Here is a 226,568-nt window from a genome sequence, read left to right on the forward strand (position 1 = left end):
GCCCCAGCAGGTACTGCACCGCGCCGTCCGTCGCGTCGCAGAGCCACCACTCGCCCTCGGCGGGCATCGAGCCGTCCAGTTCCTCCGGCACCCACCCGGCGCGGGGGTGCAGTGCGCTCAGCCGCTCCCGGAGCTCGGCGGCGGCCGGGCCGTCGATCTCGGCGAACCGGGCGCCCGCTTCCTCCCCGGTCGCCGCCGGGGTCGGCGCGGCGGGCCGACGGGCCGCCAGCCCCGCACCGACCAGGCGCACGGCCGCCGTCACCTGCTCCGCCAGCGCCCACAGCTCCGCCGGTACGGTCTCCGCCGACACGGTCCCCATCGCCGCAGCCTCCATCGTCGTCGTCCCTTCCGCCGGGGGCCGGTCGCTCCGGCCTCCCGGGACAAGGAGTACCGTCAGGGCGCTGGAACAGGACGCTCGAACTGCCCCGGATGGCGGAGATCGGACACCATGGACCTTTCCACCGCTGATCCGGACACCGTGCTGGACCAGCTGGACCGCCGTCTGGTCTGCGCCCTGCAGGTCGACGGACGGGCCGAGCCCGGCCGCATCGCCGAGGTGCTCGGCGTCTCCGCCCGGACGGTCACCCGCCGACTGGGCCGGCTGCGGCAGACCGGGGTGCTGCGGGTGGTCCGGCTGCCCGACGTGGAGGACGCCGCGGTGGGCGCGCTGCTGCTGCGGGTCCGGGTGCTGAGCGGGGCGGTGGACGCGGTCGCCCGGGCGCTGGCCGACCGGCCCGACGTGCCCTTCGTCGACGTGATGCTCGGCGGCCAGGAGGTCGGCGCCGTCATGCTGACCGACGCCGGGGCCCGCGACCGCCTGCTGTACGGGCAGTTGCCCGCGACCAGCGCGGTCGTCGAGACCACCACGCACGCCGTGCTGCACGCCTTCGCGGACGCCGGGCAGTGGCGGGCCGGCCAGCTGACGGAGGCGGAGGTCGCCGCGCTCGCCCGGCCGGTCGTTCCGCGTCCGGCGGTGCCGCCGCCGACGGACGAGCTCGACCGTGCGCTGCTGGCCCGGCTGGGCGAGGAAGCCCGGCAGTCGCACGCGGCGCTGGCCGGAGCGGTCGGCGCCGCGGAGTCGACCGTCCGCCGCCGGCTGGGCAGGCTCGACGAGCTGGGGCTGCTGCGCACCCACGCCACCGTCGACCCGCGGCTGCTCGGGATGGCCGTGGACGCCAACCTCTGGCTGGACGTCCCGCCGGGCCGGCTCGCGGAGGTCGGCACCGCGCTCGCCGCTCATCCGCAGGTGCACGGGGTGTTCGCCACCAGTGGTCCGGCCAACCTGCTGGCCACCCTGTTCTGCGCGGACCACGGCGGCCTCTACCGGTTCCTCACCGAGACCCTGGGCCCGCTCGGGGTGGCCCGGGCCGAGACCACGATCACCGCCCGGGCGGTGAAACGGGCGGGTGTCGTGCTCCGCCGCCCCGGGGCCGATCCGCGGACCGGCGTACGCACCGACCCACGTTCCGGCGTACGCCCCGACCGACACCCCGACCGACACGCCGGCTGACGCCCCGGCCCCGCCCCGACCCGGCTCCGACCCGACCACGACCCGGGCCGTGACCCGGCGGGTACCGATCATGACCTGGCGGGTAATCGACGCCCCGCGGGTCGCCGGGCAGGCTGGAGGCGCCCGGTCGGCGCACGGCCACCGGCAACCAGGACCCGAACCCCCTCAGGAGGCTGATCCACCGTGTCCGCCCACACCCTGACGCCGCCCACGCGCCCCGCCGACTCCGTCCTCTCGCTGCGGACCGTGCGCGGGGTGCTCGCCCTGGACGCACTGGTCACCGGCGGCAACGGCCTGGCCTACCTGATCCTCGCCGGTCCGGTCGGCGAGCTGCTCGGCGTCGGCCGGTCCACCCTGGTCGAGCTCGGGGCCTTCCTCACCGTGTACGCGGTGGCGGTCGGCGCCCTGGCCGCCCGCAGGCGCCCGCCGCGGGCGGCCGTGTGGACGGTGACCGGCCTCAACGCGGTGTGGGTGGTGCTCAGTCTGGTCGCGCCGGAGGCCTGGTTGGAGCCGACCACCGCCGGGTCCGTCTGGATCGCCGCGCAGGCCGCGGTGGTGGCCCTGTTCGTGGCCCTGCAGTCCACCGCCCTGCGCCGCGCCGACCGCACCTGAGGTCCGGACCCCGTAGGGACGCCCCTCCGTCCGCCCGCCTGACCGCCCGCTCCTACCGCTCCGGCCCCACGGCGGACTGCAGGAACCGGACCGTCTCCGCGTCCGCCGGGAGGAAGGTCTCCATGGCCAGCTCGGAGACGGTCACGTCCAGCGGGGTGTTGAAGGTCGCGATGGTGGACAGGAAGGACAGCACCCGCCCCTGGTGCGCGATCCGCAGCGGCAGCGCGAACGGGAACGCCTCGGTGGTGTCCTCCTCCGCCGTGCCCGCGCCGGACGCCGGCTCGGGGTACCCGGAGACCTCCTCGTAGAGCCGGCGCAGCGGCTCGGAGCGGACCAGGTCGATCTGGTGCTCCATCCGCTCCAGCAGGTGCCGACGCCACTGGCGGAAGTTGACGATGCGCGGCGCCACGCCCTCGGGGTGCAGGGTGATCCGCATCGCGTTGGGCGGGTCCTGCAGCAGGTGCGGGGCGACGCCGTCGAGGAGCAGGCCGAGCGCGCGGTTGGCGGCCAGCACCCGGAAGGTGCCGTCGACGACCAGGGCGGGGTAGGGGTCGTGCGCGGCGAGCAGGCGCTCCAGGCCGCCCCGCAGCGCCGCCATCGAGGGGTCGTCCAGCGGCGTCTCGGGGTAGAGGGGGGCGTAGCCGGCGGCGAGCAGCAGCGTGTTGCGTGCGCGGACGGGGACGTCCAGGTGCTCGGCCAGCCGCAGCACCATCTCCTGGCTGGGCCGGGAGCGGCCGTTCTCGACGAAGCTGATGTGCCGGGCCGAGGAGTCGGCCAGTAGGGCCAGTTGCAGTTGGCTGAGCTGCCGTCTCTCCCGCCAGCCGCGCAGCAGTGCGCCGACGCCCGTCCCCACCCCGGTCCCCATGCCCGCCATGATCGTCATGGTCGACGACGGTACTGGACCGGGCCGGTCGGGCGGGAGAGGGCCGGGTGCCCGCTCGGGGAGGTCCGGACGCGGTCGGGGAGGTTCAGACGCCGGTGCTGGACCCGGGGCGGATCACCATCATCACCACGACCACGGCCCACAGCAGGTTGAACACCCCGGCCGTCATCGGCAGCAGTCGCAGGCCGCCGACGGCCTTGGCGTGCCGCTCGTCCGAGTCGTCGAGGCCGAGCGCGTCCACCGCGGCCTGCTGTCCGGGCAGCACGAAGAGCAGCAGCGAGAGCGCGGCGATCGCGGTGAGCACCATCGAGACGATCAGCCAGGACTGCCCGAGCACGTCCATCACCTGGGCCAGTCCGATCCCCAGCACGGGCACCGCGATCCCCAGCAGGGCGTAGACCTGGGTGATCCGGTGCAGGATGCGCAGCACGCCGGCGTCCGAGGCCTGGTCCGGTCCGCCGGCCAGCGCGGCCCTGGCCCGCCGCGGGAACATGCTGACGGCCACCGCGACCGGGCCTATGAACAGGACCGACGCGAGGACGTGCAGGCTCAGCAGGAACTTGGCCATGGCGGGGACACCCTTAATCCGGCGGTGGGCAGCTGGTGGGGCGGGCGCCCGGTGGACACCGGTGGACATCCGCCCGCGACCAGGCACGCTAACACCGCTTACGCACCGGGCCGCCGCGCGGGTCGTCGCCGCCGGGCCCGTCCGCCGGGCCCGTCCGCCGGGCCCGTCCGCCGGGCCCGTCCGCCGGGCCCGTCCGGCGGGCCCGTCCGGCGGGCCCGGACGCGCGCCGTCCGCCTGCTCGGCCCGCCCGCCCAGCCGTCCGCCGGCTCGGCCCGCCAGACCGCTCGGTCGTCCCGCCCGCTCAGCCCGCGGTCGTCAGCTCCACGACCTCCGGTGCGGCGGTGCTGACGGCTGCGACGGCGGCGTCGTGCTCCCGGTCGGTCCAGTCGAGCAGGTGCAGGTCCTGGTGCCGGCTGCGGAGCGGGGGGCCGGGCGGGACGTCCAGGGGGAGGACGGAGAGGTCGACGCCGGCCAGGGTGTCCAGGGTGGCCCGGCCGATCTTGATCAGTGACTCCTTGCGGACCCACTGGCGCAGGAAGGCCCGGTCCGGCTCCGGTGCCGCCTCGACCCGGGCCAGTTCGGCCGGGGTGAGGACCCGGCGGGCGACGGCGCGCAGCGATCCGCTGCGCCCGGCCAGTTCGACGTCGACGCCGACCGGGTGGCGGCCGGCCCCGGCCGCGACCACGCCGCGGGTGTGGGAGAGGCTCACGTGCACGTCGGGGTGGTCCGGCAGGAAGGGCTTGCCGTGGTCGGCCAGGCCGCAGTCCGGGCACTGCTGGGCGAGCGTGACGGAGGCCACCGGGACGTCGAGGAGCCGGGCGGCGCAGAGCCGGACGAGCAGGTGCCCGGCGGTGAAGTCGATCCGCCCGGACTCGTGCCGGAAGCGGGCGGCGCGCTCGCGCTCGACAGGGGTCAGCAGGTGCTCGCCCGCCTCGGGGTGGCGCAGCACGGCGTCGGCGGACGCGACGGCGACGAGCGGTGCGCTGTGGTCCTTGGCCTCGGTGGTCATGCCCCCAACCTAACGGCCCCGGCCGGAGTCCCGGGGCCGGGGCCGTCCTGGCGGAGCTGCTCCGCCGTTCGGCTGATCGTCGGATCGCATCCGAGGGTCTCCAGGGTGTCATTCGTCCCGTTTCGGGTTGGATGTCCCGGATTTGTGGGATTGGCAGCACATCACACGGAACGTGGCAGGTCATCCACCTGCCCTTTTCTATGCGCGGAGGAATGTGTCGATGGCTCAGGGCACCGGTACGCCGGATCACAGAACGACCGCCGCCAGGGGCGTGTCCACCACCGGTCGGCGCCGGGCGGCGCGGGTCGCCGTGGCCACCGCCGTCGCCGCGCTGCCGCTGGCCGCCGTGCTGACGGTCGGTTCGGCCGCGCCGCTGGCGCCGCCGCTCGGCGCCTGCACGGGGCCGGACTGCCCGGCCACCTGGCCGCCGCCGAACAACGGCGACTTCACCGGCCGGGACGCCACCATCAACGTCTTCGCCGGCGGCGACTACACCGTGACCGGCCGCGCGGCCGAGGCCGAGGGCAAGATCGTCGCGCTGGGGAACCTCACCGTCGACAAGAGCCAGGGCGGCGGCGCCTACAACATGGGCGTCGTCGGCGTCGGTTCGCGCATCGCACCGCCCAACGGCAGCGACTTCGTGACCGCCGGCGGCAACGTCGACGTCAAGACCGGCAACCGGATCCTGATCGGCGGCAGCGACTCCAAGGGCCAGGCCTTCGGCAACCTGCGCCACGCCGGGACGGTCACCGGCACGGTCAACATCGACCCCACCGGCCGGTCGATCGCGGACGCGGACGCCGCCGCGCCGTACCGGTCGGTGCTGACCCGGATCGAGGACGTCTCCGCCTGCGTGGGCCGGGCCGCCGCGACCGGGACGGTCGCCGTCACCAACAGCGAGGCGACCTTCACCGGTGACGGCACCAGCATGAAGCAGGTCTTCAACGTCACCCGGAACCTCGCCTCGTCGTCCGGCGGGCAGATCGGCCTGGTCTTCCGCGGCATCCCGGACGGCGCCACCGTCGTGGTCAACATGCTCGGCGACAGCCCGGTCATCAACACCTACACGGGCACCGGCCTGGCGGGGGACCAGACCACCGAGCTGCGGCCCAGGCTGATGTACAACTTCCCGACCGCGACCGACGCCCGGATCCTCGGCGGCGCCCAGTTCCAGGGGTCCGTCATGGCCGGCAACCCGGCCGGCACCACGACCATCGGCCAGGCCGGCACGAACGGCCGGGTCTACCTGGCGGGCAACCTGATCCACACCGGCACGGGCGGCTACGAGATCCACAGCTACCCGTTCGACGGGGACCTGCCGGACTGCCGGGTGACCCCGAGTCCGACACCGACCTCCTCGTCGCCCTCGCCCTCGCCCTCGCCGTCCCCGTCCCCTTCACCGACCCCGACCTCGCCGACCCCCACCTCGCCGACCCCCACCTCGCCGAAGCCGACGTCCCCCACGCCCACCTCGCCGCGGCCCACCTCCCCGAGGCCGACCTGGCCGTCGCCGACCTGGACGCCCACGTCCCCGACCGCGACCCCGACCTCCCCGTCCCCGACCGCGAGCAGCACCTCGCCCTCGGCGAGCTGGTCCAGTTCCGGCCCCGCGCCGACCAGCCACCACCCGTCCGGTCACCCGGGCAGCCACCACCCGGGTGGCGGCGGTGAGCTGCCCTCGACCGGTGCGGGCAACGCGCCGGTGGTCTTCGGGCTGGCCGGTGTCGGCCTGCTCGGTCTGGGCGGTCTCGCCGTCCTCGCCGCCCGCCGCCGCGGCCGGCACAGCTGAACGACCCCCACAGGGCGGGTGCGTGCGTGACGTCTGAGCGCACCCGGAACCCGAGGTGACGGCACAGGCCGCCCGGTCCGCATCCGATCGGGCGGCCTGTGCCGTGCCGTGCCGTGCCGTGCCGTGCCGTCCCTGTGCCGGCCGGACGTGCGGCCGCCCCCGGGTCCGGTCGCGGTCCCGGGGGAGAGGGCGCACGGGACGGGCGGCGGTCAGTGCCGCCGCGGGTAGTCGGCGAGCCCGGCGGCCAGCAGGCCGAAGGCCCGTTCCACCGCCTCCCGGGCGCGGGTGCGCACCGCCTCGACCGGTTCCCCGGCCACCACCGCCCGGCGGATCTCTCCGAGCACCGCGCCGTGGGCCCCGGCGACGGCGCCGGCCACGATCCGGGGGAGCGGGTCGGCCGGGGCGGCGGTCGACTCCTCGGCCAGCACCTCGGCCAGCGCGGCCTCGGAGCGCTCGCCGAGTTCCAGCAGCCGGGCGCGCAGGGCCGGGCTGTCCGCGACGATCCGCCAGAAGGCGGTCATGCCGGGGTCCAGTCCGACCGTCGGTTCGCCGGCCTCGACCGCGGCCAGCAGGTCGGCCCGGACGGCGTCGACCGCGGAGCTGCCCGGAGGCCGCCGCCGGACCACTCCGGCCAGGTGGGCGACCACCTCGTCCTGCCGGTCGAAGAAGAGGTCCTCCTTGGTCGGGAAGTAGTTGAACACGGTGTTGGGGGAGACCCCGGCCGCCCGGGCCACCTCGACCACCGTGACCCGGTCGAACCCGTGCTCGGCGAACAGGACCATGGCGGTGTCCGACAGGAGCTCCCGGGTCTGCTGCTTCTTGAGTTCGCGAAGTCCCATGGCGGCATCCTACGGGCAAATCATGGTGTCACAATAAATTTGCAGTGACACCAAAAATATCGGGTACGGTGACGGCATGACCTTCACCTTCGGCATCTATCCCGGCGGCCTGCTCGGCGACGAAACCTCGGTGATCGAGCCCGTCCGCCCCGACGACCCCGCCCTGATCGCCGCCGCCCTGCGCGAACTCCAGGGCGACGCACCCGAGTTCCTCGTCCGCGCCTACCGCTCGTACCCCACCGGGGAGCACACCCCGGAGCGGCCCGAGCAGTACGCCGGGCAGGGCCGGCGGCTCGACCTGGTCCTCCAGTACCGCGAGCGCAGCGGGGAGTCGGCAGGCTGGCTGGACTTCGTCCGGCACACCGTCCGGACCGACGGCGGGCGGATCGCCCTGCTGCAGATCTGCGAGGAGCCCAACGCCGACCTGCCCGTCCTGGACGGCAGCGTCCCGGGCGTGCGCCGGGCGCTGGCGGAGGGGGTGGTCGCCGCCAAGGAGGAGGCGCTGGCACACGGGTACGACCTGGCGGTCGGCTTCAACGCGGTGCCGGTCTTCGACCCGGCCGACACCTTCTGGCCGGAGCTCGGCAGCCTCGCCGACGAGCGCTTCCACCGCGCGCTGGACTACGTCGGCCTGGACTTCTTCCCGGACGTCTTCCGTCCGCTGCCGCCGGACCGGCTCGCCGACGGGGTGCGGGCCGTGCTCGCGGGCTTCCGGCGGGACACCGCCCGGGCCGGCATCGCGGCCTCGGTGCCGATGCGGATCTGCGAGCACGGCTGGCCCACCGGCCCGGGGCGCGACGAGGCGCGGCAGGCCGAGGTGGTCGAGGAGGTGGTCCGCACGGTGGCCGGCCTCGCCGCCGAACTCGCCGTCAGCGGTTACGCGTTCTTCGGCCTGCGGGACGCCGACAGTGCCGGCGCGGGGCTGTTCCACCACTTCGGGCTGCTGCGCGACGACTACTCCCGCAAGCCGGCCTTCGACGTCTACCGCCGGCTCGTGGCGGAGCTGACGGTGGCTCCCGCCGCCTCGAAGGCCTGAATCGCCGACGGGCCGGCGCCCGGCGTGGCGGGACGACGGGCCCGCGGCCGGCCGGGCTCAGCACGGGCAGGGCTCGGATCGGGCCCGGCGCGGAGCCGCCCCGGCTCAGAGCGAGCCGAAGAAGCGGTCCACCGTGCGGCGGTCGGCGGCGACGCCGTGCACCGGTTCGCCGGCCACCCGGCCGGCCAGCGCGACCGCGAGGTCGCCCACGTCCCTGCGCAGCCGGTTCGTCACCTCGGTCTGGTCGGCGGCGATCCGCGCGTGCGCGGCGGTGACCAGCCGGCTGCGTTCCCGGGTCGCCTCCTCGCGGGCCGCGGTGACGGCGGCCGCACCCCGTTCGGCGTACTCCTGGCGTATCCGCGCCGCCCGGAGCCGGGCCCGGGCCGGCTCGTGCCGGCCGGCGTCGCGGGCGGCCTCGGCCTCGGCCCGGACGGCCTCCGCCCGCAGGGTGCGGCCCTCGGTGGCCTCCCGGCGCTCCGCCGTGATCCGTTCGATGCGGGGGAACAGGCCGTGGCCGAGGATCCACAGGACCAGGAAGAACAGGGCCAGCCCGAGGGCCAGCATGAAAGGTTCGGGCTTGAGCGGTCCGAGTTCGAAGTTCACGCAAACCTCCCTTGGTGCTGACGGACGGTCAACCGGGAGGCTTCCCAAGGATGATGGGCGTCGAACTTTACCTGGACATGACGTGTGTCACTGTCCCATGACGTACCGGACGGTCGGGCCGGTGGTCCAGCCGCCGTCCACCGCGAGCTCGGCGCCGGTGACGTAGGAGGCGTCGTCGGAGAGCAGGTAGACCACGGCGGTGGCGATCTCGGGCGCCTCGCCGACCCGGGCCATCGGGGTGTTGGGGTAGTTGCCCTCGCCGCGCCGGATGCCGACCGCGGCCGTCATCGGGGTGTAGGTCATGCCCGGGTGCACCGAGTTGACCCGGATCCGCTCGGCGCCCAGCTCGACCGCACCGATCTTGCTGAGACCGCGGACGCCCCACTTGGAAGCGCCGTAGCCGGCGGTCAGCGCCAGGCCCATCAGGCCGGCGGCCGAGGAGATGTTGACGATCGAGCCGCCGCCGGCCGCGCGCATCGCCGGGACGACGGTCCGCATGCCGATGAACACGCCGGTGAGGTTGACCTCGACGACCCTGCGGAAGTGCTCGACGCTCTCCTCCGCCAGCAGGGAGCCGGTGGAGATCCCGGCGTTGTTGACCAGGCCGTGCACGGCGCCGAACTCCGTCACCGCGTGGTCCACCACGCGCTGCCAGTCCTCCTCCGAGGTCACGTCGTGCCGGACGAACCGCGCCCGCTCGCCGAGTTCGGCGGCGACGGCCCCGCCGTCCTCGGCCAGGACGTCGGTGATCACCACGTTGCCGCCGGCTGCGACCGCGAGCCGGGCGGCCTCGGCACCCAGGCCGCGGGCGCCCCCGGTGATGATGACGGTCCTGCCGGTCAGGTCGTTCACGTCGTGCTCCTCCGGGGGGTGGGGGCGGAGAGCATGGCGACGGACACCGTCACCAGGTCGGCGAGGAAGGTCTCCTCGTCGGTCAGGGGGGTGGCCCCGGCGGCGTACTGCCGCGCCCGGTCGGCCAGCGCCGCGCCGACCAGCGTCAGCGCCAGGTCGATCCGCTCCAGCCGGACGGGCTCCGGCAGGGTGCGGACCCGCTCCTCCACCAGTCCGATCAGCCGCCAGTAGCCGCCGCCGGCGAGGGTGGGGTGCGGGGTCCGGGTGCGGACCCCGCTGCTGCGGCTGACCTGGGCGGAGATCCGCAGGCAGTGCCGGCCCCGTTCGGTGCGCAGTTCGGTGGCCTCGGCCGCGACGAGGGCGCCGAGCAGTCCGGTCAGGTCCGCGTCCGCGAGTGCGGGCAGACGCGGCGCGAGGGCCTGCTCGGCGCGTTCCTGGCGGCCGGCCATGATCGCGTCGAGCAGGCCCTCGCGGGAGCCGAAGTGGTACTGCACGGCGGACGGGTTGCTCTGCCCCGCCAGTCGGGTGATGTCCCTGGTCAGTGCGGCTTCCACGCCGCGGGTGGCGAAGAGTTCCTCCGCCGCCCGCAGCAGCCTCTCGCGGGTCTCGTGGCCCGCCGACGTCCTTGCCATGCCCGCAACTTTAATGCTGGGCATTATTAACGGCAAGGAACGCCCTCCGCCCCCGGGCTCAGGTCACCTCGCCCCGGCGGGAGAACCGCTCCGCCCGCCACTCGCCGCTCTCCAGCACCTCGGCCAGCTGCCGGGCCGCGTCCCAGACGTCGGTGTACGAGAGGTAGAGCGGGGTGAAGCCGAAGCGCATCAGGTCCGGCGCGCGGAAGTCGCCGATCACGCCGCGCTCGATCAGCGCCTGCACCACCGGGTAGCCGTCGGCGTGCCGCAGCGCCACCTGGCTGCCCCGGCGGGCGTGCTCGCGCGGGGTGGCCACCTCGACCCCGTCCAGGCCCTCGACCAGACCGATGAACAGGTCGGTCAGCGCCAGGCTCTTGGTCCGCACGGCGGCGAGGTCGGCCCGCTCCCAGACGTCCAGGCTGGCCTCCAGGGCGGCCTGGCCGAGCAGCGAGGGCGAGCTGGTGAGGAACCGGCCGATGCCCGGCTTCGCCTCGTACCCGGGCTCGAAGGCGAACGGGCGGGCGTGGCCGAACCAGCCGCTCAGCGGCTGCAGCGGACCGGCCGCCAGGTGCCGCTCGGCGACGTAGAGGAAGGCCGGCGAGCCCGGGCCGCCGTTCAGGTACTTGTAGGTGCAGCCGACCGCGAAGTCCGCCCCGGCGGCGCCGAGTTCGACCGGCACCGCGCCGACCGAGTGGCAGACGTCCCAGATCATCAGCGCGCCCGCGGCCTGCACCCGGGCGGTGATCCCGGGCAGGTCCAGCAGCTCGCCGGTGCGGTAGTCCACGTGGGAGAGCACCACCGCGGCGACGTCGCCGTCCAGGTGCCGGTCCAGCTCCTCCGGCCTGATCAGCACGCTGCGCGCGCCCTCGACCAGCCCGGTGACGCCCTCGGCGATGTACAGGTCGGTCGGGAAGGCCTCGCCGTCGCCCAGCACCGTGCCCCGCCCGGGGCGCAGCCGCAGCGCGGCCGACAGCACCTTGAAGAGGTTGACCGAGGTGGTGTCGCAGACGACCACCTCCTGTGGCGCGGCCCCGACCAGCGGCGCGATCCGGCGCCCGAGCCGGTACGGCTGCTCGAACCAGCCGGCGTCGTTCCAGCTGCGGATCAGCTCCCGGCCCCACTCCTCCTCGACCACCTGGCGCACCCGCTCCGGGGTCCGCACCGGCAGCGCGCCGAGCGAGTTCCCGTCCAGGTAGACGACGCCATCCGGCAGGGCGAACTCCTTGCGGAACGCCGCCAGCGGGTCGACGCCGTCCAGCGCCGCGCACTCCTCGCGAGTGATCATGCCCATCCCCTCGTTCACAGCTCGTCCCGGATCGTCCACAGCTCCGGGAACACGTCCTGTTCGGCCGACTTGCGCAGCCAGGTCAGCCCGCTCGAGCCGCCCGAGCCGGGCTTGCCGCCCATCGTCCGCTTCACCGCGGACAGGTGGCGCTGGCGCCAGCGGGTGACCCGCTCGGCGACGTCCAGCAGCGCCTCGCCGAGCGGCTGCAGGGCCGCGTGCTCCGGGTCGGTGTAGACCAGGCGCCAGGCCGCCGCGACCTCCTCGGAGGGGCGGTAGCGCTGCGCGGAGGGCTCCGCGCGCAGCGGCAGCCCCCGGCGGGCCAGCAGGGCCAGCGCGTCGTCGTACAGGCTGGGCGCGCGCAGCGCCTCGTCCAGTTCGGCCCGGGTCTGCGGCATCCCGTCGTACATCGACAGCAGTGCGGGGTTCTTGTTGCCGAGCAGGAACTCCAGGTGCAGGAAGGCCGAGGACTGGAAGCCGGAGGCCTCGCCGAACGCCGGGCGGAAGGCGTTGAACTCCTGCGGGGTCATGGTGGCCAGCAGGTCCCAGGACTCCACCAGCACGTTCTGCGCGTGGGTGCCGCGCCGCAGGGCGGCCAGTGCGGCGGGCAGGTCGTCCTCGCGCAGCGCCTGCTGGGCGAGCGTCCACTCGTGCCGCACCAGGTCGAACAGCAGCTCCATCACCTGGGTGGTGACGATGAACGACAGCTCGGCCGGTATCTTGCTCTGCGGCTGCTGCAGGCTGTGCAGCTCCTCCAGGCGCACGTACCGGGAGTACGGTGTGCCGCGACCCGGTTCCCCACGCCGACCGAACGACAGGTTGGGTGTCTCCACCGTGTCGTGCCCCATCCCGATTCCTCCTGATCCACCCGGGCGCGTCGCCCGGACCGGCGACCAGGCGGACGGCCTGGTTCCGCCGGGGAGGCCATTGTGCGGCGGTGCCACCCCCGGCTTGAATGGTCGACGGACACCGCAACCGGTCTCGCGGCTGTCGTTTGCGAGGCGTTCGGCGGATTCGCTTTACGATCGCAAAACCACTCGTTTTCAGTCACTCAGGGAGCCGCCGTGGACGCCGTGGACCGCCGCCTGCTGGCCGAGCTGCAGACCGACGCCCGGCTCTCCTACAACGAACTCTCGCGCCGGGTGAGCCTGTCCGCACCCGCGGTGGCCGAACGGGTCCGCCGGCTGGAGGCGGACGGGGTGATCACCGGCTACCACGCCCACGTGGACCTCACCCGGGCCGGCCTGCCGATCACCGCGCTGGTCCAGATCCAGTGCTACGGCCCGCGCTGCGTGCTGCGCGACCCGCAGGTGGCCGCCTGGCCGGAGGTGCTCCAGCTCCACCGGGTCACCGGCGGGGCCTGCTGCGCCCTGCTGGTCGCGGTGCCCACGATGGCCGAATTCGAGGCCCTCTGCGACCGGCTCGGCGGCTACGGCCAGCCGTCCAGCTCGATGATCCTCTCCAGCCCGGTGCCCTGGCGCCCGGTGGTCGCGCCGTAGGGCGTCCGTCCGGCGGCCCGGGGCCGGGCGGGGCGCGGTAGGTTCCTCGGCATGTCGAACGAGCGTCACGTCCTGCTGCTGTCCGGGAGCCTGCGCGCCGGTTCCACCAACGAGACGGTGCTGCGCACCGCCGCCGCCGTGGCGGCCGCCACCCCGGGCGTGCGGGCCACGTACTTCGAAGGGCTGGCCGCGCTGCCGCACTTCAACCCCGACCACGACACCGACCCGCTGCCCGGACCGGTGGCCGACCTGCGCGCGGCCGTCGCGGCCGCCGACGCGCTGCTGATCTGCACCCCCGAGTACGCCGGCACGCTGCCCGGCTCCTTCAAGAACCTGCTGGACTGGACGGTCGGCGGCACGGAGATCTCGGACAAGCCCTCGGCCTGGATCAACGCGGCCGGCCCGGGCCGCGGCGGCGGCGCCGAGGCGACCCTGCGCACCGTCCTCGGCTACACCGGCGCGGCGGTCGTGGACGGGGCCTGCGCCAGGATCCCGCTGGACCGCCAGGCCGTCGGCCCGGACGGACTGGTCGCCGACCCGCTGGTGCGCGAGCGGATCGGCGAGGTGCTGGCCAGGCTGACCGCGGGCTGACGACGGGCCGGGTGGCGGGCCGACGACGGGCCGAGGGCGGGCGGCCGGGCTCAGTGCGCCTCGGGCAGGTGCACGCCGAGCCCGGACAGCCCGTTCAGGAACAGCTCCACGCCGACCGCCGCCAGCAGCAGCCCGAGCAGCCGGGAGAGCACCTCCAGCGAGGTGCGGTGGGTGCGCCGCATCAGCGGTGCGAGCAGGGCCACGCAGACGTAGTTGATCACCACGACCGCGACGTAGGCCCCGGCGACGGTGGCCTTCCAGCCCCAGTCGTCCTTGGCGAGCGAGGCGACCAGGACGGCGGTGACCGCGAGCGGGCTGGCGATGTACGGCAGCAGCAGTTCGCGGATGCCGTCCACCAGCGGGTTCCGCAGGTGCTCGGCGTCCTCGTCGTCGGCGCCGAGGTGGAGGCCGAAGACCAGCGCGACCGCGTAGATGAAGAAGATCGTCCCGCCCGCGAGCTGCAGCGACTGGTCGCTGATGTGGAACAGCGTGCTGACCTCGTCCGCGGTGAAGCCGAGCACCAGGCCGATCAGCGCCGAGATGACCGTGCTCCACGCCGCCAGCCGCCGCAGCTCCCGGGTGCTCCGGGTGGTGGCCAGCCGGGCGAAGGCCAGCAGGACCTTCGGCGGGCCGACCACGGCGAAGAAGGCGATGAAGGCGCTGCTCAGGTTGAAGACGAACATGCGCCAAGCATGACCGCGCCGGTCGGCGCGGCAGCTCCGCCACGCCCCGCGCCGGGCGCGGCGTGGCGCGGGCCCGCTCCTGACGCGGATCGGGCGGCCGCGGATCGGGCGGCCGGGGACCGGACGGCGCGGCCCGGACGGGCGCGGTCGGGAGCGGCGCGCGGAGGGCCGACGGGGGCGTGATCCGGCCGGTCCGCGGTTCATTCCGCGAACCGGCCGGATTCCCCCGGATGGCGGTCCCGGCTCGAACGGGTGCGCGCTCTCGGTTGCTATGGAGGCAGGCTGCGCCAACGGGCGGGCGGCCCCGCGCGGAAACGAGGATCCGAGATGTGTCTGAACCGTAGGGACCTGGGCCTGCTGGCCCTGCGCGGTGCGGTCGGCGGGGTGCTGATCGCGCACGGTACCCAGAAGCTGTTCGGCTGGTTCGGCGGTGGCGGTCTGGAGGGCACCACCGCGGCGATGGAGCACATGGGGTTCCATCCGGCCCGGCAGAGCGCGATCGCGGCGGGCGTCGGCGAGGCCGGCGGCGGCGCCCTGCTGGTGGCCGGACTGGCCACCCCGGCGGCCGGTGCGGTGGTGGCCGGGACGATGGCGGGCGCGGTGGCCGTGCACGCGCCGGCCGGCTTCTTCGTGACCTCCGGCGGCTACGAGTACCCGGCCTTCCTGGGCGCGACCGGGCTGGCGCTCGGCCTGGCGGGCCCGGGGCGGTACTCGCTGGACCACCTGAGCGGCCACGCCTTCGACCGGCCGTGGGTGGGCCTGCTGGCCTTCGTGGCGAGCGCCGCCGGGGCCTACGGCGTGGTGGCCCGGCGCCGGCACGTGGTGCGGCTGCGCGAGGAGCGGGCCGCGGTGGAGGCGGACGAGCAGGAGGGCTCGGGCCTGTCCTGACAGCGGCCCGGCGGCGGTGCCTCCCGGCGGGGCGGTGCCTCGCGGCGGCGGTGCCGGTGCCTCCCGGTGGCGGCGTCACCCGGAGGCACCAGCCCTGCTGGCGGGCCCCGTCCGGCGCTCCGAGGGTGGGCGCAGAGGTGTGCCGGGCAGCCCGGCGCCGGGCAGAATCGAGGAACCGCATGAACCGCCAGCCGCTCACCCGGGGCCCGTCCGGGCCGCGCACCGGCACGCAGCACAGGGTCACCGCACAGCGCCCGGACGCGCGCGCCGGCGGGCGGCCGCCGCACCGCCGGCAGCGGGCCGCGGCCGGGGTGCTGGCCGCCGTCGCGGCCGGCGCACTGGTGCTGGCCGGGTGCTCCTCCGGCAGCAGCCCGAGCAGCGTGGCCTCCTCGGCGGTCTCCGCGGTGGAGAAGGGCGCCTCGGCCGCGGCCTCCGCGGCCTCGGCGCTGGGCTCGGCGGCCGGCGGGGCCGGGTCGGCGCTCGCCTCGGCGGAGGCGCGGGTCTCCTCGGCGCTCGCCTCGGCCGGGTCGCAGGCCTCCTCGGCGGTGGCCTCGGCCTCCTCGGCGATCGCCGGGATCAAGGGCGGGCTGGACGCCGAGGGCGACGTGACGGTCGACGGGGTGACGAGCGTGTCGGGCGGCAAGGCGCAGGCGGCGCTGACCGTCACCAACCACGGGCAGCAGTCGTACCGGTACCTGATCCAGGTGAACTTCACCGACGACTCGGGCCAGGTGCAGGACGCGACCGTGGTGACGGTCCAGGACGTGGCGGCCGGTCAGACCGCCCAGGCCGTCGCCTCCAGCAACCGGGACCTGTCCGGGACGGTGAAGGCCGTGGTGGCCAACGCGGTGCGGTACTGACCCGCAGGTCGGCGGGGGTGGCCGGGGGCGACCGAACCTTAAGCGCGGCTCAAGCCCCAACATCACCCCTTGACGGGGGAGTTGGTCTAGTCCATTTTTAATGCCCAGGTGCAGGGAGCCCCTGAACCGGCGTCACCGGCCTCGTGCCGGGGGCGCCGGTTCGGCACATCCCGGTGTCCGCCAGGCCTGATCCCGCTGATCCCGCTCGATCCCCACCCCTGATCTGTCATGTCCCGGTCGTCCGGCCCCACCCCGGACGCTGCCCACCGGGCGACGGAACCCCCACAACCAGGAGTCACGCACCCATGCTGCGTTCACGCATTGAAAGGGCCGGGGCCCCGGCTCCGGAGGGCGGCCGTCGGCGCCGCCCGAAGAGCCTGGCCGCCATCGCGGCCGGCACCGCCGCCTCCGTGCTGCTCGGCGCGGGCCTCGCGCTGACCGGCGGCGGCGCGGCCAACGCCGCGACCACCAACAGCACCGGCGCGCCCGCCACCAGCGGCGGCATCAAGGTCGCCTACTTCGACCAGTGGTCGATCTACGCGAACGCGTACTACCCCAAGACCATCCAGGACACCGGCGTCGCCGGGAAGCTGGACTACATGATCTACTCGTTCGCCAACATCCACCCGACCGACCTCGGCTGTTTCGAGGCGACCAAGGCGGCGAGCACCGACGACAACAACCCCAACGCGGGTGACGGCGCCGGCGACGCGTTCGCCGACTACCAGAAGAGCTTCGGCCCGGACATCGCGGTCGACGGCGTCGGTGACGTCTGGGGCCAGCCGATCGCGGGCAACTTCAACCAGCTGAAGAAGCTGAAGGCGAAGAACCCCAACCTCAAGGTCCTGATCTCGCTGGGTGGTTGGACCTACTCCAAGTACTTCTCGGCGGCCGCCGCCACCGACGCCTCGCGCAAGCACCTGGTGTCCTCCTGCATCGACATGTTCATCAAGGGCAACCTCCCCTCGGACGCCGGCTACGGCGGCCCGGGCTCGGCGGCCGGTCTCTTCGACGGCGTCGACATCGACTGGGAGTACCCGGGCGGCGGCGGCCACACCGGCAACATCTCCAGCCCGGCCGACAAGCAGAACTTCACCCTGCTGCTGCAGGAGTTCCGCAACCAGCTGGACGCCCAGGGCAAGGCCAACAACAAGACCTACGCCCTGTCCGCCGCGGTCGGCGCCGGCCAGGACAAGATCATGAACGTCGAGACCGACAAGGTCGGCCAGTACCTCACCTTCCTCGACGTCATGACCTACGACATGCACGGCGGCTGGGACGCCCAGGGCCCGACGAACCACCAGGCCCCGCTCTACTCCGGCCCGAACGACCCGATGACCCCGGCCAAGCCGGGCCACGGCAAGTACTCGATCGACAACGCCATCAAGGCCTGGACGGCCGGCGACGCGGACTACGGCATCCCCGGCGGCTTCCCCGCCAAGAAGATCAACATGGGTGTCCCGTTCTACTACCGCGGCTGGACCGGCGTCGCCAACAACGGCAAGAACGGCCTCTTCCAGCCCGCCGCCAACCCGGCGGCCGGTGCGGCGATGTCCGGCAACGTCCCCGGCATCCAGATGTACAAGGAGCTCGGCGGCTTCGTCGACAACCCGTCCAAGACCTTCTGGGACGACGACGCGAAGGCCACCTACTTCTACGACGGCACCACGTTCTGGAGCGGTGAGGACGCCCGCTCGATCCAGGCCAAGGTCGACTACGCGCACTGCAACGGCCTCGGCGGCTCCTTCGCCTTCTCGCTGTACGACCTGGGCACCAAGACCGCGCTGTTCGACAAGATGGTCGACGCCACCAACGGCTCCGCCGCGTCCTGCCCGGCCGCGCCGAGCCCGACGCCGACCCCGACCGGCACGGCCACCCCGACGCCCACGGGCACGCCGACCAGCACCCCCACGTCGACCCCGACCGGCACCCCGACCGGCACCCCGACCTCGCCGGCCGGCTGCCCGGCCGCCCCGAGCTGGGACGCCGGCACCACCTACGCGGCCGGCGGCACCAAGGTCTCCTGGAAGGGTCACTACTACACCAACAAGTGGTGGACCAAGGGCGACGACCCGAGCCTGAGCGGCCAGTGGGGCGTCTGGACCGACAACGGTCCCTGCTGACCGACGCACCACGCGCCGGGGGTCCGACGGACCCCGACGGCACCTGAACGCGAGGAGTCCGGCCCGCCGGGGGAACACCCCCGGCGGGCCGGACTCCTCGCGTTCGGGCCGGACCCGGACTCAGGCCAGGTCGGCGGTGCGCCCGAGGGCGTCCGGCTGGCTCTCCTCGATCCGCCGCAGCATCCGGGCCAGGAGCCCGGACAGCACCGCCCGCTCCTCGCCGGTGATGTCCTGGAGCAGCTCCTCCTCGAAGACCGCCGCCATCCGCATCGACTCCAGCCACTTGTCGCGGCCGTTCTCGGTCAGCTCGATGATCACCCGGACCCGGTTGCTCTCGTCCCGCTCCCGGGTGACCAGGTCCTCGGCCACCATGCGGTCGATCCGGTGGGTCATCGCGGCCGGGGTGAGCCCGAGCCGCTTGGCGAGCTCGCCCGGTCCGAGCCGGTACGGGCTGCCCGAGACCACCAGGGCCTTGAGCACCTCCCACTCGGCGGCCGTGATCCCCAGCACAGTCAGCTGCCGGTCGTAGGCCACGCCCATCCGCCGGGCGACCCGGGAGAGGGTCTGCACGATGGTCTCCACCTGCGGGTCCACGGTGGGGAATTCCCGCTGGTAGACGGCCACCTGCTCGGCGATGCCGAGCTCCCGGTCGGTGGCCGGCGCGGGCTTGTCCGTAGTCATGCGGACCAGTGTCGCACGGGGGCGTGCATCTCTTAAGCCTTTGACTCCGCAGTCTTCCGGTGCTAAGACTTTATCTCGTCAAACTTTAGCTCTGAAATCTTCTGGACTTAAGAGTATCCAGTTGAAGCCAGGAAGGGATGTGCACGGTGATCGGCACGGTGAAGCAGCAGAGGCAGCAGCGACGTGGGGCGGGCAGCCCGCTGCGCCGCGTCCAGATCGGCAACGCGCTCAGCGCGTTCGGCAGCGGGTTCACGATGCCGTACATGTTCGTGTACGTGGACCAGGTGCGCGGGCTGGGCTCGCTGGCCGCCGGGATGGTGTTCACCGTCTTCGCGCTGGCCGCGCTCGCCGTGCTCCCGTTCACCGGCCGCGGCATCGACCGGTACGGCCCCCGCCCGGTCCTGCTGGCCGGCACGGCGCTCGCCGCCACCGGCGCGTTCGCCTTCGGCCACGCCACCGGCACCCCGGCGCTGCTGGTCGCGTCCTTCCTGTTCGGCGCGGGCGTCACCACCTGCCAGCCGGCGCTCGCCACGATGATCGTCCGCTGCTCGACGGCCGCGACCCGCTCGCACGCCTTCGCGCTGCAGTTCACCCTGGTCAACCTGGGCATGGGCATCGGCGCGCTGGTCGGCGGGCAGATCGTGGACGTCGCCGACCCGGCCAGCCTCACCCGGCTGTTCACCATCGAGGCGGCGACCTTCCTCGGCCTGGCCCTGGTCACCGGCACCGCCCGGATGCCGGCCGCCCCGCTGACCGTCCTGCACGGGAAGGCGGACGGCCCCACCGGCCTGCGCGCCCTGGTCGCCGACAAGGCGATGCTGCGGCTCTGCCTGCTCGCCGGGCTGATCTTCTTCACCTGCTACGGCCAGTTCGAGTCCGGTGTCGCGGCCTTCGCCACCGACACCGTCGGCACCGCGCCCTCCACCCTCGGCTTCGCGATCGGCGCCAACGCGCTGACCATCGTCGTCCTGCAGATGTTCGTGGTGCGGATCACCGCGCGCCGCCGCCGCACCACCGCGATGGCCGCGGCCGGCGTGGTCTGGCTCGGCGCCTGGACGATGGCCCTGGTCGCCGGCCTGATCCGGACCGAGACCATGGCCGCCACGGTCGCGATCGTCTCGATCTACGCGCTGTTCGGCGTCGGTGAGTCGCTGCTCGCGCCCACCATGGGTCCGATCGTCGCCGACCTCGCCCCGGCCCGGCTGCTCGGCACCTACAACGCCGGCTACGCCCTCGTGAAGCAGATCGCGATCGCGGTCGGCCCGGCCGTCGGCGTGCTGCTGGTCGGCTCCGGCACCTGGCCGCTCTACCTCGCGGCCATGGCGGGCTCCACGCTGCTGATCGTCGCCCTGGCGCTGCGGCTGCGCCCGCACCTCACGCCGGAGCAGGACAACGCCGCACCGGCCGTGGTCCGCGTCGCCCCGGTCCGGGAGCTGCAGACCGCCGCGTAGCAGAGCCGTTCGAACGGGCGCCGACCAGGTCACCTGGTCGGCGCCCGTCGCGCTTGGCTTCGCGACCACCGCCACATAGTGTCAGTGGCTGTTGGCCGCCCGGCCCCCGGCCGACGGGGCGGACCCGGGCACAGCAGACAGTCGGATCGGCGAGGCAATGACGCAAGCGGCGCTCACGCACCCCCCGGCGGCAGCGGCCCCCGCCGCCCCCGCACCGGCCCCGCGCCGGCTGCCCCCCTGGGTGGCCGACCACGCCGGCTGGCTCGGACCGATCGCCGTCGCGCTCTTCGCCGGCCTGCTGCGGTTCTGGAACCTCGGCTACCCCAACGCCTTCGTCTTCGACGAGACGTACTACCCCAAGGACGCCTGGTCGCTGCTCCGGCAGGGCTACGAGGGCAGCTGGCCGGACCACGCCAACACCGACATCCTGGCCGTCCCGCAGACCGTCCCGCTCACCCCCTCGCCCGAGTTCATCGCGCACCCGCCGCTCGGCAAGTGGGTGATGGCGATCGGCGAGCAGCTGTTCGGCCTGCACCCGTTCGGATGGCGGTTCATGACCGCGCTGCTCGGCACCGTCACCGTGCTGATGCTCGCCCGGATCGGCCGCCGGCTCTTCGGCTCCACCCTGATCGGCTGCACCGCCGCGCTGCTGATGGCCGTCGACGGCCTCCAGCTGGTGATGAGCCGGGTCGGCCTGCTCGACGGCATCCAGATGTTCTTCGTGCTGGCCTCCTTCGGGAGCCTGCTGATCGACCGCGACCACGTCCGCGCCCGGCTGGCCGGGGTCGCCGACGCCGACCGGGTCCGGCTGGGCCTGCGGCCCTGGCGGATCGCCGCCGGCGTCCTCGTCGGCGCGGCCTGCGCGGTCAAGTGGAACGGCGTGATGATCCTCGCCGCCTTCGGCCTGCTCACCGTCCTGTGGGACCAGTCCGGCCGCCGCGGCGCCGGTGCCCGCCGCCCGTGGCGCTCGATGCTGCGCCGGGACGCCGTCCCCGCCCTCCTCGCCATGGTCGGTTCCGCCCTGGTGGTCTACGTCGGCGCCTGGGGCGGCTGGCTCGCCAGCGGCGGCAACGGCGAGGGCGGCTACGACCGGCACTGGGCCGACGGGCGTGCCGGCCTGTCCCCGGACCGCTTCCTGGGCGTCCCGCTGCCGCAGGTGCCGATGAGCTGGGTGCCGGCGGCGCTGCGCAGCCTCTGGCACTACCACGCGCAGATGTACGACTTCAACACCGGACTGAGCACCCCGCACACCTACCAGTCCAACCCCTTCAGCTGGCTGGTGGTCGGGCGCCCGGTCTCCATGTACTGGGAGCAGGTCCCGAACGGTCAGCGCGGCTGCACCGACTCCGGCGGCTGCGCGGCGCAGATCCTCGGCCTCGGCACCCCGCTGCTCTGGTGGACGGCCTGCTTCGCCCTGGTCTACCTGCTCTGGCGCTGGTTCTTCCGCCGGGACTGGCGCTCCGGCGCCGTGCTGTGCGCGGTGGCCGGGATCTACCTGCCCTGGTTCCAGTACCAGGAGCGGACGGTCTTCTCCTTCTACATGGTCGTCCTGGTGCCGTTCCTGTGCCTGGCCGTCGCCCAGATGCTCGGCGCGATCCTGGGCCCGCCCGGGTGCAGCCCCGAGCGCCGCCGGATCGGCGCGGCCGGGGCCGGGCTGATCGTGCTCGCCATCGTCGGCTGCTTCGCCTTCTTCTACCCGCTGTACACGGCGGAGGTGATCCCGATGTCGTCCTGGCAGGACCGGATGTGGTTCACCAGCTGGATCTGACGCCGGTGGCGCTGGCCGCCCAGGGGGGCCAGCTGCTGCCCGTCACCCCGGCGCTCGGGGCGGTCACCGCCGTCCTGCTGCTGGCCGCCGTCGGGGTGGCCGGGTGGGGGCTGCTCGGGCACGGGCACGCGGTGCTGCGGGCCGGGCTGCGGGCGGTCGTGCAGCTGGCCGCCGTCGCCGCGGTGATCACCTGGGTGGTCGGCTCGCTCTGGTGGTCGGCGCTCTTCGTGCTGCTGATGTTCACGGTCGCGGTGCGCACCGCCGGGCGGCGGATGACGCCGGGCCCCGGCTGGGTCTGGGCGGCCGCCCCGATCGGCGCCGGGGTGCTGCCCGTCCTGGGCCTGCTGCTGGCCGTCGGGCTGCTGCCGCCGAAGGGCCTGTCGGTCATCCCGGTCGCGGGCATCCTGATCGGCGGCGGGCTCACCGCCACCTCGCTGGCCGGGCGGCGGGCCCTGGACGAGCTGCGGCAGCGCCGCGGCGAGGTGGAGGCCGCGCTGGCGCTCGGCTTCGAGGACCGCGACGCCCGGCTGGAGATCTGCCGCACCGCCGCCGCGACCTCGCTGGTGCCCGCGCTCGACCAGACCCGCACGGTGGGCCTGGTCACGTTGCCGGGGGCCTTCGTCGGGATGCTGCTCGGCGGCGCCTCGCCCGTCCAGGCGGGGGCGGTGCAGCTGTTCGTGCTGGTCGGGTTGCTGGCGGTGGAGTCGGTGGCGATCGTGGTGGTGCTGGAACTGGTGGGCCGCGGACTGGTGGCCGCCGGGGCACCGGGCGACGTCGGGTACCCTTGACGACGTTGAAGGGGAGTAGCCCTCCACCGGACCGTCGACACACTGGCCCCCCGGGGCCCGGCGCCCGGGGCATCCGTACCTCCGGGTCGGTGCCGGCGAGACCTTCGGCCGCAGTGCTGTGACCATGACCAGTGCTGTCGGGCCGAGGCGTCCCCTGACGGAGCTGCGGAGGCCGGGCAGCCCGACCGAGGGAATCCCCCTGATGAGCCTGACCGTTGCCGCGTTGACCTTCGGCATCATCTTCCTGGCCGAACTGCCGGACAAGACCGCCCTGGCCAGCCTGGTGCTCGGTACCAAGTACCGCGCGAGCTACGTGTTCGCGGGCATCGCCGCCGCCTTCGCCCTGCAGGTGGGCCTCGCGCTCGCCGCCGGGCACCTGCTCTCGCTGCTGCCGCAGCGCTGGGTCGAGGGCGTCACCGGCGTGCTGTTCCTGGCCGGCGCGGCGATGCTGCTGTTCCACGGCGGGGGCGAGGACGAGGACGGCCACGCCGCCAAGGAGCCCTCCTCGAACAGCTTCTGGAAGGTGGCCGGGGCGAGCTTCGTGGTCGTCGCGGTGGCCGAGTTCGGCGACCTGACCCAGATCATGACCGCCAACCTGGCGGCCAAGTACGCCGACCCGCTGGCCGTCGGCCTGGGCTCCTGGCTGGCGCTGTGCGCGGTCGGCGGAGTCGCCATCGTGGGCGGGCAGAAGCTGCTGAAGCACGTGCCGATGAAGCTGATCATCCGGGTCGCGGCGTCGATCATGGTGGTGCTGGCGGGCGTCAGCATCGTCAAGGCGATCACCGGCTGACACCCGGTCGGCCACTCTCCGGCGACGGGCCGGGCGGTCGCCCTCCGGCGGACGGCCCGGCTGGTCGCCCTCCGGCTGACGGCCGCCCGGGTTCCGGGGGCGCCGGCCGGTCAGCAGCCCGGGTCGGCCTCCAGGGCGGCCCGGGTCTTCGGCCCGTAGACGTTCTTCTCGCCCTTGATCCGGTTGTAGTTCTGGTAGTCCGTCAGCACCGACTGGGTCCAGTAGTCGAAGGTGCCGGTCACGATCGACTTGTCGACGAATCCGCATTCGGCGGCCCACAGGCGCTGCTGCATGTCCTTCACGTCCGGGCCCGACATCCCGAGCTGCAGCACCCGGGTGGTCGCGGTCGGCGTCGGGGTGGCGGTCGGCGACGGGGTGGTCGTCGGCGTCGGGGTCGGGGTGGGCGTGGGGGTCGGCGTGGCGGCCGGGGCCGGGGGGGCGGCCGGCGGGGCCTGACTGGTCGCCACCGGGGACGGCGTCCTCGTCGGACTCGGCCGGCTCGTCCTGGTCGGCGTCGGGCTCGGCGCCTCGCTGGTCGACGGCTGCGCGCTCGGGGTCGGCACCGCCGGGGTGGTCGGATCCACCGGGGCGGGCGCCAGGGTGGTGGTGGGCAGCGGCTGCGCCTGCCGGTGGCCCGCCCCGGGCGAGGGCGTCACCGCGTAGGCGATGCCGACGGTCAGCGCCAGCAGTCCCGCACCGGCCCCGGCCAGCACCAGCTTGTGCCGGGCGAGCGGGTTCTGCGCGGACTGCTCGGCCGCCCGGCGCGCGGCCCGGCCGCCGGCCCGGTCGGGGTCCTCCGCCGCCGGCGCCGCGTACTCGAACGGGAAGACGCCGAGGTCGCCGCCGGGCGGGGCCTGCGGCGGCGCCGCCGCGGCGTAGGCGCCCGGCCCGGAGGCGGGCACCGGCGGCAGCACGGTGGTGGCGTAGGCGTCGGCGTCCGGCCCGAGCGGCGGGGCCACCGGCGCGGCGGGCCCGGCCGGGGGCGCGACCGGCGGGAGCAGTGCGGTGGCGAAGGCGTCCGCCGCGGGGAATCCCGCGGCGGCCCCGTCAGTGGGCCGGCCGGCCGCCTGCGCCACGTAGGGGCGGACCAGCGGCGGGCCCTCCAGGTGCGGGAGGACGGCCGTCTCGGTGAGGCTCGGATCCGGGAGGCAGCCGCACCCGGTGGAGCGTGCGGTGCCGCACGTCGGGCAGTGCTGGTCCGGCATCGGCCGGCCCTCCTCGGTACTCGGGTGGTCTCCGGGGCGGTCCCGGGCTCACGATCGCGGTGCCCCCCGGCCCACGATCGCGCCTGATTATGCAGGACGTCCCGGAGGGTGGACAGGGGCGTCCGACCCCGGGTGGGGGTGTTGTGCCGGTTGGTGGTGGTTGGCTCCTGATGAACGGTCGGGGAGGAGCGGATGTCCCCCGTGCTGACGTTCGGCTCAACCACGACGCGCAAACCAGGGCATTTCTGACAGCATGGTGAGCTGGGAGTGATCATCCGCCCGGACCGCCGCGTCGGCCGGCCCGCGACCCTACGGAGACGCCATGACGGACCCGCTCGCCGCGTCCGACCGGGGCCCGGCGCCCGCGCCCGGGCCGCCGGAGGTCACCGTCCCCAACCTGTGGCTGCCGATCGGCGCCCTGCTGCTGGCGATGCTGCTCGCCGCCCTCGACCAGACCATCGTCTCCACCGCGCTGCCCACGATCGTCAGCGACCTCGGCGGCCTGGAACACCTCTCCTGGGTGGTCACCGCCTACCTGCTGGCCTCCACCGCCGCCACCCCGCTCTGGGGCAAGCTCGGCGACATGTACGGCCGGAAGCGCTTCTTCCAGGCCTCCATCGTGATCTTCCTGCTGGGCTCCGCCCTCTGCGGAGCGGCGCAGGACATGGGGGAGCTGATCGTCTTCCGCGCCCTGCAGGGCCTCGGAGGCGGCGGTCTGATGGTGCTCTCCCAGGCCATCGTCGGCGACCTCGTCTCACCCCGGGACCGCGGCAAGTACCAGGGCCTGTTCGGTGCCGTCTTCGGCGTCACCAGCGTCCTCGGCCCGCTGCTCGGCGGGCTGTTCGTCGACCACCTCAGCTGGCGCTGGGTCTTCTACGTCAACCTGCCGATCGGCGCCGTCGCCCTGGTGGTCATCGCGGTGGTGCTGCACGGACGGGAGGTCAGGCGCCGGCACCGGATCGACTACCTCGGCACCGCGCTGATCGCCGCCGTCGCCACCTGCCTGGTGCTCATGACCTCGCTGGGCGGCACCACCTGGGCCTGGAGCTCCTGGCAGGTCGTCGGCCTCGGGGTGCTCGGGCTGGTGCTGCTGCTGGCCTTCGTCGAGGTCGAGCGGACGGCCGAGGAGCCCGTGCTGCCGCTGCGGCTGTTCCGCTCCCGGACGTTCAGCCTGGTCGCGGTGATCTCCTTCGTGGTCGGCTTCGCGATGTTCGGCGCGCTCACCTACCTGCCGACCTTCCTCCAGGTCGTCATGGGGGTCTCGCCCACCCTGTCCGGCATCCACATGCTGCCGATGGTGCTCGGCATGCTGGTCACCTCGATCGGCTCCGGCCAGGTCGTCGCCCGCACCGGCCACTACCGGGCCTTCCCGATCGCCGGTACGGCCGTCACCACCGTCGGCCTGCTGCTGCTCTCCCGGCTCGACGAGCACAGCAGCAATGCCGAGATGAGCCTCTACTTCCTGGTCTTCGGCCTGGGGCTGGGGCTGGTGATGCAGGTGCTGGTGCTGATCGTGCAGAACGCCGTCGGCTACCAGGACCTCGGCGTGGCCACCGCGGGGGCCACCTTCTTCCGCTCCATCGGGGCCTCCTTCGGCGTCTCCGTCTTCGGGACGGTCTTCGCCGGCGGACTGCGCGACCGGCTCGCCGACGCCCTGGCCGGTGTGCCGCTGCCGCCCGGCTTCGACCCCGGCGCCATCACCTCCGACCCGCGGGTGATCACCGCCCTGCCGGCCGCCGTCCAGGAGAGCGTCCACCACGCGTACGCCGAGTCGATCACCCGGGTGTTCCTCTACGCGGTGCCCGTCACGGCGGTCGCCTTCGTGCTCTCGCTGTTCCTGCGCGAGCAGCCGCTGCGCTCCACCGTCACCGCCCCCGACCTGAGCGAGTCCATCGGCCTCAACCCGGTCGAACGCTCCTCGCTGGACGAGATCGCCCGGGCCCTCTCGGTGCTGAACACCCGCGAGGCCCGGCGCGACCTCTTCCGGCGGATCACCGCCACCGCCGGGCTCGACCTGCTCCCGGCCTCCAGCTGGCTGCTGCTGCAGATCCACCACCACGGCTCGGTCGAGCCGGCGGAGCTCGCCGAGCACCGGGTCGTCCCGTTCGCCGTCGTGGAGGCGGCGGTCCGGGAGGTCGAGGGCCGCGGCCTGGCGGCCCGCTCCGGCGGCCTGCCGCTGCGGCTCACCGAGGCCGGGGAGGAGGCCGCGCTGAAGCTGGTCGCCGCCCGGCGCGCCCAGCTCTCCGAACTGCTCGGCGACTGGGACGAGCAGCAGTACGCCGACCTCGCCGACCTGCTCACCCGGCTCAGCTCCGCGCTCTGCGCCGACCGGCGCGACCGCCCCGACCGGGTCGAGCCCGAGCCGCCGAACTTCGCGGAGGGCCGGACGCTCTAGGCGTGGTCGTTCCGGAGGCGCAGGGCCCGGGCCGGTGGGCGTCCGTCAGGGGCCCCCGAACCACCGGGCGGTGTCGAGGCGGAACGGGTCGCCGGGGGCGAGCAGCCGCAGGCCGGCCTCCAGCTCGCGCAGCCGCTCCTCGCCGAGGGCGGCGGACCACTCGGCGCGCAGCTCGTCGAAGATCCGGGCCGAGCGGACCAGGCAGTCGACGCCCCGGGCGGTGAGGCGGACCACCTTGCGGCGGGCGTCGGCCGGGTCCGCGGCGCGTTCGACGTAGCCGAGCTGCTCCAGGTGCTCGACGGTCTTGCCGGCGGCCTGCTTGGAGACGCCGAGGCGGCGGCCGAGCTCGACGGCGGTGGTGCCGTCCGGGCCGATCGCCTGGAAGACGAAGCCGTGCGTCGGGCGCAGGGCGGGGTGGCCCTCGCGGGCGATGCGTTCGTGCAGCTCGTCGATGATCGTGCGGAACGCGGACAGCAGGCGCAGCGGCAGCTCGAAGCCGGGCGGGACGGGTTCACTTGACACGATAGACAACCTCATTGACCATATAGACAACGCCATTGACCATCTTAGGGGGATTCCTCAGCCATGCCCGTCATCCGTCACGCCGAAGCCCGCCGCACCGAGACCCCCAACGCCGTCATGACCACCTACGCCTCGCCCACCCAGGGCTCGACCGGCCTCGCCCTGTGGCGCGTCGACATGCGCGCCGGCGGCACCGGCCCGCTGCACGCCATGGACGTCGAGCAGGTCTGGACCCTCCTCACCGGCTCCGCCACCGTCGACCTCGCCGAGGGCCCGGTCACCGTCGCGGCCGGCGACACCCTGGTCCTCCCGGCCGACACCGCACGGCAGTTCACCACCGCCGACGGCTTCGCCGCCGTCGTCGCCGGCCCCTCCCCGGCCCATGCCTACAACCCCGACGCCGTCACCCCCGAGGGCGCCTGCGCGATGGCCCCGCGCGACGCCGAGCGGGTCCTCCCGGCCTGGATCGCCTGAGTCTCCGCCCGGGCGGTGCGCCTCCGGGCCGCCGACCGCTTCGGGGCACCGCTCCGTTCCGTGCGCTGTTCGGTGGGGCAGGATGGAGCCATGAGCGTAGTCAAGATCAACGTACTGACCGTTCCCGCCGAGCAGCGCGAGGTGCTGGAGAAGCGCTTCGCCTCCCGCGCCGGTTCGGTCGAGGGCTCCGACGGCTTCGAGTGGTTCGAGCTGCTCCGCCCGGTCGAGGGCACCGACAGCTACCTCGTCTACACCCGCTGGCGTGACGAGGAGTCCTTCCAGGCCTGGATGGAGGGCCCGATGAAGTCGGCCCACCAGAACGGCGGCGAGGGCGAGGCGCCCAAGCGCCCCGCGGCCTCCGGCTCCACCCTCTGGTCCTTCGACGTCGTCCAGTCGGCGGGCCCGAAGGGCTGATCCGACGGCGGTGGCGGCGCGTCCCGGGGTTCCGGGGCGCGCCGTCGTGTGCGGCGGGACGCCCCGTCGGGCGCCGTCACGCGGCGGCGGGGCGGAGGGCCTCGCGCAGGCCGGGGACGGGCTCGCGGTCGGCGCGCCAGACCAGCCGCAGCCGGAGCCCCGGCACCTCCAGGGGGAGCCGGACCAGGGTGCCCGAGGCGAGCTGCTCCCGGACCGCGAAGTCGGGGAGCAGGGCGATCCCGAGGCCCTGTTCCGCGCAGGCGCGGGTGACGGCGACACCGCCGGTGCGGACGCGCTCGACGTCGTTGCCGAGCAGGCGCTCCCCGGCGAGCCGGAAGGAGCAGGCGGGGGAGTCCACCAGCAGGTGCCGGCCGCGCAGGTCCTCGCGGTGGAGGCCGCCGGCGCGGCCGAGGGGGTGGGCCGGCGCGGCGACCAGCGAGAGCGGGACGTCGCACAGGTCCAGGTGGTCGAGCGGGGCGGGCGGCAGGTAGAAGCCGAGTTCGCCGAGCGGGCCCGCGGTGTCCAGGACGAGCGCCGCCTCCAGGGCCCCGGCGGCGACGCCGCCCAGCAGGCCGTCCCGGGCGGTGCCGGTGTGCAGTGAGACCGCCAGGTCGGGCCGGCGCTCGGCGAGGCGGGCCAGCACGGCGGGCACGTGGGTCGCCGCGACGGTCTCCAGGGCGCCGAGCCGCAGCCGGGGGCGGGCGGTGGCCACCTCCCGGCGCGCCCGGTCGGCCTGGTCGAGCAGGCGGCGGGACCAGGGCAGCAGCCGTTCGCCGGCGGCGGTGAGGGCCATTCCGTGCGGGGCCCGGTCGAACAGCTCGGTGCCCAGGCTCCGTTCCAGCGTCCGGATCTGCTCGGACACCGAGGAGGGCGCGAGGCCGAGCGCCACGGCCGCGCCGGTGACGGTCCGGTGGGCCACGACGGCCTCGAAGACGCGCAAGTGACGGAATTCCACCCGGCACCCCTCGAACGTCCTTGCTGCTCGTTCCGCGGGACAGCGTACGGGTGGGACGCGCGGTTGCGTACGGGTACGACGGATCGTCACCACCGCACCGCCCCGGGCCCGGCGCGGGGGCCGGGTCCGGGGCGGTGCGGGGCGGCTCAGGAGGGCAGGATCCAGCGCTGGTTGGCCCCGCCGTGGCAGTCCCAGATCTGCAGCCGGGTCCAGTCGGCGCTGCTGCCGTCGCGGGCGTCCAGACAGCGGCCGGAGAGCGGGTTGACGAGGGTGCCGTCCGGGCGCGGCTGCCAGTGCTGGGCTCCGGTGCCGTTGCACTCGTACAGCTGGACTGGTGTCCCGGCCGCGGTCCAGCCGTTGGTGACGTCCAGGCACTTGCCGAAGGCGTGCAGCGAGCCGTCCTGCTGGACGGTCCAGTCCTGGGCGCCGGTGGAGTTGCAGTGGTAGAGCTGGACGGTGGTGCCGTTGACGGTCGCGGCGCGGATGACGTCCATGCACTGGCCGGCGATGCCGGTCACCGGGCCGCTCGGCCGGGGGGTGTTCCAGCGCTGGTCGGCGGCTCCCGAGCAGTCCCGCAGGAGCAGCCGGCCGTCGGCGGCGGCCAGGCAGCGGCCGGAGGCGGGCTGGAACAGCGAGGCGTCCGGGCGGAGCCGCCACTCCTGGCCGGCACCGCCGGTGCAGTCCCGCAGGCGCACCGCGGAGCCGTCGGCGGTGCCGGCCGGGGCGAGGCAGCCGCCCGGGAACGCGATGCCGCCGTCGGAGCCGACGGTGGCGTCCTGGGCCGCGGTGCCCGCGCAACCGACCGACCGCACCGCCTCGTCCGGGTCCGCCGCGGCGACCTCGGCGTCCAGGCAGGACCCGTCGGCGCCGGTGATCCGGCCGGACCAGGTGGAGACGGCCGGGGAGCCCGGCACCTCGACCGCGCCCTGCAGCCGCGGGGCCCGGGAGGAGGACCCGACGGTGAGGCCGTACCGGCCGCCGGGCACCTGCCAGCCGTGCACCCCGGAGTCCCAGACCGAGAAGTCCGGGCGCTCCAGCCGCAGCTCCACGTGGGTCGAACGGCCGGGCGCCAGGGTGACCTTGTCGAAGCCCTTGAGCTGCTGCGGCGGCTCCCCGGCGGCGGACGGGAAGGCGACGTACAGCTGCGGGACCTCGGTGCCGGTCCGGGTGCCCCGGTTGGTGACGTCGAAGCCGACCCGGACCCGGCCGGCGGAGTCCGGGCCCGTCACGGTGAGCCCGGAGTAGCCGAAGGAGGTGTAGGACAGGCCGTACCCGAAGGGGAACAGCGGCGGGGTGCCGGAGGCGTCGTACCAGCGGTAGCCGACGTCGAGCCCCTCGGTGTAGTGGTAGGCGCCGTCGGTGCCGGGGTACTGCGACGCGTCGCGGATCGGCGTGGCCGCGGCCGAGGTGGGGAAGGTGACGGGCAGCCGGCCGCCGGGGTCGACGTCGCCGAACAGCACGTCGGCGAGCGCGGTGCCGCTCTGTTCGCCCGGGTACCAGGCCTCGACGACCGCGGCGACGGAGTCCAGCCAGGGCATGGTGACGGGGCCGCCGGTGTCGAGCACCACCACCGTCCGGGGGTTGGCCTTGGCGACGGCCCGGATCAGGGCGTCGTCCGCCGGCGCGAGGTCCAGCGAACCGCGGTCGGCGCCCTCGGTCTCCTCGTCCCCGACCACGACCACCGCGACGTCCGCCCCGGCGGCCACCGAGGCGGCGGCGCCGGCGTCGTCACCCTTGTGGTAGCGCACCTGGACCCCGGCGCCGGCCCTGGCGGCGATCCCCTGGCGGGGCGTCACCGTGTAGCCGTCGTAGGGGGTGACGTGCGAGGAGCCGTAGCCGCCGGTGTAGCTGCGGTCGGCCCACGGCCCGATGACCGCGATCGAGTGCAGCCGGGAGGCGTCCAGGGGCAGTGCCGCGCCCTGGTTGCGCAGCAGGACCGTGCCGGCGGCGGCGGCCGTCCGGGCGTCGCGGGCCCCGGCGGCCGGATCGGCGGCGGGTGCCTGGCCGCCGTCCAGGGCCCCGGTGCGGACCATCAGCCGCAGCACCCGGCGCACCTGGTCGTCCAGGACGGCCGGGGCGAGCCGGCCGTCGGCCACGGCGGCGGGCAGGTCGGTGAACCAGGTGGAGCCGCCGAACTCCTGGTCCAGTCCGGCCGCAGCGGCGTTCACCGAGGAGTGGGTGGCGGGGTAGTCGGAGCCGACGACCCCGTCGAAGCCCCAGCGGCCCTTCAGCACGTCCCGCAGCAGCGGGAAGTTCTCGCAGGCCCAGACGCCCTCGACCGGGTTGTAGCCGCACATCGCCGACCAGGCGCGGCCGTCGCGGACGGCCGCCCGGAAGGCCGGCAGCTCGATCTCGGTCAGCGTCCGCTCGTCGACCTCGGAGCTGTACGACTGCCGGTTGTCCTCCTGGTTGTTCGCCGCGTAGTGCTTGACCTGCGCCGCGACGCCCTGGGACTGGATGCCGCGCACCTCGGCGGCCGCGACCCGGGAGGCCAGGAACGGGTCCTCGCCGAGCGTCTCGAAGTTCCGGCCGCCCTGCGGGACGCGCACGATGTTCACCATCGGGGCGTAGAGCACCTGGTAGCCGCGGGCTCGTGCCTCGCGGCCCAGGACGGTGCCGTAGGTGGTGGCCAGGGCGGGGTCGAAGGCGGCGGCCAGGGCGACCGGCGCGGGCAGCGCGGTCGCCGGCAGGCCGTCCCGGACGCCGGCTGGGCCGTCGGAGAGCAGCAGCGGGGGGATCCCGAGCCGGGGCACGCCCTCGACGTAGCCCACCGAGTGGGCGTCGTCCGGCGCGGTGACGCCCAGCAGCAGCCGGGCCTTCTCGTCGGTGGTCAGTTGGGCGAGCAGGGCCTCGACCCGTTGTTCCGGGGAGGCCGCGGTGGCGGTCCTGGGGGTGGTGGGGGGTGTGGTGGGGGCGGGGGCGGCGACCGCGGTGGTGGTTCCGGAGGCGGTGGTCACCGTGAGGAGACAGCCACCGAGGCCGAGGCGGAGGGTTCGCGTCCAGGAGGAGGTTCGACGCATGGCGACACCGATCGATGAACTGCGGCCGTGTGGGGCGGCCGAGAAAGTGTGACTGTCTGTCAAACTTACCCATAGTGAACACCTGGTTACACGTCGTGCGGGGGCGTGTCGTGCAGGTCGGCGGGAGCGGAGGGCTGCCGCGGCGGGCGCCCTTCGTGTGCCCCCCGTCCGCCGAGGGCGGGGGCGATCGGGTTTCGGGACGCCCGGCGGGGCGTCAACCCGACTGCGGCGCGCGACGTTCGGCGGCGGGACCGCGGTGGCGGAACTCCGTCGGGGTGCATCCGTGGTGCGCGCGGAACCGGCGGGTCAGGTGCGGGTGGTCGGTGAACCCGGCGGCGGCCGCGATCTCGGCCAGCGGGAGCCGGGTGCGGCGGATCAGATGGCCCGCCACGTCCAGGCGCACGGCCGCGAGCTCCGCCTGGAAGCTGGTGCCCGCCCGGGCGAAGGCCCGTTGCAGCGAGCGCGGCGCCACCGCGAGCTCGCCGGCCAGCGCGGCGACGCGCCAGGCCGCGGCCGGCTTCCGGGCGAACCGGGCGCGGGCCGCGTCCACCAGGGCCCGTCCGGCCCGTGGCCCGGGGGTGGGCGCGGCGGTGGGGGCGGGCCGGTCCGACCACTCCAGTCGCCACCCGTGGATCTCCGGGGCCCCGCCGGGCCGCCAGGGGGCGTCCGCCGGAAGGGCCGTCGAGGCCGCCCCGAGCAGGGTGACGCGCACCGGGCCGTCGACCACCGCCCCCACCCCGGCGGCGTGCAGGGCGCAGACGAAGACCGTCTCGGCCACGGCCGGGCGACGCCCGAGGTAGGGCAGGTGCTCGACGGTCAGGCGGCCGGGTCGCAGCAGGGTGCTCGTCCGGTGGCCGGCGTGCAGCCACGGTTCGGCCAGGCTCGCCCGGGCGAGCAGGTCGGCGACGTCGGCGGCGCAGAGCAGCGTCCGCAGCCGGGCGTCCCGGGGGCGCTCGAACAGCCGGCGCGCGGCGTCGAGCACGGCGGCCGGCCCGCAGGAGTACAGGGCGCCGAGCAGCTCGCGGTGCAGGCCCTCGGGCACCGGTGCGCCCTCGGCGAGCAGCGCCCGGACGGTGCCGGCGGAGGGCGCGAGCGGGCCCCGGCCGTGCCGGAGCACCCCGTGCAGGGCGGCGGCGGCCAGCTCGGGGCTGACGGTGCGGGTCACCGGTCGGGCCCCGCCGGGCGGAGCGGCCAGGCGTGCGGCATGGCGCGATGGTACAAGTGCGGACCGGCCGGGGAGGCCATCGTGGGGGCATGAACGTGAACGGAAGACGCGTCCTGGTCACCGGCGGCACCAGCGGGGTCGGACTGGCCCTGGCGGCGGAACTGACGGCGGCGGGTGCACGGGTGGCGGTCTGCGGCCGCCGGGTCGTCGAGGGCGGCGCGCCGCCGGCGGAGGGGGTGACGGCCCTCGCCGCCGACCTCGGGCGCCGCGGCGAGGCCGCCCGGGTGGTGGACCGGGCGGCGGCCGCGCTCGGCGGGCTCGACGTGGTCGTCGCCAACGCGGGCGTGCAGCACCTCGTCGACCTCACCGGCGGCCCGAGCGCCGCCGTCCTCGACCGGACCGCCGAGGAGATCGAGGTCAACCTCCGCTCGGTGGTGGAACTGGCCGCCGCGGCCTGGCCCCACCTGGCCGCCGGCGGTGGCGCCGAGCCCGCGGCCTTCGTCGCCGTCACCTCCGGACTGGCCTACGCCCCCAAGCGCTCCGCCCCCGTCTACTGCGCCACCAAGGCCGCCGTGCACACCCTGCTGCGGTCGCTGCGCTATCAGGCCGAGGAGTCCACCCCGTGGATCCGGGTCCAGGAGGCGGTCCTGCCGCTGGTCGACACGCCCATGACGGCCGGCCGGGACGGCGCCGTCCGCAAGATCCCGGCCGCAACGGCGGCCGCCGCCCTGCTGGAGGGCATCCGCCGCGGCCGCCCGACCATCCCGATCGGTGCCGCCCGCACGCTGCTGGCCTTGCTCCGGCTGCACCCCCCGACGGCGTACCGGCTGCTGCGCGACACCTGACGGCGCCGGCGGCGTGCGTACGGGCTGGTGGCCGGCGGGCCCGCCCCGGGTGCGGCCTCACCCGCCCGGCGGGCGGAAGGACACCGGGGCGTCGAAGGCGGCGCGGCGGGTGGCGCGGCGCAGGGCGCGCAGCACGGGTGTGCCGAGGGTGAGGCACAGCACGACGGTGAGGGCCGCCCTGGGGAGGTCCCACCCGAGGGAGGTGGTGAGGCAGTAGGCCGCGAAGCGGACCAGGTTGGCGGAGACCGGGTCGCCGGGGACGAACGAGATGGAGCCGGACAGCCCCGCGATGTAGGGCCAGCCCTGGAGGTTCATGACGGTGCCGTACAGGACGGCGGCGAGGGCGCCGTAGACCGCGAGCAGCCAGAGTTCGCGCCGGCCGCGCAGGGTGGCCGGGCCGGGCAGCAGGCCCGCACCGAGACAGACCCAGCCCATGGCGAGCATCTGGAACGGCAGCCACGGCCCGACGCCGCCGGTCAGCAGCGCGGACGCGAACATCGACAGCGCGCCGAGGACGAAGCCGAAGCCCGGCCCGAGCACCCGGCCGGAGAGCACCATCAGGAAGAACATCGGCTCCAGGCCCGCCGTGCCCGCGCCGAGCGGGCGCAGGGCCGCGCCGGTCGCGGCCAGGACGCCCAGCAGCGCCACGGACTTGGCGTCCAGTCCGGGGGCCCCGCCGCCGGCCGTGCGGCCCTCGGAGATCTGGGCGACGACGACGGCGAGCAGCAGCGGCAGCAGCAGTGCGAACAGCCAGGGGGCGTCGGCGGAGTGCCCGACCAGGGCGGAGTCGGTGGCGGCGAGCAGCGGCCAGCCGAAGCCGGCGACGCCGACCGCGGAGACCAGCAGCAGGGTCGTGACGGAGCGGCGGCCGAGCGGGACGGGCCGGGCGAGCGAGCGGGGGCGGGCCGCCGCGGGCTGCCCCGGCTCCGGGCGCACGGGTGCCGGGGGTCGGGGCTCCGGGCGGTGGGCTTCCGGGCGGTTCGGGCGGGGCGGGCCCGGTTCGGGGCGGCTCATGAGCTCAGCGCCTCCGCGACCTGCCGCACGGTGAGCCACGGGCCGGGCGCCAGCACCTTGGCGACCTGCGGGGCGAAGGCGGGGGAGGAGACCACGACCTCCGCGGTCGGCCCGTCCGCGACGACCTCGCCCTCGGCCAGGATCACCGTGCGGTGGGCGAGTTCGGCGGCGAGCTCGACGTCGTGGGTGGCCAGCAGGACGGCGTGGCCGTCAGCGGCGAGGTCGCGCAGGATCTCCACCAGCCGGGCCTTGGCGGCGTAGTCGAGGCCGCGGGTCGGCTCGTCGAGGAGCAGCAGCGGGGGCCGGGCGGTGAGCACCACGGCCAGGGCCAGGGTGAGTCGCTGGCCCTCGGAGAGGTCGCGCGGGTGGGCGGTGTCGGGGATCCCCGGGAGCAGGCGCTCGACCAGGGCGCGGCAGGTGCCGGGGTCGGCACCCGCGTCGCCGTCGGCCGCGGCGCACTCGGCGGCGACGCTCTCGCCGTACAGCAGGTCGCGAGGGTCCTGGGGGACGAGGCCGACCTCGCGGACCAGCTCGGCGGGCCGGGTGCGGTGCGGGGTGCGGCCGCCGACCCGGACGCTGCCGGAGGCGGGCGCGTGCAGGCCGACCAGGCCGCCCAGCAGGGTGGACTTGCCGGCGCCGTTGCGGCCCATCAGGGCGGTGATCTCGGCGGGGCGCAGCGTGAGGTCGACCCCGCGCAGGGCCTGGACGGGGCCGCGTCGCACGGCGAGGCGCTCGACGGTGGCGACCGGGGTGCCGGTCGGGGTTCCGGCGGTGGCCGGGTGGCGGCCGTCGAGGCGTTCGCGCAGCGGGCCGGCCTTGCGGCGGGCGTCGCGGACGGACAGCGGCAGCGGCCGCCAGCCCGCGAGCCGGCCGAGGCCGACCACCGGCGGGTGCACCGGCGAGTGCGCCATCACCTCCGCCGGTCCGCCGAGGACGGGCGGGGAGCCCGGGGTCAGCAGCAGCACCTGGTCGGCGTACTGGGCGACCCGTTCCAGCCGGTGTTCGGCCATCAGCACGGTGGTGCCCAGGTCGTGCACCAGCCGTTGCAGGACGGCGAGCACCTCCTCGGCCGCACCCGGGTCGAGCGCCGAGGTGGGTTCGTCGAGGACCAGGACGCGGGGGTGCACGGTGAGCACCGAGCCGATCGCGACGCGCTGCTGCTGGCCGCCGGAGAGCGAGGCGAGGGCGCGGTCGCGCAGGTCGGCGAGGCCGAGCAGGTCGAGGGTCTCCTCGACCCGGCGCCGCATCACGTCGGCGGGCAGGCCCAGCGACTCCATGCCGTAGGCGAGTTCGTCCTCGACGGTGTCGGTGACGAAGTGCGCCAGCGGGTCCTGCCCGACGGTGCCGACCAGGTCGGCGAGGTCGCGCGGCCGGTGTTCGCGGGTGTCCCGGCCGCCGACGGTGACCCGGCCGTGCAGGACGCCGCCGGTGAAGTGCGGGACGAGGCCGCTGACCGCCCCCAGCAGGGTGGACTTGCCGGAGCCCGACGGGCCGACCAGCAGGCACAGTTCGCCCTCGGGCACGCTCAGGTCGACGCCGCTCAGGGCCGGCTCGGCGGCGTCCGCGTACTGGACGGAGACCTGCTCGAAGGTGATCACGAGGCCCTCCGGGGCGGGGTCGGGGTGGCGAACGCCGGTACCAGGCCCAGGAGTACGGCCAGGACGGCGGCCAGCGGCAGCGCGGGGACGGTCGGCGGGACGACGGTGGGGGCGAAGGCGGCGGGATCGACGGAGGAGAGGTGGACGGTGAGCGCGGCGACGGCGGCGCCGGAGCCTGCGGTCAGCCACTCGGGCAGCGCCCAGGGGTCGGGCCGGTAGCGGGTCCTGACGGACCGTCGGCCTCCCAGCAGCAGCCCGGTGAAGGCGGCGGCCAGACCGAGCAGCAGGACCGGCAGCGCCCAGCCGGCGCCCCCGGCGGTGAGCAGCCCGTACGCGGCCAGGCAGACCCCGAGCAGGCCGGCCAGGGTGAGTGCGGCCGTCACCCGGGCGAGGCGGCGCGGGACGTCGGCGGTGCGGCCGAAGCCGCGGGTGTCCATCGCGGCGGCCAGCTCCACCGAGCGCTCCAGCGCGCCCTCCAGGACGGGCAGTCCGACCCTGAGCACGGCGGCGATGCCCTTGTCACTGCGGCCGCGCAGCCGGCGGGCGGCGCGCAGCCGGCGCACGTCCGCGACCAGGTTGGGCGCGAAGGTCATCGCCACCACGACCGCGACACCCGCCTCGTACAGCGCCCCGGGCAGGGTGCGCAGCAGTCGCGCCGGGCTGGCCAGGGCGTTGGCGGCGCCGACGCAGACCAGCAGGGTGGCCAGCCGCAGGCCGTCGTACAGCGCCGCGAGCAGCCCCTCGACGGTCACCCGGCCGCCGATCCGCACCCCCTGCGCCCAGGCCGGGAGCGGTACCTCGGGCAGGGTGAACAGGACGTGCGTCCCGGGGACGGGCGAGCCGAGGAGGATCGCGAACACCAGCCGGATGCCCAGCACCAGCAGGCCCAGGCGCAGGAACGCGCCGTACGAACGGGACCAGGGCGCGTCGCCGCGCCGGGCCGCCACCACGTACCCGGCGACGGCGGCGAGCAGCAGCAGGATCGCCGGGTTGGTGGTGCGGGTCGCCGCGGCGCCCAGCCCGAGCGCCCACAGCCACCAGGCCCCCGGGTGCAGTTGACGGGGGCCGGTGGGGGGTCGGGTGCTGCGGGCTGGGCGCACGGATCAGTCCAGGTCGGGATCGGGGCGGGCGGGCCGGTTCGGTTCGCTGCGGTTGGGTTCGGTTCGCTGCGGTTCGGTTCGGGGGATCAGGAGGAGTGGCGGCGGCGGGTCTGCCAGACGGCGCCGCCGGCCAGGACGGCGACCAGCGCTCCGCCGGCGATCAGGCCGAGGTCCGGCCCGCCGTGGCCCCCGCCGTCGGCGGGGCCGCCCGCCGTGGCCGCGCCGCCGAGCTGCTCGCCGCACCCGGCCCTCGGGTAGCCGGCGATGGCGCAGAGCAGGCCGTTGGTGTCGTACCGCAGCGGCGGGGCGACGGCGGCCAGCACCTCGGCCGAGGTGGCGTTCGGGGCGACGGCGGCACACGCCGTGCGCTGCTCGGGCGGCGCCTCGGTGGAGCCGGCGTCGGCGGCGGTGCCGAAGTCCAGCACCACGGCGACCCGCTTGCGGCCCTCCTGGGCGGGGGTGTCCGCGCAGACGGCGGCGAAGCCCGTGGCCGCACGCGGCCGGGCGGCGTCGCGGCCGCCGTCCGGGCTGACGGCGAAGCGCCAGCCGTCCACCGCTCCGTCCGGGGGGACCGACACCGCCGGCCCCTGCTGCTGGTAGGCCCAGCCGGTGTCGGTGGCGCGCCAGAACGACCAGTACCGGTACCCGGCGGCCTCGGCGGGCGCGGCGGTGGCGACCAGCAGCAGCGCGCCCAGCAGCGGGGCGAGCAGCAGCGGGGCGAGCGGCAGGGCGGTGCGGGGCCGCCGGCCCGGACGGGCCCCGGGGCCCGTCCGGGGGGAGCCCGCCGGGCCGCCCCGGGCGGGGCCGGTGGTGCGGGGGGTCACGGCCTGGCGCCGCGCTTGCGCTGGAGGCTGAGCACCAGGCCGCCGCCGACGCCGATCAGCAGGCCGACGACGATCAGCCAGTACTGGCCGAAGCCGTCGCTCTTCTTCGCCGGCTGGGTGGCGGCGGCCGCCGGGCTCGCGGTGGCCGCGGGGGCCGGGCCGAGGGCGGTGAGCTGGGCGGTCAGCGCGGCGGTGTCGCGCTGGGCGGCCTGGGTGACCAGCAGGAGCGTGGCGGTGGCGCCGGCGTCGGTGCCGCCCTTCGTCCAGGTGGCGCCCTCCTTGCCGAGCCAGTCGACGGCGCCGGTGGCCTGCTGCGGGTGGCCGCTCTGGATCAGGCCGAGGGCGGCCCAGGCGGTGGCGGTGTAGTCGGGGGTGGCCGGGGCACCGGGGGTGGTGAGCGAGAGGTGGTCGCCGCCGGCGGTGAGCTGGGCGCTCAGGTACGCGGCGGCGGCCTCGCCCGAGTCGGCGTGGGCGACGGGCGCGGCGGGGGCGCCGTCGGGGCAGCCGAGGGCCTTGGGCGTGGCGTCGGCGCGGGCGGTGGTGGCGACCGGGAGGTGGCCGCCGGCGGCGGCGAGCGAGGCCTGGCCGCTGGCGAGGGCATTGGGCGCGAGGGCGCCGGTCGCCGGGTCGGGCTGGTAGGCGAAGGCGCCGCGCTGGTCGGCGGGCGCGGCGCAGCCGAGCTGGTAGAGGGCGAGCCCGTCGAAGGCGTTCCGGCCGGCCTTGGCGACGGCCGCCGGGTCGGCCTTGGCGGCGAACAGGGCGTTGACGGCGAGGCCGGTGGAGTTGGCGTCGCCGGGGCTGCCCGGGTTGTAGGCCCAGCTGCCGTCCGCGTTCTGGTTGGCCTTGAGCCACTGGACGCCCTTGTCGACGGCGTCCTGGTGCCCGCCGAGCGCGACCAGGGCCTGGACGGCGACGGCGGTGGCGTTGCTGTCCTCGGTCTTGGCGTCGCAGGCCGCGCCGGCGGCCCGGTAGGAGGGCCAGCCGCCGTCCTCGCACTGCTGCCCGGTGAGCCAGCCGACCGCGGACGCCGCCGGGGTGACCTTGGCCGCCGCGAGGGCGGTGAGCGCGAGCGACTGCCGCCACACGCCGTCGTACGTCGGGTCGCCCTTTCCGTACAGGCCGTCGGGGACGGCCGCGGTGGTCGGCGCGGGGCTGTCGGCGAGGGCCGGTGCGGCGGCGGCGCCGGTGAGCAGCGCGGCGGACAGGGCGGCGGCGCCCAGGCGGGCGGCGGTGAGCATGGTGGAGTGGTGCCTTTCAGTGAGCGGTGGTGGCCCCGGGGGCCGTTCCGTAGTCCTCGACGGTGCCGGGCGGTGCGCGGTGGCGGGCCCGGACTGGCCGCTCGCCCCTCCGCGGGCGGTCCGACTCGCCGGGGCCGCGGCGGCTCCGGACTCACGGTTGCGGGGTCAGCGCCGGATTCGCACCGGCTTCCCCCGCGGGAGGGGCGGGATGGAGTTGTGCTGCCCGTCGACTCTAAGCCCTGGGGTCCGCCGCCGGGCTCAGGGCCCGTCCGGGCAGCCCGCCGGGTGCCGCCCGGGGAGGAACAGGTTCCAGTCGGGGCCCGGTTCAGGGCAGGGTGAGCAGCCGGGCCGCGGTCTGCAGGTCGGCGCGGACCTCGGCGATCGAGGCGCGGCCGGAGAGCCAGGCGACCAGGGCCGAGTGCCAGGTGTGCTCGATCACCCGGACGGCCGCGCGCTGGCTGTCGCTGGGTGGCCCGGACTGGCCGATGGCGTCCAGGATGAGCTGTCCGGTGGCGGAGCTGACCTGGTCCACCTCGGCCCCGACGGAGCGGTCCGCGAAGGACAGCGCCCGGACCATCGCCTCGGCGAGCAGGGGCTCGCGCTGCAGGGCGTGGAAGGCCCGGGTGAGCGTGTCGGCGACCCGGGGGGCCGGTTCGAGGTCGGTCGGCGGGTGCCGCCGGATGTGTTCCTGGAGGCCCTGCAGCTGCTCCAGCATGACGGCGACCAGCAGGTGGACCTTGGACGGGAAGTACCGGTAGAGCGTGCCGAGGGCGACCTGGGCGCTCTCCGCGACCTCCCGCATCTGTACGGCCTCGTACCCGCCCCGGGCGGCCAGGGCGGTGGCGGCCCGCAGGATCCGCCGGCGGCGCTCGGCCTGGCGCGCGGTCAGCGACGGCTCACCGGGCGGTGCGGGCGGCGGTGCGGCGGGGCTCGTGGAGGTGGTCGGAGGCGGCAAGGAGTGCTCCCGGGGCGCGTGGGTGGCGGTGTGCTCCACAAGGTCGGCATGGTCCGGCGTGGCGGGAATCACCAGCCCTGGCTCCTGAGGGAAAGCTACGGGCCGGTATCTTCGAGGTCTCTCATTGTTCACATGGTCGATGACGAGTTCCACACCCACTGAAACCTGATCTACTTTAGCGACCAGCAGCACAGATAGCAGCTAGAGATGAGGGCCCGAGGATGACCGCGCAGCCGCTGCGGATTGCCCTGCTGTCGTACCGCGGGGACCCCTTCTGTGGCGGTCAGGGCGTGTACGTCCGGCACCTGTCGCGCGAGCTGGCCAGGCTCGGCCACCACGTGGACGTGATCGGGGCCCAGCCCTTCCCGGTGCTGGACGAGGTCGAGGGCCCCGGTTCGGTGCGCCTGGTCGAACTCCCCAGCCTGGACCTCTACCGCGCCGACGACCCGTTCCGCACGCCGGCCCGCGGGGAGTTCCGCGGCCCGGTGGACGTCCTGGAGTTCGCCACCATGCGCACCGGCGGCTTCCCCGAGCCGCTGACCTTCTCGCTGCGCGCCCGGCAGTACCTGGCCCGGCACAAGGGCCGCTACGACGTGGTGCACGACAACCAGACCCTCGGCTACGGCCTGCTCGGCCTGGCCCGGTACGGCTTCCCGCTGGTCACCACGATCCACCACCCGATCACCGTGGACCGGCAGTTGGAGCTGGACGCGGCCGACACCCGGCTGCGCAGGCTGTCGCTGCGCCGCTGGTACGCCTTCACCCGGATGCAGCGCCGGGTCGCCGCCCGCCTGGACCACGTGATCACCGTCTCCGGCAGCTCGCAGCGCGAGATCGCCGAGCACCTGGGCGTCGCGCCCGGTGCGATCTCGGTGGTGCCGATCGGCGCCGACACCCGGCTGTGGTCGCCCTCGGACGCCGTCGAGCGGGTGCCGGGCCGGATCGTCACCACCTCCAGTGCCGACGTCCCGCTGAAGGGGCTGGTGTTCCTGGTCGAGGCGCTCGCCAAGGTGCGCACCGAGCGCCCCGCGCACCTGGTGGTGGTCGGCAAGCCGCAGAAGGACGACGGCCCGGTGGCCGAGGCGGTGCGCCGCTTCGGACTGGCCGAGCACATCGAGTTCCGCAGCGGCCTCACCGACCGGGAGCTGGTGGACCTCTACCGCTCGGCCGAGGTGGCCTGCGTGCCGTCGCTGTACGAGGGCTTCTCGCTGCCCGCCGCCGAGGCGATGGCCACCGGGACCCCGCTGGTGGCCACCACCGGCGGCGCGATCCCGGAGGTGGCCGGGCCGGACGGACGCACCTGCCTGGCCGTGCCGCCGGGCGAGGCGGACGGGCTGGCGGCGGCGCTCGGACGGCTGCTGGACGACCCGGAGCTGCGCGGGCGGCTCGGGGGCGCCGGCCGCGAGCGGGTGCTGGCCCGGTTCACCTGGGAGCGGGCCGCCGAGCTGACCGCCGAGGCCTACCGCGCGGCCATCGCCACCGGGGCCGGGGCCCGGGCCCGTTCGGGGCCGGGCTGGCGCTACGTGCCCTGAGCCACCCGCCCCGGCCGGCCCGGGCGCGCTCCGGCGGCCCCGACCCACCCGGCCGCCGGCCCGACGCGAATCGTTCTGACGCGGCGTCAAGTCCGCTTGGTAGCAAAAGGAATGGGAGCCCTGCAGTGCTGACCGTCGATTTCTCGCGCTTCCCGCTCGCCCCCGGCGACCGGGTGCTCGACCTGGGCTGCGGCGGGGGCCGGCACGCGTTCGAGTGCTACCGCCGCGGCGCCAACGTGATCGCCCTCGACCAGAACACCGAGGAGATCGCCGAGGTCAAGAAGTGGTTCGCCGCGATGGAGCAGGCCGGCGAGGCCCCCGAGGGCGCGTCGGCGGTCGCGATGGAGGGCAACGCGCTGGCGCTGCCGTTCGAGGACGAGTACTTCGACAAGATCATCATCTCCGAGGTGATGGAGCACATACCCGATGACAAGGGCGTGCTCAACGAGATGTTCCGGGTCCTCAAGCCCGGCGGCCTGCTCGCCGTCACCGTGCCGCGCTGGCTGCCCGAGAAGATCTGCTGGGCGCTGTCCGACGAGTACCACGAGGTCGAGGGCGGCCACATCCGGATCTACCGCGGCGACGAACTGCTCGGCAAGCTCAAGGACGCCGGCCTGGAGCCGTACGGCACCCACCACGCGCACGCGCTGCACTCGCCGTACTGGTGGATCAAGTGCGCCGTCGGCGTGGACAACGACAAGGCGCTGCCGGTCAAGGCCTACCACCAGCTGCTGGTCTGGGACATCGTCGGCACCCCGGTGATCAGCACCCTCACCAAGGCCGCCGAGCGGGCCCTCAACCCGGTCATCGGCAAGAGCTTCGTCGCGTACGCCTCGAAGCCGCGGAGGGCGGGCGCATGACCGCGGCCGTCCCCGAGGTGCTGCTGCTCGAGGGGGTGCTCGACGCCGAGCAGGCGGCCGGCACCGTCCGCAGCATCCTCGCCGAACAGCGCCCCGACGGTGCCATACCCTGGTTCGCCGGCCACCACCTGGACCCTTGGGACCACACCGAGGCCGCCATGGCCCTCGACACCGCCGGCGAGCACGCCGCCGCCGAGGCCGCCTACCGCTGGCTCGCCGCCAGCCAGAACCCCGACGGCTCCTGGTACGCCGCCTACACCGACGGCGTGGTCACCGACCACGCCAAGGAGACCAACTTCTGCGCCTACGTGGCCGTCGGCGTCTGGCACCACCACCTCAGCACCGGCGACGACGCCTTCCTGGAGTGGATCTGGCCGGTCGTCCGGCGCGCCCTGGACTTCATCGTCGGCCTGCGGTTGCCCGGCGGCCCGATCGCCTGGCGCCTCGACGAGGACGGCACCGCCACCGACGAGGCGCTGCTCACCGGTTCGTCCAGCATCCTGCACGCGCTGCGCTGCGGCCTGGCCATCGCCGAGTACCTGGAGGAGCCGCAGCCGGACTGGGAGCTCGCGGCCGGCCGGCTGGGGCACGCCGTGGCGCACCACCCCGAGCGCTTCCTCGACAAGGACCGCTACTCGATGGACTGGTACTACCCGGTCCTCGGCACCGGCCTGCGCGGCGACGCGGCGGTCGAGCGCATCGACCGGGAGTGGGACCGCTTCGTCGTCCCCGGGCTCGGCGTGCGCTGCGTCAGCGACCGCCCCTGGGTGACCGGCGGGGAGAGTGCCGAACTGGCCCTGGCTCTCTGGGCGATCGGCCAGTCCGACCGCGCGGTGGACATCCTGCGCTGGATCCAGGAGCACCTGCGGCACGAGGACGGCTCGTACTGGACGGGGTACGTCTTCGAGGACGACGCCATCTGGCCGGAGGAGCGCACCACCTGGACGGCCGGCGCACTGCTGCTCGCGGTCGCCGCGCTCGGCGGTGACCCGGCGACCGTCGCGGTCTTCGGCGGCGAGCAGCTGCCCGCCGGGCTGGTGGTCCGGGACTGCTGCTGACCCGCCCGCGCCGGGCCGGCGCGAAGGGGCGGGACGGCGAAGGGACGTGACAGCGCGAAGGGGCGGGACCGGAGAGATCCGGTCCCGCCCCTTCGCCGTACCGCCGGGGCGTCAGCCGCGCTGGATGCCCGCGGTGTCGGCCAGCAGGCCGAGGCTGCCGTCCGCCAGCTGGGCGACCAGCGCGGAGCCGCGCTGCTCGACCGCCAGGTACCAGGTACCGGGCACCAGCTCACCGATCGGGGCACCGACCGGGTTGTCCTTCGGGGCCAGCGGGCGCGGGGCCGGCACGGCGAACCAGAACGGCGCGAAGTCGGCCGCCGGGGCCGCCGGGGCCGGCTGCGCCTGCGCGGCCGGGACGGGCTGCGGGGCCGGGGCGGCCGCGTCCTGCGGCTGGCCGGCGGCCGCACCGGCCGGGTAGCCGTAGCCGCCGGGCTGGGCGCCGTACGCCGGGGCCTGGTTCGGGTCCTGGCCCGGGCCCGGGTAGCCGTACTGGCCGGGCTGGCCGGGCTGGCCCGGGGCCGGGTAGCCCTGGTACGGCACGGCGGCCGGGCGGTCGGTGACCAGCGGGGCCTTCAGCGCCGGCACCAGCGGTGCGGCCGCGGCCGCACCCGCCAGCACGATCAGCGAGATCAGGCCGAGCCAGGCGCCGAAGCCGTGACCGAAGCCGGAACCCGACGGACCGCCACCCAGCGACCACAGCGCCGTCCACAGCGCGGTGACGGCGAACGCGATGCCCCACTGGTCCAGCCGGAGGCCGAGCACCTGGCGGCCGGCCGCGGCCGGGCCCTGGAACCGCTGCAGCAGGATCAGCACCGCGGCGGCGATGCCGAGCAGGTAGATCGAGGGCAGGATGGGGAACAGCTGGGTGCTCCACGCGTTCTGCGACGTGTCGCCGCAGTACCGGCCGCTGCAGTCCACGGTCCAGTAGGGCAGGAAGGAGGCGATGAAGAGCAGGACGGCCGCGCCTGCGACGGCGGCGTCTCCCCTGGTGAGAGCGCGCAGATTCACTAACGTTCCCCTCGTTGACGTGTCGTGGTCGGCGGTTCGTGCGGTCGGGCTGACCGGCCGAAACTCCCGAACGGACCAGAAGCCTAGGCCCAACCGCGCCGCCGGCGCACGGCGGGACCGGTAATGGGGCGAAGTCGTTGCAAACGGCGCGGGCCGGGCGCGCTGCCGCCCACCGGGCCGGCCCGCCCCAACTCCCTTTACCGCGTGGTCAGATACGCCGTCAGCGCGTCTGCGATCCCCTGTGCCGCCTGCTGCCGCCACTGAGGATCCGTCATCCGCTTCGCGTCCGCCGGGTTGCGCATGTTACCGCACTCGATGAACACCTTGGGGACCGTGGACAGGTTGAGGCCCCCCAGGTCGGAGCGGGTGTCCAGGCCCTGGTTCGCGACGTAGTCCGCGTACTGCTCGCCGGTCGCCGCGCGGAAGTGCTCGCGCAGCAGCAGGCCGAGCCGGTGCGAGGGTTCGACGATCGTGGAGGTGTCCGCCTTCCCCGCCACCACGCGCGCCGGCATGATCACGTGGAAGCCGCTGCCGCTCGCCGGGCCGCCGTCGCCGTGCACCGAGAGCGCGACGTCGGCGTGCGCGGCGGCGCTCGCCCGGGCGCGTTCGTCGATGCACGGGCCCCACGGGCGGTCACCGTCCTGCACCAGCACCACGGTGGCGCCGCGGGCGGCGAGGATGGCCCGCGCCCGGCGGGACACGTCCAGGGTGTACTCGGCCTCGGTGTAGCCGGCGTTGGTCTCGGTGCCGGTGGTGTCGCACTCCTTGTGGGCGTTGCCGATGTCGACCTGACGGTTGATCTCGGTGGTGTGCGCGGAGTTGCCCGGGTTGTGGCCGGGGTCGAGCACGACGGTGCGGCCGCTGAGCGCGGTCGCGTCGGGCGAGCCGGAGGCGCCGGGGGAGGCGGTGGCGGCCGCGGTGTCCGACGGAGCCGGGGAGGCCGCGGTGGGCCGGTCCGCGGCCGGGGTGCCCGAGGCGTCCGGCGCGCCGGACGCACCCTGCGCCCCCGGTCCTCCGGACGGGTCGGTGCCGGACGGGGTGGTGGGCGCCGCGGCGGAGGTGCCCGCGGCGCTCACCGGGGTGGGGCCTTCGAGGGCCTGCCAGCCCAACCAGCCCGCCATGCAGAGCGGTACGGCCGCGCCCACCACCGTGGTGACGCGCAGCAGGGCGGAACGGCGGGGCGGTCGGGAGGCGGAGCCGGTCACGGGTGGTTCAGATCCTGTCCTGGGTGCGCGGGGTGAGGCCGTAGCTGTCGGCGATCGGCTTCCACTTGGCGGCGAAGTCCTTCTTCGCCTGGGTGGCCTGCGGGTTGAGCTCGTCGGCGTGCTTCTTGTCGGCGGTGTTCGGGGCCGAACCCGAGCAGCCCTGGCCGGCCACCGCCCGGGCCCAGCTCGCGTACGCCCGGTCGATGTCGGCCGACAGCTGCCAGGCCTGCTTCAGCGAGGCCACCGCGTCGGCGCCGCCCGGCACGTCGCCGACGCCCACCCCGGCGAGCTTGCGCAGCAGGTCGTCGCGCTGCTTCGCACCGTTGTCGAACACCTGCGCCGCGCTCTCGATGTCGGCCTTCGCCGGGCAGCTGGTCACCTTGGCGACCGCGCTGCCGATCGGGGCCTTCGCGCTCTCGCCCTGGGTGAGCAGGTCGTCCAGTGCCTGGGCCTGGCCCTTGGCGTTCGGGCCGGCTCCGGAGGCGGTGGGGCTCGGCGTGGCGCCGGCCGAGGCCGGGTCGGTCGCGGCGCCGCTCGGCGCGGCGTCGGTGCCCGTCGGGGCCGGGGCCGGCGGCGGGTTGCCGGCCGAGGTCGGGGCGGTGGCCGACGGGGCGGGCGCGGCCTGCCCGTTCTTGTCGTCGCCGTTCCTGGCGGCCATCAGCAGGCCGCCGCCGACCGCCAGCACCAGGAGCAGGGCGAAGCCGATCAGCAGGGGGGCCTTCCGGTTGCCCGGGCGGTCCCCGTCGTCCGGGTCCGCGTAGTCGTTCGGGTAGTCGGCGGGGTGGCCGGCCGGGTACCCCGGCTGCCCGGGACCGCCCGGGTACGGGCCCGGGCCGTGCCCGTACGGGGCCTGCGGAGGGCCGGCGGGCGGCTGCGGCGGGTACACGTAGCCGGGGCCGGGGGCCTGGCCGGAGACGTAGCCGGGGCCGGCCTCCCGGCCCGCGACGTGACCCGGGCCCGGGGCGGTGCGCTGGGACGTCGCGTGGGAGGGGAACGGCGAGGCGGGCGGCGCGGCGGGCGGCTGCGGGGCCGCGGCGGGGAAGGCGGGCGCGGTCGGCGCCTCGTGGCCGGGTGCGGCGGCCAGGTAGGGGCGGGCGGCCAGCGGGGGGCCCTGGTCGCCCACGGCGCCCGCGGTGGGCGGCGGGGCCACGGGGCCGGGGGGGACGGGGCCGGTCACGACCGGCGGCGGGCCGGCGGCCTCCCCGCCCTGGGCCTGCTGCGGGCCGCGCACCCAGCCGCCCGCACCACCGCGCGCGGTGGGGTCCCAGACCGCCGGAGCGGTGTTGTGCTGGTCCGTCATGTGCCGCTAGCCCCCACCGTCCGCCGATTGCTCTGCCTGGTGCTGCGCGGACACCGTACCGTTCGAACCCCCGCCCGACAGCCCCGGCACGACGTTAGAGCATCGGGGTGTGGCTGTGGGGCGGCTCGGCGGATCGGCCGGAGGCGCGGCGGTCGTCCGTGCGCGTCGGGGCCGGGCGGGAGGGTTCGCGGGGCCCGTCGGGGCGTCCCGGGCGGGGTGCGACGGGCGGGGTGCGGCGGTCGCCGGGGCGGACGGCGGGGGAGGCTCAGCCCGCCGTGCGGCGCAGGACCCGCAGCGAGCCCGTCACCGAGACCTCCTCGAAGCCCTCGGCGAGCGCCCGCAGGTACACCCGGTACGGGGCCTGGCCGCCGTCCGCCGGGTCCGGGAACACGTCGTGCACCACCAGCAGCCCCTCCGGCGCCAGGTGCGGGACCCAGCCCTCGTAGTCGCCGGTCGCGTGCTCGTCGGTGTGCCCGCCGTCGATGAACACCAGGGCCAGCGGCCGCCCCCACAGGGCGGCGATCCGGGGCGAGCGGCCCACCAGGGCCACCACGTGCTCCTCCAGCCCGGCCGCGTGCAGGGTGCGGCGGAACCGCGGCAGGGTGTCCATCAGCCCCACCTCCCGGTCCACCAGCGTCGGGTCGTGGTACTCCCAGCCGGGCTGCTGCTCCTCCGAGCCGCGGTGGTGGTCCACCGTGAGCGCGACCGTCCCGGTCTCCCGGGCCGCGGCGGCCAGCAGGACCGCGGAGCGCCCGCAGTAGGTGCCGATCTCCAGCACCGGCAGCCCGGTGCCGCGCGCCGCGGTCACCGCCGCCGCGTACAGCGCCAGCCCCTCGTCCACCGGCATGAACCCGGTCGCCGCCTCGAACGCCGCCAGCACCTCGGGCGCCGGGCGGGCGCTCTCCAGCAGGTCGGACATGCGGTGCTCCTCGGGTTCGGGACGTCCGGGACGGGGGCGGACGTGCTCGCCCCGGACCCTACTCGACGGTAGACGGGGGGACCACAGGGGCCCTGGAACGTGTTCTAGTCCCGCCGGGCCGCCCGTGCCAGAATCGGCCCGACCGCCGATCCGAGGCACACCAGGCACACCGGGAGCAGCCCCATGCGCGCAGCCGTCCTGCACAAGACCGGTCAGGACACCCTCGACGTCCGGGAGGACGTGACGGCCGTCGGGTTCGGCCCGGGCACCGTACGGGTCCGGATGCGCGCGGCCAGCCTCTGCCACTCCGACCTCTCCGCCATGAGCGGCGTCCTGCCGCAGCCCGCGCCGTTCGTCCCCGGGCACGAGGGCGCCGGGGACGTCGTCGAGGTCGGCGACGGCGTCCGGGGCATCGCCCCCGGCGACCGCGTGGTGCTCTGCTGGATGGCTCCCTGCGGCCGCTGCGCGCACTGCGAGCACGGCCGGGGCCACCTGTGCGTCGCCAGCCTGCGGCGGCTCGGCGCGCCCGGCTTCCGCTTCGAGGAGGGCGGCGCCGCCGTCGAGGCCTCCGGGTTCTACGGCACCGGGGCCTTCGCCGAGGAGGTCGTGGTCTCCGCCGACGCCGTCATCAAGGTGCCCGCCGACCTGCCCCACGAGGCCGCCGCGCTGATCGGCTGCGGCGTCACCACCGGCGTCGGCGCCGCCGTCAACACCGCCCGGGTCGAACCCGGCTCCTCCGTCGCGGTGATCGGCGCCGGCGGGGTCGGGATCGCCACCGTCCAGGGCGCCCGGGTCTGCGGGGCCGCCCGGATCACCGTCGTCGACCCGGTCGCGTCCCGTCGCGAGCGGGCGCTCTCCTTCGGTGCCACCGAGGCCCTCGCCCCCGAGGAGCTCAGGGCCGCGGCCAAGGGCCTGCCGGGCGGCGGCTTCGACTACGTCTTCGAGGCCGTCGGCCGGGCCGCCACCGTCCGGGCCGGGTACGACGCCGCCCGGCGCGGCGGCGCGGTCGTGGTGATCGGCGCCGGCGCGCAGGACGACCGCGCGCAGTTCACCATGGGCGAGCTGTTCTTCAACGAGAAGCGCCTGCTGCCCTCGCTCTACGGCGGCGCGCCCGTCGCCCGCACCATCGGGCTGGTCGTCGACCTCTGGCGGGCCGGGCGGATCGACCTCGACGCCATGATCACCCACCGGGTCCCGCTGACGGACGTCAACGAGGCCGTCGCGCAGATGCGCAGCGGCGAGGCCCTGCGCACGGTCGTGACGCTGGGCTGAGGCGGCCGGCACCGGACGCGGAAGGGCCCGCCGGGGTGCGTCCCCGGCGGGCCCTTCCGTGCGTGCGTGCTCAGCCCAGGCGCGCCGCGGCGCGGTGCCGGCCGTGCGGGTCGGCCGCGGGGCTGTCGTCGGCGGCGGACCGTCCGCGGTGCCGGCCGTGCGACGCGGTGTCCTCGGCCGTGTTCTCGTCGGCGTCGGTCCCGTTGGCCGCGGGTCCGGTGGTGTCGGTGAGGGTGTCGGACATCAGAATCGTCTTCTCCGTGCGAGGGTGCAGGTCATCGGCGCCCGGCCGGCGCGGTGGCGCGCGGCCCGGTCCCCGATCGGGCGCTCGGTACGCGCCACAGCCGGTGATCGCGGCCCGTGCCCCGGCCACCATAACGGCCGGAACGGACGAGATCCTATCGAGATCACGATGCGCGCCCGGGGGCCGGGACCGGCGGCGTCATCAGCCCGGTCGGCCGGTCCGCAGGAATCCGGCGAGCAGTTCGTGCAGGACGGCGGCGCCCTCCTCGGCGAGCACCTCGTGGCCGGAGCCGGCCGCCTCGACGTAGCGGAAGTCCACTCCCTCGGCCCGGCCGATCCGCAGCAACTCGTGCCGCAGCGACCGGGATTGGCCGACCGGGACGACCTCGTCCCGATTGCCGTGCACGATCAGCAGCGGTGCGGTCAGCCGGTGCGCGAGCTGTAGGACGTCGCGCGGGCCGCGGGCGTCGGCGATCGTCTCGCCGCCGCCCAGCCGGGTGGTCAACGCCCCGACGGGCCCGGCGGCCTCGGCCAGCAGCCGGGCGCCGGACAGGAACGGGGCGACCACCGCGCAGCGCGACACCTGCTCCGCGGGCGCGTGCGCGGCCGCCAGCAGGGCGAGGAACGCGCCGTAGCTGACCCCGAACAGGGCCGGGGGCTCCAGGCCGAGCGCCGCGCGCTGCCCGGCGATGCCGTCCAGCAGGTGCAGCACGTCGTCCAGGTCCGGCCCGCCCCAGGCGCCCCGGATGGCCATCGCGTGCGCCACCCCGTAACCGGTGGAGCCGCGCTGGTTGGGGGCGACGACGGCCAGCCCCTCGGCGGACATCCGCTGCAGCGCGGGGTCGAACTCCAGCCGCCAGGCGTCGGCCGGGCCGCCGTGCAGTGCCAGCACCAGGTGCGGGCTGCTCAGCCAGGCGTCCCCGCCGTACACCACGGCCTCCAGGGGCCCTGCGGGGCCGGCGAGTTCGAGGCTCTGGGCGGGCTGCCAGCGGCCGCCGTCGCCGGGCGCGGTGCTGCCGTCCACCCGCCAGCCCGGCGGCGGGGTGCGGGTGGCCCGCGGGCCGTCGGGCTGCCACGGCAGCCCCGCCCCCCGCCAGGGGCCGGGGGGCCCGGAGCCCAGCGGCGCCAGTTGCAGCGGCAGCGGCGTCGGTCCGCCGGCGGCCGGGGCGGGGCCGTGCGCGAGCAGCGCGTCGACGTCCAGGGCGGCCAGCGCCGCGGGGTGGTCGGGCGAGGAGTAGGGGAGCCGCAGTGCCGCCCCGCCCCAGTGCCCGACCGAACCGAGCCGGCCGGGCGGGACGGGGAGCGGTTCGAGCCGGCCGGTGCCCGGCCGCCAGAGGGCGAGCGCCGAGCCGGCGCCGTGGTCGACCTGCACCGCGACCCGCAGGCCGTCGCCGTCCGGCCGCAGCGCCACCGGACGCAGGACGGTGCCCGCGACGTGCAGGCACGCCGGGAACCGCAGCGGCTCGCCGCCGCCCAGCACGCCCCAGCCGAGCCGGTCGGTGCCCGGTGCGTCGCTGCGCACCATCGCGAACCCGCTGTCCGGGTCGAACAGCACCAGCCGGTCGTTGCTGTGCCCGCCGATCTCCAGCAGCGGGGCGGTCGTGCCGCTGCGCAGGTCCAGCAGCACGCTGCGGACGAGCCCGGCGTCGACCCGGTCCAGCGCCAGCAGGTCACCGGTGCGGTCCAGCCAGGTGCCGCCGCCGTGCAGTCCGGGGATCTCGGCGACCCGTTCGGGCTCGCTGCCGTCCGTGCGCACCAGCCAGGCGGTGGTGGCCGGGCGGTTGTCGGTGCCGAGGGCCAGGGCGACGGGCGTGCGGGGGCCGGCGCCGGGGCCCGTCGGGAGCGCCAGCAGCCGCAGCCCGGGCATCCGGATGGTGGCCACCGGCTGCTCCGCGGCGGAGGTCCCGCCGTAGGAGAGGCGGACCAGGTCGTGGCGGTCCCCGTCGTGGCGGCAGATCAGCACCGAGCCGTCCGGCAGGGCGACCAGGTGGGAGCGCAGGTCCTCCGAGCGGTTGCCGGACAGCGGCAGGGCGAGCGGGGCGGCCGGGCCGCCGTCCGGGGGCAGCCGCCAGCTCTCCGCGTACCAGCCGCCGTCGGCGGCCGAGGCCAGGCAGGCAGCGTGTCCGCCGTCGGCGGCGAAGGCGAAGCCCAGCCGGCGCAGCGCCGGCGTGACGGTCCGGGTGGCCAGGTTCACGTCCCGATCACCCCGCTCGACGTGCCGCGGCACCGGTGGACCTCCGGCCGTGCCGGCTCCGGACGCGGGCCCGTCGCGGATCCGGTGGACCGGGCGGACCCGACGCGGACGGCCCGGCCGTGCACCGGAGGCCCTCGACGGCGACCTCCCGGTCGCCGTCGCCTCCCCGGCCTCCGGCGCCGGCCGGCGCCGCCCGCGTCGTCCCCGGCCACGGGGCCGCCGCATCCGGCCCGTGGCCCGCCGATTCCCCGCCCGCGGCCGTACGCAGCGATGTGTCCGCCTCCATGCGCCGCCACATCCCTTCGTCTGGGCCGCCGGCCCGGGTGCCCACTGCTCCGGCACCCGGGCCGACGCCCCGGCCTGATCGGTTCCTCGGAAGGAGCGGGAGCCCCGGGGGCCGGAGTCACCGGCCCCGCCGTGCCCCGCCCGGTGCCCGCTCCTGCCGGGCCCGCGCGGGGCGGAGCGCCGTCCGGACCGCCAAGTCGGGGCGCCTCCCGGGGCAACTCCCGTTCGCAGGACTGAAGTTACTTTCGAGGCGGGGGTGACTCAACGGAGCGCCGGTCACTTCACTCATAAGGGTGATCCGGGCTTCGTTTCGCCTTCGTGCGAGGGCCCCGGTGTGAGCAACGCGCGCCCGGCGTGCGGAGGCGCGGAGGCTGCGCCGGCCGCTCCCGGCCGCCCCCTACGCCGGTTGACGCGCATCCGTACGCCGACGGCACCTCCGTCCGAACGCCGCCCCCGCTCGGCCCGACCCCCGCCCGACGGGGGCCCGCGCCCCGCCCGAACGGCACCCCGGACTCCTCCGGCCCCCGCGGCCCGGCCCGCCCCGCCCCACGGCCGGGGCCCGACCGCCCCCGCGCGCACGGTAGTCTCGACAGGTGCCGAAACTGTCCGACGTCATCACCGCGCTCGAAGAGGTCTACCCCCCGCAGTGGGCGGAGTCCTGGGACGCCGTCGGCCTGGTCTGCGGGGACCCTCAGGCCGAGGTCGGCCGCGTGCTGTTCGCCGTCGACCCCGTGCAGACGGTCGTGGACGAGGCCGTCGAATGGGGCGCCGACCTGGTCGTCACCCACCACCCCCTCTACCTGCGCGGCACCACCAGCGTCGCCGCGACCGGTTTCAAGGGCCGGGTGGTGCACACGCTGATCAGCAACGGCATCGCCCTGCACGTCGCGCACACCAACGCCGACCACGCCGACCCCGGTGTCTCGGACGCGCTGGCGGAGGCGGTCGGACTCCGGGTGACCGGCCCGCTGGTGCCGGACCCGACCGACCCGCTGGGCCGCCGCGGCTCCGGCCGGATCGGCCTGCTGGAGCCCCCGCTGACGCTGTCCGCCTTCGCCGCGCAGGTCGCCAGGGGCCTGCCCGCCACCGCCGCCGGGGTCCGCGTCTCCGGGGACCCGAACCGGCTGCTGAGCCGGGTCGCCGTGTGCGGCGGCTCGGGCGACGGATTCTTCGCCGAGGTGCGGGCGGCCGGGGTGGACGCCTACCTCACCGCCGACCTGCGCCACCACCCGGCGTCCGAGGCCGCCGAGGCGGCGCCGGTCGCGCTGGTCGACGCCGCGCACTGGGCCACCGAATGGCCCTGGCTGACCCTGGCCGAGCGGGCCCTGCTGGCCGCCGCGGACAAGCGCGGCTGGGCCGTGGAGACCAAGGTCTCCCACCGGGTCACCGACCCGTGGACCGCGCACGCCCCCATGTCCTTCACCGCCTGACCCGATTCACAGGAGCCCTCCGCTTGAACGCCGCGCCCGCCGACCAGATCCGCCTGCTCGACCTCCAGGCCATCGACTCGAAGCTCGACCAGCTGGCCCACCGGCGCCGGACCCTGCCCGAGCACGCCGAGATCGAGAAGGCCTCCGCCGACCACACCGCGCTCAAGGACCTGGTGGTCGCCGCCGAGGCCCAGCAGGGCGACACCACCCGTGAGCTGACCAAGGCGGAGGGGGACGTGGAGCAGGTCCGCGCCCGGTCCGCCCGCAACCAGCAGCGCCTCGACTCCGGCGCGATCACCTCGCCGAAGGACCTGGAGAACCTCCAGCACGAGATCGGCTCGCTGGCCAAGCGCCAGGGCGACCTGGAGGAGGTCGTGCTGGAGGTCATGGAGCGGCTGGAGAGCGCCCAGGGCCGGGTCGTCGAGCTGGGCGCCCGCCTGGAGCACTCCACCGTCGTCCTCACCGAGGCCGAGGCCCGCCGCGACGCCGCCTTCGCCGAGATCGACGGCGAGGCCGAGAAGGTCAAGCGGGACCGCGAGGCCGTCGCCGCCGTCATCCCCGCCGACCTGCTCAAGGTCTACGGCAAGCTGCGCGAGCAGCAGGGCGGCGTCGGCGCGGCCCGGCTGTACCAGCGCCGCTGCGAGGGCTGCCGCACCGAGTTCTCCATCACCGAGCTGAACGCCATCAAGGCTGAGCCGGCCGACAAGGTGGTCCGCTGCGAGAACTGCTCGCGGATCCTGGTCCGGACCGCCGACTCGGGCGCCTGAACCGGTGGCGGCACGCTTCGTCGTCGAGGCTGACGGCGGGTCCCGGGGCAACCCGGGGCCGGCCGGCTACGGTGCGGTGGTCCGGGACGGCGACACCGGGCAGATCGTCGCGGAGGCCGCCGAGTTCATCGGCCACGCCACCAACAACGTGGCCGAGTACCGGGGCCTGATCGCCGGCCTCAAGGCGGCCCGGGACCTCGACCCGGACGCCTCGGTGGACGTCCGGATGGACTCCAAGCTGGTCGTCGAGCAGATGTCGGGCCGCTGGAAGATCAAGCACCCCGACATGCAGCCGCTGGCCGCCGAGGCGCGCACCGTCCTGCCGCGCGGCCGGGTGACGTACACCTGGATCCCGCGCGAGCGGAACAAGGACGCCGACCGGCTCGCCAACGAGGCGATGGACGCGGGCCGGGCCGGCCGCCAGTGGGAGCCCCGGCCGAAGGCCGCCGCCGTCGCCGCGGAACCGCCGCTGGAGACCGCCGCCCCCAGGGCCGGCTGGGCGGCCGAGGCCGACCTCGGCACCCCGACCACCTTCGTCCTGCTGCGCCACGGCGAGACGGCGCTGACCCCGCAGAAGCGGTTCTCCGGCAGCGGCGGCACCGACCCGGAGCTCTCCGACCGGGGCCGTTGGCAGGCCGAACGGGCCGCCGCGGCGCTCGCCGCGCGCGGCAGCGTCCAGGCCGTGGTGGCCTCCCCGATGCGCCGCACCCGGCAGACCGCGGAGATCGTCGCGGCCCGGCTCGGCCTGGAGGTCCGGTACGAGGACGGGCTGCGCGAGGTCGACTTCGGCGACTGGGAGGGCCTGACCTTCGCCGAGGTCCAGGAGCGCTACCCGGACGACCTGGCGGCCTGGCTCGGTTCGGCCAAGGCCAAGCCGACCGGCAGCAGCGAGAGCTTCACCACGCTCACCCACCGGGCCGGCGTCGCCCGGGACAAGATCATCGCGCGGAACCCGGGCCGGACGGTGCTGGTGGTCTCCCACGTCAGCCCGATCAAGACGCTGGTCCGCCTGGCCCTCGGCGCCCCGCCGGACTCGATGTACCGGATGGAGCTGTCCGCCGCCGCGCTGTGCTCCGTCCAGTACTACGCGGACGGCAACGCCTCGCTGCGGCTGCTCAACGACACCTCGCACCTGCGCTGAGCGTCCGCGCCGCCGGGGCCGGTGCCCCGCCCCGGAGGCGCGCCGCGGGGCCGCCGCGCTCAGTGCACCTCGGTGACCACCACGTCCAGCTGCCAGGGCTTGCGCGCCGTCCCCTCGGCCGCCACCTCCACCCGGTGGCCGAGGCCCAGCAGCGCGTCCGTCAGTTCACCGGGCGTCTTCGGCTCGGCCCCCGCGACCAGCAGGTCCCGCACCAGACGGCCCTTGGTCGCCTTGTTGAAGTGGCTGACGACCGTGCGCCTGCCGTTGCGCTCCTGCAGCACCCGGACGGTCGCCGTGCGGGACACCACCTCACCGGCCGGCTTCCACGCCGCCGCGTACGCCGAACTGCGCAGGTCCAGCACCAGCCCGTCGGCCACCTCGGGCAGCACGTCGGCCATCGCGCCCCGCCAGTACGCTCCGAGCGCCCCCAGCGGCGGCAGCTTCACGCCCATCGAGCACCGGTAGGGCGGGATCCGGTCGGAGATCCGCACAGCGCCCCAGAGACCGGAGAAGACCAGCAGCGAACGCTCCGCGCGGTCGTACGCGGCGGCGTCCAGCGTGGCCAGGCCCAGGTTGTCGAACAGCACGCCGGTGTACACCTCGCCAGCCGGCCGCGCCCCCGCCGTCGGCAGCCCGGCGTTGCGGGCGACCTCCCCGCGCAGGCCCGGGCTGAGCCCCAGCACCCCGGCGGCGGTGTCCTCGTCGCCCCGGCAGAGGCCGACCAGCGCGTCCAGCACCGCGCCGCGCGCGGCCGTCAGCCCGGGCAGCGACAGCCGGTCGAGTGCCACCGGCACGCCGTCCCCGGACGCGGCCTTGCCCTCCGAGGGCGGCAACAGCACCAGCACAGCGGACTCCTCAACACTTTGTGGCAGACGGACCCCGCCACCCTACCGCCGGGCCGCCGGACCCCGGCGGGGGCGACCACCGCCGGGGACGGCCGCCCGGCCGCCCCCGCCCGTACCTCCCGCGCGCACCTTCCGCACCTTCCGCGCCCGGTCCGTGCCCGCGCCCCCGAAATCCGGTGGGCCCGGCAGGCGTCCGCCACTACCGTGAGCAACGAGGAGCGTGAACGAGATGACCCTGCGACCCCTGGACCCGGTGCCCGGCGACGACGACGCCGCGGCGGAGGCCGTGTCCGTGCCCGTGCCCGCCGGCCTGCCGGCGGAGACCCGGCAGGCCCTCGAGTTCGCGGTGCGCGCGGCCGCCGAGGCCGTGATGGCCGGGAGGGTCCGGGTGACGGAGGCGCCGGCCGGTTCGGACACCGCCGAGCTGGCCTTCGACGTCCGCCGCTCCGCCGTCCCGGACGTCCTCACCGAGCACCCGAGGCCGCCGTCCCGGCCGGCGGCGCAGCCGTCCCCGGAGTCCCCGGATCCGTCGGAGCCCCCGGAGCAGGCCGGGCCGGGCCGGGCCGAGCGCCGTGCGGCCCTGGTGGCCCGGATCCGTGCGGCCAACGCGGAGACGCTGGAGAGGCTCAAGGACCTGTGACCGAGTACCTGGACCTCGACGACGTCACCTACCTCGCCGGCGGTCCGGGGAACGTCCGCGACCTCGGCGGCCTGCTCTCGGCGATCGCCCGCCCGCAGGCGAGCCTGTTCGGCGGCGACGCCTACCCGGACCTCTGGTCCAAGGCGGCCGCCCTCGGCCAGAGCCTGGCCCGCAACCACCCGCTGGTCGACCGGAACAAGCGCACCGCCTTCGAGGCGATGCTGCTGTTCCTCGACTACAACGCCGAGCCGTACACCGACCCGCACCCGGACGACGCCGTGGCCTTCATGCTGCGGCTGGCCACCGGGGGCTACGACGACGCGGTCTCGCTGGCCGCCAAGGACCTCAAGTCCCTGCTGGGGCGGTGAGTTCGCGGCACGCCGCCGGGCGGCCGCCTCCGTCCGGAATCACCCGATTCGCCCTACGCTGCCTGCATGCCTCGCCGAAAACTGCGCGTCAAGGCCGCCGACTCCGCCCGGATCAACGCCGAACTGGCCGAGCTCCGCGCCAGCCTGGAGGTCCACACCGAGTGGCCCGAACCGGTGCTGGCCGAGGCGGAGGAGGCCGCCGAACGCCCCCGGCTCCCCGAGTACGACGCGACCGACCTGCCCCTGTTCACCGTCGACCCGCCCGGCTCCCGCGACCTCGACCAGGCCATGCACCTGACCCACCGCCCCGGCGGCGGGTACCGGGTGTACTACGCCATCGCCGACGTCGCCGCCTTCGTCCGCCCGGGCGGCGCGATCGACGCCGAGGCCCGCCGCCGCGTCGAGACCCTCTACTTCCCGGACCACCGCGTCCCGCTCCACCCCGCCCGGATCTCCGAGGACGCCGCCAGCCTGCTGCCCGGCGAGCCCCGGCCCGCGCTGCTCTGGCAGCTGGACCTCGACGCCGACGGCGCCGTGCTGCTCGCCGACCTGCGCCGCGCCCTGGTCCGCTCGCACCGGCGCCTGGACTACGCCGCCGTCGAGCGCGCGGTGGAACTGGGCGGCGCCGACGAGCAGCTCGCCCTGCTGGCCGCCGTCGGCCGGCTGCGCGAGGAGCAGGAGCGCGCGCGGGGCGGCGTCAGCCTGCCGGTGCCCGAGCAGGAGGTGGAGGAGACCCTGCACGGGTACGTGCTCGGCTACCGCGCCGCCGGCCCGGCCGACGGCTGGAACGCGCAGATCTCGCTGCTCACCGGCATGGCCGCGGCCGAACTGATGCTGGACGCGGGCGTCGGCCTGCTGCGCACCCTGCCGGCCGCCCCCGCCGCCGCGTACGAGCGGTTGCGCCGGATCGCCGCCGCACTGGACGTGGACTGGCCGCAGGCGCTCCCGTACCCGGAGCTGGTCCGCTCGCTGGACCCGGACACCCCGCTGGACGCCGCCTTCCTCAACGCGTGCACCGGCCTGCTGCGGGGCGCCGGCTACCGGGCCTTCGACGAAGCCCGCGGCCTGCCCGCCCCGGCGGATCCGGCCCACGCCGCGCTCGCCGCCCCGTACGCGCACTGCACGGCGCCGCTGCGCCGGCTCGGCGACCGCTTCGCGCAGGAGGTGTGCGCCGCGGTGGCGGCCGGGGAGGAGGTGCCGGACTGGGCGCGCGAGGCGCTGCCCGAGGTGCCGGGCCTGATGGCGACCGGGGACCGCCGGGCGGCCGAGGTCGAACGGGCCTGCGTGGACCTGGTCGAGGCGGAGCTGCTCACGGGCCGGGAGGGCGAGGACTTCACCGCGGTGGTGGTCGACGTGGACGGGAAGCGGCCCGGCTCCGGCACGGTGCAGCTGCGCGAGCCCGCCGTCCGGGCCCGCTGCGACGGCCCGGCCGACGCGGGCGCCGCGGCGCCCGGCGCCCTGCCGCTCGGCGGCCTGGTCCGGGTCCGGCTGACCCGGGCCGACCCGGCCACCCGGACGGTCCGCTTCGCCGCCGTCTGAGCGCCGCGGGGATGGGAGGATCGGTGCGTGCCCGAAGCCGACCCCTCCAGCGCCCCGGAGCGCCGCCGCCGTCTGCTCGTCCTCGCGATCTGCTGCCTGAGCCTGTTCATCGTCGGTCTGGACAACACCGTGGTGAACGTCGCGCTCCCGGCGATCCAGCGGGACCTCGACGCCCCGGCGTCCGGGCTCCAGTGGATCATCGACGCCTACACCCTGGTCCTCGCCTCCCTGCTGATGCTGTTCGGCTCGGTGGCCGACCGCTTCGGCCGCCGCCGGGTGTTCACGACCGGGCTGGCGTGCTTCGCGCTCGGCTCGCTGCTGTGCAGCCTGGCGGCGGACCTCGAGTGGCTGGTGGCGTTCCGCGCCCTGCAGGCGGTCGGCGGTTCGATGCTGAACCCGGTGGCCATGTCGATCATCACCAACACCTTCACCGACCCGCGGGAGCGGGCCCGGGCGATCGGCGTCTGGGGCGGGGTGGTCGGCCTCTCGATGGCGTTGGGCCCGCTGCTCGGGGGTTTCCTGGTCGACGCGGCCGGCTGGCCGTCGATCTTCCTGATCAACGTCCCGGTCGCCCTGGTCGCGATCGCCCTGACCGTCCGCTTCGTCCCGGAGTCCCGCTCGCCCCGGCCGCGCAGGCTCGACCCGGTCGGGCAGCTGCTGATGGTCGTCCTGCTCGGCTGCGGGACCGCCGCCATCATCGAGGGCCCGGGCCACGGCTGGACGTCCCCGCTGATCCTCGCCCTGGCGGCGGCCGCGCTGGCCGCGCTGGTCGCCTTCCCGCTCTGGGAGCGGCGGGTGGCCGAGCCGCTGGTGGACCCTCGGTTCTTCGCCGGTGCGCCGTTCACCGGGGCCACCGTCACCGCGGTCTGCGCCTTCTCGGCACTCGGCGGCTTCCTCTTCCTCAACACCCTCTACCTGCAGGGCGTCCGGCACTACGGCCCGATCGAGGCCGGCCTGTGGACGCTGCCGATGGCCGGGATGATGCTGGTCTGCGCGCCGCTGTCCGGGCGGGTGGTCGCGGCCCGGGGGCCGCGCGGACCGCTGGTCGCGGCCGGGCTGGGCCTGGCCGCGAGCGGACTGCTGCTGACCCGGCTGGCCGCGGACTCCCCGCCGGCGCTGCTGCTGGTCGCGTACGCGCTCTTCGGCTTCGGCTTCGGCACGGTCAACGCGCCGATCACCAACGCGGCCGTCTCGGGCATGCCGCGTGCCCAGGCGGGGGTGGCCGCGGCGGTCGCCTCGACCAGCCGGCAGGTCGGCCAGTCGCTGGGGGTGGCGGTGATCGGCACGGTGGTGACGGCGGCCGTGGTCGGCCCGGTGGCGACGGGCTTCGCCCCGGCGACCCACGCAGGCTGGTGGATCCTGGTCGGCCTGGGCTGCGCGATCTCCGTCCTCGGCCTGGTCACCACGACCGCGTGGGCCACCGGGACGGCCGCCCGGGTGGCCGCCCGCCTCGGCGGCGATCCGCCGGTGGACCGGTCCGGTGTGCGGGAGGCGCCGCCCGAGCGGCTACGATGACCACTACGGCGGAAGAGCCGGCCGGGCGGTCGCGACGGGTCCCAGGACCCGCCGAGGAACGTCCGGGCTCCACAGAGCAGGGTGGTGGGTAACGCCCACCCGGGGTGACCCGCGGGACAGTGCCACAGAAAACAGACCGCCCACCGCTTCGGCGGAGGGTAAGGGTGAAACGGTGGTGTAAGAGACCACCAGCGACCGGGGTGACCCGGCCGGCTCGGTAAACCCCACCTGGAGCAAGGTCAAGATCGGTGCCCTCGGGCACCGTGCGCGAGTGTTCGAGGGCTGCTCGCCCGAGCTCGCGGGTAGACCGCACGAGGCTGTCGGCAACGGCAGTCCTAGATGGATGGCCGCCTCCCCGGGCCGCGCGAGCAACCCGGGAGACAGAACCCGGCGTACAAGGCCGACTCTTCCGCCCCTGACTTCACGAGGGCCCTCCGACCTGCGGAAACGACAGGTGGGAGGGCCCTCGGTGGTGTTCCGGCGCCCGCCCCGCTCCGGGGCGGGCGCCGGCGGGGTCAGGACGGGTGGGCTCCGACGGCGTCGCGGATCTGCTCGCCCAGGCCGCCGTTGACCCGGGCGCAGTTGGCGCAGCAGAAGAACATGCCCGCGACCTCCACGCCGTGGCCCACGATGCGGACGTCGCACTGTTCGCAGCGCGGCGCGAGCTTCTCCATCGCGCACTCGAAGCTGTCGAAGGTGTAGGTGTCGCCGGTGACCGTCCTGATCTCGAAGGCGAGCCAGTAGTCGTTGCCGCAGGTGACGCAGATGGCCATGGCGGCCGTCTCCTTCCGGTCGGGGCCGGCCGGCCGGGGTGGCCGGGCGGCCTGCTCCCAGTGTCCGGGGGTCGCCCGGGGGCGGCCACCCGGCGGCTGCGTCAGGTGGACCGGGCGGCCAGCTCCTCGAGGGCCCGGACGGCGCGCTCGGCGTCGTCGGCGCCGACGAACAGGTGGTCGTGGTGGAAGCCGGCCACCACGTTGCAGCTGATGCCCTCCTCGGCGAGCCGCCCGGAGACGGCCGCGGTCAGGCCGACGGCCTCCAGGGCGGAGTGGATCCGGAGGGTGATCCAGGCCGCCACGTACGAGTAGCGCAGGCCGAGCGCGTCGGCCTCCTCCTGGGTCACCACCACCGTCACCCCCTCCGGTTCGGCGACGGTCACCACCGGCCGCATTCCGGCGGGCACCTTCGCGGGGAGCGTGCAGTACACGTACCGCCCCGGGTTGAGCAGCGGGCGCATTCCGCGCAGCAGGGTCGCAAGGTCTCGTTCTCCGGCCATGCGCGCCACCGTAGCGGCTGGGTCGCGGACGGGCGCCGCGTCCGGCGGCCGTGTCGGAATCCATTGACGAGCGACAGTCACCGATATATCGTCGAGCTATCGAGACAGTAACTCGACTGGCTCGGTCGACAAGGAGGTGGGCGCCATGCGCTCAGGAAACCCGGGAATGCGATTCAAGGGAGAGGGCCCGCGCGGTGCTCGGCGCCGGTTCGGGCCGGGCCCCGGGCCGGAGGGCTTCGAGGGCTTCGACGGCCGGGAGGCCTTCGGCGGCTTCGGCCCGCCGTTCGGCGGTGGCGGCCCCGGTCGCCCGACGGGCGGCCCGTTCGGCCACGGCTTCGGCGGGCACGGCGGCCGGCGCGGCGGTCCGCACGGTCGGCGCGGCGGCCGGGCCCGGCGCGGGGACGTCCGCGCCTCGCTGCTGGCCCTGCTCAAGGAACGGCCGATGCACGGCTACGAGATGATCGCCGAGATCGTCGAGCGGACCGGCGGGGCCTGGCGGCCCAGCCCCGGCTCGATCTACCCCAACCTCCAGCTGCTGGAGGAGGAGGGCCTGATCACGGCCGAGGAGGTCGGCGGCAAGCGGCTGGTCTCGCTCACCGAGGCGGGCCGGGCCGTGGCCGAGGCGGGGCCCGCCGAGCCGTGGGCGGAGGCCGGCCGGGAGGTCGACTGGGAGGCCGTCCAGGAGGTCGGCCAGGCGCTGGCCGCCGTCGACCAGGCGATCCGTCAGGTCATGACGACGGGCACCGAGGCGCAGCGCACCAAGGGCCTGGCGGTGCTCACCGAGGCCCGCAAGAAGCTGTACCTGATCCTCGCCGAGGACGACTGACCGGTGCGGGGTGCCGACCGGTACCGGGGCGACGGGCGGTGCGGCCGCTCAGGAGCGGACCGCGAACAGGGCCACGCAGGCGAGCAGCAGCACCGCCCAGCCGAACCAGAGCCAGCCGTTCGGGCCGATCACCACGGTGTAGAGGCTCACCACCACCAGCAGGGCCCCGGTGACGCCGGCGACCTGCCGGTTGTGGTGCGCGACCGCCTGGGAGCGGGACCTGGGGTGCCGTACCGTTCTCGCCATGCCGTCCTCCCGGGGAGGCTGCGAGGGCGGCCCGGGACGCGCGGGGCGCGGCCGTCAGCCGGACGCGCGGGCGGTGGCCGCCTCGTCGAACTCGTAGCGCCAGTGCCAGCTGATGCCCCGCACCTGCTTGGACCGGACGTAGACCAGTGTGCGCGCCGGGGTGTCCCCGTGCGCGGGGACCGGCACCGTGTACTTCTTCGGCACGCCGAACATCGGCCCCAGCGGGACGGGGAGGATCCGGCCGTCCAGGGGGCCGCCGACGAATGCGGTGTCCGTGCTCTTCACCCCACCAGGGTCTCACCTCCGCACGGGTGACCGGAGCGCCGGCCGGAGCGGTCGGCCGGCGGGGCCGTGCGGGCGGGCCGCACGGCTGGTCCGGGCCGTGCCGGGAGGACGTGGCAGGGGGGTCCGGCGCAGGCCGTGTGTCGGCCGGGTGCCGGGAGTGTGACCGGAGAGGCACCGCCCCCGGTCATCCGGATGCCCCGCGCACCCTTATCCTTCCTGTTACGCCCTCGGGGTTCACCCGGGTCAGCGGGCCCCGTACGGGCCGGGCGAGGCGCGAATCCGCGTGCGTTCCGGCCGAGATGGCGCGGACAGCGTGCTGCCGCGACTTCGTACCGTGACCCGGGCGTCGGCCTCCGGTGACCCCGGATCCGGTCGGCAGGGCGCGGACAGCAGGGCCGAGCACCGTCCCGGGAAGCAGCGGGGGGCGCTGTGCGTTGCGTCGGAGTGGTACGTCGAACGCTGTGTCGCACCAGGCACGGCAGTGCGCGGAAGGGGCCCGATGGAAGCCGGCGGCAGGTGGACGACCTGGTGGCAGAAGCGTGATCGTCAGCGGGCCCGGTCGGGCGACGTGGACGGCCCCGCGGCCAGACTGGATCAGCTGCTCGGCGCGGTCCGCGCCGGATTCCCGCTCGCGCCCGCCGCCCATCCGGCCGGGTACCGGTGTTCCTGTGACCGCGTGGCCTGTCCGGCCCCCGCCCAGCACCCGGTGTCCTTCGCCTGGCAGACGCAGGCGACCACCGACCCCGAACAGCTCGCCCGCTGGCTCTCCCGCGACCCCCAGGCCAACTTCGTCACCGCCACCGGCCGCGCCCACGACGTGCTGGACGTCCCGGCGGAGGCCGGCCGGCTCGCCCTGGAGCGGCTGACCGAGCTGGGCGTCGAGGGCCCGGTCGCCGCCGTCGGCGAGGACCGGTACCTCTTCTTCACCGCCACCCGCGGCACCCCGCAGGACGAGGACGAGTGGTGGCCGAGCGCGCTCGACTCCACGCCGGACACCATGTCCGAGCACCCCGGCCTGCGCTGGCACTGCCGCGGCTCGTACACCCTGCTGCCGCCGGCCGCCCTGCCGGACGGCTCCCGGGTGCGCTGGCTGCGCGGTCCCGAGCAGCCGCTGCCGGACCCGCTGCGCGTCCTGGACGTGCTGACCGACGCCTGCACCGAGGTGGGCGCCGTCGCCGAGGAGCAGTGGCTCATCGGCTGACGGCGCCGCGCCGCGCGGGGGTCACGGCAGGGTGAGGACCTCCGCGCCGTCCGCGGTGACCACCAGGGTGTGCTCGAACTGGGCGGTGCGCTTGCGGTCCTTGGTGACGACCGTCCAGCCGTCCGCCCAGATCTCGTAGTCGTAGGTGCCCAGGGTCAGCATCGGCTCGATGGTGAAGGTCATTCCGGGCTTGATCACCTCGGTGGCCCGCTCGCTGTCGTAGTGCGGGATGATCAGGCCGGAGTGGAACGACGTGTTGATGCCGTGCCCGGTGAAGTCCCGCACCACGCCGTAGTCGAAGCGCTTGGCGTAGGACTCGATGACGCGCCCGATGACGTTGATCTGGCGGCCCGGCTTGACCGCCCTGATCGCCCGGTCGAGGGCCTCCCTGGTCCGCTCGACGAGCAGGCGGGACTCCTCGTCCACGTCGCCGACCAGGTAGGTGGCGTTGAGGTCGCCGTGCACCCCGTGGATGTAGGCGGTGGCGTCGATGTTGACGATGTCGCCGTCCTGCAGCACGGTCGAGTCCGGGATGCCGTGGCAGATCACCTCGTTGATCGAGGTGCAGACGGACTTGGGGAAGCCGCGGTAGCCGAGGTCGGACGGGTAGGCGCCGTGGTCGCACATGTACTCGTGGGCGACGGCGTCCAGTGCGTCGGTGGTGACGCCGGGGGCGATCAGCGCGGCGGCCTCCGCCATCGCCTGCGCGGCGATCCGGCCCGCGATCCGCATCTTCTCGATCGTCTCGGCGGTCTGCACCTCGGGCCCGGTGTACGGCGCCGGGGCGGGCCGGCCGACGTACTCGGGGCGCGCGATGTGCGACGGGACCTTGCGGGTGGGGGACTGGATGCCGGGTACGAGTGCCATGGCCGCGAGTCTATCGGCCGGCCCCGGCCCGACCGGGTGGTGTGCGCGGCGGCCCGGGCCGGGGAATGATCAGTACGACCCCAACACGTCGACGGGAGGGCACCATGCCCCTGGGATTCCACCGCAAGCCGACCGGCAAGCCCGGCGAGTGGTTCTACTGCATCAAGCACGGCAAGGTCGAGGAGGGGCCGGAGTGCCCCGCCAAGGACCGCCTCGGGCCGTACGGCAGCGCGGAGGAGGCCGCGCACGCCCTGCAGACCGCGGACGAGCGCAACCGCGAGTGGCAAAACGACCCGCGCTGGACGGACCGGACGGACCAGCCCGAGGACCGGGCCGAGTAGGTCCTGTCCGGCCGTCAGTTCGCCGCCGGCGCCCGCCCGGCGCGCTCGCCGTCCGTCCGTGCGGACCCGGTGGGTTCGGGTCCGGCCCGCCCGGGCCCGGTGGGGTCGGGCCCGGCCTGTCCGCGTTCGGCCTGTCCGCGTTCGGCCTGTCCGCGTTCGGCCGCCTCGTGCCGGGCGCGGACGGCGGCGGCGTGCGGATCGGTCCGGTCGTCGTACGCGAGCAGCCGGGGCAGCGCGGCCGCGACCGCCAGGACGGCGGCGACGCAGGCGAGGCCGCCGGTCCAGACGGCCGCGCGGACGCCGATCAGCCCGGCCATGGTGCCCGCCCGGACCTGGCCCAGCTGCGGGCCGACGGAGTAGCTGAGCAGCTCGACCCCGGCCATCCGGCCGCGGACCTCGTCCGGGATGGACTGGTTCCACATCGTCGAGCGGGCGATCCCACTGATCTGGTCGGCGCCGCCGGCCAGCGCCAGCCCGAACAGCACCGGCCAGACGCTGTCGGACAGGCCCGCGAGCGTCATCGCTGCGCCCCAGCCGACGGCGGCGACCAGCAGCAGCCGGCCGTGCCGGTGGATCCGGGACGTCCAGCCGCTCGTCGCCCCGACCAGCAGGGCGCCGGCCGCGGAGGCCGCGTACATCGGGCCGAGCGCCCAGTCCGCGCCCAACTCGGCGGCCAGGAAGGGGAAGACGGCCACCGGGAAGGCGAACAGCATCGCGCAGAGGTCGATCGCGTAGGTCCCGAGCAGGTCCTTGCGGCTCCAGGCGTACCGCACACCGGTGAGCACCGCGGCCACCGAGGGCCGTTCGGCGCCGGTGGCCGGCGGCACCGCCCGGATCCGGGCGAGCAGCAGCAGCGAGACGACGAAGGTCAGCACGTCCAGGGCGTACGCGGTCTGCACCCCGGAGAAGGCCACCACCACGCCGGCCAGCGTCGGGCCGGCCACCGAAGCGGCGTTGTGGTAGAGCGACTTGAGGGCGAACGCGGCGGCCAGGTGCTGGTGCGGGACGATCCGCGGGGTGAGCGAGTCCAGCGCCGGGCGCTGCAGCCCGTCGCAGGCCGCGACGAGTGCGGCGACGACGTAGACCGGCCAGAGCAGCGGCGACGGCAGCAGCGCGTTGAGCAGCAGCAGCCCGGCCAGCAGCCCGAGGGCCGCCTCGGAGCGCAGCACCAGCTTCCGGCGGTCTAGGGCGTCGGCGAGGGCGCCGCCCCAGAGGCCGAAGACGATCAGGGGCACGAGCTCGAAGGCGCCGACCAGGCCGACCGCGAACGAGGAGCCGGTCAGTTGCTTGATCTGCATCGGCACGGCCACGTACGTCAGGAAGCTGCCGAAGCTGGTGACGCAGCCGGAGAGCCAGAGGAAGCGGAAGTCGCGGGAGGCGTGCCAGGGCGCGAGGTCGGGCCGGAGGGCACGCAGCAGCGACCGCACCCGGCCGGGGGGATGCGGTGGTTCGTCGTCGTTCACGAACCACCATCCTGCGGCGGGCGTTCCCGCCGCCGCAAAGGGTTTTCCGGCCGGCCGCCCGCGGCTCCGCCGGCCGCCCGCGGCTCCGCCTGCCCGGCCGTGGCTCTGCTGCCCGCCCGCGGCTCCGCCGTCCGGCCGTGGCTGACGGCGCCTGCGCTACCAGCGGCTGATCGCCGGCGGCGCGGTCAGCCGCCGGGCCAGCCCGGCGAGCCGCTCCAGCGCCGGCCGGCGGGCCGGGGGGTGCCCGGCGGCCGCGCTCACCAGGTGCTGGGCGAGGTCGAAGGGCTCCTCGGCGGCGGTGCCGACGGCCAGCCGCTCGTGCGCCAGGCCGCCGAGGTCGCCCGGCGAGGCCGGGGCGGCGCCGTCCAGCGCCAGCACCGTCGCGCCGTGCCGCCGGGCGTCCTGAACCCGTTCCAGCAGCGGCGCGCCGGCCGCGTCCGGGGCCACCACCAGGACGGTGGCGCCGCGCCGGGCCGCGGCGAGCCGGTCCAGGTCGTGCGCGAGGTGGGCCGCGGCGCCGGCGGGCGGGCGGTGCCGCAGCAGGGTGGGCGCCAGTCGGGGAACGGCCGACCAGGCGGCCTCGTCCGCGAGGTGCGCGGCCAGGTGCCAGGGCTCGTACGCCTCCGTGCCGACCAGCAGCAGTTCGCCGGCCCCGCGCCGGGACACCGCGCGCCGCAGCGATCCGGCGAAGCCGCCGACCGCCTCCAGCCAGCCGGTGCCCGCCAGGTGCTGCCGGAGTGCCGAAACTCTCACCGCGTCCATGCGGCCCAGAATGTCGCGCCCGGCCGGGCATTTGGCAGGATCGGCCCATGACTTCCCTCGATTCAGCGACAAACCCGGCCCACGAACTGCCGGACGTCTCGCACCTGGTGGTCGGTGTCCTCGGCGGCACCGGCGACCAGGGGCGCGGACTCGCCCTCCGACTGGCCAGGGCCGGCCAGCAGGTGATCATCGGCTCGCGCGACGCTGCCCGCGCCGAGGCCTCCGCCGCCGAGCTGGGCGTCGGCGTGCGCGGTGCCGACAACGCCACCGCCGCCCGGGAGAGCGACGTGGTGATCGTCGCGGTGCCGTGGGACGGGCACGCCGCGACCTTGACCGCGCTGCGCGAGGAGCTGGCCGGCAAGATCGTCGTCGACTGCGTCAACCCGCTCGGCTTCGACAAGCAGGGCGCCTACGCGCTGAAGCCGGAGGAGGGCAGCGCCGCCCAGCAGGCCGCCGCCCTGCTGCCGGACTCCCGGGTCACCGCCGCCTTCCACCACCTCTCCGCGGTGCTGCTGCAGGACGAGTCGGTGGAGCGGATCGACACCGACGTCATGGTGCTCGGCGAGGAGCGGGCCGCCACCGACGTCGTGCAGGCGCTGGCCGGCCGGATCCCCGGCATGCGGGGCGTCTTCGCGGGCCGGCTGCGCAACGCCCACCAGGTGGAGGCGCTGGTGGCCAACCTGATCTCGGTCAACCGCCGCTACAAGGCCCACGCGGGCCTGCGGGTGACCGACGTCTGAGCCCGACGGGCGTGTCGGCCTCACCCCCGGACCCGGTCCGGAGGTGAGGTCGGCGACAATGGGCTCCGGCCACGACCCGGCCGTCCGTAGCCGCCCCTAGGAGCCTCCCGCCATGCCCCGCACGTCCCTCTTCGCCCTGATCGTCGTCGTCCTCGCGCTGGCGGCCGCCGTGGTCTCGCTGACCCAGGGCTTCTGGCTGGGCCTGATCTGGCTCCCGATGGCCGGCGTGGCGAGCAACGTGCTCTGGCTGAACCGCCGCCGCGCGCGCATCGCCGAGGCCGTCGAGGCCGCCGAGCAGGCGTAGGGGCGGATCCGCCGGACGGAGCGGGGCCCGCCCGGCGGGATCCGCCGGACGGGCCCCGGCCCGCGTCCGCCCCGGCCCGAGGCCGGGAGCCGTCAGTTCTTCCAGAAGCTGAACAGGTACCGGCCCAGCGTCGCGTAGTCCTGGTCCACGCCGAACAGGTTCATCAGGTCGTGGATGACGCCGAAGAAGAAGGAGTTCACCTCGGGCTGCCAGAGCAGCGCGAACACGGCCAGCAGGCCGTACGGCGCGAACGGCTCGACCGCGCGCCGGGTCTTCAGCGACAGCCAGGGCTCGACGATCCCGTAGCCGTCCAGGCCGGGCACCGGCAGCAGGTTCAGCAGGGCGGCGCTGAGCTGCAGCAGGCCGAGGAAGCCGAGCGCCCCGGCGAACGGCGACACGGTGAGCTCGTAGCCGTTCCAGACCGCGTGCACCTTCGGGTCGTCCAGCCAGCCGGCGCCGATCGGGATCAGCAGCAGGGCGGCGCACACCACGTTCACCAGCGGTCCGGCCGCCGAGATCAGGCTGTGCTTGAGCCGGCCCTGGATGCGGTGCCGCTCGATCCACACCGACCCGCCGGGCAGGCCGATGCCGCCGAGGATCACGAAGACGATCGGCAGCACGAAGCTGAGCAGCACGTTGGTGTACTTCAGCGGGTTGAGGGTCAGGTAGCCCTTGGCGCCGACGGTGATGTCGCCGCCGTGCAGCGCGGTGCGCGCGTGCGCGTACTCGTGCAGGCAGAGCGAGACCATCCAGCCCGCCACCACGAACAGGAACACCCCGAACGAGGCGTTGCCGTAGCCGGCGTACACCGCCCAGCCGGACGTGCCGAGGACGGCGAGGAGCACCCAGAACACCGGGCTGATCCGGCGGTCCTCGCTGCGTGAGCGCTGCGTGGCGGCGAAGGTCATGGCGTGGGTGCTCCGGGGGGTCCGAGGGGTGGCCGGGCCGGCTGTCCGGGCCGGGCGTGCGGGCTGGTGTCCGGGTAACCGGACCGGGGACCGATCATGCCCGGCGCTCCGGTGGACGGACAAGCCGCCCAGGGTGAACGTCCGGGACCCCGTCCCGGGTTCCGCCCCCGGTGGCGGGGCCGGAGCGGGCCGGCGGACGGCCGACGGACGGCGGACGGGACGGCCGACAGGACAATTGTGCGGCCCCGGAGGCGCCCATCGACCAGAATGGTCCGGTGCACTACGGCATCCTCGGAACCACCACGGCCCACCACGACGACGGCACGCCGGTGCCGCTCGGCGGCGCCCGGCTGCGGGCGCTGCTCACCGCACTGGCCCTGCGGCAGGGCCGCCCGGTGCCGGCCGACCTGCTGGTGGACGAGGTGTGGGAGGCCGAGCCGCCGCAGGACTCCTCCGCCGCACTGCAGACCCTGGTCGGCCGGCTGCGCCGCACCATCGGCCGGGACGAGGTCGGCTCCGGCCCGGCCGGGTACTGGCTGACCGGCCCGGCCACCGACCTCGCCGAGTTCCAGCGGCTCGGCGCCGAGGGCCGCCGGGCCCTCGACACCGGCGACCACGCGCTCGCCGCCGACCGGCTGCGGGCCGCTCTGGCGCTGTGGCGCGGGCCCGCGCTGGCCGACCTGCCGGACCGCGGCGGCCCGGCCGCCCGGCTGGAGGCCCAGCGCGACGAGGCCCGCCGGCACCGGATCACCGCGGACCTCGTGCTGGGCCGGGCCGCCGACCTCGTCGCCGAACTCGCCGAGCTGTGCGAACGGCAGCCGCTGGACGAGCCGTTGCAGCAGCTGATGATCCGGGCGCTGCACGAGAGCGGTCGGACGGCGGAGGCCCTGCGCCACTACGAGCGGACCAGGCGGGCCCTCGCCGAGGAGCTCGGGGTCGACCCGGGGCGCCGGCTCCAGTCCCTGTACGCCGAGCTGCTGGCACCGGCGGAGCCCGTACCGGAGCCGTCCGCGCAGGCCGCCGCGCCGGAGCCGATACCGGCGCCCGCAGCGGGCCCGCCCGCCGCGCCCGTACCGTTCCCGCGCGGGAACCTGCGCGGACGGCTGACCAGCTTCGTCGGCCGGGAGGCCGACCTCGCGGCGTTGCGCGGGGCCCTGACGGACAGTCGGCTGGTCACCCTGACCGGCCCCGGCGGCTCCGGCAAGACCAGGCTCTCGATCGAGGCCGGCCGCGCCGAGCAGTCCGCCGGCCTGTGGCCGGACGGCGTCTGGGTGGCCGAACTCGCCCCGCTGGAGAGCCCGGACGCGGTGCCCGCCGCGGTGGTCTCCGCGCTCGGCCTGCGCGAGATCGTCCTGCACAGCTCCAACATGGTCGCCGAGGTGATGGAGAAGCGCGCCGAGGACCCGGTGCGCCGCCTGGTCGAGCACTGCGGCCACCGCCGGATGCTGCTCGTCCTGGACAACTGCGAGCACCTGATCCAGGCCGCCGCCGACCTCGCCGACCTCCTCCTCGCCGAGTGCCCCGGGCTGACGGTGCTCGCCACCAGCCGCGAGCCGCTCGGCGTCCCCGGCGAGAGCGTGCTGCCCGTCGAGCCGCTGCCCGACCCGGTGGCGCTGCGGCTGCTCGCCGAGCGCGCCGCCGCCGCCCGACCGGGCTTCGACCCGGGCGGGGACCCGGAGGCCTGCGCCGAGATCTGCCGCCGCCTGGACGGCCTTCCGCTCGCCATCGAACTGGCCGCCGCCCGGCTGCGGGTGATGACGGCCCGTCAGATCGCCGACCGCCTGGACGGCCGGTTCGCCCTGCTGACCGCGGGCAGCCGGACCCTGCTGCCGCGCCAGCAGACCCTGCGCGCGGTGGTCGACTGGAGCTGGGACCTGCTGGGCAAGCGCGAACGGGCGGTGCTGCGCAGGCTCTCGGTGTTCGCCGGGGGCTGGCAGCTGGAGGACGCCGAGGCGATCTGCGCCGACGGCACCGGGGTCGCCCGCGAGGAGGTCGCCGACCTGCTGCTGTCGCTGGTCGACAAGTCCCTGCTGGTGGCCGACCTGGACGACGGCGCCCTGCCGCGCTACCGGATGCTGGAGACCATCCACGAGTACGCGACGGAGCGGCTGGCCGAGTCGGGCGAGGAGCGGAGCGCGACGGAGGCCCGGCACCTGGCGCACTTCCGCGCGGTGGTCGCCGCCGCCGACCTGGACATCCACGGCCCCCGCCAGCTGCACCTGCTGTCGACGCTGGAGCGCGAGCAGGACAACATCCGGGCCGCGCTGCGCCGCGCGATCGACCTGGCGGACGAGGAGCAGGCGCTGGTCCTCGCCCTCGGGATGAGCTGGTACTGGTCGCTGCGCGGCTACAGCATGGAGGCCCGCGGCTGGTACACCGCGGTCGCCGGGCTGGGCCCGGACCCGTTCGCCCCGGGCACCCCGCCACCGGTGCCGCTGGAGCGCGGCGTCCTGGCCCAGGGCGTGCCGATGCCCGACGGGGTCGTCGAGGAGGCCCGGCGACTGCTGGCGATGCACCGGCTGATCGGGCTGTTCGAGGGCAACCTGGAGGTGCTGGGGGACGCGGACGCCCTCGCCGTCGCCGAGCACCTGCTCGCGGTCTACACCCCGGACCTGCCGCAGTCCTACCGCTTCCCGGCGCTGATGCGGGTGTTCGGCGCCTTCCTGGCCGGCCACCTGGAGAAGATGAAGGACCTGCTGGACGACGCGGTGCGCGGCTGCGAGGAGCACGGCGAGCCGAGCGACCTGGCCTTCATCCTGCAGGTGCGGGCCAAGATGATGAACGACTGGCCGGGCGGGGCCGAGCAGGGGATCCTGGACGGCGAGCGCTCGCTGGCGCTGTACCAGCAGGCCGGCGACCTCTGGGGGACCTCCCAGGCGCTGGCGGCCCGCGGGGAGTCGCTGGCCAACGGCGGCGACGCCGAGGGCGCGGTCGCCGCCTACGGACGGGCGATCGCGCTGGCCGAGGAGCTGGGGGCGCCGCAGGAGGTGCCGATCCTGCAGGTGAACATGGGCGCCGCCCTGTTGGAACGGGACATGGCCGAGGGCGAGCGGATCATCCGGGAGACCCTCGCGGGGATCGACTCGCCGGCCGTGGACCAGGCCAACACCGGCGCGCTGCTGTTCGGGCGGCTGACGCTCTGCGGCATCCACGCCTACCGCGGCGAGTACCGGCTGGCCCTGGCCGAGCTGGACCAGCTGACCGTGTCCAGCGTCGGCGGCTTCGCCCCCGGGATCGTGGCCGGGCTGCTGACCACCTCCCGGGGCTGGATCACCGCCCGGGGCGGCGATCCCGAGGAGGGGCTCGCCCTGCTCCGCGAAGGGCGGCGGCTGCTCCGTTCGATGGAGGTCGCGAGCGGCTTCGCCGAGCAGATGACGGTCATGGTGGTCCCGGCGGCGGTCGGGGTGCTGCGGGCCTTCGCCGTCCGCGACGGCGACCTGTCGAAGGCCCGGCAGGCCGCCGCGCTGCACGGGGCGCACGGCGGGCTGAACGGCCCGAAGGGCGGTTTCCTGGAGCGCGCCGAGCGCGAGCGGGCGGAGGCCGAGCTGCGGCGGCTGCTGGGGGACGACGGGTTCGACGCGGCCCGCGCCGCCGGGGAGGGCCTGACCACGCGGCAGACCCGGGACCTGCTGGAGGAGCTGATCGGCTAGGGCCCGCCCCAGCCGATCAGCCGGGGCGCGCCCGGGGCCCGCCTGGCGGAATCCGCCGAACGGGCCCGGGGCCACCTGGCGGCGAGGGCCTGGCCGGCCGGTGCCCGTCCCCTGGTCACCGGCCGGCCCGCCCGTGCTCCGGCCGGCACCTGTCCCGGGTGCCGGCCGGTCGTCCGCCGGGCCCGGGGGAGGGGGCGGCGGACGTTCCGGGGCCGTCGGCTCAGGTCCGCTTGCGGAACCGGGCGACGGCGAGCGGGGCGAAGACCGCGGTCGAGGCCGCCGACCAGACGAGCACGATCATCACCGGGTGGGCCACCGGCGCGTGGCCGTTGAGCAGGGCGCGGGAGGCGTCGGCCAGCGCCGAGAGCGGGTTGATCTCGGTGAACGAGCGCAGCCAGCCCGGCATGGTGCTGGTGGGGGCGAAGATCGAGCTGCCGAACTGCATCGGCATCAGGACCAGCATGGACACGCCCTGGACGGCCTGGGCACTGCGCAGCGACATGCCCAGCAGCATCGAGATCCAGACGATCGACATGCCGAACAGCAGCGAGAGTCCGACGGCGGCGACCACCTCGGGCAGGCCGGTCTTCACCTCGAAGCCGATGCACATCGCGAAGCCGATGAGGATGACGAAGGAGAGCAGCGCCCGGCAGGTCTCCGCGGCGATCTTGGAGAGCAGGACGGCGGAGCGGCCGATCGGCAGGGTGCGGAAGCGGTCCATCACCCCGGTCTGGAAGTCGCTGTTCAGACCGGTGCCGACGGCCATCGCGAGGGTGAGCCCGGTCTGTCCGAGCAGGCCGGGGATCATGTACTGCTTGTAGGCGTCCTGGTCCCCGGAGACGGCGCCGCCGAAGACGTAGACGAACAGCACGGTGAAGATGACCGGCATCAGGACGGCGTCGAACATCGACTCCGGGTCGGCCTTGATCCGCATCAGGTTGCGCCTGGTCAGCGCACCTACGTGGCGCATGGTGCCGGCCAGGCCGATCCGGGTGTCCTCCACCCGGGCGGGGGCGACGGTGGCGGTGGTCATGCGACGGGCTCCTTGGCGAGGCTGAGGGCGGTGTCCGCGGCGGCGGGCTTGCCGGTGATGGCGAGGAAGACCTCGTCGAGGCTGGGCACCTTGGTGTCGATCCCGGCGATCGCGAAGCCGCGGCCGCCGAGCACCCCGATGACGGTGGTCAGCTGCCCGTCGTCGGTGAGCGGCACCGCGAGCAGGCCGGTGTCGGCGGAGTAGGTGGCGGTGGCGATGCCGGTCTCCTGCAGGCAGCGCGTCATCTCCGGCAGGTCGGCCGGGTCCGCCGGGCGCACCTGCAGGGTCTGGCCGCCGACCCGGGCCTTGAGCTCGGTGACGCCGCCGCTGGCGATGACCCGGCCGCGGTCGATGACGGTCAGCTCGTCGGCGAGCTGCTCCGCCTCCTCCATGTACTGGGTGGTCAGCAGCACGGTGGTGCCCTCGGCGACCATCCGCTGGACCTCGTCCCAGACCTCGTTGCGGGTGCGCGGGTCCAGGCCGGTGGTGGGCTCGTCCAGGTAGAGCACCCGGGGGCGGCCGATCATGCTGGCGGCCAGGTCGAGGCGGCGGCGCATGCCGCCGGAGTAGGTCTTGGCGGACCGCTTGGCGGCCTCGGTGAGCGAGAACCGCTCCAGCAGCTCGGTGGCCCGGGCCTTGGCGTCGCGGCTGGAGAGGTCGAGCAGCCGGCCGATCAGGTAGAGGTTCTCGTACCCGGACAGCAGTTCGTCGACCGAGGCGTACTGGCCGGTGAGGCCGATGGTGCGGCGCAGCTGCTTGGGCTGGCGCAGTACGTCGTAGCCGCCGACGAAGGCGGTGCCGGCGTCCGGCTTGATCAGCGTGGAGAGGATCCGGACCAGGGTGGTCTTGCCGGCGCCGTTGGGGCCGAGCACGCCGAGGACGGTGCCCTCGCGGACGGTCAGGTCGACCCCGTCGAGGGCCTTGGTGCTGCCGTAGTGCTTGACGATGCCGTGCACCTCGACGGCGTTCCCCCGGTCGTTCGGGGCGGTGGCGATTCGTGTCATGCCACCAGGTTGTGCGGCCCGGCTGTCAGCGGGCTGTCGTGGCGGTGGCGGACCGGCGGGGCCGCTGTCAGCGCGCTGTCGGGCCGCTGTCACCGGTGCGGCCCGCCGCCCCGGGAGGGCCTGGAGCGGGGGGAGCGGGCTCGCCGGGTCGGATCCGGGTCGGGCGCGTCGGGTCCGGGGACGACGAGGGCCCCGCTCCGGTCGGGAGCGGGGCCCTGCTGCTCGCCCGGCCGGGCGGGCGCCGTCAGTGGAAGCTGTGCTCCTCCGCCGGGAAGGCGCCGCCGCGGACGTCCTCGGCGAACGCGCGGGCGGCGTCGCCGAGCACGGCCCGCAGGTCGGCGTACTGCTTGACGAACTTCGGCACCCGGCCCGCCGTCATCCCGGCCATGTCCGTCCAGACCAGGACCTGGGCGTCGGTGTCCGGTCCGCCGCCGATGCCGACGGTCGGGATCATCAGCTGCTCGGTGACCTGGGCGGCCAGCTCGGCCGGTACCGCCTCCAGCACGACCGCGAAGGCGCCGGACTGCTGGACGGCCTTGGCGTCGCGCAGCAGCTGGTGCGCCGCCTCGTCGCCGCGCCCCTGGACGGGGTAGCCGCCGTAGGCGTGCACGGACTGCGGGGTGAGGCCGATGTGCGCCATCACCGGGATGCCGGCCTCGACCAGCAGCTCGATCGAGCGGGCGCTGCGCTCGCCGCCCTCCAGCTTGACCGCGCCGACGCCGGCCTCCTTCATCAGCCGGGCCGCGTTGTGCATGGCCTGCGCCGGGGACTCCTGGTACGAGCCGAACGGCAGGTCGGCGACGATCATCGCGCGCTTGGTGCCGCGGACGACGGCGGCGGAGAGCATCACCATCTGATCCATGGTCACCGGGACGGTCGTCTCGTAGCCGAGGTGGCAGTTGCCCGCGGAGTCGCCGACCAGCAGGACCGGGGTGCCGGCCTCGTCGAACACCCCGGCGGTGAGGGCGTCGTACGCGGTCAGCATGGACCACTTCTCGCCGCGCTGCTTGGCGGCGGCGAGGTCCCGGACGGTGACGCGGCGGTTGGTGACCCCGCCGTAGAGCGAGGTGGTGGTCGCCTGGTTCTGGGCAGGCGAAGGCGAAGAAGCGTTCATGGAACGGACTCCTGAAGGGTTGTCGTCTCGTGGCGCCGTGCGGCGTCCCCGGATCACCTCCATGCTTGCACGCCCCGGCGCGGGCGCAAAGAGGCGTGCGTGCGACCGGGTGCGATCTACGGCACACCGGTGGCCGGGGGGTGCCCGGACTTTGCCTTCATTTTACGAAACGGGGTCGTCTCGTATCGTAATGGCCGCTACTCTGGTGCGGGGGGTTACGAGACGATGATGGCTCGGAATTGCCCGCCAGTGCCACACCACCACGGACGGGAAGACCAATGACCACCGCAGCCGCGCCACCCCGCGTGCCGGAAGCCATCCACCGTCGGCGCTGGGCGATCCTCTGCACCCTGGTGCTCGCCCTGCTCGTCGTCGTCCTCGACAACTCGATCCTCAACGTCGCGATGAAGACCATCGCGACCCCCGCGCCGGTCGGCCTCGGCGCCAGCCAGAGCGACCTGGAATGGTCGATCAACTCCTACACGCTGGTCTTCGCCGGGCTGCTCTTCACCTCCGGCCTGCTCGGCGACCGCTTCGGGCGCAAGCGCGCGCTGCTCGGCGGCATGGTGGTCTTCGGCATCGCCTCGCTGCTCTCCTCGATGGCCGCCTCTCCCGGTGAACTCGTCGGCTACCGCGCCCTGATGGGCGTCGGCGCCGCCCTCGCGATGCCCGCCACGCTGGCCATCATCATGAACGTCTTCGAGCGCTCCGAGCAGCCCAAGGCGATCGGGATCTGGGCCGGCGCGGTCGGCCTGGCCATCGCCATCGGCCCGATCACCGGCGGCGTGCTGATCGAGCACTTCTGGTGGGGCTCGGTCTTCCTGATCAACGTCCCGATCGTGATCGTCGCGGTGATCGCGATGGTGGTCCTGGTGCCCGAGTCCAAGGACCCGAACCCGGGCAAGCTGGACCCGGTCGGCGTGCTGCTGTCGATCATCGGCCTGGTCGCGCTGATCTACGGCATCATCAAGGGCGGCGAGCTCGCCGACTTCACCGCCGTCGAGGCCTGGGGCCCGACCCTGGTCGGCCTGCTGGCGCTGGCCGCCTTCGTCTGGTTCGAGGGCCGCACCCGCTTCCCCGCGCTGGACGTCACCTGGTTCCGCAACAAGGTGTTCAGCGCCTCCGTGGTCGTCGTCGGCGTGGTCTTCTTCGCGCTGATGGGCGTCTCCTTCTTCGGCGTCTTCTACACCCAGAGCGTGCGCGGCTACAGCGCGCTGCAGGCCGGCCTGCTGATGCTGCCGCTGGCCGTCGCCCAGCTGCTGTTCGCGCCGCGGGCCCGGCTGGTCGTCGACCGCTTCGGCGTCGCCGCCACCGCTGCCGTCGGCATGCTGCTGATCGCGGTCGGCTTCGTCGGCTACGCGCTGCTCGGCGTCGCCACGCCGATCTGGGTGCTGATCGTGCTCGGCCTGCTGATGGGCACCGGCATGGCGCACGTCATGCCTCCGGTCACCGTCGCGATCATGGGCTCGCTGCCCCGCGAGAAGGCCGGGGCCGGCTCGGCCGTCAACAACACCTTCCGCCAGGTCGGCGGCTCGCTCGGGGTCGCCGTCCTCGGCGCGGTGCTCTCCACCGTCTACCGCGACCACATGTCCGACACGCTGAACCAGCTGCCCGCCGAGCTGCGCGACAAGGCCGGCGAGTCGCTGGAGGCCACCCTGGCCATCGCCGGGCGGATGGGGCCGAAGGGCGCCGCCCTGGTCGCCCCGGCCGACGACGCCTTCATCAGCGCCATGCACGTGGTGGCCTCGCTGTCCGCCGGCATCACGGTGGCCGGCGCCCTGATCGCCTGGTTCCTGCTCCCGCGCCGCTCGGCCGCCCCCGGCGGACCGGCCGGGCAGGGGGCCGACCAGCCCGACCGCAGCCGCCCGACCGTCCCCGCGGACGCCTGATCCGCGGTTGAACTGAGCGACAATGGGCCCTGCCACCCGGATGAACCCCCGGGTGGTGGGGCCGTGGTCCAGGGCGGCGGCCACCGCCGGGCCCGGCCCACGGGCCACCACCGGACGACGAGCGGCGCCCGCGCGCCACGCGGACAGCGAGGGAGAACAGCGGGGATGACGACGGACACCCCGGCCGCAGGGACCGCACGACCCTGCGTCGCCGCCCGGCGCGGCCGACCGCGCAGCGAGGCCGCCGAACAGGCCATCTTCACCGCCGTCGAGGACCTGATGGCGGGCGGCACCACGCTGTCCGACCTCACCATCGAGGGCATCGCCACCGCGGCCGGCGTCGGCAAGGCCACCATCTACCGGCGCTGGCCCAACAAGGAGGCCCTGCTGGTCGACGTGGTCAGCCGGCTGGAGGTGCCGATGCCCGAGCCGACCGGCGGCACGGCCCGGGACGACCTGGTCGAGATGGTCGACTACATGCGCCGGCGCGGCCTCGCCAAGCGCAGCCGCTGGGTGCTCAAGGCCGCCTTCGGTCAGATGCACGGCCTCCCCGACCTGTACAAGGTGTACCGCGAGCGGGTGGTCAGGCCGCGCCGGGAGGCCGCGCTCGACCTCATCCGCCGGGCCGTCGACGAGGGCGTGCTCCGCGCCGACCTCGACGTGGAGCTGCTCGGCGACCTGCTGATGGGCCCGATCCTCTACCGCAGCATCCTCTGGGACGACTCCGACCTGGAGGACCCGGACCTGGCCCGCACCATGGTCGACTCACTGCTGGAGGGCCTCGCGCCGCGCGCCGCCTCCTGACCCCGGGCACTCTGACCCCGGGCACCCCGGCCCCCGTGCGCCCGGACCCCCGCCGCCGGGCCGCCCGCCGACCGTCCACCGACCGCCCGGCGGCGCCCGACGTGGCCTGGCTCACCAAAGCGGGCCACGCCGGAACCCGCTCCGCCGGGCCCCGCGTCTGTCCCGGCATAGGCTGAGCCGGTATCCGAACGAACCGGCACCGGTCCGGCACACGCCCGTGAACCCGCGGGCCGGACCCCGGAGCGGCGGACGGCACGACAGGCGGGAGCCACGGATGACGCAGGCGGACAGGACCGACCGGACCACGGCCGCGGAGCGGGGGGAGCAGGACGCCCCGGAGCCCGTCGACCGTCCCGGAGGATTCCTGGGCCTGCGGCACTGGGGCCGGGACGGCCGCGGCAGCACCACCTGGCGCCGCGGACTGGTCGTCGCCGCACTCGCCGTGCTCACCGCCGCCCTGCTGGCGTTCCACGCCGAGGTCCCCAACAGCGTCGGCAACCTCGGCAGCCTGCTGGAGACCTTCCTGCCCTGGCTGGGCCTGGCCGTCCCGGTGCTGCTGGTGCCCGCGCTGCTGCGCCGCTCCGCCACCGCGCTGATCGCCCTGCTGCTGCCCGTCGCGATCTGGCTCAACCTGTTCGGCGGCCTGCTCAGCGACAAGAACGGAGGCTCCGGCGACTTCACGGTGGTCAGCCACAACGTCGCCGCCGCCAACACCGACGTGCCCGGCACCGTCCGCGGGCTGGTCGCCTCGGGCGCCCAGATCATCGCCCTCCAGGAACTGGCCGGCAAGCCGCTGCACTCCTACGAGACCGGGCTCGCCGAGGCGTACCCGTACCACGCGGTGGAGGGGACGGTCGGCCTCTGGTCGAAGTACCCGATCAGCGGGGTCTCGCCGGTGGACCTCAGGATGGGCTGGACCAGGGCGTTCCGGGCCCAGGTCGCCGCCCCGCAGGGCCCGGTCGCGGTGTACGTCGCGCACCTGCCCTCCGTCCGGCTGAAGGCCGAGGGCGGCTTCACCGTCCACCAGCGGGACGTCAGCGCGCAGGCGCTCGGCGACGCGATCCAGGCCGAGCAGGTGAAGAAGGTCCTGCTGCTCGGGGACCTCAACGGCACCATGAACGACCGCAGCCTGGCGCCGGTCACCTCGCAGATGCGCTCGGCCCAGGGCGCCGCCGGGGACGGCTTCGGGTTCAGCTGGCCGGCGGCCTTCCCGATGGCCAGGATCGACCAGATCATGAGCAAGGGCGGCCTCAAGCCGGTGGACTCCCGCACCCTGCCCCAGGACGGCAGCGACCACCTCGCGGTGGCCGCCACCTACCGGTTCCAGTAGCCCCGGCAGCCGTCCGCGAGACGTCTCAGCCGCGCCGCCAGCGGTTGGTGATCGGCAGGCGGCGGTCCCGGCCGAAGTTCTTCACCGAGATCTTGGGGCCCGGCGGGTACTGCCGCCGCTTGTACTCGGCGGTGTCCACCAGCCGGACCACACGGTCCACCACGGCGGGGTCGAAACCGGCCGCGACGATCGCGTCCCGGCCCTCGTCGCCCTCGATGTAGCGGTCCAGGACGCTGTCCAGCAGGTCGTAGTCGGGCAGCGAGTCGGTGTCCTTCTGGTCCGGCCGCAGCTCGGCGGACGGCGGCTTGGAGATGGTGTTCTCCGGGATCGGCGGCACCTCGCCGCGCCGCTCGGCCTCCTCGTTGCGCCAGCGGGCCAGCCGGAACACCAGGGACTTGTAGACGTCCTTGATCGGCCCGTACGCGCCCACCGAGTCGCCGTACAGGGTCGAGTAGCCGACGGCCAGTTCGCTCTTGTTGCCGGGCGCGAGCACGATGTGCCCCTCCTGGTTGGAGATCGCCATCAGCAGCGTGCCGCGCAGCCGGGACTGCAGGTTCTCCTCGGCCAGGCCGGTCAGTTCGGTGGCGGCCACGTACGCGTCGAACATCGGCGCGATGGAGACGGTCCGCAGGTGCAGGCCGGTGCGGCGGGCCAGTTCGGCCGCGTCGTCCTGGGAGTGCTGGGAGGAGTAGCGGCTGGGCATCGAGACGCCGTACACGTTCCCGGCGCCGATCGCGTCCACCGCGATCGAGGCCACGAGCGCCGAGTCGATGCCGCCGGAGAGGCCGATCAGCACCGACCGGAAGCCGTTCTTGGTGACGTACGCCCGGGTGCCGGAGACCAGCGCGGCCCAGATCTCGGCCTCGTCGGACAGCCGCGGCGCGACCCCGGCGGCCGCCGGGAGGGCGGGTGCGTCCCGCGGGCCGCCGTCCAGCTCGGTGCGGACCAGGTGCAGCCCGTCGCTCAGCAGCAGGCCGTCGGTGTGGTCGCTGCTGGCGGCCGGCAGGTCGAGGTCCAGCACCAGCAGGTGCTCCTCGAACTGCGGGGAGCGGGCCAGCACTTCGCCGTCCGCGCCGACCACGATCGAGTCGCCGTCGAAGACCAGCTCGTCCTGGCCGCCGACCATGTTGACGTACGCCAGGGTGCAGCCCGCCTCGGCGGCCCGGCGCCGGACCAGCTCCAGCCGCTGGTCGTCCTTGTTCCGCTCGTACGGCGAGCCGTTGACCACCAGCAGCAGCCCGGCCCCGGCCTCGCGGGCCGCGGTGACCCGGCCGCCGTCCTGCCAGATGTCCTCGCAGACGGCCAGCGCGACGTCCACCCCGTGCACCCGCAGCACCGGCAGCTGGTCGCCCGGGACGAACCAGCGGTACTCGTCGAACACGCCGTAGTTGGGCAGGTGGTGCTTGGCGAAGCGGGTCACCACCTCGCCCCGGTGCAGCACGGCGGCGCAGTTCTGCGGGGACCCGGCCGGGCGGCCGAAGCGCGGCGAGGCGTGCTCCGAGCGTCCGAGGTAGCCGACCACGACGGGCACCTCGCCCAGTCCGCCGGCCGCCAGGCGCCCGGCCAGCCCGACCAGCGCGGTGCGGGACGCCTCGACGAAGGAGCGGCGCAGGGCGAGGTCCTCGACGGGGTAGCCGGTCAGGACCATCTCGGGGAAGGCGACCAGCTGGGCGCCGGCCGCCACGGCCTGCTCGGTCCAGCGCACCACCTCATCGCTGTTGCGGGCGATGTCACCGACCCACGGGTCGATCTGGCTCAGGGCGAGACGGAGATTGGGCATGCCCCGAGTGTAATCGTCGATCTGACGCAATGTGCGGTCCGAGGGGGCGGAACGGGGGTCGGCGCTGCCGTCCGGGCCGGTGATCGGCCATGATGGGGGCAGTCGCCTCCGGATCTCCCGAGGGTTCTCCGGGCGTAACACGAGCGTAAAGAGCAGAGGTGAGACTGTCCCCATGGGCAAGCAGCAGCAGTTCGTGCTTCGGACGCTCGAAGAGCGTGACATCCGGTTCGTCCGGCTCTGGTTCACCGACGTGCTCGGGTTCCTCAAGTCGGTGGCGGTGGCACCGGCCGAACTGGAACAGGCCTTCGAGGAGGGCATCGGCTTCGACGGTTCGGCGATCGAGGGCTTCGCCCGGGTCTACGAGTCCGACATGATCGCCAAGCCGGACCCGACCACCTTCCAGATCCTGCCGTGGCGCTCCGAGACCCCCGGCACCGCCCGGATGTTCTGCGACATCCTGATGCCCGACGGCTCGCCCTCCTTCGCGGACCCCAGGTTCGTGCTCAAGCGCACCCTGGAGAAGGCCTCCGACCAGGGCTTCACCTTCTACACCCACCCCGAGATCGAGTTCTTCCTGCTGAAGAACCTGCCCGGCGACGGCACCCCGCCGATCCCCGCCGACCAGTCCGGGTACTTCGACCACACCCCGCGCGGCGTCGGCCACGACTTCCGCCGCCAGGCCATCACCATGCTGGAGTCGATGGGCATCTCGGTGGAGTTCTCCCACCACGAGGGCGCCCCCGGCCAGCAGGAGATCGACCTGCGCTACGCCGACGCGCTGTCCACCGCCGACAACATCATGACCTTCCGTCTGGTCATGAAGGAGGTCGCGCTGGAGCAGGGCGTGCACGCCAGCTTCATGCCGAAGCCCTTCTCCGACCACCCGGGCTCCGGCATGCACACCCACCTCTCGCTGTTCGAGGGCGACCGCAACGCCTTCCACGAGACGGGCGCCGAGTACCAGCTCTCCAAGGTCGGTCGCTCCTTCATCGCCGGCCTGCTCAAGCACGCCGCCGAGACCGCCGCCGTCACCAACCAGTGGGTGAACTCCTACAAGCGCATCTGGGGCGGCTCCCAGCGCACCGCCGGCGCCGGCGGCGAGGCCCCCTCGTACATCTGCTGGGGCCACAACAACCGCTCGGCGCTGATCCGGGTGCCGATGTACAAGCCCGGCAAGCAGGGCTCCACCCGGGTCGAGGTCCGCTCCCTCGACACCGGCTGCAACCCGTACCTCGCCTACGCCGTCACCCTCGCGGCCGGCCTCAAGGGCATCGAGGAGGGCTACGAGCTCCCGCCCGGCGCCGACGACGACGTCTGGGCGCTCTCCGACTCCGAGCGCCGCGCCCTCGGCATCCAGCCGATGCCGCAGAACCTCGGCGAGGCGATCGACCTGATGCAGCGCAGCGAGCTCGTCGCCGAGACCCTCGGCGAGCACGTCTTCGACTTCTTCCTGCGCAACAAGCGCCAGGAGTGGGAGGAGTACCGCTCCGAGGTCACCCCCTTCGAGCTGCGCAAGAACCTGCAGGTGCTGTGAGCGGCTGACCTTCGGTCGAACGGCCGGGGCCCGCTGTCGTCCGACCGGATGACGGCGGGCCGTCCCGTGTGGGGGGGGCGACTCCCCGGCGGCCCCCCGCCGGGTGGCTCCCCGCCCGGTGGGGCCGTCCGGCGCTCGCGCCCGGCGGCGGGCCGCGCGGGCGCGTAACCTGCTGGGGCGGACGGATGGAGGGGCCATGGCGGTGGAGGAGCAGCGGGCCGGGAGCCGGGTCAGCCGGCCGGAGATCAGGCTGGTCCGGCGCGGGTTCACCGACCCGGCGCAGGCGGTGCGGCTGCTGGCCGGTCCGGGACTGGAGGGCCTCGCCGACGACCCGGTGCTGCTGGACGCGCTCGGTGCCACCGCCGACCCCGACCTCGCCCTGCTCGGCCTGGCCCGGCTGCTGGAGGCCGCCGACGAGGCGGACCGGCACACCCTGCGCGACACCCTGACCACCTCCAAGCCGCTGCGCGACCGGCTGCTCGGCGTGCTCGGCGTCTCCACCGCGCTCGCCGACCACCTCGCCCGCCACCCGCACGACTGGCACGTGCTGGTCACCTTCGAGCTGCGCGACATGCACCCGGGCCCGGAGGACTTCCGCCGCGCGCTCGCCGAGGGCGTCCAGGACGGCGGTCGGCAGGGCGCGCGCACCCCGGCGGACGCCCTGCGCACGGCCTACCGCCGCTGCCTGCTCGCCATCGCGGCCCGCGACCTCACCGGCACCACCGACCTCGCGCAGACCGCCGCCGAACTCGCCGACCTGGCCGGCGCCACCCTGCAGACCGCCCTGGACCTCGCCGCCGAACAGGACCCGGACGCGGCCCGGGCCTGCCGGCTCGCCGTGATCGGGATGGGCAAGTGCGGCGGCCGGGAGCTCAACTACGTCTCGGACGTGGACGTCATCTTCGTCGCCGAGCCGCGCGAGGGCGTGGACGAGCACGTGGCGGTCCGGGCCGCCACCCGGCTGGCCGCGGCCCTCACCCGGCTCTGCTCGGACACCACCGGTGAGGGCACCATCTGGCCGGTGGACGCCAACCTGCGCCCCGAGGGCCGCAACGGCCCGCTGGTGCGCACCCTGGCCAGCCACCTCGCCTACTACCAGCGCTGGGCGAAGACCTGGGAGTTCCAGGCGCTGCTCAAGGCCCGCCCCGTCGCCGGGGACGCCGAGCTCGGCGCCGCGTACGTCGAGGCGCTCGCACCGATGGTCTGGCAGGCCGCCGCCCGGGAGAACTTCGTCACCGACGTGCAGCAGATGCGCCGCCGGGTGATCGACTCGATCCCCGCCACCGAGCTGGACCGCCAGCTCAAGCTCGGCCCGGGCGGGCTGCGGGACGTCGAGTTCTCGGTGCAGCTGCTCCAGCTGGTGCACGGCCGCACCGACCGGGCGCTGCGCAGCGGCAACACCCTGGAGGCGCTGGCCGCGCTCTCCCGCGGCGGGTACGTCGGCCGGGCGGACGCCGCCTCGCTGGACACTGCCTACCGCTTCCTGCGCTCGCTGGAGCACCGGATCCAGCTGCACCGACTGCGCCGCACCCACCTGATGCCGACCGGCGAGGAGGACCAGCGCCGGCTGGCCCGGTCGCTGACCGGGCTGATCAACGACGACACCCGCTCGGACCCGGTGGCCGCGCTGCAGCGCGAGTGGAAGCGGCACGCGGTGGAGGTGCGCCGCCTGCACGAGAAGCTGTTCTACCGGCCGCTGCTGGACGCCGTCGCCGAGCTGCCGGCGGGCGCGACCGGGCTCACCCCGGACGCGGCCCGGGCCCGGCTGGAGGCGCTGGGCTACGCGGATCCGGCCGCCGCGCTGCGCCACCTCAGTGCGCTCGCCTCCGGGGTGAGCCGCAAGGCCGCGATCCAGCGCACCCTGCTGCCGGTGCTGCTCGGCTGGTTCGCCGACTCGGCCGACCCGGACGCCGGTCTGCTCAACTTCCGCCAGGTCTCCGACGCGCTCGGCCGCACCCCCTGGTACCTGCGGCTGCTGCGGGACGAGAGCGCCGCCGCCGAGCAGTTGGCCCGGGTGCTGTCGGCCGGCCGGCTCGCCCCCGACCTGCTGCTGCGGGCCCCGGAGGCGGTGGCCATGCTGGGGGACCCGCAGGGCCTGGAACCGCGCGGCCGGGCCGCCCTGCAGCAGGAGGTGCTGGCCGCCGTCGGCCGCGCCGGCTCCACCGCCGCGGCCGTGGCGGCCGCCCGTTCGGTGCGCCGCCGGGAGCTGTTCCGGACCGCCGCCGCGGACGTCCTGGGCCGGCTCGGCGAGGACCCGGCCGAGGCGCTGGACGCCGCGGGGGAGGCGCTGACCGCGATCAACGCGGCCACCCTGCAGGGCGCGCTGCGCGCCTGCGTGGCCGGCTGGGAGGCCGAGCACGGGGACCTGCCGACCCGGATCGCGGTGATCGCGATGGGCCGCCTCGGCGGCCGCGAGCTGGGCTACGGCTCGGACGCCGACGTGCTCTTCGTCCACGAGCCGCTGCTCGGCTCGCTGGACGAGGACGCGGCCCGGGCCGCCCAGGCCGTCTGCCACGAGCTGCGGACGCTGCTGGGCGCGCCGTCCACCGAGCCGCCGCTGCTGGTCGACGCCGACCTGCGGCCGGAGGGGCGCAGCGGCCCGCTGGTGCGCACCCTCGCCTCGTACGCGGCGTACTACCGGCGCTGGTCGCACGCCTGGGAGAGCCAGGCGCTGCTGCGCGCCGAGCCGGTGGCGGGGGACGAGGACCTGGGGGCCCGCTTCCGGCAGCTGGTGGACCCGCTGCGCTACCCGGGCACCGGAGTGCCGGAGCGGGACCTGATGGAGATCCGCCGGATCAAGGCGCGGATCGAGGCGGAGCGGTTGCCGCGCGGGGCCGACCCGACCACCCACACCAAGATCGGTCGCGGCGGGCTGGCGGACGTCGAGTGGACGGTGCAGCTGCTGCAGCTCCAGCACGGGCACGAGCTGCCGGCCCTGCGCACCACCCGGACCAGGGCGGCGCTGGCGGCCGCCGCAGGGGCCGGTCTGGTCGATCCGGCCGACGCGGAGGTGCTGGACGCGGCCTGGGTGCTGGCGTCCCGGGTGCGGTCGGCGGTGATGCTGGTGCGCGGCCGGCCGGGCGACAGCTTCCCCGGGGAGGCCCGGGAGCTGGCGGGGGTGGCCCGCTACCTCGGGTACGGGGCCGGGCACAGCGGGGAGCTGGTGGACGACTACCGGCGCACCACCCGGCGGGCCCGGGCGGTGGTGGAGCGGCTGTTCTACGGCTGAGCCCGGAGGCGCGAGGACCACGGGTGAGCCCGGAGGCGCCAGGGCGCGGGTGGTCCCGGACGCACCGGAGGGGCCCCGGTCGGGGCCCCTCCTGGTGGGTGGTGCGGGCGGGCGGTTACCGTCGGGCGCTGCTGACAGCGGGCTCGCTCCACTGCTCCGGGACGGTGATCGGCTCCTCCGCCGTCTCCCGGTCGGGCACCTGTGGCAGCCGGTACGCCCAGGAGTGGTAGAGCCAGCGGGCGGCGAGGAAGCCCACGGCCAGGCAGATCTCGCCGCCGACGGCGTCCATCCAGAAGTGGTTGGCGGTGGAGACGATGACCACCAGGGTGGCCGCCGGGTAGAGCAGGCCGAGCACCCGCACCCACGTCCGGCGGGCCAGGAAGAAGATCGCCAGGCCGCACCACATCGACCAGCCGATGTGCATCGAGGGCATCGCCGCGTACTGGTTCGAGACGTGGGCGGCGGGCCCGGAGGCCATCGAGCCCCAGGTGCCGTGGGCCTTCACGGTGTCGATGAACCCGCCGTCGGTCATCAGCCGGGGCGGTGCCAGCGGGAAGAAGTAGAAACCGACCAGGGCGATCGCGGTGGTGACGAAGAGCACCGTGCGGGCGGCCGCGTAGCGGCCGGGGTGGCGCCGGTACAGCCAGACCAGCACGCCGATCGTGACGACGAAGTGCAGTGTGGCGTAGTAGTAGTTCATCCCGGTGATGAGCCACCCGACGCTGTCCACGCCGTGGTTGATCGAGCGCTCGACGGCGATGCCCAGGTGCTGTTCGAGGTCCCAGATCCACGTCGTGTGCTTCTGGGCCGTCGTCGCCTGCTCGGGGACGGCGTTGCGCACGATCGAGTAGATCCAGTAGCTGATCCCGATCAGGGCCAGCTCGAACCAGAGCCTCGGCCGGGCCGGTGAGCGGCGCTGGTCGCGGATGCGGCCGCGCAGCGCGGCGGTGCGGGACCGTGCGACGCGGGTGGCTCCGTCGGGCAGGCGCCCGGGGGAGGCCGGCCGTGCGTCGGAGCCGTCGCCGTGCGCCGCGTCGGCGCGCTCGGTGCGGCGCTGCTGGATCTCGGTCGGTTCCCCCATGGTCGAGAAGTCTGCCAGACCTCCCGTCGCCGTCTGCTCATCCTCCGGCAGTGGATTCTTCACCGGTTGTCCCCCTTGAGGGCTAGGGGCCGGCTCCCACCGGGGGAGGGGGTGCGATCGGGTCTGGTGGCTACCGGTGGGACGGACATACGTCCCATTGTCACGCCGCCCGCTCGAAGGGAGTAATCGGGGTGGTCGAGAGGGCCTCGGGCCTGCGTTTTCCCGGGACGAAACGGTTTCTGCATCTTGCTGAAACATATTGCAGGCCGCTAGCTTCCAGGGAACTCGATCGCCCTTCCCCTAAGGGAGACCCTCAGTGGCCGATGCCCGGCTCCACCCGCCGCGGAGCACCCACCGACGCAGACCCGGCCGCACGGCCGTCCTGCTGGCCGCCGCACTGACCGCAGCCACCCTCGGCGGCGCCCCCGCCGCCCTGGCCGCCGCCCCGCCGGCCCCGCCCTCGGACGCCGCCCTGGCGGCCACCGCCGGGCGGCACGACCTCACCCGGGAACAGTTCTACTTCGTCCTGCCCGACCGCTTCGCCAACGGCGACACCCGCAACGACACCGGAGGCATCACCGGCGGGCGGATGGACAACGGCTTCGACCCCGCCGACAAGGGCTTCTACCACGGCGGCGACCTGGCCGGCCTGATCCAGCGGCTCGACTACATCCAGGACCTCGGCACCACCGCGATCTGGATGGCCCCGATCTTCAAGAACAAGCCGGTGCAGGGCACGGGTGACCAGGCCTCGGCCGGCTACCACGGCTACTGGATCACCGACTTCACCCAGGTCGACCCGCACTTCGGCACCAACGAGCAGCTCAAGGAACTGATAGCCAAGGCCCACGCCCGCGGCATCAAGGTCTTCTTCGACGTCATCACCAACCACACCGCCGACGTCGTCGACGCCGCCGAACAGCAGCACGCCTACCGCTCCACCGGCGCCTACCCGACGCTCGACGCCGACGGCAACCCCGTCGACGAGACCGCGGTCGCCGACTCCGCGGCGCCCTGGCCGCGGATCACCAAGGACTCCTTCCCCTACACCCCGGTCCTGCGCACCCCCGCAGACGCCACCGCCAAGACCCCGTCCTGGCTCAACGACCCCTCGCTCTACCACAACCGCGGCGACTCGACCTTCGTCGGCGAGTCCGCCACCGAGGGCGACTTCAGCGGCCTGGACGACCTCGACACCCAGAACCCCAAGGTGGTCAAGGGCTTCGAGAAGGTCTACCAGCAGTGGGTCCAGGACACCGGCGTGGACGGCTTCCGGATCGACACCGTCAAGCACGTCAACATGGCGTTCTGGCAGCAGTGGGCCCCCGCCCTCAAGGACTTCGCCGCCAAGCAGGGCAACAAGCGGTTCTTCATGTTCGGCGAGGTCTACTCCGGCGACCCGGCGACCACCTCGCCGTACGTCACCAAGGGCAGGCTCCAGGCCACCCTGGACTTCCCGTTCCAGGGCGCGGCCCGCTCCTACGTCTCCCAGGGCGGCTCGGCCCGCAACCTCGCCGACGTCTACGGCCAGGACTACCGCTACACCACGGCCGACACCGACGCCTACGAGCTGCCCACCTTCCTCGGCAACCACGACATGGGCCGGTTCGGCTCCTTCCTGCTCGCCGACAACCCCGGCGCCGACGACGCCACCCTGCTGAAGAAGGACCGGCTCGGCAACGAGCTGCAGTTCCTCACCCGCGGCCAGCCCGTCGTCTACTACGGCGACGAGCAGGGCTTCACCGGAGCGGGCGGCGACAAGGACGCCCGGCAGGACGTGTTCGCCTCCGCCACGCCCTCCTACAACACCGACCGCGTGCTCGGCGGCGCCACCGGCCCGGCCGACCGCTACGGGCAGGGCGGCCCGCTCTACCGGGGCGTCGCCGCCCTGGCCGCGCTGCGCCGGGAGAACCCGGCCCTCGCCGACGGCGCCCAGATCGAGCGCTACGCGGCCGACGGCCCCGGGGTCTACGCCTTCTCCCGGATCGACGCCGGGCAGCAGGTCGAGTACCTGGTGGCGGTCAACAACGCCACCGAGGCGAAGACCGTCACCCTCGACACCTTCTCGGCCGGGACGGGCTTCGACCGGATCTACCCGTCGGCGGGGGAGCGGGTCACCAGCGGCGCGGACCGCAAGGTCACCGTCACCGTGCCCGCGCTCTCCTCGGTCGTCCTCAAGGCCGGCGCCCGGCTCGCCGCCCCCGCCGCCGGCCCGCAGCTCTCGCTGCAGCCGCCCGCGGACGGCTCGACCGGCCTCGTCACGGTCGGCGCCACGACCGGCGGCGGCTTCGACCGCGTCAGCTTCGCCGCCCAGATCGGCACCGGGCCCTGGCAGACCCTGGGCACCGCCGACACCGGGAAGTACCTCGTCACCCAGGACCTGAGCGCCGTCGCCCCCGGCACGGTCGTCCGCTACAAGGCCGTCGTGCAGGACTCCGCCGGCCGGCTGCGCTCCGCCACCGCGAGCTTCACCACCGGCACCCCCGCCCCCAAGCCGCTGCCCACGGCCGGCTCCCGCCCGTACGCCGTCGTCCACTACAAGCGCCCGGACGGCGACTACGACGGCTGGAACCTCTACGCCTGGGGCGACCTCGCCGACGGCGAATCCACCCCGTGGCCGGCCGGGCACGCCTTCACCGGCCGCGACGCGTACGGCGCCTTCGCGTACGTGCGGCTCAAGCCGGGCGCCTCGGACGTCGGCTTCATCGTCGAGAAGAACGGCGTCAAGGACGTCGACGCCGACCGGCACGTCGACGTCGGCAGCACCGGTGAGGTCTGGCTCGCCCAGGGCGACCCGGCCGTCCGCACCGCGAACCCCGGACCGACGGGCACGCCGCCGGCGAACACCGCCGTCATCCACTACAACCGGGCCGACGGCGACTACGACGGCTGGGGCCTGCACGACTGGACCGGCGCCGCCACCCCCACCGACTGGGGCAAGCCGCTGACGCCGGCGCGCCGCGACGCCTTCGGCGCCGTCTTCGAGGTGCCGCTGGCCCCCGGCGCGACCAGCCTCAGCTACATCCTGCACAAGGGCAACGACAAGGACCTGCCCGCCGACCAGTCGCTGGACTTCGCGGTCGACGGCCGCGAGATCTGGATCCTCGGCGGCCGCGAGGGCCACCTGCTGCCGCAGAACGCCGCCTCCTCCTCGCAGATCGACCTCGGCACCGCCAAGGCGCAGTGGATCGACGCGAGGACCGTCGTCGTCCCGGCGAACCACGGCGCGAGCGACCAGGCCCTCGCCGGCGGGACCAGCGCCCAGCTGGTCTACGACCCCGCGGGCGGCATCAAGGCCGACAAGGGCGTGCTGACCGGGCCCGGCCGGTGGATCCGGCTCACCCCCGTCCAGGGCGGGCTGACCGCGGCGCAGAAGGCCGCGTTCCCGCACCTGGCCGGCTACCGGGCCTTCACCGTGGACGCCCGGGACACCGCCCGCGTCCCGGCGGCGCTGCGGAGCCAGCTGCTGTTCACCGAGCACCTGCCCAGCGGAGCCGTGCTCGCCGCCACCGGTGTGCAGACCCCCGGCGTCCTGGACGACCTGTACGCCCGGCGGACGGGGAAGGTCGACTTCGGGCCGGCGTACTACGACGGCAAGGTGGCGCTCTCGCTCTGGGCGCCGACCGCGCAGGAGGTGTCCGTCCAGGTCTTCGACGGCGCCACCGGCGGCACCCCGCGGACGCTCCCGCTGAAGCGGGACGACGAGACCGGCGTCTGGGAGGTCGTCCGCGACAAGGCCGAACTGGACGGCAAGTACTACCTGTACCAGGTGAAGGTCTGGGCGCCCTCGGTGCAGCAGCTGGTGGTCAACACCGTCACCGACCCCTACTCCGTCGCGCTGTCCACCGACTCCCGGCGCAGCCTGGTCGCCGATCTCGACGCCGGGGCGCTCAAGCCGCAGGGCTGGGACGACCACGCCCGCCCGAAGGCCGTCCCCGCCGCCCAGCAGCAGATCCAGGAGCTGCACGTCCGCGACTTCTCCGTCGAGGACGGCACCGTGCCGGCGGCCGAACGCGGCACCTACCTGGCGTTCACCGAGTCGCAGTCCGCCGGCATGCAGCACCTGCGGGACCTCGCCAAGGCCGGCGTGACGACGATCCACCTGCTGCCGACCTTCGACATCGCCACCATCCGGGAGAACCGGGCCGAGCAGAAGCTGCCGGCCTGCGACCTCAAGTCCCTCCCGGCGGACGGCCCGAAGCAGCAGGAGTGCGTGGCGGCGGTCGCCGCCGACGACGCCTACAACTGGGGCTACGACCCGCTGCACTACAACGTGCCCGAGGGCTCGTACGCGACGGACCCCGAAGGCACCGCCCGTACGGTGCAGTTCCGGTGGATGGTGCAGGCGATCCACCAGGCCGGCCTGCGGGTCGTGCTGGACGTCGTCTACAACCACACCGCCGCCGGCGGTCAGGCCGAGCACTCGGTGCTCGACCGGGTGGTGCCCGGCTACTACCAGCGGCTGGACGCCGACGGCAGGATCACCACGGACAGCTGCTGCGCCGACACCGCGCCCGAGCACGCCATGATGAACCGGCTGGTGGTCGACTCGGTGACGACCTGGGCCCGCGAGTACAAGGTCGACGGGTTCCGCTTCGACCTGATGGGCCTGGACCCGAAGTCCACCATGCTCGACGTGCAGGCCGCGCTGCGGAAGATGACGCCCGACTCCGACGGTGTGGACGGGAAGAACGTCCTCCTCTACGGCGAGGGCTGGAACTTCGGCGTCGTCGCGAACGGCGCCCGCTTCGAGCAGGCCACCCAGCTCACCATGGCCGGCACCGGCATCGCGACCTTCGACGACCGGATCCGGGACGCCGCCCGCGGCGGCAACTTCATGCTCTCCTCCGCACCCCAGCAGGGCTTCGCCTCGGGCCTGTACACCGACCCGAACGGCTCGCCCGCGAACGGCACCGCGGACGAGCAGAAGGCCCGACTGCTCCACCAGATGGACCAGTTGAAGGTCGGACTGACCGGCAACCTGGCCGGGTACTCCTTCACCGACAGCCGGGGCCGGAGCGTCACCGGCGCCCAGGTCGACTACAACGGCGCCCCGACCGGGTACGCGGCCGTGCCGGGCGAGGCGGTGGAGTACGTGGACGCCCACGACAACACCGACCTGTTCGACGCGCTCGCCTACAAGCTGCCGGCCGGCACCGCGCCCGCCGACCGGGCCCGGATGCAGGCGCTCGGGCTCTCGCTCACCGCGCTCACCCAGGGGGCGGGCTTCGCCCAGGCCGGCAGCGACCAGCTGCGCTCCAAGTCGCTGGACGCCAACTCCTACGACTCGGGCGACTGGTTCAACGCGATCCACTGGGACGCGGCGGACGGCAACGGCTGGGGACGGGGGCTGCCGCCCGCGGCCGACAACAAGGACCTGTGGCCCACCGCGAAGTCCCTGCTGGCGAACCCCCGGCTCACCGTGGGGGCGGCCGACATCCGCGCGACCGCCGCGCAGTACCAGCAGTTCCTGCGGATCAAGCAGTCCTCGCCGCTGTTCTCGCTGCCCACCCTGGCGGCGGTCCAGCAGCGGCTCTCCTACCCGCTCTCCGGCACGTCCGGCGAGACGCCCGGGGTGATCACCCTGCACCTGGACGGCACCGGGCTGAAGGGGGCGGAGAAGGGCGTCACCGTGGTCTTCAACGCCACGCCCACCGCGCAGACGCAGACCGTGGCGGCCCTGAAGGGGACGGCCCAGGCCCTGCACCCCGTCCAGGCGGGCGGCACGGACCAGGTGGTCAAGCAGTCCGGTTTCGAGGCCGCGACGGGCACCTTCACCGTGCCCGGTCGCACCGTGGCGGTGTTCGTCCAGGGGTGATCCCGGAGCCGATCGGACCGTAACCGGAACTCACGGGTCCCGCACCGCCGTTGTGGCGGCGCGGGACCCGTGTCGTTTTGGCCGCGAGGTGGCCGGAAACAGTCGTTGGCACGGCCGGAACTGTGATGTGCCGCGCCTGCGGGGCGCTGTCGGCCGCCCGCCGGGCCGGGCGGGAGCCCTGAGCGCTGGTCAGTGACATCCGGAAGTGATCGAACTTTACCCGGACCATGAAAACCGTGTTCACGAGTTCGCAAAGGGGTAACACAACTGACGGACCGTCGTGCATACGGTTTCGGTAATGAATCGGCCATTCCGTGGCATGCATCTGTCATTAACGGCTCGTTTGCTGCCACGATTCCTCCGGCTGCAGACGAGGGGGCCCCACCCCCCGGTGCAGCCGGCCAGTTCAGGTGCAGCGCGTCCCGATCCTGCAACGACTTGTGAGCACCGCATCCGCACCCCCGTCGCACACCGCGGGCGGGGGCCCCCACTGCGCCGCAACCCTGCGGCCCAGGTTCTCTCCACCGCGTGCGAACCCGCACCGGTCGGAAAAGGAGTCCGCATGTCCCGTTACGCTCACGCCCGGAAGGCGGCGGTTGTCATGGCCGCCACCACCGCGCTGCTGGTGACCGGCATACCGGTCATCGCCCAGGCCGCCACGCCGGACGCCCCGGCCGCCGTCGCCGCCCAGCAGACGACCCGGGCCGCGCTGATCGCCTCGGCGAACCAGCAGTCCGCGCCCCTCGCCCAGACCCTCGGCCTGAGCAGCGACGAGAAGCTCGTCACCAAGGACGTCGTGCAGGACGCGGACGGCACCCGTCACCTGCGGTACGAGCGGACCCTCAACGGGCTGCCCGTCCTGGGCGGCGACCTGGTGGTCCACCAGTCCGCCACCGGCGCGACCAAGGGCGTGGACCGGGCCAGCAGCGCCTCGCTGAGCGGAGTCGGCACCACGCCGAAGCTGGCGGCGCCGGCCGCGCAGTCGGCCGCGCTCGCCGCCGAGTCGGGCGCCGCGCTGGAGAGCGCGCCCCGCCTGGTCGTCTGGGCCGCGGACAACAACCCCCGCCTCGCCTGGGAGACCGTCGTCTCCTCCACCGAGTCGGACGGCACCCCGAGCAAGCTGCACGTGGTCACCGACGCCACCAGCGGTCAGGTCATCCAGAAGTTCGAGGGCATCCAGACCGGCACCGGCAAGGGCGTCTTCGTCGGCAACGTCAACATCGGCACCTCGCAGTCCGGGTCGTCCTACCAGATGAAGGACACCACGCGCGGTGGGATGTACACCACCAACCTGAACCACGGGACCTCGGGCACCGGCACCCTGTACAGCAAGTCCACCGACACCTGGGGCGACGGCACCGTCGCCAACGGCGAGTCGGCGGCGGTCGACGCCCACTTCGGCGTCGCGGCCACCTGGGACTACTACAAGAACACCTTCGGCCGCAACGGCATCCGCAACGACGGTGTCGGCGCCTACAGCCGCGTCCACTACGGCAACAACTACGTGAACGCGTTCTGGGACGACTCCTGCTTCTGCATGACCTACGGTGACGGTGACTCGAACACCCACCCCCTCACCGAGCTCGACGTCGCCGGCCACGAGATGAGCCACGGCGTCACCGCGGCCACCGCCAACCTGAACTACTCGGGCGAGTCCGGCGGCCTCAACGAGGCCACCTCGGACATCTTCGGCACCATGGTGGAGTTCTACGCCAACATCCCGACCGACAACCCCGACTACCTGATCGGTGAGTTGATCGACATCAACGGGAACGGCACCCCGCTGCGGTACATGGACAAGCCGTCCAAGGACGGCCAGTCCGCCGACTACTGGTCCTCCACCGTCGGCAACAAGGACGTCCACTACTCCTCCGGCGTCGCCAACCACTTCTTCTACCTGCTGGCCGAGGGCAGCGGCGCCAAGGTCATCAACGGCGTCAGCTACAACTCGCCGACCCAGAACAACATCGCGGTCACCGGCATCGGCCGGGACAAGGCGGCGCAGGTCTGGTACCGCGCCCTGACCACCTACATGACCTCCACCACCAACTACGCCGCGGCGCGCACCGCGACGGAGAAGGCGGCCACCGACCTGTACGGTGCCGGCAGTGCGGAGCTCACGGCCGTCAGCACCGCCTGGGCGGGCGTCAACGTCGGCTCGCTGCCCAACCCGGGCGGCGTCACCGTCACCAACCCGGGCAACCAGTCCACCGCGCTCAACGGCTCGGTGAACCTGCAGATCAAGGCCACGGGCGGCACCGCCCCGCTGTCCTACAGCGCCTCCGGCCTGCCCGCGGGCCTGTCGATCAACGCCTCCACCGGCGTGATCAGCGGCACCGCCACCGCCGCCGGCACCTCCAACGTGACCGTCACGGCCACGGACTCGGCCGGCAAGAGCGGCAACACCAGCTTCACCTGGACCGTCACCGGCGGTGGCGGCGGCAGCTGCACCCCGGCGCAGCTGCTGGGCAACGCCGGCTTCGAGACCGGCAGCGCCTCCCCGTGGACGGCGAGCTCCGGCGTCGTCGACAACAGCTCCTCGCAGGCGGCCCACGGCGGCTCCTGGAAGGCCTGGCTGAACGGCTACGGCTCCAGCCACACCGACTCGCTGTCCCAGACGGTCACCATCCCGGCCGGCTGCAAGGCGACGCTGAGCTTCTGGCTGCACATCGACACCGCCGAGACCGGTTCCACCGTGTACGACAAGCTGACCGTCTCGGTCAACGGCACCACGCTGAAGACCTACAGCAACGTGGACGCCGCGGCCGGCTACCAGCAGCGCACCTTCGACCTCTCGTCCTACGCGGGCCAGACGGTCACCCTGAAGTTCAACGGCGTCGAGGACTCCTCGCTGCAGACGAGCTTCGTGATCGACGACACCTCCGTCCAGACCGGCTGAGGTCGGGTCGGGCCTCCTCGGGCCCGGTGAACCAGGACAGGTGAGGGGCCCGGCAGCCACGGCTGCCGGGCCCTTGTCGTGCGTCCGGCGGGCCTTTGTCATGCGTCCGGCCGAGGCTGGGCGCCGGGTCCGGCGCGGGGTGGGTTCCGGGCCCGGCGCGGGGTATGCAGAAACGTTCTTTCCAGGCTCTTGACGGTGTGTGTCGACGGCTCTAGGTTCAGCGCTGCAAGTTTCCGGCAAGTTACAGAAACTTCCTGCAGGCTTCACCCTCCGGCTGCCCCACCCCAGCCACCCCCAGGAGACGACGTGGTCACCACCGCCCCCACCCGCCGGCCCGCCCGCGCGGCCGGAGCGCTCGCCGCCTCGGCGGCGCTCGCGCTCTCGCTCGGCACCGCCCTCGGCGCCCCCACCGCAGGGGCCACCCCGCCCACCGCCAACGGCAAGGACGTCACCGCCACGCTCTTCGAGTGGCGCTTCGACTCGGTCGCCCAGGCCTGCACCTCCACCCTCGGCCCCAAGGGCTACGGCTTCGTCGAGGTCTCGCCGCCCCAGGAGCACATCCAGGGCCCCCAGTGGTGGACCTCCTACCAGCCCGTCGGCTACCGGATCGCCGGCCGGCTCGGAGACCGGACGTCCTTCAAGAACATGGTCGACACCTGCCACGCCGCCGGCGTCAAGGTGATCGCCGACGCGGTGGTCAACCACATGGCGGCCGGCTCCGGCACCGGCACCGGCGGAACCGCCTACAGCAAGTACACCTACCCCGGCACCTACCAGGACCAGGACTTCCACTCCTGCCGCCAGCCGATCACCGACTACCAGGACCGCTCCAACGTCCAGAACTGCGAGCTGGTCAACCTCTCCGACCTGGACACCGGCAGCTCCTACGTCCGGACCACGATCGCGCACTACCTCGACGACCTGGGCGCGCTCGGCGTCGACGGCTACCGGATCGACGCGGCCAAGCACATCGCCGCCGCCGACCTCGCCGCGATCAAGGCCAAGATGGCCAACCCGGGCGCCTACTGGGTGCAGGAGGTCATCTACGGCGCCGGCGAGCCGATCCAGCCCGGTGAGTACACCGGCACCGGCGACGTGGACGAGTTCCGGGTCGGCACCGACCTCAAGCGGATGTTCACCAGCGACAAGCTCGCCAACCTGAACGGCTGGGGCGCCTCCTGGGGCTACCTGCCGAGCGGCCAGGCGCGCAGCTTCATCGACAACTGGGACACCGAGCGCAACGGCTCCACCCTCAACTACACCTACGGCAACACCTACACGCTGGCCAACGTCTTCCTGCTGGCCTCGCCGTACGGCGCGCCCAACGTCTACTCCGGCTACTCGTTCACCAACAAGGACGACGGCCCGCCCAACGGTGGCACCGTCAACGCCTGCTACCAGGACGGCTGGAACTGCACCCACGCCTGGCGGCAGGTCGCCAACATGGTCGGCTTCCGCAACGCCGTCGCCGGCACCGGCGTCACCAACTGGTGGTCCAACGGCAACAACGCCATCGCGTTCGGCCGCGGCAACAAGGGCTACGTCGCGATCAACCACGAGAACGGCGCGATCACCCAGACCTTCCAGACCGGGCTGCCGGCCGGCACCTACTGCGACGTCCAGCACGGTGACCCGCAGCCGGGCGGCGGCTGCACCGGCCCGACCTACCAGGTGGGCGCCAACGGCCAGTTCACCGCGACGGTCGGCGCGGGCGACGCGGTCGCGCTCTACGTCCAGGGCGCGGTCGCCGCGACCACCGGCGCCTCGTTCAACGTCAACGCGACCACCGCGTACGGCCAGAACGTCTACGTGGTCGGGGACGTCCCCGCCCTCGGCGGCTGGGACCCGGCCAAGGCGCTGCCGCTCTCCTCGGCCGGCTACCCCGTCTGGTCGCTGTCGCTCACCCTGCCGGCCGGCACGGCCTTCCAGTACAAGTACGTGCGCAAGGACGCCAACGGCGCGGTGACCTGGGAGTCCGGGGCCAACCGGAGCGCCACCGCGCCCTCCTCGGGCACGGTCACCCTGAACGACACCTGGCGCCCGTAAGGCCGGTCCGGCCCCCGGGGGTCGTCTGGAGGGCCCGGCCCGGCGGGCCGTCCGTGATGCGGGGACCCCTGTCAGCCCAGGCTGACAGGGGTCCCCCGTGTGAGTGGCCGCACCGCTACGCCCCCCGGGCGGCGGTCCGGCGCTGACACCATCGCGGGATGAGAACCACCCCCCTCGTCCTCGACCTCGAACTGTGCGGCGGCCGCTGGGACGGACACCGCAAGCTCGTCCATGCCGCCGCCCCGCCGCCCGTGCTCCGGATGGTCCTGCGGGCCCGACTGCCCGTCGCCGAGAACGGCGAGTACTGGCCGACCACCAGCGTCTACCGGCTGGACGAGGACGGCGGCGGGCTGCGGTACCGGCACTCGCACGACGAGTAGGCGGGCGGCCGGGCCCGCGTCCTGCCGGCCCCCGCCGCGCCCTGCCGTTCCGCCCGCCCGCTGCCGCGCCCTGCCGTTCCGCCCGCCCGCTGCCGGTTGTCAGCCGCGGCCGATGTACGGCATCGCGGTCGCCATCACGGTGGCGAACTGCACGTTCGCCTCCAGCGGCAGCTCGGCCATGTGCCGGACGGTGCGGGCCACGTCGGCCACGTCCATGGTCGGCTCGGGCGCGATCCGCCCGTCCGCCTGCCGGACCCCGGCGCCCATCGCGGCGGTCATGTCGGTCGCCGCGTTGCCGATGTCGATCTGCCCGCAGGCGATCCGGTACGGGCGGCCGTCCAGAGACAGCGACCTGGTCAGCCCGGTCACGGCGTGCTTCGTCGCAGTGTAGGCGATCGAGTGCGGGCGCGGGACGTGCGCCGAGATCGAGCCGTTGTTGATGATCCGGCCGCCCTGCGGGTGCTGCGCCTTCATCTGCCGGAACGCGGCCTGGGCACAGAGGAAGGCGCCGGTCAGGTTGAGGTCGACCACGGCCCGCCAGGCCGCCACCTCGAGCTCCTCCACCGGGACGGCCGCGCCGAAGGTGCCGGCGTTGTTGAACAGCAGGTCCACCCGGCCGAAGCGCTCGGCGGTCTCCGCGAACAGTGCGTCCACCGCCGCCGGGTCGGTGACGTCGGTCGGCACCGCGACGGCCGGGGTGCCGCCCAGCCGCGCCGTCTCCCGCAGCGGTTCGGCGCGCCGGCCGGCCAGTACCACCTGCCAGCCGGCCCCGGCCAGCTCGACCGCCACGGCCCGGCCGACGCCGCTCCCGGCTCCGGTGACGACGGCGATCTGCTGGGGCATGGCGCTCTCCTCGGTGCTCTGTGCGGGTGCTCTGCTCGGGTGCCCTGCTCGGTCAGTGCGGACCCGGTCCGACGGGTCCGGCCGGGGCCGCCGGGCGGCCCGCCGAGGCGATCGTCGCGGATGGGACGGCCGGCGTCACTGGTCGAAGCCCCCAAAATCGGTGCCCCCGGGCAGGCCGACCGCTGTGTCCCCCGCCGTCCGGCCCCCGCCGTCCGGCGGGAGCGGTGAAGACCTTTACCCGATCGCGAACAAACATTGGATTTACGGTGCCCGCCGCGCAACCGGGTCACCCCGGCCCACGTCATAAGATCGCAGGACGGCGCGCCACCGCGAGGGGCGGCACGCCGCCGTCCCGGGGGCCGTACCAGCGTCGTGCCCCCGGGCCTGTCCGGCCCCACCGGGGGGCCGCCGCCCGGTCAGACGGACCGGGCGTGACATCGGTCGGAGAGTCCTCACCGTGCTTAGGCAGTCGTCCCGTTCCCGCGCCGTCCTGACCGGCGCCGCCGCACTCGCCCTGGCCGCCTCGCTCGCGGCCTGCGGGAGTTCCGGCGGCGGGAAGGGGGACGGCGCCAAGGCGGCCGGCACCCCGGGCGCGAGCGGGACGACTGCGGCGGGCAGCCCGAGCGGCACCGGATCGCCCACCACCGCGGAGCCCGCGGCCGCCACCGGGAAGGTGCTGATGCCCACCGGTCCGCAGGCCGCCCTGACCAAGGCCCGGGACACCGCGGCCGGCCCGATCATGGTGACCACGGTGACCGGCGCGAAGTCCGGGGTGTCCGGCAAGGTCTGGGTCTGGCTGCCGCCGGAGTACAACGACCCCAAGTTCGCCAAGACCGGCTTCCCGGTGCTGACCCTCTTCGCGGGCGGCCAGAGCAACGGCTACAACACCTGGACCGACAACCAGCTGCCGATCCAGGAGAACAACGCGGAGCTGGTGAAGGCCGGCAAGGCCCACCCGTTCATCATGATCATGCCGGTGCAGAACTTCAACGGCGACGAGCACAACGCGCTGGACTGCTCCGACATCCCGGGCCAGCCCAAGATGGGCACCTGGATGACCCAGGACATCCCGGACTTCGTGCGCGCCAACTTCCGCACCCTCAAGGGCCGCGACGGCTGGGGCGTGATGGGCGCCTCCACCGGAGGCTTCTGCAGCGCCAAGCTCGCCCTGCAGCACCCGGACGTCTACAAGGCCGCCGTCCCGATCGACGGCTACTACGTCCCCGACTCGGGGCTCTGGAAGGGCCACGACGCCGAGCGCGCGGCCAACAACCCGGACGTGCTGGTCGCCCAGAGCAAGGCGGACGTCAAGATGCTGGTCACCGCGGGCGGCGCCAACCCGTACGAGACCAAGCTGGTCAAGGCCTGGGTGGCCAAGGCCGCCCCGCCCACCTCCCTGGAGTACTACGAGCAGCCCGGTGGCAAGCACCTGACCTCGGACTTCAAGAAGATGATCCCGGACACGCTGCAGTGGCTGAGCAAGAACCTGGCCGGACCGGCGGCCGACTGACCCGGTACGGCGGACGGGTGCGTGCGCACGCCGAACGCGGCCGAGGGCCCGGGACACCCGCACGGGAGTCCCGGGCCCTCGGCGTTCCCGGGCCGGCCCCCGTTCCCACCCCGGGCCCGGCTGCGTCGGGCTGTTCCCGGCCCCGCCGCCGCCCGTCCGGCGGTGGTCGCCGCAGCGTTCCGGCGGCGTCCCCGGCGCAGCCGCCCGGGGGTGCATAAACGCCTGTGACCTGCGCGTCAATCGGACATTGATTCGCTTCTGATCGACTGTGAGCACTTTGGATGGCGCCGCGTCCCACCGGCCGGCCCGCCCGATCCGCCACCTCGTGAAGAGAGTCCCATGCCGATCCACCTGCTGCCCCAGCCGTCCCCCGCCGTGCCCGAGCAGGCGCAGTCCGGGGCCGACTCCAGGGGTGCGGCCGCGTCCGCGCTGGCCGCCGACGAGGAGCCGGCGACGGCCCGCTTCGCCGGGTTGCGGCTGGTGCACTCCGCGCTGCGCCGCGACCTCGCCCGGCTGCCCAACGCGCTGCGCCTGCTGCAGCCCGGCGAGGACGACGCGGGTGAGGCGCTGCTGCGGCACTGGACCTTCGTGACCGCGATGCTGACCTGCCACCACGAGCAGCAGGACACCCGGATCTGGCCGATCGTGCGCCGCTTCGCGCCCGAGCTGCGGTTGCTGCTCAACTGGCTGGAGGCCGACCACCACAACCTCGACCACTCCTTCACCCGGGTCACCACGCTGGTCCGGATCGCCAGCCGGGACACCGGGAGCGCCTGGCCGGTGGCGTACGCGATGGAGGACCTGGCGGCCCGGCTGGAGACGCACCTGCGGATCGAGGAGCGCCAACTGCTGCCCCGGATGGAGCTGGTGGTCCCGGAGACCTCCCGGCTCGGCGGCCTGGGCGAGCTGCTGGACCTGCTGCGCTCGGCGGACGGCCCGGGCACGGCGGACGCGCTGGCCTGGCTGCTGGATGGGGTGGAGCCGGCGACGGTCGAGCGGCTGCTCGCCGACTGCGACGACGACGTGGCCCGCAACTGGCCGCACTGGCAGGCCACCTACCAGCGCTGCACCGCCCGGCTCTGGGGCGCGTCGGGCGGGCCGGGCGACAGCCTGCCTGGCGACCTGGGCGGCATCGCCGACTGACTGCCCGGCCTTTTCTCGGGCCGTTCGTCTACGCGCGTGGCATGCGCCGAAGGCATATGCTGACGCTCGCGCCGCGGTGCACCGCACCGGCCCATCTCCCCGGCGTCCCCGGCGTTCACGGTGCCCTCGGGGGCTGACCCCCGGCGCCCCGGCGCAGGTCGCCACCGCGACCCCGCCGCCGCCGCCACCACCGTCACTCCGGCAGGCGGTTGAGCCACAGCAGCGGAGCGACCCGGATCGCCGTGTGCGGCGAGCCGTCCCACTCCGCCGGCAACCCGGCCGCCGCCAGGGCGGCCACCACCGCCCGGCCGACCTCGACCGTCCGCCGCTCCGCCACCCCGGCGGGCTCCGCCCCGGTGCGGAAACCGCCGTACCGCAGCATCAGGCCCTGACCGGCGGCGGCCGCCTCGGTGTCCTGCTGATGGAAGAAGACGAACCCGTGCGAGCCCTCGTCGGCCTCGCCGCCGATCTCCTCGTAGCCGCAGGTGGCACAGCAGGTGAAGTCCATCGCCGCGACGACGCCCTGCTCCTCCAGCGCGTCGAACGCCGCCTCCAGACGGTCCACGTCCGTGGTCGCGGGCCAGGAGGCCTGCTCGGCCAGCCGCTCGTCCCACAGCGGAGCGACGATCCGCTCCGCCTCCTCCTGCGTCAGTCCCTGGTCGTCGAGGACCTCGACCAGGGACTGGGCTATCTCGTCCGGCTCCTGGAAGCCGCACCGGATCAACTCGCTGGCCCGCTCGCGGGCTTCGCGCAGGACTTCGGGGTCGACGTCCGTCTCCTGGGTCATGCGGCCATCCTCGCACCCGTCACTGACAACGCCCGGCCCTCGGCGCCGGCCCGCGGGCACCCGGTGCTACCGTCCGCCGATGACCTCACTGCTGCAACCCCCGCTGCTCACCCGGCTGCTGGCCGCCGAGCGCATCCTCATCGCCGGCGCCGGGGGCGGTTTCGACGTGTACGCCGGTCTGCCGATCGCCCTCGCCCTGCGCGCCGCGGGCAAGGAGGTGCACCTGGCGAACCTCTCCTTCACCCACCTCTACGGCCTGCCCTCCGAGGTCTGGGCGGAGCCCGAGGTGGCCCGGATCGGCCCGGACACCGCCGCCCCCGAGGGCTACTTCCCGGAGCGCACCCTGGCGCGCTGGCTGCACCGGCACGGGATGCCCGACACGGTCTGGGCGTTCCCGTCCGTGGGCGTCCAGCCGCTGCGCGAGGCCTACCGGGCGCTCACCGGCCGCCTGGGCGTCGACGCGGTGCTGCTGGTCGACGGCGGCACCGACATCCTGATGCGCGGGGACGAGGCCGGTCTCGGCACCCCGGAGGAGGACATGGCCAGTCTCGCCGCGGTGGCCGGTCTCACCGGGGTGCCCGAACGGCTGGTCGCCTGCCTGGGCTTCGGCGTCGACGCCCACCACGGCGTCAACCACGCGCTGGTGCTGGAGAACCTCGCGGCGATCGAGCGCGCGGGCGGCTACCTCGGTGCCTTCTCCATCCCCCGCGGCAGCCGGGAGGGCGTGCTCTACCTGGACGCCGTCGAGCACGCCCGGGCCGCCTTCCCCGAGCACCCCAGCATCGTCAACGGCTCGGTGGCGGCGGCGCTGCGCGGCGAGTTCGGCGACGTCCGGTTCACCGACCGGACGAAGGGCGGCGAGCTCTTCGTCAATCCGCTGATGACGCTCTACTTCGGGGTGACCGTCGAGGCGCTGGCCGCCGAGAACCGTTACCTGGACCGGATCGAGCACACCGTGCTGACCCGCCAGATCAGCACCGTCATCGAGGAGTTCCGGGACGACCTGCCCCGGCAGCGCCCGCCCCGGCAGTTCCCGCACTGACGCAGAGCGCCACCGGGCGCCGGCGGCCCGCGGTCAGCGCCACCCGGCACCGCCCTCCGTGCCGCCGGGCCGGGGCACGGTCAGCCGGAGGCCAGCCGGAACTCCAGGTTCCCGAAGCGGACCTGGTCGCCGGCTCGGACGCGGACGCCGCCCGCGATCCGGCGGCCGTTCACGTGCGTGCCGTTGGTCGAACCGAGGTCGTACAGCACCCAGCCGCCGCCCTCGTGCCGGAGTTCGGCGTGCTGGCGGGAGACCGAGGCGTCGTGCAGCCGCAGCCCGGAGCCGGGGATCCGGCCGATCGTCAACTGGACGGCACCGGCCTGCGGGAGGCTCAGCCCCGGCAGCCGCTCGGTGCGCCAGGCGCGGTTCAGCCGGTCCCCGAACGCGGAGACCCTGCCGACCGCCCGCAGCACGAGGCGCTCGACCGGGTTCCCGGTCGGCAGCCCGGTCATCGCCGCGTCCAACTCGCCCGTGCTGGTGGCCTGGAGGACGATCTCCATCCGGCCGAGGAAGGTGTCGTGCGACAGCCGCCCGCTGCCCGCGCCGTCCCGGAGCGCGCCGAGGGCCTGCTCCCGTTCGGCGTCGGACGGCCGGAGCGCGCCGCTGCGGAACTCAGGAGACGTCGTCATGGCCCGATTGTCGGCTCAGCCGGCCGGGACTGTCCAGAACGCGCCGCCCGCCGGCGCCCGATGAGTACGTCACTGCACTCCAGACGCCGGCCGGGCGCGCGCGGTTCCGGCCGCCCGGGGGCGGTCCACGGGCCGTCCCGACGACCGTCCCGACGACCGGTCAGGCGACCGGCCAGACGGGGTGTCAGCCCTTGCGGGCCGCCGCCAGGATCTTCTCCGTGGTGTGCAGGAACCGGGAGGTCACCGAGCCCCGGTAGGCCTTGCCGAACAGCTCCCCGGTCACCCACTTGCCGTTCCGCAGGTGGATCACCACGTACGCGGCGCCCGGGTCGGCGCCGATCACCTCGTGGTCGCCCTTGGGCGAGGTGTACGGGACGGCGAGGTCGGCGGGCAGCGGCTCGGACAGGAAGGCCACCACCAGCCGGACGTCCGGTGTCACCTCGACGCTCCGGAACGGCTCGGCGGCGAGCAGCTCGGCCACCTCGTCGACGGTGCGCAGCAGTACCGGCACCGGGTACCCGAGGGACTGCTCCAGGTGCTGCTCGATGCGTGCGGTCAGGGCGGCGCGGTCCGGCTCGTCGGTGGTGAAGAAGACGTTGCCGCTCTGGATGTAGGACCGGACGCCGTCCAGCCCGAGCTCGGTGAAGAGCTCCCGCAGCCGTTCCATCCGCACCGTCCGGCCGCCGACGTTGATGGCACGGAGGAAGGCGATGTACGTGGTCGTGGTGGTCACCCCGCCAGTCTGGCACCGGGCACCGACAGCGTCCGGCGGTGCCCGGCGGGTGTCGGTACCGGGTGCCAGACTGGCGCCATGGCTACCTGGCAGGATTTCGAGCAGGAGGCCCCGGACCTCGCGCCCCTCGTGCGGGCCCGGTTCGAGGCCGAGAAGCACCACGTCCTGGCGACGCTGCGCAAGGACGGATCGCCCCGGGTGAGCGGCACCGAGGTCGACTTCGTCGGCGCCGACCTGATGCTCGGGTCGATGTACGGCTCCGCCAAGGCGCGCGACCTCCAGCGGGACGGCCGCTTCGCGCTGCACGCCCACCCGGGGGGCGAGCGGATGGAGGGCGGTGACTCCAAGGTCTCCGGCCGCGCGGTCGAGATCACCGACGAGACCGAGCTGGCCGCCTACGCGGCGGATCTGCCCGAGCCGCCGCCCACCCCCTTCCACGCCTTCCGGCTGGAGCTGGAGCAGGTCGTGCACACCGCGGTGGGGGAGGGCCACCTCTGGGTCCTCAACTGGCACCCGGGCCGGCCGGTGCAGCGGATCCAGCTGCACTGACCGGCCCGGGTCAGGCTCCGCCGGCCTCGATTCCGGTCGGCGGGATCCGGAAGACAAGCCCTAGCCCAGGACGGACTTGACGGCCTCCGGGGTGCGGGCGACGACGGCGTGGCCGTCGTCCGCGGTGATGATCGGGCGCTGGATCAGGATCGGGTGCTCGGCCATCGCCGCGATCCAGCGCGCCCGGTCGCCCTCCTCCCGGGTCCACTGCTTCATCCCGAGGTCCTTGGCGACCTGCTCGTCGAGGCGGGTGATGTCCCAGGGCTCCAGGTTCAGCCGCTCCAGCACCTGCTCCAGTTCGGCCGCGGTGGGCGGGTCCTCCAGGTAGCGCCGGACGGTGTACGCGGCCCCGGCGGCTTCCAGCACGCCGAGCGCGGACCGGCACTTGCCGCAACGCGGGTTGATCCAGATCTCCATGCCGTCCAGCCTACCGAGCCGGCCGACAGCCCTCCGCCCACCGGTGGCCGGGCGGGCGGGGCCGTCCCGCCCGGGTGGCCGGCCGGGACGGGAACTCCGCCGCGCCCGACGGTGGTTCACGAACCAGGAATCGGGGCCCGAGGAGAAGGGCCCCCGGAGGGGAGCAGCGGATGGACGGCGCGGCGATCATCGAGCAGTTGCTGACGGGCGAGGGCACGGCGGACCCGTACCCGCTGTACGCGCGGGCGCACGAGCTGGGCACGGTGATGCCGGCCGGCCCGGGCACCTTCCTGGTGGTCGGGCACGCGGCGGTCGACCGGGTGCTGCGCACCCCGGCCTTCGCGGTCGCGACCGCCGAGATGATGGCGGGCCTGACCCCGGAGTTCGCCGAGCACACCTCGCTGGCGCTGTTCGGCCGTTCGATCCTGCAGCGCAACGCGCCCGACCACCCCCGGGTCCGCCCGCTGATCGCCTCGGTGTTCACCGCCCGGCGGGTCGCCGCGCTGCGTCCGGCGGTGGAGGCCGCGGTCGACCGGCTGCTGGACGAGATGGCCGAGCAGGGCGCGGACGGCTCCCCGGTGGACTTCATGGACGCCTTCGCCTTCCGCCTTCCGGTCGGCGTGATCTGCGAGCTGCTCGGCGTCCCCGAGCGGGACCGCTACCGCTTCCGCGGCCTGGCCTCCGACCTCACCGTCGCGCTGGAGTTCGTCGACGACCGCTCCGAGCTGGCCGAGGCCGACGCGGCCGCGGACGAGCTCGCCGACTACTTCACGGCGCTGGCGGCCGAGCGCCTCGCCCGTCCGCAGGACGACCTGGTCACCGACCTGGCCCGGATCGCCGCCGACGACCCGGAGCGGCTGCCGGCTCGGGAACTGCTGGCCAACCTGGTGCTGCTGCTGGTCGCCGGCTTCGAGACCACCACCAACCTGCTCGGCAACGGTCTGGCCCTGCTGTTCCGCCACCCCGAGGTGGTGGCGGGCCTGCGCAGCGGCGCGGTCACCCCGGCCGGTTTCACCGACGAGGTGCTGCGCTTCGACTCCCCGGTCCAGCTCACCTCCCGGGTGGCCCTGGCCGACGACCTGGCCGTCGACGGCCTGCCGGTGCCGTCCGGCGACGTGGCGCTGCTGCTGCTCGGCGCGGCCAACCACGACCCGGCCCGCCACCACCGCCCCGAGGTGTTCGACCCGAGCCGCACGGACAGCCAGCCGCTGAGCTTCGGCGGCGGACCGCACTACTGCCTGGGCTCCCAGCTGGCCCGGCTGGAGTCGGAGGTGGCGGTGCCGGCGCTGCTCGCCCGCTTCCCCCGGCTCGCCCCGGGCGGCGTTCCGACCCGCCGCGACCGCCTGGTCCTGCGCGGCTTCGAGACGCTGCCCGTTTCCGTCCGCTGACCGCGCCCCGACCGCCCCGACCGCCCGGACTGCCGGACTGCCGGACTGCCGGGCGGTCGGGCCCGCTCGGCCCGGTCGGGCCCGCTCGGCCCGGTGGCACGTGCCGGCCGGCAGGTCGTCGGGATCCGGGACGTTCGACCGTTCGTGGCAGGGCCGTCCGTGGGAGAGCATGGAGGGGCGAACCCGGTCAATCCGGGACATTCGTCCAGGAGGTCCCCGCCGTGCCCACAGCACCCCGCCCACCGCACCCGGTGGCCGTGGAACCCAGGGTGCCGCGCTGGGTGCCCTGGCTGCCGGTGCTGCTGCTCCTGCTCGACCTGACCGCCGAGGCGGTCGTCCCGGACGCGGTGGCCGCCGGCTTCCTGCTGACCGCCCTGCCCGTGGTCGCGGCGTTCAGCTACGGCCCGGTGCTGACCGCCGCCACCACCGTCGGCTCGCTGGCCCTGCAACTCGTCCTCGCCCTGCGCGCGGGCCACATCAACGAGCAGCACCACGTCTGGGTCTACATCGCCACCCTGCTCTCCGGGGTGATGGGCACCGCCCTCGCGTGGCAGCGCACCCGGCAGAACCGCAACCTGCTGCAGGCCCGGACGGTCGCCGAGACCCTGCAGCGCACGGTGCTGCGCCCGGTGCCGGACCGGGCCGGCGGCCTGCGGGTGGCCGGCCTCTACCGCCCGGCCCAGGCCGAGGTGCTGGTCGGCGGGGACCTGTACGAGGTGTGCGACACCCGCTTCGGCGTCCGGGTGCTGCTCGGCGACGTCCGCGGCAAGGGTCTCGGCGCGGTCCGGACGGTGGCCGACGTGCTCGGCGCCTTCCGGGCCACCGCGCACGACACCCCGGAGCTGGTCGACCTCGCCGACCAGCTGGACCGGGCCGTGCTGCGCGACGCCGCCGACCGCGGCGACGACGAGCTCTTCGTGACCGCCGTCCTGCTGCAGTACCGGCCGGGCTCCGACTGCGTGGAGATCGTCAACCGGGGCCACACCACCCCGCTGCTGCTCGGCGACGGCACCATCACCCCGGTGTCCTGCGCCGACGAGCTCCCGCTCGGCCTCGGCCACCTCGGCCCCGCCGAGGAGCGCGGCAAGCCGACCGCCGTCGCCCTGCCCCCGGGCCGCACGGTGCTGCTGTACACCGACGGTGTCAGCGAGGCCCGGGATTCCACCGGCACCTTCTACCCGCTGGCCCCGCGGCTGGCCGCCCTCGGTACCACCTCGCCCGACCGGCTGGTGTCCTTCCTGGCCCAGGACGTCCACGAGTACGCCGGCCTCCTCGCGGACGACCTCGCCGTCCTCGCCCTCACCCCCGACGTCCCGTGACCCCCGCACCCCACCCCACGCACCGGGCCCCGCCGCCCTCCCGAAGGAGCACGACGGGGCCCGAGTGGTCCGACCGTCCGAACCGACCCACCGGTCCTGACCGGCGGATCGGCCGCGACCCGTCCTACAGGTCGTAGTAGAGCTCGAACTCGTGGGGGTGGGGGCGGAGGGCGATCGGGGCGATCTCGTTGGTGCGCTTGAAGTCGATCCAGGTCTCGATCAGGTCCGGGGTGAAGACGTTGCCGGCGAGGAGGTACTCGTGGTCGGCTTCCAGGGCCTCGAGGACGGCCGGGAGCGAGGAGGGCACCTGCGGGACGTTGGCGTGCTCCTCCGGGGCCAGCTCGTAGAGGTCCTTGTCGACCGGCTCCAGCGGCTCGATCTTGTTGCGGATGCCGTCGAGGCCGGCCATCAGCATGGCGGAGAAGGCCAGGTAGGGGTTGGAGGCCGGGTCGGGCGCGCGGAACTCGATGCGCTTGGCCTTGGCGTTGGAGCCGGTGATCGGGATGCGGATCGCGGCGGAGCGGTTGCGCTGGGAGTACACCAGGTTGACCGGTGCCTCGAAGCCGGGCACCAGGCGGTGGTAGGAGTTCACCGACGGGTTGGTGAAGGCCAGCAGGGAGGGGGCGTGCCGGAGCAGGCCGCCGATGTAGTAGCGGGCCATGTCGGAGAGGCCGGCGTAGCCCTGCTCGTCGTAGAAGAGCGGCGAGCCCTCGCTCCACAGCGACTGGTGGACGTGCATGCCCGAGCCGTTGTCGCCGAAGATCGGCTTCGGCATGAAGGTGGCGGTCTTGCCGTTGCGCCAGGCGACGTTCTTGATGATGTACTTGAACAGCATCAGGTCGTCAGCGGCGTGCAGCAGGGTGTTGAACTTGTAGTTGATCTCGGCCTGGCCGGCCGTGCCGACCTCGTGGTGCTGCCGCTCGACCTCCAGGCCGGACTTGGCCAGCTCCAGGGACATCTCGGCGCGCAGGTCGGCGAAGTGGTCCACCGGCGGGATGGGGAAGTACCCGCCCTTGTACTTGACCTTGTAGCCGCGGACGTCGCCCTCGGCGGCGCCGCTGTTCCAGGCGCCGGCCTCCGAGTCGATGTGGTAGAAGGACGCGTTGGCGCTGGTGTCGAAGCGGACCGAGTCGAAGACGTAGAACTCGGCCTCGGGCCCGAAGAACGCGGTGTCGGCGATGCCGGAGGAGGCGAGGTAGGCCTCCGCCTTCTTGGCGACGTTGCGGGGGTCGCGGCTGTAGGCCTCGCCGGTGACCGGGTCCTGGATGAAGAAGTTGATGTTGAGGTGCTTCTCGGCCCGGAACGGGTCGAGGCGGGCCGTGGCGAGGTCCGCGACCAGGGCCATGTCGGACTCGTGGATGGCCTGGAAGCCGCGGATCGACGAGCCGTCGAACATCAGGGTCTCGGACGGGTCGAAGGTCGCCGCAGGTACGGAGAAGTGCTGCATGACGCCCGGCAGATCGCAGAAACGGACATCGACGAACTTCACATCGTTGTCCTGGATGAACTGCTTCACTTCGGCGGCGTTGTTGAACATACATCCTCCTCGGCGTGCGAATGGGGCTCACCCTAGGAATGGCCCGTTTCCGGCCGGTGACCCGGCCGTTTCGTAAATGTTAACCACGGCCCTCGCGCGGGCGGCAAAGACGTACGGGACGGGGCAAAACGCCTCCCGGTCAGCGACGCCCCTCCGCAAGTGGTCTGGACCACTTGGAAAGCCCCGGCTACACGATTCACCCGCTCGTGGCGTTCGGGGGAGCCGGTGGCGGTCCGGGCCGACCGCCCGGTTAGTGTGGATTCGTGGACACCAGAGAAGCGTTGGGATCGTGGATCGACGGCCCGAAGGCGGCCGCCGAGAAGATGGGCGCCGACTTCGGCCACCGCGGCGAGCGTCTCGGACTGCCCAAGGAGGGCTCCGGCTCGCTCGCCGGCCCCGGCCGCCGGATCGGCGCCCTGTTCGTCGACGGCTGGCTCGTCGCCCTGATCGCCTACGGGCTGATCGGCAAGGGCAGCGCCGGCCACGCGAACCTGTGGACCAGCCCGCTCTACTTCCTGGTCGCGTCGGTGCTGCTCGCCACCACCGGTACGACCGTCGGCAAGCGGCTCTTCGGCCTCCGGGTGGTCCGCCTCGACGGCGGCCGCGCCACCATCCCGCAGGTCCTGCTGCGCACCCTGCTGCTGTGCCTGGTGGTGCCGCCGCTGGTCTGGGACCGCGACACCCGGGGCCTGCACGACAAGGCCGTCGGCACGGTCGAGGTCCGGATCTAGAGGTCCGGATCCAGAGGTCCGGATCCGGGGCTCCGATCCGGAGGTCCGGATCCGGGCGGCCGGGTCGTCAGCACGCCGGACGGCCGACGGGCCGCGATCGGCGGACAGCGCACCACGGCAAGCGAACGGCCCCGCTGCGGAGTCTCCGCGGCGGGGCCGTTCGCGTTCGTGGTGGGGAGGGGTCAGCGGACCTGGCCGCCCTTGGGCATCCGGGCACCCTTGGGCATCGGGCCCTTGGGGATGGGCGCCTTGGAGAGCAGGTCGCCCAGCGCGCGCAGCCGGTCGTTGGTCTCGGTGACCTGGGCGGCGGTGATGGCGCGGGGCAGGCGCATCAGGTGGATCTGCAGCTTCTTGAGCGGGATCTCACCCTCTCCGTTGCCCACCACGATGTCGTGCACCGGCACGTCGCCGACGACACGGGCCATCTTCTTCTTCTCGGACGCCAGCAGCTGGCGCACCCGGTTCGGGTTGCCCTCGCCGATCAGCGCGATGCCCGCCCGGCCCACGGCGCGGTAGACCGCGTCCTGGTTGCGGGTCACCGCCACCGGGGTGGAGTTGGAGCTCCACCCGCGCCGGATGTTGTTCAGCACCGCCGCGACGGCGCCCGGCTGCCCCTCCATCTGCCCGAACGCCGCGCGCTCGGCCCGGCGCCCGAAGACGATCGCCATGGCCAGGAAGGCCACGATGAAGCCCAGGATCCCCAGGTAGACGGGGTGGTCGATTGCGAAGCCGATGGCGAGGAACACGCCGAAGGTCAGCAGGCCGACGCCGGCGATGATCAGGCCGATCTTGGTGTCGACCTTCTTGGTCATGGTGTACGCCAGGCGGATCTGCTTCAGTCGCCCGGGGTTCTCGGATGTTTCCCTCGCCATAACGCTCATGGTACGTGGCACGGGTACGGGATATCCAAGCCCGGGTACCCGTTCGCCCCCAACCGTGACCCGTGTGCGGGTACCCGACTGCGTACGGCGACGGCTGTGCCCGGGGGCGGTGACGTCCTGCGACCGCGGGACTCCGGGGCGCTCGGGCCCGCCGTCCGGCGCGGCGCCGGCCGGGTCCGCGGCCGAGACCGCTCCAGCGCCGCGGGGTCGGCCCGGCGTGGTCAGCCCCGCGCGGTCCGTCCCGCGGTCGGGTCCGGCGCGGCCGGGCCCCGCAGGCGCTACGGGGCCGTCTTGGCGCCGGCGGCTCCGGCGTCGTGCCGGCGGTCCGCCGCGTACCGGCGGTTCTCGCAGACCGCCGCCCAGGCGTTGCGCCGGGCCTGCCGCTGGCCGCCCGCCAGCAGGACGTTCTCGGCGAGCCGCAGGGCGACACCCACCGACCGGATCCGCATCCGCATGCCGAACAGCTCCCTGGTGGCTGAGAAGAATCGAACGATCGCGACGAGTTCCATCGTCACCACCCCGTGTTACCAGCCCGTGACCAGCCAGTCAAAGCACGGTGAAGCCGAAAGGGCGGAGCCGGAGCTCCGCCCTTTCGCGGGGTGCGGGTGGCGCGGGGGCGCCGGGTCAGACCGCGGCCTGCTCGCGCCGCTCCAGCGCCTGCCGGTAGAGCCGGCCGGCCCGGTACGAGGAGCGCACCAGCGGGCCCGACATGACGCCGGCGAAGCCGAGCTCCTCGGCCTCCTGCTGGAGCTCGACGAACTCGTGCGGCTTGACCCAGCGCTCGACCGGGTGGTGGCGCAGCGAGGGGCGCAGGTACTGGGTGATGGTGATCAGCTCGCAGCCGGCGCCGACGAGGTCGGCCAGCGCCTGGCTAACCTCCTCGCGGGTCTCGCCCATCCCGAGGATCAGGTTGGACTTGGTGACCAGCCCGGCCGCGCGGGCCTGGGTGATGACGTCCAGCGAGCGTTCGTAGCGGAACGCCGGGCGGATCCGCTTGAAGATCCGCGGGACGGTCTCGACGTTGTGCGCGAGCACCTCGGGGCGGGAGGAGAAGACCTCGGCCAGCTGCTCGGGGACGGCGTTGAAGTCGGGGATCAGCAGCTCGACGCCGGTGCGGCCGCCCTGGCGCTCGGCGGTCATCGCGTGCACCTGGCGGACGGTCTCGGCGTACAGCCACGCGCCGCCGTCGGCGAGGTCGTCGCGGGCGACGCCGGTGATGGTGGCGTAGTTGAGGTCCATCGTGACGATCGACTCGGCGACCCGGCGGGGCTCGTCACGGTCGAACTCGGCGGGCTTGCCGGTGTCGATCTGACAGAAGTCGCAGCGGCGGGTGCACTGGTCGCCGCCGATGAGGAAGGTCGCCTCGCGGTCCTCCCAGCACTCGAAGATGTTGGGGCAGCCGGCCTCCTGGCAGACCGTGTGCAGCCCCTCCTTCTTCACCAGCGACTGGAGGGCGTTGTACTCCGGGCCCATCTTCGCGCGGGTCTTGATCCACTCGGGCTTCCGCTCGATGGGGGTCTCGCTGTTGCGGACCTCCAGGCGGAGCAGCTTCCTGCCGTCGGGCGCGACAGCGGACACGTGCGACTCCTAGAACTAGACGGGGTACCCCCAGGGTACGCCTGTGGTTGTACGGCCTTCGCCGGGCCTACCGCCCTGCAATCGCAGGGCAACAGAGCTACCGGCCGGTAGATTCCCGGGGGTTCCCGCCGGGGCGGCCCCAGGGAGGGTACCCGGGGGCGGGGGCCTCAGCGGCTGAGCGCGGGCTCGGGCAGCTCGGCGAACACGTCCGCCAGGTGCCGCTCGACCACCGGCAGGGCCTCACCGACGGTGAAGTCGCGGCGCAGCTCCCCGGCGAGCGAGGCGACCCCGGCGTCCCGGATGCCGCACGGCACGATGCGGTCGAACCAGGTCATGTCCGGGTCGCAGTTGAGCGCGAAGCCGTGCATCGTCACCCCGCGGGCGACCCGGACGCCGATCGCGGCGAGCTTGCGGTCGTCGCCGCGCTGGCCGGCGTTGGAGGGCGCGTACTCGGGGCCGGCGAGCCGCGGGTCGATGCCCAGCGGCAGGCCCATCCGCAGGGTCAGCTTGCCGATGTCGACGACCTGGGCCGGGTCGACGACGGCGTCCGGGATGGAATCGCCCAGCACCCAGACCCCGCTGCGGCCCTCCACCCGGGTGGTCCCGACGCCGAACTCGCCGCAGGCGCGGATCAGCGCCTCCTCCAGCCGCCGGACGTACGCGACCACGTCGATCGGGTCGGGCAGCTTGACGATGGGGTAGCCGACCAGCTGGCCGGGGCCGTGCCAGGTGATCTCGCCGCCCCGGTTGACCTCGACCACCGGGGTGCCGTCCAGCGGCAGGTCGGCGGGGTTGGTGCGCTTGCCCATCGTGTAGACGGGCTGGTGCTCCAGCAGCAGCACGGTGTCGGGGATCTCGTCCGCGACCCGCAGCGCGTGCAGGCGCTGCTGCTCCTCCCAGGCCTCCTGGTAGGCGACGGCGCCCTCGCCGACGCCCATCCGGACGAACCGCACGTTCTCGCTCACGCGCCCACCTCGCTGCGCTGGGCGGTCGCTCCGCGGGACGCGCAACTCCCGATCGACCGCTCGCTCCGCTCGCTCACGACTGCTCCTTGCCAGGCGTTCGAGACCAACCTCGCCACTGTACGCCCACGCCCGGACGGACCGTCCAGCCACCCGATCGGAGCTCCCCGGCGCCCCTCCGGGGTCGGCGCGGCCCCGTCCGGAGCAGGCCGGTTCAGCCGCCGGCGAGCAGCTGCAGCCGCAGCGCCAGCTGGAGTTCGAGGGAGCGCTCGGGCTGGTTCCAGTCCCGGCCGAGCAGCGCCTCGACCCGGTCCAGCCGCTGGACGACGGTGTTCACGTGGACGTGCAGCTCGTCCTTGGCCCGGGTGAGGCTGCCGCCGCAGTCGAAGTACGCGCGCAGGGTGCGGACGAGTTCGGTGCCGCGCCGGGCGTCGTAGGCCAGCAGCGGGCCGAGCGCGGTGCCGACGAAGCCGTCCACGTCGTGCCCGCCGCCGAGCAGCACTCCGAGGAAGCCCAGCGCGCGGGCCGAGGCGCCCTCCCCGGCGCGGCCGAGCACCCGCAGGGCCCGCACGCAGCGCAGCCCCTCGGCGTACGCGGCGGCCAGTGCGGGCGGGCCGGCGGCGGGGCGGCCGGCGCCGACGGTGACCGGGAAACCGGCCAGTCGGGCCAGCCGCTCGGCGGCCTGCCGCGCGGCCTCCTCCGGGTCGCCCGCCTCGGGCAGCAGCAGGACGACGGCCTCGCCGTGCTCGGCGCTGACGCCGCGCGTGCCGAACAGGTGGCGCCGGGCCGCGCCGACCAGCCGGCCGCGGTCCGGGGGCCCGGTGGGGCCGGCCGGTTCGGCGACCAGGACGAGGTGCGGGCGGGCCAGGTCGACGCCGAGCCGGCGCCCGCGGGCGGTGAGCCCGGCCGGGTCGCGGTCGGGGGCGGTCAGCAGGTCGGTGAGCAGTTCGCCGCGGATCCGGTTCTCGGTCTCGGCCACCGAGCGGCGCAGCAGCAGGAGCAGCGCCGTCACCACGCCGGCCCGCTCGAACAGCCGCCGGTCGGCGTCGTCGAGGTCCGGCCGGCCGCGCAGCACCAGGGTGCCGAGCGTGTCGTGCCCGGCCAGGACGGCGCACACCCAGTGGTCGCCGTGCCGGACGGAGCGGCCTTCGGCCCGGGACGCGGCGACCGCCCCGGCCAGCTCGGCGGCGGGTGCGGACCGCCCGGCGAGCGACTCCCCCTCGGCGTCCAGGACGGCTATCTCCCCGCCCAGCAGCGCGGCGACGGCGGCGGCCACGTCGGGCACCTCGGCGCCGCGCAGCACCAGGTCGGTGAGCCGGTCGTGCGCCTGCTCGGCGCGCTGGACGGCGGCCGAGTGCGCCCGGACCAGCTCGTTGGCGCTGTTCAGTTCGGCGAGCGCGGCCCTGGTGTCGGCCAGGGCCTTGGCGGTGTCCAGGGCGATCGCGGCGTGCGCGGCGAGCGTGCAGAGCAGCGCCACCTCGTCGGGGGAGAAGGCGCGCGGCGAGCGGTCGGCGGCGAAGAGCACCCCGATGACCCGCCCGCCGAGCAGCAGCGGCACCCCGATGATCGCCACCAGGCCCTCGTCCAGGACGCCGGCGTCGATGGTGCCGGTGTGGTGGAACCGCTCGTCGGTGCGGTAGTCGGGGGTCGCGTACGGGCGGGCGGTCTGCGCGACGAGTCCGCCGAGTCCGTCGCCGAGGCTGAGCCGCAGGGTCTGGAAGAGGACGGAGACCGAGCCGTCCGTGACCCGCATGTAGGTGTCGCCGGCGGCCTCGTCCGGCAGGGTCAGGTACGCGGTGTCGGTGCCGAGCAGCATCCGCGCCCGGCGGACGATCGCCTGCAGCACGGCGTCCAGGTCGCGGGAGGCGGCGAGGTCGCCCGCGGTGTCGAACAGGGCGGTCAACTCGGCTTCCCGGCGGCGGTGCTGGCGCAGGGTGCGGTGCACGCGGAGGGCCTGCCAGGTGGCGTCGTCGAGCTCGGCGAGCACATCGGCGGGCGCTCCCCGGCGGCGGGCGTCGGCGAGCACGTCGGCGAAGTCTTCGGTGGCGGCGCCCGAAGCGAGCAGGTCCAGCAGCCGGCGCAGCGCGGGCGCGGCGGCCGCGGGGTCGTCCGGGGCGGCCCGGGGGGTCGGGACGGCGGGGGAGCCGTCCGGGCCGTCCTGGACGGAGCCGTTCGCGGTGCGGTCCGCGGAGCTGTTCGCGGTGCCGTTCGCCGTGCGGTCCGCGACGGCTCCGGGGTCGAGGGGGTCGTTCATCGTGCGTGCCGCCAATCGGCAGTGGGTCGCGTGCCCTTGGGACGGAAGCGCGATCGTAGCGGCTCGGCCGCCGGGCCGAGCCGCCGTCCGTCGCGCCGTCAGGTGGTGGCGGGCGTTCCGATCGCGGTGGTGTCGGCGGCCCCGGCCCCCGCGGCCGGCTCCACCCCGGTGAGGTCCCGGCCCCGGGTCTCCCGTCCGCAGAGCACCGCCAGGACGGTGACCGCCGCCGCGACGGCCACGTACACCGCGATCGGGGTGGCGCTGCCGTAGTCCTTGAGCAGCGCGGTCGCGATCAGCGGCGCGGGTGCGCCGGCCGCCACCGAGGCGAACTGGGCGCCGATCGAGGCGCCCGAGTAGCGCATCCGGGTCGCGAACATCTCGGAGAAGAAGGCGGCCTGCGGCGCGTACATCGCGCTGTGGAAGACCAGCCCCACCGTCACGGCGACCACCAGTTGTCCGAAGGAGCGGGTGTCCACCAGCCCGAAGAAGACGAACGCCCAGACGCCGACGCCGACCGCGCCCACCAGGTAGACCGGTCTGCGGCCGACCCGGTCGGACAGCGCGCCGAACAACGGGATCAGGGCGAACTGGACCGCCGATCCGATCAGTACCGCGTTCAGGGCGGTCTGCTTCGCGAAATGCGCGTGGGTCACGGCGTACGCCAGCACGAACGTGGTCATGACGTAGTACGAGATGTTCTCCGCCATCCGGGCGCCCATCGCCACCAGCACCTCCCGCCAGTGGTGGCGCAGCACCGCCACCAGCGGCGGCTGCTCGGCCTCGGCCTCGCTCTTGCGCCGCTGCTCGGCCGCGGCCAGCGCCTGCCGGAACAGCGGGGACTCGTCCACCGCGAGGCGGATCCAGAGCCCGACCCCGACCAGCACCGCCGACAGCAGGAAGGGCACCCGCCAGCCCCAGGACAGGAAGGCGTCGTCCGGCAGCACCGAGGTCAGCAGCGACAGCACCCCCGCCGCCAGCAGGTTCCCGGCCGGCGCGCCGCCCTGCGGCCAGGACGCCCAGAACCCGCGCCGCCGCTGGTCCCCGTGCTCCGACACCAGCAGCACCGCGCCGCCCCACTCCCCGCCGAGCGCGAAGCCCTGCACCAGGCGCAACGCGGTGAGCAGCACGGGGGCCGCCGCCCCGATGGAGTCGTAGGTGGGCAGCGCTCCGATCAGGGTGGTCGACCCGCCCATCAGCAGCAGGCTCAGCACCAGCAGCTTCTTGCGGCCCACCCGGTCGCCGAAGTGGCCGAACACCAGGGCCCCGACCGGTCGGGCCGCGAACCCGATCGCGTAGGTGAGGAAGGAGAGCAGGGTCCCGGTCAGCGGGTCGCTGTTGGGGAAGAAGAGCTTGTTGAACACCAGCGCGGCGGCCGTGCCGTAGAGGAAGTAGTCGTACCACTCGATGGTCGTGCCGATCAGGCTCGCGGCCACCACTCGGGGGAGTGAACGGCTCGCTGCTGGAGCGGGTGCGGGGGAGGTCATGGTCACCACTTCCGGGACGGGGGGGGGACGGTGTGCCACAAGGTAGGGAGCGCCGACCGTCGGGACGATGTGGGCCACCCACACAGTCCCGGTGGTCGGGACGGGGCGGGCGGCCACGGGTGGCGAGGGGTCAGTGCGCCGTCCAGCCGCCGTCGATGGGCAGGCTGGTGCCGGTGACGTAGGCGGCGGAGGGCGTGCAGAGCCAGAGCGCGAGCTGGGCGACCTCGGCGGGCTCGATCAGGCGCTTGACGGCGGTGCGCTCGAGCATGATCCGTTCGACGACCTCGTCCTCGCCGATTCCGTGGGCGAGCGCCTGGCCGGCGATCTGCTTCTCCACCAGGGGGGTCCGGACGTAGCCGGGGTTGACGCAGTTGCTGGTGACGCCGTGCGGGGCGCCCTCCAGGGCGACGGTTTTGCTCAGGCCCTCCAGGGCGTGCTTCGCCGTGACGTAGGCGGACTTGAAGGCGCTGGCGCGCAGGCCGTGGACGGAGGAGATGTTGACGACCCGGCCCCACCCCTGCCCGTACATGTGCGGGAGGGTGCGGCGCAGGATGCGGAACGGGGCCTCCACCATCACGCGTTGCATGAGGGTGAAGCGGTCGGGCGGGAACTCGTGCACGGGGGCGACGTGTTGGAGGCCGGCGTTGTTGACCACGATGTCCGCGTCGTCCGGCAGGGCCTCCACGGCCTGCGGGTCGGCGAGGTCCGCGACGACGGCCAGGCCGCCGATCCGCTCCGCGAGCTCCCGGGCCGGGCCGGCCGCGAGATCGACGACGTAGACCCGGGCGCCGGCCCCGGCGAGGGCCTCGGCGCAGGCCCGGCCGATGCCCGAGGCGGCCCCGGTGACCAGGGCCGTCCGGCCGTCGAGCGGGCGGGCTGAAGTGGTGTCCATGGCCGAGAACGGTAGGAATCCGGGGCCCCGGCTCCCATGTGGTGGACCGCCACAGCCCGTCGAACGACAGTGGTGCTCACCGCCATGACGGCCGATCGACGGTTCGACCGCGGATCGCCAAACACATCCTGCCCCCGCTTCCCCACAATGGGCGCGGTTGCTTCACCCGTTCGGAGGATTGCTCGGTCAGATCCACCCATAGCGCCCGAATGCTCGCTACATTCACGCCGATTCCCGACAGGGGGCGCCGCCCCAGGCAGCCGAAGCGCTGGTGGAGCCAGGTGCGACGTCCGAGAGGTGTTGACTGACATGCCCCAACGGCCTGCTACCGACCGCCCGGCGTACGGACCGCTCGACCCGCTCGGCCAGCACCGAGGTCCGGTCGGCCGGGCCCTTCCGGACGCCCCCGACACCCTGACCGCCGACACCCGGACCGCCGATACCCTCACGGCCGACCCTCTGACGGTCGACGACCCGACCGCGGACGACTCGCGGCTGCCCGCGCAGGCCGCACCCGACCGGCACGAAGGCGACCGGCACGAGGGCGCCGGGCCGGCCCCGGCGCCCTCGGGCGGGCACACCGGCCACTCCGGTCCGGCCCCGCAGAACGGCCAGCTCGCCGCGCTGATCGAGGAGGCCGGCTTCTCGCACGCCGGTCTGGCCCGCCGGGTCGACCAGCTCGGCCTGGAGCACGGTCTCGACCTGCGCTACGACAAGACGTCCGTCACCCGCTGGCTGCGCGGCCAGCAGCCGCGCGGCGCGACCCCGGCCCTGATCGCCGAGGTCTTCACCCGCCGCCTCGGCCGCCGCCTCACCGCCCAGGACCTCGGCCTGGACGCCTGCGCCCCGGTGTACGCGGGCCTGGAGTTCGCCGAGACCCCGCAGGAGGCGGTGGACATCGTGGCGAGCATGTGGCGCAAGGACAACGGCCCGCAGTCCGAGCTGCGCCGGATCGCCTTCACCCCGGCCGGCCTGGTCGTCCCCAGCCGGGACTGGCTGATCGGCCGCACCGACGAGCGGGTCGCCCGGGACGGCTCCACGCTGGCCCGCCCCGACGCCGCCACCGGACCGCCCCCCACGGGCACGGCCGCCCAGGGCCCGCCCGGCGCGTCCGCCGCGGGCCCGGTGCGCGCCCAGGGCCCGGGCGCACGCCCGACCGCCGGCACCACCGGCACCGCCGCCGTGCCCGCCGTCGGCCGGGTCCCCACCCAGAGCCGCCGCCCGCCGGCCGCCGTCGAGCCGCCGTACCACGACCCGGCCCGCGAGTCCCGCCCCGCGCTGCGGGTCGGCCGCGGCGACATCGCCGCGATCCGCGCCGTCGGCGACCTCTTCCGCGCGCTCGACCACGCCTACGGCGGCGGGCACGCCCGGCAGGCGCTGGTGCGCTACCTGGAGAGCGAGGCCGAGCCGATGCTGCGCGGCCGCTACGGCGAGCAGATCGGCCGGGCGCTGTTCGGCGCCGTCGCCGACCTCACCAGGCTGGCCGGCTGGACGTCCTTCGACATCGCCGCGCACGGCCTTGCCCAGCGGTACTTCGTGCAGGCGCTGCGACTCTCGCAGGCGGCCGGGGACCGCGCGCTCGGCGGGTACGTCCTGGTGACGATGAGCCAGCAGGCCGTCCACCTGGGCCACGGCCGGGAGGCCGTCCAGCTGGCCCGGGTCGCCCAGCAGGGCGTGGGCACGGCGGTGCCGCCGGTGGTGCAGTCGCTGATGCACGCCGCCGAGGCGCGCGGGCACGGCCTGCTGGGTGACGTCAGGGCCTGCACCACCGCCCTGGTGCGCTCCGAACGGGCTCTGGCCGCGGCCCGCCCCGGCGACGAACTCCCCTCTTGGGCACGGTACTTCGACGAGGCGCAGCTCTCCGACGAGTTCGCCCACTGCTACCGCGACCTGCAGCAGTGGCGCACCTCGGCGCAGCACGCCGAGAAGTCGCTGCGGCTGCGCTCGCCCGCCTACGCGCGCAGCCGGATCTTCTGCCGGCTGGTGCTGGCCACCGCCCGGCTCGGCATGGGGGACCTCGACGAGGCCTGCACGATGGCCACCGACGCGCTGCGGGCGGCGGGGGAGATGCGCTCGGCCCGCTCGCTGGAGTACGTCCGGGACTTCCACCGCCGCCTCACCCCCTACCGGGGCAGCCCGGTGGCCCGCGCCTTCGAGGAGACGGCCCGCCAGGCGGGGGTGATCTGAGGCCCGGGCGGAGGGGCCGGCCACGCGGCGCCCGCCCGTTCCGGCGGGCCGCCGCGCAGCTCGGCGGAGCCGATCCCGTCGCCGGCCCTGACCACCGGCCCGGCCGGGCCCCGGGTCCGTCGTCGAACCCCGCCGCGGGGCGGCCCCGGGGCCGTCAGGCCGCCGCGGCCTCCCGGGCGGAGGCCGGCACGCCGAGGTCGCGCAGCACCGCCTGCGCCGCCCGCCGGCCGGACACCAGTGCCCCCTGCACGCTACTGGTGTCCCGGTGGTCCCCGGCGACGTAGAGGCCGGCCAGCACCCGCACCGGGCGCCGGGGGTTGTGCGGCGGAGGCATCGCGGGCACGGCGTCCGGGACGTGCCGCACGCTCAGGAACTGCCAGCCCGTCGTCGGGGTGCCGTACAGCTCCGCGAGCCGGGCCCGGACCGCGGGTTCCAGCCCGGCCGGGCCGCCCGCGTCGAAGGACCGCCGGCCGAGCACGGTGGTGGCGATGAGCGCCTGCCCGGCCGGGGCGTACGAGGGGTGCAGCTCGCTGAGCACCAGCGAGTGCGAGACCAGCGGCGGCTGCCCGGCGGGCCGGTCGCCGTCGAGCAGCAGGACGGCCTCGCTCAGCGGGGCGCGGTCGGCCGCGTGGTAGAAGGTCGTGACGGGGTGGAAGTCCGGCAGCCGCAGCCCGGGCAACAGGTCGGCGGCGGACCGCGCGTCGGTGGCGAGCACGACGGCCTGGGCGCCGATCCGCCCGTGGGTGAGGGTCTCCACGCCGTCGGCGGTGACCGAGGTGACCTGCACCCCGGTGCGCACGGTGCCGACGGGCAGGGCGGCGGCCAGCTGGGCCGGCACGGCCGCGATCCCGTCGGCGGGCAGACAGAGCCGGCCGCGCGCGTAGGAGCGCAGCACCAGGTCGGCGATCCGGCTGCTGGTGCCGAGGGCCGGGTCGCTGAGCAGGGAGCTGAGCAGTGGCCGCAGGAAACCGTCCACGGTGCGCGGGGCGAGCCCGTGGCCGGTCAGCGCGCGGGCGGTGGTGGTCTCCGGGCGGGCCTGGAGCCTGCCGGCGGGGGTGGCGGCGAGCCGGCCGAGCCAGCTGCCGAGCCGGGCCTTGTCGAGCGTGGTGCCGAGCGGGGCCCGGGTGGCGGCCTGCCGGGCGGTGGTGAGCTGGGGGTCCCCGGTGCGGTGGCGGCGGCCGCCGCTGTGCACGAGTACGCCGGGCGCGAGCGGGCGCAGGTCGAGCCGGTCGAGGTCGAGCACGCGGCGTGGTTCGGGGAACGCGGTGTTCAGCAGGTGGCCGCCGTCGTCGAGCCGGAATCCGTCGAGCTCGCGGGTGGCCATCCGGCCCCCGATCCGGTCCGTGGCCTCGAGGACCTGGACGGTGAGGCCGTGGCCGGTGAGTGCGCGGGCGGCGGCCAGGCCCGCGAGTCCGGCGCCGACCACGACGACGTCCGGGTCGGACGGACGGCGGGCGCGGCGGGTGAAGTCGTACGTGGGCACGGGCGTGCTCCCTCCCTGGTCCCGGGGCTCCGGCCGACGCAGGCAGCGGGGTGCCGGGACACGGTCCGACGATGTGATGCCCAGTCGGTGTGAGCATCAGACAGACGCACCGGGCCCGATCCGAGGGCAGGGAGGGGTCGTGCGGCACCGGGCGGGGGCGCGGTCACGGACAGTGCGCCGTGACGGCCGGGTTCCGGGGTCGACGGGCGCGCACCGTCACCGGGGGCGTGCAACGCGCCCGGGGCGTGCTCCCATGCGCCCCCTCCCGGAGCCCCGTCCGGCCTCAGCCCGGCATATGCCCCTGGCCAGGGTGGATGCCGTAGCCGGGGTACGCCGACAGGCCTACCGGCACGCGGTCGCCGACCCGTCGCACCGCGGCGGCGGAGCACCCGCCCCGCCACCGCCCGTCACACCGCCGAGCGCACCACCGCGGGCACCCGCCCGTCGGACCACTCGTCACACCACCGAGCGCACCACCGCGTCCACGTCCGGGTGCTCGAAGCGGAACCCGGCGTCCAGCAGCCGCCGCGGCACCACCCGGTGGCTGCCGACGACCTCGACCGCCAGCTCCCCGAGCACCACCCTGAGCACTGCCTCCGGCACCGGGAACGGGGTCGGGCGCCGCAGCGCCCGGCCGAGCGCGGCGGTCAGTTCGGCGTTGGTGGCGGGCTCGGGCGCGCTGAGGTTGACGGCGCCCGAGAGGTCGTCCCGGTCGATCAGGAAGCGCAGCGCGGCGACCTCGTCCTCCAGCGAGAGCAGGCTCCAGTACTGCCGACCGTCGCCGAGCCGCCCGCCCAGGCCCAGTCTGAACAGGGGGAGCAGGCGCGCACCGGCCCCGCCGGCGGCGGAGAGCACCATCCCGGTGCGCGGGTGCACCACGCGGATCCCGGCCCGTTCCGCGGGCCGGGCGGCCGCCTCCCACTCCACGCAGACCTCGGCGAGGAAGTCGTCGCCGGCGGGGGAGTCCTCGTCGATCACCCGGTCGCCGGTCTGCCCGTACCAGCCGACCGCGGAGGCGCTGACCAGGACCCGCGGCGGCTCCTTCAGCTCGGCCAGGGCGACGGCCAGCGTCTCGGTGCCGAGGACCCGGCTCTCCCGGATCTCCCGCTTGTAGGAGTCCGTCCAGCGGTGGTCGCCGACCCCGGCGCCGGCCAGGTGCACCACCGCGTCCGTTCCGGCCAGTCCGCCCCGCTCGACCTCGCCGAGCAGCGGGTTCCAGCCGATGGCCGTGCTGCCGTCGGGCTGCGGGCCCGTCCTGGACCGGCGCCGGACCAGCCGGACCACCTCGTGGCCGTCCGCCAGCAGGGAGCGGACGAGTGCCGAACCGATCAATCCCGTGGAGCCCGTGACAGCGATGCGCATGCGCCCATCCTTCCAGTCGTGCCGGCGGTTAACCGCTGTGACGTTCGGGCGCGTCTCACTAGCATGACGCGCATGCTCGACGACGAACTGATCATCCGCCCGGCCCGGCCCGAGGACGAGCGTGAACTCGCGGTCCTCAACCGGGCCGCGTGGTCCCCGCTGTCCGAGGTCGCCCCGCTGCCGCCCGAGGGGGACGGCGTCTTCGACGACCGGCACGCCCCGGAGCAGTTCCTGCTCGCCCTCCTGGGCGGCCGGATCGTCGGCTACGTCCGCCAGGTCCCGCCGACCCCGCTGGCCAGCAACCGGCACGTCCGCCAGATCCAGGGCCTCGCCGTCGACGGCGCGGTCCGCGGCCGGGGCGTCGGCCGTCGCCTGGTGGAGGCGGCCTGCGACGCGGCCCGGGCGGACGGCGCGCGCCGGATGACCCTGCGGGTGCTCGGCTGGAACGCGCCGGCCCGCCGCCTCTACGAGAGCTGCGGCTTCGTCGTCGAGGGCTCGCTGGCCGAGGAGTTCCTGATCGACGGGTCCTACGTGGACGACGTATGGATGGCCCGCCGGCTCGTCGACCGAACCTGACCGAGCACCGCCAACGGCCGTACCTGACGGCCCGTCAGTCGCGGCCGGGTGGTGCAGAGTCGTGACCAAAGCGCCCTGTCTGGACCGCCGCCGTGCCGGGTACCGTACGGCCGTGAGCAACTCGACGCCCCCCGGGTGGTACCCGGTCTCCGGTGCGGACGGCACCGCCGGTCACGAGCGCTGGTGGGACGGCAACGCCTGGACCAGTGAGGTGCGCCCGCTGCAGGGCGGCGCCGCCGGGGTGGCCGACGCCCCCACCCAGGGCTGGAAGCCCTCCGCGCAGCAGCCCGGTTACGGCTACGGCGGCCCGCAGGACACCCCCGGCTACGGCTACCCGGGCAGCGCCCCGGCCCCGGGCTACGGCTACCCCGGCCAGGACGGCCAGGGCGGATCGCCCGCCCAGGGCGTGGGCTACGGCTACGGCTACCCGGCGCAGCCCGCGCCCGGCCGGGTCAGGCCCGGCGTGCTCGTCGGCATCGGCCTCGGGGTGCTGGCCGTGGGCGGGATCATCGCCGGGATCGTGCTCAACAGCGGCGGCTCCCCGCAGGCGGACCCGACCCCGGTCCCGACGGTCACCATCACCCAGGGCTCCAGCCCCTCCCCGAGCCCGACCGCGAGCGCACCCACCGTCACCCCGACGCTGCCCACGCCGAAGCCGGCCCCGGCCGTGAAGTCCACCGTCCCGGACGCGCAGCACGCGATCACCGTCCCGGTGCTCGACGGCTGGGACGCCGGGACGGACTCCACCCACTCCACGGTCTTCCTCGGCACCGGCCGCTACACCTGCGCGGACGGCAACTCCTGCATCCGCGGGCAGTTCTCGGTCGAGAAGGACACCGTCCAGGGCGCCACCGCCAAGGCGGCGGCCGAGGCGACGATGCCCACCTACGCCGGGCAGATCTTCACCGGGATCACCTCGCACACCGACTCCGGCTCCGGCTACGCCACCGTCGCGGGCGTCTTCGGCTACGCCGTGCGCTGGCACGTCCGCACCTCGGACGGCACCCAGGGCTACGTCCTGCTGGCCGCGGTGCCGGCCAAGGGCGGCGGCTTCGTGGTCTTCCAGGGCGGCGTGGACGACGACCCGAAGGCGCCCGACGCCTCCGTGCTGGACCAGATCCTCAAGGGGATCCAGCAGGACGGCACGTCGGGCGGCGGCAGCACCACCTGATCCGGGGCCGGCGCCCGGATCGGGTGCCCGGGCGCGGGGTCAGTCGCCGTAGCGCTCCCAGAGCTTGGGGAACCGCTTCGCCATGACGTCGGGGTCGTCGAAGTCCAGCGACGCCCCCGAGGGCCGGCCGGCCTGCCGCCCGCCCACCTCGGGCAGCGGCAGCCCGGTGAGCTGCTCGTACGCCTCGTCGGCGGCGAAGCCGAGGTCCTCGGCCTCGCCGTCCTCCTCCTCGTCGAACTCGGGCAGCAGGTCCGCCAGGTCGTCCGGTTCGGCCAGCCCGCCCTCGAAGACGTCCCGGCCCTGGCCGATCAGCCAGCAGCGGAAGAAGTCGAAGGTGTCCTCGGAGGCGCCGTCCAGCAGCAGGTAGGCCGCGCCCCACAGGTCGGAGCGGTAGGCGCGCTGGAACCGGGCCTCGAACAGCCGGGCGAAGTCGATGACGTCGTCCGGGGTCAGTTGGACCAGCCGTTCCACCAGGCGGTCGGCCTGATCGTCCGGGTCGCCGTCGGCGGCCTCCCGGGTCTCGTCGATGATCTGCCAGAAGTCGGTCTCGTCCATCACCGCTCAAGCATCCCCGTTCGCCCGCCCCGGCGCATGCCATGGCCCGGCGAAACGCTGGGCGACCCTCCCGGGAGTGACGTGACCGCCCCCCACCCGACCCCCCACCCGGCCCCCCACCCGGCCCCCCGCCCGACCGACCCCCCGACCGACCCCCCGACCGACCCCCCGCCCGACCGCCCGCCGCCGCGACCGCCCCCCTCCGGGAACGGCGGAACCCCGCACCGTCCGGGGACGGTGCGGGGTTCCGCGGGGTCGGAGCGACCGGGGAGCGCCTTACAGGCCGAGCTCGACCTCGAACTCGCCGGCCTCCAGGATCTCCTTGACCGCGACCAGGTAGCGGGCGGCGTCGGCGCCGTCCACCAGGCGGTGGTCGTAGGAGAGCGACAGGTAGGTCATGTCGCGGATGCCGATGGCGGTGCCGCCGTCGGCCTCGATGACGACCGGGCGCTTGACGGTGGCGCCGATGCCCAGGATGGCGGCCTGGTTCGGCGGCACGATCACGGTGTCGAACAGGGCACCGCGCGAGCCGGTGTTGCTGATCGTGAAGGTGGCACCGGACAGCTCGTCCGGGGTGATCTTGCTGTCGCGGACCTTGGCGGCCAGCTCGGCGGTCTTCTTCGAGATGCCGGCGATGTTGAGGTCGCCCGCACCCTTGATGACCGGGGTCATCAGACCCTTCTCGGAGTCCACCGCGATACCGATGTTCTCGGTGTCGAAGTAGGTGATGGTGCCCTCGGCGTCGTTGATCCGGGCGTTGACGACCGCGTGGGCCTTCAGCGCCTGGGCGGCGGCCTTGACGAAGAACGGCATCGGGGACAGCTTCACGCCCTCGCGGGCGAGGAAGGAGTCCTTGGCACGGCCGCGCAGCGCCATGATCTTGGTGACGTCCACCTCGACCACGCTGGTGAGCTGGGCCTGCTCGTGCAGGGCCTTCATCATGTTGTCGCCGATGACCTTGCGCATGCGGGTCATCTTGACCGTCTGGCCGCGCAGGGCGGACGGCGCGGCGGCGGCCTTCGGCGCGGCAGCGGCCGGAGCGGCGGCGGCGACCGGGGCCGGAGCGGCCTTGGCGGCCTCCGCGGCGGCGATGACGTCCTGCTTGCGGATGCGGCCGCCGACACCGGTGCCGGTGACGGAGGTCAGCGCGATGCCGTGCTCGGCGGCGAGCTTGCGCACCAGCGGGGTGACGTAGGCGTCACCGGCGTCGGCCACCGGGGCGGCCGGGGCGGCGGCGGCCGGGGCCGGAGCGGCCACGGGAGCGGCCGGGGCAGCCGGAGCCGGGGCGGCCACGGGGGCGGCCGGGGCGACGGGGGCCGGAGCGGCGGCGACCGGAGCCGGGGCGGCCACCGGGGCCGGGGCCGGAGCGACGGCCGGAGCGGCGGCGGCGACGGCGCCCGCGGCACCGATCAGCGCGAGCTGGGCGCCGACCTCGGCGGTCTCGTCCTCGCCGACCAGGATCTTCACGACGACACCGGCGACGGGCGACGGGATCTCGGTGTCGACCTTGTCGGTGGAGACCTCGAGCAGCGGCTCGTCGACCTCGACCGTCTCACCCTCGGCCTTCAGCCAACGGGTGACGGTGCCCTCGGTGACGGACTCGCCCAGGGCGGGGAGCAGCACCGGGGTGGCGTCGCCAGCCGGGGCGGCCGGGGCGGCCGGCGCCTCGGCGACCGGAGCCGGAGCGGCGGCCGGGGCCTCGGCGGCCGGGGCCGGGGCGGCGACGGGCGCGGCCTCGGCGACCGGGGCGGCGACGGGGGCCGGTGCACCGGAGCCGTCGTCGATGATCGCCAGCTCGGCGCCGACCTCGACGGTCTCGTCCTCGGCGACCTTGATCGAGGCCAGGATGCCGGAGGCCGGCGCCGGGATCTCGGTGTCGACCTTGTCGGTGGAGACCTCGAGCAGCGGCTCGTCGACCTCGACACGCTCACCCTCGGCCTTCAGCCAACGGGTGACGGTGCCCTCGGAAACGCTCTCGCCCAGCGCGGGCAGTGTTACTGAGACCGCCATGGTTTCAGCGACTCCTATCAAGTCTTGCGTACTGGAAATGGGGTGTGGGGGCGGGGCGTGATCAGTCGTGCGCGTGCAGCGCCTTGCCGGCCAGCGCCAGGTGCGCCTCGCCCAGGGCCTCGGACTGGGTCGGGTGCGCGTGGATGAGCTGCGCGACCTCGGCCGGCAGCGCCTCCCAGTTGTAGATCAGCTGAGCCTCGCCGACCTGCTCGCCCATGCGGGCGCCGACCATGTGGACGCCGACCACGGCGCCGTCCTTGACCTGGACGAGCTTGATCTCGCCGGCGGTCTTCAGGATCTTGCTCTTGCCGTTGCCGGCCAGGTTGTACTTGAGCGTGACGACCTTCTCCTTGCCGTACAGCTCGACGGCCTTGGCCTCCGAGATGCCGACGGAGGCGACCTCGGGGTTGGAGTAGGTCACGCGCGGGACGCCGTCGTAGTCGATCGGCACCGGCTTGAGGCCGGCCAGGCGCTCGGCGACCAGGATGCCCTCGGCGAAGCCGACGTGGGCCAGCTGCAGGGTCGGGGCGAGGTCGCCGACGGCCGAGATGGTGGGCACGTTGGTGCGCATGTACTCGTCGACCAGGACGTAGCCGCGGTCCATCGCGACGCCGTTCTCCTCGTAGCCGAGGCCGGCCGAGACCGGGCCGCGGCCGATGGCCACGAGCAGCAGGTCGGCGTCGATCTGCTTGCCGTTCTCGGTGGAGACGCGGACACCGGTCTCGGTGTACTCGACGCCGGAGAAGCGGGCCTTCAGCTCGAACTTGATGCCGCGCTTGCGGAACGCGCGCTCCAGCAGCTTGGAGGAGTTCTCGTCCTCCAGCGGGACGAGGTGCGGCAGCGCCTCGACGATGGTGACCTCGACGCCGAAGGACTTCCAGACCGAGGCGAACTCGACGCCGATCACGCCGCCGCCGAGGATGACGGCCGACTTCGGGATGCGGTCGAGCTTGAGGGCGTGGTCGGAGGAGATCACGCGGTTTCCGTCGATCTCCAGGCCCGGGATCGAGCGCGGGACGGAGCCGGTGGCGAGGACGATGTGGCGGCCCTCGATGCGCTGGCCGTTGACGTCCACCGAGGTCTGCGAGGAGAGCTTGCCCTCGCCCTGGACGAAGGTGACCTTGCGGGAGGCGACCAGGCCCTGCAGGCCCTTGTACAGGCCGGCGATGACGTCGTCCTTGTACTTGTGGACGCCGTTGATGTCGATGCCCTGGAAGGTGGCCAGCACGCCGAACTCGGCGGCCTCCTTCGTCTCGTCCGCGATCTCGGCGGCGTGCAGCAGCGCCTTGGTCGGGATGCAGCCGCGGTGCAGGCAGGTGCCGCCCAGCTCACCCTTCTCGACCAGGGCGACACTCAGGCCCAGCTGAGCGGCGCGGAGCGCCGCGGCGTAACCGCCGCTTCCGCCTCCGAGAATGACTACGTCGAAAACGGTGCTGGCGTCGTTCGCCACGTCACGTCCTCCATGCAATGGGGTGGGTCGCCGGGCCGGTCGCGGTCCGGTGGGTCGGAAGCCTTTGTGGGGCGCCCAGTCGTGCCGGAAATACATCTTCGCACTTGTTCGCGGTGGCTGATGTCCGGGTCCACCCCAGGGGTGTCCCACGGAGTGGTCACCGGGGCGGGAACACCCCCGACGGAAGGGCATCGTTGCAGCTCAACGGGGGGTTGACAGCTGCTTTCCGGGAGTTGTCGAGCTCCTCCGCGGCGGCCTCTTCCGCAGTGTGGAACAAAGTTTCGCCCGCAGCGAACAGGGGTGCGGGGCGGTCCCCGCGTCTACTCGCAGGTAACCGGCCCGGGAACGTCGACGGGGCCCGGCGCGGACGCGCCGGACCCCCGTGGAGCGGGTGGCCGATCAGGCCTTGGCGCCCGCCGCGGTCTGCTCGGCGTAGCGGACCAGGGTGCGCACCGCGCTCGCGGTGCCGCCCTTCGGGGTGTAGCCGAACGGCGCGGTCTCGTGGAAGGCCGGACCGGCGATGTCCAGGTGCGCCCAGTCGGTGCCCTCGGCGACGAACTCCTGCAGGAACAGGCCGGCCACCAGGCCGCCGCCCATCCGCTCGCCCATGTTGGCCAGGTCGGCGATGGTCGACTCGGTCATGCCCTTGCGCAGGTCGGCCGGCAGCGGCATCGGCCAGGACTGCTCGCCCGCCTCGCCCGCGATGGTGTGCAGGTTCTCGCGCAGCTCGGCGTTGTTGGACATCACGGCGAAGGTGCGGTGGCCCAGGGCCAGCACCATCGCGCCGGTCAGGGTCGCCACGTCGACGATGACGTCCGGGTTCTCCTCGCCGGCCCGCACGATCGCGTCGGCCAGTACCAGGCGGCCCTCGGCGTCGGTGTTCAGGACCTCGACGGTCTTGCCGCCGTACATCCGCAGCACGTCGCCCGGGCGGGTGGCGGAACCGGACGGCATGTTCTCGGCCAGCGCCAGCCAGGCGGTCACGTTGACGACCAGGCCCAGGCGCTTGGCGGCCACCACGGCGGCGAACACGGCGGCGGCGCCGGCCATGTCGCACTTCATGGTCTCGTTGTGGCCGGCCGGCTTCAGCGAGATGCCGCCCGAGTCGTAGGTGATGCCCTTGCCGACGAACGCCAGCGAGGCCTTCGCCTTCGGGTGGGTGTACGCCACCTTCACCAGCCGCGGCGGGTTGGCGGAGCCGCCGCCGACGCCCAGCAGACCGCCGAAGCCGCCCTTGAGCAGCGCCTTCTCGTCCAGCACCTCGACCTTGAGGCCGTGCTCCTTGCCGGCCGCCTGGGCGATCGCGGCGAAGCTCTTCGGGTTCAGGTCGTTCGGCGCGGTGTTGACCAGGTCGCGGGCCCGGTTCATCTCCTCGCCGACCACGGCGGCGCGCTCCACGGCGGCCTTGGCGTCCTTGCTGCCCTTGCGGGCGGTCAGCACGACCAGCTCGCCGACCGGCTCCTTGCCGTTGCCGTTGCCCTTGTAGGCGCCGAAGGCGTACGAGCCGAGCAGACCGCCGAGCGCGACCGCCTCGACGTCGTCCGCGGACTCCACGGGCAGGGCCAGGGCGACCTTCTTGGCGCCGGCCAGGGTGCGGGCGGCGACACCGGCGGCGCGGCGCAGGGTCTCCGCCTGGTAGCCGTCCTCGGCGGCCTCGCCGAGACCGACCGCGAGCACGAGCGCGGCCTTCAGGCCGGCGGCGGAGGGAACCTTGACGGCCTCGCCCTCGGCGCCGGTCGCGCCCAGGGTGCCGAGGACCTCGGCCAGCTTGCCCTCGAACGCCTCGTTCACGGCCTCGGCGCCGGGGGCCAGCGCGATGCCCTTGGGGCCCTTCGCGACACCGACCACCAGCGCGTCCGCGCGCAGCGAGGCGGCGGAGGAGGTGCTCACAGACAATGCAGTCACGTAATGCGTCCTGTTCTTTCGCGGTCCACGGCCGGTCGCGGCCTGACTGCCGCACCGGCGCAGCCAGCCGTCGCGGGCCGGTCCGCCGACGCGAGCCGGGTCCGGGCCCCCTGGCGCGCGCGGCCGCCCGCGGCGGGCGCGCACACCAGAGGCCCCGGCTCCTCGGTGAACGCCGGGCGGGCAGGACCTGCCACGGTGCAGGGCTGCGGTGCTCCCCGCATGGTAGTCCGCATGGTGGGATCACGCGCCGCCCGGTGTCAGCCCAGCAACGCCAAGGCGAACAGCGTCCCGGTCGCGGCGGTTTCCGCCATCGCTCCGAGCACGTCCCCGGTGATCCCGCCGAACCGCCGCACACACCGTCCCAGCAGCAGCCATGCGCAGCCGACGCCGAGCACAACGGACGCGGGGAGGCGCAGGGCTGACGATCCGTCGAACGTTCCGAGCGCGGCCAGCGCCAGCGCCGCGGCGGCCGTCCCCAGCGCCGCGCCGGCGGGCGGGACGGTCCCCGCCACCATCGCGCCCAGCCCGCCCGGCCGGGCGGGCGGCACCGACCGCAGGCACCCCCAGGCGAGCGCGCAGCGCGCGGCCACCGCCGAGGCCAGCACCGCGAGGGCCCCGCGCGGGAGGGACTCCGCGAACTGCCCGGCCAGCGCGGCGACCTGCGCGAGCAGCACGAGCAGCAGGGTCAGCACGCCGAACGGGCCGATGTCGGACTGCTTCATGATGCGCAGCGCGTCCTCGGCCGGCTTCCCGCTGCCCAGGCCGTCCGCGACGTCCGCCAGCCCGTCCAGGTGCAGCCCCCGGGTCAGCGCGGCCAGCACCCCGACCGCGGTGACCGCGCCGAGCGCCCCGCCGGCCCGCCAGGCCACCAGGGCCCCCGCCCCGGCGGCCAGCGCCCCGAGTACCAGCCCCACCAGCGGGGCGGCCGTCATCGCCCGGCCGCCGGCGGCGCGGTCCCACCGCTCCACCCGGACCCGGAGCACCGACAACGTCCCGAAGGCGAACCGCAAGCCCTCGGCCCAACTGGCGCCCTGCACGGCGTGTTTCCCTTCGACCGGAAGCGCCCCGGCCGGGGTGCCGGGGCGCTCCCCGGCCCCGGACGGGGCGCTGGTGATCCCTGGCGGCGCGGCTACAGCCGGCGCAGCAGGTCAGCCGCCGACGGCAGCTTCGGCTGCTCCTTCGGCCCCGCAGGGACGAACGCCTTCGGCGCCTCGTCCGCGAGCGCGTCGCCCGCGGCCTGAAGCAGCGGCAGGGCCAGCAGCGCGCCGACGCCCTCGCCGAGGGTGATCCCCTGGTCCTGCAGCGGCGTCAGGGTGAGCCGGTCGTAGGCCTTGGCCTGGGCCGGCTCACCGCTGGACTGCCCGGCGCGCCACCACTCCGGGGCGCGGAAGGCGATCCGCTGGGCGACCAGGGCGCAGGCGGCCGAGACGACGCCGTCCAGCACCACCGGCAGCTGCCGGACCGCGGCCTGCAGCAGGAAGCCGGTGATCGCGGCGAAGTCGGCGCCGCCGGTGGCGCCGAGCAGGGCCAGCTGGTCGCCGAGCACCGGCCGGGCCCGCCGCAGCGAGTCGCGGACGGTGGCGCACTTGACCATCCAGACCCGGTCGTCGATGCCCGAGCCGCGCCCGGTGACCGCGGCCGCGTCCGTCCCGCACAGGGCGCCGACCAGCACGGCGGCGACGGTGGTCGCGCCGACCCCGAGGTCGCCGAGCAGCACCAGGTCGGTGCCGGCGTCGGCCTCCTCGTCGGCGACGGCCATACCGGCCCGGAAGGCCCGTGCCGTCTCCTCGGGGGTGAGCGCGTCCTCGACGTCGATCCGGCCGGAGCCGCGCCGGATCCGGTGGGTGACCACCTCGTCGGGGAAGTCGGCGGGGTCGGCGTCCACCGCGACGTCGACGACCCGCACCTCGGCGCCGTAGCGCCGGGCCAGCCGGGCCACCGGCGCGGTGCCGTCCAGCACCGCGCGGACCCGGGCGGCGGTGCCGCCCTCGGCGGGCAGCCGGGAGACGCCGAGCGCGGCGACGCCGTGGTCGGCGGCGAACAGCAGCACCTTGGGGGCCGACACCGGCCGCACCGGGGAGCGCCCCTGCACGGACGACAGCCAGCTGCCCAGTTCCTCGAGCCTGCCCAGGCCGCCGCGCGGCCGGCCGGCCTCCTGCCAGCGTTCCTCGGCGGCCCTGCGGGCGCTCTCGTCGGGGCGCTCGACGAGCGAGGAGAACGTATCGAGATCCACGGTCGTGTCCATCGTCCGGAAGGCTACACGCCGCGGATGTTCGGGCCGAGGCTGGCGTGCGATGCCGTCGGCCGGGGGCGCTCAGCGCACCGGTCGCTCGTCCTTGATCGCCATCACCTGTCCGGCCACGACCAGCAGAACCCGCTGCGAGCCGTCCGCCACGGCCATGTTGAGCCGGCCCAGGGTGTCGCGGAAGCGCCGGCCGGCCGCGGTCGCCGGGACGACGCCCATCCCGACCTCGTTGCTCACCGCGACGACGGAGCGCGCGGTGGTCGCCCAGGCGCGCGCCAGCGCCTCGCACCGCCGCTGCACCGCGGCCTCGCCGCCGTCCGCCCACACCCGGTCGTCCCAGGCGCCGCACTCGTCCATCACGGCGGTCAGCCACAGGGCGAGGCAGTCGATCAGCACCGGCGCCGGGTCGGCGGAGTCGGCCAGCACGGCCTCCAGGTCGCAGGTCTCGGCGGTGCGCCAGCCGGACGGCCGCCGCTCGCGGTGCAGTTCGACCCGCTGGGCCCACTCGGCGTCCCCGTCCCGCGTGCCGCCGGTGGCGACGTACAGGACGTCGGGGCGGTCGGCGAGCAGCTGCTCGGCCCGGGTGGACTTGCCGGACCGGGCGCCGCCGAGCAGCAGGGTGCGGGGGAGTGCGGGGTGGGTCGCCATGGTGCTCATCCTGCCCGACGAGGCATACGGAAGATCGGGCCGGGCAGGCTAAGGTGCGCAGCACACAGGGCAGTGCACAGGCAGCGTCGTCAGTGGGAGGAGCCAGCATGGTCTGGACGTGGCGGTACGAGAAGGCGGACGGCACCATGGTGGCGCCCGACGGCGGCCAGGAGGAGTTCGCCGGCCAGGGGGACGCCGAGACGTGGATCGGGGAGAGCTGGAAGCAGCTCGCCGAGGGCGGCGTCGACACGGCCGTCCTGCTCGACGACGACCGGGTGATCTACTCGATGAGCCTGCACGAGGCATAACCCGCGCCGGGCGGGGCCTACTTGGCCCCGACCACGTGCAGCAGCGCGGCGACCTGCCGGTACGGGTCGGTGCGTCCGGCCCGGTACTCGGCCTCCAGCAGCTGCGCCAGTTGCCGGCCGTCCACGGGCGGGGCGGTGTCCTCGGGCGCGGTGTCGGTGAAGACCCGCACGCCGTACCAGTGCTTCAGCGGCACCGACACCTCGGAGAGCGTGACGGTGACGTCGGCGAGCCGGTCGGCGCGGGCGGCCAGGCCGAGCCGGTTGTAGTACCGGTCGGTCTCGAAGGCGTCCAGTGCGGCCCGCCAGTCGCCGGCGGCGGCGGGCCGCAGGGCGAGCGCGTCGCGGTTGCGGACCAGCAGCGAGAGTAGCCCGCCGGGCGCCAGCAGGCGGGCCAGCGAGGCGATCATCGGGTCCGGGTCGGGCAGGTACATCAGCACGCCGTGGCAGAGCACGACGTCGAAGCTGCGCGGGCCGAACCAGCGCCCGCACTGGTGGGCGTCGCCGCTGAGCAGCTGAAGCCGCCCGCGGACCTCCGCCGGCTCCTCGGCGAGCGCCCCCTGGGCGACGCCGAGCGCGACCGGGTCGGAGTCGATGCCGGTGACGTAGTGGCCGGCCCGGGCCAGGCGCAGCGCCTGGGTGCCCTGGCCGCAGCCGATGTCGAGGACGCGCTGCGCGGTGCGGCCGGTCAGCTGTTCGGCGAGCTGCCGGGAGACCAGCTCCTGGCTGACGAAGTCGCGCAGGCCGCCGTGCCGTTCCAGCCAGGCACCGGTGCCGCCGGCGAAGGAGCCGCTGCGGGAGGGCAGCCGGCGCTCCTGGATCCGGTCGTGCCCGCCGTCGCCCTGCCCCGGCAACGCGTACAGGCCGGGCCCCTCCCAGGAGGGCGGGGCCCAGCCGTAGTCCACCGGTTCGGCGGTCAGGGCTTCTCCCCGCGACGCACCTGCGGCTTGGGCAGTCGCAGCCGGCGCATCTGCAGGATGCGCATCAGGCCGTAGGCGACGGCGCCACGGGTGTTCTGGCCGGCGAAGCGCTCGGCGAGCTGCTTGCGCAGACCGAAGCCGAGCCGGACGAAGTCCAGGATCACCAGCACGAAGAACAGCAGGAACAGCACCGTGGACAGCAGCTGGAGGGTCGGCACCTTGACGATGCTGAGTACCAGGATGACCACGGCGGCCGGGAGGAAGAACTCGGCGAGCGACCAGCGGGCGTCCACGAAGTCGCGGGCGAACTTGCGCACCGGGCCCTTGTCACGGGCCGGGAGGTGGCGCTCGTCGCCCTCCAGCAGCGCGGTGCGCTGCTTCTCGCGCTCGGTGCGCATCCGGTCACGGGCCTGGCGGGCGGCCTCCTTGCGGTCCTTGGGCACCGTCACCCGGGTACGCCGGTTGGCCTCGGCCTCGTTGCGCTTGGGGGTGGGGCGCCCCTTCTTGGCCTCGGGGTGGCGGGCCTGGGTCGTCTCGTCCTGCTCCAGCACGGCGGCGGAGGCAGCGGCATCATCTGAACGGCGTCGGAACACACCACCAGCGTACGGGGTGCGGCGCGGCTTCCACGGGTGCCCTCGGACCCAAACGCATATCGATCGTCGCCGCCGGGGCCTCCCGACCCTTCCCGTAGGGGATCGATCGGATGGACCATGGAGGGGATGAGAGGCGGATCCACCCCGGGGAGGAGGAACTACCACTTGCCGCTGTAGCAGTCTTGTAGCAGGCAGGTGCACTGCGGCGACGGGCTCGCTGCACATACACTCGTCGTGTCTGGTACCGAGATAGAGACCGCAGGCCGGAGAAGGGGGCACCCGAGGCCCATGAGCGACGGAATCATGAAGCGTATGGGGCTGATCTTCCGCTCCAAGGCGAACAAGGCCTTGGACCGGGCGGAGGATCCCCGTGAGACGCTCGACTACTCCTACCAGAAGCAGCTCGAACTGCTGCAGAAGGTACGGCGTGGCGTCGCGGACGTCGCGACCTCGCGCAAGCGCCTGGAACTCCAGCTGACCCAGCTCCAGCAGCAGTCCGCGAAGTACGAGGACCAGGGCCGCAAGGCGCTGTCCCTCGGCCGCGAGGACCTCGCGCGCGAGGCGCTGACCCGCCGGGCCAACATGCAGTCCCAGATCACCGACCTGGAGACGCAGTACCAGGCCCTGCAGGCCGAGGAGGAGAAGCTCACGCTCGCCTCCCAGCGGCTGCAGGCCAAGGTGGACGCCTTCCGCACCAAGAAGGAGACCATCAAGGCGACCTACACCGCGGCGCAGGCGCAGACCCGCATCGCCGAGTCCTTCTCCGGGATCTCGGAGGAGATGGGCGACGTCGGCCTGGCCATCCAGCGGGCCGAGGACAAGACCGCGCAGATGCAGGCCCGCGCCGGTGCGATCGACGAGCTGCTGGCGTCCGGCGCGCTCGACGACGCGAGCGGCCTCGGCCGCAAGGACGACATCGAGGCGGAGCTGGAGCGGGTGGCCGGCGGCACCGACGTCGAGCTGGAGCTGGCCCGGATGAAGGCCGAGCTGGCGGGCCCGTCCTCCGGTCCGGCCGCGATCGAGCAGGGCCGTCCGCAGCAGCCGGAGGCCCACCCGCAGCAGGACACCCCGCGCATCAACTACAACAAGTGATCTGAGCTCCACCCCCACGAAGCAGGGAGACGCACGGCATGATCATGAGGGTCATGGGTGAGGGGCAGTACGAGGTGGGCGACGCCCACCTGAACCTGCTCAACGAGCTCGACGCCGAGCTCGTCACCGCAGTGGAGTCGGGGGACGAGGAGCTCTTCCGCCAGGCGTACGGCAAGCTGCTGGAGGCGGTGAAGCGGTTCGGCACCCCGGTGCCGCTGGACTCGCTGGAGCCGTCCGAGCTGATCCTGCCGAGCGCCGAGGCGACGATCCACGAGGTCCGCGAACTGCTGATGGCCGACGGCGAGGGCGTGATCCCGGGCTACCCCGAGTAGCCTCGCCGCAGGTCCGGTGCCAGACGAAAGGGCGGGCCCCCTCCGTTGGGAGGGGGCCCGCCCTTCGCGTGCGCCCGGCGGCCCGCTCCCCGCGGGCCGCCGGCCGGCTACGGCAGGGCCAGCATGCGGTCCAGCGCGGCCTTGGCGTACTTCTCGGTCTCCGGGTCGACGGTGATCACGTTCGGCACCCGGCCCTCGACCAGCGACTCCAGCGCCCAGACGAGGTGCGGCAGGTCGATCCGGTTCATGGTGGAGCAGAAGCAGACCGTCCGGTCCAGGAAGACGACCTCCTTGTCCGGGTGCGCCTTGGCGAGGCGGCGGACGAGGTTCAGCTCGGTGCCGATGGCCCACTTGGAGCCGGGCTCGGCGGCGTCCAGGGCCTTGATGATGTACTCGGTCGAGCCCACCATGTCGGCGGCCTCGACGACCTCGTGCCGGCACTCGGGGTGGACCAGCACGGTGACGCCGGGGATCCGCTCGCGCACGTCGTTCACGGAGTCCAGGTTGAACCGGCCGTGCACCGAGCAGTGGCCGCGCCAGAGGATCATCTTGGCGTTCCGCAGCTGCTCGGCGGTCAGGCCGCCGTTGGGCTTGTGCGGGTTGTACAGGACGCAGTCGTCCAGCGAGAGGCCCATCTCGCGCACCGCGGTGTTGCGGCCCAGGTGCTGGTCGGGCAGGAAGAGCACCTTCTGGCCCTGCTCGAAGGCCCACTCCAGGGCGCGCCGGGCGTTGGAGGAGGTGCAGATGGTGCCGCCGTGCCGGCCGGTGAAGGCCTTGATGTCGGCGGAGGAGTTCATGTACGAGACCGGGACGGTCACGTCGGCTATGCCGGCGTCGGTGAGCACGTCCCAGCACTCGGCGACCTGCTCGGCGGTGGCCATGTCGGCCATCGAACAGCCGGCCGCGAGGTCCGGCAGGACGACCTGCTGGGCGTCGGTGGTGAGGATGTCCGCGGACTCGGCCATGAAGTGCACGCCGCAGAAGACGATGTACTCGGCTTCCGGGCGGGCCGCGGCGTCGCGCGCGAGCTTGAAGGAGTCGCCGGTGACGTCGGCGAACTCGATCACCTCGTCGCGCTGGTAGTGGTGGCCGAGGATGAAGACGCGGTCGCCGAGCGCGGCCTTGGCCGCGCGGGCGCGCTCGACGAGGTTCGGGTCGGAGGCCGGGGGGAGGTCGCCGGGGCAGTCGACGCCGCGCTCGCTGTTCGGGTCGGCCTCACGGCCGAGCAGCAGCAGAGCGAGCGGCGTCGGAGCGGGGTCGACGCCGTGGGTCTCGGTGATGGTGGTGGTCACGGGCGGGTGCCCTTCTGTGCGGCCGATCAAGCGGTGAAGCCTTTTCGTCTATCTGACACTATCTATGATAACCGGTTAGCGTCAGAGTGACGATGGCCATCCTGTCGATGTGACGAGAACCGCTCGCCGGATCGGACCCTTCCCGGCGTGGCCGAATCCGTGGCGGCACCGGTCGGGGGTATGGGTTGGGGCCATGAAGGCAATCGCGATCAACCGCTACGGCGGCCCCGAGGTGGTCGAGTACACCGAGCTGCCCGACCCGAAGGTCGGCCCGGACTCCGTCCTGGTCCAGGTGCGCGCGGCCGGGGTGAACCCGGTGGACTGGAAGGTCCGCGAGGGAGGCCTGGACGGCCTGCTGGACGCGCACTTCCCGATGGTCATGGGCTGGGACGCGGCCGGCGTGGTCCGTGCGGTGGGCGGCGGCGTGACCGAGTTCGCGCCGGGGGACGAGGTGTACGGCTACGTGCGCAAGGACGCGGTGGAGCACGGCACCTACGCCGAGCTGGTCGCCGCCCCGGTCCGCACCCTCGCCCGCAAGCCGGCCGCACTGGACTGGGCGCAGGCCGGCGGCCTGCCGCTGGCCGGGCTGACCGCGCTGCAGGCGCTGCGGGCCCTGCGGCTGCGCGAGGGGGAGACGCTGCTGGTGCACGCCGCGGCCGGCGGCGTCGGCCACCTGGCCGTCCAGCTGGCCCGGGCCCGGGGCGCCCGGGTGATCGGCACCGCGGCCGAGCGCAACCACGACTACCTGCGCGGCCTCGGCGCCGAACCGGTGACCTACGGCGAGGGCCTGGCCGACCGGGTCCGGGAGCTCGCCCCGGGCGGTGTGGACGCGGCCCTGGACCTGGTCGGCGGCGGCGCGGTGCAGGTCTCGGCGGGCCTGGTCGCGGATCCGGGCCGGATCGCCTCGACCGCCGACTTCGGGGTGAAGGCGCTCGGCGGCCACTACGTCTGGGTCCGCCCGGACCGGGAGGGCCTGGCGGAGCTGGCCGCGCTCGCCGACGACGGCCGGCTGACGGTGACCGTCGCCTCGACCTTCCCGCTGGCCCAGGCGGCCTCCGCCCAGGCGCTCGGCGCGGAGGGCCGCACCCGCGGCAAGATCGTCCTGCTGGTCGACTGACGGCGGACGGCCGGCCGACCCCGGGCCGTCATCCGATCGCGGTGAACCCGCTGCCGAGATCCGCCAGAATGGTGGCGAACCGTTTCAGCAGTGACGGATGACGGCGGCGCCGCCCTGTCGGCCCCGCCGCCGGCCACCGTACGACCCGTGGAGCACCGCACCGATGACCAGCAGCCGAGCGCACGAGGTGATCGGGGCCGATCTCGACGAGACCGACCGGCTCCTGCTCGCCCGACTCGGCAGCGACGGCCGCGCCTCCTACGCCGAGATCGGCCTGCAGGTGAACCTCTCCGCCACCGCCGTGCGCCGCCGGATCGACCGGCTGCGGGCGCGCGGCGTGGTGCGCGGCTTCACCGTCGTGCTCGACCCCTCGGTGCTCGGCTGGCAGACCGAGGCCTTCGTCGAGGTCTACTGCCGCGAGCGGACCGCCCCCGAGGAGATCCTCGCCAGCCTGCGGCAGTTCCCCGAGGTCGTCGCCGCCTGGACGGTCACCGGCGACCCGGACGCCCTGGTGCACCTGCGCGCCGCCGACATGCGTCACCTGGAGGCCGTCATCGAGCGCATCCGGCGCGAGCCCGGCGTCCAGCGCAGCCGCTCCTCCGTCGTCCTCTCCCAGCTCATCGGCTGAAACCCGTCCGGCGGTAACGGCACGCCGCGCAGGAAACCTGCGCGGACCGGCCCGAAGACGCCCGAAACCTGCCTGACCAGCCGCGTTCCGACGCGCGGCGAAGCCCTCCGGCTGCCTACGCTGATCACGTCCGGCCAATGCGGTGAACTGTCCCGCCGACCGGACACGATCCACACCACCCCCGCACCCCCACTGCCGAGAGGGACAGCCGTGTCCGCAGCCCCCGACCGCATGCACCGGCCCGACAACGAACTGGTCGACCTGGTTTTCGACTACATGCGGGACCGGCTGCAGTACGACCCCGTCCCCCTCGACCACCCCGGTGACGGCGAGCACCTGCGCACCCAGCTGGCCGGCCTGCTCAACGAGCACGGCAACAGCCCGGCCGACGTGCTCAAGCTCTACGACCACGAGCTGTCCCGCGCGGTGATCTCCGCGGACAGCCCGCGCTACCTGTCGTTCATCCCGTGCGCCCCGACCAAGGCCGCGCTGCTCTTCGACATGGTGGTCTCCTGCGCGTCCCTGCAGGGCATCTCCTGGCTGGAGGCGGCCGGCGCGATCGCCGCCGAGAACCAGGTGCTGCGCCTGATCGCCGACCGTGCGGGCATGCCCGCCTCGGCCGGCGGCACCTTCGTCTCCGGCGGCTCCGCGGGCAACCTCTCCGCCCTCGTCGTCGCCCGTGACACCGCCCGCCGCCGGCTCGGCGTCGGCCCCGAGGCGCGCCTGCGGATAGCCGTCGCCGACCAGGTCCACTCCTCGGTCAAGAACACCTTCAACATCATCGGCGTCGAGGCCTTCAAGGTCCCGACCGTCGACCGCCGCTTCACCGGCGAGGCACTGCGCGCCGCCCTGGCCGCCGACCCCCACCCGGAGACGGTCATCGCCGTCGTCGGCACCGCCGGCACCACCAACGAGGGCATCGTCGACGACCTCGCCGGCCTCGCCGAGGTCGCCCGCGAGCGCGACCTGTGGTTCCACGTGGACGGCGCCTACGGCGGCGCGGGCCTGTTCGCCCCCTCCGTCCGCGAGCGCTACAACGGCATCGAGCACGCCGACTCCTTCGTCGTCGACCCGCACAAGTGGCTGTTCGCGCCCTTCGACTGCGCGGCGCTGGTCTACCGCAACCCGCAGCTCGCCCGCGCCGTGCACACCCAGGACGCCTCCTACCTCGACGTCCTGCACACCGAGGGCGACGAGTGGAACCCCACCGACTACGCCTACCACCTCACCCGGCGCGCCCGCGGCCTGCCGCTCTGGTTCTCGCTGGCCGTCCACGGCACCCAGGCCTACACCGACGCCATCGAGACCGGCCTCCAGCTCGCCCGGGACACCGCCCAGCTGATCCGCGAGACCGAGCACCTGGAGCTGCTGTTCGACCCGCAGCTCTCGGCCGTCTGCTTCAAGCGCACCGGCTGGACGAACGAGGACTACTACCGCTGGTCCCAGCAGCTCCTCGCCGACCAGATCGGCTTCGTCACCCCGACCGGCTGGGACGGCGAGACGGTCGCCCGCTTCGCCTTCCTGCACCCGGGCACCACCATGGAGATGGTCCGGGAGATCCTGGCCACCATGGCCTGAGTCCGGGCCGACGCTCCTGACGGGACCCCCGCCGCGCACCGCGGCGGGGGTCCCGTCGTGCCCGGGCCGTGGCCGCGGCGCCCGCGGGCCGCCCGCACCCGGCCGCCCGCACCCGGCCGCCCGGACCCGGCCGCCCGGACTCACAGGAAGGAGCCGCTCGGCAGGTACGGCGCCGGCGGCCGCATCCCGCGCAGCCCGAGGAAGCCGCGCCCGCGCACGGCCAGCCCCACCTCCAGGCCGACGTCCAGGGCCCACTCCTGCTCGGCGGTGACGAAGTCCACCCGCGCCTCGACCCCGTCCGGCACCCGGGCCAGCGCCTCGCGCAGCAGCCGGGCGGCGATCCGCTTGGTGGTGGCCGCCAACAGCCGCACGGCGCCGCCGTCCCGGTAGCAGTAGCCGCTGCCGGCCAGCGAGTCGGCGATCAGCAGCTCCTCGAAGTGGCCCAGCATCAGCTCGTGGTCCGGCCCGTGCGCCGAGCCGCGCAGCCGCCGGTCCACCGAGTCCAGCAGGTGCCGGTGGGTGGCGTTGCCGCGGTGCACCGGGATGTCCCCCGGGTCGATCAGCCCGGCCCGGTCCACCCGCCCGGCCAGCCGCATCGCCGGGTGCAGGGTGAACCCCGCCAGCCGGTAGCGCCGCACCGCCGCCGGGGAGTCCGGGGCGCAGACCATCCCGCGCAGGCAGCCCCCGGCGTGCGCCGCCGCCCGCTCCAGCAGCAGCAGGCCCACGCCCTTGCCCTGCGCCTGCGGACGGACCGCGAACAGGGACGGCATCCACAGGCCCTCGCGGCGCAGCGACAGCACCGCCCCGACCGGCTCCCCGCCGCTCTCCGCCAGCCAGCAGCCGCCCGGATCGGTGCGGGCCAGGTGCCTGGTCCCGGCCAGCTGCAGCGGGGTCGGCGCGGCGGCGGTGCCGGGCTCGGACGGATCGGCGGACGCGGCGGCGGAGACGTCCTGGACGGCCTCCGCGTCGGCGGCGGTGTCCCTGACCGGGCGCAGGATCATGGCCACCATCCTGGCGCCCGGCGGGCCGCCGCGGGGCCTGTTCAACCGGATCCGCAGCTCGGGGCGGTGCCCGGTCCTCCCGGGTTGTGCGAGCATGGGGAGCGTATGGGACGCGGGTGGCACACCCGGTCCACGGAAATTCCGCCGCCGACAGGCCTGCGAAAACGACCTCCGTCCGGGAAATGAATCCGGGCGGCCGTTGGTTGGCACTGGCGGCAGACCGTCGTCAAAGACCGGGAGAAAGCAGATGACCGTCCAGGACGAGACCACCGTCGAGAGTGGCATCCTCCTCACCGATGCCGCCGCGGCCAAGGTCAAGGGCCTGCTGGAGCAGGAAGGCCGCGACGACCTCGCGCTGCGCGTCGCCGTCCAGCCCGGTGGCTGCTCCGGCCTGCGTTACCAGCTGTTCTTCGACGAGCGCTCGCTCGACGGCGACGTGCTCAAGGACTTCGACGGTGTGAAGGTCGTCACCGACCGCATGAGCGCCCCGTACCTGGGCGGCGCCACCGTCGACTTCGTCGACACCATCGAGAAGCAGGGCTTCACGATCGACAACCCGAACGCCACCGGCTCCTGCGCCTGCGGCGACTCGTTCAGCTAGGCCCGCCGCTCCGTCGAGCAGCACGGCACGCGTGAAGGCGGCCCCGGGGATCCCTCCCCGGGGCCGCCTTCGCGTCGCACCGGCCCGGCCGGCCGCGGGCCGGCCCTACTGCCCGGCGACGTCCGGGGTGACCGGGTCCGGTCCGATGTGCGGATCGGCGTCCAGCGGCACCTCCTGGCCGGACGACTGGTCGGTCACCGTCCGCCCGGTCAGCGGCGACCGCAGGTCCGTGGAGACCGACTGCCGCTTGGCCAGCGCGTTGCAGACCTGCCCGGGCGTCATCGGCGCCGCCACCACCACGCGGACGTCGACCCGGCCCGGGTGCGACTCGTCCGCCTTCAGCCCGTACTGCTGGCAGACCCCGCCGAAGAAGTACACGGTCAGCTTGGTGCCGCCGTCCACCCGGTAGGAGACGGCCGGCCGGGCGCCCGCCGTCCCGTTCGGGTTCGGCTCGCCCACCGCGATCCCGTTGCCCGGGGGAGTGCCCGGGGTGGCGGTCGCGGAGGGCTGCGAGGGGGCCGGAGCCGCGCCGGTCGGCTGCGGGGCCGGGCTGGCCGGGACGGGCGCGGTGACCGGGGCGGAGGAGGGCGGGGTGGCGTCCGGCGCGGGGGCCTGCGGGGAGGCCGTCGGGCCGGGCGAGGCGGACCCGGAGGCCGATGCCGAGGCCGTGGCGCCGGCCGGTGCCGCGTCCGAGGCCGACTTGCCGTCGCCGTTGCACCCGGTCACCGTGACCGCCGCCGCCAGGGCCAGACCCGCCAGGGCCATCGCCCGCCGACCGCGCCGGGGCGTCGTCTCCAGATCCATCTGCACATCCTCCCGAGAGCTGGGCGGCTCCGGCCGCTCGGCCGCTCCGCGCGGATGTGACGTGTCCCGAGCCGATCCGGTTCCGCCCCGCCCCGCCCGTCACGGGGGAGCGGGGACGGGCGGGGGATCGGGCCGCCGGGTCAGTTGCCGTACTCGGCCATCCCCGCGACCAGCCGCTGCGCGCCGGACGGCACCCGGATGCCGGCCCGCACGGGCGCGGTGGGCTCCGGGCCGGCCGCCAGCAGCGGCCAGAAGCGGCGCAGCCGCCGGGACGAACTCACCAGCGCGTCGAGGGTCTCGCCGTCCGCGTCGGGCCGGAGGACGGACAGCGGGAAGTGGTCGGGCATCATCGGGCATCGCTCCGATCAGGGGCCGTGGCCGCACCGCCACGGTCGACGACGGGGCCCGCCCGGCTCGGCACGGCCCCTGTCGCCGACCCTAGGCCGGGGTGCGGCGCCCCACCAGTGCTACCCGGAGGTAGTACACGTTCGACGTCAACGGGTGCCACCATGGCGGTGCGGGCGGGGCTGCTTGCGGCACTCTTGCTGCTGCCCGGCCGGGGCCCGGTACCGTGAGTGGGTTCACCCGTGCCTGCCCGTTGGCCCTGAAGCCATCCTGAGGAGACCTCCCGTGCGTATCGCCGTCGCCGGCTCGATCGCCACCGACCACCTGATGACGTTCCCCGGTCGGTTCGCCGACCAGCTCGTCGCCGAGCAGCTGCACACCGTGTCGCTGTCCTTCCTGGTCGACACCCTGGACATCCGCCGCGGCGGGGTCGCCCCGAACATCGCGTTCGGCATGGGCGTGCTCGGGCTGCGCCCGATCCTCGTCGGCGCGGCCGGCGCGGACTTCGCGGAGTACCGCAGCTGGCTGGAGCGCAACAACGTGGACTGCACCTCCGTCCACATCTCCGAGACCCGCCACACGGCCCGCTTCATGTGCACCACGGACGAGGACCACAACCAGATCGCCTCGTTCTACACCGGCGCCATGGCGGAGGCCCGCAACATCGAGCTCAAGCCGATCGCCGACCGCGTCGGCGGCCTCGACCTCGTCCTGATCGGCGCCGACGACCCGCAGGGCATGGTCCGCCACACCCAGGAGTGCCGCACCCGCGGCTACGCCTTCGCCGCCGACCCCTCCCAGCAGCTGGCCCGCCTGGAGGGCGACGACATCCGCGAGATCGTCGACGGCGCCGCGTACCTCTTCACCAACGAGTACGAGGCCGCGCTGATCGAGACCAAGACCGGCTGGGACGCGGACGAGCTGCTCACCCGGGTCGGCACCCGGGTCACCACCCTGGGCAGCAAGGGCGTGCGGATCGACCGCAAGGGCGAGGCCCCGATCCTGGTCGGCTGCGCCGCCGAGGAGGCCAAGGTCGACCCGACCGGCGTCGGCGACGCCTTCCGGGCCGGATTCCTGACCGGCCTGTCCTGGCAGCTCGAGCTGGAGCGCGCCGCCCAGCTCGGCTGCATGCTCGCCACCCTGGTGATCGAGACCGTCGGCACCCAGGAGTACGAGCTGCGCCCGGTCGCCTTCCTGAAGCGCTTCGAGGCCGCCTACGGCGCCGAGGCCGCCGCGGACGTCCGCGCGCACCTGGTCAGGTAATCGGGCCCCTCAGGACCGGCGCACCACCAGGTAGGCCGAGCCCCGGTCGCCGCCGAAGTCGGCGGCCGGGGCCTCGCCCGCGTACTCCTGGCCGCGCATCCCGCACCAGGCCGGGATGTCCAGCCGGGCCGCCTCGTCGTCCGCCAGCACGGCGACGGTGCCGCCCAGCGGCACCTCGCCGATCCGCTTCGCCAGCTCGATCACTGGCAGCGGGCACCGCTTGCCCAACGCGTCGAGCACGAGGGTCTCCGGCGTCCCCGCCGCCGGGGCCGCCACCGGCGCCGGCAGGTCCAGCCCGAGCGGCGCCCGCACCCCCGCGACCAGGTCCGGCAGCACGGTGAGGAAGCGCTCGACGTCCTGCTCCGACGTGCCGGTGGGCAGCGAGACCCGGACGTTGCCCTCGGTGAGCACCCCCATCGCGGCCAGCACGTGGCTCGGGGTCAGCGTCGAGGAGGTGCAGGAGGAGCCGGAGGAGACGGCGAATCCGGCCCGGTCCAGCGCGGTGAGGAGCACCTCGCCGTCGACGTACAGGCAGGAGAAGGTGACGATGTGCGGCAGCCGCCGCACCGGGTCGCCGACCACCTCGACCTCGGGCACCAGCCGCGGCACCCGGGCCCGGATCCGCTCCACCAGCGCGTGCAGCCGGGCGTTCTCCTGCTCCGCCGCGGCCCGCACCGCCCGCAGCGAGGCGGCCGCGGCGACGATCGCCGGGACGTTCACGTAGCCCGGGACCCGCCCGCTCTCGCGCTCGTCGGCTGGCAGCGGCGAGGCGTAGCGGACGCCCTTGCGCACCGCCAGCACCCCGACCCCGGGCGGCCCGCCCCACTTGTGCGCGCTCGCGGTCAGCAGGGACCAGCCGGCGGGCACGTCCACCCGGCCCACGCTCTGCGCCGCGTCGACCAGCAGCGGGACGCCGGCCTCCCGGCAGCGGTCGGCGACCTCGCCGACCGGCTGGACGGTCCCCACCTCGTGGTTGGCGCTCTGCAGGACGGCCAGTGCGGTGTCCGCCCGCAGTAGTGCGGCGAAGGCGTCCGGGTCGACCCGTCCGGTGCGGTCCACCGGCGCCACCGAGACGGTACTCCCCTCGGCCTCCCGGCGTTCCGCGACGTGCAGCACACTGGAGTGCTCCACCGCGGAGTGCACCAGGTGGCCGCCGCGCCGCCGGTTCCCGCCCAGCGCGCCGAGCACGCCGAGCTGCACCGCCTGCGTCCCGCTCGCGGTGAAGGAGATCTCGTCGGCCCGCGCCCCGAGGGCCTCGGCGACCGTTTCGCGGGCGGCGTCCAGCAGCATCCGGGCCTGCCGGCCGGAGCGGTACAGCCGGGCCGGGTCGGCCCAGCCCTCGTCCAGGGCGGCGGTCAGCGCCTGCCGTGCGACGGGGTGCAGGGGGGCCGTCGAGGCCGCGTCGAAGTACACGGTCACATTTAACGGCACTCCCGGGGGCGTTCCGGCGGGGCGACATCACTTACCGGCCGTCAGTCGATCACCCCGAATGTCCGCTTCGTCCGCACCCGACGGGTCGTCACCCGGGTTGTTCGAGGTGATCCCCCGATCGGGCGTATCGACCTCGAATGCCTGCGATGACCTGCGGTGCAGCCCTTGCCGGGCCTGATCGGGCGACCGGGCGGCGCGTTACGGGGGGCTCCCCGTCAGGAGCGCATAAGGCTGGAGTAGGGTTTGGCCCGCATAAGCATTCAAACCGTGCCCGTGGACGGGTCGCCGGGGAGGCTCACAATCCTCCACGGGGCGACGCGAAGGCGGGCGAGACTTCGGGAAGGCGCTACGTGAGTCCCAACGGCTCCGACCGCTCGCCGCGGCGCACGATGCGGCGGAAGCTGCCTCAGGCGCTGGCACTGGGCCTCGTCATCGCGACCGCCACCGGCTGCTCGGCCAACGACCTCCCCAGGCTTGGCCTCCCGAGCCCCGTCACTGAGCAAGGACCCCTGGTCCTTCACATGTGGCAGGGCTCCTGGATCGCGGCACTGGTGGTCGGCGCACTGATGTGGGGTCTGATCCTCTGGAGCGTGATCTTCCACCGGCGCAAGCGCACCGGTGTGGAGGTTCCTCCGCAGACCCGGTACAACGTGCCCATCGAGGCGCTCTACACCGCGGTCCCCATCATCATCGTCTCGGTGCTCTTCTACTTCGTCGCCCGCGACGAGTCGAAGCTGATCTCCGTCTCCGAGAAGCCGCAGCACGTGGTCAACGTGGTGGGCTTCCAGTGGAGCTGGGCGTTCAACTACGAGAACACCGAGACCCCCGACCCGGCCAACAAGGACGCCGCGTACGAAGTCGGTACGCCCAAGGACGCTCCGACGCTGTGGCTGCCGGTCAACGAGACGGTGCAGTTCCGTCTCACCTCGCGTGACGTCATCCACGACTTCTGGCCCGTCAACTTCCTGATGAAGATGGACGTCGTGCCGGGCGTGGTGAACAAGTTCGAGGTCACCCCCAACGTCAAGGGCGAGTACATGGGCAAGTGTGCCGAGCTGTGTGGCACCGACCACTCGCGCATGCTGTTCAACGTCAAGGTCGTCGACCGCGCCGACTACGACAAGCACCTGGCGGAGCTGCGAGCCAAGGGCCAGAACGGCGCGGTGCCCTCCGGCGTCATCTCCATGGGAAGTGAAGACAAGTGACCATCCTCAACGAGCCCGCCGCGGCCGGCGGGGGCGCCGGGGCCGTCACGGTCGGGGCGCAGCGGACCCGGAAGCCGGGTTCGACCATCATCAAGTGGTTGACCACCACTGACCACAAGACGATCGGCACCCTGTACCTGGGCACGTCGTTCGCCTTCTTCCTGATCGGTGGCATCCTCGCCCTGGTCATGCGCGCCGAGCTGGCTCGTCCCGGGACCCAGATCCTGTCGAACGAGCAGTTCAACCAGGCGTTCACCATGCACGGCACGATCATGCTGCTGATGTTCGCGACCCCGCTGTTCGCGGGCTTCGCGAACTGGATCATGCCGCTCCAGATCGGCGCTCCGGACGTGGCGTTCCCGCGTCTGAACATGTTCGCGTACTGGCTGTACCTCTTCGGCTCCGTCATCGCGGTGGCCGGCTTCGTCACCCCGAACGGCGCCGCCAGCTTCGGCTGGTTCGCCTACTCGCCGCTGTCGGACGCCGTCCACTCGCCGGGTGTCGGTGGCGACATGTGGATCATGGGCCTGGCCTTCTCCGGCTTCGGCACGATCCTCGGTGCGGTCAACTTCATCACCACGATCATCTGCATGCGCGCCCCCGGCATGACGATGTTCCGGATGTCGATCTTCGTCTGGAACGTCCTGCTGACCGCCGTGCTGGTCCTGCTGGCCTTCCCGGTCCTGGCCGCCGCCCTGTTCGCCCTGGAGGCGGACCGCAAGTTCGGGGCGCACGTCTTCGACCCGACCAACGGCGGGGCGCTGCTGTGGCAGCACCTGTTCTGGTTCTTCGGTCACCCCGAGGTGTACATCATCGCGCTGCCGTTCTTCGGCATCGTGTCGGAGATCATCCCGGTCTTCAGCCGCAAGCCGATGTTCGGCTACTCCGGCCTGATCGCGGCCACCATCGCGATCGCCGGTCTGTCCGTGACGGTGTGGGCGCACCACATGTACGTCACCGGCCAGGTGCTGCTGCCGTTCTTCTCCTTCATGACCTTCCTGATCGCGGTCCCGACCGGTGTGAAGTTCTTCAACTGGGTCGGCACCATGTGGAAGGGCTCGCTGAGCTTCGAGACGCCGATGCTGTGGACGGTCGGCTTCCTGGTCACCTTCCTCTTCGGTGGTCTGACCGGTGTCCTGCTGGCCTCGCCGCCGATCGACTTCCACGTCTCGGACTCGTACTTCGTCGTCGCCCACTTCCACTACGTGGTGTTCGGCACCGTCGTCTTCGCGATGTTCGCCGGCTTCCACTTCTGGTGGCCGAAGATGACCGGCAAGATGCTCGACGAGCGCCTCGGCCGGATGACCTTCTGGACGCTGTTCATCGGCTTCCACACCACCTTCCTGGTGCAGCACTGGCTCGGCGCGGAGGGCATGCCCCGCCGCTACGCGGACTACCTGGCCTCGGACGGCTTCACCACGCTGAACACCGTCTCGACCATCGGTTCGTTCATCCTCGGCCTGTCGATCCTGCCGTTCATCTACAACGTGTGGAAGACGGCCAAGTACGGCGAGAAGGTCGAGGTCGACGACCCGTGGGGCTACGGCCGCTCGCTGGAGTGGGCGACCTCCTGCCCGCCGCCGCGGCACAACTTCCTGACGCTGCCGCGGATCCGTTCCGAATCGCCGGCCTTCGACCTCCACCACCCGGAGATCGCCGCGCTGGACTACCTCGAGAACCACGGTGAGCCTGCCAAGCACCTCGCCGGCGTGACCCCGGCGAAGTACGACGCCCCGAAGCTGGACAAGGGCAAGAAGGAGGGCGACGCCTGATGAAGGAACAGGGAAAGATCTTCCTCGGCCTCGCGGTCTTCGTCCTGGCGATGGCCATCACCTACGGCCTGTGGACCAACCACTCGGACCTGGGCATCGAGGCGGCCGGCACCACCGCGCTGTTCCTGGCCTTCGCCCTCTGCGCCTTCATCGGGTACTACCTGGCCTTCACCGCCCGCCGGGTGGACAGCGGCGCGGGTGACAACCCCGAGGCCGAGGTCGCGGACGACGCCGGCGAGCTGGGCTTCTTCGCCCCGCACAGCTGGCAGCCGCTCTCGCTGGCGATCGGTGGCGCGCTCGCGTTCATGGGCGTGATCTTCGGCTGGTGGCTGATGTTCTGGGCGCTGCCGGTGATCCTGGTCGGCCTCTTCGGCTGGGTCTTCGAGTTCTACCGGGGCGAGAACCAGAACCAGTAGTCCTCCGGTTCGAGCCACGCACACCAGGGCCGCTCCTCCCGCACGGGGGGAGCGGCCCCGTTGCGTCCCCGGGGTGACGGACTCACTCACCCGGGCGAACCCGGGGTCGCTCGGATGTCGCTTCTCCGGACGCCGTTCCTACGATCTGATCAATCGTGCGAACCCCGGAGGCGGTCATGCCCGACAGGCGCGGAATCGCAGGCATCGGCGGCATCTCGCTGGCCCTCGCAGTGCTGGCCCCGCTGGCCGCCTGCTCGTCCGGCGACGAGGAGGCGGTCGGCCCCCATCGGATCGACGCCGCCCCGCTGGTCCACCTCTCGGCCGAGGGCAAGGTCGACCCGTCCCAGCCCGTCACCGTCACCGCGGTGGACGGCAGCAGGCTCACCGACGTCACCGTGGTCGGCCCGGACGGGCGGGTGGTGGCCGGGCAGCTCGCCGAGGACCAGCGCAGCTGGCGGACCACCGGCCGGCTCAAGGCCGCCACCGACTACTCGGTGCGGATCGCCGCCGACGACGGCAAGGGCGGCCGCGGCGACACCACCGCGGGCTTCAGCACCCTGGCCGCCCAGCGGCTGCTGACCGCCAAGCTCGGCCCGGACTCCTCCGGCACCGGCGTCTACGGGGTGGGCCAGCCGCTCACCGTGCAGCTCTCCGAGGCCGTCAAGGACCCGCAGGCCCGTCAGGAGGTAGAGCGCCTGCTGACGGTCACCTCCCAGCCCGCCGTCACCGGCGCCTGGTACTGGGTGGACGACAAGAACCTGCACTTCCGTCCGCAGGAGTACTGGCCGGCCGGGACCACCGTCTCGCTGGCCTTCGACGCCACCGGCAGCCGCATCGCCGACGGCCTCTACGGCGGCGACCGCAGCACGCTGCGGCTGCGGATCGGCGAGCGGGTCGAGTCGGTGGTCGACGCGGCCGCCCACGAGCTCACCCTCAAGAGGGACGGCGAGGTGGTCCGGACGATCCCGGTGACCACCGGCAAGCCCGGCTTCGACACCCGCAACGGCGTCAAGGTGGTGCTCGGCCAGGAGCGCTCGGTCCGGATGAGCGGCGAGACGATCGGCATAGCCGCCGGCAGCTCGGAGTCCTACGACCTCAACGTGGAGTGGGCCACCCGGGTGACCTGGAGCGGCGAGTACGTCCACGCGGCGCCCTGGTCGGTCGGCTCACAGGGCGTGGCGAACGTCAGCCACGGCTGCACCGGCATGAGCACCGACAACGCCAAGTGGTTCTACCAGAACACCCGGGTGGGGGACCTGGTGACGGTGGTGAACAGCCTCGGCGCCACCATGGAGCCGTTCGGCAACGGCTTCGGGGACTGGAACCTCACCTGGACGGACTGGGTCAAGCACAGCGCCCTCGGACAGCCCGTCAGCACCACCGAGCCGCCCGCCCAGGCGCACGCCTCCGGGATGGTCCGCCCCGAGGTCTGACCGGCCTCCGGCACGGCCCTGCGACCGGCCCTCCCGGACCCTAGGCCTCTGGGAGGGCCAGCCGCAGGGCGGTGTCCACCGCGGCCAGGGCGTCCGCGCGGGAGAGCCCCAGCCGGCTCGCCCGGTCCGCGTAGTCGGCCGCCGCCGCGGCGGCCAGCCGGTGCGCGGTGTCACCGGTGGCGGCGATCAGCGTGCCTCGCCGGCCGTGGGTCTCCACCACGCCGTCCGTCTCCAGCTCCCGGTAGGCCCGGGCCACCGTCCCGGCGGCCAGTCCGAGCTCCTCGGCCAGCGCCCGGACGGTGGGCAGCCGAAGCCCCGTGGGCAGCTCGCCGGAGCGGGCGCGCTCGGCGATCTGGGCCCGGATCTGCTCGTACGGGGGAGTGGCGGCGGCGGGGTCGACGGACAGCTGCACGGTGGCTCCTGGGGGCTGCGGACGGGTGGGGCCGGTCGGACGGGGCCGGGTGGAGGGGGCGGGTCCGACGGGGTCGGGCGGGGGACGGCAAAGCCCGAGGGCCGCCGACCAGAAGAACTCTGGTCAGCGGCCCTCGGGTGCGACGCCGCGGGGCGTACGGGATCAGTGGTGGCCGTGGCCGCTGGTGATCTCGTGGTGCTCCTCGGAGGTCGGCTTGGGGATCTGGGCGCCCTCGCCGTAGAAACCGCGGGAGAGCTTGGCCCGGGTGCGGGTGAGGAGGCCGGCCCGGTGGGCCACGCCGTTCTCGTCCGCCTGGGCGGGCAGCTCGACCGGCTGGACCTGCTCGTGGGCGGTGAGCTTGAAGAGGTCCTTCTGCGGCAGCTGGGCGTGCACCTCGACGAACTCGCCGTGCGGCAGGCGCTTGATGACACCGGTCTCGCGGCCGTGGAGCACCTTCTCCTTGTCACGGCGCTGGAGGCCGAGGCACCAGCGCTTGGTGACGATGAAGGTGATGACCGGGACGACGAAGAAGCCGACGCGGACGAAGTAGGTGATCGAGTTGATCGACAGGTGCAGGTGGGTGGCGAACAGGTCGTTGCCACCACCGACCAGGAGCACCAGGTACAGGCTGATCCAGGCGGCGCCGAGCGCGGTGCGGACGGGCGCGTTGCGCGGGCGGTCCAGGATGTGGTGCTCGCGCTTGTCGCCGGTGATCCAGCCCTCGATGAAGGGGTAGACGGCGATGGCGACCAGGACCAGCGGGAAGATCATCAGCGGGATGAACACACCCAGGTTCAGGGTGTGGCCGCCCCAGACGCTGATCTCCCAGCCCGGCATGACGCGGATCAGGCCCTCGGAGAAGCCCATGTACCAGTCCGGCTGGGCGTCCGTGGACACCTGGTCGGGGCGGTAGGGGCCGTACGCCCAGATCGGGTTGATCGTGGCGATCGCCGAGATGGCGGCGATGAGGCCGAACACCAGGAAGAAGAAGCCACCGGCCTTGGCCATGTAGACCGGCATCAGCGGCATGCCGACGACGTTCTTCTCGGTCTTGCCCGGGCCCGCCCACTGGGTGTGCTTGTGGTAGAAGACCAGGATCAGGTGCGCCACCAGCAGGCCGAGCATGATGCCCGGGATCAGCAGCACGTGGATCGTGAAGAAGCGCGGCACGATGTCGTGGCCGGGGAACTCGCCCCCGAACAGGAACATCTGCACGTAGGTGCCGACCAGCGGGACGGCGAGGATCGCGCCTTCCATGAAGCGGATGCCGGTGCCCGACAGCAGGTCGTCCGGCAGCGAGTAGCCGAAGAAGCCGTCGAACATGCCCAGGACCAGCAGCAGGAAGCCGAAGACCCAGTTGATCTCACGGGGCTTGCGGAACGCGCCGGTGAAGAACACGCGCATCATGTGCACGAGCATCGCCGCCACGAAGACCAGCGCGGCCCAGTGGTGGATCTGGCGGATCAGCAGACCGCCGCGGACCTCGAAGCTGATGTCGACCGTCGACGCGTACGCCTCGGACATCCCGATGCCCTTGAGCGGGACGTAGGAGCCGTTGTAGACGACCTCGGCCATCGAGGGCTTGAAGAACAGCGTCAGGTAGACGCCGGTCAGGATGATGATGACGAAGGTGTAGAGGCAGATCTCGCCCAGCATGAAGGACCAGTGGTCCGGGAAGATCTTGCGCAGGTTGGCCTTGGCGAGGGAGTAGATCCCCAGCCGGCCGTCCGTCCAGTCAGCGGCGGCTTCCCACTTGTTGGCGGGCTTGGCGCGCGTGCTGGCGGGCTTGGTGGCACCGGAGGTGGTGCTGCTCGCGCTACTCATCGAGCACGCTCCCAGTAGCTCGGGCCGACGGGCTCGTCGAAGTCGCCGGTGGCGACCAGGAAGCCCTTCTCGTCAGTGGTGATCTTCAGCTGCGGCAGCGGGTGGCCGGCCGGGCCGAAGATGACGCGCGCGCCGTCCGCCAGGTCGAAGGTCGACTGGTGGCAGGGGCAGAGCGCGTGGTGGGTCTGCTGCTCGTAGAGGCTGATCGGGCAGCCGACGTGGGTGCAGATCTTCGAGTAGGCGAGGATGCCCTCGAAGCCCTTCTCACGCGACTTGTCGTCCTTGATGTCCTCCGGTGCGATGCGCACCAGCATCAGGGCGTCCTTGGCGATCGCCTGCTGGAAGTCCTCGTCGTGGACGTGCAGGCCCTCGGGCATGGCGAACGTCAGCGAGCCGACGACGACGTCCTCGGCCTTCATCGGCTGGCTGGTGTTCATGTTGATGAGCTGGATCGGGTGGGCCGGGGTGGCCTCGTTCCAGCCCGTCTCCTTCAGCTTCTTCTCGGGCAGCGGCCCGAGGTCGCGGAGGAGGACGACGCCCGAGAGCGGGACGAGCGCCATCGAGCCGATGAGGGTGTTGCGGATCATCTTGCGACGGCCGAAACCCGACTCGGCGGCACCGGTCTGGAACTGCTGGATGACGTCCGCGCGGACCTCGTCGTCGGCCTCGATCGGGTGACGCTCGGCCGGCAGCTCGACGTCCGACATCAGGGTGCGGGCCCAGTGGACCGCGCCCGCGCCGATCATGAACAGCGCGACGCCCAGGGTCAGGCCGAGCGCGAAGTTCAGCGCGCTGACGTGACCGAGCGGGAAGATGTAGACGATCTTGTCCGGGTCGATGGCCACGTACGAGGCGATGAAGCCGACGGTGGCGAGCATCGAGACCACGAACATCAGCGAGACCTGACGCTCGGCCCGCTTGGCGGCCCGCTCGTCGATGTCGGTGCGACGGGGCTCGTGGGCCGGCAGGCCCGGGTCGGCGAACGGGTCGCCGTGACCGGCGACCTCGCCGGCGGAGCCGTGCGACTCCGGAAGCTTCTCTTCTGACATGTCGTGGCTCATGACTTCTTGGCCTTGGTGGTGTGGGCGGCGACCCAGATCGCGACCGCGATGAGCGTCCCGAGACCGAAGATCCAGCCGAACAGGCCCTCGGTCACCGGACCGAGGCTGCCGAGCGTGAGACCGCCGGGGTTGGGCTCATCGGAGGTGGTGTGGCGGACGAAGGCCACGATCTGCTTCTTCTGCTCCTCGGGCATGGTGGTGTCCGGGAACGACGGCATGTTCTGCGGGCCGGTCTGCATGGCCTCGTAGATGTGCTTGGCGTCCACGCCCTCCAGCGACGGGGCGTACTTGCCCTTGGTCAGGGCACCGCCCTGGCCGGCGAAGTTGTGGCACTGGGCGCAGTTGGTGCGGAACAGCTCGCCACCCTTGGAGATGTCGTCCGGGTTGGTCGAGGTGTACTGCTCCTGGCTCGGCGTCACCGGGCCGGGGCCGAGCGACGCCACGAAGGCGGCGAGCTGGTCGATCTCCGCCTGCGAGTAGATGTTCTTCTTGCGCGGCACCTGGGCGCCGGGCTGCTGGGCCGGCATGCGGCCGGTGCCGACCTGGAAGTCGACGGACGCGGAGCCGACGCCGACCAGGCTAGGACCGTCGCTGCTGCCCTGGCCGTTCAGGCCGTGGCAGGAGGAGCAGCCCACGGCGAAGAGCTTCTTGCCCTCATCGATCGCGAGCGACTGCGCGGCGACGTCCGCCTGCGCCTTGTCGGCGGGCGCGAACGCGGCGTACAGCCCCCCGGTTGCCGCCAGGGCGAGAAGTAGGACGACCAGCGCCGCCAATGGGTGGCGCCGTCGTGCGGAGAGCTTTTTCACGGAATAACCCCGGTGTCAGGATCTGGTCGACTGGTGGGTGCACCCGGCGGCCGGTCTGGCCGGCACGAGGCTGCCTGTCTAGGGCTGCGCGCGCGGTCGGTCGGTTGGGAGCGTCGCCACCGGCAGAATCGGCCCGACGCCGGTGAGGGCGGGGCCGGAGCCGGTGGCCAGCGACCTGATCAGCTGGTTACTTGATCAGGTAGATGGTCGCGAACAGGCCGATCCACACGACGTCGACGAAGTGCCAGTAGTACGACACCACGATCGCGGCGGTGGCCTGCTCGTGCGTGAAGCGCTTGGCTGCGTACGTCCGTCCCAGGACCAGCAGGAAGGCGATCAGACCACCCGTCACGTGCAGACCGTGGAAGCCGGTGGTCAGGTAGAACACCGTGCCGTACGGGTCGGAGGACAGCGACAGGCCGTCCTTCTTGACCAGCTCGGTGTACTCGAAGATCTGGCCGCCGATGAAGATCGCGCCCATCACGAAGGTGATGACGAACCACGAGCGGAGCTTCTTCACGTCCCCGCGCTCGGCAGCGAACACACCGAGCTGGCAGGTCAGCGAGGAGAGCACCAGGATCGTGGTGTTGACCGAGGAGAACGGCACGTTGAGTGCGCTCGCCTTCTCGGTCCAGAACTCCGGCCCCTTGACGGAGCGGAGCGTGAAGTACATCGCGAAGAGGGCCGCGAAGAACATCAACTCGGAACTGAGCCAGACGATCGTTCCGACGCTGACCATGTTCGGCCGGTTGACCGATCCGTGCGCGTGCCCGGTTTCTACTGCTGTTGCTGTCGCCACGACGGACATTATGTCGGTCCCTTATTCCGTCTTCACGCCGGGGGGTCTCCCTCGGAGTGTCCGGTGCGTGCGGTATGCCCCCCTGGGGGGCGGCGGGGTGCCCGGACGGGGGCTGAGCAGCGGCGTGTCCCTTTTCTGACGGTTCCTCGGAGGGCCCTACGACCCCCTTGCCCTGCGTGTCGTTGCACGCCCTGCAGGGCCTCCCGGGGTAGTGCGGGGGCGCCCTGTCGGCCGTACGGGTGGACCGGGCGGGTCCGGGTGACGGCGCGTCCTCCGGGCGGGTGAGCCCCGGGCGCGGCGGCTTGGGGAGGGAACGTCCGCGAGGGGGCCTCGACGGCGGGTGATCGGGAGTAGCATCCGGATCAGGCGAACGTGGTCCGGATCACACTTGAGGGAGCAGGGCCCATGGCGTACACGACCGACGAGACGCTCACCGTCCTCGTCTACAGCGACGACCGCAACACCCGCGAGCAGGTGCTGACGGCACTCGGCCGCCGGCCCGCCGAGGACCTTCCGGAACTGTCCTACCTGGAGTGCGCGACCACCCCCGCGGTGATCAAGGCCCTGGAGAAGGGCGGCGTGGACCTCTGCGTGCTGGACGGCGAGGCGGTTCCGGCCGGGGGGCTCGGGCTCGGGCGCCAGCTGAAGGACGAGATCTACGGCTGCCCGCCGGTGCTGGTGCTGATCGGCCGGCCGCAGGACTCCTGGCTGGCCGCCTGGAGCCGGGCCGACGCCGCGATCTCCCACCCGGTGGACCCGGTGGCGCTGGCCGAGGCCGTCGCCACCCTGCTGCGGGCCCGACTGGCCAAGCGGGCCCCGGCCGGCCAGTGAGCCCGGCCGGTCTTCGGACCGGGCCGTCTCAGTACTAGAGAAGACAGCGCCGCGGGCACCCCGCCCCTCGATAGGCTGACTCCATCCGTACGGACGTCCCCCCGCCGCGGGGAGACCGACAACAGCTGGAGTCAGCCATGGTGAACGTGAACCCTGCGAACGGTGGTACCGACCCCGCGCAGGTGGTCCGCACCTGGCCGGACGTCCTGGCGGCGCTGTTGAAGGGGGAGGACCTCGACCGCTCGTCCACCGCGTGGGCGATGGACCGGATCATGAGCGGCGAGGCGTCCCCCGTCCAGGTGGCCGGCTTCATGGTCGCGCTGCGGGCCAAGGGCGAGACGGTCGACGAGGTCACCGGCCTGGTCGACGCCATGTACGCGCACGCCGAGCCGCTCACCGTCCCCGGGCCGGCGGTGGACATCGTCGGCACCGGCGGTGACCGCGCCAAGACGGTCAACATCTCCACCATGTCGGCGATCGTCGCGGCCGCGGCCGGCGCCAAGGTGGTCAAGCACGGCAACCGGGCCGCCTCCTCGGCGAGCGGCTCCTCCGACGTGCTGGAGAAGCTCGGCGTCCGCCTCGACCTGCCCGCCCGGCGGGTCGCCGAGGTGGCCGAGGAGGTCGGCCTCACCTTCTGCTTCGCGGCCAAGTTCCACCCGTCGATGCGCCACGCCGCCACCGCCCGGCGCGACCTCGGCGTGCCCACCGCCTTCAACATCCTCGGCCCGCTGACCAACCCGGCCAAGGTGACCTCGCACGCGATCGGCTGCTTCGACACCCGGCTCGCCGGGCTGATCGCCGGGGTGCTCGCCCGGCGCGGCTCGACCGCCCTGGTGTTCCGCGGCGACGACGGCCTCGACGAACTGACCATCACCACCACCTCGCGGGTGTGGATCGTGCAGGGCGGCACCGTCACCGAGACCGCCTTCGACCCGCGGGACGTCGGCATCGAGCTGGTCGGCATCGAGTCGCTGCGCGGCGCGGACGCCTCCTACAACGCCGAGGTCGCGCGCCGGATGCTGGCCGGGGAGCGCGGGCCGGTGCGGGACGCCGTCCTGCTGAACACCGCGGCCGCGCTGGTCGCGCTGGACCTCGGCGAGGCGCCGCTCGCCGAGCAGCTCGCGGCCGGCATGGAGCGGGCCGCGCGGGCCATCGACTCCGGGACGGCGCAGGAGCTGCTGCGCCGCTGGTCGGAGGCGACCAGCCGGATCTGAGGCGGTCGCAGGGCCCGCGCCGGGAAGCCGGTGCGGGCCCCGGCACGTCCGGGGGCGTCCGGATGGTGGACGGTCGTTTGACCACCCGGCGCGGGCCGACCTAGAGTCCTGTCCAGGTCATGAGTGACAGCGTCAAGCCCCAGCTGGCTGTCCGGCAACCCTCCGTCCGTGGCGGGGTGCCCTGGGTGAGGACCGGGTCGCTCGGCGAATCGTCCGTGCGGCAAGCGCGGACGCCGGACGACTCACACTCCCGGGGTCCCACACCCAGGAGGAGTGCATCCCCGTGTCGATCGCCACCGAAATCTGCGCCCCGCTCGCCGTCCTCGGCCACGACGTCCAGGTCCCGCTCGCCAACGGCGAGAAGGTCGGCTACGCGGCGCTCGACTACGCGGCCAGCTCCCCGGCGCTGCAGCGGGTCTGGGACGACGTCGCCGCCTACGCCCCCTACTACGGCAGCGTGCACCGCGGCGCCGGCTACCTCTCGCAGCTCTCCACCGACCTGTTCGAGCAGAGCCGCCGGACCGTCACCGAGTTCCTCGACCTGCGCGAGGGCGACCAGGTGGTCTTCACCCGCGCCACCACCGACTCGCTCAACCTGCTCGCCTCCGCCGTCCCGGCCGGCACCCGGGTGTTCGCCTTCGAGACCGAGCACCACGCCTCGCTGCTGCCCTGGGCCCACGCCGGGCTGGACGTCCGCTACCTGCGCGCCCCGCGCTCGCACGCCGAGGCCGTCGCCGCCCTCGACGCCGCGCTCGCCGACGCGCCCGAGGGCCCCAAGCTGCTCTGCGTCACCGGCGCCTCCAACGTGACCGGCGAGCTGTGGCCGGTCGCCGAGCTGACCGCGACCGCCCACCGGCACGGCGCCCGGGTGGTGCTGGACGCCGCCCAGCTGGCCCCGCACCACCGGGTCTCGGTGCGCGAGCTGGACGTCGACTGGATCGCCTTCTCCGGCCACAAGATCTACGCACCGTTCGGCGCCGGCGTGCTGGCCGGCCGGGCTGACTGGCTGGACGCGGCCGAGCCGTACCTGGCCGGCGGCGGCGCGACCCGGACGGTGGCCCGGCAGGACGACGGCTCGGTGGCCGTCCAGTGGCACACCGGCCCGGCCCGGCACGAGGCCGGCTCGCCGAACGTCATCGGCGCCTACGCCATCGCGTCCGCCTGCCGGGCGCTGACCGAGGCCGGCTTCGACGCCCTGGAGGCCCGGGAGCGGCAGCTGGTCGCCCGGCTGACGGCCGGCCTGGCGGAGATCCCGCAGGTCAAGGTGCTGAACCTGTTCGGTGCCGGCTCGGCCCGGGTGGGCGTGCTGTCCTTCGTCGTCCAGGGCTGGAACAGCTCGCACTTCTCGGCCGCGCTGTCCGCCGAGTACGGCATCGGCGTCCGCGACGGGCTGTTCTGCGCGCACCCGCTGCTGCGCACCCTGCTCGGGGACGAGGACGTCGCCCCCTCCGAGTGCGGTGCGCCGGAGCCCTCGCTGCCGGGCGAGCGCAGCCTGAACGCGATCCGGGTCAGCTTCGGGGCCGGCACGCCGGACGAGCACGTCGACCGCTTCCTGACCGCCGTCCGGGAGCTGGTCACGGACGGCGCGGCCTGGAACTACCGCAACGAGGGCGGCCGCTGCGTCGCCGACACCCGCCGGCAGGGCTGAGCGGCCCGGGAGCCGGCGGGGACTACTCGTCCAGGCCGAGCGCGAACGCCGCCTCCAGGTCGTGCTGGGAGTAGGTGCGGAAGGCGATCTGGGTCTCGGTGTGGGCCACGCCCGGGACCTTGTTCAGCCGTCCCGGGATGACCTCGGCCAGGTCGTCGTGCCGGCGCACCCGGACCATCGCCACCAGGTCGTAGCCACCGGTCACCGAGTACACCTCGCTGACGCCCTCGATGGCTGCGATGGCCTCGGCGATCTCCGGGATGCGGTCGACACTGGTCTTGATCAGGACGATGGCGGTGATCACGTTCGGCTCCTTTGTGGGGTGCCGCCAGCGTATCGGGCGTCAGCCGGGTCGTCTCGGGGGGTGGCTGACCACCGTGCAGGCGTAGAGGAAGCCCGCCGAGAAGCCGATCACGTGCACCAGGTAGGCCACCCCGGGCCCGGCCGCGTGGACCGACCACCACTGCAGCGCGAACCAGAGGCCGAGCACCAGCCAGGCCGGGAAGCGCAGCGGCAGGAACAGCAGCAGCGGGACCAGCGTCGTCACCCGGGAGCGCGGGTGGAAGCGCAGGTAGGCGCCGAGGACGGCGGAGATCGCACCGGAGGCGCCGATCAGCACCCGGGTCGAGTCAGCGGAGTGCGCCTCGGCCAGGGCGAAGCCGTACGTGGCCACGCTGCCGGCGGCCAGGTAGAAGACGGCGTACCGGGCGCGGCCGAGCCGTAGTTCGACGGTGGGGCCGAAGACGTGCAGGAAGAGCAGGTTGCCCAGCAGGTGCAGCCAGCCGGCGTGTAGGAAGAGCCCGCTGAGCACCGACAGCGCCGGGTGCTTGCCCGGGGTCGGGGCGGCCGGGCAGCCGGGGACGGGGTCGGGGGCCTCGGCCAGTTGCCCGGCGGTCAACGGGTGCCCGGTCAGCAGCTCGACCGGGACGGCGCCCCAGCGCTGCTCGTACCGCTGCTCCGCGCAGACCCGGGTCTGGCCGGTGCCGTACAGCGGGTTGAGCCCGGCGGCCGGGCCCAGCAGGAACACCAGGGTGTTGAGCGCGATCAGGGCGTAGGTGACCACCGGGGCGGGCACGGCCGGCCGGCCGTCCCGCTCGTCGGTGTGGCCCGGGGCCGTCAGCGCCATGCGGCCAAGCATCCCTCCGGCCCGGGCGGGTGACACCGCGCTGTACGGCAGGTGGCCTACTCGGGGCCCCGGACCGGGGCCGGGGCCGGGCCTGCGGCTTCGTGCAACCGGTGGCCGCGATGGTTGCCCCAGGCAATAGGCTTGGCGCGGGCATTCCCGCCTCCCGCCGCCGACGCCGGGGCTCCGGGGGGAGCGCCTAGCCCGCCCAGGGACCACCCGAGAGGACCCCCGATGACCGTCCCCGCCCTGACCGCCGAGACGCGCTGGCGCTGCACGCTGTGCGGCAACCTCACCCGCTTCGACGTGACCCGCTCCGCGCGGGTCACCGAGTTCCTGCACTTCGACCTGGCCGGCGAGTCCAAGGTCGAGGAGACCGAGGTGCTCAGCGAGACCGTCGAGTCGGTGCGCTGCCGCTGGTGCAACGCCGTCGACCAGGTCGAGCTGGTGGCCCGTCCCGGTGCCGAGGACGCGGCGGACCCGGCCGAGCAGGGCTGACGCCCCCGGTGCGGTGGGCGGTGCGCGGCGCGCCCGCCCTCCGCGCTGGGACAATGCAGACAGGACGCACGGAGCGTGACGACAGGGGCGGCGGCCGCGGGCCGCGGACCCCGTAGGACCAGGATCGGAGCCGAGGACGTGGTGGACGCAGCGAGGGAGCCCGCCGAAGCGCAGGGGCTTCAGCCCGCTGCCGACGCGCAGCCGCCGGCGGCCGGCGCGGCCGCGTCCGAGTCCGGGGTGGCCGGCGAGGACCCCGGCGCCGGCGAGGGCCCGGCGCCGGAGCGCGTCGTGGAGAAGCTGGACCGGCCGCTGCCCGAGGGGGTGCGCCGACGGGTGGTCGGGCTGGCCTCGGACGCGCTCGGCGGTCTGCCGCCCGGTGAGCTGCCGCAGAGCCTGCGTCAGTACGTGAAGTTCACCCCGGCCCGCCGGGCCAAGTACGCGGCGACCGCGCTGGCCGCGGCGCTGGAGTCGGAGCCGGCCTTCCGGGTGCGGATAGCGGAGCGGCTGCGGCTGGGCCAGCCGGACCTGGTGAAGGCGTTGGAGTCGGGCAGCGTCCCGAGCGCCGCCGATCCGATGGACGTCGCGGCCGCCGCCTACCTGGTGCGCTCGGCGGGCTGGAGCCGGCTGGTCGCCGAGGCCGGCGACGAGGCGGAGCGGGTCGGGGCCGAGGGCGCGGCCGCCGAGGCCGCCCGGCTGGTGGAGAAGCTGCAGGCCGAACTGGCGGAGCTGCGCTCCGCCGCCCGGGCGGACCTGGACCGCCAGCGCGCGGAGTCCGAGGACGTCCGCCGGGAGGCGGAGTCGCTGCGCAAGAAGGTGCGCTCCCTGGAGAGCGACACCCGCCGCGCGCAGGCGGAGACCCGCCGGCTGGCCGGCGAGCTGGAGGCGGTGAAGGCGCAGGCGGCCGCCGAGCGCGGCGCCGCCGAGACCGAGGCGCGCCGCCTGCGGCACCGGGTCGGCGAGTTGGAGACCTCGGCCGAGCAGGGGCGCCGGTCGGCCCGGGAGGGGCGCAGCGTCGAGGACATGCGGCTGCGGCTGCTGCTGGACACCGTGCTGCAGTCGGCGCAGGGGCTGCAGCGGGAGCTGGCGCTGCCGGTCTCGCAGATCCGGCCGGCGGACCTGGTGGAGGCCGTGGTGCCCGGGTCTGCCTCGCCGCACGACGTGGCCCGGCGCGGCCTGGCCGAGGACGACCCGGCGCTGCTGGACCAGCTGCTGGCGATCCCGCAGGTGCACCTGGTGGTGGACGGCTACAACGTGACGAAGACCGGCTATCCGACGCTGCCGCTCGAGCAGCAGCGGCTGCGGCTGCTGGGCGGTCTGGCGATGCTCGCCCAGCGCACCCAGGCGGAGGTCACCTGCGTGTTCGACGGGCAGGACCTGGACGTCCCGGTGATCATGGCGCCACCGCGCGGGGTGCGGGTGCGGTTCAGCCGGACCGGTGAGACGGCGGACGAGCTGATCCGGCGTCTGGTGCGGGCCGAGCCGCAGGGCCGTCCGGTGGTGGTGGTGTCCACCGACCGCGAGGTGGCCGAGGGCGTGCGGAAGGCGGGCGCACGCCCGGTGGCGTCGGTGCTGCTGCTGAACCGCCTGGCGCGGCCCTGAACCCCGCCCGGGCGGGATGACGGCTGGTCAGCGACCGGTTCGGGGTGGTGTGGGGATCTCGTGAAGTCAGCGGGAGGGTGGAGTTCACGCCATCGGGGGAGTGGAAAATCCCTTGGATCTTCACTAGGGTCTGGCGTCAAACCTATTTTCCGGATTCTCACCTGATCGGGTGAGGCCGATGGAAGAAGGAGCCGGTCCTTGGCCTCCCACCGCCGTCCCAAGCAGCCGAGCCGCGCGCGGGTCTCCGTGCTCACCGCTGCTGCTGCGACCGCGGTCGCCCTCTCCGCCCAGGTGGCCGCGCACGCCGCGCCCCAGCCGAACAAGACGGACGTCAAGGCGCAGATCGACCAGCTCCAGCAGGAGCAGGAGCAGGCGGCCGAGAAGTACAACGGCGCCAAGGAGCGGTCCGACCAGCTCCGCAAGCAGGCCGACCAGCTGCAGGACCAGGTGGCCCGCAGCCAGGAGCAGATGACCCAGCTGCAGACGGGCCTGGCCGAGGTGGCGGGCGAGCAGTACCGCACCGGCGGCATCGACCCGTCCGTCCAGCTGATGCTCTCCTCCGACCCGTCCGGGTACCTGGACAAGGCCTCCAGCGTCCAGCAGGCCAGCACCAGCCAGGCCGAGGCGCTCAAGGGGCTGCTGGACCAGCAGCGCCGGCTGGACCAGGAGAAGGCCGAGGCCGCCGCCGTGCTGGCCTCGCTGGACTCCACGACCAAGGACCTGAACCAGGCCAAGTCGGACGTCAACCAGAAGCTCAAGGCCGCCCAGGACCTGCTGAACTCGCTCAGCGCCTCCGAGCGGGCCGCGCTGCGCGCCCAGCAGGCGCAGGACGACCGGGCCTCGCGCGGCGCGGACCGGGTCGACCTCAGCAGCCTGCCGCCCGCGAGCGGGTACGCGGCCGTGGCCGTCGCCAAGGCGATGAGCAAGCAGGGTTCGCCGTACGTCTGGGGCGCCACCGGCTCGACCACCTTCGACTGCTCGGGCCTGATGGTCTGGTCGTACGCCCAGGCCGGCGTCTCGCTGCCGCGCACCTCGCAGGAGCAGGGCAACGTCGGCACCCGGGTGCCCTCGCTGGACCAGGCCCAGCCGGGCGACCTGGTGATCTACGGCAGCGACCGGCACCACGTCGGGATGTACATCGGCAACGGCATGGTGGTGCACGCCCCGCACACCGGTGACGTGGTGAAGGTGATGAAGGCCGACGCGATGCCGATCAACACCATCCGCCGGGTCTGACGGCGGGACAGCCGCCGCGGGGCCGTCGCCGACCCTGTGATCCCCGCCACTCCCGACCGGGGGTGGCGTTCGGATTTCTGCGCGCCCCAGGGGTCCTGAACGGCCTTGCGGTGAAAGCCGATCAGCTTTGCGTGCGGTGGTGATCACCATCGGTCATATTCACAAATGAACTTGGGTCTTCTTCCATCTTTTTTCTGACAAGGATTTGAACGGATCACGGTTCAGTTACTAGGGTCGTGCCTCGAACCACCGCACTGTCGATCGCCCAGCCAGGGTGGCGGCGGTGGTTTCCGTCGAGTTCGCGAAGCAGCGGGGCAGCCCGAAGGGCCGCCCGGCGGGGAGCCCAGTGTTCGGGGGCGCTGTGGAGCGGAGCCGGGGAACCACGTTCCTCCGGGGTGAATCGGCGTCAGGTCGGCCGGTGGAACGGCCGTGAGGCGTCGTAGGGCCCGCTTCCGGCCCGAACCCGTCAGCTCACCCGGTAGGCGGACGTAGGAAGAAGGAGCCCGCCTTCGTGGCGTCCCATCGTCGTCCCAAGCCCGCCGGCCGCGCCCGGGTGTCGATCCTGACCGGTGTCGCCGCCGCGGCGGTCGCGCTGTCCGCGCAGTCCGGCGCCCACGCCGACCCGCAGCCGACCAAGGACCAGGTCAAGGAGCAGGTCGACCAGCTCAACGAGCAGGCCGAGGTCGCCACCGAGAAGCTCAACGCCGCCCAGGAGAAGCAGCAGGAGCTGCAGAAGCAGGTCACCGGCCTGCAGGACCAGGTGGCGCGGCAGCAGGCGCAGGTGACCGACCTGCAGGGCGGCCTGGCCGAGATCGCCGGCGAGCAGTACCGCAACGGCGGCATATCCCAGACCGTCCAGCTGATGTTCTCCGCGAGCCCGGACAACTTCCTCAACCAGGCCGGCACGCTGAACCAGGCCGGTGACACCCAGAAGGGGCAGCTGAAGCAGCTCCAGGACGAGCAGCGCAAGCTCGACCAGGTGCGCACCGAGGCCCAGGGCAAGCTCGCCGAGATGGAGACCACCACTCAGCAGCTGAAGGCCGCCAAGGACGAGGTCCAGGGCAAGCTCAAGGCCGCGCAGGACCTCCTCAACACGCTGACCGAGCAGGAGCGCCAGGCGCTCCGCGCGGCCGAGGAGAAGGCCGCCGCCGAGGCCAAGGCCAAGGCCGACGCCGCCGCGAAGGCCGCCCAGCAGCAGGCCGCGCAGCAGGCCGCCGACCGCTCCTCGCGGGACAGCAACCGCACCGACCTGAGCGCCCCGACCACCTCGGCGCCCGCCCCCAAGCCGGTCGCCGCCGGCAGCTCCCGCGGTGCCGCGGCGCTGTCCATCGCCGCCACCAAGGTCGGCTCGCCGTACGTCTACGGCGCCACCGGCCCCAGCTCGTTCGACTGCTCGGGCCTGATGGTCTGGGCGTTCAACCAGGCCGGCGTGTCGCTCCCGCGGACCTCCCAGGAGCAGGCCGGTGCCGGCACCCGGATCGGCAGCGACCTCTCCCAGGCGCAGCCCGGCGACCTGCTCATCTTCTACAGCGACGCCCACCACGTGGGGATCTACGCCGGCAACGGCCAGGTGCTGCACGCGCCCAAGCCGGGTGCCTCGGTGCGCTACGAGGCGGTCTCCAACATGCCGCTGGCCTCCATCGTGCGGGTCTGATCCCCACTCCGGAGCACCCGGGCCCGGCCCTCCGTCACGGAGGGCCGGGCCTGCGGCTTTTCCACCGGGCACGGATGGGTGTCCGATTGGTGGTCGAATATTCGGGTCCGGAGGGGTTTGGACTCGCTTGCCCGGACTCGCTAACGTCTGCCACCGGACTCCCGCTTCCAGACCGCCCACCGGGTGCGGCGGCGGGGCCGTGCCGCAGGACTGGAGCCGCCGCCGCCATGCCCGTGCACCGCCGTTCCCAACTGCTCGCCCGTGCGCTGGTGCTGACCGCGGCCGCCACCACCGCCCTGGGCGTCACGACCGGCGGCAGTGCCCAGGCCGCCCCCGGGGCCCCCGAGCCGCCCAGCCGCAAGGACGTCAAGGCGCAGGTCGAACAGCTCTACGACGAGGCCGAGCAGGCGTCCGAGCGGTACAACGCCGCCCTGGAGGCCCAGCAGCGCCTCCAGGGCGAGACCACCGTCCTCCAGGGCGAGATCGCCGTCGGCCAGGAACAGCTCAACCAGCTGCGCGGCGACCTGGCGAGCGTGGCCGGCGCCGAGTACCGCGGCGGCGGCCTGGCACAGACCGTCCAGCTGATGCTCTCCACCGACCCCGAGGGCTACCTGACCCGGGCCCGCACCCTGGACCAGGCCGCCGAGCGGCAGCAGGAGACCCTGCACGAGCTGGTCACCCGCCAGCGCCGGCTCGACCAGCGCCGCACCGAGACCTCCGGCAAGCTCGCCGAACTGGAACAGGCCCGCCGCTCGCTCGCCGAGGGCAAGCAGCAGGTCCAGCAGCGGCTCGCCAAGGCGCAGCGGCTGCTCAACAGCCTGGGCGCCGCCGAGCGCGCCCGGCTGGCCGCCCAGGACGCCAGGGACGCCGAGCAGCGGGCCACCCGTGGCACCGACCGGCTGGACCTCGGCAGCGCCCCGCCCGCCTCCGAGCGCGGGGCGGCCGCACTGGCCGCCGCGGTGCGGATGATCGGCTCGCCCTACGTCTACGGCTCCACCGGGCCGCGCGCCTTCGACTGCTCCGGTCTGATGTACTACAGCTGGCGGCAGGCCGGAGTGACCCTGCCGCGCACCTCGCAGGCCCAGGCGTACGCCGGCCAGCGGGTCAGCCTCTCCGAAGCGCGGCCGGGAGACCTGGTGATCTTCTACCGGGACATGCACCACGTCGGGATGTACGCCGGCGGCGGGGTGATCGTGCACGCCCCCTACCCGGGCGCCAAGGTCCGCTACGAGAGCGTCAACGCGATGCCGGTCGCAGGGGTGGTCCGGCTCTGAGCCCGCCGCCGTCCGATCCGGTCGACATACCCCGCCGCGGGCTGTCGCGGCGAGCCGCGCTGCTGCTCGCGGCCGGCGGGCTGGCCCAGCTGTCGCTGCCGCCGGCCGCTCCGGCGCCCCCGGCCCGGCAGGCGGCGGACCGGCGTGCCGAGGTGGCCGCGGTGCTGGCCGAGCGGGCGCGGACGCTGCCGACCCGGTCGGGCCCGGCGGAGGCGGTGGCGGAGTACCGCAACCTGGTCCTCGGTGCCGCCGCCGGCCCGGACGGGCTGACCGCCGCCGCCGACCTGGCGGTCCGGATCACCGGCTACGACGAGTACCCCGTCGTCCACCCGCGCCGGATCACCCTCGTCCGGGACCGGCTCGGGGCCGGAGGCGGTGGCGGAGGCGAGGCCGGGGGCCGGGGCGAGGACGGCTGGCGGGTCGAGCGGGAGGAGGCCGCGAGCGGGCCCCCGGCGCTCTGGGACCTCGGCACCGTGCGGTCCGCGCCGGGCGCGCACTGCCTGGTGCTCGCGCTCGCCGGCGGGCCCGACCCGGCCGAGCTCGTCACCGTGGCCGACCGGGCGGTACCCGCCGTGAGCGAGGTCTGGGGGTCCGCCTGGGCCGGCCGGCTGTTGCTCGAACTGACCACGACGGAGGCCGAGTTCGCCCGGTTGCTGGAGGGCGATCCGGCCGGCTGGGCGGGCATGGCCGCCGTCACGGTGGCCGCCCCCGGCGCGCCCCGGCGCACCCCGGCGGACCGGGTGACCGTCAACCCCGAGGCGTGGGGGCGGCTCAGCGGCTTCGGCCGACAGGTGGTCGTCACCCACGAGGCCACCCACGTCGCCACCCGGGCCGACACCCGGGCCTGGACGCCGCTGTGGCTCTCCGAGGGCGTGGCCGACTGGACCGCCTACCGGGGCTCCGGCCGCAGCCCGCAGCAGATCGCGCCTGAGCTGGCCCGGGACGTCGCCGCGGGCCGGCTGCCCACCGCGCTGCCGGCCGACGGGGCGTTCGCCGCGGGCGCCGACGGCATCGCGCAGGCCTACGAACAGGCCTGGCTGGCCTGCGAGCTGCTGGCGCGCAGGTACGGGGCCGACCGCCTGGTGGCGTTCTACCGGGCGGTCGCCGCCGCCGGGCCGGGGGAGGACCGGGAGCGGTGGCTGGACGGGCTGCTCCGCTCGGAACTGGGCGTGGGCCTGGACGGGTTCACCCGGCTCTGGCTGGACGAGGTGGCCGCGCTGGGGCGCTGAGGCCGGGGCGTCGGGGCGGGGGCGCCGAGCGCCGGGCCGTGCGGGCTGGACGCCGGGCCGGGCCGCGCGGACGCCGCCGTCAGCGCCGCTGCTCGGCGGGTGCCCCGGGCCGGTCGATGCCGTCCAGGAGGTCCTGCTCGTAGGCGATGCCCGGACGCACCGGGTAGACACCGGCCGGCACCGGCTCGGGCGTGGTCAGCACCACCGTGGCGGGCAGCTGGACCGGGCCGCGGGTGGAGCGCCAGAGCCGGACGCAGGACAGCAGGGTGGCGGCCAGCAGCAGCAGGTTGCGCAGGCCGAGCACGGTGACGCCCCAGGGCTCGCTGGACAGGATCCGGCTGAACATCAGCGGGAACTCGGCGAGCGTCAGCGGGCAGGCGATCAGGAGCAGCAGCGCCACCGGCCGCTGGCTGGTGCCGTGCACGGTGAGGCAGACGGCGGCGACGCCGATCAGCCAGACCAGGTACTGCGGGCTGATCACCCGGCTGGTCACGGTGAAGATGAGCAGGGCGCACAGCGCCGCGTCGTACATGGTGGCCGCGTTGCGGCGCTTGGCGGTGAAGCGCCACAGCAGCAGCCAGGCGAAGCCCAGCAGGGTGCCGGCCATCATCACCTTGCTGATCACCGGGACCCACGGCCCGAGCATCTCGGGCGAGCCGTAGTTCATGGTGACCTTGCCGTCCCAGGCGCCCGCCAGCCGGGCGAAGTGCAGCGGCAGCGCGCCGAGCGACTCCACCTCGATGCCGCGCTCCTTCTGGAACGCCAGGAAGCCGAAGGCGCCGTTCATCCCGGCGGCGAGCAGGAAGCCCACCGAGACGGCGGTGGCCGCGGCCAGCGTCCAGGAGCGGCGGGTGCGCCGGCCGGAGGGGGTGCCGATCAGGCCGAGCAGCGGCCAGATCTTCACGATCCCGCCCAGGCCGAGCAGCATCCCGCCGATCGCCGGGCGGCGGACCAGGGCCAGCAGTCCGGCCAGCGCGATCGCGGTGACGATGATGTCCAGGCGGTTGTAGACCATCGGGCCGAGCAGCGGCACGGCCACCACCCAGAGCCAGGCGCCGGTGAGCGCGCGGCCGCGGCGCAGGCCGGTGCGCACCAGCAGGGCCGTGGCGGCGACGTCGGCGATCCCGCAGATCACCCAGAAGGAGACCAGGTAGGACCAGGGCAGCAGACCCGGCAGGAGGATCACCAGGGCGGCGCCGGGCGGGTACTGCCAGGTCACGTCGTCGAACGGGAAGGTGCCGGTCTGCAGCACGCCGTACCAGGCGTGGTAGATCATCCAGACGTCGGCGGTGATGTCCCCGCCGGGCCCCTTCACCACGCCGGTCATCAGCAGCACCAGCACCGTCCGGGTGGCCAGCCAGGTGGCGCCGAGCGCGGCGAGCGCCCCGAGGGGGCGGCCGGGGGCACGGACCGGCTCCTGCCGGACTGCCGGCGTCCGGCCGGGGCCGGCGGCGCCGCTGGGTGTACCGGGCTCGGTGGCCGGGGCCAACTCCACTGCGCTCCCTCGTTCGTCTCGGACGTCCCACCGGAGGCGCCGTGCGACGGACGCCCGGGCGGGCGGTGGCGGCCCGGCGCGTGGTCGGCCGGGCCGCCATCGGCCGCCTAGGTTCTAGGACTGACCCGGGGGTGAAACGGTTGCCGTGCGCGGATCCGTTCCCGGCGGGTCATGGTGTTGACCTATCGTACGGATCACCCAGCGGTACACCGAGCACCCCCCGACCGAGCGAGCCATGGCCTGATGCACAGAACCTTGATCGTCACCAATGACTTCCCGCCCCGCCCCGGCGGCATCCAGGCCTTCGTGCACAACATGGCCGTGCGTCAGCCCGCAGGGAGCGTCGTGGTGTACGCCTCGACCTGGCGGGACGGCAGCGAGGTGGCCCGTTTCGACGCGGAGCAGCCGTTCCCGGTGATCCGCGACCGCACGAAGGTGATGGTTCCCACACCCAGGGTCACCCGGCGGGCGGCCGAGATCCTGCGGGCGGAGAAGTGCGACTCCGTCTGGTTCGGCGCCGCCGCCCCGCTCGGACTGATGGCGCCCGCGCTGCGCCGCGCGGGCGCCGGCCGGCTGCTGGGCATGACGCACGGGCACGAGGCCGCCTGGGCGCAGCTGCCGGCCGCCCGGCAGCTGCTGCGGCGGATCGGTGCGGGCACCGACGTGCTGACCTACCTGGGCGAGTACACCCGCTCCCGGATCGCGGGCGCGGTCGGGCCGCAGGCGGCGGCCCGGATGGTGCAGCTGCCGCCGGGCGTGGACGAGACGACCTTCCACCCGGGTTCGGGGGGCGCCGAGGTGCGCCGCCGGCTCGGGCTGGCGGACCGTCCGGTGGTGGTCTGCGTCTCCCGGCTGGTGCCGCGCAAGGGGCAGGACACCCTGATCGAGGCGATGCCGCAGATCCTGGTGGACGTGCCGGACGCGGTGCTGCTGATCGTCGGCGGCGGCCCGTACCGGGCGGACCTGGAGAGGCTGGCCGACGCCCGGGGCGTGCGCTCCGCGGTGCGCTTCACCGGCTCGGTGCCGTGGTCCGAGCTGCCCGCCCACTACGGCGCCGGGGACGTCTTCGCGATGCCCTGCCGCACCCGGCGCGGGGGGCTGGACGTCGAGGGCCTGGGCATCGTCTACCTGGAGGCCTCGGCGACCGGCCTTCCGGTGGTCGCGGGCGACTCCGGCGGTGCGCCGGACGCGGTGCTGGAGGGCGAGACCGGGTACGTGGTGCCGGGCGGCTCGGCCGACGCGGCCGCCGAGCGGATCGTCCGGCTGCTGCGCGACGAGGAGCTGCGGCGGCGGATGGGCGAGGCCGGACGGCGCTGGGTGGAGCGCTCCTGGCGCTGGGACCTGCTGGCCGGGCGGTTGACCTCGCTGCTGGCGGGCTGACACGCGCGCGGGGGCCCGGCTCGACGAGCCGGGCCCCCGCGCGGTACCGCGTCAGCGCTGGTAGATCGCCTCGATGTCGGCGGCGTGGTCCTTCAGCACGACGTTGCGCTTGAGCTTGAGCGAGGGCGTCAGGTGGCCGCTCTCCTCGGAGAACTCGGTGTCCAGCAGGCGGAACTTCTTGACCGCCTCGGCGTGCGAGACCGCCGCGTTGCCGTCGTCCACGGCGGCCTGCAGGGCGGCCAGCAGGTCCGGGTCCTGGCTGAGCTCGGCGACGGTGGCGGTGGCGGGCTTGCCGTTGAGCTCCTTCCACTTCGGGAAGAAGTCCGGGTCGACGGTGATCAGGCAGGCCACGAAGGGCTTGCGGTCGCCGACCACCATGACCTCGCCGACCAGCGCGTGGGCCCGGATCCGGTCCTCGATCACGGCCGGGGCGACGTTCTTGCCGCCGGCCGTGACGATGATCTCCTTCTTGCGGCCGGTGATGGTGAGGTAGCCCTCGGAGTCCAGCGAGCCGAGGTCCCCGGTGGCGATCCAGCCGTCCTTCAGGGTGTCGGCGGTGGCCTGCGGGTTGTTCCAGTAGCCGGTGAAGACGTGCGGGCCCCGGAAGAAGACCTCGCCGTCCTCGGCGATCCGGACGTCGGCGCCGGGCACCGGCTGGCCGACGGTGCCGATCTTCGGCTTGTCCCACGGGTTGAAGGCGGTGGCGGCGCAGGTCTCGGTCAGGCCGTAGCCCTCCAGGACGGTGAAGCCGATGCCCCGGTAGAAGTGCCCGAGCCGCTCGCCGAGCGGCGCGCCGCCGGAGATGGCGTGGGTGGCCCGGCCGCCGAGCGCGGCGCGCAGCTTGCTGTAGACCAGCTTGTCGAAGACCGCGTGCTTGATCCGCAGGACGAGACCCGCGCCGCCGGCGTCCAGCGCCCGGCTGTAGGCGATCGCGGTCTCGGCGGCCTTGTCGAAGATCTTGCCCTTGCCGTCGGCCTGGGCCTTGGCGCGGGCGGTGTTGTAGACCTTCTCGAAGACTCTCGGCACGCCCAGGATCAGGGTCGGCCGGAAGGCGGCCAGCTCGGCGGTGACGTCCTTGATGTCGGAGACGTGGCCGAGCTTGATCGGCGCCATCGCCGGGGCGATCTCGGCGATCCGGCCGAGCACGTGGGCCAGCGGCAGGAACAGCAGGACGGAGCTCTCGCCGGTGCGGAACAGCGGGGCCAGGCGCTCCACCACGTTGCCGCACTCGGCCATGAAGTTGCGGTGCGTCAGCTGGCAGCCCTTCGGGCGGCCGGTGGTGCCGGACGTGTAGACGATGGTGGCGAGCGAGTCGGCGGTGGCCGTCGAGCGGCGCTCGGTGACGGTCTCGTCGGCGACCTCGCGGCCGGCCTCGGCGAGTGCGGCGACCGCGCCCCGCTCGATCTGCCAGGCGTGCCGCAGCTCCGGCAGCCGGCCGCGGACCTCCTCGACCACCGCGGCGTGCTGGTCGGTCTCGGTGAGGACGGCGACCGCGCCGGAGTCGCCGAGGATCCACTCGACCTGCTCGGCGGAGGAGGTCTCGTACACCGGCACGGTGACGGCTCCGGCCGACCAGATCGCGAAGTCCAGCAGCGTCCACTCGTAGCGGGTCCGGGACATGATGCCGACCCGGTCTCCGGGGCGGATCCCGGCGGCGATCAGGCCCTTCGCGGCCGCTCGCACCTCGACGAGGAACTGTGCGGCGGTCAACTCCTGCCACTGGCCGTCCACCTTGCGGCTGAGGACGGCGACGTCCGGGTGCCGCTCGGCGTTCTGGTGCACGAGGTCGGAGAGGTTACCGCCGCTCGGTACCTGGTAGAGGGCCGGAAGGCTGAAGTCGAGCAAGACTGCTCCTCGTTCGCGACGCTGCGGGACGGCAGGACGTTACTGCCCGGTAGGCAGCTTCGACCAGGGGGGTCGGCTCCGGTGTTCGAAGTGTCACACCCGGGCCGGGTCGGACCAGGCCGTGACCGGGTCGTTCGAATGGCACCCTACGGTAGCCCCGCGGTGACCGGCCGGTAGCCTGCCCCGGCGTCCGCCGACCGGCGCTCCCGTGGGAAAGGGGCGCGGCCGGGCCGATCCCGGGTCGCGATAGCCTGCTCCGGGCGGACCGGATCGAGCGCTCGACCGGACCGGCAGGCAGAGGGACGAGGCGGAGGGCCATTCCATGGCGGAGCACACCAGGTCGAGCATCACCATCGACGCGACCCCGGCCACGGTCATGGCCGTGATCGCCGACTTCGCCGCCTACCCGGCCTGGACCGGCGAGGTCAAGGAGATCGAGGTCCTCGAGACCGGCGAGAACGGCCGCGCCGCCAAGGTGCGGCTGCTGCTCGACGCCGGTGCCATCCGCGACGAGCACGTCCTCGCCTACACCTGGGACGGCGACCGCGAGGTCGGCTGGACGCTGGTGCGCAGCCAGATGCTCCGCTCGCTGGACGGCTCCTACACGCTCGCCCCGCTCTCCGGCGGCCGTACCGAGGTGACGTACCAGCTCGCCGTGGACGTCAAGATCCCGATGCTCGGCATGATCAAGCGCAAGGCCGAGAAGGTCATCATCGACCGCGCCCTGGCCGGTCTGAAGAAGCGGGTCGAGGACGCCGAGGGCAAGAAGCCCGCGCAGGGCTGACGGCACGGAACGGGGGTCGGACGGCATGACGGCGACGCGCACCATCCTGGTCAGCGGCGACGCGGGCGCGCCCGCGGTGGCCGCGGCCACCGCCCTGCACGCCGCCCGGCGCGGCCACCGCACCTGGCTGCTGGCCGCCGACGACCCGCACCGCTCCCTCGACGGCGTCCTCGGGGTGCGCCTGGACCCGGAACCCGTCGGCTACGAACCCGGTCTGAGCGTCTCCCGGATCGACGAGCAGGCCGCCTTCCGCTACGCCGCCGGGGAGCTGACCGCCCGGCTCAAGCCCGCCCTCGACCTGCTCGGCGCCGAGCAGCTCGACCCCGATGAACTGACCGCCCTGCCGGGCATCGCCCGGATCGCCCTGCTGCGCGCCCTGCCCGCCGCCGACCAGGACGTCCTGGTGGTGCTGGCCCCGCCGCCCGCCGAGCTGATCGCCGCCCTCGCCCTGCCCGAGCAGCTCCAGCGCTACCTGGACCGGCTCGTCCCCGAGCAGCGGCAGGCCGCCCGGGCGCTGCGCCCGCTGCTGGCGGGGCTGGCCGGCGTCCCGATGCCCGCCGAGTGGTTGTACGAGGGGCGGACCAAGGCGTCCGCGGTGCTCGCCGAGTCCCGGGCCGCGATCACCGCGCCCGGCACCAGCGTGCGGCTGGTCGTGCCGGCCGACGGCCACCCCTACCGGGAGCTGCGCCGGATCCGGGCCGGGCTGGCCCTGCACGGGCACCGGCCGGACGCGGTCGTGGTGCACGGCGTGCTGCCGGAGACCGCCGAGGACTCGCCGGACCCGTGGCTGGCCGGGCTGGCCCGCCGCCGCCGGGAGGAGCTGGCCGACCTCGCCGCGGCGACGGACGCCCCCGTGCTGACCACCGGACCGGCCGACGCCACCCTCGAGTCGGTCGCCGACCGGCTGTACGGGGACGGGCCCGGGCCGGAGCGGCTCGCCCCGGAGCCCTGGACGGTCGAGGACCGGCTGGCCGAGGAGGGCCTGCTGGTCTGGCACCTGGATCTGCCCGGGGCCGACCGGGCCGACCTGGACCTGGTGCGCCGCGGTGACGAGTTGGTGGTCGGCCTCGGCGCGCACCGCCGGGTGCTGGCGCTGCCGTCGGCGCTGCGCCGCTGCACGGTGGCCGGCGCGGGCCTGCACGACGGGGCGCTCTCGGTGCGGTTCGCGCCCGACCCGGCGCTCTGGCCCCGGGGCTGACACCGCACCCGCCGCCGCCCGGCCCCTCGGCGGCCGGTCCGGCTCCCCTTCCGGCACCGCCTTTCCTTCCGGCACCGCCTTTCCTTCCGGCACCGGCTCCGCGACCCGTCCCGCGGCTGTGCTGCCCCCGCAGTGCCCCGCCTCCCGGCCCGACCCGGCGCCCTCCGGCCGTCGGGTACCGTCGGCCCCGAGGGCCGCGGGGTGCGGCCACGGCTGAGGAGGCGCCCGCGATGACCAGCACCGACGACCGGACCGAGCCCACTGCCGAGCAGGGCGGCCCGCAGGCCCACCCGTTCGGTCCGGAGCTGGGCCCGCTGGTGGACGAGGTGCGCAGGCTCGCCACGGCCGTCGGGCAGAAGGCGCAGGAGGCGAGCGCCGACACCCTCATCACCCTCTCCGGGCTGGCCGACCGGCTGCGTACCCAGCAGCCCGAGGTCTACGGGCACCTCGCCGCCGCGGGCTCCGGACTGGCTGCCGCGGGGTCCGAACTGCTGGCCGCCTACCGCGCCGCCGTGACCGGCCACGAGCACCGCTGGACCGCCGGCGACAGCGCCCCGACCGAGCGGATCGACCTCGACTCCCCTGACGAGCCGTCCGCCAAGCAGTGAATCCGTAACCTTCGAACGGTGATCGCGTTGCTCTCATGCGTGACGTTACGGGGACTTCGATACGACTTTTGAAGCATGGCGGCCCGGTTGGCCCAGAATTGTCTTCGGTTAATGTATGCGAGGCTGTGTACGGGGGCCGGGTTGGGCGGTACCGTTCCGTCCAGCGGGAACGAGTGAATAGCTGAGGGACACATGGCTCTGACCATCGGCGTCGATGTCGGCGGGACCAAGATCGCGGCAGGCGTGGTCGACGAGGCGGGCGAGATCCTGGCCAGGACCAGGGTGCCCACCCCGGCCGACCCGCAGTGGGCCGTCGATGCCATCGCGCAGGCCGTGCGCGAACTCAAGGAGCAGCACCCCGGCGTGGGCGCGGTCGGCGTCGGTGCCCCCGGCTTCGTGGACAGCGACCGCTCCACGGTGATCTTCGCGCCCAACATCGACTGGGAGAACGAGCCGCTGCGCCAGCGGATCGAGGAGCTCACCGGCCTGGACGCCGCCGTCGAGAACGACGCCAACTGCGCCGCCTGGGCCGAGTTCCGCTTCGGCGCCGCCGCCGACCACCAGGACATGGTGCTGATCACCGTCGGCACCGGCATCGGCGGCGGCATCGTCCTCGACGGCCGCCTGCACCGCGGCCGGTTCGGCGTCGCCGGCGAGATCGGCCACCTCAACATGGTCCCCGACGGCCTGGCCTGCGGGTGCGGCGGCAAGGGCTGCTGGGAGCAGTACGGCTCCGGGCGGGCGTTGCGCCGCTACGGCCGCGAGAAGGCCGCCGCCAACCCGGTGCTCGGCCGGCGGATGCTGGAGCTCAACGACGGCGTCGCCGAGACCATCCGCGGCATCCACATCACCGAGGCCGCCGAGGCCGGCGACCCGCTCGCCCTGGAGTGCTACGCCGAACTGGCCGACTGGCTCGGCCGCGGCATGGCCGACCTCGCCGCCCTCTTCGACCCGGGCGTCTTCGTCCTCGGCGGCGGCGTCTCCGACTCCGGCCGGCTGCTGCTCGACCCGGTCGCCAAGGCCTTCGAGCACTACCTGACCGGTGGCGTGCACCGCCCGCGCGCCGAGGTCGTGCTGGCCTCCATGGGCTCGGCCGCAGGCATCGTCGGCGCCGCCGACCTGGCCCGCACCGTCTGACGCCCGACCCCACCCCCGAAGCCCGCCGGCGGCGGTGCGACCGGACCCCGACCAGTTCCCGGACGCGCCGCCGCCGTCGCACGCCCCGGACTGCCCCTGCCGTACGGTCGTCCCAGCGACCGCGACCGGGGAGGACCATGACCACGCCACCGCTGGAACCGCCGCCGGCCGGCCCGCGCCGGCTCAGACTGCTCAGCTACAACGTCCGCTCCCTGCGGGACGACCGGCGGGCCCTGGCCCGGGTGATCCGGGCCTGCGCACCCGACGTCGTCTGCATCCAGGAGTCACCGCGCTACTGGCGGCCCGAGGGCCAGGCCGCCTGGCTCGCCCGCAGCACCGGCACGGCCGTCCTGGCCGGCGGCGGGCGCACCGCCGCCGGGCCGCTGCTGCTCGGCCGGCCCGGCGCGGTCCGGCTGCTCGGCGTGTACGACCGGCTGCTGCCCAAGACCCGCGGCCTGCACGCCCGCGGCTTCGCCACCGCGCTGCTGCGACTGCCGGACTCGGCCCCGTTCAGCCTGACCAGCTGCCACCTCAGCCTGGACGCCGACGAGCGGTACGGCCAGTTCGAACTGCTCCTCGACCAGCTCCGGATCGCCGAACACGGCATCGTGGCGGGGGACTTCAACGAGCACCCGGACGGCCCCGGCTGGCGGCTGCTGGCCTCGCGGCTGCAGGACGGGCACCCGACCGCGCCCTGGGGCGGCGAGTTCACGTCCGTCCCCGAACGCCCCTACCAGCGGATCGACGCCGTCTTCGCCACCCCGGGGACGACCGTCCTCGGCTGCGGGGTGCCGCACGGGCTCCCCGGCGTCACCGAGGCCGACCTGCGCGCCGCGACGGACCACCTGCCGGTGCTCGCGGTGCTGGAACTGCCGGCCGGCCGGGGCCCGTCCGGCTGATCCCGCCGGGCCCGGGCGGGCCGGGCTCAGACGACCGCGCCGTGGTCCGGGTCCTCCGGCTCGTCCTCGTCGCGGTCCTTCATCCGGGTGACCAGGGTGACGAAGCCGCCGAGGAACGCGGTGACCCCGACCCAGGCCGGCCAGCCGGAGATCTCCCGCCAGACCACCGCGTCGAACAGCAGCAGGGCGGGGCCGCCGAGCACGGCGAGCCAGGCGAACTTGGCGGTCGTGTCGGCCGGCGGCAGCGGCGGGGGCTCCGGCGGGACGTAGTGGCCCTCGTCGGTCTCCTCGGCCAGCTCGAAGTCGCGCGGGCCGGAGTCCGCCGCCGGCAGCACCGGGCGGCCGGAGCGGGGGCGCGGCTGCGGGGCGAGGTCGGCGAGGTCGTCCGGGTCGGTCCGGGGGCCGACGCCGTCCTTGAAACCGCCCTTCAGATCGCCCTGCGCCCGGAGGTTCTCGACCTCCGGCCAGTCGGGGTTGGTGAGGTCCACCGGGTCGTCGAACTGGGCCACCAGGGCGGCGAAGATCTCGTCCTGCTCGGCCTGGCTGCGCTCGGGGGCGCGCCGGGTGCGGGGCTCCGCCGGCTCGTCGGCCGGTTCGGCGGCCCGCTCCGGGACCGGCCGGTCGACGGCCTTCGCGGTGCCGCCCCCCGCCGCGGTGGGGCCGGCGGGGGCACCGCCGGCGGGCGCACCGTCGACGGGCCCGGCGCTCTGCGCGCCGGCCTCCCCGCTGCCGCCCTCCCCGGTGCTGCCGTCCTTCGTCGCGCCGTCCTCGCGGGGTGCCTCGTCCCCGCCGCCCGCCGTGCTGCTCTCGTGCACTTCCGGCCCTTCAGCCATGGTGATCGTCGGATTCGACCCGGGTGACGCCCGCCGAACGCGCGGGAGCCAGCCGTCGGATGAAGTCCCGGCTGGCCGCGAATATTTCCGGTGCGTCGTGGTCCAGCGTCGCGACGTGGAAACTGCGCTGGCACAGCCGCTCCGTCACGTCGGTCGAGGATATCCGGGCGAGCACCAGGTCGGAGTTGGCCGCGGAGACGACGTGGTCCTGCGGACTGCGGAAGAGCAGCACCGGCTGGGTCACCTGCGGCAGCCGCTGCTGGACGTCCCGCCACAGCCGGGCCAGCGACCACGCGGCGTTCAGCGGCGTCCGGTCGTACCCGAGCTCCGTCACGCCGGGCCGGGCGATGTCGTCGGCGATGCCGGGCACGCTCGGCAGGAGGTGCCGCAGGACCGGCAGCAACACACTGGCGGGGGTGTCCGAGCGCACCGACGGGTTGACCAGGACCAGCCCGGAGACCGTCGCGCCGTGCACCGCGGCCAGCCGCAGCGCCAGCGCACCGCCCATCGACAGGGCGCAGACGAAGACCTGCTCGCACTCGGCGGCGAGCGCCAGCAGCTCGCGCTCCACCTCCGCGTACCAGTCCTCCCACCGGGTGACCTGCATGTCCTGCCAGCGGGTGCCGTGCCCGGGCAGCAGCGGCAGCGAGACGGTGAAGCCGGCCGCGGCCAGCTCCTGCGCCCAGGGCCGCATCGACTGCGGGGAGCCGGTGAAACCGTGGCACAGCAGGACCCCGACCGGTCCGCCCTGGTGGCGGTACGGTTCGACACCGGGCAGCAACGGCATGGCGGGCTCCTTCGCGGGCGGGTGGCGCTGGGGGAGGGGGCGCTGGACGGGAAGCTGCGGAATCCGCATCGTCCCACGCCCCCGGCCGGGACGTACACCCCCGACGGCGGCCCCGTGCCCGGCCGGACCGGCCCCGGCGGCGGCCCGTCGGGGCGGGGCGCGGCGCGGGCGGCGGCCGCGGGGCATTAGGATCGACCGGTCCGCATAACAGGAGGCCCGGGTTGTTCTACCGACTGATGAAGATGATCGTCGCGCCACTGCTTCGGATCTTCTTCCGGCCGTGGATCGAAGGTGAGGAGAACATCCCCACCGAGGGTGCGGCGATCATCGCGAGCAACCACCTGTCCTTCTCGGACTCCTTCTTCTTCCCCGCGCTGATCAGGCGCCGGGTGACCTTCATCGCGAAGGCCGAGTACTTCAACACCCCGGGCCTCAAGGGCCGGCTGACCGCCGCCTTCTTCAAGGGCGTCGGCCAGCTGCCGGTGGACCGCTCCGGCGTGCGCGGCGCCGGCGAGGCCGCGATCCGCAGCGCCATCGCGGTGCTGGACCGCGGCGAGCTGTTCGGCGTCTACCCCGAGGGCACCCGCTCGCCCGACGGCAAGCTCTACCGCGGCAAGGTCGGCGGCCTGGCCCGCGTCGCGCTGGCCACCGGCGCGCCGGTCATCCCGGTCGCCATGATCGACACCGAGAAGGTGCAGCCGCCCGGCCAGGTGGTCCCCAACTTCGGGATCCGCCCCGGCATCCGGATCGGCCGCCCGCTCGACTTCTCCCGCTACCACGGCATGGAGAACGACCGCTTCATCCTCCGTTCGGTGACGGACGAGGTGATGTACGAGATCATGCGGCTCTCCGGCCAGGAGTACGTGGACATCTACGCGACCGCCGCCAAGCGGCAGATCGCGGACGACAAGAAGAAGGCCGACGCCGAGCGCAAGGCGGCCGCCAAGGCCGAGAAGGCCGAGGCCGCGGAGGCGGAGAAGGCCGAGAAGGCGGCGGCCGAGGCCGAGAAGGCCGCCGAGCAGCAGAAGGACACCGGGTCGGCCTGACGCCGCCCGCACGGGCCAGGGGGAGGGCGGACGGATGACGGACGGCGGGAGAACCGGCGCGGCGGTCGGCGGCACGGTCGCGGCCGGGGGCATGTCCGTCGAACTGCCGCTCTGGAAGGCCATCTCCTACTTCCGGCTGCTGGCCCTCGGCTACGCCCTGCTCCGCTACCTCAACTCCTACCTGCACTTCCTGCACCCCGTCGCCGGCTGGATCTTCCTCGGGGCGCTCACCCTCTGGACCCTCGCCAGTACCCGGGCCTTCGCCGGCCCGCAGCGCTGCACCCGGTGGGTGCTCGGCACCGACCTCGCCCTCGCCGTCACCGGCATCGTGATGAGCGGGATGACCGACGACCCGGTCCGGATCAGCCACGGCGCGCCCACCCTGCCGACCATCTGGGCCGCCGGCACGGTGCTCGGCTTCGCCGGCAAGGGGGGCTGGCGCTGGGCCGCCGCCTCCGGCTCGGTGATCGGCGTGGCCAACATCCTCGGCCACGGTGGCCCGACCAGCGACAACATCCACAACATCGTGCTGCTGATGGTGGCCGGCTGCGCCATCGGCTACGTCATCGAACTGGCCCGCGCCAGCGAGGCCACGCTCACCCGGGCGCTCCAGGTCGAGGCCGCCACCCGGGAGCGCGAGCGGCTCTCCCGCGACATCCACGACGGCGTGCTCCAGGTGCTCGCGCTGGTCCAGCGCCGCGGCTCCGAGCTCACCGGGAAGGCCGACGCCGGCGCGGACTTCGCCGAACTCGGCCGGCTGGCCGGCGAGCAGGAGCGCGCCCTGCGGGCGTTGATGACCGGGGGCCCGATCCCCGGACAGCGCGCGCCGCAGTGCGCGGCCGACGAGCCGCAGGACCTCACCGCCCTGCTGCGCCCGTACGCCGACGAACGGATCACGCTCTCCGCCCCCGGCACCCCGGTGCTGCTGCCCGCCCCGGCGGCGGGCGAACTCGCCGCAGCGGTCGGCGCGGCCGTGGACAACGTGCGCCGGCACGCCGGGGAGCCGGCCCGGGCCTGGATCCTGGTGGAGGACGAGCCGGAGGCCGTCACGGTCAGCATCCGTGACGACGGCCCCGGCTTCGCCCCCGGCCGGCTCGGCGAGGCCGAACGGGCCGGGCGGCTGGGCGTCTCCCAGTCCATCCGCGGCCGGCTGCTGGACCTCGGCGGCACCGCCGAGCTGTACTCGGCGCCCGGGGAGGGCGTCGAGGTGGAACTGCGCGTCCCGAGGAAGGGTTCTGATGACCGATCAGCCGTCGACTGACCGGCCGGTGCGGGTGATGGTCGTGGACGACCACCCGATGTGGCGCGACGCCGTCTCGCGCGACCTCGCGGAGGCCGGACTGGACGTGGTGGCCACCGCGGGCGACGGCGAGGAGGCCGTCCGCCGGGCGCGCGCCTGCACGCCGCAGGTCGTCGTGCTGGACCTCAACCTGCCCGGCCTGTCCGGCGCGGAGGTGTGCCGCCAGGTGGTCGCGGCCGATCCGGCGGTGCGGGTGCTGGTGCTGTCGGCCAGCGGCGAGCACCAGGACGTGCTGGAGGCGGTGAAGTCCGGGGCGACCGGGTACCTGGTGAAGTCGGCCGGGCGGGAGGAGCTGCTGGACGCGGTGCGCCGTACGGCCGTCGGCGACGCCGTGTTCACGCCCGGCCTGGCGGGCCTGGTGCTGGGTGAGTTCCGCCGGCTGGCCACCGAGCCGGCCCCCGCCTCCGCCCCGGCCGTCCCGCAGCTGACCGCCCGGGAGACCGAGGTGCTGCGCCTGGTCGCCAAGGGCCTGTCGTACCGGCAGATCGCCGACCGGCTGGTGCTGTCGCACCGGACGGTGCAGAACCACGTGCAGAACACGCTCGGCAAGCTGCAGCTGCACAACCGGGTGGAGCTGGTCCGCTACGCGATCGAGCAGGGCCTGGACGACGAGATCTGACGGCCGGCCGCGGGCCGCCCCGAGCGCCCGGCCCGGGACGGCCCGCCGGCCGCCCGCTCAGCGCCGGACGGCCGCCGCTTCGCGCAGCAGGCCCGCCACGATGTCCACGCCGTCGCGGGTCAGCACCGACTCGGGGTGGAACTGGAGGCCCGCGAAGCCCGGTCCGCGCAGGGCGTGCACGTCGCCGGTGACGGTGTCCCGGGCGACCTCGACGCCCTCGGCGGCCAGCCGGGCCGCGTCGGCGTCGGAGCAGCGCGCGGTGAACGCGTTGTAGAAGCCGACCGTCCGCTTGGTGCCGAAGAGGTCGATGCTCTCCTGCGCCCCCTGGTACGGGACGGCCTTGCGGCCCAGGCCCAGTCCGAGCTCGGCGGAGAGCAGCTGGTGGCTGAGGCAGACCGCGAGCAGCGGCGCGCTGCGCGCACCGGAGCGGGCGGCGGCCAGTGCGTCGGCGACGACCGGCCGCAGCAGGGCCATCTTGGGGTCGCCCGCGAGGGCCGGGTCGCCGGGTCCGGGGCCGAGCACCAGCGGGCCGTCGTGCGCCGCGGCGAGCTCGCGCAGCCCCGGCCGGTCGTAGCGCACCACGGTGACCCGGTGGCCGATCGAGGTGAGCAGGTGGGAGAGCATCGCGGTGAAGGTGTCCTCGCCGTCGACGACCAGGGTCGGCGCGGGCTCGGTGACCACCGCCGGGGTCTGCATCCGCAGCCAGAACGGTGCGAGGTCGGCCCGCCGGGCGTCGAGCGCGGCCTGGACCCGGTGGTCGTCGGCCAGCCGGGGGCCGGTGGGGCCGGGCAGTCGGGCGGGGGCGGGCCGGGCGCCGATGGCGGTGAGCACCCCGGCGGCCTTGGCGTGGGTCTCGGCGACCTCGGACTCCGGGACGGAGTGGCGCACCAGTGTGGCGCCGACCCGGACGACCAGGCCGCCGGTGGCCGGGTCGATGTCGGCGGTGCGGATGCAGATCGGGGAGTCGAGCAGCTGCCCGCCGCTGGCGGAGCGGCCGATCAGCGCCAGCGCGCCGGAGTAGTAGCCGCGCCCGCCCGGCTCGTAGCGCTTGATGACCCGGGTGGCGTTCTGCACCGGGCTGCCGGTGACGGTGGCGGCGAACATCGTCTCGCGGAGCACCTCGCGGACGTCCAGCGAGGTGCGCCCGCGCAGCTCGTACTCGGTGTGCGCCAGGTGGGACATCTCCTTGAGGCGGGGTCCGAGCACCTGCCCGCCGAGGTCGCCGACGGTGCACATCATCTTCAGTTCCTCGTCGACGACCATCGTCAACTCCTCCAGCTCCTTGGGGTCGTGGAGGAAGTGGAGCAGCGAGTCGATGTCCGAGCCGCCGGCCGGATAGCGGTACGTCCCCGAGATCGGGTTCATCACGACGGTGCCGCCGCTCTGCCGGACGTGCACCTCCGGGGAGGCGCCGACCAGCACGCGCTCGCCGGTGTGCACCAGGAACGTCCAGTACGCGCCGCGCTCCTGCTCCAGCAGGCGCCGGAACAGGGAGAGGGCGAGCGCGGGGGAGAAGTCCTCGAGCGTGGCGCGGAAGTCGCGCCGGATCACGAAGTTGGCGCCCTCGCCGTTGCCGATCTCGTCCTCGATCACCCGGCGGACGATCGCCGCGTAGGCCTCGTCGTCGACGTCGAACGAGCCGCCGGTGAGGTTCACCGGCAACTGCGGTAGGGCGGAGTTGAATTCGGCCAAGGGCAGGGCGAACTGCTCGGTCACCGAGAGGGCCTGCAGCGGGGTGCCGTCGTCGTGCGCCTCGAAGCCGCGCTCGCGGATCTGCCGGTACGGGACGAGTGCGAGCAGGTCGTGGACGGGGCCGGCGGCCGGCACGCCGGTGCGGACCGGCAGGTCGGCGAGGTGCGGGTACTCGTCGACGGTGCCCAGCAGCACCTCGACGGTGTCCGGGGCGAGCCGCGGGGTGCGGCGGTGCAGCAGGGCGAAGGCGGGGGCGCCGGGGGAGGTGAGACGGGCGAGCAGATCGGCGGCGGTGGTCACGGGAACGGCTTCCTTCCGGGTGGACTGGCGAGGTGCGGTGCGTGGATCCGCTCCCGGAGGGCCGGCTGCTCAGACGCCGACGGCCGCCCCGAGGGGCGGCCGTCGTGTTCGTCTAGGAACGCGCGATCGGTGGGCCACCCTTGGAGGAGGCCCACCACCAGGAGTGGGTGTGGGGCGCGTGCATGGCTCGAGCGTAGCGGATGGGGCCGGGCGGGTGAGCCCCGTCACGTGATTGTCCGAGTCGTGTCTCATCCCTCGGGCAATGGTCACGAATCGCTCGCGTCACCCCGTAGCCTTGGCGGTGTGACCGTGACGAATCCCCACTCCTGGCAGTCCCTGCCCGCGGCGCAGCAGCCTGAATGGCCGGACCAAGAGGCTCTGCGCAAGACCCTTGCCGAGCTCGCCTCCTATCCGCCGCTCGTCTTCGCCGGCGAGTGCGACCAGCTGCGCGCCCGGCTCGGAGCCGTGGCGCGTGGTGAGGCGTTCCTGCTGCAGGGCGGTGACTGTGCCGAGGCCTTCGACGGCGTCTCGGCGGAGCACATCCGCAACAAGCTGAAGACCCTGCTGCAGATGGCGGCGGTGCTGACGTACGCCGCCTCGGTGCCGGTCGTGAAGGTCGGCCGCATCGCCGGTCAGTACTCCAAGCCGCGCTCCAAGTCGACCGAGACCCGGGACGGCGTCACCCTCCCGGTCTACCGCGGCGACTCGGTGAACGGTTTCGAGTTCACCCCCGAGTCCCGCATCCCGGACCCGGAGCGCCTGAAGCGGATGTACAACGCGTCCGCCGCGACGCTCAACCTGGTGCGCGCCTTCACCACCGGTGGTTACGCGGACCTGCGCCAGGTGCACGCCTGGAACCAGGACTTCGTGCGCAACTCGCCGGCCGGCCAGCGCTACGAGCAGCTCGCCCGGGAGATCGACAACGCCCTGGCGTTCATGAACGCCTGCGGCGTCGCCCCGGAGGAGTTCAGGACCGTCGAGTTCTACTCCTCGCACGAGGCGCTGATCCTCGACTACGAGACCGCGATGACCCGTGTGGACTCGCGCACCGGCGAGCTGTACGACGTCTCCGGCCACATGGTGTGGATCGGCGAGCGCACCCGCCAGCTGGACCACGCGCACATCGAGTTCGCCTCGAAGGTCCGCAACCCGATCGGGGTGAAGCTCGGCCCGACCACCTCGGTCGACGAGGCGCTGACCCTGATCGAGAAGCTGGACCCGGAGCGCGAGCCGGGCCGCCTGACCTTCATCACCCGGATGGGTGCCGGCAAGGTCCGGGAGCACCTGCCCACCCTGGTGGAGAAGGTCACCGCCTCCGGCGCGCAGCCGGTGTGGATCTGCGACCCGATGCACGGCAACACCTTCGAGGCCTCCAGCGGCCACAAGACCCGCCGCTTCGACGACGTGCTCGACGAGGTCAAGGGCTTCTTCGAGGTGCACCGCGCGCTCGGCACCCACCCGGGCGGCATCCACGTGGAGCTGACCGGCGACGACGTGACCGAGTGCGTCGGCGGCGGCGACGAGGTGCTGGTCGACGACCTGCACCAGCGCTACGAGACGGCCTGCGACCCGCGGCTCAACCGTAGCCAGTCGCTGGACCTGGCGTTCCTGGTCGCGGAGATGTACCGCGGGCAGTGAGGCGGCCGCCCCGGAGAGCGGGGCGATCACCGAGATGTGACGAAGGCCCCTCCGGTTTCGGGATTCCCGAGCCCGGAGGGGCTTTTTCGTGCCCGGATCGCCGGGTAAGGTGAGGCTTAGTGAACTAAGGCAAGCCTTAGTCAAGATCCAATCCGCTCCACCCCCCGGGAGACCCGCGATGTACGTGTGCATGTGCCATGCGGTCACCGAGGACCAGGTGAAGAAGGCGATCGACGCCGGTGCCGACAGCCCCCGCCAGATCGCCAAGGGCTGCAAGGCCGGCACCGACTGCGGGTCCTGCGTCCGCCGGATCCAGGCGCTGCTCGGCGAGCACGGCGCCCGGCCGTGCCCGACCGCCCGGCTCGCCGCGAAGCTCGGCCTGGCCGACCCGGAGGCCCCGGAGCAGGCCCCGCCGGCGTCCGGGGCGCCGGCCCCGGTCAGGGTGCTGCGCGCGGCCTGAGGCCTCAGGGCTCCGGCGTCTCAGGGCTCCGGCGCCTCAGGACTCCGGCTGCTCGATCAGCTGGGCGAGGTAGAGCGCCTCGCCGAGCTTCTCCAGGAGCTCCAGCTGGGTGTCGAGGTAGTCGATGTGGTGCTCCTCGTCCGCCAGGATGTCCTCGAAGATGTTCGCCGAGGTGACGTCGTTCTTGGCGCGCATCACCACGATCCCGCGCTTCAGGCGGTCGATCGCCTCGACCTCGACCTGGCGGTCCGCCTCGAACATCTCCTTGACCGTCTGGCCGATCCGGACGTGGAACAGCCGCTGGTAGTTCGGCAGCCCGTCCAGGAAGAGGATCCGGTCGGTGAGGGTCTCGGCGTGCTTCATCTCGTCGAAGGACTCGTGCCGGGTGTACTTGGCGAGCTTCGTCCAGCCGAAGTTCTCCTGCATCTTGGCGTGCAGGAAGTACTGGTTGATCGCGGTGAGCTCCGCGGTGAGCTGCTCGTTGAGGAACTCGATGACCTCTGGATCGCCCTGCATGGCGCTGCCTCCCTGCGCTTCGGCCTGCGGTTGGTCCCGCGTTGCGCATCCTGGCACCGGGGTGGGCGGAAATTCCAGTAAGTTCACACTCACTAGGACATGTGTCGGAATATCCGATTTACCCGGGAAAGTTCCGGGGGCAGTGGACCGTTGGCCCGTACGAGCGGGGCGTGCGGCCCGCAGAAGGGGCGCGCGCCGGGCCCCGGCCGCCGTCTGTCACCATGGAGCCATGGGTCAGTCCGAACAAGAACCACTTCCGCCGTCTGACCCGAGGATCCCCCCGGGGCAGCGCGCGCAGCGCGGCTGGCCCGCCCTGCACTACGGTCCGGTACCCCGCTTCAAGCCGCTGACCTGGGACCTCCAGGTGTTCGGCGCGACCGCCTCGGCGGAGAAGCACAGCTGGGACTTCACCGCCTTCCAGACCCTGCCCCGCACCACCGTCGTCGCCGACCTGCACTGCGTCACCAAGTTCACGCTGCTCGGCAACGAGTGGACGGGTGTGCCGGCGGCCGCCCTGCTCGACCTGGTGCCCCCCGCGCCCGGCGTCACCCACGTCATGGTCTGGGCCGAGTACGGCTACAGCGCCAACCTGCGGCTGGCCGACTTCGCCGACCCGCGGACGGTCCTGGCCACCCACCGCAACGGCGAGACGCTGACCGCCGAACACGGCTTCCCGGTCCGGCTGGTCGTCCCGCAGCTGTACGCCTGGAAGGGCCCCAAGTGGGTCCGCGCGGTGGAGTACATGCGGGCCGACCGCCGCGGCTTCTGGGAGGAGCGCGGCTACCACAACCTGGCCGATCCGTGGCGTGAGCAGCGCTACTCCTACCAGGAGGAGCCGGGCGACGGCCCGCTCCGCTGAGCCGCCCGACCCGCTCGCTGGGCCGCCCGACCCGCTCTAGAAGAACGGGAAGTTGACCGTCACCGCGGTGTGCTGCGGGCGGCGCTCGCCGGCCGCGGGGGACTGGCCGGACACCTTGCCCGTGCCGAACAGGTTGACCCCGGTGGTCTGCATCGTGAAACCGGCCGCCTGCAGCGTCTTCGCCGCGTCGTCCTTGGTCATGCCGGTGACGTCGGGCACGGGCACCATGCCCTTGCTGACCACCAGCGACACCGCGGCGTTCTCCTGCAGCAGCTGCCCGGCCGCCGGAGAGCTGCTGATCACCGCGCCCTCCGGCACGGTGTCGTCGTAGGTCTCGGTCACCCCGCCCCTGGTCAGCTGGGCGGCGGCCAGCGCCTCGGCCGCCTGGCCGGCGGGCTTGCCGGTGACGTCCGGCACGGCGATCCGCTTGGGGCCCTTGGAGACGGTCACCGTCACGGTGTCGCTCTTGCGGGCCCGTGCCCCCACCCCGGGGTCGGTGGCGATGACCTGCCCGGCCGGGACGCTCTCGCTGAACGCCTCGACGAACCGGCCGTGCATGCCCTCCTTGTCCAGGATCCGCTGCGCCTCGGCCCGGTCCTTGCCGAGCACACCGGGCACCGGTCCGTACAGGCCCTCGGAGAGGCCGTAGGTGACGCCGCCGACCGCCAGCACCAGGGCGCTCAGCGCGGCGACCCAGAGCAGCGGGCGCCGCGGGAGGCGGCGCAGCCGGCCGGGGCGGCGGCGCACCGGGGTCGGCTCGTCGTACGGGCGCGGCTCGACCAGCAGCTGGTCCATCAGGTCCGCCGGGACGTCCAGCACGCTGGTGCGCTCGGGCGGTGGGGCGTCGGCCGGGTGCGGCAGCGGCTGGATGACCGAGGTCGGCTCGCTGGTCGGGTAGCGCGGGCTGGGCCGGGTGGAGGCCGGCGGCTCGGCGTCCAGCTCGGCCGGGGTGAGCGTGCGGCGGACCCGCTGCAGGGCGGCGAGCAGCTCGACCGCGTCGTACGGGCGGGCGTCGGCCGTCCGCGCGCAGGCGCCGGCCACTATCGCGTCCAGCGCGGCGGGGACGGCCGGGGCGGTCAGCGAGGGGGCCGGGACGTCCTCGTGCAGGTGCTTGTACATGACCTGGACGGGGTTGTCGCCGGTGTGCGGCCGGCGGCCGGTGAGCATCTCGTAGAGCAGGATGCCGGCCGCGTAGACGTCGACCCGCTGGTCGGTGGGGGCGTCCGGGAGGATCTGCTCGGGAGCGAGGTAGGAGACGGTGCCCAGGACGGTGCCACCGGTCGCGGTGCTGGTCGAGGTGGGGGCGCCGTCCGCGGTGCCGAGCACCCGGACCAGGCCGAAGTCGGCGACCTTGACCAGGCCGCCCTCGGTGATCAGCACGTTCTCCGGCTTGACGTCGCGGTGCACCAGCCCGGCCCGGTGGGCGGCGCCCAGGGCGGCGAGCACCGGCTCCAGCACGTCCAGCGCGGCCCGGACGGACAGCGCGCCGCGGTCGCGCAGCAGGTCGCGCAGGGTGCGGCCGGGCACGTACTCCATCGCGAGGAAGACGTTCCCGCCGTCCGCGCCCTGGTCGAAGACGTTGACCACGTTGGGGTGGGTGAGCCGGGCTACGGCCTTGGCCTCGCGGATGAACCGGGCGGTGAAGCCGTCGTCACCGGCCAGCGAGGGGTGCATCACCTTGAGGGCGACGACCCGGTCCAGCCGGGTGTCGGTGCCCTTGTAGACGGTGGACATCCCGCCGGTCGCGATGCGCTGCTCGACCCGGTACCGGCCGTCCAGCAGGGTACCGATCAGCGGGTCGTGCAGTGCCATGTCCACCCGGGGGAGTCTAGTGCCGCGGGCGCGCACCGGACCCTGGGGACACCGCCCCCGGGCCCGGCTGTGCCCGGCTTGTGACACGGGACGCCCCCGGGGCGCCGCGGGTGTCCCGGCGTCAGAAGGCGGGGCGCTCGCGGGTGTCCAGGTCCGCCCGGCCGGCCATCGCCGAGGAGGCCTCGGCGTGGAAGCGGCGCGGGATGCGGCCGGCCCGGAACGCGAGCCGGCCGGCCTCGGCGGCGTGCCGCATCGCCTCGGCCATCAGCACCGGGTCCTGCGCCCTGGTCACCGCGGAGGCGAGCATCACGGCCGCGCAGCCCAGCTCCATCGCCAGCGCGACGTCGGAGGCGGTTCCGGCGCCCGCGTCCAGGATCACCGGGACGTTCGCGCCCTCCACGATCAGCTGGAAGTTGTGCGGGTTGCGGATGCCCAGGCCGGAGCCGATCGGCGAGCCGAGCGGCATGATCGCCGCGCAGCCGACGTCTTCCAGCTTGCGGGCCAGCACCGGGTCGTCGTTGGTGTACGGGAGCACCGTGAAGCCGTCGTCGACGAGGGTCTCGGCGGCGTCCAGCAGCTCGATCGGGTCCGGCAGGAGGGTCCGCTCGTCGGCGATCACCTCCAGCTTCACCCAGTCGGTGCCGAGCGCCTCGCGGGCCAGCCGGGCGGTCAGCACAGCCTCCCCGGCGGTGTAGCAGCCGGCCGTGTTGGGCAGCACGCGGATGCCGTTGCGGGTCAGCACGTCCAGGACGGAGCCCTGGGTGGAGGCGTCCACCCGGCGCATCGCCACGGTGGTGAGCTCGGTGCCGGAGGTCAGCAGCGCGCGCTCCAGGACCTCCAGGCTCGGGGCGCCGCCGGTGCCCATGATCAGCCGGGAGCCGAAGGTCGCCCCGGCGATGGTCAGCAGGTCGTCGGCCATGGTCAGCCTCCCTGGACGGCGGTGAGGATCTCGATCCGGTCGCCCGCGGACAGCGCCGTGTCCGACCACGAACCCCGGGGCACCACGGCCTCGTTGAGCGCGGCGGCGACGCCGGAGTGGGCCGTGCTGAGGGTGGCCACCACCTCGGCGAGGGTGGTCGTGGCGGGCACCCGGCGGGGCTCGCCGTTGACGGTCAGTGCGATCTCGGTCATGCGGAGGCCTTCGTGGTGGAGCGGTCGGGGGAGAACCGGGTGGGGGTGAACGGCTGCGCCAGCTCGGGGAGTTCGCCGGTCGCCAGGTACTCGGCGAGCAGGTCGGCGGTCACCGGGGCGAGCAGCACCCCGTTGCGGTAGTGGCCGGTGGCGGCGACCAGTCCGGGCAGGGCGGTCGGGCCCAGCAGCGGCGCGTTGTCCGGCGAGCCGGGGCGCAGCCCGGCGGAGGTCTCCAGTAGCGGGAGTTCGGTGATGCCGGGGACCAACTCGTGTGCGTCGCGGAGCAGTTCGTAGACCCCGCCGGCGGTCACCGTGGTGTCGTAGCCCTGTTCCTCGGTGGTCGCGCCGATCACCAGCTCGCCGTCCTCCCGGGGCACCAGGTACAGGTGCTGCCCGCGCACCACGGCACGGACGTTGCGGGACAGGAACGGCCGGTACGCCCCGGGCACCTGCAGCCGCAGGATCTGCCCCTTCACCGGGCGGACGGGCGGCAGCACCCCGTCCGGCAGGCCGGGCAGCCGGTGGCTGTGCGGGCCGGCCGCGAGCACCACCCGGTCGGCGGTCACCGCCCCGCCGTCGCCGAGCCGCACCCCCACCGCCCGGTCGCCCTCGACCAGCAGCTCGACCGCCGGGGTGCGCCGCACGACCACGCCCGCGGCCTCGCCGGCCAGCAGCAGCGCGGCGAGCAGCCGGCGGCCGTCCACCTGGTGGTCGTCGGCGACGTGCAGGCCGCCGCGCACGCCGGGGGCGAGCATCGGCTCCATGCGGCGGGCCTCCCGGCCGGTCAGCCAGGTCGAGTCCAGGCCGAGCCGCTGGTGGAAGGCGTGCAGTTCGCGCAGTTCCGCGCGGTCGTCGGAGTCCAGCGCGACGGCGAGCGTGCCGCACCGCCGGTAGCCGGTGTCCGCGCCGCCGCTCGCCTCGGTCAGTTCGGCGGCGAAGGCGGCGTATCGCTCGTTCGAGGCCATGCCGAGGCGCAGCAACGGCTCCTCGCCGTACTGCAGCTCGGTGACCGGCGCGAGCATCCCGGCCGCGACCCGGGCCGCCCCGCCGCCGGGGGAGGGGTCGACCACGACCGTCGCCAGTCCGCGCTGCGCCGCCCGCCAGGCGACGGCGAGACCGATCAGGCCCCCGCCGACCACCAGCACGTCGGCGCGGGCGCCCGGTGCCAAGCGTGTCAAAGCTGCTCTTCTCCCTTCGCCGGTATGACCCGGATCAGGTTCGGACGGTCGCAGGCCGTGCCAGCCCGCCTCTCAGCCCGGTCCGCCGGGCTCCCGTGATGGTGCCCCCACCATAACGCCGGTGGTCGGCCCGGCCGAAGGCGTGTACGAGGGGTGGACGGAGGGTGCGCAGGTGGGGGTGCCCGCGGTCGGCCGGGCGGGCGTGCGGTCCCCCTGGTGGACGCCTCGACCGGGCGTCGAGGGCGCTGAGTACAGTGACGGGCGTGGCAGAGCTGAGCGGAACGGATCAGGTGGTCGTCGTCGGAGCCGGGCTGGCCGGGGCGCAGTGCGCCCTCAAGCTGCGGCAGGGCGGCTGGCGGGGGCGGATCGTGCTGGTCGGCGAGGAGCGGCACGCGCCGTACGACCGGCCGCCGCTGTCCAAGGAGGTGCTGCTCGGCAAGACCGACGCCACCCCCCTCGACATCGACTACCCGCACCTCGGCATCGAGCTGCTCACCGGCCGCCGCGCCACCGGCCTCACCCCCGGCGTGCTGCACACCGACGGCGGTGAACTCCCCTACGGTGCACTGGTGATCGCCACCGGTGCCACCCCGCGGCGGCTGCCCGGCGCCGAGCGCGCGCACCTGCTGCACACCCTGGACGACGCGCTCGCGCTGCGGGCCCTGCTGCGGCCCGGGCTGCGCCTGGTGCTGGTCGGCGCGGGCTGGATCGGCGCCGAGGTGGCCACCGCGGCCCGCGAGGCCGGCTGCACGGTGACGGTGGTGGAGGCGGGCCCGGCCCCGCTGCCCGGTGCGCTGCCGACCGAGGTCGGTTCGGCGATGGCCGCCTGGTACGCCGAGGCGGGTGTCGAGCTGCGCTGCGGGGTCGGCGTCGCCGCCGTGGAGTCCGGCTCGGTGCGGCTGGCGGACGGCTCGCACCTGGCCGCCGACGAGGTGGTGGTCGGGGTCGGGGCCCGGCCCGCGACCGACTGGCTGGCCGGCTCCGGCGTCGAGCTGGACGGCACCGGCGCGGTGCTGGTCGACGAGCGCCTGCGCACGGGCGTGCCGGGCGTCTTCGCGGCCGGCGACTGCGTCAGCTACCCCTCCGCACGGGTCGGCGCCCGGCTGGCCGTCCAGCACTGGGACCACGCGCTGCAGTCCGGCGAGGCGGCGGCGGCCGCGGTGCTCGGCGCGGAGGTGTCGCCGTACGACCCGGTGCCGTACTTCTGGTCGGAGCAGTTCGGGCGGATGGTCCAGTACGCCGGGCGGCACGCCGCGGGCGACCGGATGCTGTGGCGCGGCGGCCCCGGGGACGCCTCCTGGGCGGTGCTCTGGCTGCGCGACGGGGTGCCGAGCGCGCTGCTGACCGTCGACCGGCCGCGCGACCTCACCCAGGGCCGGCGGCTGATCGAGCGCGGCACCGCCCTGGACCCGGTCCGCGCGGCGGATCCGGCCGTGCCGCTGAAGGCCGCCGCCGCCCTCTGACCGGCCCCTTGGTGCGCGGGGGCCCGTCGAGGTGGCAGTCTGGTGCCGTGAGTGAGATCGATGCGAAGACTGATGCCCTGGTCCCCGAGTGGCTGTACCTGCCCGACATCTCCGAGCGGTGGGGCGTGCTCGTCACCGAGGTCCGCAACATGGTCAAGAAGGGTGAGCTGATCGCGGTACGCCGCGGACCCAACAAGTCGCTGCAGGTCCCGGCCGCGTTCATCGCCGAGGAGGGCCCGGTCAAGCACCTGGTCGGCCTGCTGACGGTGCTGCGCGACAGCGGGTTCAGCGACGAGGAGATCGTCGAGTGGATGTTCACCGAGGACCCGTCGCTGCCCGGGACCCCGGCGCAGGCCCTCTGCGAGAACCGGGCGACCGAGGTGAAGCGGCGCGCCCAGGCGATGGCGCTGTGACGACCCCCGCGCCGGCCGCCGGCCCCCGGGCCCGGCTGGCCGACGCCCGGCTGTACCTGTGCACCGACGCCCGGCGCGAGCAGGGCGACCTGGCCGAGTTCCTCGACGCGGCGCTGTCCGGCGGGGTGGACGTCGTCCAGCTCCGGGACAAGGGCCTGGAGGCGCGGCAGGAACTGGAGGCCCTGGAGGTCTTCGCGGACGCGTGCCGGCGCCACGGCAAGCTGCTGTCCGTCAACGACCGCGCCGACGTCGCCCACGCGGCCCGGCCGGACGTGCTGCACCTCGGGCAGGACGACCTGCCGGTGCCGGCCGCCCGGGCGATCCTCGGCGAGGACGTGCTGATCGGGCGGTCCTGCCACGCCGAGTCCGAGGTGGACGCGGCGATCGCCGAGCCCGGCGTGGACTACTTCTGCACCGGTCCGGTCTGGCCGACCCCGACCAAGCCGGGCCGCCCGGCGCCGGGCATCGGCCTGGTCTCCTACGCGGCCGCGCGGGACACCGACCGGCCGTGGTTCGCCATCGGCGGGATCGACCTCGGGAACCTCGACGAGGTGCTCGCCGCCGGCGCCCGCCGGATCGTGGTGGTGCGCGCCATCACCGCGGCGGACGACCCGCGGGCCGCCGCCGCCGAGCTGTCGCGCCGGGTGCGCGCGGCCTGACCCCGTCGTCCGCCGCTGTCCGCGGTGCCTCAGTACTTGCGGACGGTGGCGGCCTCGGCCAGCGCCAGCAGCACCGCCCGGGCCCGCTCGTCGGCGAGCGGCGCCGCCTCCAGCGCGGTCAGCGACTGCCGCATCAGTTCCTCGATCCGGCGCTCCACCCGTTCGGGCGCGCCGCTGCGGGCGACCAGGGCGCGCAGCCCGGCGACCTCCTCGGGGGCGAGGTCCGGCGCGCCGAGGCGCTCGTCCAGGTGCCGGGCGTCGGCGGCGGACAGGCCGCGCATCGCGTGCGCCACCAGCAGGGTCCGCTTGCCCTCGCGCAGGTCGTCCCCGGCGGGCTTGCCGGTGACCGCCGGATCGCCGAAGACGCCGAGCAGGTCGTCGCGCAGCTGGAACGCCTCGCCCAGCGGCAGGCCGAACGCCCCGAACGCCGCCACCAGCTCCGGCCCGGCCCCGGCCAGCAGCGCGCCGACCTGCAGCGGCCGCTCGATCGTGTACTTCGCCGACTTGTAGTGCAGCACGGCCTGCGCCCGCTCCAGCGCGCCCGCGTCCGCCGAGTCGCCGGCCACCGGCTCCAGCACGTCCAGGTACTGGCCGACCATGACCTCGGTGCGCATCAGGTCGAACACCGGCTTGGCGGCCAGCACCGCCGCCGGCTCCAGGCCGGAGCGCAGGAACAGCTCGTCGCACCAGATCAGCAGCAGGTCGCCGAGCAGCACCGCGGCCGAGGCCCCGTACTGCTCGCGGTCGCCGCGCCAGCCGCTGTCCCTGTGCAGGGCCTCGAAGCGGCGGTGGACGGAGGGCAGGCCGCGGCGGGTGTCGCTGCGGTCCATCAGGTCGTCGTGCACCAGGGCACTCGCCTGGAGCAGTTCGAGGGCGGCGGCCGCGTTGGCGATCCCCGCGCCGTCGGCCGGGCCGCCGGCGCCGCGCCAGCCCCAGTAGCAGAAGGCCGGGCGCAGCCGCTTGCCGCCGTCCAGCAGGAAGTCGCGCAGGGCGTCCGTGGCGGGGGCCAGCTGGGGGGAGATCTTGTCCAGCAGGGCGGCCTGGCCGTCCATGAACGCGGCGAGGGCGGCGTTGACGCGGGTGCGGACGTCCTCCACGTCAATGGGGTTGGCCGGCCGGTTGCTGGACGAGGTCACGATGAGGCTCCGCTGGTTCGCTGGGGGTGCAGCAAGCGTAGCGGGGCGGCTGGGAACGGCTGTGCGAGCAGGTGTTCGGGCCCGGACCTACCGGCCGGTAGGGCCACCCGAACGGCGTCCACCAGGTGTCTCAATCCGTGGAACCGAGTTGTCCGGCCCCTTCGAACGCCGGATAACCTGCCAGCATGGCACTCGGAATCGCTTCCACCAGACCGGACCGCGCACAGACGGTCCGCGAGCTCCTGGCGGCCGGAAAGCGGTCCTTCTCCTTCGAGTTCATGCCCCCGCGCACCGAAGCCGGGGAGCAGAAGCTCTGGGACGCCATCCGCCGCCTCGAACCGCTCGACCCCAACTTCGTCTGCATGACGTACGGCGCCGGCGGCTCCTCGCGGGAGCGCACCGTCAACATGGTCGGCCGGATCGCCACCGAGACCACGCTCACCCCGGTCGCCCACCTGACGGCCGTCGACCACTCGGTCGCCGAGCTGCGCAACATCATCGGCCAGTACGCCGACCAGGGCGTCCGCAACGTCCTCGCGGTCCGTGGCGACCCGCCCGGCGACCCGACGGGCGAGTGGGTCAGCCACCCGGAGGGCGTCACCTACGCGTACGAGCTGGTCGAACTGATCAAGGGCATCGGCGACTTCTGCGTCGGCGTCGCGGCCTCGCCGAACATGCACCCGCGCTCGACCGACTGGGACGAGGACATCCGGCACTTCGTCGGGAAGATCCGGGCCGGCGCCGACTACGCGATCACCCAGATGTTCTTCGAGGTCGACGACTACCTGCGGCTGCGCGACCGGGTCACCGCCGCCGGCTGCGAGACGCCGATCATCCCGGAGATCATGCCCGTCACCAACGCCCGGCAGCTGGAGCGCTTCCCGCAGCTGAGCGGCTCCGCCTTCCCCGTCGACCTGGAGGCCCGACTGCGGGCCGCCATCGACGACCCGGCGGCGCTGCGGGCGATCGGCATGGAGCACGCCACCGCGATGGCGGAGCGGCTCCTCGCCGAGGGTGCGCCCGGCCTGCACTTCATCACCCTCAACCACTCCACGGCGACGCTGGAGATCTACCAGAACCTGGGCCTGCACCAGCGCCATGCCTGACGCGACGCCCGGCGCCGCGCCCACCCGGACGCGCACCCGGCCGCACCCCCACGAGCCCGTCACCGGTCCGCCGGTGCCGGGCTCGGTCGTGTGCGCCCCGCTCCCGAGCGGCGGGAACGCGATGCGGTACCCCGGCCGTTGAACCGGTACAGTCGCCGCACACGCGCGGCGCGCGCGGGCACGCGACTGGAGGTAGCGGGCGGATGGGCATCGGATACCTGCTGCTGTACGTCGCGTTGGCGGTGGTGGCGCTCTGGCTCCTCGCGGAGGTGCTGCTGCAGAACCGCGCCCCGCTGCACTGGCGGGCCCTCGCCCTGGTCGGCTTCCTCGCGGTGGCCGCCGGCATGGTCCTCGGGTCGGTCCCGGTGATCGGCGCCGGCGCTGCCCTGTTCGCCGTCGGCCAGACCTTCGTCACCCTCTCGGTGAAGCGCGGCCACCAGGGCGGCTGGTCGCTGCGCAAGGCCGACGGCAGCCTGCCCGGCCCGCTCGCCAAGGTGCCCCTGCTGGGCGCCCTGACCGGCGGCGCCGTCGCGGTGGCCGCGGTCGAGGCCGCCGCCCCCCGGGTCGGCGAGGTCAGCGCCGTCGAGGAGCCCCCGCTGCCGGAGGCCGTCGCCCCGGTCGCCGAGGCCGCCCCCGAGGTCGAGCAGACCGCCGCCTTCGAGATGCAGGAGCTCGCCCAGGACGGCGTCTACGCCCAGTCCTACTACGAGCAGCAGCAGCCGCACGACCCCTACGCCGAGGCCTACCAGGCCGGCTACGACGCCGTGCAGCCCCAGCAGCAGCCGGCCTACGACCAGCAGCAGTGGCAGACCCAGCAGCAGCCCGCCTTCGCCTACGACCAGGGCTACGGCGGCTACCCCCAGCAGCAGGTCCAGGACCCGTACGCGGGCTACCAGCAGCAGGACCAGTACCAGGCATACCCGCAGCAGCAGGCCGGCTGGGACCAGCAGCAGAACTGGCAGCACCCCGACCAGCAGCAGCACCAGCAGCACCCGGAGCAGCAGCACCAGCAGGGGATCCCCCAGCAGCAGGCCTACGACCAGCACGCCTACGGCTACCAGCAGCAGAACACCTGGCACCAGGGCTGACCGGAGCCCGCCCGCGCGGGCCCCGGGCCGGGCTCAGGCCGGGCCGACGAGGTTCGCGGTGATGCAGGCCGACATGCCGGTGCGGGCCAGCCCGCCGCCCGGGTGGGCCGACCCGCCGACGAGGTACAGGCCGGGTGTCGGGGACTCGTTGGGGAGCCGCAGCCACTCGCCCGCGGGCCCGGCGAGGGCCGGGGCCGGGACGGAGCCGCCGGGGGCGCCGGTCTCCCGGAACGTGGTCTCCGGGGTGCGGACGACCCGCCACAGCACCCGCTCGCGCAGGCCGAGCCCGGCCGCGTCGACGTGGTCGAGCAGCCGGTCGGCGTAGCGTTCCGCGACGCCCGGGGCCGTCCAGTCGACGGCGCCCTGGGCGGGCACGGTCGCGGTCAGCACCACGCTCTCGTGGCCGTCGTCCGGGCGCAGCGACGGGTCGTCCGGGCGGAGCACCTGCACCGTCGGGCGGTCGTGGGGCGCGGCCGCGCCGGCCAGGGCGGCCGACTCGGCCGCCGGGTCGGCGGCGTGCACGACGGTCCGGTGCGGGGTGCCCGCCGGCCGGGGGCCGCGCAGGGCGAGCAGCACGCCGAAGCGGCCCGGCGCCGGGACCGGCCCGGTGCCGGCCGGCGCGGGGAGGCCGGAGCTCCGGGGGTCGAGGAGGGTCCGGGCGTCCGTCGCGGCGATCACCAGGTCGGCGTCGATCCGGCCGGCCGCGGTCTCGACACCGCGGGCCCGGCCGTCCTCGACGACCACCCGGGTGACCGCGGTGTCGAAGCGGAACTCGACCCCGCGCTGCTCGCAGCGCCGGTGGACGGCGTCGGCCAGCGCCCGCAGACCCCCGCGGACGTACCAGACGCCGAAGGACTGCTCCATGTACGGCAGCACGGTGGCGCTGGCCGGAGCGGTGTGCGGGTGCAGCCCGAACCGCAGCGCGTGCTCGTGCAGCAGCGCGGTGAGGCCGGGGTGGCCGCCGAGCTCCCGGGCGGCGACGTCGGCCAGGGTCCACGGGCGCGGCCGGCCGAGCCTGGCGAGCAGGCCGCGCCGCGGCGGGACGGGGTACGGGTCGGTGTGCAGCGGGGTCGGGTCGGCGGGCAGCGGCTCCTCCAGGAGCGGGCGGCGGGTCGCCTCCCAGACCGTCCGGCCGTGGTTCATGACCTCGCTCCAGCGGGCGCCGGAGCCGGCGCCGAAGGCGGCGTCCAGGGCCTGGCTGACGCCGCCGCGGGAGGCGTTGGGCAGGTCGACGGCCGTGCCGTCCGGGAACAGGTGCCGGCTCTCCGGGTCCACCGGCGCCAGGTCGACGAGCTGCTCCAGCGGCTCCCGGCCGGTCTTCAGGGCGAGGTCGCGGTAGACGGCCGGGAGGGTGAGCAGGCCGGGGCCGGTGTCGAAGGCGAAGCCGTCGCGCTCGTACCGGCCGACCATGCCCCCGTACGTGCCGGCGGCCTCGCAGACCGTCACCCGGTGTCCGAGGGTGCCCAGCCGCGAGGCCGCCGCGAGCCCGCTCATTCCTGCGCCGATGATGACGATCCGTGCCATGGCACTGATCCTAGGACGCCGCGGTCACGGCCTAGAAACGCCGGGCGTACTGCTCCTCCGACGGCCGGCCGGGCTGTTCGCGCTGCTCGCGGGCGGCGCGGCGCTCCCGGCGGCGGGCCCGGAAGGCCCGGATCCGGTTGATCGCGAACCAGACCAGCAGCAGCCCCGCGGCGAGCAGGACGGCGGCGATCGATGCGGCCAGCCAGGGGTGGAAGATCGCCAGCGTCACCAGGCCCGCCACCGAGACGTCCTCCGCCATGCTGACCGCGATGTTGCTGGCCGGCTCGGGCGAGGTGTTGACGGCCATCCTCAGCGAGGCCTTCACCAGATGGCTGACCAGTGCCGTCGTGCCGCCCATGGCACCGGCCGCGACCTCGCCCAGCGAGCCCGGGTCGGCGCTCGCGATCAGGGCGCCGACGGTGGCGCCGGCGATCGGCCGGATGACGGTGTGGACGGAGTCCCAGAGGCTGTCCACGAACGGGATCTTGTCGGCCACCGCCTCCAGCAGGAAGAGCACGGCGGCGGCGATCAGCACGTCGGTGCGTTCCAGTGCGGGCGGCACCGAGTCCGCGCCGGCGAACCGGCCCAGCAGTCCGAGCAGCAGCACCACCGCGTAGGCGTTGATGCCGCTGGCGAGTCCGCTGGTGAAGATCAGCGGCAGGACCGTCATCGTCTCCCCCTCCTCATGATGTGGCTCCCCCCGTTCCGTTCGAGCACTGCACGCCGTACCGTACCGGGACGTCCCCCGCCGACCCGCCGGTTCCGGCCGTCGGCGGACCGGCTGCGGGGGATCTGAGTACGGATACTCAGATCCGCGGTTGAGTACGTCAGCGGATGGCCCCGGGGCCCCTCGGGACGGGAGAGTAGGGGCACCGGGACGGCGGCGCGTCGGGCGCCGACGGACCGGTCGGCGGACCACGTCCGCCCCAGTCGGCCACGAGGGGCCGGAGGGGCGGCGGCGGTGGTCCGCCTCGGGTGCCGGTCACGGTCACCGCACCGCCGACACGGGGCGGCGGAGCGGGCCGGGGGGAGACCGGCCACTGTGGGGGGAGCTCGGGGGGAGCTCGGGGGGAGCTCGCCACCACCGCCCTCGGGGGAGGGGCGGAGCGGCGGCGCACGGCGGCGGCGCGGGACCTGGGGGGACAGGCCCGCGCTGGCCGCCGGCACCCGTTTCCGGCCGCGTTGTCAGTGGTCCCGTTCACGATGGAGGAGCACGGACCGCCCGGTCCGCGCGCTGCCTCGGAACGGGGGAGACCATGACCGTCAGCCGTCCTGAGCCCGTCACCGCCCGCCTCCACTCCGCCGCCCTGCCGCACCCGCCGCGCGGCGGCGACGTCCATCCCGTCCTGCGCCGGACGGCCGCGCCGCCCGCCGCCCTCGACCTGCTGGCCGACGCCCACCGCACCCTCGACCGGGCGCGCGCCCTGGAGGATCCGCTGGAGCGGTACGCGGCGGCCCACCTGGCGGCGCTGCGCACCGTGGCGGCCGTGCTGGCGGTGCGCGGCCGGCCGGAGAAGGACCCGCGCCGGCGCAGAGCCATCCGCAGCGCCTGGGAGGTGCTGCCCGAGGTGGCCCCCGAGCTGGCCGAGTGGGCCGTCTACTACGGCGCGGGCGCGCGCCGCCGGGCCGCCGCCGAGGCCGGGATCAGGGGTGCCGCGAGCGCCCGCGACGCCGATGACCTGGTCCGCAACTCCGCCCTGTTCCTGCGCCTGGTCGAACGGCTGCTGGGCCTGCGCCCGGCGCCGCCGGCCCCGCGGTTACCCCTGGACGTGGACGACCCGCCGGTGGTGACGGGCCCCGTCAACCGGTCGGTCTAAGGTGGAGGCATCCTGATCGATCTGCACGTGCCAAGGAGCCCCACCGTGTACCCGACGCGTCCCCGCAGTGCCCTGCGTACCGCCGTGGTGTGGGAGGTGGTGCGGGCAGCCCTGGAGAAGCGGGCGGCCGAGCTGGACCAGCCGGTGCTCGACGTGGTCGACACCGGCGGCGGCACCGGCAACTTCGCCGTGCCGGTGGCCAAGCTGGGCCACCGGGTCACCGTGGTCGACCCCAGCCCCGACGCGCTGTTCGCCCTCGAGCGCCGCGCCGCCGAGGCCGGGGTGACGGAGCTGGTCCGGGCCGTCCAGGGCGACACCCAGACGCTGCCCGAGCTGGTCGCCCCGGGCACGGTGGACGCGGTGCTCTGCCACGGAGTGCTGGAGGTCGTGGACGACCCGGCGGAGGCGCTCGGCAGCCTCGCCGGCACCCTGCGCAAGGGCGGCCTGGTCAGCCTGCTGGCCGCCAACCGCAACGGCGCCGTGCTGGCCCGCGCGCTGTCCGGGCACTTCACCGAGGCCCGGACGGTGCTGTCGGCCGCCGACGGCCGCTGGGGCGAGCAGGACCCGATGCCGCGCCGCTTCACCGGCGAGGAGCTCGGCCTGCTGGCCGAGGGCGCGGGCCTGACGGTCGAGTCCGTGCACGGCGTCCGGGTCTTCGCGGACCTCGTCCCCGGTGTGCTGGTGGACACCGAGCCGGGCGCGATGGAGGCGCTGCTGAAGCTGGAGGAGGCCGCCGCCGCGCAGCCCGCCTTCCACGCCGTGGCGACCCAGCTGCACCTGCTGGCCACGCTCGGCTGAGACGTTCCGGGCCCCTCCGCCGCCGTACGGTTCGCGCACCGTGCGGCGGCGGTTCGCTTCCCGTACGACGGCCGGTCGCCGCGCTGCGCTCCGGAACCTCCCCAGCTCCGGAAGGATTCCACCCGTTCGGGCACTTGTCCGCGCCCCACCGCGTTGAGGATGATGCGGCCCCGCCCGGTCGAAGTGGCCCGTCCCACGCGGCGCAGACCACCCCGTAACGGGCCCACGGACCGTATGATCTGGGTAAAGCCGGAAAGCATGACAGGCGGATGCGTGGGGCATATGGACGACACGGGCCGGGTCCCCCGCACAGGCGTCCGACCGTGTGCACCGATGGCTGATTGGACTTGCCGCCCCGACCGGGTCGGCGGACCGGTCGCACCCGCGACCGACGAGTAGGAGGACTCCGTGCCGCTCTCGGAGCACGAGCAGCGACTGCTCGACCAGATGGAGCGAGCGCTGTATGCCGAAGATCCCAAATTCGCGTCTGCGCTTGAGGGAACCGGGCTGCGCACCTACACCCGTCGGCGGGTCTACCTGGCCGTCGGCGGCTTCGTGGTGGGCATCGGCCTGCTGATGGGCGGCATGGTCGTCCCGGACCAGATCTGGGTCAGCGTCGTGGGTTTCCTGGTGATGCTCGGGTGCGCGGTGTTCGCCGTGACGGGTTGGCGCCGCGGGCCCGCGAGCCAGGGCTCCGGCCCCCGGCCGGCCGCCGCACCGCGCCGCAAGGCCGGGATGATGGACCGCGTGGAGCAGCGCTGGCAGCGCCGCCGGGACGAGCAGACCGGCGGGTTCTGAGCGCACGGCACGGCGCCGGGCGCGCCGGCCGGAACGAACGCCGGGGCGGGCAGTCGATCCGACTGCCCGCCCCGGCGTTTCGCGCGTCCGGGCGCGGCCCCGTCAGGACTCCCCGTCGCGCCCGCGCCGGGAGGTCAGCCGCCGCACCGGGCCGGTGATCGCCGCGGAGAACCGGGCCGTCCGATTGCCGGCCGCCGTCCGCGCCGTGAGCAGCGCCTCGGAGATCCGCCACCACAACTGCGCCGAGGACGGCGGCAGCAGCACCGCCCTGGTCCGCCCGGCCCGGCCGGCGGTGGCCAGCAGGCCCTGCCGGGCCGTCCGGACGTCGGCCGCCAGCGGGGCGGTGGTGACCTGGCCGGACGGGGCGTAGAGCACCCGCTCGGTGGCCAGCGCCAGACGGCCGGTGGCCGCCGCCGACTCCGCGTCCAGGTCCGCCTCCTCGGCGATCCGCCGGGCGGCCGAGCGCGGAGTGCGTGACTCGTCCGGGGGAATCCCGAGGTCCCAGGCGGAGTCGACCAGCTCGTCCCAGGCGGCCAGCACCTGGGCGTCGGTCAGCTCGGCCGGGCCGCTGCCGCCGGGGCGGCGGCGCCCGCCGCCACCGAGGCGGCGCCGCCGCAGCGCCGTGCGCCAGAACATCGGCACCAGCAGCAGCACCAGCACCAGCAGCACGGTGGCGGTGGTGCCCAGCACCTGGGCGGAGAGCAGCCAGGAGTCGTCGGCGGCGCTGCTGACGGCCTTGCCCTTGTCACCGCACTCGCCCATCTGACGCAGCTTGGCGTCGCAGTCCTTGCTGGTGGTCGGCGCCGGGACGGCCGCCGAGCTCTGCGGGGCCGCGGTCGGCTGCTGGGTCGGGGCAGTGGTCGGGATGCTGGACTGCTCGGTGTAGCGGGGCTGGACGCCGCGGCTCGGGGTGGGCTCGAAGCGCATCCAGCCGAAGCCCGAGAAGTAGAGCTCGGGCCAGGCGTGGTACATCCGGCCGTTCACCGAGTAGACGTTCCCGCCCTTGGCGTCGCCGGGGGTGAATCCGACCGCAACCCGGGCCGGGATCTTCAGCACGCGGGCCATCGCCGCCATGGTGGAGGCGAAGTGGACGCAGAAGCCCCTGCGGTCGCGCAGGAAGACGGCGATCGCGTTGTTGCCGGTGCCGCCGCTGACCGTGGTGTCGTAGGTGAACTGCGAGCTGGTGAAGTAGTTCACCAGGGCCGTCGCCCGGTCGTAGTCGTTCTGGGCGTTGGCGGTGACCGCCCGGGCCTGCTGGGCGACCACCGGGGGCAGGTCGGCGGGGACGGCGGTGTAGCGCTCGCGGATGTCCTGCGGGGCGAGCGGCACGGTGCGCAGCTCGTTCGCGGTGGGGCGCAGGTCCAGGGCGGTGACGTGGTAGCTCAGGCCGCGGATCGCCCGGTCGTTGGTCGGGACGACGGTGCGGGTCAGCGGGTCGAGCTTCCAGTCGGACCGGTTGGGGACCTGCACGGTGGCGGCCGGGTAGGGCATCGGCAGCCAGCTCTTCTCCAGCTGGTTGCTGATCCGGAACTCGCCCTCGATCCGCGGGAGGTTGGCGTCCCGCAGGCCCTCGGGGGAGGGCAGGGTGGTCGGGAGGTCGGTGACCGCGGTGCTGCTGAGCTTCCAGTTGGTGCCGTCGAACTGGTCCAGCGAACCGGTCCGCAGGTAGATCTGGTCGGCGAGCTCGGTGTCCAGGGTGTAGCTGAGCAGCTCGGTGTCGGTGGGCTTGGTGACCTCCGACTCCAGGCTGACCAGCGGGTCGAGGCTGGTGGCGGCGCCGTAGCCGCCCTTGCCGCCGGGCCCGGCCGAGCCGGACCCGATCAGGCCGGACTCCCAGTGCGGGAGCAGGGCGGGCAGCAGCAGGGCCGCGACGAGCGCGAGGATGCCGATCTGCTGGCCGCCCACGCCGACCGCCCGCCCGCCCTCAGTGCCGCGCGAGGTGCCCCGGAAGACCCGGCCCCAGCGGGACACCCGGTCCTGGCCCTCGGCGAACAGCAGCACCAGGTAGCCGGCCGCGGCCAGGCCGAACCAGAGCCAGCTGCCGCGGTCCCCGGCCAGGCCGTTGCCGACCGAGTACAGGGCCAGCAGTGGCAGCCCGGCCAGCGCCGAGTGCCGGTACGTCACCGCGATGGTGTCCACCGCCACGGCGACCAGGCCGATCGAGGCGACCAGGATCAGCCGCAGGCCGGCGTTGGGCGGTGCCGGGATCGCGTACTGCTGGATGTCGTCCAGACCGGAGGCGAAGACCTGGTCGAGGACGCGCATCGAGGACGGGCCGGGCACCAGGCCGCCCCAGAGGGCGCCGGAGCCGGCGAAGCCGACGAGCAGCAGCAGGAGCAGCACCAGCAGCTGCCCGACCGGGACCGTCCAGCGGTACAGCGGGGAGCGGCGCAGGCCCGCGCCGGCCGCGGCGATCACCACGACCACCAGGAAGGCGTGGGCGATCCAGCTGCTGGTGGTGAGCAGCGGGGTCAGACAGAGCGAGGCGAGGGCGGTGGCCAGCGCCGAGTACACGGTCAGTTTGGCCCGGGTGGTCACGCGCCGGCCTCTTCTCGGTAGGGGGAGGTCGTCCTGGCGCCGTCGGCGGCCCGCCACAAGTCCGGGAGGGAGTCACCGGAGCGGACCGGCAGGACGGTCCAGCCGGCCTCGCGCAGCTGCCGGACGCGGGCCTGGAACTGCTCGCCGCCGGTGTCCGGGGCGAGCATCCGCAGGCCCGCCCAGGTGCCGGTGTCGAGCAGCAGGGCGACGGCCCCGCCGGTGCGGCTGCGCAGCCGGGCCAGCCGGGTGGCCTGCTCCTCGTCCAGGTCGCCGAGGACGGCGACCAGCAGGCCCTCGCCGCCGGTGCGCAGCGGCTCCTCGGCGCGGGAGAGCCCGCCGCCGTCGGACAGGTCGGCGATGGCGAGGGCGTCCAGGATCAGCCCGGAGGAGTCGGCGGCGGTGTTGGTGCCGCCGGTGCCGGGGCCGGGGACGCTCTGGCCGGTGTCGGTGAGCAGCCGGGTCTGGTAGCCGCGCTCCAGCAGGTGCGCGGCGACGGAGGCGGCGCAGCTGACCGCCCACTCGAAGGACGAGGCGGGGCCGCTGCCCCGGTGGCCGATCTCGCGGGTGTCCAGCAGGACGGTCGCCCGGGCGCGCTGCGGCTGCTCCTCGCGGCGCACCATCAGCTCGCCGTACCGGGCGGTGGACTTCCAGTGCACCCGGCGCAGGTCGTCGCCGGGGCGGTACTCGCGCAGGATCACGTCGTCGTCGCCGGCCAGCGCCAGCGTGCGGGAGCGGCTCTCGCCCTGCCCGGCCCACTCGCCGCTGAGCCGCACGTGCGGCAGGGCCTGGATCTGGGGCACGACGGTGAGGACGTCGGAGGCGGAGAAGGAGCGGTTGACCTCGCACATGCCGAACGGGTCGGACAGCCGCAGCTGGAGCGGCCCGAGCGGGTAGCGGCCGCGCAGGTCCGAGCGGACCCGGTAGGAGACCTCGCGGTAGCCGCGCGGCTCGACCCGGTCCAGGACGAAGCGCGGGCGCGGCCCGAGCACGTACGGGACCTTGTCCTCCAGGAGCAGCAGGCCGGTGGGCACCCGGGAGACGTTGTCGACCCGCAGGTGGACCCTGGCCTCCTGGCCGGCCACGGCCCGGCGCGGGCTCAGCCGGCGCCCGCTGGCCACCCGGTAGCGGGTGTTGGCGACCACCATCGCGGCGGCCAGCGGCAGGGCGGCGAGCAGCAGGCCCACGCGCAGCAGCGCGTCCTGGTCGAGCAGGTAGGCGCAGAGCACCGCGGTGATGCCGGCGGCGAGGAAGGAACGCCCCCGGGTGGTGAGGCCGCGCAGCCCGGCCCGCACGCCTGACGTCGGGTCGGACGGCACCTCAGCCCCTCCGGACGGCCGGGCCGCCCTGCGGGCGCGGCAGCGGGAGCCGGGCGACCAGGTCGGTCACGATCTGCTCGGAGGTGCGGCGGCTGAGCTGGGTCTCGGCGGTCGGCATCAGGCGGTGCGCGAGGACGGGCACGGCGAGGCGCTGGATGTCGTCCGGGGTGACGTAGTCGCGCCCGTCGAGCGCGGCGGCGGCGCGGGCGGCCCGGACCAGGTGCAGGGTGGCGCGCGGCGAGGCGCCCAGGCGCAGCTCGTGGCTGCTGCGGGTGGCGCCGACCAGGTCGACGGCGTAACGGCGGACCGGGTCGGCGATGTGCACGGTGCGGACCAGGTCGATCAGCTTGAGGATGTCGGCGGCGTGCGCGACCGGCTGGAGGTCCTCCAGCGGGCTGGCGCCGGCGTGGACGTCGAGCATCGCGAACTCGGCCTCGGGGCTCGGGTAGCCGATCGAGATCCGGGCCATGAAGCGGTCCCGCTGGGCCTCCGGGAGGGGGTAGGTGCCCTCCATCTCGACCGGGTTCTGGGTGGCCACGACCATGAACGGGGACGGCAGCTCGTAGCTGGTGCCGTCGATGGTGACCTGGCGCTCCTCCATGGACTCCAGGAGCGCGGACTGGGTCTTGGGCGAGGCCCGGTTGATCTCGTCGCCGACGACGATCTGCGCGAAGATCGCGCCCGGGCGGAACTCGAAGTCGCGCTGGTGCTGGTCGTAGATGTTGGTGCCGGTCACGTCCGAGGGCAGCAGGTCGGGCGTGAACTGGATGCGGCGCACCGTGCAGTCGACCGAGCGGGCGAGCGCCTTGGCCAGCATGGTCTTGCCGACGCCGGGCACGTCCTCGAGCAGCAGGTGGCCCTCGGCGAGCAGGACGGTCAGCGCGATCCGGACGGCCTCCGGCTTGCCCTCGATGACGCTCTCGATGTTGGCGCGGACCCGGTCCACGACCGCGGCGAGCTCGGGAAGTCCGATCCGGTGGTAACCGTCCGCCCCCTGGCCGCCCCCCGCGGGACCGCCGAGACCGGCCTGATCGCTGTAGCTCGTCACCCGTTTACGCTCCCTGGCACGCTGTGCCCGCCTCACCCCGAGGCCGGACCCCACCCCATGCTTGACGCGGCCGTTCCGGGGGCGGTTCCGATCGGGGATCCGGCGCCCGGCGCGGCCTGCGGCCTGGCCGCCCCAGGTGGTTCGGGGTCCGACCGGCAGGCGCATTCTCCCCCGTGCGGAGGTCAGAAGTCACCCTCGGGAGCGGGGCGGCCGCCGGGAGGCCCCGCCGGCCCGGACGCCGTCGGCCGGGCGGGGCGGGCGGGGCGCCGGCCGTCAGTGGATCTCGCGCAGCAGTCCGGTGTGGACGTCGAAGACGAAGCCGCGGACGTCATCGGTGTGCAGCAGGAACGGGGAGGTGCGGACCCGCTGCATGGACTGGCGGACGTCGCCGTCCAGGTCGACGAAGGACTCCACCGCCCACTGCGGGCGCTGGCCGACCTCCAGTTCCAGCTCCCGGCGGAAGTCCTCGGTGAGGCCGAGCAGGCCGCAGCCGGTGTGGTGGATCAGCGCGACCGAGCGGGTGCCGAGGGCGCGCTGGCTGATGGTGAGGGAGCGGATGGTGTCGTCGGTGACGACGCCGCCCGCGTTGCGGATGACGTGGGCGTCGCCCAGTTCGAGGCCGAGCGCCGCGAACAGGTCGAGGCGGGCGTCCATGCAGGCCACCACGGCGATCCGCTGGACCGGGCGGGCGTCCATGCCGCCGTCCTGGAAGGTCACCGCGTACTCGCGGTTGGCCGTGACGAAGCGGTCGATGACGGCGGGGCTGGGGGAGTCGGCAGCGGCGGTCGGCGTGGGCCGGTCGGGTGTCACTGTCATGGTGGTGACGTTAGTGCCGTCCTGGCTTGTGCGGTGGGGTGAGGAGCTACAGAACGAGCCGCCGCGATCGGGTGCATCGCCACAACGGGCGGCCCGGCCCCGGGGTGGTGCCGGCCTGCGCTGGTGCCCGTGCCGGGGCCGGTGCGGCCGCGCTCCCGGGCCGGCCGCGGGGGCGGGGCGCGCGGTGTTTCGCGAGGGCCCGCGGCCGGTGCCGGAGCGGGGCCGCGCCCACGGCCGCGACCTGCGGTGATCCGTACCGCCGCCCGGGTGGTGCGCCGGAGCGGACCATTGACTGCCGGGGCCTGGGCGATAGAGTTGCGGCGCAGTGGAGCACACCCGCCGGGGCCCGTCAACCGGGCCCGTCCGGTCGGTGCGCCCGGCCCGACGCGGTCCGTGGCCTCCACCCGCTCCGTGCCCACCTGGCGCACCTTCCCCGGCGCCGGGCGGTCATGACCTTCCCCCTGAGCGGGCGGGGACCACGGGCCGCGTCGTCGTGCCGTGAACCGGTGGGCGAGAATGGTCCCAGCTCCCGGACGTCGGGCTGCTTCGCACCTGAGGAAGGGCGCCACCGCGCATGACCACCAATGAGCCGGGCCCCAAGCACGTTCCGGTGATGCTGCAGCGGTGCATGGACGCGCTGGCGCCGGCGATCTCGCGCCCCGGGGCGGTGGTGGTGGACGCCACCCTGGGCCTCGGCGGGCACAGCGAGGCGCTGCTCGCCCAGTTCCCCGAGGTGCGGCTGGTCGCGGTGGACCGCGACCCGCAGGCGCTCAAGCTGTCCGGCGAGCGGCTCGCCCCCTTCGGCGACCGGGCGACCCTGGTGCACGCGGTCTACGACGAGATCCCCGAGGTGTTGGAGCGCCTGGGCATCGACCGGATCGACGGCGTGCTGTTCGACCTCGGCGTCTCCTCGATGCAGCTGGACGAGGCGGACCGCGGCTTCGCCTACGCGCAGGACGCGCCGCTGGACATGCGGATGGACCAGACCCGGGGGATCAGCGCGGCCGAGGTGCTGAACACCTACAGCCACGGCGACCTGGCCCGGATCCTCAAGGTGTACGGCGAGGAGCGCTTCGCCGGGAAGATCGCCTCGGTGATCCTGCGGGAGCGGGAGAAGGAACCGTTCACCAACAGCGCGCGTCTGGTCGAGTTGGTGCGCAACGCCATCCCGGCGGCGACCCGGCGGACCGGTGGGAACCCGGCCAAGCGGACGTTCCAGGCGCTGCGGATCGAGGTCAACGGCGAGCTGGAGGTCCTGGACCGGGCGATCCCGGGGGCGCTGGACGTCCTCGCGGTCGGCGGCCGGATCGCCGTGATGTCCTACCAGTCGCTGGAGGACCGCCTGGTGAAGCAGTACTTCGCCGCGGGGGCGACCAACACCGCGCCGCCGGGGCTGCCCTTCATCCCGGAGGAGCACCAGCCCTGGCTCAAGCTGATCACCCGTGGTGCCGAGCTGGCCACGGAGCAGGAGATCGAGGAGAACCGGCGCGCCGCGCCCGTGCGGCTGCGGGTGGCGGAGAGGATCAGGGACCGTAGCAAGCGGGGCTGAGGCGTTTGCCCCGGTGGGGTTCCGAAGGGCGGAGGAGAGCGGTGGGGCCGGTGGCCGGTGAGGTCCGGGCGGGGCGGGGAGCACTCCCCGGACAGGGCAGGGCACGGATCACGGTCCGGCCGGGGCGGCGTCCGGTACGGGGGCGCACGCCCTTCGCCGTACTCGTGGTGGTGCTGCTGGCGGCGGGGCTGCTCGGGCTGCTGGCGCTGAACACGGCGCTCAACGAGGGCTCCTTCGAGCTGTCCCGGCTGCAGAAGCAGACCACCGTGGCGACCGACGAGCAGCAGGGCCTCCAGCACCAGATCGACCAGAGCTCGGCGCCGGACGCGCTGGCGAAGCGGGCCGCCGAGATGGGCATGGTCCCGGCCGGCGGGATGGCCTTCCTGGACGTCCCGAACGGCGGCAAGGTGATCGGCACGCCCGGACCGGCGCAGGACAGCCCGCCGGTGAAGCGGTCGACGGTCGAGCCGTGGCCGGTGAAGCAGCAGCCTCCGGCGGCCGGCCAGCCGAGCGCTCCGGCGCCCGCGCCGTCGGTCCCGGTCGCGCCCTCCGCGCCGCCGAGCCCGGCCGCGACGGCCGGCGACTCCGTCGTCCAGATCAACCCGGCCTCCCCGGTCGCGCCCGCTCCGCAGTCGAGCGGGGGTGCCGGCCGATGAGCACGCCACGTCAGCCCTCCGGCGGCTCGGGCTCCGGCAACGGCCGCCGCCCGGCGCCCAAGGGCGCCGCGCCCCGCGCGGGTGCGCCGCGCGGCCAGTCCGGCGCCAAGGCCCAGCCCGCCAAGGGGCAGCCGGCCAAGGGGCAGCCGAAGGCCCAGCCCGCCAAGCCGCAGCCCGCCAAGCCGCAGCCCGCCAAGCCGCAGCCCGCCAAGCCGCAGCCCGCCCGCGGGCAGTCCGCCGCCAAGGCCCAGCCCGCCCGGTCGCAGCAGCCCGGCCGCAGCCCGTCCGCCAAGGCGCAGCCCGCCGGGGCCGGCGCCGCCCGCACCCCGCGGGCGCCGCAGCAGCGCCGCCCCGAGGGCCGCCCGCCGGCCCGCAGCCAGGCCGCCGTCCGGCCGCGCCGCCCGCTGCAGCGCCCCAGGGCGCTCCGGCTGGCCGAGCCCAAGCGCCGCCTGCGAGTGATCACCGTGGCGATGTCGCTGGTGTTCTCGGTGTTCGCCGGGCGCCTGGTGCAGCTCCAGCTGCTGGACGCCGACGCGCTGGCCGCGGACGCCAACACCAACCGCTACCTCAACATCCCGATCACCGCCGAGCGCGGCTCGATAACGTCCTCCGACGGCGTCGCCCTGGCCACCACCGTCGACGCGTACGACATCACCGCCGACCCGGCGATGTTCACCCCGGAGGCGACCGGCATCCCCGACGCCCCGGAGCAGGCGGCGGCGCTGCTGTCGCCGATCATCGGCGTGCCCAAGGACCGGATCGCCGCGGACCTGCACACCCCCAAGACCCGCTACAAGCGGCTCGCCGCCCAGCAGACCCCGGCCGCCAAGAACCAGATCAGCGACCTCAAGGCGGGCCTGGAGAAGCAGGCCGGTTCGCGCACCTGCCAGGCCCAGAAGCGGCTCCTGGGCAAGCCCGCCGACCAGGGCGGCCGCACCCGGGTCGACAACGAGTGCGCCAACCCGCTGGCCGGCGTGTTCAACCGGGAGACCCAGAAGCGGGTCTACCCGGCCGACGGCCTGGCCGCCAACCTGGTCGGCTTCGTCAACGGCGAGGGCGAGGGCGCGGGCGGCCTGGAGCTGCAGTACCAGAAGCAGCTGGCGGGCAAGGACGGGCACAGCAGCTACGCCCAGTCCGGCGGCCGGCTGGTGCCCACCGCAGGCGGGTCGAGGGACCCGGCCGTCCCCGGCAACGACATCAAGCTGACCATCAACCGGGACGTCCAGTGGGCCGCCCAGCGGGCGATCACCGACCAGGTGGCCAACTCGGGGGCGGAGAAGGGCTACGTCGTCGTCCAGGACGTCAAGACCGGCCAGGTCCTCGCCATGGCCACCGCCCCCGGCATCAACCCGAACGACCTCAGCACCGCCAAGCAGTCGCAGCTGGGCAACCCGGCGCTGGTCGACGCCTACGAGCCGGGCAGCACCGCCAAGCTGATGAGCCTGGCCGCCGTGCTGGACACCGGCAAGGCCAACTGGGACACCAAGGTCACCGTGCCCAACCGGCTGGTCCGGGCCGGGCAGCAGTTCAAGGACGACGTCAACCACGACCCCTGGTACCTGACGCTGGCCGGGGTGCTCGCCAAGTCCTCCAACATCGGCACCATCGAGGCGATCGAGACGCTCGGCGCCGACCAGCTGGAGTCCAACAAGGTCCTGGACTCCTACATGCGCAAGTTCGGCGTCGGCCGGCCGACCGGGCTGAACTTCCCGGGGGAAGCCTCCGGGATGCTGAAGAAGCCGGAGGACCTGGTCGCCTCGGAGAAGTACAACATCTCCTTCGGCCAGGGCCCGCTGCAGATGAACGCGCTGCAGGCGACCTCGGTCTACTCGACCATCGCCAACGGTGGCGTCCGGGTCGCGCCGAGCATCGTCCAGGGCGTCACCAGCCCGGACGGCCGGTACACCCCGACCCCGCCGGGCGAGCAGACCCGGGTGGTCGGCGAGCAGACCGCGAAGACCCTCACCTCGATGCTGGAGTCGGTCGTCGACGACGAGCAGGGCACCGGCGGCAAGGCGGCCATCCCCGGCTACCGGGTCGCCGGCAAGACCGGCACCGCCGACCGGGGCGCCGCCAACGGCGTCGGCTACGACGGCTACACCTCCTCCTTCATCGGGTTCGCCCCCGCCGACGCACCCCGGGTGACCGTCTCCTGCACCCTGCAGGGCCCGGTCAACGGCCACTTCGGCGGCCAGCTCTGCGGCCCGGTGTTCAAGCAGGTGATGGAGTTCACCCTGAAGACCCTGCAGGTCCCGCCGAGCGGCAGCCAGGCGCCGAACCTGCCCGTCGAGTGGAAGCCGTGAGCGAGGATGAGCAACGAACGGGCCGGCCTGGACGACGGCGCGGCGAAGGCCCGGTTTGGCCCTGGGCACCCTTCGGCGGATAGCCTTCCCGCCGTGCCGAAACCCGATCAAATCACCGTGAGTCCGCCGCGCCCGGCCGGGACCGCCGCCCTGCCGCTCGCCGAGCTGGCCCGCCAGCTGGGCCTCGACCCCGTCGAGGGGGGTGCCGTCAGCGGCGTCACCCACGATTCCCGCGCGGTGCGCCCGGGCGACGTGTACGTGGCCTTCCCCGGCGCCAACCACCACGGCGCGGCCTTCGCGGCGCAGGCCGCGGCGGCGGGCGCGGTGGCGCTGCTCACCGACCCGGCCGGCGCCGAGCTGGCCGCCGGTACCGGTCTGCCGCTGCTCGTCGTCGACCGGCCGCGGGCCCGGATGGGCGAACTGGCGGCCGCCGTCTACGGCCGTCCGTCCGAGCGGCTGCTGATGATCGGACTGACCGGCACCAACGGCAAGACCACCACCTCCTACCTGGTCGAGGGCGGTCTGCGCGGCGCCGGGCGGGCCCCCGGGGTGATCGGCACCGTCGAGATGCGGGTCGGCAGCGAGCGGATCAAGAGCGAGCGCACCACCCCCGAGGCCACCGACCTGCACGCGATCCTCGCCGTGATGGCCGAGCGCGGCGCCGACGCGGTGACCATGGAGGTCTCCAGCCACGCCCTGGTCTACGGCCGCACCGACGGGGTGGCGTACGACGTCTCCCTGTTCAACAACCTCACGCCCGAACACCTCGACTTCCACCCGGACATGGAGGACTACTTCCAGGCGAAGGCCCGGCTCTTCCAGCCCGGCAAGTCCCGCCACGGCGTGGTCAACCTGGACGACGAGTACGGGCGCCGGCTGGCCGCCGAGGCCGAGATCCCGGTGACCACCTTCTCCGCGAACGGTGCCGTCGAGGCCGACTGGCGGGCCGTGGACGTCCAGCTGGGCCCGGTGAGCTCCACCTTCCGGCTGCTCGGCCCGGACGGCGCCGAGGCCGACGCCGTCGCGCCGCTGCCCGGCCCCTTCAACGTCGCCAACACGGTGGCCGCGATCACCCTGCTGGTCGCCGCCGGGCTGCCGCTGGAGCAGGCCGTCGCCGGCGTCGCCGCCGTCCCCGGCGTGCCGGGCCGGCTGGAGCGGGTGGACGCCGGACAGCCCTTCGTCGCGGTGGTCGACTACGCGCACAAGCCGGACGCCCTGCGGGCCGTCCTCGGCTCGCTGCGCGAGGTCACCAAGGGCCGGCTGCACGTCGTCGTGGGCTGCGGAGGCGACCGCGACCCGCACAAGCGCGGGCCGATGGGCGCCATCGCCGCCCGGCTCGCCGACACCGCCCTGCTGACCAGTGACAACCCGCGCAGCGAGGACCCGCTGGCGATCCTCGCCACCATGCTCGACGGCGCCGCCGCGGTGCCGGAGGCGGAGCGCGGGGCCGTCCTGGTCGTCCCGGACCGGGCGGAGGCGATCCGGCTCGCCGTCGCGCGCGCCCGGGCCGGGGACACCGTGCTGGTGGCCGGCAAGGGCCACGAGCTCGGCCAGTACGTACGAGACGAGATCCGCCCCTTCGACGACCGGGAGGTGCTGCGCGAGTCCGTCACGCAGGCCACGGCCGCCCGGGGCGACCGAGGAGTAGAGCAGCAGTGATCGCACTGACCCTCGCCGAGGTGGCCGCCGCAGTCGGGGGAACCCTGGACGGCGCCGACCCCGACACCCTGGTGACCGGCCCGGTCGAGGTCGACTCGCGGAAGGTGCGCCCCGGCGGCCTGTTCGCGGCCTTCGTCGGCGAGCACGTGGACGGCCACGACTACGCGGCGACCGCCGTCGCGGCCGGCGCCGTCGCGGTGCTGGCCTCCCGCCCGGTCGGCGTCCCCGCCGTCATGGTCGACAGCGTGGTGGACGCCCTCGGCAAGCTGGCCCGCGCCGTCGTCGCCCGAGCCGAGGCCACCGCCGTCGTCGCGCTGACCGGCTCGGCTGGCAAGACCAGCACCAAGGACCTGATCGCCCAGCTGCTCCAGCGCCTGGGCGAGACCGTCTACCCGCCCGGCTCGCTGAACAACGAGATCGGCCACCCGATGACCGCGCTGCGGGTCGAGGCCGGCACCCGGCACCTGGTCATGGAGATGGGCGCCCGGCACAAGGGCGACATCCAGTACCTCACCACGATCACCCCGCCCCGGATCGGCCTGGTGCTGAACGTCGGCACCGCGCACGTCGGCGAGTTCGGCTCCCAGGAGGCGATCGCCGAGGCCAAGGGCGAGCTCGTCGAGGCGCTGCCCGCCGAGGGCACCGCGATCCTCAACGCGGACGACCGGCTGGTGCGCGCGATGACGTCCCGTACCAGGGCGAAGGTGGTCCTGTTCGGCGAATCACCGGACGCCCACGTCCGGGCCACGGACGTTCGCCTGGACGCCACCGGCCGGCCATCGTTCACGCTCACCACCCCGGCCGGTTCCGCGCCCGTGCAGCTGCGCCTGTACGGTGAGCACCACGTCTCGAACGCCCTCGCCGCCGCCGCGGTGGCGGTGGAGCTCGGGATGTCCGTCGACGACACCGCGACAGCCCTGGGCGAGGCGGGTGCGCTGTCCCGCTGGCGCATGGAGGTCGTCGACCGGGCCGATGGTGTCACCGTCGTCAACGACGCCTACAACGCGAACCCCGACTCGATGCGGGCCGCGCTGCGGGCGCTGGTCTCGATGGGGGGCCGCGGTCCGGAGCGCCGTCGCACCTGGGCGGTGCTCGGCGAGATGCGGGAGCTCGGCGAGGACAGCCTGGCCGAGCACGACGCCATCGGGCGGCTCGCGGTCCGGCTCGACGTCACCAAGCTGGTGGCGGTCGGCGGACGAGAGGCGGCCTGCATGGAACTCGGCGCGAGGAACGAAGGTTCGTGGGGTGAGGAGTCGGTGCTGGTGTCCGACGCGGACGCGGCGGTCGAGCTGCTGCGCAGTCAGCTGCTCCCGGGGGATGTGGTCCTGGTGAAGGCGTCCCGTTCGGTGGGACTGGAGAAGGTGGCCGAGGCCCTCCTCGCGGACGGTGTGGCCGAGTAATGAAGCAGATCCTCTTCTCCGGCATGATCGGTCTGATCCTGTCGCTGCTCGGTACCCCCGCCCTGATCAAGCTGCTCGCCAAGCACGGCTACGGCCAGTACATCCGCGACGACGGCCCGAAGGCGCACCACAGCAAGAAGGGCACGCCCACCATGGGCGGCATCGCCTTCATCCTGGCGACCCTGATCGCGTACTTCGCGACCAAGGCGATAACGGGCGAGAGCCCCACCGTCTCCGGGCTGCTGGTGCTCTTCCTGACGGCCGGGCTCGGCCTGGTCGGCTTCCTGGACGACTACATCAAGGTGGTCAAGCGCCGCTCGCTCGGTCTGCGGGCCAAGGCGAAGCTGGCCGGCCAGTCGATCGTCGGCCTCGGGTTCGCCGTGCTGGCGCTGCAGTTCCAGGACGACCGCGGGCTGGCCCCGGCCTCCCAGCACCTGTCCTTCGTGCGGGACTACGGCTGGTCCATCGGCCCGGTGCTGTTCGTCATCTTCGCGTACTTCATGATCGCCGCGATGTCGAACGGCGTGAACCTGACGGACGGTCTGGACGGCCTGGCCACCGGTGCGTCGGTGATGGTCTTCGGCGCCTACACCTTCATCGGCATCTGGGAGTACACCCAGAGCTGCGCCTACTCCATCACCGCCACCGCCAACTGCTACGACGTCCGTGACCCGCTGGACCTCGCCGTCGTCGCCGCCGCCCTGATGGGCTCCTGCTTCGGCTTCCTGTGGTGGAACACCTCGCCCGCCAAGATCTTCATGGGCGACACCGGCTCGCTCGCCCTCGGCGGCGCCCTGGCCGGTCTGGCGATCTGCTCGCGCACCGAGCTGCTGGTCGCGCTGCTCGGCGGCCTCTACGTGATCATCACCCTGTCGGTGATCATCCAGGTCGGCTCCTTCCGGATGACCGGCAAGCGCGTCTTCAAGATGGCCCCGCTGCAGCACCACTTCGAACTCAAGGGCTGGACCGAGGTCCTGATCGTGGTCCGGTTCTGGATCATCCAGGGCCTCTGCGTGGCCGTCGGCCTCGGCCTCTTCTACGCGGGATGGGTGACCGGATGACCGACCCCGGGCTGACGAACCCCGACTTCACCGACCTGCCCGTCGTCGTCGCCGGCCTCGGCGTCTCCGGCATCAGCGCCGCGCGGGTGCTGCGCGGCCTCGGCGCCGCGGTCACCGTGGTGGACGGCGGCAGCGGCCCGGGCCTGGTCGCCCGGGCCGCCGAACTGGAGGCGCTGGGCGCCGCGGTGCGCCTCGGCGACGGCGACAGCCTGCCCGAGGGCACCCGGCTGATCGTCACCTCGCCCGGCTGGGCCCCGGACAGCCCGCTGTTCGCCGCCGCCGACGCCGCCGGCGTCCCGGTCTGGGGCGACGTCGAGCTGGCCTGGCGGCTGCGCCGCCCGCTGCCCGGCACCGGCGAGCCGGCCCCCTGGCTGGCCGTCACCGGCACCAACGGCAAGACCACCACCGTCCAGATGCTCGCCTCGATCCTCACGGCCGCCGGCCGGCGCACCGCCGCCGTCGGCAACGTCGGGGTCTCGGTGCTGGACGCGGTGCTCGCCGAGGAGCCGTACGACGTGCTCGCCGTCGAGCTCTCCAGCTACCAGCTGCACTGGGCGCCCTCGCTGCGCCCGTACTCGGCGGCCGTGCTCAACCTGGCCCCCGACCACCTCGACTGGCACGGCTCGATGGAGGCCTACGCCGCCGACAAGGGCCGGATCTACGAGGGCAACGTCGTCGCCTGCGTGTACAACCTGGCCGACCCGGCCACCGAGGCGCTGGTCCGCGAGGCCGACGTCGAGGAGGGCTGCCGGGCGGTCGGCTTCGGCCTCGGTGCCCCCGGCCTGTCCAACCTCGGCGTGGTCGACGGCCTGCTGGTGGACCGCGCGTTCGTGGCCGACCGGGCCAAGAGCGCGGCCGAGCTCGGCTCCGTCGAGGACGTCAACCCGCCGGCCCCGCACAACATCGCCAACGCGCTCGCCGCGGCGGCGCTGGCCCGGGCCTACGGCGTCGAGCCGAAGGCCGTCCGGGAGGGCCTGCGGGCCTTCCGCCCGGACGCGCACCGGATCGCGGAGGTCGGAGTGGTCCGCGAGGTCGCCTACATCGACGACTCCAAGGCCACCAACACCCACGCCGCCGCCGCCTCGCTGGCCGCCTACCGGCCGATCGTCTGGATCGCCGGCGGCCTGGCCAAGGGCGCGACGTTCGACGACCTCGTCCAGGGCGCGGCCGAGCGGCTGCGGGGAGCCGTCCTGATCGGCCAGGACCGCGCGCTGATCAGGGAGGCGCTGGAGCGACACGCTCCGGATGTCCCGGTGATCGAGGCGGCCGAGGGCCAGACTGGCGCGGTGGCGATGGCCGAGGTGGTCCGTGCGGCCGCGTCGCTCGCCCGATCGGGTGACACGGTGCTGCTGGCGCCGGCCTGCGCCTCGATGGACATGTTCACCAACTACGGCGAGCGCGGCGACCTCTTCGCGGCGGCCGTCCGGGAGCTGGCGGACGCCGGCGAGTGAGCCTCGGGACCGCGCCGACGACCGTCGGCGCCGGATCGGAGCGGCCCTCGGGCGGACGAGCCGCGTACAGGGAGAACGGGTAGGGGCGTGGTGGCGGGGCAGGGCAGAGCGGATTCCGGCGTTTCGGAGCAGGGTGCCGCCGAGCCGTGGCGAGTGATCTCCGCCACCACGACCAAGTACAAGTCGGCCGGGCCGCTGGCCCGGGTCCGGGCCTTCCGGGACCGGCTGCGGTACTGGCTGGACCGCCCGCTCACGCCCTACCTGCTGGTCGTCGGCACCACGCTGCTGCTGGTCGTCCTCGGCCTGATGATGGTGTTCTCGGCCTCGCAGATCCTCGCGCTGGGCCAGCACCACTCGGCCCAGTACTACTTCCTCAAACAGCTGGTCGCGGCCACCCTGGGGCTGGTCCTGCTGATCGGCTTCGCCTCCGTGCCGCTGGCCGTGCTGCGGGTGATCGTCTACCCGGTGATGTTCGGGGTGATCGGCGCGCTCACACTGGTCGCCGTGCCCGGCATCGGGGTGCGGATCAACGGCAACCAGAACTGGCTGGACTTCGGGTTCTTCCAGTTCCAGCCCTCCGAGTTCGCCAAGCTCGCGCTGGTGCTCTGGGGCGCCGACCTGCTCGCCCGTAAGCAGAAGACCGGCACCCTGACCTCCTGGAAGCACCTGCTCGTCCCGTTGGTGCCGGGGGCCCTGCTGCTGCTCGCGCTGATCATGTTCGGCGGCGACATGGGCACCTCGATGATCCTGGTGGCGATGCTGTTCGCGCTGCTCTGGATGGTCGGGGCGCCGCTGCGGCTGTTCGTGGCCACCCTCGGGGTGGCGGTCGTGGTCTGCACCGCGCTGGTGGTGACCGTCCCGCACCGCGCCGAGCGGCTGAGCTGCATCGGCGTCACCAAGCTCGACCCGGAGGGGGCCTGCTTCCAGGCCCTGCACGGCGTCTTCGCGTTCGCGAACGGCGGCGGCTTCGGCACCGGGCTGGGCGCCGGCGTCGAGAAGTGGGGCCAGCTGCCCGAGGCGCACACCGACTTCATCTTCGCCGCGACCGGCGAGGAACTGGGCCTGGTGGGGACGCTGTCGGTGATCGGCCTCTTCGCGGCACTAGGCTACGCGGGTATCCGTGTGGCCATCGGTACGAGGGACCCCTTCGTCAGGTACGCCGCGGGAGCCGCCACCACCTGGATCATGGCGCAGGCCATGATCAACCTGGGGTCGGCGCTGGGACTGCTGCCCATCGCGGGCGTCCCGCTCCCGCTGTTCTCCTACGGCGGTTCCGCCATGCTGTCGGCCATGTCCGCGATCGGAGTGCTGCTGTGCCTGGCGCGCAGCACCTCGGGCGCGAAGGCGGCGCTGGCCGCCCGGAGCAAGAACTCCCGGATCAGGAAGCGACTGGCCCGGGTGCTGCCACGACGACGAACCACAGCGCGCCCGGCCCCGGTGCCGGCACGCAGGGAGCGGTGAATTTCGGTGCATGTCGTACTCGCCGGCGGGGGGACCGCCGGTCACATCGAGCCGGCCATGGCCCTCGCGGACGCCCTCCGCAGGCACGACCCGTCGATCGGGATCACCGCCCTGGGAACGGAGCGCGGTCTGGAGACCCGGCTGGTGCCCGAGCGCGGCTACCAGCTGGAGCTCATCCCGGCCGTCCCGCTGCCCCGCAAGCCCACCCCGGAGCTGATCACCGTCCCGGGCCGGCTGCGCGGGACGGTGCGGGCCGCCCAGGAGATCATCGAGCGGGTCAAGGCGGACGCCGTGGTCGGCTTCGGCGGCTACGTCGCGATGCCCGCCTACCTGGCCGCCAAGCGGGCCGGGGTGCCGATCGTGGTGCACGAGGCGAACGCCCGTCCGGGTCTGGCCAACAAGATCGGCGCCCGCTACAGCGACTTCGTGGCGGTGTCCACGCCGGACAGCAAGCTGCGCGACTCCCGGTACATCGGCATCCCGCTGCGCCGGACCATCGCCACCCTGGACCGCGGCGCCGCCCGTCCGGAGGCCCGGCACTACTTCGGCCTCGACCAGCGGCTGCCCACCCTGCTGGTGTCCGGCGGCTCCCAGGGCGCGCGCCGGCTGAACGAGACGGTCACCGCGATCGCCCCGCGGCTGCAGCAGTACGGCGTGCAGATCCTGCACGCGGTCGGCCCGAAGAACGAGCTGCCGCAGGTGGAGGACATCCCCGGGATGCCGCCGTACCGCGCGGTGCCGTACGTCGACCGGATGGACCTCGCCTACGCGGCCGCCGACCTGATGCTCTGCCGGGCCGGCGCCATGACGGTGGCCGAGCTGGCGGCCGTCGGGCTGCCCGCCGCGTTCGTCCCGCTGCCGATCGGCAACGGCGAGCAGCGGCTGAACGCCCAGCCGATGGTCAAGGCCGGCGGCGGCCTGCTGGTGGACGACGCCGAGCTGACCCCGGACTGGGTGCTGCAGAACGTGCTGCCGGTGCTCACCGACCCGCAGCGGCTGTGGGACATGAGCCGGGCCGCCGCCGAGTTCGGCCGCCGGGACGCCGACGACCTGCTGGTCGGCATGGTCTACGAGGCGATCGAGGCCTCCCGCGGCGGCCGCCGCCGTGGCTGACGGCCGGCTCGCCGACCCGCTGGAGGACGAGCTGGAGGACGAGGAGTCCGCTCCCCGCCTCCGGCTCTCCCGGCGGGGCGTCGTGGTGCTGAGCGTGCTCGGTGCCGCGGTGCTCGGCGTGCTGGCCTGGGTGGTCTTCCTCTCCTCGGTGCTGGACGTGCGCGAGGTCGCCGTCCAGGGGGCGAAGGACGACAAGCTGACGGCGGACCAGGTCCGCGAGGCGATCGGCCGGGTCGGCGACGGCCCGCTGGCCCGGGTGGACCTGGACGCCGTGCAGCACCGGGTGGAGGCGATCCCGCGGGTGGCCAAGGCCGAGGTCTGGCGGGGCTGGCCGCACACCCTCCAGGTGAAGGTCGTCCAGCGCACTCCGGTGGCCGCCGTCAAGGGGGACGACGGCCGGTTCACCCAGGTGGACGCCGCCGGCGTGAGCTTCGCCACCGAGTCGGCCCCGCCGGCCGGGGTCCCGGTGGTGGAACTGCGGCTCAGTCAGCAGGCGAAGGACTCGGACGGGGTCATCTCCCGCGCGCAGCTGGTGCAGGGCGCGGTCTCGGTGGCGGCCGGTCTGCCGCCCGAGGTGGCCAAGCGGGCCGGGGCCGTTCTCGTGCATTCCTACGACGACATCCAGCTGCAGCTCAGCGGGGGTGCGACGGTGCGCTGGGGGAGTCCGGAACAGATCGATCGAAAGGCCCGGGTCCTGGTGGCGTTGATGGGTCAGAAGGGCACGAACTTTGACGTGAGTGCGCCGGAGGCGCCGGCGGTGTCGGGATGATCCGGTAGGTTCTGTGCCTGAGGGAGGGGTTGACGCCTCGAAGTGTCGGCCCGACCCTTGGTGGTCACCCCGGTTTCGTTAGCCGGCCGATGATCACATAGGCTCAAAAGAAAAAGGGAAGCTCGGCGTGTTCGTTGAAACGCGTGCCCGGAGCCACCTAGTGTCCTGTGTCACCAGACTGTGCCCCCTGGTGATGTGACGGAGGCACAGGACTAACCCTAAAGGTCAAGTTTAGGGTTGGGGTCGGCGGTCGGCATTTCGGACATTCAGTCAGAAACCAGGCTCCCTACCCATCGACATCCGTCGGAACGGCCCCGTCGGGCCGGGCCGACCCGGAAATTCGAGGCGAGAGGCCTTCGACGTGGCAGCACCGCAGAACTACCTCGCAGTCATCAAGGTCGTCGGAATCGGCGGCGGTGGTGTCAACGCCATCAACCGGATGATCGAGGTCGGTCTCAAGGGCGTCGAGTTCATCGCGATCAACACCGATGCGCAGGCCCTCCTGATGAGCGACGCCGACGTCAAGCTCGATGTGGGCCGTGAACTCACCCGGGGCCTCGGCGCCGGCGCCAACCCCGAGGTCGGCCGCAAGGCGGCCGAGGACCACCGCGAGGAGATCGAGGAGGTCCTCAAGGGGGCCGACATGGTCTTCGTCACCGCGGGCGAGGGTGGTGGCACGGGCACGGGCGGCGCGCCCGTCGTCGCCAACATCGCCCGTTCGCTCGGCGCCCTGACCATCGGCGTGGTCACCCGCCCCTTCACCTTCGAGGGCCGGCGCCGTGCCAACCAGGCCGAGGACGGCATCGCGAGCCTGCGCGAGGAGGTCGACACCCTCATCGTGATCCCGAACGACCGGCTGCTGTCCATCTCGGACCGCCAGGTCAGCGTGCTCGACGCGTTCCGCTCGGCCGACCAGGTCCTGCTCTCCGGTGTCCAGGGCATCACCGACCTGATCACCACCCCCGGTCTGATCAACCTCGACTTCGCGGACGTCAAGTCCGTCATGTCGGACGCCGGTTCGGCGCTCATGGGCATCGGCTCGGCCCGCGGTGAGGACCGCGCCAAGGCGGCCGCCGTGATGGCGATCTCCTCGCCGCTGCTGGAGGCCTCGAT

At 74.2% G+C, this 226,568-nt stretch carries 200 protein-coding genes, 1 other RNA gene, 1 pseudogene and 4 riboswitches (2 of these 206 cut by a window edge); of the genes and pseudogenes, 106 read left to right on the forward strand and 96 right to left on the reverse strand.

Annotated elements, in window-relative coordinates; all coding sequences use genetic code 11:
• Positions 1-319, reverse strand: partial view of an inositol monophosphatase family protein gene (locus ACIRS1_RS03900; RefSeq protein ID WP_402836590.1) — the 5' portion only. Its footprint begins 524 nt before the window's first position; 319 of the gene's 843 nt are visible here — the first part of the coding sequence; the start codon lies at positions 317-319; its stop codon lies beyond the left edge, outside the window.
• A 129-nt stretch (positions 320-448) separates the two neighbouring features.
• Between ACIRS1_RS03900 and ACIRS1_RS03905 the strand changes: the two genes are divergently transcribed.
• Positions 449-1,510 (forward strand): Lrp/AsnC family transcriptional regulator, encoded by a 1,062-nt coding sequence (locus ACIRS1_RS03905; RefSeq protein ID WP_402836592.1) that lies wholly within the window; start codon positions 449-451, stop codon positions 1,508-1,510.
• Between the two features lie 183 nt (positions 1,511-1,693).
• Complete coding sequence (locus tag ACIRS1_RS03910) at positions 1,694-2,122, forward strand: hypothetical protein (protein ID WP_360220519.1); 429 nt, start codon at positions 1,694-1,696, stop codon at positions 2,120-2,122.
• 52 nt (positions 2,123-2,174) lie between these two features.
• Here the strand turns inward: ACIRS1_RS03910 and ACIRS1_RS03915 are convergent, their stop codons facing one another.
• The 3 genes from ACIRS1_RS03915 to ACIRS1_RS03925 all read right to left on the reverse strand — a co-directional run bounded on the left by ACIRS1_RS03915 (position 2,175) and on the right by ACIRS1_RS03925 (position 4,582).
• The gene (locus ACIRS1_RS03915) at positions 2,175-3,005 is read right to left on the reverse strand and encodes a helix-turn-helix domain-containing protein (protein ID WP_360220522.1); all 831 of its coding nucleotides are present in this window, start codon (positions 3,003-3,005) and stop codon (positions 2,175-2,177) included.
• An 85-nt stretch (positions 3,006-3,090) separates the two neighbouring features.
• Positions 3,091-3,573 (reverse strand): DUF2269 family protein, encoded by a 483-nt coding sequence (locus ACIRS1_RS03920; RefSeq protein WP_360220525.1) that lies wholly within the window; start codon positions 3,571-3,573, stop codon positions 3,091-3,093.
• Positions 3,574-3,874: 301 nt separating this feature from the next.
• Entirely contained in the window at positions 3,875-4,582 is a 708-nt protein-coding gene (locus tag ACIRS1_RS03925) for a 4'-phosphopantetheinyl transferase family protein (RefSeq protein ID WP_402836594.1), read from the reverse strand.
• Positions 4,583-4,802: 220 nt separating this feature from the next.
• On the opposite strand from ACIRS1_RS03925, the gene ACIRS1_RS03930 reads away from it, so the two are divergent.
• Entirely contained in the window at positions 4,803-6,371 is a 1,569-nt protein-coding gene (locus tag ACIRS1_RS03930) for a choice-of-anchor A family protein (RefSeq protein WP_402836595.1), read from the forward strand.
• 209 nt (positions 6,372-6,580) lie between these two features.
• Here ACIRS1_RS03930 and ACIRS1_RS03935 read toward each other — a convergent pair whose 3' ends face one another.
• Positions 6,581-7,210, reverse strand: coding sequence for a TetR/AcrR family transcriptional regulator (locus ACIRS1_RS03935; protein WP_402836597.1), 630 nt, complete (start codon positions 7,208-7,210; stop codon positions 6,581-6,583).
• Between the two features lie 76 nt (positions 7,211-7,286).
• Between ACIRS1_RS03935 and ACIRS1_RS03940 the strand changes: the two genes are divergently transcribed.
• Positions 7,287-8,246: a hypothetical protein gene (locus ACIRS1_RS03940; protein WP_402836599.1), complete on the forward strand. Its 960-nt coding sequence runs from the start codon at positions 7,287-7,289 to the stop codon at positions 8,244-8,246.
• A 105-nt stretch (positions 8,247-8,351) separates the two neighbouring features.
• Here ACIRS1_RS03940 and ACIRS1_RS03945 read toward each other — a convergent pair whose 3' ends face one another.
• From ACIRS1_RS03945 to ACIRS1_RS03965, 5 genes are all read right to left on the reverse strand, one after another.
• Positions 8,352-8,849, reverse strand: coding sequence for a hypothetical protein (locus ACIRS1_RS03945; RefSeq protein WP_402836601.1), 498 nt, complete (start codon positions 8,847-8,849; stop codon positions 8,352-8,354).
• 87 nt (positions 8,850-8,936) lie between these two features.
• On the reverse strand, positions 8,937-9,701 hold the full coding sequence (locus tag ACIRS1_RS03950) for a glucose 1-dehydrogenase (protein ID WP_396316827.1): 765 nt from the start codon (positions 9,699-9,701) through the stop codon (positions 8,937-8,939).
• A complete protein-coding gene (locus ACIRS1_RS03955; protein ID WP_402836603.1) occupies positions 9,698-10,333 on the reverse strand; it encodes a TetR family transcriptional regulator in 636 nt (211 codons plus the stop codon). The genes ACIRS1_RS03950 and ACIRS1_RS03955 overlap by 4 nt, the downstream gene beginning before the upstream one ends.
• A 58-nt stretch (positions 10,334-10,391) precedes the next feature.
• Positions 10,392-11,624 carry a kynureninase gene (kynU, locus tag ACIRS1_RS03960; RefSeq protein ID WP_360220546.1) on the reverse strand — a complete coding sequence of 411 codons (1,233 nt, stop codon included), beginning with the start codon at positions 11,622-11,624 and terminating at the stop codon, positions 10,392-10,394.
• 8 nt (positions 11,625-11,632) lie between these two features.
• Positions 11,633-12,379 carry a tryptophan 2,3-dioxygenase family protein gene (locus tag ACIRS1_RS03965; protein ID WP_360220549.1) on the reverse strand — a complete coding sequence of 249 codons (747 nt, stop codon included), beginning with the start codon at positions 12,377-12,379 and terminating at the stop codon, positions 11,633-11,635.
• Positions 12,380-12,679: 300 nt separating this feature from the next.
• Between ACIRS1_RS03965 and ACIRS1_RS03970 the strand changes: the two genes are divergently transcribed.
• Together ACIRS1_RS03970 and ACIRS1_RS03975 are read left to right on the forward strand one after the other, a co-directional pair.
• Complete coding sequence (locus ACIRS1_RS03970) at positions 12,680-13,114, forward strand: Lrp/AsnC family transcriptional regulator (protein ID WP_360220552.1); 435 nt, start codon at positions 12,680-12,682, stop codon at positions 13,112-13,114.
• Between the two features lie 51 nt (positions 13,115-13,165).
• Positions 13,166-13,705: an NADPH-dependent FMN reductase gene (locus ACIRS1_RS03975; RefSeq protein ID WP_387898123.1), complete on the forward strand. Its 540-nt coding sequence runs from the start codon at positions 13,166-13,168 to the stop codon at positions 13,703-13,705.
• Between the two features lie 50 nt (positions 13,706-13,755).
• Here ACIRS1_RS03975 and ACIRS1_RS03980 read toward each other — a convergent pair whose 3' ends face one another.
• Positions 13,756-14,388, reverse strand: coding sequence for a MarC family protein (locus ACIRS1_RS03980; protein ID WP_360220558.1), 633 nt, complete (start codon positions 14,386-14,388; stop codon positions 13,756-13,758).
• 327 nt (positions 14,389-14,715) lie between these two features.
• Between ACIRS1_RS03980 and ACIRS1_RS03985 the strand changes: the two genes are divergently transcribed.
• The 3 genes from ACIRS1_RS03985 (at position 14,716) to ACIRS1_RS03995 (ending at position 18,259) form a co-directional block, all read left to right on the forward strand.
• Positions 14,716-15,276 (forward strand): DoxX family protein, encoded by a 561-nt coding sequence (locus ACIRS1_RS03985; protein ID WP_360220560.1) that lies wholly within the window; start codon positions 14,716-14,718, stop codon positions 15,274-15,276.
• 179 nt (positions 15,277-15,455) lie between these two features.
• The gene (locus ACIRS1_RS03990; protein WP_402836608.1) at positions 15,456-16,136 is read left to right on the forward strand and encodes a hypothetical protein; all 681 of its coding nucleotides are present in this window, start codon (positions 15,456-15,458) and stop codon (positions 16,134-16,136) included.
• A gap of 305 nt (positions 16,137-16,441) precedes the next feature.
• Positions 16,442-18,259, forward strand: coding sequence for a glycosyl hydrolase family 18 protein (locus ACIRS1_RS03995; RefSeq protein WP_402836609.1), 1,818 nt, complete (start codon positions 16,442-16,444; stop codon positions 18,257-18,259).
• Positions 18,260-18,379: 120 nt separating this feature from the next.
• On the opposite strand, the gene ACIRS1_RS04000 is transcribed toward ACIRS1_RS03995, so the two are convergent.
• Complete coding sequence (locus ACIRS1_RS04000) at positions 18,380-18,940, reverse strand: MarR family transcriptional regulator (protein ID WP_360214496.1); 561 nt, start codon at positions 18,938-18,940, stop codon at positions 18,380-18,382.
• Positions 18,941-19,098: 158 nt separating this feature from the next.
• Between ACIRS1_RS04000 and ACIRS1_RS04005 the strand changes: the two genes are divergently transcribed.
• The 4 genes from ACIRS1_RS04005 (at position 19,099) to ACIRS1_RS04020 (ending at position 23,737) form a co-directional block, all read left to right on the forward strand.
• Positions 19,099-20,391, forward strand: a complete 1,293-nt coding sequence (locus ACIRS1_RS04005) for an MFS transporter (protein ID WP_360214498.1) — start codon at positions 19,099-19,101, stop codon at positions 20,389-20,391.
• A 157-nt stretch (positions 20,392-20,548) separates the two neighbouring features.
• Positions 20,549-22,159, forward strand: coding sequence for a dolichyl-phosphate-mannose--protein mannosyltransferase (locus tag ACIRS1_RS04010; RefSeq protein WP_402836612.1), 1,611 nt, complete (start codon positions 20,549-20,551; stop codon positions 22,157-22,159).
• Entirely contained in the window at positions 22,138-22,947 is an 810-nt protein-coding gene (locus tag ACIRS1_RS04015) for an ABC transporter permease (protein WP_402836614.1), read from the forward strand. The genes ACIRS1_RS04010 and ACIRS1_RS04015 overlap by 22 nt, the downstream gene beginning before the upstream one ends.
• Before the next feature lie 199 nt (positions 22,948-23,146).
• Positions 23,147-23,737, forward strand: coding sequence for a TMEM165/GDT1 family protein (locus tag ACIRS1_RS04020; RefSeq protein WP_360214628.1), 591 nt, complete (start codon positions 23,147-23,149; stop codon positions 23,735-23,737).
• A gap of 110 nt (positions 23,738-23,847) precedes the next feature.
• On the opposite strand, the gene ACIRS1_RS04025 is transcribed toward ACIRS1_RS04020, so the two are convergent.
• Entirely contained in the window at positions 23,848-24,942 is a 1,095-nt protein-coding gene (locus ACIRS1_RS04025) for a hypothetical protein (RefSeq protein ID WP_402836616.1), read from the reverse strand.
• A 322-nt stretch (positions 24,943-25,264) separates the two neighbouring features.
• On the opposite strand from ACIRS1_RS04025, the gene ACIRS1_RS04030 reads away from it, so the two are divergent.
• Positions 25,265-27,337, forward strand: coding sequence for an MFS transporter (locus tag ACIRS1_RS04030; RefSeq protein WP_402836617.1), 2,073 nt, complete (start codon positions 25,265-25,267; stop codon positions 27,335-27,337).
• Positions 27,338-27,382: 45 nt separating this feature from the next.
• Here ACIRS1_RS04030 and ACIRS1_RS04035 read toward each other — a convergent pair whose 3' ends face one another.
• Complete coding sequence (locus ACIRS1_RS04035; protein ID WP_402836619.1) at positions 27,383-27,859, reverse strand: MarR family winged helix-turn-helix transcriptional regulator; 477 nt, start codon at positions 27,857-27,859, stop codon at positions 27,383-27,385.
• Between the two features lie 63 nt (positions 27,860-27,922).
• Here ACIRS1_RS04035 and ACIRS1_RS04040 point away from each other — a divergent pair, with 63 nt between their 5' ends.
• Together ACIRS1_RS04040 and ACIRS1_RS04045 are read left to right on the forward strand one after the other, a co-directional pair.
• Positions 27,923-28,333 carry a cupin domain-containing protein gene (locus tag ACIRS1_RS04040; protein WP_402836620.1) on the forward strand — a complete coding sequence of 137 codons (411 nt, stop codon included), beginning with the start codon at positions 27,923-27,925 and terminating at the stop codon, positions 28,331-28,333.
• A gap of 90 nt (positions 28,334-28,423) precedes the next feature.
• Entirely contained in the window at positions 28,424-28,747 is a 324-nt protein-coding gene (locus tag ACIRS1_RS04045) for an antibiotic biosynthesis monooxygenase (protein ID WP_360214510.1), read from the forward strand.
• Between the two features lie 76 nt (positions 28,748-28,823).
• On the opposite strand, the gene ACIRS1_RS04050 is transcribed toward ACIRS1_RS04045, so the two are convergent.
• The 3 genes from ACIRS1_RS04050 to ACIRS1_RS04060 all read right to left on the reverse strand — a co-directional run bounded on the left by ACIRS1_RS04050 (position 28,824) and on the right by ACIRS1_RS04060 (position 33,887).
• On the reverse strand, positions 28,824-29,702 hold the full coding sequence (locus ACIRS1_RS04050) for a LysR family transcriptional regulator (protein WP_402836622.1): 879 nt from the start codon (positions 29,700-29,702) through the stop codon (positions 28,824-28,826).
• 146 nt (positions 29,703-29,848) lie between these two features.
• Entirely contained in the window at positions 29,849-32,659 is a 2,811-nt protein-coding gene (locus tag ACIRS1_RS04055) for a glycoside hydrolase family 3 C-terminal domain-containing protein (protein ID WP_402836624.1), read from the reverse strand.
• Between the two features lie 277 nt (positions 32,660-32,936).
• Positions 32,937-33,887: a helix-turn-helix transcriptional regulator gene (locus ACIRS1_RS04060; RefSeq protein WP_402836626.1), complete on the reverse strand. Its 951-nt coding sequence runs from the start codon at positions 33,885-33,887 to the stop codon at positions 32,937-32,939.
• Positions 33,888-33,976: 89 nt separating this feature from the next.
• Between ACIRS1_RS04060 and ACIRS1_RS04065 the strand changes: the two genes are divergently transcribed.
• Positions 33,977-34,732 carry an SDR family NAD(P)-dependent oxidoreductase gene (locus ACIRS1_RS04065; RefSeq protein ID WP_360214517.1) on the forward strand — a complete coding sequence of 252 codons (756 nt, stop codon included), beginning with the start codon at positions 33,977-33,979 and terminating at the stop codon, positions 34,730-34,732.
• A 57-nt stretch (positions 34,733-34,789) separates the two neighbouring features.
• On the opposite strand, the gene ACIRS1_RS04070 is transcribed toward ACIRS1_RS04065, so the two are convergent.
• The 6 genes from ACIRS1_RS04070 to ACIRS1_RS04095 all read right to left on the reverse strand — a co-directional run bounded on the left by ACIRS1_RS04070 (position 34,790) and on the right by ACIRS1_RS04095 (position 41,461).
• Positions 34,790-35,668, reverse strand: coding sequence for an ECF transporter S component (locus ACIRS1_RS04070; protein WP_402836628.1), 879 nt, complete (start codon positions 35,666-35,668; stop codon positions 34,790-34,792).
• Between the two features lie 74 nt (positions 35,669-35,742).
• Positions 35,743-37,344 (reverse strand): ABC transporter ATP-binding protein, encoded by a 1,602-nt coding sequence (locus tag ACIRS1_RS04075; protein WP_402836630.1) that lies wholly within the window; start codon positions 37,342-37,344, stop codon positions 35,743-35,745.
• The gene (locus ACIRS1_RS04080) at positions 37,341-38,444 is read right to left on the reverse strand and encodes a CbiQ family ECF transporter T component (protein ID WP_402836632.1); all 1,104 of its coding nucleotides are present in this window, start codon (positions 38,442-38,444) and stop codon (positions 37,341-37,343) included. The genes ACIRS1_RS04075 and ACIRS1_RS04080 overlap by 4 nt, the downstream gene beginning before the upstream one ends.
• Before the next feature lie 86 nt (positions 38,445-38,530).
• Positions 38,531-39,172 carry an SCO2322 family protein gene (locus ACIRS1_RS04085; RefSeq protein ID WP_402836879.1) on the reverse strand — a complete coding sequence of 214 codons (642 nt, stop codon included), beginning with the start codon at positions 39,170-39,172 and terminating at the stop codon, positions 38,531-38,533.
• A 92-nt stretch (positions 39,173-39,264) separates the two neighbouring features.
• Entirely contained in the window at positions 39,265-40,506 is a 1,242-nt protein-coding gene (locus ACIRS1_RS04090; protein ID WP_402836634.1) for a prenyltransferase/squalene oxidase repeat-containing protein, read from the reverse strand.
• Positions 40,507-40,623: 117 nt separating this feature from the next.
• A riboswitch (cobalamin riboswitch) is annotated at positions 40,624-40,698 on the reverse strand.
• A gap of 133 nt (positions 40,699-40,831) precedes the next feature.
• Complete coding sequence (locus ACIRS1_RS04095) at positions 40,832-41,461, reverse strand: TetR family transcriptional regulator (RefSeq protein WP_360214528.1); 630 nt, start codon at positions 41,459-41,461, stop codon at positions 40,832-40,834.
• Between the two features lie 221 nt (positions 41,462-41,682).
• Here ACIRS1_RS04095 and ACIRS1_RS04100 point away from each other — a divergent pair, with 221 nt between their 5' ends.
• From ACIRS1_RS04100 to ACIRS1_RS04110, 3 genes are all read left to right on the forward strand, one after another.
• Complete coding sequence (locus ACIRS1_RS04100) at positions 41,683-42,993, forward strand: glycosyltransferase family 4 protein (RefSeq protein ID WP_402836636.1); 1,311 nt, start codon at positions 41,683-41,685, stop codon at positions 42,991-42,993.
• A gap of 125 nt (positions 42,994-43,118) precedes the next feature.
• Complete coding sequence (locus ACIRS1_RS04105; RefSeq protein ID WP_360214532.1) at positions 43,119-43,853, forward strand: class I SAM-dependent methyltransferase; 735 nt, start codon at positions 43,119-43,121, stop codon at positions 43,851-43,853.
• A complete protein-coding gene (locus ACIRS1_RS04110; protein WP_360214534.1) occupies positions 43,850-44,911 on the forward strand; it encodes a prenyltransferase in 1,062 nt (353 codons plus the stop codon). The genes ACIRS1_RS04105 and ACIRS1_RS04110 overlap by 4 nt, the downstream gene beginning before the upstream one ends.
• A gap of 111 nt (positions 44,912-45,022) precedes the next feature.
• Here the strand turns inward: ACIRS1_RS04110 and ACIRS1_RS04115 are convergent, their stop codons facing one another.
• The 4 genes from ACIRS1_RS04115 to ACIRS1_RS04130 form a co-directional block, all read right to left on the reverse strand.
• On the reverse strand, positions 45,023-45,919 hold the full coding sequence (locus tag ACIRS1_RS04115; RefSeq protein WP_360214536.1) for a hypothetical protein: 897 nt from the start codon (positions 45,917-45,919) through the stop codon (positions 45,023-45,025).
• Between the two features lie 197 nt (positions 45,920-46,116).
• Positions 46,117-47,124, reverse strand: coding sequence for an N-acetylmuramoyl-L-alanine amidase (locus tag ACIRS1_RS04120; protein ID WP_402836639.1), 1,008 nt, complete (start codon positions 47,122-47,124; stop codon positions 46,117-46,119).
• Positions 47,125-47,131: 7 nt separating this feature from the next.
• Positions 47,132-48,424 carry a hypothetical protein gene (locus ACIRS1_RS04125; protein ID WP_402836641.1) on the reverse strand — a complete coding sequence of 431 codons (1,293 nt, stop codon included), beginning with the start codon at positions 48,422-48,424 and terminating at the stop codon, positions 47,132-47,134.
• A gap of 265 nt (positions 48,425-48,689) precedes the next feature.
• Positions 48,690-49,343, reverse strand: a complete 654-nt coding sequence (locus ACIRS1_RS04130) for a class I SAM-dependent methyltransferase (RefSeq protein WP_360214542.1) — start codon at positions 49,341-49,343, stop codon at positions 48,690-48,692.
• A 183-nt stretch (positions 49,344-49,526) separates the two neighbouring features.
• On the opposite strand from ACIRS1_RS04130, the gene ACIRS1_RS04135 reads away from it, so the two are divergent.
• Positions 49,527-50,615, forward strand: a complete 1,089-nt coding sequence (locus tag ACIRS1_RS04135; protein ID WP_360214544.1) for a Zn-dependent alcohol dehydrogenase — start codon at positions 49,527-49,529, stop codon at positions 50,613-50,615.
• Positions 50,616-50,685: 70 nt separating this feature from the next.
• On the opposite strand, the gene ACIRS1_RS04140 is transcribed toward ACIRS1_RS04135, so the two are convergent.
• Together ACIRS1_RS04140 and ACIRS1_RS04145 are read right to left on the reverse strand one after the other, a co-directional pair.
• Positions 50,686-50,859, reverse strand: coding sequence for a hypothetical protein (locus ACIRS1_RS04140; protein WP_360214546.1), 174 nt, complete (start codon positions 50,857-50,859; stop codon positions 50,686-50,688).
• 201 nt (positions 50,860-51,060) lie between these two features.
• Entirely contained in the window at positions 51,061-53,052 is a 1,992-nt protein-coding gene (locus ACIRS1_RS04145; RefSeq protein WP_402836644.1) for an alpha/beta hydrolase family protein, read from the reverse strand.
• Positions 53,053-53,930: 878 nt separating this feature from the next.
• Between ACIRS1_RS04145 and ACIRS1_RS04150 the strand changes: the two genes are divergently transcribed.
• The 3 genes from ACIRS1_RS04150 to ACIRS1_RS04160 are packed head-to-tail and all read left to right on the forward strand — an operon-like array spanning position 53,931 to position 56,675.
• Positions 53,931-54,767: a Nif3-like dinuclear metal center hexameric protein gene (locus tag ACIRS1_RS04150; protein WP_360214550.1), complete on the forward strand. Its 837-nt coding sequence runs from the start codon at positions 53,931-53,933 to the stop codon at positions 54,765-54,767.
• Positions 54,768-54,790: 23 nt separating this feature from the next.
• Positions 54,791-55,534: a zinc ribbon domain-containing protein gene (locus ACIRS1_RS04155; protein ID WP_402836646.1), complete on the forward strand. Its 744-nt coding sequence runs from the start codon at positions 54,791-54,793 to the stop codon at positions 55,532-55,534.
• A gap of 4 nt (positions 55,535-55,538) precedes the next feature.
• Entirely contained in the window at positions 55,539-56,675 is a 1,137-nt protein-coding gene (locus tag ACIRS1_RS04160; RefSeq protein ID WP_402836648.1) for a bifunctional RNase H/acid phosphatase, read from the forward strand.
• Positions 56,676-56,734: 59 nt separating this feature from the next.
• Here the strand turns inward: ACIRS1_RS04160 and yaaA are convergent, their stop codons facing one another.
• On the reverse strand, positions 56,735-57,520 hold the full coding sequence (gene yaaA, locus ACIRS1_RS04165) for a peroxide stress protein YaaA (protein WP_396316839.1): 786 nt from the start codon (positions 57,518-57,520) through the stop codon (positions 56,735-56,737).
• 229 nt (positions 57,521-57,749) lie between these two features.
• On the opposite strand from yaaA, the gene ACIRS1_RS04170 reads away from it, so the two are divergent.
• The 5 genes from ACIRS1_RS04170 (at position 57,750) to rnpB (ending at position 61,994) form a co-directional block, all read left to right on the forward strand.
• Positions 57,750-58,160: a hypothetical protein gene (locus ACIRS1_RS04170; RefSeq protein WP_402836650.1), complete on the forward strand. Its 411-nt coding sequence runs from the start codon at positions 57,750-57,752 to the stop codon at positions 58,158-58,160.
• Positions 58,157-58,528 (forward strand): Fic family protein, encoded by a 372-nt coding sequence (locus ACIRS1_RS04175; protein ID WP_360214560.1) that lies wholly within the window; start codon positions 58,157-58,159, stop codon positions 58,526-58,528. The genes ACIRS1_RS04170 and ACIRS1_RS04175 overlap by 4 nt, the downstream gene beginning before the upstream one ends.
• A gap of 66 nt (positions 58,529-58,594) precedes the next feature.
• Positions 58,595-60,067 (forward strand): RNB domain-containing ribonuclease, encoded by a 1,473-nt coding sequence (locus tag ACIRS1_RS04180; protein WP_402836652.1) that lies wholly within the window; start codon positions 58,595-58,597, stop codon positions 60,065-60,067.
• 27 nt (positions 60,068-60,094) lie between these two features.
• Positions 60,095-61,582, forward strand: coding sequence for an MFS transporter (locus tag ACIRS1_RS04185; RefSeq protein ID WP_402836654.1), 1,488 nt, complete (start codon positions 60,095-60,097; stop codon positions 61,580-61,582).
• Positions 61,583-61,595: 13 nt separating this feature from the next.
• Positions 61,596-61,994, forward strand: an RNA gene (rnpB, locus tag ACIRS1_RS04190) — RNase P RNA component class A.
• A 103-nt stretch (positions 61,995-62,097) separates the two neighbouring features.
• On the opposite strand, the gene ACIRS1_RS04195 is transcribed toward rnpB, so the two are convergent.
• Positions 62,098-62,355 carry a Prokaryotic metallothionein gene (locus ACIRS1_RS04195; RefSeq protein ID WP_402836656.1) on the reverse strand — a complete coding sequence of 86 codons (258 nt, stop codon included), beginning with the start codon at positions 62,353-62,355 and terminating at the stop codon, positions 62,098-62,100.
• A gap of 101 nt (positions 62,356-62,456) precedes the next feature.
• Positions 62,457-62,855, reverse strand: coding sequence for an ACT domain-containing protein (locus ACIRS1_RS04200; RefSeq protein ID WP_360214568.1), 399 nt, complete (start codon positions 62,853-62,855; stop codon positions 62,457-62,459).
• A gap of 166 nt (positions 62,856-63,021) precedes the next feature.
• On the opposite strand from ACIRS1_RS04200, the gene ACIRS1_RS04205 reads away from it, so the two are divergent.
• Positions 63,022-63,681 carry a helix-turn-helix transcriptional regulator gene (locus ACIRS1_RS04205; RefSeq protein ID WP_402836658.1) on the forward strand — a complete coding sequence of 220 codons (660 nt, stop codon included), beginning with the start codon at positions 63,022-63,024 and terminating at the stop codon, positions 63,679-63,681.
• Between the two features lie 48 nt (positions 63,682-63,729).
• Here the strand turns inward: ACIRS1_RS04205 and ACIRS1_RS04210 are convergent, their stop codons facing one another.
• On the reverse strand, positions 63,730-63,927 hold the full coding sequence (locus tag ACIRS1_RS04210; RefSeq protein ID WP_360214572.1) for a hypothetical protein: 198 nt from the start codon (positions 63,925-63,927) through the stop codon (positions 63,730-63,732).
• 54 nt (positions 63,928-63,981) lie between these two features.
• Complete coding sequence (locus ACIRS1_RS04215; protein ID WP_360214574.1) at positions 63,982-64,212, reverse strand: hypothetical protein; 231 nt, start codon at positions 64,210-64,212, stop codon at positions 63,982-63,984.
• A 499-nt stretch (positions 64,213-64,711) separates the two neighbouring features.
• Here ACIRS1_RS04215 and ACIRS1_RS04220 point away from each other — a divergent pair, with 499 nt between their 5' ends.
• Positions 64,712-65,413: a bifunctional DNA primase/polymerase gene (locus ACIRS1_RS04220; RefSeq protein WP_360214576.1), complete on the forward strand. Its 702-nt coding sequence runs from the start codon at positions 64,712-64,714 to the stop codon at positions 65,411-65,413.
• A 21-nt stretch (positions 65,414-65,434) separates the two neighbouring features.
• Here ACIRS1_RS04220 and map read toward each other — a convergent pair whose 3' ends face one another.
• On the reverse strand, positions 65,435-66,280 hold the full coding sequence (gene map / locus ACIRS1_RS04225) for a type I methionyl aminopeptidase (protein ID WP_402836661.1): 846 nt from the start codon (positions 66,278-66,280) through the stop codon (positions 65,435-65,437).
• Positions 66,281-66,384: 104 nt separating this feature from the next.
• Here map and ACIRS1_RS04230 point away from each other — a divergent pair, with 104 nt between their 5' ends.
• Positions 66,385-66,621 carry a hypothetical protein gene (locus ACIRS1_RS04230; RefSeq protein WP_402836663.1) on the forward strand — a complete coding sequence of 79 codons (237 nt, stop codon included), beginning with the start codon at positions 66,385-66,387 and terminating at the stop codon, positions 66,619-66,621.
• A 14-nt stretch (positions 66,622-66,635) separates the two neighbouring features.
• On the opposite strand, the gene ACIRS1_RS04235 is transcribed toward ACIRS1_RS04230, so the two are convergent.
• Both ACIRS1_RS04235 and ACIRS1_RS04240 read right to left on the reverse strand, forming a co-directional pair.
• Positions 66,636-68,084, reverse strand: coding sequence for an MFS transporter (locus ACIRS1_RS04235; protein WP_402836665.1), 1,449 nt, complete (start codon positions 68,082-68,084; stop codon positions 66,636-66,638).
• Between the two features lie 156 nt (positions 68,085-68,240).
• On the reverse strand, positions 68,241-68,846 hold the full coding sequence (locus ACIRS1_RS04240; RefSeq protein ID WP_387898203.1) for a hypothetical protein: 606 nt from the start codon (positions 68,844-68,846) through the stop codon (positions 68,241-68,243).
• A gap of 47 nt (positions 68,847-68,893) precedes the next feature.
• Between ACIRS1_RS04240 and npdG the strand changes: the two genes are divergently transcribed.
• Both npdG and ACIRS1_RS04250 read left to right on the forward strand, forming a co-directional pair.
• Positions 68,894-69,586 carry an NADPH-dependent F420 reductase gene (npdG, locus tag ACIRS1_RS04245; RefSeq protein ID WP_387898205.1) on the forward strand — a complete coding sequence of 231 codons (693 nt, stop codon included), beginning with the start codon at positions 68,894-68,896 and terminating at the stop codon, positions 69,584-69,586.
• 112 nt (positions 69,587-69,698) lie between these two features.
• Positions 69,699-69,890 (forward strand): hypothetical protein, encoded by a 192-nt coding sequence (locus tag ACIRS1_RS04250; RefSeq protein WP_360214588.1) that lies wholly within the window; start codon positions 69,699-69,701, stop codon positions 69,888-69,890.
• 92 nt (positions 69,891-69,982) lie between these two features.
• On the opposite strand, the gene ACIRS1_RS04255 is transcribed toward ACIRS1_RS04250, so the two are convergent.
• On the reverse strand, positions 69,983-70,798 hold the full coding sequence (locus ACIRS1_RS04255) for a site-2 protease family protein (protein ID WP_360214590.1): 816 nt from the start codon (positions 70,796-70,798) through the stop codon (positions 69,983-69,985).
• 275 nt (positions 70,799-71,073) lie between these two features.
• Between ACIRS1_RS04255 and ACIRS1_RS04260 the strand changes: the two genes are divergently transcribed.
• Positions 71,074-74,448 carry an AfsR/SARP family transcriptional regulator gene (locus tag ACIRS1_RS04260; protein ID WP_402836669.1) on the forward strand — a complete coding sequence of 1,125 codons (3,375 nt, stop codon included), beginning with the start codon at positions 71,074-71,076 and terminating at the stop codon, positions 74,446-74,448.
• 220 nt (positions 74,449-74,668) lie between these two features.
• Here the strand turns inward: ACIRS1_RS04260 and ACIRS1_RS04265 are convergent, their stop codons facing one another.
• From ACIRS1_RS04265 to panB, 3 genes are all read right to left on the reverse strand, one after another.
• Complete coding sequence (locus tag ACIRS1_RS04265) at positions 74,669-75,481, reverse strand: ABC transporter permease (RefSeq protein WP_402836671.1); 813 nt, start codon at positions 75,479-75,481, stop codon at positions 74,669-74,671.
• Positions 75,478-76,485 (reverse strand): ATP-binding cassette domain-containing protein, encoded by a 1,008-nt coding sequence (locus ACIRS1_RS04270; protein ID WP_360214596.1) that lies wholly within the window; start codon positions 76,483-76,485, stop codon positions 75,478-75,480. The genes ACIRS1_RS04265 and ACIRS1_RS04270 overlap by 4 nt, the downstream gene beginning before the upstream one ends.
• Positions 76,486-76,729: 244 nt before the next feature.
• Positions 76,730-77,599 (reverse strand): 3-methyl-2-oxobutanoate hydroxymethyltransferase, encoded by an 870-nt coding sequence (panB, locus tag ACIRS1_RS04275; protein ID WP_402836673.1) that lies wholly within the window; start codon positions 77,597-77,599, stop codon positions 76,730-76,732.
• Between the two features lie 278 nt (positions 77,600-77,877).
• On the opposite strand from panB, the gene ACIRS1_RS04280 reads away from it, so the two are divergent.
• From ACIRS1_RS04280 to ACIRS1_RS04290, 3 genes are all read left to right on the forward strand, one after another.
• Positions 77,878-79,488: an MFS transporter gene (locus tag ACIRS1_RS04280; RefSeq protein ID WP_402836675.1), complete on the forward strand. Its 1,611-nt coding sequence runs from the start codon at positions 77,878-77,880 to the stop codon at positions 79,486-79,488.
• 165 nt (positions 79,489-79,653) lie between these two features.
• A complete protein-coding gene (locus ACIRS1_RS04285; protein WP_360214602.1) occupies positions 79,654-80,292 on the forward strand; it encodes a TetR/AcrR family transcriptional regulator in 639 nt (212 codons plus the stop codon).
• Positions 80,293-80,566: 274 nt separating this feature from the next.
• Entirely contained in the window at positions 80,567-81,622 is a 1,056-nt protein-coding gene (locus ACIRS1_RS04290; protein ID WP_360214604.1) for an endonuclease/exonuclease/phosphatase family protein, read from the forward strand.
• Between the two features lie 25 nt (positions 81,623-81,647).
• On the opposite strand, the gene ACIRS1_RS04295 is transcribed toward ACIRS1_RS04290, so the two are convergent.
• Entirely contained in the window at positions 81,648-83,402 is a 1,755-nt protein-coding gene (locus tag ACIRS1_RS04295; protein WP_402836677.1) for an NAD+ synthase, read from the reverse strand.
• 172 nt (positions 83,403-83,574) lie between these two features.
• On the opposite strand from ACIRS1_RS04295, the gene ACIRS1_RS04300 reads away from it, so the two are divergent.
• Both ACIRS1_RS04300 and ACIRS1_RS04305 read left to right on the forward strand, forming a co-directional pair.
• The gene (locus tag ACIRS1_RS04300; protein ID WP_360214608.1) at positions 83,575-84,936 is read left to right on the forward strand and encodes a glutamine synthetase family protein; all 1,362 of its coding nucleotides are present in this window, start codon (positions 83,575-83,577) and stop codon (positions 84,934-84,936) included.
• Between the two features lie 196 nt (positions 84,937-85,132).
• Positions 85,133-88,165 (forward strand): bifunctional [glutamine synthetase] adenylyltransferase/[glutamine synthetase]-adenylyl-L-tyrosine phosphorylase, encoded by a 3,033-nt coding sequence (locus ACIRS1_RS04305; protein ID WP_402836680.1) that lies wholly within the window; start codon positions 85,133-85,135, stop codon positions 88,163-88,165.
• Between the two features lie 115 nt (positions 88,166-88,280).
• Here ACIRS1_RS04305 and ACIRS1_RS04310 read toward each other — a convergent pair whose 3' ends face one another.
• Complete coding sequence (locus ACIRS1_RS04310) at positions 88,281-89,246, reverse strand: phosphatase PAP2 family protein (RefSeq protein WP_402836682.1); 966 nt, start codon at positions 89,244-89,246, stop codon at positions 88,281-88,283.
• Between the two features lie 316 nt (positions 89,247-89,562).
• On the opposite strand from ACIRS1_RS04310, the gene pulA reads away from it, so the two are divergent.
• The 4 genes from pulA to ACIRS1_RS04330 all read left to right on the forward strand — a co-directional run bounded on the left by pulA (position 89,563) and on the right by ACIRS1_RS04330 (position 100,389).
• Positions 89,563-95,064 (forward strand): pullulanase-type alpha-1,6-glucosidase, encoded by a 5,502-nt coding sequence (pulA, locus tag ACIRS1_RS04315; RefSeq protein ID WP_402836684.1) that lies wholly within the window; start codon positions 89,563-89,565, stop codon positions 95,062-95,064.
• A 562-nt stretch (positions 95,065-95,626) separates the two neighbouring features.
• Positions 95,627-97,963: a M4 family metallopeptidase gene (locus ACIRS1_RS04320; RefSeq protein ID WP_402836686.1), complete on the forward strand. Its 2,337-nt coding sequence runs from the start codon at positions 95,627-95,629 to the stop codon at positions 97,961-97,963.
• A gap of 306 nt (positions 97,964-98,269) precedes the next feature.
• A complete protein-coding gene (locus ACIRS1_RS04325) occupies positions 98,270-100,009 on the forward strand; it encodes a carbohydrate-binding module family 20 domain-containing protein (RefSeq protein WP_402836688.1) in 1,740 nt (579 codons plus the stop codon).
• A gap of 158 nt (positions 100,010-100,167) precedes the next feature.
• Entirely contained in the window at positions 100,168-100,389 is a 222-nt protein-coding gene (locus tag ACIRS1_RS04330; RefSeq protein WP_387898275.1) for a hypothetical protein, read from the forward strand.
• 99 nt (positions 100,390-100,488) lie between these two features.
• On the opposite strand, the gene ACIRS1_RS04335 is transcribed toward ACIRS1_RS04330, so the two are convergent.
• Positions 100,489-101,232 carry an SDR family oxidoreductase gene (locus tag ACIRS1_RS04335; protein ID WP_402836690.1) on the reverse strand — a complete coding sequence of 248 codons (744 nt, stop codon included), beginning with the start codon at positions 101,230-101,232 and terminating at the stop codon, positions 100,489-100,491.
• A 457-nt stretch (positions 101,233-101,689) separates the two neighbouring features.
• Between ACIRS1_RS04335 and ACIRS1_RS04340 the strand changes: the two genes are divergently transcribed.
• Together ACIRS1_RS04340 and ACIRS1_RS04345 are read left to right on the forward strand one after the other, a co-directional pair.
• Entirely contained in the window at positions 101,690-102,742 is a 1,053-nt protein-coding gene (locus tag ACIRS1_RS04340) for an alpha/beta hydrolase (RefSeq protein WP_402836692.1), read from the forward strand.
• Positions 102,743-103,081: 339 nt separating this feature from the next.
• Entirely contained in the window at positions 103,082-103,885 is an 804-nt protein-coding gene (locus ACIRS1_RS04345; RefSeq protein WP_402836694.1) for a hemerythrin domain-containing protein, read from the forward strand.
• Between the two features lie 193 nt (positions 103,886-104,078).
• Here the strand turns inward: ACIRS1_RS04345 and ACIRS1_RS04350 are convergent, their stop codons facing one another.
• Positions 104,079-104,672: a DUF6891 domain-containing protein gene (locus ACIRS1_RS04350; RefSeq protein WP_402836696.1), complete on the reverse strand. Its 594-nt coding sequence runs from the start codon at positions 104,670-104,672 to the stop codon at positions 104,079-104,081.
• 79 nt (positions 104,673-104,751) lie between these two features.
• Between ACIRS1_RS04350 and ACIRS1_RS04355 the strand changes: the two genes are divergently transcribed.
• On the forward strand, positions 104,752-105,714 hold the full coding sequence (locus tag ACIRS1_RS04355; protein ID WP_402836698.1) for a DUF1152 domain-containing protein: 963 nt from the start codon (positions 104,752-104,754) through the stop codon (positions 105,712-105,714).
• Positions 105,715-105,794: 80 nt separating this feature from the next.
• Here ACIRS1_RS04355 and ACIRS1_RS04360 read toward each other — a convergent pair whose 3' ends face one another.
• Positions 105,795-106,343: an FHA domain-containing protein gene (locus ACIRS1_RS04360; RefSeq protein WP_402836700.1), complete on the reverse strand. Its 549-nt coding sequence runs from the start codon at positions 106,341-106,343 to the stop codon at positions 105,795-105,797.
• 184 nt (positions 106,344-106,527) lie between these two features.
• Complete coding sequence (locus ACIRS1_RS04365; RefSeq protein ID WP_402836702.1) at positions 106,528-107,076, reverse strand: DUF1697 domain-containing protein; 549 nt, start codon at positions 107,074-107,076, stop codon at positions 106,528-106,530.
• A gap of 78 nt (positions 107,077-107,154) precedes the next feature.
• Between ACIRS1_RS04365 and ACIRS1_RS04370 the strand changes: the two genes are divergently transcribed.
• The gene (locus ACIRS1_RS04370) at positions 107,155-107,625 is read left to right on the forward strand and encodes a pyridoxamine 5'-phosphate oxidase family protein (RefSeq protein WP_360207579.1); all 471 of its coding nucleotides are present in this window, start codon (positions 107,155-107,157) and stop codon (positions 107,623-107,625) included.
• 60 nt (positions 107,626-107,685) lie between these two features.
• Here the strand turns inward: ACIRS1_RS04370 and ACIRS1_RS04375 are convergent, their stop codons facing one another.
• Positions 107,686-108,042 (reverse strand): arsenate reductase family protein, encoded by a 357-nt coding sequence (locus ACIRS1_RS04375; RefSeq protein WP_387898288.1) that lies wholly within the window; start codon positions 108,040-108,042, stop codon positions 107,686-107,688.
• Positions 108,043-108,212: 170 nt separating this feature from the next.
• Between ACIRS1_RS04375 and ACIRS1_RS04380 the strand changes: the two genes are divergently transcribed.
• Both ACIRS1_RS04380 and ACIRS1_RS04385 read left to right on the forward strand, forming a co-directional pair.
• Complete coding sequence (locus ACIRS1_RS04380; protein ID WP_402836705.1) at positions 108,213-109,430, forward strand: cytochrome P450; 1,218 nt, start codon at positions 108,213-108,215, stop codon at positions 109,428-109,430.
• Positions 109,431-109,651: 221 nt separating this feature from the next.
• Positions 109,652-110,749 carry a PP2C family protein-serine/threonine phosphatase gene (locus tag ACIRS1_RS04385; RefSeq protein WP_402836706.1) on the forward strand — a complete coding sequence of 366 codons (1,098 nt, stop codon included), beginning with the start codon at positions 109,652-109,654 and terminating at the stop codon, positions 110,747-110,749.
• Between the two features lie 124 nt (positions 110,750-110,873).
• Here the strand turns inward: ACIRS1_RS04385 and glnA are convergent, their stop codons facing one another.
• Complete coding sequence (gene glnA / locus ACIRS1_RS04390) at positions 110,874-112,286, reverse strand: type I glutamate--ammonia ligase (RefSeq protein ID WP_360207570.1); 1,413 nt, start codon at positions 112,284-112,286, stop codon at positions 110,874-110,876.
• Positions 112,287-112,549: 263 nt separating this feature from the next.
• Here glnA and ACIRS1_RS04395 point away from each other — a divergent pair, with 263 nt between their 5' ends.
• Positions 112,550-113,017 (forward strand): RDD family protein, encoded by a 468-nt coding sequence (locus ACIRS1_RS04395; RefSeq protein ID WP_360207567.1) that lies wholly within the window; start codon positions 112,550-112,552, stop codon positions 113,015-113,017.
• Positions 113,018-113,199: 182 nt separating this feature from the next.
• On the opposite strand, the gene ACIRS1_RS04400 is transcribed toward ACIRS1_RS04395, so the two are convergent.
• The 7 genes from ACIRS1_RS04400 to ACIRS1_RS04430 form a co-directional block, all read right to left on the reverse strand.
• Positions 113,200-113,898 carry a DUF4191 domain-containing protein gene (locus ACIRS1_RS04400; RefSeq protein ID WP_387898663.1) on the reverse strand — a complete coding sequence of 233 codons (699 nt, stop codon included), beginning with the start codon at positions 113,896-113,898 and terminating at the stop codon, positions 113,200-113,202.
• 278 nt (positions 113,899-114,176) lie between these two features.
• Positions 114,177-114,413, reverse strand: a complete 237-nt coding sequence (locus ACIRS1_RS04405) for a hypothetical protein (RefSeq protein WP_402836708.1) — start codon at positions 114,411-114,413, stop codon at positions 114,177-114,179.
• Between the two features lie 109 nt (positions 114,414-114,522).
• The gene (locus ACIRS1_RS04410) at positions 114,523-115,476 is read right to left on the reverse strand and encodes a lipoyl synthase (protein ID WP_360207562.1); all 954 of its coding nucleotides are present in this window, start codon (positions 115,474-115,476) and stop codon (positions 114,523-114,525) included.
• Positions 115,477-115,643: 167 nt separating this feature from the next.
• Positions 115,644-116,414 (reverse strand): lipoyl(octanoyl) transferase LipB, encoded by a 771-nt coding sequence (gene lipB, locus ACIRS1_RS04415; protein WP_402836881.1) that lies wholly within the window; start codon positions 116,412-116,414, stop codon positions 115,644-115,646.
• A 238-nt stretch (positions 116,415-116,652) separates the two neighbouring features.
• Positions 116,653-118,692, reverse strand: coding sequence for a helix-turn-helix domain-containing protein (locus tag ACIRS1_RS04420; RefSeq protein ID WP_402836711.1), 2,040 nt, complete (start codon positions 118,690-118,692; stop codon positions 116,653-116,655).
• Between the two features lie 98 nt (positions 118,693-118,790).
• On the reverse strand, positions 118,791-120,176 hold the full coding sequence (locus tag ACIRS1_RS04425) for an MFS transporter (protein ID WP_402836713.1): 1,386 nt from the start codon (positions 120,174-120,176) through the stop codon (positions 118,791-118,793).
• A 130-nt stretch (positions 120,177-120,306) separates the two neighbouring features.
• A complete protein-coding gene (locus ACIRS1_RS04430; RefSeq protein WP_402836715.1) occupies positions 120,307-121,068 on the reverse strand; it encodes a 3-hydroxybutyrate dehydrogenase in 762 nt (253 codons plus the stop codon).
• A gap of 309 nt (positions 121,069-121,377) precedes the next feature.
• Here ACIRS1_RS04430 and ACIRS1_RS04435 point away from each other — a divergent pair, with 309 nt between their 5' ends.
• Positions 121,378-123,255, forward strand: coding sequence for a regulator (locus ACIRS1_RS04435; protein ID WP_402836717.1), 1,878 nt, complete (start codon positions 121,378-121,380; stop codon positions 123,253-123,255).
• Between the two features lie 154 nt (positions 123,256-123,409).
• Here ACIRS1_RS04435 and ACIRS1_RS04440 read toward each other — a convergent pair whose 3' ends face one another.
• On the reverse strand, positions 123,410-124,738 hold the full coding sequence (locus ACIRS1_RS04440; protein ID WP_402836719.1) for an FAD-dependent oxidoreductase: 1,329 nt from the start codon (positions 124,736-124,738) through the stop codon (positions 123,410-123,412).
• Between the two features lie 456 nt (positions 124,739-125,194).
• Positions 125,195-126,100 carry a TIGR01777 family oxidoreductase gene (locus ACIRS1_RS04445; RefSeq protein ID WP_402836721.1) on the reverse strand — a complete coding sequence of 302 codons (906 nt, stop codon included), beginning with the start codon at positions 126,098-126,100 and terminating at the stop codon, positions 125,195-125,197.
• Positions 126,101-126,172: 72 nt separating this feature from the next.
• Here ACIRS1_RS04445 and ACIRS1_RS04450 point away from each other — a divergent pair, with 72 nt between their 5' ends.
• Together ACIRS1_RS04450 and ACIRS1_RS04455 are read left to right on the forward strand one after the other, a co-directional pair.
• Entirely contained in the window at positions 126,173-126,676 is a 504-nt protein-coding gene (locus ACIRS1_RS04450; RefSeq protein ID WP_402836723.1) for a GNAT family N-acetyltransferase, read from the forward strand.
• A 112-nt stretch (positions 126,677-126,788) separates the two neighbouring features.
• Entirely contained in the window at positions 126,789-127,847 is a 1,059-nt protein-coding gene (locus ACIRS1_RS04455) for a DUF2510 domain-containing protein (RefSeq protein ID WP_360207539.1), read from the forward strand.
• 39 nt (positions 127,848-127,886) lie between these two features.
• Here the strand turns inward: ACIRS1_RS04455 and ACIRS1_RS04460 are convergent, their stop codons facing one another.
• The 7 genes and pseudogenes from ACIRS1_RS04460 to cobU form a co-directional block, all read right to left on the reverse strand.
• Positions 127,887-128,402 (reverse strand): DUF4240 domain-containing protein, encoded by a 516-nt coding sequence (locus tag ACIRS1_RS04460; RefSeq protein ID WP_360207536.1) that lies wholly within the window; start codon positions 128,400-128,402, stop codon positions 127,887-127,889.
• Between the two features lie 276 nt (positions 128,403-128,678).
• Positions 128,679-130,412: a 2-oxoglutarate dehydrogenase, E2 component, dihydrolipoamide succinyltransferase gene (gene sucB, locus ACIRS1_RS04465; protein WP_402836725.1), complete on the reverse strand. Its 1,734-nt coding sequence runs from the start codon at positions 130,410-130,412 to the stop codon at positions 128,679-128,681.
• A 61-nt stretch (positions 130,413-130,473) separates the two neighbouring features.
• Complete coding sequence (gene lpdA / locus ACIRS1_RS04470) at positions 130,474-131,862, reverse strand: dihydrolipoyl dehydrogenase (protein ID WP_387898310.1); 1,389 nt, start codon at positions 131,860-131,862, stop codon at positions 130,474-130,476.
• A gap of 399 nt (positions 131,863-132,261) precedes the next feature.
• Positions 132,262-133,767, reverse strand: a complete 1,506-nt coding sequence (locus ACIRS1_RS04475) for a leucyl aminopeptidase (RefSeq protein WP_360207527.1) — start codon at positions 133,765-133,767, stop codon at positions 132,262-132,264.
• Between the two features lie 257 nt (positions 133,768-134,024).
• Positions 134,025-134,804: an adenosylcobinamide-GDP ribazoletransferase gene (locus ACIRS1_RS04480; RefSeq protein ID WP_402836728.1), complete on the reverse strand. Its 780-nt coding sequence runs from the start codon at positions 134,802-134,804 to the stop codon at positions 134,025-134,027.
• A gap of 92 nt (positions 134,805-134,896) precedes the next feature.
• A complete protein-coding gene (locus ACIRS1_RS04485) occupies positions 134,897-136,012 on the reverse strand; it encodes a nicotinate-nucleotide--dimethylbenzimidazole phosphoribosyltransferase (RefSeq protein WP_360207521.1) in 1,116 nt (371 codons plus the stop codon).
• A gap of 69 nt (positions 136,013-136,081) precedes the next feature.
• Positions 136,082-136,648 (reverse strand): annotated as a pseudogene (gene cobU / locus ACIRS1_RS04490) (bifunctional adenosylcobinamide kinase/adenosylcobinamide-phosphate guanylyltransferase); the annotation flags it as partial.
• Between the two features lie 119 nt (positions 136,649-136,767).
• Between cobU and ACIRS1_RS04495 the strand changes: the two are divergent.
• Positions 136,768-136,968 (forward strand): hypothetical protein, encoded by a 201-nt coding sequence (locus ACIRS1_RS04495; protein ID WP_402836730.1) that lies wholly within the window; start codon positions 136,768-136,770, stop codon positions 136,966-136,968.
• A gap of 17 nt (positions 136,969-136,985) precedes the next feature.
• On the opposite strand, the gene ACIRS1_RS04500 is transcribed toward ACIRS1_RS04495, so the two are convergent.
• Together ACIRS1_RS04500 and ACIRS1_RS04505 are read right to left on the reverse strand one after the other, a co-directional pair.
• Positions 136,986-137,726, reverse strand: coding sequence for a class I SAM-dependent methyltransferase (locus tag ACIRS1_RS04500; RefSeq protein WP_387898671.1), 741 nt, complete (start codon positions 137,724-137,726; stop codon positions 136,986-136,988).
• Positions 137,727-137,881: 155 nt separating this feature from the next.
• The gene (locus tag ACIRS1_RS04505; RefSeq protein WP_360207515.1) at positions 137,882-138,478 is read right to left on the reverse strand and encodes a DUF3043 domain-containing protein; all 597 of its coding nucleotides are present in this window, start codon (positions 138,476-138,478) and stop codon (positions 137,882-137,884) included.
• A gap of 288 nt (positions 138,479-138,766) precedes the next feature.
• On the opposite strand from ACIRS1_RS04505, the gene ACIRS1_RS04510 reads away from it, so the two are divergent.
• Positions 138,767-139,570, forward strand: a complete 804-nt coding sequence (locus ACIRS1_RS04510) for a PspA/IM30 family protein (RefSeq protein WP_360207513.1) — start codon at positions 138,767-138,769, stop codon at positions 139,568-139,570.
• Between the two features lie 38 nt (positions 139,571-139,608).
• Complete coding sequence (locus tag ACIRS1_RS04515; protein ID WP_402836733.1) at positions 139,609-139,902, forward strand: hypothetical protein; 294 nt, start codon at positions 139,609-139,611, stop codon at positions 139,900-139,902.
• 107 nt (positions 139,903-140,009) lie between these two features.
• On the opposite strand, the gene nadA is transcribed toward ACIRS1_RS04515, so the two are convergent.
• The gene (nadA, locus tag ACIRS1_RS04520; RefSeq protein ID WP_402836735.1) at positions 140,010-141,194 is read right to left on the reverse strand and encodes a quinolinate synthase NadA; all 1,185 of its coding nucleotides are present in this window, start codon (positions 141,192-141,194) and stop codon (positions 140,010-140,012) included.
• 193 nt (positions 141,195-141,387) lie between these two features.
• Between nadA and ACIRS1_RS04525 the strand changes: the two genes are divergently transcribed.
• The 3 genes from ACIRS1_RS04525 to ACIRS1_RS04535 all read left to right on the forward strand — a co-directional run bounded on the left by ACIRS1_RS04525 (position 141,388) and on the right by ACIRS1_RS04535 (position 144,517).
• Positions 141,388-142,311: an NADP-dependent oxidoreductase gene (locus tag ACIRS1_RS04525; RefSeq protein WP_402836737.1), complete on the forward strand. Its 924-nt coding sequence runs from the start codon at positions 141,388-141,390 to the stop codon at positions 142,309-142,311.
• Between the two features lie 163 nt (positions 142,312-142,474).
• Complete coding sequence (locus ACIRS1_RS04530) at positions 142,475-142,939, forward strand: Lrp/AsnC family transcriptional regulator (RefSeq protein WP_360207502.1); 465 nt, start codon at positions 142,475-142,477, stop codon at positions 142,937-142,939.
• Positions 142,940-143,149: 210 nt separating this feature from the next.
• Positions 143,150-144,517 (forward strand): pyridoxal phosphate-dependent decarboxylase family protein, encoded by a 1,368-nt coding sequence (locus ACIRS1_RS04535; protein ID WP_387898330.1) that lies wholly within the window; start codon positions 143,150-143,152, stop codon positions 144,515-144,517.
• Between the two features lie 140 nt (positions 144,518-144,657).
• Here ACIRS1_RS04535 and ACIRS1_RS04540 read toward each other — a convergent pair whose 3' ends face one another.
• The gene (locus tag ACIRS1_RS04540; protein WP_360207688.1) at positions 144,658-145,518 is read right to left on the reverse strand and encodes a GNAT family N-acetyltransferase; all 861 of its coding nucleotides are present in this window, start codon (positions 145,516-145,518) and stop codon (positions 144,658-144,660) included.
• A 247-nt stretch (positions 145,519-145,765) separates the two neighbouring features.
• On the opposite strand from ACIRS1_RS04540, the gene erpA reads away from it, so the two are divergent.
• Positions 145,766-146,119 carry an iron-sulfur cluster insertion protein ErpA gene (erpA, locus tag ACIRS1_RS04545; protein ID WP_030391519.1) on the forward strand — a complete coding sequence of 118 codons (354 nt, stop codon included), beginning with the start codon at positions 145,766-145,768 and terminating at the stop codon, positions 146,117-146,119.
• Positions 146,120-146,224: 105 nt separating this feature from the next.
• Here erpA and ACIRS1_RS04550 read toward each other — a convergent pair whose 3' ends face one another.
• Together ACIRS1_RS04550 and ACIRS1_RS04555 are read right to left on the reverse strand one after the other, a co-directional pair.
• Complete coding sequence (locus ACIRS1_RS04550) at positions 146,225-146,923, reverse strand: hypothetical protein (protein WP_402836741.1); 699 nt, start codon at positions 146,921-146,923, stop codon at positions 146,225-146,227.
• 140 nt (positions 146,924-147,063) lie between these two features.
• Complete coding sequence (locus ACIRS1_RS04555; protein WP_387898334.1) at positions 147,064-147,273, reverse strand: hypothetical protein; 210 nt, start codon at positions 147,271-147,273, stop codon at positions 147,064-147,066.
• A gap of 280 nt (positions 147,274-147,553) precedes the next feature.
• On the opposite strand from ACIRS1_RS04555, the gene ACIRS1_RS04560 reads away from it, so the two are divergent.
• Positions 147,554-148,531, forward strand: coding sequence for a carbohydrate kinase family protein (locus ACIRS1_RS04560; protein ID WP_360207492.1), 978 nt, complete (start codon positions 147,554-147,556; stop codon positions 148,529-148,531).
• 9 nt (positions 148,532-148,540) lie between these two features.
• On the opposite strand, the gene ACIRS1_RS04565 is transcribed toward ACIRS1_RS04560, so the two are convergent.
• Positions 148,541-149,950, reverse strand: coding sequence for a cysteine desulfurase/sulfurtransferase TusA family protein (locus tag ACIRS1_RS04565; RefSeq protein WP_402836743.1), 1,410 nt, complete (start codon positions 149,948-149,950; stop codon positions 148,541-148,543).
• Positions 149,951-150,312: 362 nt separating this feature from the next.
• Between ACIRS1_RS04565 and coxB the strand changes: the two genes are divergently transcribed.
• From coxB to ACIRS1_RS04585, 4 genes are all read left to right on the forward strand, one after another.
• Positions 150,313-151,167 carry a cytochrome c oxidase subunit II gene (gene coxB / locus ACIRS1_RS04570; RefSeq protein ID WP_360207488.1) on the forward strand — a complete coding sequence of 285 codons (855 nt, stop codon included), beginning with the start codon at positions 150,313-150,315 and terminating at the stop codon, positions 151,165-151,167.
• Positions 151,164-152,939 carry a cytochrome c oxidase subunit I gene (gene ctaD / locus ACIRS1_RS04575; RefSeq protein ID WP_387898338.1) on the forward strand — a complete coding sequence of 592 codons (1,776 nt, stop codon included), beginning with the start codon at positions 151,164-151,166 and terminating at the stop codon, positions 152,937-152,939. The genes coxB and ctaD overlap by 4 nt, the downstream gene beginning before the upstream one ends.
• Entirely contained in the window at positions 152,939-153,355 is a 417-nt protein-coding gene (locus ACIRS1_RS04580; protein WP_360207486.1) for a cytochrome c oxidase subunit 4, read from the forward strand. Before ctaD ends, ACIRS1_RS04580 begins: the two co-directional genes overlap by 1 nt.
• Positions 153,356-153,531: 176 nt before the next feature.
• Positions 153,532-154,788: an Ig-like domain-containing protein gene (locus ACIRS1_RS04585; RefSeq protein ID WP_360207483.1), complete on the forward strand. Its 1,257-nt coding sequence runs from the start codon at positions 153,532-153,534 to the stop codon at positions 154,786-154,788.
• Positions 154,789-154,828: 40 nt separating this feature from the next.
• Here ACIRS1_RS04585 and ACIRS1_RS04590 read toward each other — a convergent pair whose 3' ends face one another.
• The 5 genes from ACIRS1_RS04590 to ACIRS1_RS04610 all read right to left on the reverse strand — a co-directional run bounded on the left by ACIRS1_RS04590 (position 154,829) and on the right by ACIRS1_RS04610 (position 159,699).
• Entirely contained in the window at positions 154,829-155,200 is a 372-nt protein-coding gene (locus ACIRS1_RS04590) for a GntR family transcriptional regulator (protein WP_402836746.1), read from the reverse strand.
• Positions 155,201-155,362: 162 nt separating this feature from the next.
• Complete coding sequence (locus ACIRS1_RS04595; RefSeq protein WP_360207478.1) at positions 155,363-157,024, reverse strand: ubiquinol-cytochrome c reductase cytochrome b subunit; 1,662 nt, start codon at positions 157,022-157,024, stop codon at positions 155,363-155,365.
• A complete protein-coding gene (locus ACIRS1_RS04600; RefSeq protein WP_360207475.1) occupies positions 157,021-158,073 on the reverse strand; it encodes a Rieske 2Fe-2S domain-containing protein in 1,053 nt (350 codons plus the stop codon). Before ACIRS1_RS04600 ends, ACIRS1_RS04595 begins: the two co-directional genes overlap by 4 nt.
• An 8-nt stretch (positions 158,074-158,081) precedes the next feature.
• Positions 158,082-158,891: a c-type cytochrome gene (locus tag ACIRS1_RS04605; RefSeq protein ID WP_360207472.1), complete on the reverse strand. Its 810-nt coding sequence runs from the start codon at positions 158,889-158,891 to the stop codon at positions 158,082-158,084.
• 187 nt (positions 158,892-159,078) lie between these two features.
• Entirely contained in the window at positions 159,079-159,699 is a 621-nt protein-coding gene (locus tag ACIRS1_RS04610) for a heme-copper oxidase subunit III (RefSeq protein WP_360207470.1), read from the reverse strand.
• 396 nt (positions 159,700-160,095) lie between these two features.
• On the opposite strand from ACIRS1_RS04610, the gene ACIRS1_RS04615 reads away from it, so the two are divergent.
• The 3 genes from ACIRS1_RS04615 to ACIRS1_RS04625 all read left to right on the forward strand — a co-directional run bounded on the left by ACIRS1_RS04615 (position 160,096) and on the right by ACIRS1_RS04625 (position 163,383).
• Complete coding sequence (locus ACIRS1_RS04615; protein WP_360207467.1) at positions 160,096-160,521, forward strand: hypothetical protein; 426 nt, start codon at positions 160,096-160,098, stop codon at positions 160,519-160,521.
• A 137-nt stretch (positions 160,522-160,658) separates the two neighbouring features.
• Positions 160,659-161,735, forward strand: coding sequence for an anthranilate phosphoribosyltransferase (gene trpD / locus ACIRS1_RS04620; RefSeq protein WP_360207464.1), 1,077 nt, complete (start codon positions 160,659-160,661; stop codon positions 161,733-161,735).
• Between the two features lie 115 nt (positions 161,736-161,850).
• Positions 161,851-161,968, forward strand: a riboswitch (SAM riboswitch).
• A 50-nt stretch (positions 161,969-162,018) separates the two neighbouring features.
• Positions 162,019-163,383 (forward strand): aminotransferase class V-fold PLP-dependent enzyme, encoded by a 1,365-nt coding sequence (locus ACIRS1_RS04625; protein WP_360207462.1) that lies wholly within the window; start codon positions 162,019-162,021, stop codon positions 163,381-163,383.
• A 22-nt stretch (positions 163,384-163,405) separates the two neighbouring features.
• Here the strand turns inward: ACIRS1_RS04625 and ACIRS1_RS04630 are convergent, their stop codons facing one another.
• Positions 163,406-163,687: an Lrp/AsnC ligand binding domain-containing protein gene (locus ACIRS1_RS04630; protein ID WP_030240061.1), complete on the reverse strand. Its 282-nt coding sequence runs from the start codon at positions 163,685-163,687 to the stop codon at positions 163,406-163,408.
• Between the two features lie 39 nt (positions 163,688-163,726).
• Positions 163,727-164,509, reverse strand: coding sequence for a rhomboid family intramembrane serine protease (locus ACIRS1_RS04635; RefSeq protein ID WP_402836750.1), 783 nt, complete (start codon positions 164,507-164,509; stop codon positions 163,727-163,729).
• A gap of 231 nt (positions 164,510-164,740) precedes the next feature.
• On the opposite strand from ACIRS1_RS04635, the gene ACIRS1_RS04640 reads away from it, so the two are divergent.
• The 6 genes from ACIRS1_RS04640 to ACIRS1_RS04665 all read left to right on the forward strand — a co-directional run bounded on the left by ACIRS1_RS04640 (position 164,741) and on the right by ACIRS1_RS04665 (position 171,996).
• Positions 164,741-165,004 carry a hypothetical protein gene (locus ACIRS1_RS04640; protein WP_360207456.1) on the forward strand — a complete coding sequence of 88 codons (264 nt, stop codon included), beginning with the start codon at positions 164,741-164,743 and terminating at the stop codon, positions 165,002-165,004.
• Between the two features lie 237 nt (positions 165,005-165,241).
• Positions 165,242-166,603, forward strand: coding sequence for an NYN domain-containing protein (locus tag ACIRS1_RS04645; RefSeq protein WP_402836884.1), 1,362 nt, complete (start codon positions 165,242-165,244; stop codon positions 166,601-166,603).
• Between the two features lie 198 nt (positions 166,604-166,801).
• Entirely contained in the window at positions 166,802-167,839 is a 1,038-nt protein-coding gene (locus ACIRS1_RS04650; protein ID WP_360207454.1) for an NlpC/P60 family protein, read from the forward strand.
• A gap of 347 nt (positions 167,840-168,186) precedes the next feature.
• Positions 168,187-168,340: riboswitch (cyclic di-AMP (ydaO/yuaA leader) on the forward strand.
• Positions 168,341-168,350: 10 nt separating this feature from the next.
• Positions 168,351-169,493, forward strand: coding sequence for an NlpC/P60 family protein (locus ACIRS1_RS04655; protein ID WP_360207451.1), 1,143 nt, complete (start codon positions 168,351-168,353; stop codon positions 169,491-169,493).
• A 227-nt stretch (positions 169,494-169,720) separates the two neighbouring features.
• A complete protein-coding gene (locus tag ACIRS1_RS04660) occupies positions 169,721-170,767 on the forward strand; it encodes an NlpC/P60 family protein (protein WP_387898350.1) in 1,047 nt (348 codons plus the stop codon).
• Between the two features lie 161 nt (positions 170,768-170,928).
• Positions 170,929-171,996 carry a hypothetical protein gene (locus tag ACIRS1_RS04665; RefSeq protein ID WP_402836753.1) on the forward strand — a complete coding sequence of 356 codons (1,068 nt, stop codon included), beginning with the start codon at positions 170,929-170,931 and terminating at the stop codon, positions 171,994-171,996.
• Positions 171,997-172,075: 79 nt separating this feature from the next.
• On the opposite strand, the gene ACIRS1_RS04670 is transcribed toward ACIRS1_RS04665, so the two are convergent.
• Positions 172,076-173,491, reverse strand: a complete 1,416-nt coding sequence (locus tag ACIRS1_RS04670; RefSeq protein WP_402836755.1) for a glycosyltransferase 87 family protein — start codon at positions 173,489-173,491, stop codon at positions 172,076-172,078.
• 243 nt (positions 173,492-173,734) lie between these two features.
• Between ACIRS1_RS04670 and ACIRS1_RS04675 the strand changes: the two genes are divergently transcribed.
• Positions 173,735-174,871 carry a glycosyltransferase family 4 protein gene (locus ACIRS1_RS04675; protein ID WP_402836757.1) on the forward strand — a complete coding sequence of 379 codons (1,137 nt, stop codon included), beginning with the start codon at positions 173,735-173,737 and terminating at the stop codon, positions 174,869-174,871.
• 51 nt (positions 174,872-174,922) lie between these two features.
• On the opposite strand, the gene ACIRS1_RS04680 is transcribed toward ACIRS1_RS04675, so the two are convergent.
• Positions 174,923-176,716: an AMP-dependent synthetase/ligase gene (locus ACIRS1_RS04680; RefSeq protein WP_402836759.1), complete on the reverse strand. Its 1,794-nt coding sequence runs from the start codon at positions 176,714-176,716 to the stop codon at positions 174,923-174,925.
• Positions 176,717-177,038: 322 nt separating this feature from the next.
• On the opposite strand from ACIRS1_RS04680, the gene ACIRS1_RS04685 reads away from it, so the two are divergent.
• From ACIRS1_RS04685 to ACIRS1_RS04705, 5 genes are all read left to right on the forward strand, one after another.
• Positions 177,039-177,500 (forward strand): SRPBCC family protein, encoded by a 462-nt coding sequence (locus tag ACIRS1_RS04685; protein WP_360207436.1) that lies wholly within the window; start codon positions 177,039-177,041, stop codon positions 177,498-177,500.
• A gap of 25 nt (positions 177,501-177,525) precedes the next feature.
• Positions 177,526-178,698: an ArsA family ATPase gene (locus ACIRS1_RS04690; protein WP_402836761.1), complete on the forward strand. Its 1,173-nt coding sequence runs from the start codon at positions 177,526-177,528 to the stop codon at positions 178,696-178,698.
• A gap of 230 nt (positions 178,699-178,928) precedes the next feature.
• On the forward strand, positions 178,929-179,306 hold the full coding sequence (locus ACIRS1_RS04695; RefSeq protein WP_402836763.1) for a DUF5304 family protein: 378 nt from the start codon (positions 178,929-178,931) through the stop codon (positions 179,304-179,306).
• A 192-nt stretch (positions 179,307-179,498) separates the two neighbouring features.
• On the forward strand, positions 179,499-180,443 hold the full coding sequence (locus ACIRS1_RS04700) for an ROK family glucokinase (protein ID WP_360207429.1): 945 nt from the start codon (positions 179,499-179,501) through the stop codon (positions 180,441-180,443).
• A 137-nt stretch (positions 180,444-180,580) separates the two neighbouring features.
• Positions 180,581-181,342: an endonuclease/exonuclease/phosphatase family protein gene (locus ACIRS1_RS04705; protein WP_402836766.1), complete on the forward strand. Its 762-nt coding sequence runs from the start codon at positions 180,581-180,583 to the stop codon at positions 181,340-181,342.
• Positions 181,343-181,368: 26 nt separating this feature from the next.
• Here the strand turns inward: ACIRS1_RS04705 and ACIRS1_RS04710 are convergent, their stop codons facing one another.
• Both ACIRS1_RS04710 and ACIRS1_RS04715 read right to left on the reverse strand, forming a co-directional pair.
• Positions 181,369-182,157: a hypothetical protein gene (locus tag ACIRS1_RS04710; RefSeq protein WP_402836768.1), complete on the reverse strand. Its 789-nt coding sequence runs from the start codon at positions 182,155-182,157 to the stop codon at positions 181,369-181,371.
• A 10-nt stretch (positions 182,158-182,167) separates the two neighbouring features.
• Positions 182,168-182,962, reverse strand: a complete 795-nt coding sequence (locus ACIRS1_RS04715; RefSeq protein ID WP_360207423.1) for an alpha/beta fold hydrolase — start codon at positions 182,960-182,962, stop codon at positions 182,168-182,170.
• A 236-nt stretch (positions 182,963-183,198) separates the two neighbouring features.
• Between ACIRS1_RS04715 and ACIRS1_RS04720 the strand changes: the two genes are divergently transcribed.
• The 3 genes from ACIRS1_RS04720 to ACIRS1_RS04730 are packed head-to-tail and all read left to right on the forward strand — an operon-like array spanning position 183,199 to position 185,927.
• Positions 183,199-184,008: a lysophospholipid acyltransferase family protein gene (locus tag ACIRS1_RS04720; RefSeq protein WP_402836886.1), complete on the forward strand. Its 810-nt coding sequence runs from the start codon at positions 183,199-183,201 to the stop codon at positions 184,006-184,008.
• Between the two features lie 34 nt (positions 184,009-184,042).
• Positions 184,043-185,269: a MacS family sensor histidine kinase gene (macS, locus tag ACIRS1_RS04725; RefSeq protein ID WP_360207417.1), complete on the forward strand. Its 1,227-nt coding sequence runs from the start codon at positions 184,043-184,045 to the stop codon at positions 185,267-185,269.
• Positions 185,247-185,927: a response regulator transcription factor gene (locus ACIRS1_RS04730; RefSeq protein WP_360207414.1), complete on the forward strand. Its 681-nt coding sequence runs from the start codon at positions 185,247-185,249 to the stop codon at positions 185,925-185,927. The genes macS and ACIRS1_RS04730 overlap by 23 nt, the downstream gene beginning before the upstream one ends.
• Positions 185,928-185,984: 57 nt before the next feature.
• Here the strand turns inward: ACIRS1_RS04730 and ACIRS1_RS04735 are convergent, their stop codons facing one another.
• Positions 185,985-187,919 carry an anthranilate synthase family protein gene (locus ACIRS1_RS04735; protein WP_402836771.1) on the reverse strand — a complete coding sequence of 645 codons (1,935 nt, stop codon included), beginning with the start codon at positions 187,917-187,919 and terminating at the stop codon, positions 185,985-185,987.
• Positions 187,920-188,222: 303 nt separating this feature from the next.
• On the opposite strand from ACIRS1_RS04735, the gene ACIRS1_RS04740 reads away from it, so the two are divergent.
• Both ACIRS1_RS04740 and ACIRS1_RS04745 read left to right on the forward strand, forming a co-directional pair.
• Complete coding sequence (locus ACIRS1_RS04740; protein ID WP_360207409.1) at positions 188,223-189,557, forward strand: class II 3-deoxy-7-phosphoheptulonate synthase; 1,335 nt, start codon at positions 188,223-188,225, stop codon at positions 189,555-189,557.
• A 190-nt stretch (positions 189,558-189,747) separates the two neighbouring features.
• A complete protein-coding gene (locus tag ACIRS1_RS04745) occupies positions 189,748-190,017 on the forward strand; it encodes a bacterioferritin-associated ferredoxin (RefSeq protein ID WP_402836772.1) in 270 nt (89 codons plus the stop codon).
• A gap of 36 nt (positions 190,018-190,053) precedes the next feature.
• Here ACIRS1_RS04745 and bfr read toward each other — a convergent pair whose 3' ends face one another.
• Entirely contained in the window at positions 190,054-190,533 is a 480-nt protein-coding gene (bfr, locus tag ACIRS1_RS04750) for a bacterioferritin (RefSeq protein WP_030239990.1), read from the reverse strand.
• Positions 190,534-190,762: 229 nt separating this feature from the next.
• Here bfr and ACIRS1_RS04755 point away from each other — a divergent pair, with 229 nt between their 5' ends.
• The gene (locus ACIRS1_RS04755) at positions 190,763-191,392 is read left to right on the forward strand and encodes a molybdopterin-dependent oxidoreductase (RefSeq protein ID WP_360207404.1); all 630 of its coding nucleotides are present in this window, start codon (positions 190,763-190,765) and stop codon (positions 191,390-191,392) included.
• Positions 191,393-191,428: 36 nt separating this feature from the next.
• Here the strand turns inward: ACIRS1_RS04755 and pknB are convergent, their stop codons facing one another.
• The 4 genes from pknB to thiO form a co-directional block, all read right to left on the reverse strand.
• On the reverse strand, positions 191,429-193,204 hold the full coding sequence (gene pknB, locus ACIRS1_RS04760; RefSeq protein ID WP_402836888.1) for a Stk1 family PASTA domain-containing Ser/Thr kinase: 1,776 nt from the start codon (positions 193,202-193,204) through the stop codon (positions 191,429-191,431).
• Between the two features lie 121 nt (positions 193,205-193,325).
• Positions 193,326-194,123, reverse strand: coding sequence for a thiazole synthase (locus tag ACIRS1_RS04765; RefSeq protein WP_360207402.1), 798 nt, complete (start codon positions 194,121-194,123; stop codon positions 193,326-193,328).
• Between the two features lie 2 nt (positions 194,124-194,125).
• Positions 194,126-194,335 (reverse strand): sulfur carrier protein ThiS, encoded by a 210-nt coding sequence (gene thiS / locus ACIRS1_RS04770; RefSeq protein WP_360207399.1) that lies wholly within the window; start codon positions 194,333-194,335, stop codon positions 194,126-194,128.
• Positions 194,332-195,513, reverse strand: coding sequence for a glycine oxidase ThiO (gene thiO, locus ACIRS1_RS04775; protein WP_387898377.1), 1,182 nt, complete (start codon positions 195,511-195,513; stop codon positions 194,332-194,334). The genes thiS and thiO overlap by 4 nt, the downstream gene beginning before the upstream one ends.
• Positions 195,508-195,620, reverse strand: a riboswitch (TPP riboswitch). It overlaps the preceding gene by 6 nt.
• Before the next feature lie 147 nt (positions 195,621-195,767).
• On the opposite strand from thiO, the gene ACIRS1_RS04780 reads away from it, so the two are divergent.
• From ACIRS1_RS04780 to thiE, 3 genes are read left to right on the forward strand one after another with little or no spacing between them, the layout of a single operon-like run.
• Complete coding sequence (locus ACIRS1_RS04780; RefSeq protein ID WP_402836775.1) at positions 195,768-196,976, forward strand: NAD(P)/FAD-dependent oxidoreductase; 1,209 nt, start codon at positions 195,768-195,770, stop codon at positions 196,974-196,976.
• Positions 196,977-197,023: 47 nt separating this feature from the next.
• Entirely contained in the window at positions 197,024-197,389 is a 366-nt protein-coding gene (locus ACIRS1_RS04785) for an Rv2175c family DNA-binding protein (RefSeq protein WP_402836777.1), read from the forward strand.
• Positions 197,386-198,048, forward strand: coding sequence for a thiamine phosphate synthase (thiE, locus tag ACIRS1_RS04790; protein ID WP_387898383.1), 663 nt, complete (start codon positions 197,386-197,388; stop codon positions 198,046-198,048). The genes ACIRS1_RS04785 and thiE overlap by 4 nt, the downstream gene beginning before the upstream one ends.
• Before the next feature lie 29 nt (positions 198,049-198,077).
• Here the strand turns inward: thiE and ACIRS1_RS04795 are convergent, their stop codons facing one another.
• Complete coding sequence (locus ACIRS1_RS04795) at positions 198,078-199,184, reverse strand: polyprenyl synthetase family protein (protein WP_360207386.1); 1,107 nt, start codon at positions 199,182-199,184, stop codon at positions 198,078-198,080.
• Positions 199,185-199,369: 185 nt separating this feature from the next.
• On the opposite strand from ACIRS1_RS04795, the gene metF reads away from it, so the two are divergent.
• Together metF and ACIRS1_RS04805 are read left to right on the forward strand one after the other, a co-directional pair.
• On the forward strand, positions 199,370-200,290 hold the full coding sequence (gene metF, locus ACIRS1_RS04800) for a methylenetetrahydrofolate reductase [NAD(P)H] (protein ID WP_360207383.1): 921 nt from the start codon (positions 199,370-199,372) through the stop codon (positions 200,288-200,290).
• Positions 200,291-200,493: 203 nt separating this feature from the next.
• Complete coding sequence (locus ACIRS1_RS04805) at positions 200,494-201,378, forward strand: hypothetical protein (RefSeq protein ID WP_387898389.1); 885 nt, start codon at positions 200,494-200,496, stop codon at positions 201,376-201,378.
• A gap of 33 nt (positions 201,379-201,411) precedes the next feature.
• Here the strand turns inward: ACIRS1_RS04805 and ACIRS1_RS04810 are convergent, their stop codons facing one another.
• Both ACIRS1_RS04810 and ACIRS1_RS04815 read right to left on the reverse strand, forming a co-directional pair.
• The gene (locus ACIRS1_RS04810; RefSeq protein WP_402836781.1) at positions 201,412-202,902 is read right to left on the reverse strand and encodes a phytoene desaturase family protein; all 1,491 of its coding nucleotides are present in this window, start codon (positions 202,900-202,902) and stop codon (positions 201,412-201,414) included.
• Positions 202,903-202,933: 31 nt separating this feature from the next.
• A complete protein-coding gene (locus ACIRS1_RS04815) occupies positions 202,934-203,572 on the reverse strand; it encodes a DUF4126 domain-containing protein (RefSeq protein ID WP_360207375.1) in 639 nt (212 codons plus the stop codon).
• A gap of 586 nt (positions 203,573-204,158) precedes the next feature.
• On the opposite strand from ACIRS1_RS04815, the gene ACIRS1_RS04820 reads away from it, so the two are divergent.
• The 3 genes from ACIRS1_RS04820 (at position 204,159) to ACIRS1_RS04830 (ending at position 206,315) form a co-directional block, all read left to right on the forward strand.
• Entirely contained in the window at positions 204,159-204,719 is a 561-nt protein-coding gene (locus ACIRS1_RS04820) for an SAV_6107 family HEPN domain-containing protein (RefSeq protein WP_402836783.1), read from the forward strand.
• 45 nt (positions 204,720-204,764) lie between these two features.
• Entirely contained in the window at positions 204,765-205,517 is a 753-nt protein-coding gene (locus ACIRS1_RS04825; RefSeq protein WP_360207370.1) for a methyltransferase domain-containing protein, read from the forward strand.
• A gap of 408 nt (positions 205,518-205,925) precedes the next feature.
• The gene (locus ACIRS1_RS04830) at positions 205,926-206,315 is read left to right on the forward strand and encodes a DUF3040 domain-containing protein (protein WP_360207367.1); all 390 of its coding nucleotides are present in this window, start codon (positions 205,926-205,928) and stop codon (positions 206,313-206,315) included.
• 102 nt (positions 206,316-206,417) lie between these two features.
• Here ACIRS1_RS04830 and ACIRS1_RS04835 read toward each other — a convergent pair whose 3' ends face one another.
• The 4 genes from ACIRS1_RS04835 to ACIRS1_RS04850 all read right to left on the reverse strand — a co-directional run bounded on the left by ACIRS1_RS04835 (position 206,418) and on the right by ACIRS1_RS04850 (position 212,033).
• Positions 206,418-208,853 (reverse strand): DUF3488 and DUF4129 domain-containing transglutaminase family protein, encoded by a 2,436-nt coding sequence (locus tag ACIRS1_RS04835; RefSeq protein ID WP_402836785.1) that lies wholly within the window; start codon positions 208,851-208,853, stop codon positions 206,418-206,420.
• Positions 208,850-210,169, reverse strand: a complete 1,320-nt coding sequence (locus tag ACIRS1_RS04840) for a DUF58 domain-containing protein (RefSeq protein WP_402836787.1) — start codon at positions 210,167-210,169, stop codon at positions 208,850-208,852. Before ACIRS1_RS04840 ends, ACIRS1_RS04835 begins: the two co-directional genes overlap by 4 nt.
• Before the next feature lies 1 nt (position 210,170).
• The gene (locus ACIRS1_RS04845) at positions 210,171-211,142 is read right to left on the reverse strand and encodes a MoxR family ATPase (protein WP_360207677.1); all 972 of its coding nucleotides are present in this window, start codon (positions 211,140-211,142) and stop codon (positions 210,171-210,173) included.
• A gap of 348 nt (positions 211,143-211,490) precedes the next feature.
• The gene (locus tag ACIRS1_RS04850) at positions 211,491-212,033 is read right to left on the reverse strand and encodes a beta-class carbonic anhydrase (protein ID WP_402836789.1); all 543 of its coding nucleotides are present in this window, start codon (positions 212,031-212,033) and stop codon (positions 211,491-211,493) included.
• A 574-nt stretch (positions 212,034-212,607) separates the two neighbouring features.
• Here ACIRS1_RS04850 and rsmH point away from each other — a divergent pair.
• The 11 genes from rsmH to ftsZ form a co-directional block, all read left to right on the forward strand.
• Complete coding sequence (rsmH, locus tag ACIRS1_RS04855) at positions 212,608-213,582, forward strand: 16S rRNA (cytosine(1402)-N(4))-methyltransferase RsmH (RefSeq protein WP_360207358.1); 975 nt, start codon at positions 212,608-212,610, stop codon at positions 213,580-213,582.
• Between the two features lie 164 nt (positions 213,583-213,746).
• Positions 213,747-214,238, forward strand: a complete 492-nt coding sequence (locus ACIRS1_RS04860; protein ID WP_402836791.1) for a hypothetical protein — start codon at positions 213,747-213,749, stop codon at positions 214,236-214,238.
• Positions 214,235-216,541 (forward strand): penicillin-binding transpeptidase domain-containing protein, encoded by a 2,307-nt coding sequence (locus ACIRS1_RS04865; protein WP_402836793.1) that lies wholly within the window; start codon positions 214,235-214,237, stop codon positions 216,539-216,541. The genes ACIRS1_RS04860 and ACIRS1_RS04865 overlap by 4 nt, the downstream gene beginning before the upstream one ends.
• 6 nt (positions 216,542-216,547) lie before the next feature.
• On the forward strand, positions 216,548-218,200 hold the full coding sequence (locus ACIRS1_RS04870; protein ID WP_402836795.1) for a UDP-N-acetylmuramoyl-L-alanyl-D-glutamate--2,6-diaminopimelate ligase: 1,653 nt from the start codon (positions 216,548-216,550) through the stop codon (positions 218,198-218,200).
• Positions 218,197-219,600 carry a UDP-N-acetylmuramoyl-tripeptide--D-alanyl-D-alanine ligase gene (gene murF, locus ACIRS1_RS04875; protein ID WP_360207347.1) on the forward strand — a complete coding sequence of 468 codons (1,404 nt, stop codon included), beginning with the start codon at positions 218,197-218,199 and terminating at the stop codon, positions 219,598-219,600. The genes ACIRS1_RS04870 and murF overlap by 4 nt, the downstream gene beginning before the upstream one ends.
• Positions 219,600-220,661 (forward strand): phospho-N-acetylmuramoyl-pentapeptide-transferase, encoded by a 1,062-nt coding sequence (gene mraY / locus ACIRS1_RS04880; protein WP_360207344.1) that lies wholly within the window; start codon positions 219,600-219,602, stop codon positions 220,659-220,661. Before murF ends, mraY begins: the two co-directional genes overlap by 1 nt.
• Positions 220,646-222,112, forward strand: a complete 1,467-nt coding sequence (murD, locus tag ACIRS1_RS04885; protein WP_402836798.1) for a UDP-N-acetylmuramoyl-L-alanine--D-glutamate ligase — start codon at positions 220,646-220,648, stop codon at positions 222,110-222,112. Before mraY ends, murD begins: the two co-directional genes overlap by 16 nt.
• A 153-nt stretch (positions 222,113-222,265) precedes the next feature.
• Positions 222,266-223,573, forward strand: coding sequence for a putative lipid II flippase FtsW (gene ftsW / locus ACIRS1_RS04890; RefSeq protein ID WP_402836800.1), 1,308 nt, complete (start codon positions 222,266-222,268; stop codon positions 223,571-223,573).
• Positions 223,574-223,579: 6 nt separating this feature from the next.
• Complete coding sequence (murG, locus tag ACIRS1_RS04895) at positions 223,580-224,686, forward strand: undecaprenyldiphospho-muramoylpentapeptide beta-N-acetylglucosaminyltransferase (RefSeq protein ID WP_360207338.1); 1,107 nt, start codon at positions 223,580-223,582, stop codon at positions 224,684-224,686.
• Positions 224,679-225,455 (forward strand): cell division protein FtsQ/DivIB, encoded by a 777-nt coding sequence (locus ACIRS1_RS04900; protein ID WP_387898420.1) that lies wholly within the window; start codon positions 224,679-224,681, stop codon positions 225,453-225,455. The genes murG and ACIRS1_RS04900 overlap by 8 nt, the downstream gene beginning before the upstream one ends.
• 361 nt (positions 225,456-225,816) lie before the next feature.
• Positions 225,817-226,568, forward strand: partial view of a cell division protein FtsZ gene (gene ftsZ / locus ACIRS1_RS04905; protein ID WP_360207333.1) — the 5' portion only. The gene runs 472 nt beyond the window's last position; only the first 752 of its 1,224 coding nucleotides appear in the window; it begins with the start codon at positions 225,817-225,819; its stop codon lies off the right edge, out of view.

Source organism: Kitasatospora sp. NPDC101176 (assembly GCF_044768035.1).
Classification (GTDB): Bacteria; Actinomycetota; Actinomycetes; order Streptomycetales; family Streptomycetaceae; genus Kitasatospora.

Excerpts from the sequence above, each read along its gene's own strand:
- thiS (WP_360207399.1), bottom strand. The coding sequence starts at position 194,335 with ATGACCGAGATCGCACTGACCGTCAACGGCGAGCCCCGCCGGGTGCCC.
- ACIRS1_RS03915 (WP_360220522.1), bottom strand. The coding sequence starts at position 3,005 with ATGACGATCATGGCGGGCATGGGGACCGGGGTGGGGACGGGCGTCGGC.
- ACIRS1_RS04690 (WP_402836761.1), top strand. The coding sequence starts at position 177,526 with ATGACGGCGACGCGCACCATCCTGGTCAGCGGCGACGCGGGCGCGCCC.
- mraY (WP_360207344.1), top strand. The coding sequence starts at position 219,600 with ATGAAGCAGATCCTCTTCTCCGGCATGATCGGTCTGATCCTGTCGCTG.
- ACIRS1_RS04380 (WP_402836705.1), top strand. The coding sequence starts at position 108,213 with ATGGACGGCGCGGCGATCATCGAGCAGTTGCTGACGGGCGAGGGCACG.
- ACIRS1_RS03935 (WP_402836597.1), bottom strand. The coding sequence starts at position 7,210 with ATGGGACTTCGCGAACTCAAGAAGCAGCAGACCCGGGAGCTCCTGTCG.
- ACIRS1_RS03980 (WP_360220558.1), bottom strand. The coding sequence starts at position 14,388 with ATGTTCGTCTTCAACCTGAGCAGCGCCTTCATCGCCTTCTTCGCCGTG.
- macS (WP_360207417.1), top strand. The coding sequence starts at position 184,043 with ATGACGGACGGCGGGAGAACCGGCGCGGCGGTCGGCGGCACGGTCGCG.
- ACIRS1_RS04330 (WP_387898275.1), top strand. The coding sequence starts at position 100,168 with ATGAGAACCACCCCCCTCGTCCTCGACCTCGAACTGTGCGGCGGCCGC.
- ACIRS1_RS04025 (WP_402836616.1), bottom strand. The coding sequence starts at position 24,942 with ATGCCGGACCAGCACTGCCCGACGTGCGGCACCGCACGCTCCACCGGG.
- ACIRS1_RS04815 (WP_360207375.1), bottom strand. The coding sequence starts at position 203,572 with ATGACGGTCCTGCCGCTGATCTTCACCAGCGGACTCGCCAGCGGCATC.
- ACIRS1_RS04110 (WP_360214534.1), top strand. The coding sequence starts at position 43,850 with ATGACCGCGGCCGTCCCCGAGGTGCTGCTGCTCGAGGGGGTGCTCGAC.
- ACIRS1_RS04125 (WP_402836641.1), bottom strand. The coding sequence starts at position 48,424 with ATGACGGACCAGCACAACACCGCTCCGGCGGTCTGGGACCCCACCGCG.
- ACIRS1_RS04510 (WP_360207513.1), top strand. The coding sequence starts at position 138,767 with ATGAGCGACGGAATCATGAAGCGTATGGGGCTGATCTTCCGCTCCAAG.
- ACIRS1_RS04720 (WP_402836886.1), top strand. The coding sequence starts at position 183,199 with ATGAAGATGATCGTCGCGCCACTGCTTCGGATCTTCTTCCGGCCGTGG.
- ACIRS1_RS04730 (WP_360207414.1), top strand. The coding sequence starts at position 185,247 with ATGACCGATCAGCCGTCGACTGACCGGCCGGTGCGGGTGATGGTCGTG.
- ACIRS1_RS04360 (WP_402836700.1), bottom strand. The coding sequence starts at position 106,343 with ATGACGACGTCTCCTGAGTTCCGCAGCGGCGCGCTCCGGCCGTCCGAC.
- ACIRS1_RS04585 (WP_360207483.1), top strand. The coding sequence starts at position 153,532 with ATGCCCGACAGGCGCGGAATCGCAGGCATCGGCGGCATCTCGCTGGCC.
- sucB (WP_402836725.1), bottom strand. The coding sequence starts at position 130,412 with ATGGCGGTCTCAGTAACACTGCCCGCGCTGGGCGAGAGCGTTTCCGAG.
- ACIRS1_RS04450 (WP_402836723.1), top strand. The coding sequence starts at position 126,173 with ATGCTCGACGACGAACTGATCATCCGCCCGGCCCGGCCCGAGGACGAG.
- npdG (WP_387898205.1), top strand. The coding sequence starts at position 68,894 with ATGACTTCCCTCGATTCAGCGACAAACCCGGCCCACGAACTGCCGGAC.
- ACIRS1_RS04240 (WP_387898203.1), bottom strand. The coding sequence starts at position 68,846 with ATGGACGCGGTGAGAGTTTCGGCACTCCGGCAGCACCTGGCGGGCACC.
- ACIRS1_RS04030 (WP_402836617.1), top strand. The coding sequence starts at position 25,265 with ATGACGGACCCGCTCGCCGCGTCCGACCGGGGCCCGGCGCCCGCGCCC.
- ACIRS1_RS04685 (WP_360207436.1), top strand. The coding sequence starts at position 177,039 with ATGGCGGAGCACACCAGGTCGAGCATCACCATCGACGCGACCCCGGCC.
- ACIRS1_RS03955 (WP_402836603.1), bottom strand. The coding sequence starts at position 10,333 with ATGGCAAGGACGTCGGCGGGCCACGAGACCCGCGAGAGGCTGCTGCGG.
- ACIRS1_RS04610 (WP_360207470.1), bottom strand. The coding sequence starts at position 159,699 with ATGTCCGTCGTGGCGACAGCAACAGCAGTAGAAACCGGGCACGCGCAC.
- ACIRS1_RS04870 (WP_402836795.1), top strand. The coding sequence starts at position 216,548 with ATGAGCAACGAACGGGCCGGCCTGGACGACGGCGCGGCGAAGGCCCGG.
- ACIRS1_RS04445 (WP_402836721.1), bottom strand. The coding sequence starts at position 126,100 with ATGCGCATCGCTGTCACGGGCTCCACGGGATTGATCGGTTCGGCACTC.
- ACIRS1_RS04140 (WP_360214546.1), bottom strand. The coding sequence starts at position 50,859 with ATGTCCGACACCCTCACCGACACCACCGGACCCGCGGCCAACGGGACC.
- ACIRS1_RS04580 (WP_360207486.1), top strand. The coding sequence starts at position 152,939 with ATGAAGGAACAGGGAAAGATCTTCCTCGGCCTCGCGGTCTTCGTCCTG.
- ACIRS1_RS04265 (WP_402836671.1), bottom strand. The coding sequence starts at position 75,481 with ATGACCACCGCCACCGTCGCCCCCGCCCGGGTGGAGGACACCCGGATC.
- erpA (WP_030391519.1), top strand. The coding sequence starts at position 145,766 with ATGACCGTCCAGGACGAGACCACCGTCGAGAGTGGCATCCTCCTCACC.
- ACIRS1_RS04270 (WP_360214596.1), bottom strand. The coding sequence starts at position 76,485 with ATGACACGAATCGCCACCGCCCCGAACGACCGGGGGAACGCCGTCGAG.
- ACIRS1_RS04660 (WP_387898350.1), top strand. The coding sequence starts at position 169,721 with ATGCCCGTGCACCGCCGTTCCCAACTGCTCGCCCGTGCGCTGGTGCTG.
- ACIRS1_RS04135 (WP_360214544.1), top strand. The coding sequence starts at position 49,527 with ATGCGCGCAGCCGTCCTGCACAAGACCGGTCAGGACACCCTCGACGTC.
- ACIRS1_RS04230 (WP_402836663.1), top strand. The coding sequence starts at position 66,385 with ATGCCCCTGGGATTCCACCGCAAGCCGACCGGCAAGCCCGGCGAGTGG.
- ACIRS1_RS04250 (WP_360214588.1), top strand. The coding sequence starts at position 69,699 with ATGCCCCGCACGTCCCTCTTCGCCCTGATCGTCGTCGTCCTCGCGCTG.
- glnA (WP_360207570.1), bottom strand. The coding sequence starts at position 112,286 with ATGTTCAACAACGCCGCCGAAGTGAAGCAGTTCATCCAGGACAACGAT.
- ACIRS1_RS04550 (WP_402836741.1), bottom strand. The coding sequence starts at position 146,923 with ATGGATCTGGAGACGACGCCCCGGCGCGGTCGGCGGGCGATGGCCCTG.
- ACIRS1_RS04180 (WP_402836652.1), top strand. The coding sequence starts at position 58,595 with ATGCCTCGCCGAAAACTGCGCGTCAAGGCCGCCGACTCCGCCCGGATC.
- ACIRS1_RS04400 (WP_387898663.1), bottom strand. The coding sequence starts at position 113,898 with ATGAGCGTTATGGCGAGGGAAACATCCGAGAACCCCGGGCGACTGAAG.
- ACIRS1_RS03925 (WP_402836594.1), bottom strand. The coding sequence starts at position 4,582 with ATGACCACCGAGGCCAAGGACCACAGCGCACCGCTCGTCGCCGTCGCG.
- ACIRS1_RS04460 (WP_360207536.1), bottom strand. The coding sequence starts at position 128,402 with ATGGACGAGACCGACTTCTGGCAGATCATCGACGAGACCCGGGAGGCC.
- panB (WP_402836673.1), bottom strand. The coding sequence starts at position 77,599 with ATGAACGCTTCTTCGCCTTCGCCTGCCCAGAACCAGGCGACCACCACC.
- ACIRS1_RS04635 (WP_402836750.1), bottom strand. The coding sequence starts at position 164,509 with ATGGCGCTGACGGCCCCGGGCCACACCGACGAGCGGGACGGCCGGCCG.
- ACIRS1_RS04515 (WP_402836733.1), top strand. The coding sequence starts at position 139,609 with ATGATCATGAGGGTCATGGGTGAGGGGCAGTACGAGGTGGGCGACGCC.
- ACIRS1_RS04255 (WP_360214590.1), bottom strand. The coding sequence starts at position 70,798 with ATGACCTTCGCCGCCACGCAGCGCTCACGCAGCGAGGACCGCCGGATC.
- ACIRS1_RS04290 (WP_360214604.1), top strand. The coding sequence starts at position 80,567 with ATGACGCAGGCGGACAGGACCGACCGGACCACGGCCGCGGAGCGGGGG.
- ACIRS1_RS03985 (WP_360220560.1), top strand. The coding sequence starts at position 14,716 with ATGTGTCTGAACCGTAGGGACCTGGGCCTGCTGGCCCTGCGCGGTGCG.
- ACIRS1_RS03995 (WP_402836609.1), top strand. The coding sequence starts at position 16,442 with ATGCTGCGTTCACGCATTGAAAGGGCCGGGGCCCCGGCTCCGGAGGGC.
- ACIRS1_RS04715 (WP_360207423.1), bottom strand. The coding sequence starts at position 182,962 with ATGCCGTTGCTGCCCGGTGTCGAACCGTACCGCCACCAGGGCGGACCG.
- ACIRS1_RS04430 (WP_402836715.1), bottom strand. The coding sequence starts at position 121,068 with ATGGACACCACTTCAGCCCGCCCGCTCGACGGCCGGACGGCCCTGGTC.
- ACIRS1_RS04595 (WP_360207478.1), bottom strand. The coding sequence starts at position 157,024 with ATGAGTAGCGCGAGCAGCACCACCTCCGGTGCCACCAAGCCCGCCAGC.
- ACIRS1_RS04705 (WP_402836766.1), top strand. The coding sequence starts at position 180,581 with ATGACCACGCCACCGCTGGAACCGCCGCCGGCCGGCCCGCGCCGGCTC.
- ACIRS1_RS04555 (WP_387898334.1), bottom strand. The coding sequence starts at position 147,273 with ATGATGCCCGACCACTTCCCGCTGTCCGTCCTCCGGCCCGACGCGGAC.
- ACIRS1_RS04495 (WP_402836730.1), top strand. The coding sequence starts at position 136,768 with ATGGTCTGGACGTGGCGGTACGAGAAGGCGGACGGCACCATGGTGGCG.
- ACIRS1_RS04100 (WP_402836636.1), top strand. The coding sequence starts at position 41,683 with ATGACCGCGCAGCCGCTGCGGATTGCCCTGCTGTCGTACCGCGGGGAC.
- ACIRS1_RS04335 (WP_402836690.1), bottom strand. The coding sequence starts at position 101,232 with ATGCCCCAGCAGATCGCCGTCGTCACCGGAGCCGGGAGCGGCGTCGGC.
- ACIRS1_RS03940 (WP_402836599.1), top strand. The coding sequence starts at position 7,287 with ATGACCTTCACCTTCGGCATCTATCCCGGCGGCCTGCTCGGCGACGAA.
- ACIRS1_RS03990 (WP_402836608.1), top strand. The coding sequence starts at position 15,456 with ATGAACCGCCAGCCGCTCACCCGGGGCCCGTCCGGGCCGCGCACCGGC.
- ACIRS1_RS04530 (WP_360207502.1), top strand. The coding sequence starts at position 142,475 with ATGACCAGCAGCCGAGCGCACGAGGTGATCGGGGCCGATCTCGACGAG.
- ACIRS1_RS04350 (WP_402836696.1), bottom strand. The coding sequence starts at position 104,672 with ATGACCCAGGAGACGGACGTCGACCCCGAAGTCCTGCGCGAAGCCCGC.
- ACIRS1_RS04300 (WP_360214608.1), top strand. The coding sequence starts at position 83,575 with ATGGGCAAGCAGCAGCAGTTCGTGCTTCGGACGCTCGAAGAGCGTGAC.
- ACIRS1_RS04040 (WP_402836620.1), top strand. The coding sequence starts at position 27,923 with ATGCCCGTCATCCGTCACGCCGAAGCCCGCCGCACCGAGACCCCCAAC.
- ACIRS1_RS04850 (WP_402836789.1), bottom strand. The coding sequence starts at position 212,033 with ATGACAGTGACACCCGACCGGCCCACGCCGACCGCCGCTGCCGACTCC.
- ACIRS1_RS04540 (WP_360207688.1), bottom strand. The coding sequence starts at position 145,518 with ATGATCCTGCGCCCGGTCAGGGACACCGCCGCCGACGCGGAGGCCGTC.
- ACIRS1_RS03930 (WP_402836595.1), top strand. The coding sequence starts at position 4,803 with ATGGCTCAGGGCACCGGTACGCCGGATCACAGAACGACCGCCGCCAGG.
- ACIRS1_RS04320 (WP_402836686.1), top strand. The coding sequence starts at position 95,627 with ATGTCCCGTTACGCTCACGCCCGGAAGGCGGCGGTTGTCATGGCCGCC.
- ACIRS1_RS04765 (WP_360207402.1), bottom strand. The coding sequence starts at position 194,123 with ATGGCCGACGACCTGCTGACCATCGCCGGGGCGACCTTCGGCTCCCGG.
- kynU (WP_360220546.1), bottom strand. The coding sequence starts at position 11,624 with ATGGGCATGATCACTCGCGAGGAGTGCGCGGCGCTGGACGGCGTCGAC.
- rsmH (WP_360207358.1), top strand. The coding sequence starts at position 212,608 with ATGACCACCAATGAGCCGGGCCCCAAGCACGTTCCGGTGATGCTGCAG.
- ACIRS1_RS04420 (WP_402836711.1), bottom strand. The coding sequence starts at position 118,692 with ATGAACGACCCCCTCGACCCCGGAGCCGTCGCGGACCGCACGGCGAAC.
- ACIRS1_RS04805 (WP_387898389.1), top strand. The coding sequence starts at position 200,494 with ATGGGCATCGGATACCTGCTGCTGTACGTCGCGTTGGCGGTGGTGGCG.
- ACIRS1_RS04220 (WP_360214576.1), top strand. The coding sequence starts at position 64,712 with ATGGAAGCCGGCGGCAGGTGGACGACCTGGTGGCAGAAGCGTGATCGT.
- map (WP_402836661.1), bottom strand. The coding sequence starts at position 66,280 with ATGGCACTCGTACCCGGCATCCAGTCCCCCACCCGCAAGGTCCCGTCG.
- ACIRS1_RS04700 (WP_360207429.1), top strand. The coding sequence starts at position 179,499 with ATGGCTCTGACCATCGGCGTCGATGTCGGCGGGACCAAGATCGCGGCA.
- bfr (WP_030239990.1), bottom strand. The coding sequence starts at position 190,533 with ATGCAGGGCGATCCAGAGGTCATCGAGTTCCTCAACGAGCAGCTCACC.
- ACIRS1_RS04010 (WP_402836612.1), top strand. The coding sequence starts at position 20,549 with ATGACGCAAGCGGCGCTCACGCACCCCCCGGCGGCAGCGGCCCCCGCC.
- ACIRS1_RS03975 (WP_387898123.1), top strand. The coding sequence starts at position 13,166 with ATGTCGAACGAGCGTCACGTCCTGCTGCTGTCCGGGAGCCTGCGCGCC.
- ACIRS1_RS04280 (WP_402836675.1), top strand. The coding sequence starts at position 77,878 with ATGACCACCGCAGCCGCGCCACCCCGCGTGCCGGAAGCCATCCACCGT.
- ACIRS1_RS03905 (WP_402836592.1), top strand. The coding sequence starts at position 449 with ATGGACCTTTCCACCGCTGATCCGGACACCGTGCTGGACCAGCTGGAC.
- ACIRS1_RS04435 (WP_402836717.1), top strand. The coding sequence starts at position 121,378 with ATGCCCCAACGGCCTGCTACCGACCGCCCGGCGTACGGACCGCTCGAC.
- ACIRS1_RS04375 (WP_387898288.1), bottom strand. The coding sequence starts at position 108,042 with ATGGAGATCTGGATCAACCCGCGTTGCGGCAAGTGCCGGTCCGCGCTC.
- ACIRS1_RS04485 (WP_360207521.1), bottom strand. The coding sequence starts at position 136,012 with ATGGACACGACCGTGGATCTCGATACGTTCTCCTCGCTCGTCGAGCGC.
- ACIRS1_RS04755 (WP_360207404.1), top strand. The coding sequence starts at position 190,763 with ATGGGTCAGTCCGAACAAGAACCACTTCCGCCGTCTGACCCGAGGATC.
- ACIRS1_RS04045 (WP_360214510.1), top strand. The coding sequence starts at position 28,424 with ATGAGCGTAGTCAAGATCAACGTACTGACCGTTCCCGCCGAGCAGCGC.
- ACIRS1_RS04600 (WP_360207475.1), bottom strand. The coding sequence starts at position 158,073 with ATGTCAGAAGAGAAGCTTCCGGAGTCGCACGGCTCCGCCGGCGAGGTC.
- ACIRS1_RS04675 (WP_402836757.1), top strand. The coding sequence starts at position 173,735 with ATGCACAGAACCTTGATCGTCACCAATGACTTCCCGCCCCGCCCCGGC.
- ACIRS1_RS04615 (WP_360207467.1), top strand. The coding sequence starts at position 160,096 with ATGGCGTACACGACCGACGAGACGCTCACCGTCCTCGTCTACAGCGAC.
- ACIRS1_RS04355 (WP_402836698.1), top strand. The coding sequence starts at position 104,752 with ATGACCTCACTGCTGCAACCCCCGCTGCTCACCCGGCTGCTGGCCGCC.
- ACIRS1_RS04425 (WP_402836713.1), bottom strand. The coding sequence starts at position 120,176 with ATGACCTCCCCCGCACCCGCTCCAGCAGCGAGCCGTTCACTCCCCCGA.
- ACIRS1_RS04810 (WP_402836781.1), bottom strand. The coding sequence starts at position 202,902 with ATGGCACGGATCGTCATCATCGGCGCAGGAATGAGCGGGCTCGCGGCG.
- ACIRS1_RS04345 (WP_402836694.1), top strand. The coding sequence starts at position 103,082 with ATGCCGATCCACCTGCTGCCCCAGCCGTCCCCCGCCGTGCCCGAGCAG.
- trpD (WP_360207464.1), top strand. The coding sequence starts at position 160,659 with ATGGTGAACGTGAACCCTGCGAACGGTGGTACCGACCCCGCGCAGGTG.
- ACIRS1_RS04295 (WP_402836677.1), bottom strand. The coding sequence starts at position 83,402 with ATGCCCAATCTCCGTCTCGCCCTGAGCCAGATCGACCCGTGGGTCGGT.
- metF (WP_360207383.1), top strand. The coding sequence starts at position 199,370 with ATGGCACTCGGAATCGCTTCCACCAGACCGGACCGCGCACAGACGGTC.
- murD (WP_402836798.1), top strand. The coding sequence starts at position 220,646 with ATGGGTGACCGGATGACCGACCCCGGGCTGACGAACCCCGACTTCACC.
- ACIRS1_RS04285 (WP_360214602.1), top strand. The coding sequence starts at position 79,654 with ATGACGACGGACACCCCGGCCGCAGGGACCGCACGACCCTGCGTCGCC.
- ACIRS1_RS04065 (WP_360214517.1), top strand. The coding sequence starts at position 33,977 with ATGAACGTGAACGGAAGACGCGTCCTGGTCACCGGCGGCACCAGCGGG.
- ACIRS1_RS03920 (WP_360220525.1), bottom strand. The coding sequence starts at position 3,573 with ATGGCCAAGTTCCTGCTGAGCCTGCACGTCCTCGCGTCGGTCCTGTTC.
- ACIRS1_RS04305 (WP_402836680.1), top strand. The coding sequence starts at position 85,133 with ATGGCGGTGGAGGAGCAGCGGGCCGGGAGCCGGGTCAGCCGGCCGGAG.
- ACIRS1_RS04820 (WP_402836783.1), top strand. The coding sequence starts at position 204,159 with ATGACCGTCAGCCGTCCTGAGCCCGTCACCGCCCGCCTCCACTCCGCC.
- ACIRS1_RS04210 (WP_360214572.1), bottom strand. The coding sequence starts at position 63,927 with ATGGCGAGAACGGTACGGCACCCCAGGTCCCGCTCCCAGGCGGTCGCG.
- ACIRS1_RS04170 (WP_402836650.1), top strand. The coding sequence starts at position 57,750 with ATGACCCTGCGACCCCTGGACCCGGTGCCCGGCGACGACGACGCCGCG.
- ACIRS1_RS04205 (WP_402836658.1), top strand. The coding sequence starts at position 63,022 with ATGCGATTCAAGGGAGAGGGCCCGCGCGGTGCTCGGCGCCGGTTCGGG.
- ACIRS1_RS04195 (WP_402836656.1), bottom strand. The coding sequence starts at position 62,355 with ATGGCCATCTGCGTCACCTGCGGCAACGACTACTGGCTCGCCTTCGAG.
- ACIRS1_RS04640 (WP_360207456.1), top strand. The coding sequence starts at position 164,741 with ATGACCGTCCCCGCCCTGACCGCCGAGACGCGCTGGCGCTGCACGCTG.
- ACIRS1_RS04865 (WP_402836793.1), top strand. The coding sequence starts at position 214,235 with ATGAGCACGCCACGTCAGCCCTCCGGCGGCTCGGGCTCCGGCAACGGC.
- ACIRS1_RS04130 (WP_360214542.1), bottom strand. The coding sequence starts at position 49,343 with ATGTCCGACCTGCTGGAGAGCGCCCGCCCGGCGCCCGAGGTGCTGGCG.
- ACIRS1_RS04745 (WP_402836772.1), top strand. The coding sequence starts at position 189,748 with ATGTGCCATGCGGTCACCGAGGACCAGGTGAAGAAGGCGATCGACGCC.
- ACIRS1_RS04090 (WP_402836634.1), bottom strand. The coding sequence starts at position 40,506 with ATGCTCACCGCCGCCCGCCTGGGCGCCGCCGCCCTGTCCGCCGCGCTG.
- pknB (WP_402836888.1), bottom strand. The coding sequence starts at position 193,204 with ATGGCACTGCACGACCCGCTGATCGGTACCCTGCTGGACGGCCGGTAC.
- ACIRS1_RS04310 (WP_402836682.1), bottom strand. The coding sequence starts at position 89,246 with ATGGGGGAACCGACCGAGATCCAGCAGCGCCGCACCGAGCGCGCCGAC.
- ACIRS1_RS04525 (WP_402836737.1), top strand. The coding sequence starts at position 141,388 with ATGAAGGCAATCGCGATCAACCGCTACGGCGGCCCCGAGGTGGTCGAG.
- ACIRS1_RS04200 (WP_360214568.1), bottom strand. The coding sequence starts at position 62,855 with ATGGCCGGAGAACGAGACCTTGCGACCCTGCTGCGCGGAATGCGCCCG.
- ACIRS1_RS04000 (WP_360214496.1), bottom strand. The coding sequence starts at position 18,940 with ATGACTACGGACAAGCCCGCGCCGGCCACCGACCGGGAGCTCGGCATC.
- ACIRS1_RS04370 (WP_360207579.1), top strand. The coding sequence starts at position 107,155 with ATGGCTACCTGGCAGGATTTCGAGCAGGAGGCCCCGGACCTCGCGCCC.
- ACIRS1_RS04695 (WP_402836763.1), top strand. The coding sequence starts at position 178,929 with ATGACCAGCACCGACGACCGGACCGAGCCCACTGCCGAGCAGGGCGGC.
- lipB (WP_402836881.1), bottom strand. The coding sequence starts at position 116,414 with ATGGGCGTCGGCGAGGGCGCCGTCGCCTACCAGGAGGCCTGGGAGGAG.